Source organism: Acidovorax sp. NN32 (assembly GCF_057597245.1).
On sequence record NZ_CP199679.1, the window covers coordinates 4,326,680 to 4,554,490 of the forward strand.

205 protein-coding genes, 1 tRNA gene and 1 riboswitch (1 of these 207 running past the window's edge) are annotated in these 227,811 nt (G+C 64.1%); of the genes, 99 read left to right on the plus strand and 107 right to left on the minus strand.

Annotated elements, in window-relative coordinates:
• Positions 1–111 precede the first annotated feature (111 nt).
• Entirely contained in the window at positions 112–1,191 is a 1,080-nt protein-coding gene (locus ACT89O_RS19915) for an ABC transporter ATP-binding protein (protein WP_055402047.1), read from the plus strand.
• A gap of 85 nt (positions 1,192–1,276) precedes the next feature.
• On the opposite strand, the gene ACT89O_RS19920 is transcribed toward ACT89O_RS19915, so the two are convergent.
• The 7 genes from ACT89O_RS19920 to ACT89O_RS19950 form a co-directional block, all read right to left on the minus strand.
• Entirely contained in the window at positions 1,277–2,509 is a 1,233-nt protein-coding gene (locus ACT89O_RS19920; RefSeq protein ID WP_487260966.1) for a Yip1 family protein, read from the minus strand.
• Between the two features lie 182 nt (positions 2,510–2,691).
• The gene (locus ACT89O_RS19925) at positions 2,692–3,429 is read right to left on the minus strand and encodes a lysophospholipid acyltransferase family protein (protein WP_487260967.1); all 738 of its coding nucleotides are present in this window, start codon (positions 3,427–3,429) and stop codon (positions 2,692–2,694) included.
• Positions 3,430–3,456: 27 nt separating this feature from the next.
• On the minus strand, positions 3,457–4,752 hold the full coding sequence (locus ACT89O_RS19930) for a dihydroorotase (protein ID WP_487260968.1): 1,296 nt from the start codon (positions 4,750–4,752) through the stop codon (positions 3,457–3,459).
• A 79-nt stretch (positions 4,753–4,831) separates the two neighbouring features.
• A complete protein-coding gene (locus tag ACT89O_RS19935) occupies positions 4,832–5,794 on the minus strand; it encodes an aspartate carbamoyltransferase catalytic subunit (RefSeq protein ID WP_008903259.1) in 963 nt (320 codons plus the stop codon).
• A 2-nt stretch (positions 5,795–5,796) separates the two neighbouring features.
• The gene (gene pyrR / locus ACT89O_RS19940; RefSeq protein WP_055393349.1) at positions 5,797–6,318 is read right to left on the minus strand and encodes a bifunctional pyr operon transcriptional regulator/uracil phosphoribosyltransferase PyrR; all 522 of its coding nucleotides are present in this window, start codon (positions 6,316–6,318) and stop codon (positions 5,797–5,799) included.
• Positions 6,315–6,734 carry a Holliday junction resolvase RuvX gene (gene ruvX / locus ACT89O_RS19945; protein ID WP_055393351.1) on the minus strand — a complete coding sequence of 140 codons (420 nt, stop codon included), beginning with the start codon at positions 6,732–6,734 and terminating at the stop codon, positions 6,315–6,317. The genes pyrR and ruvX overlap by 4 nt, the downstream gene beginning before the upstream one ends.
• Positions 6,731–7,330 carry a YqgE/AlgH family protein gene (locus ACT89O_RS19950; protein WP_055393353.1) on the minus strand — a complete coding sequence of 200 codons (600 nt, stop codon included), beginning with the start codon at positions 7,328–7,330 and terminating at the stop codon, positions 6,731–6,733. Before ACT89O_RS19950 ends, ruvX begins: the two co-directional genes overlap by 4 nt.
• Before the next feature lie 21 nt (positions 7,331–7,351).
• Between ACT89O_RS19950 and ACT89O_RS19955 the strand changes: the two genes are divergently transcribed.
• The gene (locus tag ACT89O_RS19955; RefSeq protein ID WP_487260969.1) at positions 7,352–8,836 is read left to right on the plus strand and encodes a cryptochrome/photolyase family protein; all 1,485 of its coding nucleotides are present in this window, start codon (positions 7,352–7,354) and stop codon (positions 8,834–8,836) included.
• Positions 8,837–8,845: 9 nt separating this feature from the next.
• Here ACT89O_RS19955 and ACT89O_RS19960 read toward each other — a convergent pair whose 3' ends face one another.
• The 7 genes from ACT89O_RS19960 to ACT89O_RS19990 form a co-directional block, all read right to left on the minus strand.
• Complete coding sequence (locus tag ACT89O_RS19960) at positions 8,846–10,024, minus strand: PilT/PilU family type 4a pilus ATPase (protein WP_487260970.1); 1,179 nt, start codon at positions 10,022–10,024, stop codon at positions 8,846–8,848.
• Positions 10,025–10,136: 112 nt separating this feature from the next.
• Complete coding sequence (locus tag ACT89O_RS19965) at positions 10,137–16,313, minus strand: hybrid sensor histidine kinase/response regulator (RefSeq protein ID WP_487260971.1); 6,177 nt, start codon at positions 16,311–16,313, stop codon at positions 10,137–10,139.
• A 47-nt stretch (positions 16,314–16,360) separates the two neighbouring features.
• Positions 16,361–18,649, minus strand: coding sequence for a methyl-accepting chemotaxis protein (locus tag ACT89O_RS19970; protein ID WP_055393361.1), 2,289 nt, complete (start codon positions 18,647–18,649; stop codon positions 16,361–16,363).
• Positions 18,650–18,670: 21 nt separating this feature from the next.
• The gene (locus ACT89O_RS19975) at positions 18,671–19,198 is read right to left on the minus strand and encodes a chemotaxis protein CheW (protein ID WP_055393363.1); all 528 of its coding nucleotides are present in this window, start codon (positions 19,196–19,198) and stop codon (positions 18,671–18,673) included.
• Between the two features lie 15 nt (positions 19,199–19,213).
• Entirely contained in the window at positions 19,214–19,579 is a 366-nt protein-coding gene (locus ACT89O_RS19980; protein WP_010459520.1) for a response regulator, read from the minus strand.
• A complete protein-coding gene (locus ACT89O_RS19985; protein WP_034692846.1) occupies positions 19,579–19,977 on the minus strand; it encodes a response regulator in 399 nt (132 codons plus the stop codon). Before ACT89O_RS19985 ends, ACT89O_RS19980 begins: the two co-directional genes overlap by 1 nt.
• A gap of 58 nt (positions 19,978–20,035) precedes the next feature.
• Positions 20,036–20,209, minus strand: coding sequence for a rubredoxin (locus ACT89O_RS19990; protein ID WP_008903269.1), 174 nt, complete (start codon positions 20,207–20,209; stop codon positions 20,036–20,038).
• Between the two features lie 94 nt (positions 20,210–20,303).
• On the opposite strand from ACT89O_RS19990, the gene thiD reads away from it, so the two are divergent.
• From thiD to ACT89O_RS20005, 3 genes are all read left to right on the plus strand, one after another.
• Complete coding sequence (gene thiD, locus ACT89O_RS19995; protein WP_055393365.1) at positions 20,304–21,263, plus strand: bifunctional hydroxymethylpyrimidine kinase/phosphomethylpyrimidine kinase; 960 nt, start codon at positions 20,304–20,306, stop codon at positions 21,261–21,263.
• Entirely contained in the window at positions 21,247–22,557 is a 1,311-nt protein-coding gene (gene hemL, locus ACT89O_RS20000; protein WP_487260972.1) for a glutamate-1-semialdehyde 2,1-aminomutase, read from the plus strand. Before thiD ends, hemL begins: the two co-directional genes overlap by 17 nt.
• Before the next feature lie 142 nt (positions 22,558–22,699).
• Positions 22,700–24,451, plus strand: coding sequence for an alkaline phosphatase D family protein (locus tag ACT89O_RS20005; RefSeq protein ID WP_487260973.1), 1,752 nt, complete (start codon positions 22,700–22,702; stop codon positions 24,449–24,451).
• 8 nt (positions 24,452–24,459) lie between these two features.
• Here ACT89O_RS20005 and ACT89O_RS20010 read toward each other — a convergent pair whose 3' ends face one another.
• Positions 24,460–25,239 (minus strand): IclR family transcriptional regulator domain-containing protein, encoded by a 780-nt coding sequence (locus ACT89O_RS20010; protein WP_218301739.1) that lies wholly within the window; start codon positions 25,237–25,239, stop codon positions 24,460–24,462.
• A gap of 201 nt (positions 25,240–25,440) precedes the next feature.
• On the opposite strand from ACT89O_RS20010, the gene pobA reads away from it, so the two are divergent.
• Positions 25,441–26,625 carry a 4-hydroxybenzoate 3-monooxygenase gene (pobA, locus tag ACT89O_RS20015; RefSeq protein WP_487260974.1) on the plus strand — a complete coding sequence of 395 codons (1,185 nt, stop codon included), beginning with the start codon at positions 25,441–25,443 and terminating at the stop codon, positions 26,623–26,625.
• An 81-nt stretch (positions 26,626–26,706) separates the two neighbouring features.
• Here pobA and purH read toward each other — a convergent pair whose 3' ends face one another.
• The 4 genes from purH to ACT89O_RS20035 all read right to left on the minus strand — a co-directional run bounded on the left by purH (position 26,707) and on the right by ACT89O_RS20035 (position 30,405).
• Positions 26,707–28,308, minus strand: a complete 1,602-nt coding sequence (purH, locus tag ACT89O_RS20020) for a bifunctional phosphoribosylaminoimidazolecarboxamide formyltransferase/IMP cyclohydrolase (RefSeq protein ID WP_487260975.1) — start codon at positions 28,306–28,308, stop codon at positions 26,707–26,709.
• A gap of 95 nt (positions 28,309–28,403) precedes the next feature.
• A complete protein-coding gene (locus ACT89O_RS20025) occupies positions 28,404–28,637 on the minus strand; it encodes a Fis family transcriptional regulator (protein ID WP_015015597.1) in 234 nt (77 codons plus the stop codon).
• The gene (gene dusB, locus ACT89O_RS20030; RefSeq protein WP_487260976.1) at positions 28,634–29,680 is read right to left on the minus strand and encodes a tRNA dihydrouridine synthase DusB; all 1,047 of its coding nucleotides are present in this window, start codon (positions 29,678–29,680) and stop codon (positions 28,634–28,636) included. The genes ACT89O_RS20025 and dusB overlap by 4 nt, the downstream gene beginning before the upstream one ends.
• A 161-nt stretch (positions 29,681–29,841) precedes the next feature.
• On the minus strand, positions 29,842–30,405 hold the full coding sequence (locus ACT89O_RS20035) for a D-Ala-D-Ala dipeptidase (RefSeq protein WP_487260977.1): 564 nt from the start codon (positions 30,403–30,405) through the stop codon (positions 29,842–29,844).
• 153 nt (positions 30,406–30,558) lie between these two features.
• Between ACT89O_RS20035 and ACT89O_RS20040 the strand changes: the two genes are divergently transcribed.
• The gene (locus ACT89O_RS20040; RefSeq protein WP_055393381.1) at positions 30,559–31,041 is read left to right on the plus strand and encodes a YqaA family protein; all 483 of its coding nucleotides are present in this window, start codon (positions 30,559–30,561) and stop codon (positions 31,039–31,041) included.
• Between the two features lie 22 nt (positions 31,042–31,063).
• On the opposite strand, the gene ACT89O_RS20045 is transcribed toward ACT89O_RS20040, so the two are convergent.
• The 5 genes from ACT89O_RS20045 to ACT89O_RS20065 all read right to left on the minus strand — a co-directional run bounded on the left by ACT89O_RS20045 (position 31,064) and on the right by ACT89O_RS20065 (position 37,382).
• The gene (locus tag ACT89O_RS20045) at positions 31,064–32,701 is read right to left on the minus strand and encodes a bifunctional aminoglycoside phosphotransferase/ATP-binding protein (protein WP_487260978.1); all 1,638 of its coding nucleotides are present in this window, start codon (positions 32,699–32,701) and stop codon (positions 31,064–31,066) included.
• A 140-nt stretch (positions 32,702–32,841) separates the two neighbouring features.
• Positions 32,842–34,020 (minus strand): GGDEF domain-containing protein, encoded by a 1,179-nt coding sequence (locus tag ACT89O_RS20050; RefSeq protein WP_487260979.1) that lies wholly within the window; start codon positions 34,018–34,020, stop codon positions 32,842–32,844.
• A 310-nt stretch (positions 34,021–34,330) separates the two neighbouring features.
• Complete coding sequence (gene rarD / locus ACT89O_RS20055; RefSeq protein WP_487260980.1) at positions 34,331–35,209, minus strand: EamA family transporter RarD; 879 nt, start codon at positions 35,207–35,209, stop codon at positions 34,331–34,333.
• Between the two features lie 125 nt (positions 35,210–35,334).
• Entirely contained in the window at positions 35,335–36,429 is a 1,095-nt protein-coding gene (gene ychF, locus ACT89O_RS20060; protein WP_487260981.1) for a redox-regulated ATPase YchF, read from the minus strand.
• Positions 36,430–36,512: 83 nt separating this feature from the next.
• The gene (locus tag ACT89O_RS20065; protein WP_487260982.1) at positions 36,513–37,382 is read right to left on the minus strand and encodes an MOSC domain-containing protein; all 870 of its coding nucleotides are present in this window, start codon (positions 37,380–37,382) and stop codon (positions 36,513–36,515) included.
• Positions 37,383–37,471: 89 nt separating this feature from the next.
• Between ACT89O_RS20065 and ACT89O_RS20070 the strand changes: the two genes are divergently transcribed.
• The 13 genes from ACT89O_RS20070 (at position 37,472) to ACT89O_RS20130 (ending at position 52,823) form a co-directional block, all read left to right on the plus strand.
• Positions 37,472–38,605: an FAD-dependent monooxygenase gene (locus ACT89O_RS20070; protein ID WP_487260983.1), complete on the plus strand. Its 1,134-nt coding sequence runs from the start codon at positions 37,472–37,474 to the stop codon at positions 38,603–38,605.
• A gap of 53 nt (positions 38,606–38,658) precedes the next feature.
• Entirely contained in the window at positions 38,659–39,387 is a 729-nt protein-coding gene (locus tag ACT89O_RS20075) for a DsbC family protein (protein WP_487260984.1), read from the plus strand.
• 78 nt (positions 39,388–39,465) lie between these two features.
• Positions 39,466–41,268 (plus strand): M61 family metallopeptidase, encoded by a 1,803-nt coding sequence (locus ACT89O_RS20080; protein ID WP_487260985.1) that lies wholly within the window; start codon positions 39,466–39,468, stop codon positions 41,266–41,268.
• A gap of 115 nt (positions 41,269–41,383) precedes the next feature.
• Complete coding sequence (locus ACT89O_RS20085) at positions 41,384–42,163, plus strand: enoyl-CoA hydratase (protein ID WP_436131314.1); 780 nt, start codon at positions 41,384–41,386, stop codon at positions 42,161–42,163.
• 25 nt (positions 42,164–42,188) lie between these two features.
• Positions 42,189–42,265: transfer RNA gene (locus ACT89O_RS20090), tRNA-Met, on the plus strand.
• A gap of 354 nt (positions 42,266–42,619) precedes the next feature.
• Positions 42,620–42,925 (plus strand): hypothetical protein, encoded by a 306-nt coding sequence (locus tag ACT89O_RS20095; RefSeq protein WP_487260986.1) that lies wholly within the window; start codon positions 42,620–42,622, stop codon positions 42,923–42,925.
• Between the two features lie 106 nt (positions 42,926–43,031).
• Positions 43,032–44,375: a tRNA (N6-isopentenyl adenosine(37)-C2)-methylthiotransferase MiaB gene (gene miaB / locus ACT89O_RS20100; protein WP_121505499.1), complete on the plus strand. Its 1,344-nt coding sequence runs from the start codon at positions 43,032–43,034 to the stop codon at positions 44,373–44,375.
• 22 nt (positions 44,376–44,397) lie between these two features.
• Complete coding sequence (locus ACT89O_RS20105; protein WP_487260987.1) at positions 44,398–45,861, plus strand: sensor histidine kinase; 1,464 nt, start codon at positions 44,398–44,400, stop codon at positions 45,859–45,861.
• Positions 45,862–45,886: 25 nt separating this feature from the next.
• Positions 45,887–46,537 carry a hypothetical protein gene (locus tag ACT89O_RS20110; RefSeq protein WP_487260988.1) on the plus strand — a complete coding sequence of 217 codons (651 nt, stop codon included), beginning with the start codon at positions 45,887–45,889 and terminating at the stop codon, positions 46,535–46,537.
• A gap of 30 nt (positions 46,538–46,567) precedes the next feature.
• On the plus strand, positions 46,568–47,983 hold the full coding sequence (locus ACT89O_RS20115) for a sigma 54-interacting transcriptional regulator (protein ID WP_487260989.1): 1,416 nt from the start codon (positions 46,568–46,570) through the stop codon (positions 47,981–47,983).
• A gap of 181 nt (positions 47,984–48,164) precedes the next feature.
• Complete coding sequence (locus ACT89O_RS20120; protein ID WP_487260990.1) at positions 48,165–49,736, plus strand: glucan biosynthesis protein G; 1,572 nt, start codon at positions 48,165–48,167, stop codon at positions 49,734–49,736.
• On the plus strand, positions 49,709–51,718 hold the full coding sequence (gene mdoH / locus ACT89O_RS20125; RefSeq protein ID WP_487260991.1) for a glucans biosynthesis glucosyltransferase MdoH: 2,010 nt from the start codon (positions 49,709–49,711) through the stop codon (positions 51,716–51,718). Before ACT89O_RS20120 ends, mdoH begins: the two co-directional genes overlap by 28 nt.
• A 442-nt stretch (positions 51,719–52,160) precedes the next feature.
• Positions 52,161–52,823, plus strand: a complete 663-nt coding sequence (locus ACT89O_RS20130) for a C13 family peptidase (protein WP_487260992.1) — start codon at positions 52,161–52,163, stop codon at positions 52,821–52,823.
• A 90-nt stretch (positions 52,824–52,913) separates the two neighbouring features.
• Here ACT89O_RS20130 and ffh read toward each other — a convergent pair whose 3' ends face one another.
• Positions 52,914–54,293, minus strand: coding sequence for a signal recognition particle protein (ffh, locus tag ACT89O_RS20135; RefSeq protein ID WP_055395017.1), 1,380 nt, complete (start codon positions 54,291–54,293; stop codon positions 52,914–52,916).
• 69 nt (positions 54,294–54,362) lie between these two features.
• Here ffh and ACT89O_RS20140 point away from each other — a divergent pair, with 69 nt between their 5' ends.
• From ACT89O_RS20140 to ACT89O_RS20180, 9 genes are all read left to right on the plus strand, one after another.
• Positions 54,363–55,160 carry a cytochrome C assembly family protein gene (locus ACT89O_RS20140; RefSeq protein ID WP_055395019.1) on the plus strand — a complete coding sequence of 266 codons (798 nt, stop codon included), beginning with the start codon at positions 54,363–54,365 and terminating at the stop codon, positions 55,158–55,160.
• Positions 55,157–55,384, plus strand: coding sequence for a PP0621 family protein (locus tag ACT89O_RS20145; RefSeq protein WP_121421116.1), 228 nt, complete (start codon positions 55,157–55,159; stop codon positions 55,382–55,384). The genes ACT89O_RS20140 and ACT89O_RS20145 overlap by 4 nt, the downstream gene beginning before the upstream one ends.
• Before the next feature lie 8 nt (positions 55,385–55,392).
• Positions 55,393–57,096 (plus strand): two-component system sensor histidine kinase NtrB, encoded by a 1,704-nt coding sequence (locus ACT89O_RS20150; protein ID WP_487260993.1) that lies wholly within the window; start codon positions 55,393–55,395, stop codon positions 57,094–57,096.
• 11 nt (positions 57,097–57,107) lie between these two features.
• Positions 57,108–58,625 carry a sigma-54-dependent transcriptional regulator gene (locus tag ACT89O_RS20155; protein ID WP_487260994.1) on the plus strand — a complete coding sequence of 506 codons (1,518 nt, stop codon included), beginning with the start codon at positions 57,108–57,110 and terminating at the stop codon, positions 58,623–58,625.
• Positions 58,609–59,238, plus strand: coding sequence for a 1,6-anhydro-N-acetylmuramyl-L-alanine amidase AmpD (ampD, locus tag ACT89O_RS20160; protein ID WP_487260995.1), 630 nt, complete (start codon positions 58,609–58,611; stop codon positions 59,236–59,238). Before ACT89O_RS20155 ends, ampD begins: the two co-directional genes overlap by 17 nt.
• A 369-nt stretch (positions 59,239–59,607) precedes the next feature.
• Positions 59,608–62,547, plus strand: coding sequence for a ribonucleoside-diphosphate reductase subunit alpha (locus tag ACT89O_RS20165; RefSeq protein ID WP_487260996.1), 2,940 nt, complete (start codon positions 59,608–59,610; stop codon positions 62,545–62,547).
• A 135-nt stretch (positions 62,548–62,682) separates the two neighbouring features.
• Entirely contained in the window at positions 62,683–63,879 is a 1,197-nt protein-coding gene (locus tag ACT89O_RS20170; protein ID WP_487260997.1) for a ribonucleotide-diphosphate reductase subunit beta, read from the plus strand.
• Positions 63,880–63,901: 22 nt separating this feature from the next.
• Positions 63,902–64,066 (plus strand): hypothetical protein, encoded by a 165-nt coding sequence (locus ACT89O_RS20175; protein ID WP_158603296.1) that lies wholly within the window; start codon positions 63,902–63,904, stop codon positions 64,064–64,066.
• Complete coding sequence (locus tag ACT89O_RS20180; RefSeq protein ID WP_055395059.1) at positions 64,066–64,653, plus strand: hypothetical protein; 588 nt, start codon at positions 64,066–64,068, stop codon at positions 64,651–64,653. Before ACT89O_RS20175 ends, ACT89O_RS20180 begins: the two co-directional genes overlap by 1 nt.
• Before the next feature lie 137 nt (positions 64,654–64,790).
• Here ACT89O_RS20180 and ACT89O_RS20185 read toward each other — a convergent pair whose 3' ends face one another.
• The 7 genes from ACT89O_RS20185 to ACT89O_RS20215 form a co-directional block, all read right to left on the minus strand.
• Complete coding sequence (locus ACT89O_RS20185; RefSeq protein ID WP_121508595.1) at positions 64,791–65,687, minus strand: carbohydrate kinase family protein; 897 nt, start codon at positions 65,685–65,687, stop codon at positions 64,791–64,793.
• 25 nt (positions 65,688–65,712) lie between these two features.
• The gene (locus ACT89O_RS20190; protein ID WP_487260998.1) at positions 65,713–67,248 is read right to left on the minus strand and encodes a zinc-ribbon and DUF3426 domain-containing protein; all 1,536 of its coding nucleotides are present in this window, start codon (positions 67,246–67,248) and stop codon (positions 65,713–65,715) included.
• Positions 67,249–67,304: 56 nt separating this feature from the next.
• Positions 67,305–68,207, minus strand: coding sequence for a 50S ribosomal protein L11 methyltransferase (gene prmA / locus ACT89O_RS20195; RefSeq protein WP_121421123.1), 903 nt, complete (start codon positions 68,205–68,207; stop codon positions 67,305–67,307).
• Between the two features lie 76 nt (positions 68,208–68,283).
• A complete protein-coding gene (gene accC, locus ACT89O_RS20200; RefSeq protein WP_055395037.1) occupies positions 68,284–69,633 on the minus strand; it encodes an acetyl-CoA carboxylase biotin carboxylase subunit in 1,350 nt (449 codons plus the stop codon).
• A 7-nt stretch (positions 69,634–69,640) separates the two neighbouring features.
• Entirely contained in the window at positions 69,641–70,096 is a 456-nt protein-coding gene (gene accB / locus ACT89O_RS20205) for an acetyl-CoA carboxylase biotin carboxyl carrier protein (RefSeq protein WP_121421124.1), read from the minus strand.
• A 235-nt stretch (positions 70,097–70,331) separates the two neighbouring features.
• Positions 70,332–70,913, minus strand: a complete 582-nt coding sequence (locus ACT89O_RS20210; protein ID WP_487260999.1) for a TlpA family protein disulfide reductase — start codon at positions 70,911–70,913, stop codon at positions 70,332–70,334.
• Positions 70,910–71,509 (minus strand): hypothetical protein, encoded by a 600-nt coding sequence (locus ACT89O_RS20215; RefSeq protein WP_121421126.1) that lies wholly within the window; start codon positions 71,507–71,509, stop codon positions 70,910–70,912. Before ACT89O_RS20215 ends, ACT89O_RS20210 begins: the two co-directional genes overlap by 4 nt.
• A gap of 174 nt (positions 71,510–71,683) precedes the next feature.
• On the opposite strand from ACT89O_RS20215, the gene mpl reads away from it, so the two are divergent.
• The gene (gene mpl / locus ACT89O_RS20220; RefSeq protein WP_487261000.1) at positions 71,684–73,108 is read left to right on the plus strand and encodes a UDP-N-acetylmuramate:L-alanyl-gamma-D-glutamyl-meso-diaminopimelate ligase; all 1,425 of its coding nucleotides are present in this window, start codon (positions 71,684–71,686) and stop codon (positions 73,106–73,108) included.
• 48 nt (positions 73,109–73,156) lie between these two features.
• Here mpl and ACT89O_RS20225 read toward each other — a convergent pair whose 3' ends face one another.
• The 3 genes from ACT89O_RS20225 to ACT89O_RS20235 all read right to left on the minus strand — a co-directional run bounded on the left by ACT89O_RS20225 (position 73,157) and on the right by ACT89O_RS20235 (position 75,534).
• A complete protein-coding gene (locus ACT89O_RS20225; RefSeq protein WP_055395047.1) occupies positions 73,157–73,468 on the minus strand; it encodes a hypothetical protein in 312 nt (103 codons plus the stop codon).
• A 105-nt stretch (positions 73,469–73,573) separates the two neighbouring features.
• Positions 73,574–74,695, minus strand: a complete 1,122-nt coding sequence (locus tag ACT89O_RS20230) for a 3-deoxy-7-phosphoheptulonate synthase (RefSeq protein ID WP_121508589.1) — start codon at positions 74,693–74,695, stop codon at positions 73,574–73,576.
• Positions 74,696–74,994: 299 nt separating this feature from the next.
• Positions 74,995–75,534, minus strand: coding sequence for a hypothetical protein (locus ACT89O_RS20235; protein WP_487261001.1), 540 nt, complete (start codon positions 75,532–75,534; stop codon positions 74,995–74,997).
• Positions 75,535–76,399: 865 nt separating this feature from the next.
• Here ACT89O_RS20235 and ACT89O_RS20240 point away from each other — a divergent pair.
• Positions 76,400–77,239: a hypothetical protein gene (locus ACT89O_RS20240; protein ID WP_487261002.1), complete on the plus strand. Its 840-nt coding sequence runs from the start codon at positions 76,400–76,402 to the stop codon at positions 77,237–77,239.
• A gap of 179 nt (positions 77,240–77,418) precedes the next feature.
• Here ACT89O_RS20240 and ACT89O_RS20245 read toward each other — a convergent pair whose 3' ends face one another.
• The 9 genes from ACT89O_RS20245 to ACT89O_RS20285 form a co-directional block, all read right to left on the minus strand.
• Complete coding sequence (locus tag ACT89O_RS20245; protein ID WP_487261003.1) at positions 77,419–78,558, minus strand: SGNH/GDSL hydrolase family protein; 1,140 nt, start codon at positions 78,556–78,558, stop codon at positions 77,419–77,421.
• Positions 78,559–78,562: 4 nt separating this feature from the next.
• Complete coding sequence (locus ACT89O_RS20250; protein WP_176886993.1) at positions 78,563–78,715, minus strand: DUF5989 family protein; 153 nt, start codon at positions 78,713–78,715, stop codon at positions 78,563–78,565.
• A complete protein-coding gene (locus tag ACT89O_RS20255) occupies positions 78,715–79,128 on the minus strand; it encodes an SxtJ family membrane protein (RefSeq protein ID WP_176886994.1) in 414 nt (137 codons plus the stop codon). Before ACT89O_RS20255 ends, ACT89O_RS20250 begins: the two co-directional genes overlap by 1 nt.
• A 5-nt stretch (positions 79,129–79,133) precedes the next feature.
• Entirely contained in the window at positions 79,134–80,963 is a 1,830-nt protein-coding gene (locus tag ACT89O_RS20260; RefSeq protein ID WP_218301710.1) for a carbamoyltransferase family protein, read from the minus strand.
• Positions 80,964–81,054: 91 nt separating this feature from the next.
• A complete protein-coding gene (locus ACT89O_RS20265) occupies positions 81,055–82,059 on the minus strand; it encodes a sialate O-acetylesterase (protein ID WP_487261004.1) in 1,005 nt (334 codons plus the stop codon).
• Between the two features lie 9 nt (positions 82,060–82,068).
• Entirely contained in the window at positions 82,069–83,553 is a 1,485-nt protein-coding gene (gene tldD / locus ACT89O_RS20270; protein WP_487261005.1) for a metalloprotease TldD, read from the minus strand.
• Between the two features lie 81 nt (positions 83,554–83,634).
• Entirely contained in the window at positions 83,635–83,973 is a 339-nt protein-coding gene (locus ACT89O_RS20275; protein ID WP_055394907.1) for a YegP family protein, read from the minus strand.
• Positions 83,974–84,102: 129 nt separating this feature from the next.
• Complete coding sequence (gene rodA / locus ACT89O_RS20280; RefSeq protein WP_055394909.1) at positions 84,103–85,275, minus strand: rod shape-determining protein RodA; 1,173 nt, start codon at positions 85,273–85,275, stop codon at positions 84,103–84,105.
• A 36-nt stretch (positions 85,276–85,311) separates the two neighbouring features.
• Positions 85,312–87,750 carry a protein kinase domain-containing protein gene (locus ACT89O_RS20285; protein WP_487261006.1) on the minus strand — a complete coding sequence of 813 codons (2,439 nt, stop codon included), beginning with the start codon at positions 87,748–87,750 and terminating at the stop codon, positions 85,312–85,314.
• Between the two features lie 110 nt (positions 87,751–87,860).
• On the opposite strand from ACT89O_RS20285, the gene ACT89O_RS20290 reads away from it, so the two are divergent.
• On the plus strand, positions 87,861–88,445 hold the full coding sequence (locus ACT89O_RS20290) for a YqiA/YcfP family alpha/beta fold hydrolase (RefSeq protein ID WP_436131291.1): 585 nt from the start codon (positions 87,861–87,863) through the stop codon (positions 88,443–88,445).
• Between the two features lie 41 nt (positions 88,446–88,486).
• Here ACT89O_RS20290 and ACT89O_RS20295 read toward each other — a convergent pair whose 3' ends face one another.
• Positions 88,487–90,064, minus strand: coding sequence for a Wzy polymerase domain-containing protein (locus ACT89O_RS20295; protein WP_487261007.1), 1,578 nt, complete (start codon positions 90,062–90,064; stop codon positions 88,487–88,489).
• A gap of 94 nt (positions 90,065–90,158) precedes the next feature.
• On the opposite strand from ACT89O_RS20295, the gene ACT89O_RS20300 reads away from it, so the two are divergent.
• The 5 genes from ACT89O_RS20300 (at position 90,159) to ACT89O_RS20320 (ending at position 95,830) form a co-directional block, all read left to right on the plus strand.
• Positions 90,159–92,234, plus strand: a complete 2,076-nt coding sequence (locus ACT89O_RS20300; protein WP_487261008.1) for a ribonuclease catalytic domain-containing protein — start codon at positions 90,159–90,161, stop codon at positions 92,232–92,234.
• Between the two features lie 32 nt (positions 92,235–92,266).
• Positions 92,267–93,127, plus strand: coding sequence for an energy transducer TonB (locus tag ACT89O_RS20305; protein ID WP_055394913.1), 861 nt, complete (start codon positions 92,267–92,269; stop codon positions 93,125–93,127).
• Between the two features lie 69 nt (positions 93,128–93,196).
• The gene (gene aroE / locus ACT89O_RS20310; RefSeq protein ID WP_487261009.1) at positions 93,197–94,045 is read left to right on the plus strand and encodes a shikimate dehydrogenase; all 849 of its coding nucleotides are present in this window, start codon (positions 93,197–93,199) and stop codon (positions 94,043–94,045) included.
• A gap of 29 nt (positions 94,046–94,074) precedes the next feature.
• Entirely contained in the window at positions 94,075–94,809 is a 735-nt protein-coding gene (gene mtgA, locus ACT89O_RS20315; protein ID WP_055394917.1) for a monofunctional biosynthetic peptidoglycan transglycosylase, read from the plus strand.
• A gap of 67 nt (positions 94,810–94,876) precedes the next feature.
• Positions 94,877–95,830: an MBOAT family O-acyltransferase gene (locus ACT89O_RS20320; RefSeq protein ID WP_121421135.1), complete on the plus strand. Its 954-nt coding sequence runs from the start codon at positions 94,877–94,879 to the stop codon at positions 95,828–95,830.
• A gap of 4 nt (positions 95,831–95,834) precedes the next feature.
• On the opposite strand, the gene ACT89O_RS20325 is transcribed toward ACT89O_RS20320, so the two are convergent.
• A complete protein-coding gene (locus ACT89O_RS20325) occupies positions 95,835–97,331 on the minus strand; it encodes a cytochrome P450 (RefSeq protein ID WP_487261010.1) in 1,497 nt (498 codons plus the stop codon).
• Between the two features lie 25 nt (positions 97,332–97,356).
• On the opposite strand from ACT89O_RS20325, the gene ACT89O_RS20330 reads away from it, so the two are divergent.
• The 4 genes from ACT89O_RS20330 to ruvC all read left to right on the plus strand — a co-directional run bounded on the left by ACT89O_RS20330 (position 97,357) and on the right by ruvC (position 100,752).
• A complete protein-coding gene (locus ACT89O_RS20330) occupies positions 97,357–98,268 on the plus strand; it encodes an AraC family transcriptional regulator (RefSeq protein WP_487261011.1) in 912 nt (303 codons plus the stop codon).
• Between the two features lie 84 nt (positions 98,269–98,352).
• Entirely contained in the window at positions 98,353–99,126 is a 774-nt protein-coding gene (locus tag ACT89O_RS20335; protein ID WP_121508584.1) for a lysophospholipid acyltransferase family protein, read from the plus strand.
• A gap of 2 nt (positions 99,127–99,128) precedes the next feature.
• On the plus strand, positions 99,129–100,121 hold the full coding sequence (locus ACT89O_RS20340; protein WP_055395967.1) for a phosphatidate cytidylyltransferase: 993 nt from the start codon (positions 99,129–99,131) through the stop codon (positions 100,119–100,121).
• Between the two features lie 82 nt (positions 100,122–100,203).
• Positions 100,204–100,752, plus strand: a complete 549-nt coding sequence (ruvC, locus tag ACT89O_RS20345) for a crossover junction endodeoxyribonuclease RuvC (RefSeq protein WP_055395965.1) — start codon at positions 100,204–100,206, stop codon at positions 100,750–100,752.
• Between the two features lie 131 nt (positions 100,753–100,883).
• Here the strand turns inward: ruvC and ACT89O_RS20350 are convergent, their stop codons facing one another.
• Entirely contained in the window at positions 100,884–101,636 is a 753-nt protein-coding gene (locus ACT89O_RS20350; RefSeq protein WP_487261012.1) for a M48 family metallopeptidase, read from the minus strand.
• A 349-nt stretch (positions 101,637–101,985) separates the two neighbouring features.
• Positions 101,986–102,471 (minus strand): CZB domain-containing protein, encoded by a 486-nt coding sequence (locus ACT89O_RS20355; RefSeq protein WP_055395973.1) that lies wholly within the window; start codon positions 102,469–102,471, stop codon positions 101,986–101,988.
• Between the two features lie 203 nt (positions 102,472–102,674).
• Between ACT89O_RS20355 and ACT89O_RS20360 the strand changes: the two genes are divergently transcribed.
• On the plus strand, positions 102,675–103,694 hold the full coding sequence (locus tag ACT89O_RS20360; protein WP_487261013.1) for an LLM class flavin-dependent oxidoreductase: 1,020 nt from the start codon (positions 102,675–102,677) through the stop codon (positions 103,692–103,694).
• 18 nt (positions 103,695–103,712) lie between these two features.
• Here the strand turns inward: ACT89O_RS20360 and ACT89O_RS20365 are convergent, their stop codons facing one another.
• A complete protein-coding gene (locus tag ACT89O_RS20365; protein WP_431150695.1) occupies positions 103,713–104,489 on the minus strand; it encodes a hypothetical protein in 777 nt (258 codons plus the stop codon).
• A 217-nt stretch (positions 104,490–104,706) separates the two neighbouring features.
• Positions 104,707–105,456 (minus strand): SDR family NAD(P)-dependent oxidoreductase, encoded by a 750-nt coding sequence (locus ACT89O_RS20370; RefSeq protein WP_487261014.1) that lies wholly within the window; start codon positions 105,454–105,456, stop codon positions 104,707–104,709.
• A gap of 234 nt (positions 105,457–105,690) precedes the next feature.
• Here ACT89O_RS20370 and gspF point away from each other — a divergent pair, with 234 nt between their 5' ends.
• The 3 genes from gspF to ACT89O_RS20385 all read left to right on the plus strand — a co-directional run bounded on the left by gspF (position 105,691) and on the right by ACT89O_RS20385 (position 108,400).
• On the plus strand, positions 105,691–106,923 hold the full coding sequence (gspF, locus tag ACT89O_RS20375) for a type II secretion system inner membrane protein GspF (protein WP_228896209.1): 1,233 nt from the start codon (positions 105,691–105,693) through the stop codon (positions 106,921–106,923).
• Between the two features lie 4 nt (positions 106,924–106,927).
• Positions 106,928–107,860, plus strand: a complete 933-nt coding sequence (locus ACT89O_RS20380) for a 5'-nucleotidase (RefSeq protein ID WP_487261015.1) — start codon at positions 106,928–106,930, stop codon at positions 107,858–107,860.
• A gap of 180 nt (positions 107,861–108,040) precedes the next feature.
• The gene (locus tag ACT89O_RS20385) at positions 108,041–108,400 is read left to right on the plus strand and encodes an EF-hand domain-containing protein (protein WP_121508976.1); all 360 of its coding nucleotides are present in this window, start codon (positions 108,041–108,043) and stop codon (positions 108,398–108,400) included.
• Positions 108,401–108,487: 87 nt separating this feature from the next.
• On the opposite strand, the gene ACT89O_RS20390 is transcribed toward ACT89O_RS20385, so the two are convergent.
• The 3 genes from ACT89O_RS20390 to ACT89O_RS20400 form a co-directional block, all read right to left on the minus strand.
• Entirely contained in the window at positions 108,488–108,919 is a 432-nt protein-coding gene (locus tag ACT89O_RS20390; protein ID WP_029414343.1) for a hypothetical protein, read from the minus strand.
• A 319-nt stretch (positions 108,920–109,238) separates the two neighbouring features.
• The gene (locus tag ACT89O_RS20395; RefSeq protein WP_487261016.1) at positions 109,239–109,745 is read right to left on the minus strand and encodes a cyanophycin metabolism-associated DUF1854 family protein; all 507 of its coding nucleotides are present in this window, start codon (positions 109,743–109,745) and stop codon (positions 109,239–109,241) included.
• 23 nt (positions 109,746–109,768) lie between these two features.
• Positions 109,769–112,075 (minus strand): cyanophycin metabolism-associated ABC transporter, encoded by a 2,307-nt coding sequence (locus ACT89O_RS20400; RefSeq protein WP_218301693.1) that lies wholly within the window; start codon positions 112,073–112,075, stop codon positions 109,769–109,771.
• Positions 112,076–112,328: 253 nt separating this feature from the next.
• Here ACT89O_RS20400 and ACT89O_RS20405 point away from each other — a divergent pair, with 253 nt between their 5' ends.
• From ACT89O_RS20405 to ACT89O_RS20415, 3 genes are all read left to right on the plus strand, one after another.
• Positions 112,329–114,533, plus strand: a complete 2,205-nt coding sequence (locus ACT89O_RS20405) for a cyanophycin synthetase (protein ID WP_121508576.1) — start codon at positions 112,329–112,331, stop codon at positions 114,531–114,533.
• A gap of 98 nt (positions 114,534–114,631) precedes the next feature.
• Positions 114,632–117,211, plus strand: a complete 2,580-nt coding sequence (gene cphA, locus ACT89O_RS20410; protein WP_487261017.1) for a cyanophycin synthetase — start codon at positions 114,632–114,634, stop codon at positions 117,209–117,211.
• Positions 117,212–117,270: 59 nt separating this feature from the next.
• Positions 117,271–117,720, plus strand: a complete 450-nt coding sequence (locus tag ACT89O_RS20415) for a CreA family protein (protein WP_121422863.1) — start codon at positions 117,271–117,273, stop codon at positions 117,718–117,720.
• Between the two features lie 123 nt (positions 117,721–117,843).
• Here the strand turns inward: ACT89O_RS20415 and ACT89O_RS20420 are convergent, their stop codons facing one another.
• On the minus strand, positions 117,844–118,494 hold the full coding sequence (locus ACT89O_RS20420; protein ID WP_121421146.1) for a DsbA family oxidoreductase: 651 nt from the start codon (positions 118,492–118,494) through the stop codon (positions 117,844–117,846).
• Between the two features lie 194 nt (positions 118,495–118,688).
• Here ACT89O_RS20420 and ACT89O_RS20425 point away from each other — a divergent pair, with 194 nt between their 5' ends.
• Positions 118,689–120,437: a hypothetical protein gene (locus ACT89O_RS20425; RefSeq protein ID WP_487261018.1), complete on the plus strand. Its 1,749-nt coding sequence runs from the start codon at positions 118,689–118,691 to the stop codon at positions 120,435–120,437.
• A gap of 78 nt (positions 120,438–120,515) precedes the next feature.
• On the opposite strand, the gene ACT89O_RS20430 is transcribed toward ACT89O_RS20425, so the two are convergent.
• Positions 120,516–122,039 (minus strand): AMP-binding protein, encoded by a 1,524-nt coding sequence (locus ACT89O_RS20430; RefSeq protein WP_487261019.1) that lies wholly within the window; start codon positions 122,037–122,039, stop codon positions 120,516–120,518.
• Between the two features lie 283 nt (positions 122,040–122,322).
• On the opposite strand from ACT89O_RS20430, the gene ACT89O_RS20435 reads away from it, so the two are divergent.
• From ACT89O_RS20435 to ACT89O_RS20445, 3 genes are all read left to right on the plus strand, one after another.
• On the plus strand, positions 122,323–123,321 hold the full coding sequence (locus ACT89O_RS20435; RefSeq protein WP_487261020.1) for a YcjF family protein: 999 nt from the start codon (positions 122,323–122,325) through the stop codon (positions 123,319–123,321).
• Positions 123,322–123,520: 199 nt separating this feature from the next.
• Positions 123,521–124,855 carry an SPOR domain-containing protein gene (locus ACT89O_RS20440; protein WP_487261021.1) on the plus strand — a complete coding sequence of 445 codons (1,335 nt, stop codon included), beginning with the start codon at positions 123,521–123,523 and terminating at the stop codon, positions 124,853–124,855.
• Positions 124,856–124,962: 107 nt separating this feature from the next.
• Positions 124,963–125,715 carry a GDSL-type esterase/lipase family protein gene (locus tag ACT89O_RS20445; protein ID WP_121508567.1) on the plus strand — a complete coding sequence of 251 codons (753 nt, stop codon included), beginning with the start codon at positions 124,963–124,965 and terminating at the stop codon, positions 125,713–125,715.
• Between the two features lie 25 nt (positions 125,716–125,740).
• Here ACT89O_RS20445 and ACT89O_RS20450 read toward each other — a convergent pair whose 3' ends face one another.
• A complete protein-coding gene (locus ACT89O_RS20450; RefSeq protein WP_487257351.1) occupies positions 125,741–126,517 on the minus strand; it encodes an alpha/beta fold hydrolase in 777 nt (258 codons plus the stop codon).
• A gap of 13 nt (positions 126,518–126,530) precedes the next feature.
• Positions 126,531–127,541: a M14 family zinc carboxypeptidase gene (locus ACT89O_RS20455; protein ID WP_487261022.1), complete on the minus strand. Its 1,011-nt coding sequence runs from the start codon at positions 127,539–127,541 to the stop codon at positions 126,531–126,533.
• 181 nt (positions 127,542–127,722) lie between these two features.
• On the opposite strand from ACT89O_RS20455, the gene ACT89O_RS20460 reads away from it, so the two are divergent.
• The 3 genes from ACT89O_RS20460 to ACT89O_RS20470 all read left to right on the plus strand — a co-directional run bounded on the left by ACT89O_RS20460 (position 127,723) and on the right by ACT89O_RS20470 (position 128,724).
• Positions 127,723–127,854: a hypothetical protein gene (locus ACT89O_RS20460; protein ID WP_255354175.1), complete on the plus strand. Its 132-nt coding sequence runs from the start codon at positions 127,723–127,725 to the stop codon at positions 127,852–127,854.
• Complete coding sequence (locus ACT89O_RS20465) at positions 127,826–127,987, plus strand: hypothetical protein (protein WP_176887027.1); 162 nt, start codon at positions 127,826–127,828, stop codon at positions 127,985–127,987. The genes ACT89O_RS20460 and ACT89O_RS20465 overlap by 29 nt, the downstream gene beginning before the upstream one ends.
• A 263-nt stretch (positions 127,988–128,250) precedes the next feature.
• Entirely contained in the window at positions 128,251–128,724 is a 474-nt protein-coding gene (locus ACT89O_RS20470) for an HU family DNA-binding protein (RefSeq protein ID WP_121421155.1), read from the plus strand.
• A 139-nt stretch (positions 128,725–128,863) separates the two neighbouring features.
• On the opposite strand, the gene ACT89O_RS20475 is transcribed toward ACT89O_RS20470, so the two are convergent.
• From ACT89O_RS20475 to ACT89O_RS20490, 4 genes are all read right to left on the minus strand, one after another.
• Entirely contained in the window at positions 128,864–130,663 is a 1,800-nt protein-coding gene (locus tag ACT89O_RS20475; protein WP_487261023.1) for a feruloyl-CoA synthase, read from the minus strand.
• 276 nt (positions 130,664–130,939) lie between these two features.
• Positions 130,940–131,881, minus strand: a complete 942-nt coding sequence (locus ACT89O_RS20480; RefSeq protein ID WP_487261024.1) for a 3-hydroxyacyl-CoA dehydrogenase NAD-binding domain-containing protein — start codon at positions 131,879–131,881, stop codon at positions 130,940–130,942.
• Between the two features lie 11 nt (positions 131,882–131,892).
• Complete coding sequence (locus tag ACT89O_RS20485) at positions 131,893–132,885, minus strand: Bug family tripartite tricarboxylate transporter substrate binding protein (RefSeq protein ID WP_487257348.1); 993 nt, start codon at positions 132,883–132,885, stop codon at positions 131,893–131,895.
• Positions 132,886–132,925: 40 nt separating this feature from the next.
• On the minus strand, positions 132,926–133,846 hold the full coding sequence (locus ACT89O_RS20490) for a beta-keto acid cleavage family enzyme (RefSeq protein ID WP_055393320.1): 921 nt from the start codon (positions 133,844–133,846) through the stop codon (positions 132,926–132,928).
• A 130-nt stretch (positions 133,847–133,976) separates the two neighbouring features.
• Between ACT89O_RS20490 and ACT89O_RS20495 the strand changes: the two genes are divergently transcribed.
• On the plus strand, positions 133,977–134,669 hold the full coding sequence (locus tag ACT89O_RS20495) for a Crp/Fnr family transcriptional regulator (protein ID WP_055393318.1): 693 nt from the start codon (positions 133,977–133,979) through the stop codon (positions 134,667–134,669).
• 47 nt (positions 134,670–134,716) lie between these two features.
• Here ACT89O_RS20495 and ACT89O_RS20500 read toward each other — a convergent pair whose 3' ends face one another.
• From ACT89O_RS20500 to ACT89O_RS20515, 4 genes are read right to left on the minus strand one after another with little or no spacing between them, the layout of a single operon-like run.
• Positions 134,717–135,544: an alpha/beta fold hydrolase gene (locus ACT89O_RS20500; protein ID WP_487261025.1), complete on the minus strand. Its 828-nt coding sequence runs from the start codon at positions 135,542–135,544 to the stop codon at positions 134,717–134,719.
• On the minus strand, positions 135,541–137,091 hold the full coding sequence (locus ACT89O_RS20505; protein WP_487261026.1) for a benzoate-CoA ligase family protein: 1,551 nt from the start codon (positions 137,089–137,091) through the stop codon (positions 135,541–135,543). The genes ACT89O_RS20500 and ACT89O_RS20505 overlap by 4 nt, the downstream gene beginning before the upstream one ends.
• A 48-nt stretch (positions 137,092–137,139) precedes the next feature.
• Positions 137,140–138,690 (minus strand): 3,4-dehydroadipyl-CoA semialdehyde dehydrogenase, encoded by a 1,551-nt coding sequence (locus ACT89O_RS20510; RefSeq protein WP_487261027.1) that lies wholly within the window; start codon positions 138,688–138,690, stop codon positions 137,140–137,142.
• Between the two features lie 59 nt (positions 138,691–138,749).
• On the minus strand, positions 138,750–139,217 hold the full coding sequence (locus ACT89O_RS20515; RefSeq protein ID WP_487261028.1) for a 4-hydroxylaminobenzoate lyase: 468 nt from the start codon (positions 139,215–139,217) through the stop codon (positions 138,750–138,752).
• A 260-nt stretch (positions 139,218–139,477) separates the two neighbouring features.
• On the opposite strand from ACT89O_RS20515, the gene ACT89O_RS20520 reads away from it, so the two are divergent.
• From ACT89O_RS20520 to ACT89O_RS20545, 6 genes are all read left to right on the plus strand, one after another.
• Entirely contained in the window at positions 139,478–140,419 is a 942-nt protein-coding gene (locus ACT89O_RS20520; RefSeq protein ID WP_121422865.1) for a helix-turn-helix transcriptional regulator, read from the plus strand.
• A gap of 179 nt (positions 140,420–140,598) precedes the next feature.
• A complete protein-coding gene (boxC, locus tag ACT89O_RS20525) occupies positions 140,599–142,263 on the plus strand; it encodes a 2,3-epoxybenzoyl-CoA dihydrolase (protein WP_487261029.1) in 1,665 nt (554 codons plus the stop codon).
• Between the two features lie 159 nt (positions 142,264–142,422).
• Complete coding sequence (boxB, locus tag ACT89O_RS20530; RefSeq protein ID WP_055393306.1) at positions 142,423–143,850, plus strand: benzoyl-CoA 2,3-epoxidase subunit BoxB; 1,428 nt, start codon at positions 142,423–142,425, stop codon at positions 143,848–143,850.
• A gap of 165 nt (positions 143,851–144,015) precedes the next feature.
• Positions 144,016–145,302 carry a benzoyl-CoA 2,3-epoxidase subunit BoxA gene (boxA, locus tag ACT89O_RS20535; RefSeq protein WP_121508972.1) on the plus strand — a complete coding sequence of 429 codons (1,287 nt, stop codon included), beginning with the start codon at positions 144,016–144,018 and terminating at the stop codon, positions 145,300–145,302.
• A gap of 465 nt (positions 145,303–145,767) precedes the next feature.
• Positions 145,768–145,980 (plus strand): hypothetical protein, encoded by a 213-nt coding sequence (locus tag ACT89O_RS20540; RefSeq protein ID WP_487261030.1) that lies wholly within the window; start codon positions 145,768–145,770, stop codon positions 145,978–145,980.
• Between the two features lie 220 nt (positions 145,981–146,200).
• Positions 146,201–147,226 (plus strand): SDR family oxidoreductase, encoded by a 1,026-nt coding sequence (locus ACT89O_RS20545; protein ID WP_487261031.1) that lies wholly within the window; start codon positions 146,201–146,203, stop codon positions 147,224–147,226.
• Positions 147,227–147,244: 18 nt separating this feature from the next.
• Here ACT89O_RS20545 and ACT89O_RS20550 read toward each other — a convergent pair whose 3' ends face one another.
• Entirely contained in the window at positions 147,245–147,622 is a 378-nt protein-coding gene (locus tag ACT89O_RS20550) for a DUF779 domain-containing protein (RefSeq protein ID WP_055395315.1), read from the minus strand.
• A 170-nt stretch (positions 147,623–147,792) separates the two neighbouring features.
• A complete protein-coding gene (exaC, locus tag ACT89O_RS20555; RefSeq protein WP_487261032.1) occupies positions 147,793–149,316 on the minus strand; it encodes an acetaldehyde dehydrogenase ExaC in 1,524 nt (507 codons plus the stop codon).
• A 310-nt stretch (positions 149,317–149,626) separates the two neighbouring features.
• Here exaC and ACT89O_RS20560 point away from each other — a divergent pair, with 310 nt between their 5' ends.
• Positions 149,627–151,597, plus strand: coding sequence for a sigma-54-dependent Fis family transcriptional regulator (locus ACT89O_RS20560; RefSeq protein ID WP_487261033.1), 1,971 nt, complete (start codon positions 149,627–149,629; stop codon positions 151,595–151,597).
• Positions 151,598–151,600: 3 nt separating this feature from the next.
• On the opposite strand, the gene ACT89O_RS20565 is transcribed toward ACT89O_RS20560, so the two are convergent.
• Complete coding sequence (locus ACT89O_RS20565) at positions 151,601–153,187, minus strand: methyl-accepting chemotaxis protein (protein WP_487261034.1); 1,587 nt, start codon at positions 153,185–153,187, stop codon at positions 151,601–151,603.
• A gap of 205 nt (positions 153,188–153,392) precedes the next feature.
• Here ACT89O_RS20565 and ACT89O_RS20570 point away from each other — a divergent pair, with 205 nt between their 5' ends.
• Positions 153,393–153,899: a flavodoxin family protein gene (locus tag ACT89O_RS20570; RefSeq protein WP_487261035.1), complete on the plus strand. Its 507-nt coding sequence runs from the start codon at positions 153,393–153,395 to the stop codon at positions 153,897–153,899.
• Between the two features lie 49 nt (positions 153,900–153,948).
• Here ACT89O_RS20570 and ACT89O_RS20575 read toward each other — a convergent pair whose 3' ends face one another.
• Positions 153,949–154,287, minus strand: a complete 339-nt coding sequence (locus ACT89O_RS20575) for an ArsR/SmtB family transcription factor (RefSeq protein WP_055395322.1) — start codon at positions 154,285–154,287, stop codon at positions 153,949–153,951.
• A gap of 96 nt (positions 154,288–154,383) precedes the next feature.
• On the opposite strand from ACT89O_RS20575, the gene ACT89O_RS20580 reads away from it, so the two are divergent.
• From ACT89O_RS20580 to ACT89O_RS20630, 11 genes are all read left to right on the plus strand, one after another.
• Positions 154,384–155,454, plus strand: coding sequence for an efflux RND transporter periplasmic adaptor subunit (locus ACT89O_RS20580; RefSeq protein ID WP_487261036.1), 1,071 nt, complete (start codon positions 154,384–154,386; stop codon positions 155,452–155,454).
• Between the two features lies 1 nt (position 155,455).
• Complete coding sequence (locus ACT89O_RS20585) at positions 155,456–158,803, plus strand: efflux RND transporter permease subunit (protein WP_487261037.1); 3,348 nt, start codon at positions 155,456–155,458, stop codon at positions 158,801–158,803.
• Between the two features lie 63 nt (positions 158,804–158,866).
• Positions 158,867–160,153: an NAD(P)/FAD-dependent oxidoreductase gene (locus ACT89O_RS20590; RefSeq protein ID WP_487261038.1), complete on the plus strand. Its 1,287-nt coding sequence runs from the start codon at positions 158,867–158,869 to the stop codon at positions 160,151–160,153.
• A gap of 55 nt (positions 160,154–160,208) precedes the next feature.
• Positions 160,209–160,418, plus strand: a complete 210-nt coding sequence (locus tag ACT89O_RS20595; RefSeq protein ID WP_487257336.1) for a YgaP family membrane protein — start codon at positions 160,209–160,211, stop codon at positions 160,416–160,418.
• Positions 160,419–160,431: 13 nt separating this feature from the next.
• Entirely contained in the window at positions 160,432–161,841 is a 1,410-nt protein-coding gene (locus ACT89O_RS20600) for a TolC family protein (RefSeq protein ID WP_487261039.1), read from the plus strand.
• Complete coding sequence (locus tag ACT89O_RS20605; RefSeq protein ID WP_487261040.1) at positions 161,838–162,182, plus strand: rhodanese-like domain-containing protein; 345 nt, start codon at positions 161,838–161,840, stop codon at positions 162,180–162,182. Before ACT89O_RS20600 ends, ACT89O_RS20605 begins: the two co-directional genes overlap by 4 nt.
• A gap of 69 nt (positions 162,183–162,251) precedes the next feature.
• Positions 162,252–163,112, plus strand: a complete 861-nt coding sequence (locus tag ACT89O_RS20610) for an MBL fold metallo-hydrolase (protein ID WP_487261041.1) — start codon at positions 162,252–162,254, stop codon at positions 163,110–163,112.
• Positions 163,113–163,154: 42 nt separating this feature from the next.
• The gene (locus ACT89O_RS20615) at positions 163,155–163,601 is read left to right on the plus strand and encodes an OsmC family protein (RefSeq protein ID WP_487261042.1); all 447 of its coding nucleotides are present in this window, start codon (positions 163,155–163,157) and stop codon (positions 163,599–163,601) included.
• Between the two features lie 45 nt (positions 163,602–163,646).
• Positions 163,647–164,027, plus strand: coding sequence for a rhodanese-like domain-containing protein (locus ACT89O_RS20620; RefSeq protein WP_228896146.1), 381 nt, complete (start codon positions 163,647–163,649; stop codon positions 164,025–164,027).
• An 84-nt stretch (positions 164,028–164,111) separates the two neighbouring features.
• Positions 164,112–164,303: a YgaP family membrane protein gene (locus ACT89O_RS20625; protein ID WP_121421177.1), complete on the plus strand. Its 192-nt coding sequence runs from the start codon at positions 164,112–164,114 to the stop codon at positions 164,301–164,303.
• Positions 164,304–164,885: 582 nt separating this feature from the next.
• On the plus strand, positions 164,886–165,179 hold the full coding sequence (locus ACT89O_RS20630; protein WP_055396511.1) for a hypothetical protein: 294 nt from the start codon (positions 164,886–164,888) through the stop codon (positions 165,177–165,179).
• 434 nt (positions 165,180–165,613) lie between these two features.
• Here the strand turns inward: ACT89O_RS20630 and ACT89O_RS20635 are convergent, their stop codons facing one another.
• From ACT89O_RS20635 to ACT89O_RS20650, 4 genes are all read right to left on the minus strand, one after another.
• The gene (locus ACT89O_RS20635) at positions 165,614–166,501 is read right to left on the minus strand and encodes a Bug family tripartite tricarboxylate transporter substrate binding protein (RefSeq protein WP_487261043.1); all 888 of its coding nucleotides are present in this window, start codon (positions 166,499–166,501) and stop codon (positions 165,614–165,616) included.
• 348 nt (positions 166,502–166,849) lie between these two features.
• Entirely contained in the window at positions 166,850–167,524 is a 675-nt protein-coding gene (locus ACT89O_RS20640) for an RraA family protein (protein WP_487261044.1), read from the minus strand.
• Between the two features lie 53 nt (positions 167,525–167,577).
• A complete protein-coding gene (locus ACT89O_RS20645; RefSeq protein WP_487261045.1) occupies positions 167,578–168,564 on the minus strand; it encodes a Bug family tripartite tricarboxylate transporter substrate binding protein in 987 nt (328 codons plus the stop codon).
• 45 nt (positions 168,565–168,609) lie between these two features.
• Complete coding sequence (locus tag ACT89O_RS20650) at positions 168,610–169,488, minus strand: NAD(P)-dependent oxidoreductase (RefSeq protein WP_487261046.1); 879 nt, start codon at positions 169,486–169,488, stop codon at positions 168,610–168,612.
• A gap of 191 nt (positions 169,489–169,679) precedes the next feature.
• Between ACT89O_RS20650 and ACT89O_RS20655 the strand changes: the two genes are divergently transcribed.
• Positions 169,680–170,336 (plus strand): GntR family transcriptional regulator, encoded by a 657-nt coding sequence (locus ACT89O_RS20655; RefSeq protein ID WP_487261047.1) that lies wholly within the window; start codon positions 169,680–169,682, stop codon positions 170,334–170,336.
• 50 nt (positions 170,337–170,386) lie between these two features.
• Here the strand turns inward: ACT89O_RS20655 and ACT89O_RS20660 are convergent, their stop codons facing one another.
• From ACT89O_RS20660 to ACT89O_RS20700, 9 genes are all read right to left on the minus strand, one after another.
• Complete coding sequence (locus ACT89O_RS20660; protein ID WP_487261048.1) at positions 170,387–171,523, minus strand: ABC transporter substrate-binding protein; 1,137 nt, start codon at positions 171,521–171,523, stop codon at positions 170,387–170,389.
• A gap of 21 nt (positions 171,524–171,544) precedes the next feature.
• The gene (locus tag ACT89O_RS20665; protein ID WP_487261049.1) at positions 171,545–173,029 is read right to left on the minus strand and encodes a carotenoid oxygenase family protein; all 1,485 of its coding nucleotides are present in this window, start codon (positions 173,027–173,029) and stop codon (positions 171,545–171,547) included.
• Between the two features lie 119 nt (positions 173,030–173,148).
• Positions 173,149–174,150: a tripartite tricarboxylate transporter substrate-binding protein gene (locus tag ACT89O_RS20670; protein ID WP_487261050.1), complete on the minus strand. Its 1,002-nt coding sequence runs from the start codon at positions 174,148–174,150 to the stop codon at positions 173,149–173,151.
• A 72-nt stretch (positions 174,151–174,222) separates the two neighbouring features.
• On the minus strand, positions 174,223–175,263 hold the full coding sequence (locus ACT89O_RS20675; RefSeq protein ID WP_487261051.1) for a porin: 1,041 nt from the start codon (positions 175,261–175,263) through the stop codon (positions 174,223–174,225).
• A 47-nt stretch (positions 175,264–175,310) separates the two neighbouring features.
• Positions 175,311–175,970: a glutathione S-transferase family protein gene (locus ACT89O_RS20680; RefSeq protein ID WP_056058115.1), complete on the minus strand. Its 660-nt coding sequence runs from the start codon at positions 175,968–175,970 to the stop codon at positions 175,311–175,313.
• A complete protein-coding gene (locus tag ACT89O_RS20685; protein WP_487261052.1) occupies positions 175,967–177,031 on the minus strand; it encodes an aromatic ring-hydroxylating dioxygenase subunit alpha in 1,065 nt (354 codons plus the stop codon). Before ACT89O_RS20685 ends, ACT89O_RS20680 begins: the two co-directional genes overlap by 4 nt.
• A gap of 10 nt (positions 177,032–177,041) precedes the next feature.
• Complete coding sequence (locus ACT89O_RS20690) at positions 177,042–178,220, minus strand: MFS transporter (protein ID WP_487261053.1); 1,179 nt, start codon at positions 178,218–178,220, stop codon at positions 177,042–177,044.
• A 61-nt stretch (positions 178,221–178,281) separates the two neighbouring features.
• Complete coding sequence (locus tag ACT89O_RS20695) at positions 178,282–179,250, minus strand: PDR/VanB family oxidoreductase (protein WP_487262888.1); 969 nt, start codon at positions 179,248–179,250, stop codon at positions 178,282–178,284.
• 226 nt (positions 179,251–179,476) lie between these two features.
• Positions 179,477–180,388 (minus strand): LysR family transcriptional regulator, encoded by a 912-nt coding sequence (locus ACT89O_RS20700; RefSeq protein ID WP_487261054.1) that lies wholly within the window; start codon positions 180,386–180,388, stop codon positions 179,477–179,479.
• Between the two features lie 70 nt (positions 180,389–180,458).
• On the opposite strand from ACT89O_RS20700, the gene ACT89O_RS20705 reads away from it, so the two are divergent.
• The 7 genes from ACT89O_RS20705 to ACT89O_RS20735 are packed head-to-tail and all read left to right on the plus strand — an operon-like array spanning position 180,459 to position 186,990.
• The gene (locus ACT89O_RS20705; RefSeq protein WP_487261055.1) at positions 180,459–181,490 is read left to right on the plus strand and encodes an amidohydrolase family protein; all 1,032 of its coding nucleotides are present in this window, start codon (positions 180,459–180,461) and stop codon (positions 181,488–181,490) included.
• Positions 181,487–182,392: a VOC family protein gene (locus tag ACT89O_RS20710; RefSeq protein WP_409859674.1), complete on the plus strand. Its 906-nt coding sequence runs from the start codon at positions 181,487–181,489 to the stop codon at positions 182,390–182,392. The genes ACT89O_RS20705 and ACT89O_RS20710 overlap by 4 nt, the downstream gene beginning before the upstream one ends.
• The gene (locus tag ACT89O_RS20715) at positions 182,389–183,249 is read left to right on the plus strand and encodes a fumarylacetoacetate hydrolase family protein (protein ID WP_487261056.1); all 861 of its coding nucleotides are present in this window, start codon (positions 182,389–182,391) and stop codon (positions 183,247–183,249) included. The genes ACT89O_RS20710 and ACT89O_RS20715 overlap by 4 nt, the downstream gene beginning before the upstream one ends.
• Positions 183,250–183,262: 13 nt before the next feature.
• The gene (gene mhpA / locus ACT89O_RS20720) at positions 183,263–184,792 is read left to right on the plus strand and encodes a bifunctional 3-(3-hydroxy-phenyl)propionate/3-hydroxycinnamic acid hydroxylase MhpA (RefSeq protein ID WP_487261057.1); all 1,530 of its coding nucleotides are present in this window, start codon (positions 183,263–183,265) and stop codon (positions 184,790–184,792) included.
• A gap of 59 nt (positions 184,793–184,851) precedes the next feature.
• Positions 184,852–185,820, plus strand: a complete 969-nt coding sequence (locus ACT89O_RS20725) for a Bug family tripartite tricarboxylate transporter substrate binding protein (RefSeq protein WP_487261058.1) — start codon at positions 184,852–184,854, stop codon at positions 185,818–185,820.
• 45 nt (positions 185,821–185,865) lie between these two features.
• The gene (locus tag ACT89O_RS20730; protein WP_487261059.1) at positions 185,866–186,522 is read left to right on the plus strand and encodes a glutathione S-transferase family protein; all 657 of its coding nucleotides are present in this window, start codon (positions 185,866–185,868) and stop codon (positions 186,520–186,522) included.
• A 51-nt stretch (positions 186,523–186,573) separates the two neighbouring features.
• Positions 186,574–186,990, plus strand: a complete 417-nt coding sequence (locus ACT89O_RS20735) for a GlcG/HbpS family heme-binding protein (protein WP_487262889.1) — start codon at positions 186,574–186,576, stop codon at positions 186,988–186,990.
• Between the two features lie 15 nt (positions 186,991–187,005).
• On the opposite strand, the gene ACT89O_RS20740 is transcribed toward ACT89O_RS20735, so the two are convergent.
• Positions 187,006–187,953, minus strand: a complete 948-nt coding sequence (locus ACT89O_RS20740) for a LysR family transcriptional regulator (RefSeq protein ID WP_487261060.1) — start codon at positions 187,951–187,953, stop codon at positions 187,006–187,008.
• 489 nt (positions 187,954–188,442) lie between these two features.
• Here ACT89O_RS20740 and ACT89O_RS20745 point away from each other — a divergent pair, with 489 nt between their 5' ends.
• Both ACT89O_RS20745 and ACT89O_RS20750 read left to right on the plus strand, forming a co-directional pair.
• Positions 188,443–188,724 (plus strand): hypothetical protein, encoded by a 282-nt coding sequence (locus tag ACT89O_RS20745; protein WP_487261061.1) that lies wholly within the window; start codon positions 188,443–188,445, stop codon positions 188,722–188,724.
• A gap of 35 nt (positions 188,725–188,759) precedes the next feature.
• Positions 188,760–188,963 (plus strand): hypothetical protein, encoded by a 204-nt coding sequence (locus ACT89O_RS20750; RefSeq protein WP_487261062.1) that lies wholly within the window; start codon positions 188,760–188,762, stop codon positions 188,961–188,963.
• Positions 188,964–189,271: 308 nt separating this feature from the next.
• Here the strand turns inward: ACT89O_RS20750 and glmS are convergent, their stop codons facing one another.
• Complete coding sequence (glmS, locus tag ACT89O_RS20755; RefSeq protein WP_487262890.1) at positions 189,272–191,185, minus strand: glutamine--fructose-6-phosphate transaminase (isomerizing); 1,914 nt, start codon at positions 191,183–191,185, stop codon at positions 189,272–189,274.
• A 140-nt stretch (positions 191,186–191,325) separates the two neighbouring features.
• Between glmS and ACT89O_RS20760 the strand changes: the two genes are divergently transcribed.
• The 5 genes from ACT89O_RS20760 to ACT89O_RS20780 all read left to right on the plus strand — a co-directional run bounded on the left by ACT89O_RS20760 (position 191,326) and on the right by ACT89O_RS20780 (position 195,637).
• The gene (locus ACT89O_RS20760; protein ID WP_487261063.1) at positions 191,326–191,835 is read left to right on the plus strand and encodes an Lrp/AsnC family transcriptional regulator; all 510 of its coding nucleotides are present in this window, start codon (positions 191,326–191,328) and stop codon (positions 191,833–191,835) included.
• Between the two features lie 104 nt (positions 191,836–191,939).
• A complete protein-coding gene (locus tag ACT89O_RS20765; protein WP_487261064.1) occupies positions 191,940–192,926 on the plus strand; it encodes a DnaJ C-terminal domain-containing protein in 987 nt (328 codons plus the stop codon).
• Positions 192,923–193,249 (plus strand): MerR family transcriptional regulator, encoded by a 327-nt coding sequence (locus ACT89O_RS20770; RefSeq protein ID WP_487261065.1) that lies wholly within the window; start codon positions 192,923–192,925, stop codon positions 193,247–193,249. The genes ACT89O_RS20765 and ACT89O_RS20770 overlap by 4 nt, the downstream gene beginning before the upstream one ends.
• A 156-nt stretch (positions 193,250–193,405) precedes the next feature.
• On the plus strand, positions 193,406–194,458 hold the full coding sequence (locus ACT89O_RS20775; protein WP_431150776.1) for a diguanylate cyclase: 1,053 nt from the start codon (positions 193,406–193,408) through the stop codon (positions 194,456–194,458).
• Positions 194,459–194,506: 48 nt separating this feature from the next.
• Positions 194,507–195,637 (plus strand): diguanylate cyclase, encoded by a 1,131-nt coding sequence (locus tag ACT89O_RS20780; protein ID WP_431150778.1) that lies wholly within the window; start codon positions 194,507–194,509, stop codon positions 195,635–195,637.
• Between the two features lie 144 nt (positions 195,638–195,781).
• Here the strand turns inward: ACT89O_RS20780 and ACT89O_RS20785 are convergent, their stop codons facing one another.
• The 3 genes from ACT89O_RS20785 to ACT89O_RS20795 all read right to left on the minus strand — a co-directional run bounded on the left by ACT89O_RS20785 (position 195,782) and on the right by ACT89O_RS20795 (position 198,926).
• Complete coding sequence (locus ACT89O_RS20785; protein ID WP_431150779.1) at positions 195,782–196,576, minus strand: sensor histidine kinase; 795 nt, start codon at positions 196,574–196,576, stop codon at positions 195,782–195,784.
• Positions 196,573–198,003: a bifunctional UDP-N-acetylglucosamine diphosphorylase/glucosamine-1-phosphate N-acetyltransferase GlmU gene (glmU, locus tag ACT89O_RS20790; protein ID WP_487261066.1), complete on the minus strand. Its 1,431-nt coding sequence runs from the start codon at positions 198,001–198,003 to the stop codon at positions 196,573–196,575. Before glmU ends, ACT89O_RS20785 begins: the two co-directional genes overlap by 4 nt.
• A 167-nt stretch (positions 198,004–198,170) precedes the next feature.
• Positions 198,171–198,926 (minus strand): Crp/Fnr family transcriptional regulator, encoded by a 756-nt coding sequence (locus ACT89O_RS20795; protein ID WP_121421217.1) that lies wholly within the window; start codon positions 198,924–198,926, stop codon positions 198,171–198,173.
• A gap of 126 nt (positions 198,927–199,052) precedes the next feature.
• Here ACT89O_RS20795 and ACT89O_RS20800 point away from each other — a divergent pair, with 126 nt between their 5' ends.
• Positions 199,053–199,451, plus strand: coding sequence for a BLUF domain-containing protein (locus ACT89O_RS20800; protein ID WP_055394662.1), 399 nt, complete (start codon positions 199,053–199,055; stop codon positions 199,449–199,451).
• A 36-nt stretch (positions 199,452–199,487) separates the two neighbouring features.
• Here the strand turns inward: ACT89O_RS20800 and fabF are convergent, their stop codons facing one another.
• Entirely contained in the window at positions 199,488–200,762 is a 1,275-nt protein-coding gene (gene fabF / locus ACT89O_RS20805; RefSeq protein WP_487262891.1) for a beta-ketoacyl-ACP synthase II, read from the minus strand.
• A 230-nt stretch (positions 200,763–200,992) separates the two neighbouring features.
• Here fabF and ACT89O_RS20810 point away from each other — a divergent pair, with 230 nt between their 5' ends.
• Positions 200,993–201,601, plus strand: a complete 609-nt coding sequence (locus ACT89O_RS20810; RefSeq protein WP_121508510.1) for a TetR/AcrR family transcriptional regulator — start codon at positions 200,993–200,995, stop codon at positions 201,599–201,601.
• 124 nt (positions 201,602–201,725) lie between these two features.
• Here ACT89O_RS20810 and ACT89O_RS20815 read toward each other — a convergent pair whose 3' ends face one another.
• Together ACT89O_RS20815 and ACT89O_RS20820 are read right to left on the minus strand one after the other, a co-directional pair.
• Entirely contained in the window at positions 201,726–202,103 is a 378-nt protein-coding gene (locus ACT89O_RS20815) for a DUF2917 domain-containing protein (protein ID WP_487261067.1), read from the minus strand.
• 105 nt (positions 202,104–202,208) lie between these two features.
• Positions 202,209–202,748, minus strand: coding sequence for a DUF2917 domain-containing protein (locus ACT89O_RS20820; RefSeq protein ID WP_228896100.1), 540 nt, complete (start codon positions 202,746–202,748; stop codon positions 202,209–202,211).
• A gap of 132 nt (positions 202,749–202,880) precedes the next feature.
• Here ACT89O_RS20820 and ACT89O_RS20825 point away from each other — a divergent pair, with 132 nt between their 5' ends.
• Positions 202,881–203,882, plus strand: coding sequence for a LysR substrate-binding domain-containing protein (locus tag ACT89O_RS20825; protein WP_487261068.1), 1,002 nt, complete (start codon positions 202,881–202,883; stop codon positions 203,880–203,882).
• Between the two features lie 95 nt (positions 203,883–203,977).
• On the opposite strand, the gene tyrS is transcribed toward ACT89O_RS20825, so the two are convergent.
• Positions 203,978–205,210: a tyrosine--tRNA ligase gene (gene tyrS, locus ACT89O_RS20830; protein WP_487261069.1), complete on the minus strand. Its 1,233-nt coding sequence runs from the start codon at positions 205,208–205,210 to the stop codon at positions 203,978–203,980.
• Between the two features lie 205 nt (positions 205,211–205,415).
• Between tyrS and ACT89O_RS20835 the strand changes: the two genes are divergently transcribed.
• Both ACT89O_RS20835 and ACT89O_RS20840 read left to right on the plus strand, forming a co-directional pair.
• Entirely contained in the window at positions 205,416–206,777 is a 1,362-nt protein-coding gene (locus ACT89O_RS20835) for a peptidoglycan DD-metalloendopeptidase family protein (RefSeq protein WP_487261070.1), read from the plus strand.
• 198 nt (positions 206,778–206,975) lie between these two features.
• Positions 206,976–208,091, plus strand: a complete 1,116-nt coding sequence (locus ACT89O_RS20840) for an anhydro-N-acetylmuramic acid kinase (protein ID WP_487261071.1) — start codon at positions 206,976–206,978, stop codon at positions 208,089–208,091.
• 87 nt (positions 208,092–208,178) lie between these two features.
• Here ACT89O_RS20840 and erpA read toward each other — a convergent pair whose 3' ends face one another.
• From erpA to ACT89O_RS20870, 6 genes are all read right to left on the minus strand, one after another.
• Complete coding sequence (gene erpA / locus ACT89O_RS20845; protein ID WP_008907234.1) at positions 208,179–208,544, minus strand: iron-sulfur cluster insertion protein ErpA; 366 nt, start codon at positions 208,542–208,544, stop codon at positions 208,179–208,181.
• Positions 208,545–208,604: 60 nt separating this feature from the next.
• Positions 208,605–209,003 carry a bactofilin family protein gene (locus ACT89O_RS20850; protein ID WP_055394679.1) on the minus strand — a complete coding sequence of 133 codons (399 nt, stop codon included), beginning with the start codon at positions 209,001–209,003 and terminating at the stop codon, positions 208,605–208,607.
• Between the two features lie 207 nt (positions 209,004–209,210).
• Positions 209,211–209,921, minus strand: a complete 711-nt coding sequence (locus tag ACT89O_RS20855) for a DUF6776 family protein (RefSeq protein WP_055394671.1) — start codon at positions 209,919–209,921, stop codon at positions 209,211–209,213.
• Positions 209,922–210,085: 164 nt separating this feature from the next.
• Complete coding sequence (gene rpsI / locus ACT89O_RS20860) at positions 210,086–210,478, minus strand: 30S ribosomal protein S9 (protein ID WP_005798582.1); 393 nt, start codon at positions 210,476–210,478, stop codon at positions 210,086–210,088.
• Positions 210,479–210,489: 11 nt separating this feature from the next.
• Entirely contained in the window at positions 210,490–210,921 is a 432-nt protein-coding gene (rplM, locus tag ACT89O_RS20865) for a 50S ribosomal protein L13 (protein WP_008907237.1), read from the minus strand.
• Positions 210,922–211,115: 194 nt separating this feature from the next.
• On the minus strand, positions 211,116–213,065 hold the full coding sequence (locus ACT89O_RS20870) for a serine/threonine protein kinase (RefSeq protein WP_487261072.1): 1,950 nt from the start codon (positions 213,063–213,065) through the stop codon (positions 211,116–211,118).
• 311 nt (positions 213,066–213,376) lie between these two features.
• On the opposite strand from ACT89O_RS20870, the gene ACT89O_RS20875 reads away from it, so the two are divergent.
• Positions 213,377–214,264 (plus strand): 23S rRNA (adenine(2030)-N(6))-methyltransferase RlmJ, encoded by an 888-nt coding sequence (locus tag ACT89O_RS20875; protein ID WP_121508503.1) that lies wholly within the window; start codon positions 213,377–213,379, stop codon positions 214,262–214,264.
• A gap of 48 nt (positions 214,265–214,312) precedes the next feature.
• Here the strand turns inward: ACT89O_RS20875 and ACT89O_RS20880 are convergent, their stop codons facing one another.
• The 5 genes from ACT89O_RS20880 to ahcY all read right to left on the minus strand — a co-directional run bounded on the left by ACT89O_RS20880 (position 214,313) and on the right by ahcY (position 218,956).
• Positions 214,313–214,888 carry a septal ring lytic transglycosylase RlpA family protein gene (locus ACT89O_RS20880; RefSeq protein ID WP_228896090.1) on the minus strand — a complete coding sequence of 192 codons (576 nt, stop codon included), beginning with the start codon at positions 214,886–214,888 and terminating at the stop codon, positions 214,313–214,315.
• Positions 214,854–215,417 (minus strand): hypothetical protein, encoded by a 564-nt coding sequence (locus ACT89O_RS20885; RefSeq protein ID WP_487261073.1) that lies wholly within the window; start codon positions 215,415–215,417, stop codon positions 214,854–214,856. The genes ACT89O_RS20880 and ACT89O_RS20885 overlap by 35 nt, the downstream gene beginning before the upstream one ends.
• Before the next feature lie 110 nt (positions 215,418–215,527).
• Positions 215,528–216,379 carry a methylenetetrahydrofolate reductase [NAD(P)H] gene (gene metF / locus ACT89O_RS20890; protein ID WP_487261074.1) on the minus strand — a complete coding sequence of 284 codons (852 nt, stop codon included), beginning with the start codon at positions 216,377–216,379 and terminating at the stop codon, positions 215,528–215,530.
• Entirely contained in the window at positions 216,376–217,374 is a 999-nt protein-coding gene (locus ACT89O_RS20895; protein WP_306555416.1) for a TlyA family RNA methyltransferase, read from the minus strand. The genes metF and ACT89O_RS20895 overlap by 4 nt, the downstream gene beginning before the upstream one ends.
• 148 nt (positions 217,375–217,522) lie before the next feature.
• Complete coding sequence (gene ahcY, locus ACT89O_RS20900) at positions 217,523–218,956, minus strand: adenosylhomocysteinase (protein WP_487261075.1); 1,434 nt, start codon at positions 218,954–218,956, stop codon at positions 217,523–217,525.
• Between the two features lie 70 nt (positions 218,957–219,026).
• Positions 219,027–219,106: riboswitch (S-adenosyl-L-homocysteine riboswitch) on the minus strand.
• A 176-nt stretch (positions 219,107–219,282) separates the two neighbouring features.
• Between ahcY and ACT89O_RS20905 the strand changes: the two genes are divergently transcribed.
• The 3 genes from ACT89O_RS20905 (at position 219,283) to ACT89O_RS20915 (ending at position 223,652) form a co-directional block, all read left to right on the plus strand.
• Complete coding sequence (locus ACT89O_RS20905; RefSeq protein ID WP_055393087.1) at positions 219,283–220,908, plus strand: peptide chain release factor 3; 1,626 nt, start codon at positions 219,283–219,285, stop codon at positions 220,906–220,908.
• 369 nt (positions 220,909–221,277) lie between these two features.
• Entirely contained in the window at positions 221,278–222,741 is a 1,464-nt protein-coding gene (locus tag ACT89O_RS20910) for a hypothetical protein (protein ID WP_487261076.1), read from the plus strand.
• A 107-nt stretch (positions 222,742–222,848) separates the two neighbouring features.
• Positions 222,849–223,652 (plus strand): HAD-IIB family hydrolase, encoded by an 804-nt coding sequence (locus ACT89O_RS20915; protein WP_487262892.1) that lies wholly within the window; start codon positions 222,849–222,851, stop codon positions 223,650–223,652.
• 111 nt (positions 223,653–223,763) lie between these two features.
• Here the strand turns inward: ACT89O_RS20915 and ACT89O_RS20920 are convergent, their stop codons facing one another.
• The 5 genes from ACT89O_RS20920 to ACT89O_RS20940 all read right to left on the minus strand — a co-directional run.
• Positions 223,764–225,005, minus strand: coding sequence for an ROK family transcriptional regulator (locus tag ACT89O_RS20920; protein ID WP_121421229.1), 1,242 nt, complete (start codon positions 225,003–225,005; stop codon positions 223,764–223,766).
• A gap of 13 nt (positions 225,006–225,018) precedes the next feature.
• Positions 225,019–225,471, minus strand: coding sequence for an RbsD/FucU family protein (locus ACT89O_RS20925; protein ID WP_487261077.1), 453 nt, complete (start codon positions 225,469–225,471; stop codon positions 225,019–225,021).
• Between the two features lie 8 nt (positions 225,472–225,479).
• Complete coding sequence (locus ACT89O_RS20930; RefSeq protein ID WP_487261078.1) at positions 225,480–226,286, minus strand: ATP-binding cassette domain-containing protein; 807 nt, start codon at positions 226,284–226,286, stop codon at positions 225,480–225,482.
• Positions 226,287–226,288: 2 nt separating this feature from the next.
• Positions 226,289–227,248: an ABC transporter permease gene (locus tag ACT89O_RS20935; RefSeq protein WP_057270395.1), complete on the minus strand. Its 960-nt coding sequence runs from the start codon at positions 227,246–227,248 to the stop codon at positions 226,289–226,291.
• A gap of 81 nt (positions 227,249–227,329) precedes the next feature.
• A protein-coding gene (locus ACT89O_RS20940) for a sugar ABC transporter substrate-binding protein (RefSeq protein ID WP_057270396.1) crosses the window boundary here: on the minus strand, positions 227,330–227,811 show its 3' end. It continues 532 nt past the right edge of the window; the window shows 482 of its 1,014 coding nt (coding positions 533–1,014); its start codon lies off the right edge, out of view — the gene reads right to left on this strand; its stop codon occupies positions 227,330–227,332.

The window sequence follows — 227,811 nt, forward strand, 5'->3', positions numbered from 1 at the left end:
GGCTCGGCAAAGTAAGAAAGCGCACACCCGCTGGCAGGCTCAGGCCGGGCAACGATCAGGAATGCAAATGCGAATTTTAAGCATTCGTCCCTGCCCGCCTAGAATCAAGTGATGTTTCTAGAGGTCTCCCAACTCGAAGTGCGCTACGCAGGCCGCCCCAACGCGGCGGTGGAAGGCGTCACGCTGGGCCTGCATGCAGGCGATATCGGTGTGCTGATCGGCCCCTCGGGCTGCGGCAAAACGACGCTGCTGCGCGCTGTGGCAGGGCTGGAGCCCGTGACGGGCGGCGAGATCCGCCTGACCAAAAGTGTAGTCAGCAGCGCCACGCTCAGCGTGCCGCCTGAGCTGCGGCGCATTGGCATGGTGTTCCAGGACTACGCGCTGTTCCCACACCTGTCGGTAGGCCGCAACGTGGCGTTTGGCATCCACCAGTTGCCCCGTGCCGAGCAGGCCGCGCGCGTGGCCGAGGTGCTGCAATTGGTGGGGCTGGAGGGCAGCGAGAACCGTTTTCCGCACGAGCTTTCTGGCGGGCAGCAGCAGCGTGTGGCCCTGGCTCGGGCCTTGGCACCGCGCCCGCAGCTCATGCTGCTGGACGAGCCTTTTTCGAACCTGGACGTGGACCTGCGCGAGCGCCTGGCCCACGAGGTGCGCGGCATCCTGAAAGCCGCAGGCGCCACAGCCTTGTTTGTGACGCACGACCAGTTCGAGGCCTTTGCCATTGGCGACGTGATCGGCGTGATGCACGAAGGCCATCTGCACCAGTGGGACGATGCGTACACGCTGTACCACCGCCCCGCCACACGGTTTGTGGCCGACTTCATTGGCCACGGCGTGTTTGCCCCGGCCACGCTGCTGCAGCGCGGCAACAACGTGGTGGCGCAGACGCCGCTGGGCGAGCTGACCGACCTGGAAGAATGCCCCCTGCCCAGCAGCTACCCCGGTGGCGAATGTGATGTGCTGCTGCGTGCGGATGACATCGTGCACGACGACCATGCCCCCGTACAGGCGCAGATCGTGCGCAAGTCGTTCCGGGGTTCGGAGTTTCTGTACACGCTGCGCCTGGCCAGCGGCCACACAGTGCTGGCGCATGTGCCCAGCCACCACGACCACGCCTTGGGCGAGTGGATAGGCATCCGCGCCCAGGTGGACCATGTGGTGACGTTCCCCCGCGAACAGGGAACCACCATCTAAGCCAAAATAGGCTCTAGCGCTTATCTATAAAGCGCCGGCTGCTATTATTTTTGATGCCACATTGCGCCACGGCGCACTGCAGCCTTCAGGATTTGCCCTTGCGCTGCAGGCTTTCCAGGGCATTGAGATCCACCTGCGACATGAAGCCCCGCAGATCCTTCACGCCCATGTTGTCGCCCTCAATGCTGACCACCAGGCCGTTTTTCAGGATGGTCTTGAACTCGGCATGGCTGCCGTCCTTTTCATAGCGCTGGTGCAGGGTGCGGCCACCCTCCTGCCAAGTCTTCTCGGCGCTCGTTGGGTCTTCTTTTTCGCCCTGGGCCATGCCCATGGCCATGACCGCCATCTGCCCCAGACCGCCGATATCCACGATCTCCAGGCGCACCTGCTTGTCATCGCTGCCGTACTGCGCACTGGCCTGGCTGGTGGGCAGGCCCAGGGCGGCACCGTCCTGCACATCAAAGCCCGTGCGCGGCAGGCCGGCGAGCTTCTCGGGCAGTGCCGCCTTGAGCGACTGCGCCGCAATGGCCTGGCCCCCCCCCAGCGCACCTGCGGCGGCCTTGGCGGCATCACCAGCAGCAGCGGCAATGGCGGCGGGGTCCTGGCTCTTTTGCGCTTCTTCCATCTTGCGGGCGGCCTCTTCCATCTTCTTGCCTGCGGCCTCCAGGCCGGCGGTGTCGATGGACACCTTGCCGCCCGGCGTGTTCATCGTGATGGCGGGCGCATCGGCCCCGCCAAACATCGCTCCGCCACGGGGCAGGAAGAGCGCACTGACGGCGCCGATGACCACCCCCATCACAATGGCCGCGATGATGACCACCACGGTGTAGACCACCGACTTGTCGGGGGCGTTTTTCATGAGCACCGGCAGGCCGGTGTAGAGCAGGTAGATGGAGTACAAAGCCGCCAGCAGGCCCAGCATGGATAGTGCAGGCAGCAGGCTGAACACCCCGCCCAGCATGGCCGCCGTGCTGGCATACACCGCCACCTTCAAGGCCTGGATGGAGTTTTTCTGGCCGCCAAAGGTGGAGGCCAGCGCATCGATGATGAGCCCGAGCACGAAGATGCCCGCGAGGCTGAGCACATACGACACCACCATGTTCACCAGCCCCGAGACAAAGGGCACGCGGATGGTGACGCCAAAGCCCCCAAAACCGATCAGCGACATGCCAATGAAACCGCAGACTGCCGGAATGGCGGCCAAAATCATGGCGTAGCGGGTGTACAGGGTGGCGGCGTCGGTGCTCTCGGCCTCAATGGTGACCCAGGTGTCCTTGGGTTGCAGAAGAATGCTCTTGGCGCGCTCAATCAGGTTCATGGTGCCCTCCCGGCAGTGTGGATGAGCCTGCCCACGCATTTGCAAGCGCTTGCAGGCGAAAGACGCGGACGATACGGGAAATTGCGTGCAATAGAGATCGGATGTGCAGACCGCGCTGCTGCAAACGTGGAATATGCACGCTTTTGCCCACGGAAACCACCCCCTGCCCCCAGAGCGCCAGCTCAGGCTTTGCGCAACTGATCGACCGTATCGTGCAGGTGCTGCGTCCAGGTACGTCGGTCGCGCTCGCCCGCCAGCTCGGGGGGGCCGTAATGCACCACAGCCTCGATGGGCGGGGCGCACAGCGTGCGCCAGATGGAGCCCACCAGGGTTTCGTCGCCGATGTAGCTGGGCGCAAAACTGGTGGCACCCGTGGCCTTGTCGGCAAAACGCAGGCCCACGGGCTGCACCGGCGCCTGCGCCACCACAGCGGCTTGCAGCAAATTGGCGTGAAAAGGCAGCATCTCGCGCCCATCGCCCGTGGTGCCCTCAGGGAACACGGCCAGCACCTCTCCCCGCTCCAGCGCCTCCTGCATCGACCGCACCATGCGCAGCGCATCACGGCGCGAGCTGCGCTCGATGTAGAGCGTGCCTGCGGCCGTGGCCAGGGTGCCGATCAGCGGCCAGCCCTGTACGTCGGACTTGGAGACAAAACGGCAATGCCGCGCCGCGTGCATCACCGGGATATCAAGCCACGAGATGTGGTTGGCCACCAGCATCACCGGGCCGGTGAGCGGGGGCTGCCCCAAGATGCGCAGGCTGATGCCAAGGTGCGCCAGCAGCTGCAGCGACCACACCTGCACCCGGGCATGCTGCTGGTCCGGCAAGAGCGCTGGAAAACGCAACGCCACGATGGCGAGCCCTTTGACAATGTGGCCCAGCAGGCGCAGCAGGCGCCAGCTGGCACGCAAAGACTTCACCGCAGGGCCTCGCAGCGTCGCACTACCTCAACCCCGGTCAAAAGCCACCTGGCCACCGACGAGGGTCATGCGCACACAGCCAGGCAGTTCGTAGCCCGAGAACGGGGTGTGTTTGCCCTGGCTGCGCAGTGCGTCGTCCTGCACCGTCCACGCCGCCTGCGGGTCAAAGATGCACAGGTCGCCCACGCCACCTTCCACGATCTGGCCGACGCTGGCCTGCAGTGTGCCCAGGGCGCTGCCGAGCACGCGCGCGGGTTCAGACGTGACGGTGGCGAGCGCACGCTGCAGGGGCACACCGCTGTCCTGCGACCACTTGAGCGCGAGCGACAGCAGCAGCTCCAGCCCCGTAGCGCCGGGCTCGGCTTCGGCGAATGGCAAGGTCTTGGCGTCTTCATCCACCGGCGTGTGGTCAGACACCAGGGCGTCGATGGTGCTGTCGGCCAGCGCAGCGTTCAGCGCATCGCGGTCGCGCTGCTGGCGCAGCGGCGGCGACAGGCGGGCGCGGCTGTCGAAGAAGCCGATGTCCACGTCGGTGAGGTGCAGCGAGTTGATGCTGACATCGGCCGTCACCTTCAGGCCCTCGGCCTTGGCGCGGCGCAGCAACTCGACACCGGCAGCACTGCTGATGCGGCACAGGTGCACACGGGCGCCGGTGGTCTTGAGCAGTTCAAAAATGGTGTGCAGCGCAATCGTCTCGGCCGCCACGGGCACGCCCGACAGGCCAAGGCGCGTGGCCAGCGGGCCGCTGGCAGCCACGCCCTTGCCCAGGTGCATCTCCTGCGGGCGCAGCCACACGGTGTAGCCAAAGGTGGCGGCGTATTGCAGCGCGCGCTGCAGCACCTGGGTGCTGGCCAGCGGCACCTCGGCCTGGCCAAAGCCCACGCAGCCGGATTCGGTCAGCTCGGCCATCTCGGTCAGCACCTCGCCTGCAAGATTGCGCGTGAGGGCCCCCAGAGGGAACAGGCGCGCCTGGTGCAGCTTCTCGGCGCGGAACTTGAGCATCTCGACCAGGCCGGGCTCGTCAAGCACGGGGTCGGTGTCGGGCGGGCAGACCAGGCTGGTCACGCCACCGGCCACGGCGGCGGCCATTTCGGATTCGAGCATGCCTTCGTGTTCGTGGCCGGGCTCGCGCAGGCGCGCCGCCAGGTCCACCAGGCCGGGCAACACGATGCAGCCAGCAGCATTGATGGTGCGGTTGGGCGCAAAGTCGGGGGGCACGCGGTTGACGCTCACGATGCGGCCTGCCGCCAGCGCGATGTCGCAGGTCTGGTCAAGCCCCGAAGCGGGATCGATCACACGGCCGTTCTGGATCAGTATCTTCATGATTTCAAGCCAAATTGGCTGCTAGCGCTTATTGGATATGCGCTAGCAGCTATGAAAACAGGAGTATTCATTCCAAGCGTCATGCTTCGTTACCAGCAACGATGGACATGACAGCCATACGGACCGCAATACCGAAAGTCACCTGCGGCAGGATCACGCTCTGCTTGCCATCGACCACGGCGGAGTCGATTTCCACGCCGCGGTTGATGGGGCCGGGGTGCATGACGATGGCGTCGGGCTTGGCCAGTTGCAGCTTTTCCTGCGTGAGGCCGAAGCTCTTGAAATACTCCTGGCTGGAAGGCAGCAGCGCACCGCTCATGCGCTCGTTCTGCAGGCGCAGCATGATGACCACGTCGGCGTCCTTGATGCCCTCTTCAAGCGTGTGGCACACCCGCACGCCCATCTGCGCCATATCCGACGGCACCAGGGTGCGCGGCCCCACCACACGCACTTCGGCGCAGCCCAAGGTGGTCAGGCCGTGGATGTCCGAGCGCGCCACGCGCGAGTGCAGCACGTCGCCCACGATGGCCACGGTGAGGTTACTGAAGTCCTTTTTGTAGTGACGGATGGTGTACATGTCCAGCAGCCCCTGCGTGGGGTGGGCATGCCGTCCGTCGCCGGCGTTGATCACGTGCACATGCGGCGCCACGTGTTGCGCGATGAGGTACGGTGCGCCCGACTCGCTGTGCCGCACCACGAACAGGTCGGCGGCCATCGCGCTCAGGTTGGCGATGGTGTCGAGCAGCGATTCGCCTTTGCTGGCCGAGCTGCGCGCGATGTCGAGGTTGAGCACGTCGGCCGACAGGCGCTTGGCCGCGATCTCGAAGGTGGTGCGGGTGCGCGTGCTGTTCTCGAAGAACAGGTTGAACACGCTCTTGCCGCGCAGGAGGGGCACCTTCTTCACTTCGCGGTCGTTCACGCTCACGAAGTTGGCCGCCGTGTCGAGGATGTGCGTGACGATGTCGCGCGGTAGGCCTTCGATGGACAGCAGGTGGATGAGTTCGCCGTTGCCGTTGAGTTGGGGGTTGCGCTTGTGCAGCACGGTCAGGCCTCTTTGACTTGGAATTGGAAGATGCCGCTGTCGTCACGCGCCAGGGCCAGCGACTGGGCGGCAGGCAGGGCCACACGCGCGGCGGCAAAGTCGGCCTGCACGGGCAGCTCGCGCCCGCCCCGGTCCACCAGCACGGCCAGGCGCACGCTGGCGGGGCGGCCGTAGTCGAACAGCTCGTTGAGCACGGCGCGGATGGTGCGGCCGGTGTAGAGCACGTCGTCGAGCACCAGCACATCGGCACCGTTCACATCAAACGGCAGCGCCGTCTGCGCGCTGGCCGACAGGCCGCGCTGGGCGAAGTCGTCGCGGTGCATCACCGACGAGAGCACACCGGCGGGGCCTTCGAGGCCCAGGTCTTTTTGCAGGCGCTCGGCCAACCAGGCACCGCCCGAGGCAATGCCAGCCAGGCGCGTGGTGGGGGTCAGCATGCTGCGCACTCCGCGCAGCAGTTCGCGGTACAGCGCCTCGGCATCAAGCACCAGGCTGCCGGACACTCCGGGGGAGGGGGTGGTCATGGGAGATTCCTCAAAAACTGTTCCAGGATGATGCAGGCCGAAGCGGCGTCGGCATCCTTGGCGCCACCTGCGATGGCTTCGGTGGTGCTGTAACGCTCGTCCACCTCGAACACCTGCAAACCAAAGCGGCCGCGCAGCTGGCGGCCGAACTTGAGCGCGCGCTCGGTGTTCTCATGGCTCGCGCCATCAGGGTGGTAGGGCACGCCGATCACGATGGCGTCGGGCTGCCACTCCTTGATGCGCTGCGCCACCTGCACAAAACGGGCGTCGCCCTCGGCCTTGATGGTGGCCTGCGGCGTGGCGCTGCGCAACATGCGGTTGCCCGTGGCGACCCCCGTGCGCTTGAGGCCAAAATCGAAAGCAAGAAAGGTCTGGAAATGCGCAGGAACGGCGGGCTGAACGGGCAGGCCGGTCATGCGTGCCCCGCCTCGGGCGACAACATCCAGGCCTTGAGGCCCAGCAGCGAAAGGGCCCGGTCGTAGCGCTCGGGCACAGGGGTGTCGAAGATCACGGACAGATCGGCCGCCACGGTGAGCCAGGCGTTCTCGGCCAGCTCCGATTCAAGCTGGCCCTCACCCCAGGACGAATACCCCAGCGTGATGAGCACGCGGCGCGGGCCTGCGCCCGTGGACAGCGCTTCGAGCACGTCCTTGGAGGTGGTCATCTCCAGCCCGCCGGGGATGGTCATGGTGGAGGCATATGCCGATTCATCGGTTTCTGCCTTGTCCATGAGCATGGGCTCATGCAACACAAAACCGCGCTCGGTCTGCACCGGGCCGCCTTGGAAAACAGGTTCCTGGGTGAGATCTTCGCGCCGCAGCGACAGGTCCACCTTGTCAAAAAGGCCTTTGAGGGTGATGTCAGAAGGCTTGTTGATGATGAGGCCGAGTGCACCGCGTTCGCTGTGCTCACACAGGTAAACGACGCTGCGCGAGAAAGACTCATCTTCCAGACCGGGCATCGCAATCAGGAAGTGATGCGTCAGGTTGATGGGCGCAGAATCGAAAGACATTCGGCAATTTTAACGGTGAACATGGCACCCTCCTCCGAGCCCTCGTACCCCAGCGGTCTGGTCTGGTTCCGCCGCGACCTGCGCGCGAACGATCAGGCCGCTCTTTACCGCGCGCTGACTCAATGCCAGGAGGTGCACTGCGCCTTTGTTTTTGACCGCGAGATCATCGACGCCCTGCCCCGGGCTGACCGGCGGGTGGAGTTCATCCGCGAGTCGCTGGTGGAGCTGGATGAAACGCTGCGAACGCTTTCCGTGCATGAACAGGGTGGCCTCATCGTGCTGCATGCAGTGGCCAGTGATGCCATTCCAGAACTGGCCAACGCCCTGGGCGTGCAGGCCGTGTTTGCCAACCACGATGACGAGCCCCAAGCCCTGGAACGCGACCGACTGGTGCGCACACGGTTGGCCGCTGCCGGAAGGGCATTTCACACCTTCAAGGACCACACCATTCTGGAACGCAGCGAGGTGCTGACGCAGACCGGCAATCCATACAGCGTGTTCACACCGTACAAGAACGCCTGGCTCAAGAAGGTGGATGCGTTTCAACTCACCGGCTACCCCGTGGAGCGCCATGCACACCGGTTGGCACCGCGCCCGCAGGCGCACTGCCAGGCGGTGCCCACCCTGGCACGCCTGGGTTTTGAGGCCACGGCCCTATCGCAGCTCAATCTGCCCACGGGCGCCAGCGGCGCGCAGCGGCTGTTCAACGACTTCCTGGGCCGCATCGAGCGGTACGAGGACACGCGCAACTTTCCAGCTGTCAAAGGGCCCAGTTACCTCAGCGTGCACCTGCGTTTTGGCACCATCTCGCCGCGCCTGCTGGCACGCACCGCGCACGGGCTGATGCTGCAAGGCAACCCAGGCGCCGCCACCTGGCTCAGCGAGCTGATCTGGCGGGACTTCTACTTTCAGATCCTGCACCACCATCCCCATGTGGTGGGCCACAGTTTCAAGCCCGCGTATGACGCGATCCAGTGGGAATCAGGCCCCGAGGCCAACACCCTGTTTGCCGCCTGGTGTGAGGGGCGCACGGGCTACCCGCTGGTGGATGCGGCCATGGCGCAGATCAACGAGACGGGCTACATGCACAACCGCTTGCGCATGGTGGTGGCGAGCTTCCTGGTCAAGGATCTGGGCATCGACTGGCGCTGGGGCGAAGCCTACTTCGCCACGCACCTCAATGACTTCGATCTGGCCGCCAACAACGGTGGCTGGCAGTGGGCCAGCTCCAGCGGGTGCGATGCCCAGCCCTATTTCCGCATCTTCAACCCCGTGAGCCAGAGTGAAAAGTTCGACCCCGAGGGCAAGTTCATCCGCCGCTATCTGCCGCAGCTGGCGAGTTTGCCTACCAAGGCGTTGCACGCGCCCTGGCTGGCGCGCCCGCTGGAGTTGCAGGATGCGGGAGTGCGGCTGGGGGATACCTACCCGCTGCCGGTGGTAGAGCACGACGCAGCGCGGCACCGCACCCTGGAGCGGTATGCGGTCGTAAAGTCTGCTGCGGCCTGATCCCCGCACTCACCGGCGGGTGACAGGCGGTGGAACGCTGTCGGGCCCAGCGGGCTCATCCGGGCTCATCTGCATGCCCTCACCACCCAGCGGCGCCCCCGCCGCCAGCCGAAGGCGCAGCCGCACATCGGTGCGGTTATCGGCATTGGCAATCGCTTCTTCGGGCGATATGGCACCGGACTCGACCATGGCCAGCAAGGATTGGTCGAAGCTCCACATGCCTTGCTCTGCGCTGCGGGTAATGGCGGTCTTGAGTTCGTCGATCTGCCCCTTCTGGATCAGCTCGGCCACATAGGGCGTGAGCAGCATGATCTCGGTGGCAGGCACCAGGCCACCCGCCAGCCCCGCCACCAGGCGCTGCGCTACGACAGCGCGCAGGTTGAGGGACAGGTCCATGAGCAATTGGCGGTGGGCGTCTTCGGGGAAGAAATTCACAATGCGCTGCACCGCCTGGTTCGCATTGTTGGCATGCAGTGTGGAAACACACAGGTGGCCGGACTCGGCATAGTGCAGCGCGTGCTGCATGGTGGCCCGGTCGCGGATTTCACCAATCATGATCACGTTCGGCGCTTCCCGCATCGCGCGACGCAGGGCCTCGTCATAGGACAGCGTATCGAGCCCCACCTCGCGCTGTGTCACGAGTGACTTCTTGTGGGTATGAAGGTATTCGATGGGGTCTTCCACCGTCAGGATATGCCCGCCCGTGTGGGCATTGCGGTGGTCCAGCAGCGCGGCCAACGTGGTGGTCTTGCCAGAACCCGCCGACCCTACCGTGAGCACCAGCCCCCCTTTGAGAAACGCCAGTTGCTGGAGCACTGGCGGAAGGCCGAGCGCTGCCAGGCTGGGGATCTGGGCAATAACATGGCGGATCACCATGCCTACCTGCCCACGCTGCCGGTGCACATTCACACGAAACCGCTCGCCCTCCGGGGTCTGCAAGGACAGGTCGCACTCCATGGTGGCATCGAACTCCTGCCGCTGCGTTTCGCGGAGGATGGAATACGCCATCTGCTTGACATCGTCGGCGGACAGCTGCTGCTGCCCCATGGCCACAAACACGCCCTGCCGCTTGAGCGTGGGTGGTGCACCCGCCATGATGAATAGATCAGAGGCCCTTTCCCGCACCACCACAGCCAGACAAGCCAGGAGGCGAGGGTCCGGAGAAGGAACAGTTGCCGTCGGCTCCATCAGGACCGCCTCCAAAGGGAAGCTGCCGTGGCCGTGGCCCGCACCAACAGGCATATTGGCAGGCCACAGGCCCGCCGGTTCAAGGCAGACCTGTGGTGCACATGCATGCTGGCTAGGCCTCTGCGGTTGCCGCGATGCGGGCGTAGTGCTGAATGAGGCTCAGCAGTTCTTCGTCGGAGTAAGGCTTGCCCAGGTAATGGTTAACGCCCAGCTCCATCGCATGCTCGCGGTGCTTTTCAGCGATGCGCGACGTGATCATGATGATGGGCAGATCGCGCAGGGCACCGTCTGCACGGATGTTCCGCGCCAAGTCGAACCCGTCCATGCGTGGCATTTCGATGTCGGACAGCACAACGGTGGGGCGCTCTTCCTGCAGACGCTCCAGCGCTTGCAAGCCATCGGCCGCGAGCGCCACACGATAGCCTTCGCGCTGCAGCAAACGCTGCGTAACCCGACGCACCGTGATCGAATCGTCCACCACCAGAACCAGGGGCACCTGGCTGGGGCCCGCCAATTGGGGCGAGACGACCGACTTGCCCGCACCCGAAGAGCCATCGGCCTCCAGCACTGAAGGCAGACCGGCGCTGGCGGCTCGCACCTGATCGCCATACACCGTCGCCAGCGCGACGGGGTTGTAGATCAGCACCACAGCACCCGACGCCAGCACCGACATGCCGGCCAAGCCGGGCAAACGGGACAGCTGCGGACCCAGGTTCTTCACCACGACTTCCTGGTTGCCCAGAACTTCGTCCACGTGCATGGCGATGCGCTGCGATGCGCTGCGGAAGATCACCACAGGGCGCGTCTTTCCAGCAGGCTCGTTGCTGCGGGAAGAAGCCTGCAGGAGCGCTCCAGCCCAGAAGAAAGGCAGTTGCTCCATGCCGTCATCAAAATGGCCCGTGCGGTATGCAACCTCCAGGTCTGCCGCAGACGTGCGCCGAACGATCTCGACCACGTTGGCCGGCACGCCGATCGCGAGGTCACCCGCGCGCAGCATCACCACCTGCGTCACCGCCGTGGTCAAGGGAAGGACCATGCGGAAGGCCGCGCCCTTGCCAGCTTCTGTCGAGGTCTCGATCCGACCGCCCAGTGCATTGATCTCGGCACGCACCACGTCCATGCCAATACCACGCCCTGCCAAGCCGGTCACCTCGGAAGCCGTGGAGAACCCGGGCATGAAAATCAGGTTGGCAGCTTCGGCATCGCTCAACTCGGTATCGGGCGCCACAATGCCCTGCGCCAACGCCTTTTCACGGATACGGGGCAGGTTCAGTCCGGCACCGTCATCCCGGAACTCCACCGACACGTCGTTGCCTTCGTGGTGCAACTCCACAGTGATCGTGCCCGATGCAGGCTTGCCTGCGGCCGTGCGCACCTGCGGATCTTCAATGCCATGGGCCACGCAGTTGCGCAACAGATGCTCGAACGCGGGGGTCATGCGGTCCAGCACACCACGGTCCATCTCAATGGAGCCGCCGGTGATGTCGAGCTTGATCTGCTTGTTGGTTTCCTTGGAGGCCTGGCGCACCACGGCATACAGACGTTCAGCAATGCCTTCGAACTCCACCATGCGGGTGCGCAGCAAGTCGCGCTGCAGCTCCCGCGCCTGGCGGCCTTGGGCAATCAGGTCGTCTTCCGCACCTTCCATCGCGCGCTGCAGGTTGCGCTGCACGGTGGCCACGTCGTTCACCGACTCGGCCATCATGCGTGTGAGCTCCTGCACACGGGTAAAGCGGTCAAACTCCAGCGGATCAAAGCCCGCCGCCGAGTCCTTCGACAGGGCCAGGCGAGACTGCATCTGCGACTCAGCTTGCAGCTCGATGTCCCGCAATTGCTGGCGCAGACGGTCCAAATTGCCCGACAGGTCAGTCAGCGAGCTGCGGAACTGACCCAGACGCACATCCAGGCGCGAGCGGCTGATCATCACCTCACCCGCCTGATTGACCAACCGGTCCAGCAACTGGGCACGCACCCGCACCGACTGGTTAGCAGCAACACGCAAAGGCGCGAGCTGCGAAGGACCAGGCAGGCGCACCGCCGGAGCAGAGGACACGGCAGACGCGGGTGCTGCTGCTGGCACTGGAGCTGATGGGGCCTCGGAGGCTTCAGGCTGGCTGCGCGGTGTTTCAACGGGCAGAGAAACCACCGTATCGGCGGGCCCCTGGCCAATCGCACGCAGCGCATCAAAGTTCGCCTGGATGCCGTCAAAACTACCCTGCAAAGGCTCGATTTGATCGGATGTCACCGTCTCAGCGTCAAGCTGCTCGATGGCGGATTCCAGCCGGTGGGCCATCTCACCCAGGCGCATGGCACCTGCCAGGCGCGAACTTCCCTTGAGGGTGTGCAACGCACGCAGCACTTCACTGCGGGCACCAAGGTTGTCGGGACGCGAGGCCCATTGGCGCAGCGCACCACCAAGCTGTGGCAACAGCTCGGCAGCCTCTTCCTCAAAGATCGGGAACAGATCCGGGTCGATAACGTCAATCGCATCGATATCGTCGTCCACATCCGAGCCAAGCGCCACAGCATGGGCGATCGCATCATCAATACGCTGATCGTGGTCGTGGATGACGGCCGACAAAGCAGGGGCCACATGCCCTTTGGGGCCCACAACAGCCGCAGGCTCCGGCATGGCTTGCAGGTCCGGCTCGGGTTCGGCAGGTGGCAGTGGTTGCGCCACTTCTGCTTCCACCGGAGCAGTCTGGTCCTGCACCGACAACAACTCGTCTGCAGCCTCCTCTTCAGGCGGTGACAAGGTGTTGTCCACCTCGGTTTGCAGGATCTGGCGCAGCTGCTCCAGCACCTCCTGACTTGGTTCCTTGAGGAAACCTGCCGCAAACTGGTGCAGCAAACGACGGATGTCTTCCGCCGCTGCCATGAAGGCCTGGGCCTGCTCCTGTGTGCCGCCAGACTGCAGCGTCACGTGTTGAAGCGCGTGTTCGAGCACCCTGGCCATCTCTGACAGGGCATTGAACCCCACCGTGGCCGAGCTGCCCGCCAACGAGTGCGCCAATGCCACGGCCATATCGGGCAGAGGTTCGTGCAGCTCCAGCGACCATTCCTGCAGGCAGGTCACCAATCGGCGCGACCACTCGTCGGCCTCGTTCAGATAAACGTTATAGAGCGGGATGCCAATGCGCAGGGTGTCAATGACCTTCACCGCTTCATCGCTGGCGCTGTCTTCCGGCTCCTGCGGCACGGCTTCGATGGCCTGCGGCACTTCAGAGGCAGCCTCAAAGGCCACAGCCTCTGCGGCTTCTATGACTTCGGCGGATACATCCTGACCCACAGATTCCGACCCATCGGCACCCGACAGCTGATGCTCGGGCTCTGTCTCGCTCGGCACTTCATGGGATTGGATGTCATCGAGCGACTCGACAGGCAGAACAAAGGCCTCATCCACTGCAGGTTCGTCGGGCACTACGGGTGCCTGCGACAGAGCCTCCACCTCGGGAGCGGTCGCGACAGGTTCCAGGTCTGGGAGTTCGAGATCCAGAACAAAGTCGACACTGGAGGGGGCGATAGCTTCAGGAGCAGCAGGCGCTTCATTGAGCGCAGCGGCGAACACGGAGAAATCGATCTCCTCGGCCACCTCGGGGGCTGGAGCGATTGCCTCTGCCGGCAGTTCGGGCACATGGTCGAAAATTTCGGTGGCTTCGAAGTCCGGCATCGCGAGCTCTTCTTCCACGACCTTCGGAACTTCTGCAACCGTTGGCGCGGGCACCTCAGGAGGCAGGTCATCCAGCACAGCCACCTCAGGCTCAAGTGCCGCTTCAGCCAGGACCGGGGCTTCTCCGTCGGCAGACGGCACCACCAGCGGCAACAGGGTTCCGTCCAGGCGCATGGCATCCGCAGATTGCCGGAACGCGTCCGGTTGCCAGCCAGAGGCTTGGCCCACCGCAATGTCGTCCGCCCAGCGGCTGAAGGCCCGCAACGCGTCGGAAGAAAGCTGTAGCAAACCAGGGTGCATGGGCTTTTGCTCAGCCAGCCAGGCATTGAGCAACTGCTCCATCGACCAGGCGGCCTCACCAAAATCGTTCAGCCCCACCATCCGCGAACTGCCCTTGAGCGTGTGAAAGGCACGCCGCAGCGTGGTCTGCTCACTCAGGTTGCCCGGATCATCCTTCAGCACCTCGATCGCAGCCAGACCATTGACTACCACCTCGCGCGCCTCTTCCAGGAAGACCTCCAGCAATTCGTCCTCGACCTCAGGCACCTGCGCAGGGGCTGGTGCGGGCGCTGCCGCAGCCAGGGGCAAGGGCGCCGGCTCGCTGCCCGCCACAGCGGGCAGATCGAACGAAATATCAGGGGCCAGCGAATCCGCCTCTACGGGAGCCAATGGCTCAGCGGCGGTCGCTGCGGGCATGTCCGGCAACGAAGGCAGCGAACCGAAATCGGTCGGCTCGCTGAGCGGCTCCTGCACAGGAAAACGCGGCACCACGTCAGGCAGGGGAACGGCCGACCGCTCCTCCAGCTTGGCAGGAGTCTCTTCCAAAGCATCCGAGGCACGCGGCCGACTCTTGCCCGTGAGAATGCGTAACTCGCCCAGTTCCTCGTCATACACAAACAGCTTGCGCGCCATGGTGCGCTGGTAGCTGAGCATGTCGATCAGGAAGCCCAGGGCGCCCAAGCTGTTGCCCAGTTTCTCGAACAAGCCCTGGCGGTCCGACTCGGGGACTTCATTGATGAGCAAACGCTCCACCATGTCGCGCATGCGAACCACGGCGAGCGATGCTTGGTCCAGCCCCAGCACCGACAGCACGCCGCGCATTTGGGCAAGATGCCCCGGTACGGTTGCCAGGACTGCAGTGTCCTGCGGGCTGCGGAAGAACTGGTCCAGCGCCTTTTCCGCCTCGCCGAGCGTGGAGCGCAATTCGTCCACCACACTGCCCATGGTCTGGTTGTCGCTGACCCTGCGGTACAGCTCTTCCATCCACTGCTCGAGAGGTTCTGGCTCAGCGCCTGCGCCCACCGCATCCAGGCGCTCTGCCAGTCGGCCCGCGCGGATTTCCATCTGATTGCCGTCCGCATCCAGCTCTTCAAAGGCTGCTTGCAGATACAAGACCGAGGTAGCTACTTCCATGGCCAGCGCGGCCGAAGGAGGTTCACCCGAGCGGGTGGTGGATTCCAGCGCGCGGGTCAGCGCCTGAGCGAGGCTTTCGCTACCGGGGTGCAGCTTGCGCAGCGAGTCGCATACCAGACTGAATTGGTCCGCCGCGGGCTTGAGCTTGTTGCGGTCGCCGCCCGCCAGGGCAGACCAGGTTTCCGTGGCCGCAGCTATTCGCTTGCGTGCCTGCGCCAACATGGCAGGATCAAACCTGCCAAAACGGGCTGCTTCATAATCCACCGGCTTGAACCGATCAAGGGCAAAAGCCTGCCGGACCGCCTGCAAAGACGGAGCAGCACTGTCATTGGATTCGGCTGGCTTGGCCTGCGAACAGAAGAACAGCAGATCCTGAACCAAGCGGTCTGCAATCGTCGTGTCACCCTTGGCAAGGGTGGAGTACTGCATCAGCACGCGGGATGCCACACGCTTGACGTAGACGTCTGCAGGCAAAAGGCCGGAGCCGAAAGCCTCAAAAAAGCCTGCGCATATCTTCCAGAAAGCGCGGGACTGGCGGTCTTGCTGGGATGCCACAAATCCCAGGCAGGTATCCCGCAAACTCAACGAAGCCCTGAGATCGCCGGATTTGACGATTCTTAGAACTGCCGCATCCAGGCGAGCACGCGCCTCAGGCCCGTAGGGCAGCGGCGTGGCTGCAACAGCCCCCTCGGGCTCGCGAAACCGGCGTTCCACGGGCCACAGATCGGCCGGATGGACACGGTCTGCACCTGCCAGGGCCTGGGCATCGCGGTACTGGGGAAACAACGCGACAGGCGACGCTGCTTTGCCAGCCAGAACGGTTTCCAAGTATTCGATCAGCGCAAAGCTCGCACGCTCAATCACTGCGGCAGCATCGTCGCTGCAGGTCTCAGGCCGTTGAACGAACTTCTGGACTGCCGACTCCATGGCGCGCAGGACCAAAGCTGGAGGGCCCATGCCCACCATTTCCAGCGCACCACACGCTTGGTGCAACTGCTGGCGAGCGATGCGCAGTGGGCCTGCATCCAGCGCTGCAAGATCCGACTCGCGTGCGGCTTCTGCATCTCGCACAAAACGGCGCATGGCCTTGACAGCGCCATCCAGAGATTTGCGCAGTTCGTCAAGCACCCACGCCAAAGGACCCAGGTCCTGATCCCCCTGGGTCCCATCCGCGGCCGGTGCATTGTTGACATCAATAGATGACATGGATTCGTCCCCGGCTGCTATGAGCCAGCTGGTTGATGACTACAGCGTCAGGCAATCTTGAACCGTGCCACCGATTGGCGCAGTTCCTCAGCCATGTGCGACAGCTCGCGCACCTGCTGCGCTGTGGTACGGGTACCTTCACCCGTCTGCTCGGTCACCGCAAAAATGTGCTGGATGTTGTCGGCCACTTCGTTGGCCAAAACGGCTTCCCGCGAAGTTGAAGACGAAATCTGCTCAATCAGTTCGGCGAGGCGACGCGACACGCGGTCAATCTCGGTCAGCGCGGTACCGGCGCTGTCAGACAGGCGGGCCCCTTCCACCACACCCTGCGTGGAACGCTCCATAGCGGCCACGGCATCCTGGGTGTCGGTCTGAATCGCCTTCACCAGCGCAGAAATCTGGCGCGTCGCATCAGCGGAACGTTCGGCCAGTCGCTGCACTTCTTCCGCCACCACCGAGAAGCCACGACCGGCTTCACCAGCGGATGCGGCCTGAATGGCTGCGTTTAGAGCCAGCACGTTCGTCTGTTCGGTAATGTCAGAGATCAGCTCCGTGATTTCACCGATCTCCTGCGACGATTCGCCCAGTCGCTTGATGCGCTTGGAGGTGTCCTGGATCTGGTCACGGATGGAGTTCATACCGCCGATGGCGTTTTGCACGGCCTGCAGACCGGAGTCAGCCGCTTGCAGCGACTGGCGGGCCACCGTGGCGGATTCTTGCGCCTGTGTAGACACCTCGTTAATGCGGGTTGCCATGTCAAGCACCGAGCGGCCGGTTTCGCGAATTTCGCGCAGTTGCTCGGTCGATGCTGCCAGCAGTTCGGTGGAGGTGTTGTCCACCTGAGCCGTCGTTTGTGCCACGCGGGTCGCCGTGTTCTGCACGCTGCCTACCAGTTGGCGCAACTCTTCCACCGTGTAGTTCACCGAGTCGGCAATGGCGCCCGTGATGTCTTCCGTCACCGTGGCTTCTTGCGTCAAGTCACCCTCAGCGACCGATTGCAGTTCGTTCATCAAACGCAAAATGGCAGCCTGGTTGGCGTCGTTGACGCGCTTGGCTTCTTGCTCCTGGCGCTTGGCGTCCTTCTGCTGCATTTCAGCAGCCGCCTGGCGGCCACGGCTGTCGAGCAGCTGAACACGAGAAATGCCCACACCGCAAAAGATCACAAACAAACCAGCAAGCGCAAGAGCTGCCAGTTGGCCGCCACCCACACCCGTCTGGGCCGACAGTTTGGTTTGCAGTCCTTCGAGCTGACGGCGCAGAGGCTCACTGTCAGCAATGATGGCGGACTGCGCTTCACGGGCCGACACCAGACCTTGCAGGTTACCCAGAATGGCGCTGGCCTGGGTGCGGGTCTGCTCATAGAGCTTCACCAGAGCTTCCAGCTGTTCGCGGGTCTGGGCATCCTTGGTGGCAGCCAGACGCAGTTCCGGGCTGCCGTCCAGCAGGCCTTGGGCGATTTCCTTGAACGAATTCAAGTCCTTGCCCAGCAAGAACACAGCCTCAGGACTCACGCCTTCCATGGTCTGGAATTCGTTGGCGGACTTGCCGATACGCTGGGTCAACATCACCAGCTGGCCAGCAGCAGAAATTTCAGCGGCCGGGGCGTTCTGCTGCAGCTTCAGGGAAGACACAGTTTCGGCGATTTCCAGCAGGTCAGACGACTGGCGGTTGATGGTGCGCAGAGCGTCGCCCACCTGGGTCAGGATCTTCTGCTGTCCCATCACCACGCTGGCATTGCGCTCGGCACGCTCCATGAGCGGGTTCACGGCGTCCAGATCGGGCTTGTAGGGCTCGCCCAGGGATTCCACGCCAAGTTCGCCATCACCCGCGTTGAGGGCACGCACATTGCGCGCCAGCACGCCGGAGCTTTCCACCACGTCCGGGAAGGCCTGGGGACTACCCACCAGGGCCTGAGATACGGACTTGGCGAGACGCTGTGATTGCATCAGTGATTGGCCGGTAGCCGCAAGCTGCTGAGCTGATCGGTCTGCCTGCTGCAGCACCCAGAAGGCAATCAACGCGAGAACCGCCACACCGATACCAAGGAGCGCGAGCAATCGCCGCTGGTGAGCGGCGGCCGTGGCACGCCCCAGCACCGGCAGCGCGATCAGGTCTTCCTCTGCGTCCGATGCGGCCAGTTCTGGCGAATAACCATCTGGATCGCCCTGCACGCTGTTCATCGCTTCAGCCTGGTAGGTGTCGCGCAGCTGCGCACCATCCAGCGAACCCGTGGCAAGAAGATCCTGCCCGTCGTCGGCGGCGCCGGCAGTCGCGCCGGTTTCCGGCGTGGCAGGTTTCCGGTTGAACAGTTTTCCAAATTGATTGACGACGGACATGGTGCAGCCTTACAGAAAAACTCAAGCACTGATGCTCAGGAAAGCGGGATGTTGGGACAGGATCTGCAAGTTCAGCTCCTGCCAGCGTGTGCCGCTGGAATCGATATAGGTGGTGCCAAAGAACGCGGGCGAATCCTCGGCGGGCGGCTCAGAAGACACAAATGCATCGGTCCCACGCAGGCCGGCAAGGCGATCCACCAGCAACGCTGCATTGACCTCCAGGGCTGCATTGAAGGCCAGCAGGCTGGCTTCGGACAAGGCCTGCTCCGTTCGCGGAGCGGCTGAACCCAGAAGGCCTGCCAGATCCACCACGCCGACCAGCCCGCCGCGCAGGTTGGCCACACCCAGAAACCACCGCTGGGTGTAGGGCACCGCCTGGATCGAGACCCAGGGAAAGATCTCCCCCGACTGACCCAGTGGCAGCAAGTAAAAACTCCCGGCCGACTCGACAGCCAGCCAGGATGAAACAGAGGACCCTTCGGTTCTTGCAGCCTGAAGACGGCTGGCAAGTCGGGTCTGGAGCTCTCGCAGGGCTTCGCGGTTGGCCATGAACGCGCCGCAGCCTTAGTTCAGAGCGTCAATTTTGGCCTGCAGTTCAGCGGGATCCACGGGCTTGGTGATATAGCCGCGCGCACCCTGCCGCATCCCCCAGACGCGATCCGTTTCCTGGTTCTTGCTGGTGCACATGATGATGGGCACATCGGCGTACAGCGGGTCGCGGGTGATGGCACGTGTGAGCTGGAAGCCGTTTTGGCCGGGCATGACAACGTCCATGAGGATCAGGTCGGGCTTTTCCTCCGCCAGACGGCGGAAAGCCTCATCGGCATTTTCTGCGGTGCGTACCTGCATGCCTTTTTTCTGAAGCAGGTCGGTCAAAAACATCAACTCAGTCTTCGAGTCGTCGACGACCAATACTTTCTGGATGGGCATTACATCGCTCCTTGTTGGGCATTGCCAAATTGCTGCACGGCTTGCAGCAACTGGTCTTTGGTAAACGGTTTGGTGAGATATTCCTGGCAGCCAACCATGCGCCCGCGCGCTTTGTCGAATACACCATCCTTGGAGGACAGCATCACCACCGGAGTATCTGCAAAACGGGCATTGCGCTTGATGATGGCGCAGGTCTGGTACCCGTCGAGCTTGGGCATGAGGATGTCGCAGAAAATCAGCTGAGGCTGGTAATCATTGACTTTGGCCAAAGCATCAAAGCCGTCGTCGGCCAACAAGACTTCGTGCCCCCCCTGCTTGAGAAAAATCTCGGCGCTTCGACGGATGGTGTTGCTGTCATCCACCACGAGCACTTTGAAAGATGCGCCTGTTGTAGTCAATTGTTACTGCTCCTGATGGAGAAAAAAACAACGCAGCAGCACATGATGCTGGTGCGCCTCAAATCTGAACCATCTCGAAGTCTTCCTTGCGGGCCCCACACTCGGGGCAGGTCCAGTTCATCGGAACCTGATCCCATGGTGTATTGGGTGCAATGCCGTGCTCAGGTGAACCCTCTGCTTCGTCATAAATCCAACCGCAAATCAAACACATCCAAGTTTTAGAGTCGATCACAGCTTAAAGGGCCTTCACATAGAATGCAACGATTGTATCTAGTCATCTCCGTGGGCTGCGGCTTCGGTGCCACCCCTCAAGCAGGATCTGGTCCATGACCATCAAAGCATCCCCTCCCCCCCCCGAAAGCATAGATATTGAAGATGACGGTTTGGAGGACGCAAGCCCTGCATGCGTGCTCGTCTTCAATGCCAGCGACCCCAGCGGCGCTGGCGGACTGACAGCCGACATCACCACCATTGCCTCCGTGGGCGGGCATCCGATTGCCGTGGTCACAGGCGCATATGCCCGCGACACGGCGCAGATTTTCGACCACTTCAGCTTTGACGACGAGGCGGTGGCCGAGCAGGCCCGGGCCGTGCTGGAAGACCTGCCGGTCCAGGCCATCAAGGTCGGTTTCGTGGGCAGTCCGGAGAACATCAGCACCATCGCCGAGATAACCACTGACTATGATGAAGTCCCAGTGATAGCGTACATGCCCAACCTGTCCTGGTGGCGCGATGAGCTGATCGACGAGTACCTCGATGCCTTCCGCGAATTGTTGTTACCGCAGACCTCGGTGTTGGTTGGAAACCACAGCACCCTGTGGCGCTGGCTGTTGCCCGACTGGACCAGCGACCGCAGCCCCACAGCCCGCGACATTGCCCGGGCCGCCTCCGAAATGGGCGTGCCCTATACCCTGGTCACCGGCATTCCCCTGCCCGAGCAGTTTGTCGAGAACGTGCTGGCCTCCCCCCAGACCGTGCTGGGCAGTGGCAAGTTCGAACTGTTCGACGCCACCTTCTCCGGCGCCGGCGATACCTTGTCGGCGGCCCTCACGGCCCTGGTGGCCAGCGGCAACGACCTGGGCGAAGCCACCAGCGAAGCTCTGGGCTACCTCGACCGCTGCCTGGATGCCGGCTTTCGCCCCGGCATGGGGCATATCGTGCCCGACCGCATGTTCTGGGCCCAGCCCGACGATGACGAGGCCGATGGTGACGAAGAAGAGCCCCCAATTGACGAAGCACAGGCCCTCGAAGGCTTTGTGATGCCCCCCCATGACACCAAGCACTGATCTCAATATCCCCCTGTTCGAACGCGCCAAGGCGCTGATCCCCGGCGGCGTGAATTCGCCCGTGCGGGCCTTCAAGGCCGTGGGCGGCACGCCGCGTTTTGTGAAGCGCGCCAAAGGCGCCTACTTCTGGGATGCCAACGACCAGCGTTTCATCGACTACATCGGCTCCTGGGGCCCGATGATCCTGGGCCACGGCCACCCCGCTGTGCTCGAAGCCGTGCAGAGCGCAGCGCTCGAAGGCTTCAGCTTTGGCGCACCGACCGAACGCGAGGTGGAGCTGGCCGAGGAAATCCTGAGCCTCGTACCGTCGATGGAAATGATCCGCCTCGTAAGCTCGGGTACCGAAGCGGGCATGAGCGCGATCCGCCTGGCCCGTGGCGCCACAGGCCGCAGCAAGTTCATCAAGTTCGAAGGCTGCTACCACGGCCATGCCGATTCGCTGCTGGTCAAGGCCGGATCGGGCCTGGCCACCTTCGGCAATGCCACCAGCGCGGGCGTGCCGCCCGAGGTGGTGCAGCACACCCTGGTGCTCGAATACAACAACGTCGCTCAGCTCGAAGAGGCCTTTGCCCAGCACGGCAAGGAACTGGCCTGCGTGATGATCGAGCCCATCGCGGGCAACATGAACCTGGTGCGCGCCAGCGTGCCGTTCATGAAGCGCTGCCGCGAGCTGTGCACCGAATATGGCGCGCTGCTGGTGCTGGATGAGGTGATGACGGGCTTTCGCGTCGCCCTGGGCAGCGCGCAAAGCGTCTATGCCAAGAGCATCCCCGGCTTCAAACCCGACATCACGGTGCTGGGCAAGGTCATTGGCGGTGGTATGCCGCTGGCAGCCTTTGGTGGCCCGCGCGCCATCATGGAAAACCTCGCACCGTTGGGCGCCGTGTACCAGGCAGGCACGCTGTCGGGCAACCCTGTGGCCACGGCCTGCGGGCTGGCCACGCTGCGCGAGATCAAGAAGCCGGGCTTCTTCGACGCACTGTCGGCCACCACACGCTCCCTGGTTGATGGCCTCGCCGCTGCGGCGGCGGCTGAAGGCGTGCCCTTCAGCACCGACAGCGAAGGCGGCATGTTCGGCTTCTTCCTGATGCCCGAGCTGCCCCAAAACTACGCCCAGGTGCTCAAGACCGACAGCGCGCGCTTCAACCAGCTGTTCCACGGCCTGCTTGATCGCGGCATCTATATTGCACCTGCGCTGTACGAGGCCGGTTTTGTCAGCGCCGCCCACACACCCGAAGACATTGCCGCCACCGTGGCTGCCGCGCGCGAAGTGTTCAAAGAACTATCAAAATAATAGCTGCCAGCGCTTTACCACCAAGCGCTAGAGGATTTTTTTATTGATATTTTTTTGTAGCAGGGGGCGCAGCGCCCTCGCTTCACGCGGCCGTCATGCAATGCGGGCAGGCTCGGGTGTTTTCCCCCACACCACCCGCGCCATGGCACACAAACCCCTCGTCTCTACCTCCCACCCTTTCCGCGACGCTGCGCAGGCCGATGCCGGGCGGCGGCGCTTCGTGCGCCAGCTCGGCATCGCTGCAGCCGCGCTGGGCACCCTGCCGCTGGCGGCCTGCGGCGGCGGCGATGACGATGCGCCTGCCGTGCAGTTTGCACACGGCATCGCCAGCGGCGACCCGCTGGCCGACCGCGTGATGCTGTGGACACGGGTGACCCCACCCGCTGGCCTCACCAGCGATATCCCTGTCGAATGGGAACTTGCCACAGACAGCAACTTCACCTCCATCGCTGCCCATGGCAAGACCACGGCGCTGGCCAGCAAGGACTTCACCGTCAAGGTCGATGCCACCGGGCTCAAGGCGGCCACTGCGTACTACTACCGCTTTCGTGCGTACGCTGCCCACACCGCCACCGGCCGCACGCGCACCCTGCCCACCGGCAGCGTGGCGCAGGTCAAGCTGGCCGTGTTTTCGTGCGCCAACTACCCCGCCGGCTACTTCAATGTGTATGCCGACGCGGCCCGCCGCAATGACCTGGATGCCACCGTCCACCTGGGCGACTACGTCTATGAATATGCCCGGGGTGGATATGCGTCAGCCAACGCAGGCGCGTTGGGGCGCCTGTCGCAGCCTGCCCACGAGATCCTGAGCCTTGCCGACTACCGCCAGCGCCACGCCCAATACAAAACCGACTCCGACCTGCAGGACCTGCACGCAGCCGCCCCCATGATCGCCGTGTGGGACGACCACGAGATCACCAACGACACCTGGAGCAACGGCGCAGAAAACCACCAGAGCGCCACCGAAGGCAGTTTCAGCGCGCGCAAAGCCGCGGCCATGCAGGCGTACCACGAGTGGATGCCCACCCGCAACGCGCAGCCCGAGCTGATCTACCGCAGCTTTGCTTTTGGCAACCTGGTGGCGCTGCACATGCTCGACACCCGCGTGGTGGCACGTGATGAGCAGCTCGACTACGGCCAGTTTTTCACTGCCACCGGCTTTGACGCCGCCGCATTCACCGCCGCCGTGGGCAGCACCAGTCGCCAGCTGCTGGGCACCACGCAGACACAGTGGCTTCAGCAGCAGATGGCCACATCCAGCGCTACCTGGCAGGTGCTGGGGCAGCAGGTGCTGATGGGTCGCATGAACATTCCCGCGCCCATCCTGATGGAAACGCTGCAACCCGGCGCAGGCGTCACCGTCAGCCAGTACGCGGCCCTGGTGGGACGCGCGCAGACAGACCCCGCCAGCCTCACACCGGCCGAGCAGGCCATCCTGGCGCAGCCCTCCATTCCCTACAACCTGGACGCCTGGGACGGCTACCAGGTGGCACGCGAGACGGTGCTGGCCACCTCGCGCAGCCTGGGCAAGAACCTAGTGGTGCTGTCGGGCGACACCCACAACGCCTGGGCCAACGAGCTGCGGGACATGAGCGGCAATGCCGTGGGTGTGGAATTTGCCACCTCGTCCGTCACCTCGCCGGGGTTTGAGGAATACCTGCCGAACGAAAACCCCGCCACACTGGCCGGTGCGCTGCAGCAGCTCATCGCGCCGCTGAAGTACTGCGATACCTCGCGCCGTGGCTACATGGTGCTGACTGCCACCGCCACGGAGTGCCGCGCCGACTGGGTGTACGTGAGCACCATCACCAGTCGCAACTACACGGCCAGCACCGACAAATCTCTGAAGGTGCTGGCGGGCGCGGCGGGCACGGGGCGCATTGTCGCGGCATAAGCTCAGGCTTACAACAGCCCCCGCAACTCGCGCGCGGCCTCCTGCAGCAGCGGGAGCAGGTCGCGCTGCAGGCTGCTCTCATCCACCTGCTTGGGTGACGCCACCACATTGAGCGCCGCCACCGTGTCGCCCTGCAGATTGCGCAGGGGCACGGCCAGCGCGTGCACGCCCAGTTCGTGCTCTTCCACCGCCAGGCAATAGTCATCGCGCCGCACCTTGGCAACCACCTGCCGCAGCGGGCCGACCTGGGTGATGGTGTGGGGCGTGAGGCGGTGCAGTGAGCAGGCCTTGAGCCACGCAGTGAGTTGCGCAGGAGGCAATGCCGCCAGCAGCACGCGCCCCGTGGACGTGGGGTGCGCCGGCAGCCGCGCGCCCAGGTGCAGGCCATAGGCCAGCACGCGCGACGGCGCGCCGTACACCCCGCTGCGCGCCACGATCACCACCTCGCTGCCATCCAGCACCACGGCCGAAAACGACTGCTGCGTCTGGGCAGCCAGCCGGTTCAGCGTGGGCTGCAGCACACGCGGCAGGCGGGCTGAGGCCAGGTAGCTGCCTGAAAACCGCAGCACCTTGGGCGCCAGCCAGAAGTAGCTGCCATCTGTCTCCAGATACCCCAGGTGCGCCAGCGTCAGCAGGTGCCGCCGCGCCGCCGCGCGCGTGAGACCCGTGCGCTGCGCGGCCAGTGTGGCATTGAGCCGCTGGCGCTCGGTGTCAAAACTCTCCAGCACCGCCATGCCCTTGGCCATGCCTTCGATGAAATCCGCCTTGGCGATGGGTACGGTGGTCATGGTTTGCCTGGGGCGCCTGGGGTCGGTCGCCTGGTCGAAGACTGGAGGTGAGCCGAGGCTATGGAAGATTGCGCGATGATCGCACATCAGATCCATCAATCGCACGATAGCGGAGTGGGCCGGGCTTCAATTGACATGGATCAACCTACGCTTGGCCCTGTTCCTTTACCGCTTTCTAACGCCTTTGTGAGGTTGTCCATCATGCGTACCCAGGTTGCCATCATCGGCGCAGGCCCCGCCGGTCTGCTGCTCGGCCAGTTGCTCTACAAATCCGGCATTGACGCCGTCATCATCGAACAGCGCAGCCCCGACTACGTGCTGGGCCGCATCCGTGCCGGCGTGCTGGAGCAGGTCAGCATGGACCTGCTGGACAAGGCCGGTGTCGGGGCCCGTGCCCATGCCGAAGGGCTGCCCCACGATGGCATCGAGCTGCTGTTCAAGGGGCAGCGCCACCGCATCGACCTGCACGAGCTGACCGGCGGCAGCCGCGTCACGGTGTACGGCCAGACCGAAGTGACGCGCGACCTGATGGACGCGCGCGCGGCAGAAGGCTTGACCACCGTGTACGACGCGCAGAACGTACAAGTGCACGACTTCGAAGGCCAAAGCCCCCGCGTGACCTACCAGAAGGACGGCCAGACGCACGAGTTGGCCTGTGACTTCATCGCAGGCTGCGACGGCTACCACGGCGTGTGCCGCGCCAGCGCCCCGGCCGACCTGCTCAAGACCTACGAACGCATCTACCCCTTTGGCTGGCTGGGTGTGCTGGCCGATGTGCCGCCCGTCTCGCACGAACTGATTTACGCCAACACCGAGCGCGGCTTTGCGCTGTGCAGCATGCGCAGCGCCACCCGCAGCCGCTACTACGTGCAGGTGCCCAACACCGACAAGATCGAGAACTGGACCATCGACCAGTTCTGGGCCGAGCTGGGCAATCGCCTGGACCCTGAGGCACGTGCCAATCTGGTCACCGGCCCGGCGCTGGAGATGAGCATTGCCCCGCTGCGCAGCTTTGTGGCCGAGCCCATGCGGTTTGGCCGCATGTTCCTGGCGGGCGACGCGGCCCACATCGTGCCGCCCACGGGCGCCAAGGGCCTGAACCTGGCGGCAAGCGACGTGGGTTACCTGTGGACCGCGCTCACCGAGTTCTACACAGAGAAATCCGCCGTGGGCATCGACACCTACTCCGACCGCTGCCTGCGCCGCGTGTGGCGCGCCGAGCGCTTCTCGTGGTGGTTCACCTCGCTGATGCACCGCTTTCCCGAGACGGGCGAGTTCGGCCAGAAGATTCAGGAGGCCGAGCTGGACTACCTGGTGAACTCACGCGCTGCTTCGGTGTCGCTGGCCGAGAACTATGTGGGACTGCCGATGAATTTCGGCACCTGAACCTCATCTTCATCCTGACAGAGGGCATAAAAAAAGCGGCTTCCTTGGAAGCCGCTTTTTGCTGGATGACCGCCGGTCGAATCAATGGCGGAAGTGGCGCACGCCACTGAACACCATGGCTACGCCGCGCTCGTTGGCGGCGTCAATCACTTCGTTGTCGCGCATGGAACCACCGGGCTGAATGACGCAGGTGGCGCCTGCATCGACCACCACATCGAGGCCGTCGCGGAAGGGGAAGAAGGCGTCACTGGCTACGACCGTGCCTTGCAAGGTCAGGCCTGCGTGGCCTGCCTTGATGCTGGCGATGCGGGCCGAGTCCAGGCGGCTCATCTGGCCAGCGCCCACGCCCATGGTCATGCCTCCTTTGCAGAAGACGATGGCATTGCTCTTGACGTACTTGGCCACCTTCCAGGCGAACAGCAGGTCTTCCATTTCTTCCAGCGTGGGCTGCTTCTGGGTCACGACCTTGAGGTCGATGAGCGACAGTTCGTGGTTGTCGGCGGTCTGCAGCAGCAGGCCCGAGCCGATGCGCTTGGCGTCCATGGCGTTGCGGCCGCGTTCCCAGTCAGTCTTGCCACCATGCGCGGGCAGTGCAATCTTGAGCAGGCGCACATTGGCCTTGGCCTTGAAGATCTCCAGCGCCTCGGCCGTGAAGTCAGGGGCCATCAGCACTTCGACAAACTGCTTGCTCACCTGCTGGGCGGCCGGGCCGTCCACCACGCGGTTGAACGCGATGATGCCGCCGAAAGCGCTGGTGGGGTCGGTCTGGAAGGCCTTGCTGTAGGCGCTCAGCGCGTCCAGGCCCACGGCCACGCCACAGGGGTTGGCGTGCTTGACGATCACGCAGGCGGCGGCGTCAAAGCTCTTCACGCATTCCCACGCCGCATCAGCGTCAGCGATGTTGTTGTAACTCAGCTCCTTGCCCTGCAATTGCACGCCGGTGACCAGCGAGCCGGGCGCGGGGTACAGGTCGCGGTACAGCGCGGCTTGCTGGTGGCTGTTTTCACCGTAGCGCAGGTCTTGTACCTTGGTGAAGATGCCGTTGCTCTGGCCGGGGAACTGGGTGCGCGTGGGCACGTAGGTTTCCGACAGTTTTTCTTCTTCGAACGTGACGGACGAGAGGTAGTCGCTGATGGCACCGTCGTACTGGGCGATGCGATTGAACGCAGCCACCGACAGCGAAAAACGCAGCTTGTCGCTCAACTTGCCACCGGCCTTCAGCTCGGCCAGCACGGCGTCGTACTGGTCGGCCGAGGTGATCACGCCCACGTCCTTCCAGTTCTTGGCGGCGCTGCGCACCATGGCGGGGCCGCCGATGTCGATGTTCTCGATGGCGTCGGCCAGCGTGCAGCCGGCCTTGGCCACAGTGGCTTCAAAGGGGTAGAGGTTGACCACCAGCAGGTCGATGGTGTCGATGCCGTGTTCCTTCAACGCTGCCATGTGTTCGGGCAGCTCGCGGCGCGCCAGCAGGCCGCCGTGCACCTTGGGGTGCAGCGTCTTCACGCGGCCGTCCAGCATCTCGGGGAACTGGGTGACCTCAGCCACTTCGGTCACGGGCAGGCCTTTGTCGGCCAGCAGTTTGGCGGTGCCACCGGTGGACAGGAGCTTGATGCCCAGCGCGTGCAGCGCTTGGGCGAATTCGACGATGCCGGTCTTGTCGGAGACGGAGAGAAGTGCGTTCATGGTGTGGGAGGGGAGAGTTTGAATAAAAACAGGCTCTAGCGCTTATCCATCAAGCGCAAACAGCTACAAATTAAATAGCAAATAACACAATGACGTCAGAGCAGCTTGTGCTCGACGAGCTTTTTGCGCAACGTGTTGCGGTTCAAGCCCAGCCATTCGGCCGCGCGGGACTGGTTGTTGTCGGCCTGCTGCATCACGACTTCCAGCAGCGGCCTTTCGACCACACGCACCAGCATGTCGTACATGCCATCGGGCGTCTCGCCGCCCAGGTCGCGAAAGTAGCCCTGCAGGCTCTCGCGCACGCATTCTTCTATGTGTTTCTTGCTCATGCAGCCAATCCCTCTTGTTCTTCTGGTTCTGCGTCCAAGCCCGTGGCGGCAGGCAGCCGGTCCATCTGTTGCCCGAGGGCGTCCAGGTGGTGGGCCACGGCCTGCCACTGCGTGGTGCAGTCTTCGATCGTGTTGATGTGTTGCCTGAAGGCCTCGCCGCCCGGCAGCGCGCGCAGGTACCAGGCAATGTGCTTGCGCGCACTGCGCACGCCGGTCAGCTCGCCATACAGGCGGTAGTGGTCTTGCAGGTGGTCCAGCAGCAGGCGGCGCACCTCGGCCACCAGCGGCGGCGCCAGGTGTTCGCCCGTGGCCAGAAAGTGGCCGATCTCGCGGAAGATCCATGGTCGGCCCTGTGCGGCGCGGCCGATCATGATCGCGTCGGCGCCAGTGGCAGCGAGCACGTCGCGCGCCTTTTCGGGCGAGGTGATGTCGCCGTTGGCCACCACGGGCACCTTCACCGCCGCCTTGACGGCTGCGATGGTGTCGTACTCCGCGTGGCCCTTGTAGCCCTGCTCACGGGTGCGGCCGTGCACGGTGAGCATCTGGATGCCCACGCTTTCAAACTGCCGCGCCAATGCCACGGCGTTCTTGTGCTCCTGGCACCAGCCGGTGCGCATCTTCAGCGTGACAGGCACGTTGAAGGGCGTGCAGGCCTCGACCACCGCAGCGGCAATTTCCACTGCCAACGCTTCGTTTTGCATCAGGGCGGAGCCCGCCCATTTGTTGCAGACCTTCTTGGCCGGGCAGCCCATGTTGATGTCGATGATCTGCGCGCCGCGTTCCACGTTGTAGACCGCAGCCTCGGCCATCATCGGGGCATCGGTGCCAGCGATCTGCACGGCAATGGGCCCCGGCTCCCCTTCATGGTTGGCCCGGCGCGAGGTCTTGAGACTGTTCCACAAGTCCTTGCGCGAGGTCACCATCTCGCTCACCGCATAGCCCGCACCCAGCGCCTTGCACAGCTGGCGGAACGGCCGGTCGGTGACGCCCGCCATCGGGGCGACGAACAACCGGTTCGCCAAAGGAATGTGGCCGATGTGCATGGGCGGGGTGGGATAGGGAGGCAGCAGCAGATGCTGAAAAAGGAGGCAGGATTGTACCTGCTCAAAATTTCAGCAAATGAAATATCTCGACCGCTGAAAATCGGACGGCTTTGTCACCCTCACGCGCAGCCGGGGCGAGTACCACCCCGCAGGGAGCAAGGTCATCGCGCGGCGAGGTCAGCGTCCGCGGTGTGCACCGTTGCAGCGCCGCGCAGCGCAAAGTGCCACCAAGCATCGGGGGTGTTTTCAAACTGGTGGCGGGCCATCGTCGCATGCAGCCAGGCGCGGTTGTGCAGCACATCGGGCGAGAAGCCCTGGGCGGCCGACTCTGCACCTGCCAGCGCCGCACCCGCAGGCGTTCCCATGTCCACATCGTGCCCATCGGCCAGTGGCCCGCGCACCACCTTGCTGGCCTTCATGCCGTCCACCACACGCACCTGCACCACCCAGCCGCCACCAGTGGCCGGGCAGGTAGCCTGCAACACCATGCCCTGCGCCTGCAATTCCTGGCCCACCCGCTGCAAGGCGGCACGCGCAGAAGGGGTTTCGCTGCAAGGGCTGGCGACATGCACCTCAGCGGGTTGGAGTTCAGGCACCGCTGCCTGTGGGCTGTGCACACAGGCAGCCATCAGCAGCGCCAGGGCCAGAGGCAGCCAGCGAGAGCCAACAGGCGCGCCAGCCAGAGGGGTGGTGCTGGGGAAGACGTGGGGTTCAAAACGTTGCATGCTGCCTCCTCCTTGGGAATTTTTCGGGGGACGGTGTGGTTACCACGATAAGAAAGGAGCCCCTTGCAAGCCATGCGCAGATGGCGCAGCCCGGCGTAGGACAGCGCCCTCTGGCACCAAAGCACCGGCTGCGCCGCCCTACACTTGGCCCCTATGGAAATCTGGATGCACCAGCTGCTGGAATGGCTTGCGCTGCCGCAGTTCGGCCTGAGCACGGTCTTTGTGGTGGCGTTCATCTCCGCCACGCTGCTGCCTTTGGGCTCGGAGCCTGCGGTGTTCGGCTTGATCAAGATCAACCCTGAACTCTTCTGGCCCGCCATCCTGGTGGCCACGGTTGGCAACACGCTGGGCGGTGGTGTGAGCTGGTGGATGGGCCTGGGCGCTCACAAGGTGGTGGACAAGGCCCGTGGCAATGCCACTGAAGTTCGCGCGCTGAACTGGCTTCGGCGCTTTGGCGCCCCCGCCTGCCTGATGAGCTGGCTGCCCGTGGTGGGCGACCCGCTGTGTGCTGTGGCAGGCTGGCTCAAGCTGCCGTTCTGGCCTTGCCTGGCCTATATGGCTGTGGGCAAATTCTTCCGCTATCTGGTTATGACGAGCGTGTTGCTGTACTTCATGCCAGGGCATCTGGCGATGTAGTGGCCCGCCGAAGCCACCGGGATCAGGGCGGCAATAGACGGTCCCAGTTCACGGGCACCGTGGTGTCCACGTGCAGCGTGATCGCCTCTTCGTGGGACTGCAGCGGGTGGGCGCGGGCCCACTGGGCGTCCAGCACGGCCACGTCCGCCTCTGACGCACCGGCTCCGGCCAGCGCGCGCTGGCGCACACGCTCGCGCAGCACCGGCAAGGGGGCCTCGAACGACAGGATGTGGCAGGGCACTTGCACAGAATCGGCCAGGGCCAGGAAAAGCGCGCGGGCATCGCGGTCCAGCAAGGTGGCATCCACGATCACGGAGTAGCCTGCCACCAGCACCTCGCGTGCCACTTGCGCCAACCGCTGGTGCGTGCGGAATGTAGCCTCGGCGGTGTAGATGCCGCCAGGTACGCCGTCGCTGGAAGCATTAGGCGCCAGGCCGAACAGGCGCTTGCGCTCCACATCCGCCCGCACGCGCACCAATCCACGCTGGCACGCCAGGGTCAGCGCATGGGTGCTCTTGCCCGCCCCCGAAAAGCCATGGGCCAGCCACAACGCAGCAGGGCGCGCCACCGGCCAGCGCGCAGGCCGTTGCCCCGCAAAACCCGCCGCCAGTTCCAGATATTCCTCCAAGGCTTGCACAGCCTGCGCACTGCCATCACCGCAGGTTGGGTTCAGCCGCAGGGCAGCAACCCGCGCCCGCACCAAAGCGCGGTAGGCGCCGTAGTACCGCAAAACGGACAGGCCCGCGTAGTCTCCCGTGTGCTCCAGCCACCGGTTCAAAAACCGCCAGGCCAGATCGGCCCGGCCATGGGCCGCGAGGTCCATCACCACAAAGGCGATATCGGCCACACAGTCGATCCAGCGCAAGGCGGGGTTGAACTCGATGGCATCGAACAGCTGGGCCTTGCCATCGATGAGTGCAATGTTGGCCAGATGCAAATCGCCATGGCATTCGCGCACCCGACCGGCTGCCCGCCGTGCCTCGAACGCGGTGGCCAGGGCCCGCCCCTGGTGCCAGCACCAGCCGACCACCTGCGCCAGCAGGGGGCCCTGACCGGGCAGCGCGCTTGCCACGGGTGCGCGCAGAGCCGCCACACAGTCATCCACTGGCGCTTGCACCGCTGCCGCCGTGCCCCAGCTGTCGGTGCTTGCAGCGATGGCGGCTGCGTCGTGGAACTGCGCCACATGGCACGCCAGCTGGTCGATCTGCACAGGCGACACGCGATGCGCATCCAGTGCAGCGGCGAGCAGTGCGTCCTGGGCAAAACGTCGCATCCACACGACGGGCTCTGCGCCTGGCAGAGCGTCTTTCCACGGCACCACCTGAAGCGTGGTGGGGGCGCCATCCGCCCCAGCATTCACCTGACCCACCAAACCGACAAGGCCCAAGTACACGCCCGGCGCCGTGCGGCGATTGATGCGCAGCTCCTCCTCGCAGGCGGCGTGCCGCAGGGCATGGGTACTGAAGTCCAGAAAGTCCAGCTGCAAGGGTTTTTTGAGCTTGTAGGCAAAGTCACCCGCAAGCAGCACCCAGGAGATGTGGGTCTCGATACATTCCACGCGCTCTACAGGGTGGGGAAAAGCCTGCGGTTGTTGCTGCAGTAGACGCACACGCTGCTGGGCGGTGGCGAATTCGGCCGACAGGTCGGTGGATGAGGGCATGGAACGGACGCGGGGGAAAGGCACCCACGCACAAGCGCGAAAGGCAGCCATGCCACCCAACGTGGGGGATGGAAACAGGCGTTCAGTGTGAACACCGAAGGCCGCTTGTCAACCCGGCCAGCGCAAACAACGGCCAGCAGCTACAGGAAAGCGTTGCTGCTGGAGATCGACAAGTCCGACAGCTGCGAATCGCCTTTGGCAACGGGCTCCTCGACCACCACCTGGTTGCGCCCGCCTTCCTTGGCCATGTACATGGCGGTATCGGCCCGCGAGAAGAACTCCAGCACCGATTCCCCCAACACATACTGCGTCACCCCGACCGATACCGTCACCCGGCCCTTGAGCAATCCGGTCCAGGCATGGGTTTCCACCTGCGCGCGAATGCGCTCACAGGTATTGAGCGCAGGCAGCAACGAAGTGCCAGGGAAGATGAGCAGAAACTCTTCACCCCCATACCGGCCAAACACATCGCCCCCGCGCACGCCCTGCTGCGCGATGCGCGCAAAGGTGCGCAGCACCTCGTCGCCCCCCAGATGTCCCAGCTCATCGTTGATGCGCTTGAAGTGGTCAATGTCCAGCACGGCCAGGCACAACGGGATGCCACTTTCGTCGGCCAGCTGTTTTTGCTCTTCCAGCGCGGCCAACACGTAGCGGCGGTTGAAGCATCCCACCAGCGGATCGCGCTGGGCGTCTTCCTGGATGTTCTTGATCTTGCGGCTTGCATGGTAGAGGCTGCGGTACAGGCGCTGCACCCGGCCCATGAGGGCAATGAAGGCGGGCAAAGAGACCGCCAGAGCCACCCAATGCAATGCCTCCAGGCGCAGCAGGGCGTTGTTCTGCTGCTCCAGGTAGTGCAGCCCCACCACCCCGGCATAGAGGCACAACATGCAGGCCGCCAGTGCCAGCAGGGTGGGCCGTGGCACAGTGAAAATGCCATAGGCCACGGCCACAAAGGTGAATGGCGCCAACAGGATTTGCGTAACGGGCGCCAGGTAGACAATGCCGAGCATGCACGCGAGCGCTGTAGCCACCATGGCCAGCTTCAGGTGCCGATGCCGCACATTCTTGTGCAAGCCCGTGTTGAAAATGCCCCAGAAGGTCGCGCACACCACCGCCACCAGCACGCCCAACACGGCGAGCACCTGAAGTTCCACCATGCCCAGCGCACAAAACCCTAGCATCGCCAGCGCATAGAGCCCCATCAGACCTGCGGCCAGCAACCATTTTTCGCGCGCACTGCGCCCACTGCGGGGCCCCATTCCATCCAGCGCGCGGCGGGCCGGGCGCACCATGGCTGAAGACGAGTCATCGAACTCCATGACAGCGTCAGACAGGGGAAATGCGTCCGTCGCCGAAAACGGATTCTTGCGACCAAAAAACATGTGGCGGCAGGCCTGAGCCCGGGTTCGTTCGGGTGATGCTTCACCGAAATGCGCAGGCTGCAGGCACCAACACCCGGCAGACGAGCCCGCGCATCTTACGCAGAACTGACACCGTCGCGCTCCGTGTTTTCCAGTAGCGCCACCAGCGGCGCAGCAAATCTGTGCAATGAATGCGACGCGAGCCCCATCGGAAAGACTCCCAGCCCCTGGTCCCACGCATGCTGTGCGGGGAGAACTCGGCCCTTCTTCAGGCCACTACAACCCGCCGACGCGTCCACCAGCCTTCCATGCTGTAGACCAGCAGCGCCGCCCAGATCAAGACAAACCCCACCAGGCGCGCTGGCTCGAACGGTTCATGGAACAACCACACGCCCAGCGCAAACTGCAGGCTGGGCGAGATGTACTGCAGGATGCCCAAGGTGGACATCGGGATCAGGCGCGCACCCGCCGCAAACAGCAGCAGCGGAACTGCCGTCATGGGGCCCGCAAGCAGCAGCCAGCCGACGGTGGCGGGCGTGCCCTGCACCAGCGCACCCTGGCCTTGCCACGCCCACCAGCCCAGCACAACGGCGGCCACCGGCGCGAGCACCAGCGTCTCCAGCGCGAGACCCTCCAGTGCGCCCAGCACAGCAACCTTGCGCAACAACCCATAGAAGCCAAAACTCAAGGCCAGCACCAGTGCAATCCAAGGCAGGCGCCCAGCCTGCACCGCCAGCCACAGCACGCCAGCGGCCGCCACGGCCACCGCCATCCATTGGCCCGAGCGAGGCCGCTCACGCAGAAATACAAAGCCCAGCGCGACGTTGACCAGAGGAAGGATGAAATAGCCCAGGCTGGCGTCTACCACGTGCTGGTTTTGCACCGCCCACACATAGGTAAGCCAGTTGCCCGACAGCAGCATCGCAGACAGCACAAATGCCGCCAGCACCTTGGGATGGCGCAGCACGGTCCCCATCCACGACCATTGCCTGCGCACCATCAGTACGCCAAATACAAACACCAGCGACCACAGTGTGCGGTGCATCACCACCTCGAGCGAGGGCACGTCTGCCACCTGCTTGAAATACAAGGGGAACAGGCCCCAGGCGATGTAAGCCAGGGCGGCGTAGAGGATTCCAGTGTTCATAGAAATCGATGCTCAGGGGGATGCGTGCCCCCCTGCCAAACGGTCGTAAAAAATCCCTGCATGCCAGGGGCCCTGCAGGGATTGCGGGCCACCGGGCCATAACCCGATGGCGTTTTCAGTGATTTTTAGACGTTGAACAGGAAGTTCAGCACGTCGCCGTCCTTGACCACGTATTCCTTGCCTTCGGCGCGCATCTTGCCAGCATCCTTGGCGCCCTGCTCACCCTTGTAGGCGATGAAATCGTCAAAGGCAATCGTCTGCGCACGGATGAAGCCGCGCTCGAAGTCACCGTGGATCACGCCGGCCGCCTGGGGTGCCGTGTCACCAATGTGGATGGTCCACGCGCGCACCTCCTTCACACCCGCAGTGAAATAGGTCTGCAGGCCCAGCAGCTTGAAGGCGCCGCGGATCAGGCGTGCGAGGCCGGGCTCGGTCTGGCCCATTTCGGCCAGGAACATGTCACGGTCTTCGTCGCTCATTTCAGCCATCTCGGCTTCCATCTTGGCGCAGATGGCCACCACGGGGGCGTTCTGGCTGGCGGCATACTCCTTGAGGCGGTCGAGGAAGGGGTTGTTCTCAAAGCCGTCTTCGCTCACGTTGCCCACGAACATCGCGGGCTTGGCGGTGATCAGGCACAGGGACTTGAGCAGCGGCTGCTCCTCCTTGGTGATCTCGACCGAGCGGGCGGGCTTGCCTTCATTGAGCGCAGCCTGGATGCGCGTGAGCAGCGCCACCAGCTTGGCGGCATCCTTGTCGTTGCCCGACTTGGCAGCCTTGGTGTAGCGATTGAGCGCCTTTTCGACGGTGCCCATGTCGGCCAGGCACAGCTCGGTCTGGATCACCTCGATGTCCGAGATCGGGTCCACACGGCCAGCCACGTGGATCACGTTGTCGTCTTCAAAGCAGCGCACCACGTTCACGATGGCGTCGGTTTCTCGGATGTGGGCCAGGAACTGGTTGCCCAGGCCTTCACCCTGACTGGCACCGGCCACCAAACCAGCGATGTCCACAAACTCGACAATGGCGGGCACGATGCGCTCGGGCGAGATGATCTGGGCGAGCTGCTGCAGGCGGGGGTCAGGCACTTCCACCACGCCCACGTTGGGCTCAATGGTGCAGAACGGATAGTTTTCGGCGGCGATGCCGGCCTTGGTCAGCGCGTTGAAAAGGGTGGACTTGCCGACGTTGGGCAAGCCCACGATGCCGCATTGGAGGCTCATGGCAGGGCTTTCTGGATTTCGGAGACAAACCGCCGATTTTACGGGCCAGCCAGCTATCACCCTTTCACGCCATGTTCACACCGTCAGTCGAAGCGCAGATTGGCCGCCACCCGCTGACCCACGCGCAGCATCTGGCCCGCCCCCTGGCGCACGATGGCATTCATTCCGAACGTGATGGCGCCATCGAGCCGTTGGTCCTTCCGATAGGTCCGCAGGGTGTCCCCCACCGATGGGTTGCTTTCGGCTGTCGCGGGGTCGATGTCAGGAATGGGGCACCGCGAACAGGGTTTGACGGGCTGCAGGTGGATTTCACCCTCTTGCGCATCCACACGCACCAGATCCACTCGGTCCTCGTCGTGTGCGTCCACCCCGGCCAGGACCACATTGGGCCGAAACCGCTCGATCCCAGCGGCGGCATGGCCTGCAGCCTGAAGTCGCACGTTCAGCTCATCCATCGATGCCTGGCTGGCGAGCAACAACGGAAAACCATCGGCAAACTGGTTCGGCGCCTCGATACCGCCCGTCCACTCCATGCTGGACAAGCGGCGGTATTCCGGATCAAAACGGACAAGGCGGCAGGGCTGGCCGAGGAAGTCCGTAAACCACTGCGCCGCCACGGCGCCCATGTCCCAGGCGGGCACCGTGTCGCGCCACACGGTCACCGTGGCGGGCGCCTCGACCGCATCGATGGCCACATGCAAGGCCAGCATGCCAGGCGCACGCAGCACCATCTCATCGCCTTTGAGCTGCGGGCGAATCAGCGCCATGCGCGGCAGCGTGCGCTGGGTTACAAACATGCCCTCAGCGTCTACCACCATCCAGGCACGGTCCAGATCGAGCCCCGTATCGGTGAGCACGGCCTGCTGCACTTCAATGCCAGCACACGACTTGACGGGATAGACAAACAGGCGCGCGATGGTGCCCGACAGATCGGAATCAGGGTGGAAACTCACGCGAAGGTGCTCCTCAAAAATGACCGTTGGACAGCGAGCCCGATTTTGCACCGCGCCCAAGGGCCCAGGCCCGCTCCTACAATGCCGCCATGGCCCAAACCTTTGATATCTGTATTCGCGGCACCGGCATTGTGGGCAAGACGCTGGCACTGCTGCTGGCCCGCGAACGGCTGAAAGTGGCCCTGCTACCTGCACCCGGCCCGAAGGCCCCCGCAACCGCCGATGTGCGGGCCTATGCGCTGAACGCAGCATCGCGCAAACTGCTGGATTCGCTTCGCAGCTGGCCCGATGCAGAGCACGCCACAGCCGTGCGATCCATGCAGGTACAGGGAGACCGGGATGGCGCCGTGCATTTTGATGCGGCCACCCAAGGGGTGGAAGCCCTGGCCTGGATCGTTGACGTGCCCGCCCTGGAGGCCCGCCTCGCCGAAGCTCTGCGCTACCAGCCCCAGGTGGAAATGGTCGATGTCCCCGTGCCAGCGGCCCTGACCGTGGTGTGCGAGGGCCGCGCCAGCAGCACGCGCGAAGAGTTTGGTGTGGGTTTTCAGGTGACGCCGTATGGGCAACACGCCATCGCCACCCGATTGCAGTGTGAACGCGCCCACGAACAGGTAGCACGGCAATGGTTTTTGCCCGACGGCATTCTGGCTTTTTTGCCTTTGGGCGGGCCGCAGGGGAACTCCGTGGCGGTTGTCTGGTCCGTCTTGCAGGAACATGTCGCGCCGCTGATGGCCTTGTCCCCTGAAGAATTCGCGCAGAAGCTCCAGATGGCCAGCCGGGAATCCCTGGGGTCGCTGACGCTCAGTGCGGAACGAGCAGCCTGGCCCCTGCAGCTTGCAAAAGCAGACCGCTGGTGTGGCAGCTTGCCATCCACCGGAAAAAACCCGCGCAGCTGGGTGCTGGCTGGTGACGCGGCGCACAACGTGCATCCGCTCGCAGGCCAGGGGTTGAACCTGGGACTGGCAGACGCCCAAGCCCTGGCCAGCGCACTGCATGGGCGCGACTACTGGCGCAGTGTGGCTGATGTACGTTTGCTGCGGGGCTACGAGCGCGAGCGCAAGGCAGCCCTGCTGCCGATGGGATTGGCGACGGATGGCCTGCAACAACTCTTCTCCCGCCAGGAAGGGCCCCTGCAGGCGCTGCGCAACTGGGGAATGAAGGGCTTTGAACTGAGCGGCCCGCTGAAGCACTTCGTGGCCCGCCAGGCCATGGGAAATTACTGATCACACCGGTGGCCGCCCTCTGGGAGCCACCAGACCGTTTTAACGAGAACACCATGAAACTGATTCCCACCCTGCTCGCTGCCGCCGCACTGGCCTCCGGCATTGCCGCCACCGCACAAGAAGCGGACATCCGCAAGGCGCTCGCCGAACGCATTCCCCAAATGGACAAGATTGACGAGGTGCGCCCCACCCCCATGAAAGGCCTCTACGAGGTACGCATCGGGACGGACCTTTTCTACACGGACGCCAAGGGCAACTATGTGATCCAGGGTGAACTGATCGATACGAAAGTGCGCCGAAATCTGACCGAAGACCGCATTGCAAAGCTCACCGCCGTCGAGTTCTCGGCACTGCCCCTCAAAGACGCCTTCACCATTGTGCGCGGCGACGGGAAACGCAAGTTGGCCGTTTTTGAGGACCCCAACTGCGGCTACTGCAAGCGTTTTGAACGCGATCTGCAGAACGTGGACAACGTGACGGTGTACCTGTTCCTGTACCCCATCCTCAGCCCCGACTCTGCGGAAAAATCGCGCAACATCTGGTGCTCCAAAGACCAGGTGACGGCCTGGCAGGATCTCATGGTGCGGGACAAGCCTGTGCCTGCAGCGAGCTGCGATACCAGCGCCTTGCAGCGCAACCTGGCATTTGGCCGCAAGCACAAGATCACAGGAACGCCTACGCTGATTTTTGCCAACGGCGCCCGCGTGCCGGGAGCCATCGGCGCCAAGGAAGTGGAAAAGCGCCTGGCCGAGGCCAGCAGCGAAACCCCTGCCGCCAACTAATACGCGTTTTGCATGCGCGCAGGCCCCGCGCCCACGGGCCGCGCCATCTGACCACAAGGCCCGAACCTGCAGTTGCCCATGCCCTCAACCCGCAAGCCAGAATCCGCCGCCATTCACTACCTCGTTGAGCCAGCGGACCTGCACGGTCATCTGTTTCGCATTGCACTGACGATTCCCCACCCTTCGGCGCAGCAAGAGGTCTCGCTGCCGATCTGGATTCCGGGGAGCTATCTGGTGCGGGAGTTCTCCAAAAATCTGCAAGAGCTCAAAGCCCATCAGGGCACGCGGGAAGTGAAGCTCACGCAACTGGACAAGCATCGGTGGCAAGCTGAATGCAGCCCCAACAAGCCCCTTGTGCTGTCCTACGCCGTCTGCGCCTACGACACCTCGGTGCGCACGGCCTGGCTGGACGCATCGCGCGGGTTTTTCAACGGCACCAGCCTGTGCCTGCGCGTGCAGGGCCAGGAAACGCAGCGCCACACGCTCGATATTGCCAGCACGCCTGCTACGGCCACCTGGTCAGTGGCCACCGGCTTGTCCCCCGTCAAGACAGACAAGAAGGGTTTTGGTCTCTACGCTGCGGCGAACTACGACGAGCTGGTTGACTGCCCGGTGGAAATGGGCCTCTTCTGGACCGGCCGCTTCACGGCCTGCGGCGTTCCGCACCGCTTTGTGGTGGCTGGTGCAGCGCCCTCTTTTGACGGCAAGCGCCTGCTGGCAGATACCCAGAAGATTTGCGAGACCGCAATCCGTTTCTGGCATGGCGAAGGCAAGGCGCCTTTCAAGAGCTACCTGTTCATGCTCAACGCCGTGGGCGACGGCTACGGAGGGTTGGAGCACCGCAACTCCACCGCGCTCATCTGTGGCCGGCGCGACCTGCCACGGGTCGATGAGGCCCGCACTGGTGATGGATACACCACACTGCTGGGCCTGATCAGCCACGAGTACTTCCACGCGTGGAACGTCAAGCGGCTGCGCCCCGCCGATTTTGCCCAATACGACTACACCCGCGAAAACTACACGGAGCTGCTGTGGTTTTTCGAGGGCTTTACCAGTTACTACGACGATTTGCTGCTGCGCCGAGCAGGGTTGATTGACGATGCTGCGTACCTGAAGCTCATCACCAAAACCATCAACCAGGTGCTCCAGACACCAGGCAGGGCCGTGCAGACCGTAGCGCAAGCCAGCTTTGACGCCTGGGTCAAGTACTACCGCCAGGACGAAAACACCCCCAACGCGACGGTCAGCTACTACACCAAGGGCTCGCTGGTGGCCCTGTGCCTGGACCTGGCCCTGCGCCGCGAAGGCAAGACCAGCCTGGATGAGGTCATGCGCACGCTGTGGCTGCGGTGCCAGGGCGGCCAGATGTCGCAAGACGATTTGCTGGCAGTATTGAAAGAACTGTCCGATCGGCCCTTCGACACAGAAGTGGCGCGGTGGGTGCACAGCACCGCAGAACTGCCGCTGGCAGAGTTGCTGGAAGCCAACGGCGTTTTGCTCAAGGCGGAGACCCCCCAATGGGCGCAGCGGCTGGGGCTGCGGGTGGGAGAAAACCACAGCGTGCAAATCAAGACCGTGCTGCGAGGCGGCCCTGCGGAAAAGGCGGGCATGGCGGCTGGCGATGAGTGGCTGGGCATCGATGTGAAAGGCCAGGGGTGGCGCATCAGCAAGCTGGAGGACGTGGCGTTCTATGCTGGCACCGAGACATCCCTGACAGCGCTGGTGGCACGGGACGGCCGACTGCTGCGGTTGCCGCTCGAACTGTCGGCCCGCAGTGCGTCCACGCCCCCCAAAAAGACCTCCCGCACCACCGCCACGGTGCCAGACACGGTGAGCCTGTCGATTGCCAACGCTGCCGCCTTGGGGCGCTGGTTGAACTGAGCCAGGGACATGACACCGGAGCGGTACGGTGTTCTACCTACCAGTGCATAGGTTCGGGCATGCTTGGGTATATTCGTTCGTGCTTTCATAACTACCTATAAACCCAGGAGATTTCATGTCTTACGAAACTATCGAGGTTCGCATTGAGGCGGACAAGGTTGGTATCGTCACGCTCAACCGGCCCAAGCAGCTCAACGCGCTGAACGACCAGCTCATGGATGAGCTGGGCTCGGCACTGAAGGCCTTTGATGCGGACGAAAAAATCGGCTGCATCATCGTCACAGGCAGTGAAAAGGCGTTTGCCGCAGGCGCCGACATTGGCGCCATGGCGAAATACAGTTTCGCAGACACTTACAAGGGCGACTACATCACCCGCAACTGGGAAGCGATCCGCTCCATCCGCAAGCCCGTCATTGCCGCTGTCAGCGGTTTTGCGCTGGGCGGTGGCTGCGAGTTGGCCATGATGTGCGATTTCATCATCGCCGCTGAAAACGCCAAATTCGGCCAACCCGAAATCAAACTGGGCGTGATCCCCGGCGCAGGCGGTACGCAGCGTCTGCCGCGCGCAGTGGGCAAATCCAAGGCGATGGACATGGCCCTGACCGGTCGCATGATGGACGCGGTGGAAGCCGAACGTTCAGGCCTGGTCAGCCGCGTGGTGCCCTACGACAAGCTCATGGACGAAGCACTGGGTGCCGCCATCATCATTGCAGGCTTCTCCCAGATCGCCGTGATGGCGGCCAAGGAGTCGGTCAACCGCGCCTTCGAAGGCAGCCTGTCGGACGGTGTGATGTTCGAGCGCCGCCTCTTCCACGCCCTGTTCTCCACCCAGGACCAAAAGGAAGGTATGGACGCTTTCATGAACAAGCGCACCGCGAACTTCACACACCAATAATTTTTGTTCTATAATCTTGGACTGCGGTCGTATAGCTCAGTTGGTTAGAGCGCAGCATTCATAATGCTGATGTCGGTGGTTCAAGTCCACCTACGACCACCAAATCCAACCCACAGTGCCTGCGCACTGTGGGTTTTTTATTGGGCAGCCGCACCGCAAAAATCATAGCTGCCGACGCTTGGTACCATTGGTTTTCAATGGGAAATCGCTGGAAATCCTTTAAAACCAAGCGCGAGCAGCTATTATTTTTGAGAACTGCGGGATTGGCCCCGCTTTTAGAATCGCTGTTTCAGCCCCTGGATGTAAACCATGAACCGCTGCACCACGACTTCCTCTCCTGCTTTCTCCCTCACTTCGCCGACGGCACCCGCGCGAAAGCTCTTCGCGGCTGTGGCATGCGCCCTGCTCTGCGGCACCCTGCCGGTGTCCGCCCAGGTACAGCCCGGGCTTGGCGGGATGCGGACCTTTCCCGATGCGGCCCAGCGCGGCACCCTGACCCTCAACACGGCATCGGAGGCCACGCTCAATGGCCGCACCATCCGCCTGGCGCCTGGCATGCGCCTGCTAACCCCTCAGAACACGCTGGTCATGATGCACACGGTGCTGGGGCAGAGCTACAAGGTGAACTACGTGATCGAAAACAGCACCGGCATGCTGATCACCGCCTGGATCCTGACCCAGGGCGAAGCCGAGCAGCCCCGCAAGGGCAGCGACACGGTCGAGCGCAACTACCGCACCGAGTACGACGTCATCCGCAAGTGATGCGTTGACCCATCAGCCGCGCCCTGTGTCCCGGCGCGGCCCTTGAATATTTGCGGCGCGCTGCGGTGCTCCGCCCTTTTTCTTTCTGATTGCAAGAGAGCCTGCCATGGCCAAAAAAGTCTTCATCAAAACCTTCGGCTGCCAGATGAACGAGTACGACTCGGACAAGATGGCCGACGTGCTCCACGCTGCCCAGGGCTACGAGCCCACGCAGAACGTGGACGAAGCCGACCTCATCCTCTTCAACACCTGCTCGGTGCGCGAAAAGGCGCAAGAGAAAGTCTTCAGCGACCTGGGCCGCATCAAGCACCTGAAGGCACGCGGCGTGAAGATTGGCGTGGGTGGCTGCGTGGCCAGCCAGGAAGGCGCAGAGATCATCAAGCGCGCCCCCTATGTGGACGTGGTGTTTGGACCCCAAACCCTGCACCGCCTGCCCGAGATGCTGAACCAGCGCGAGCGCCTGGACAAGCCGCAAGTGGACATCAGCTTTCCTGAGATCGAGAAGTTCGACCACTTGCCGCCCGCGCGCGTGGAGGGCGCCTCGGCCTTTGTGTCGATCATGGAAGGCTGCAGCAAATACTGCAGCTACTGCGTGGTTCCCTACACCCGGGGCGAAGAGGTGAGCCGCCCGTTTGACGACGTGCTGGTGGAAGTGGCAGGGCTGGCCGACCAGGGCGTGAAGGAAATCACCCTTTTGGGCCAGAACGTGAACGCCTACCTGGGCAAGATGGGTGGCACGGCCGAGATTGCCGACTTTGCCCTGCTGCTCGAATACGTGTCCGACATCCCGGGCATCGAGCGCATCCGCTACACCACCAGCCACCCCAATGAGTTCACGCCCCGACTGATCGAGGCCTATGCCAAGCTGCCCAAGCTGGCCAGCCACTTGCACCTGCCTGTGCAGCACGGCAGCGACCGCATCCTGATGGCCATGAAGCGCGGCTACACCGCCATGGAATACAAGAGCACGGTGCGCAAGCTGCGCGCCATCCGACCTGACCTGGCCATGAGCAGCGACTTCATCGTGGGCTTCCCCGGCGAGACCGAAGACGACTTCAACAAGATGATGAAGTTGATTGACGACATCCACTTTGACAACAGCTTCAGCTTCATCTTCAGCCCCCGCCCCGGCACCCCAGCGGCTGGCCTGCACGACGACACGCCGCACGACGCAAAGCTGCGCCGCCTGCAGCACCTGCAAGGCGTCATCAACGCCAACATCAAGTCCATCAGCGAAAGCCGCGTGGGCACGGTACAGCGCATCCTGGTAGAAGGCGCTTCCAAGCGCGATACCACCGAGCTGATGGGCCGTACCGAATGCAACCGCGTGGTGAACTTTGTGGGTCAGTCACGCCTGGTAGGCCAGATGGTGGATGTCACCATCACCGAAGCCAAGGCCTACACGCTGCGCGGCGAAGTGCTCACCCGCGAGGCGGCAGTCGCAGCCTGACGCGCACCCGGCGCCCGTGGCAATGACGGCAGACACCCCGCCAAGCGCGGATCTTCGCAAGTCCGACGGCCCGCTGCACGGCCTCTCGTTCCAGCAGCTTTTGCTGTTGGCCTTCCTGCTCATAGCGGGACTGCTGGGGGTGAGCTCGTTGCGGGCGCTGTACACCCTGGAACAGCTCATGGTGCAAAGTCGGCTTGGTGCCGCCGAGGCCACCACGCTGAGCACAGCGGCCCAGGCATTGAACCAGCGCGGGCAGGCCCTGGAACGCGCGGCACGCCAGTCCCTGGTTCTGCGGGATGCGCCGCTGCGGCGCAGCTTCAACGAAATGTCCGTAGAGGCACAAGCCGTTCTCGACCAGTTGCACCAGGGCGGCCTTCCCGAAGACCAGGCCAGCCAGTGGCGTGAGCATCTTGACGCCGTGAAGGCACTGCTGGATGCACCGCCGGAACGGGCCCTGGAAAACGAGCAACGGGTAGCGGAAGAATTTGTCACGCTTGAAGCGCTGCATACCGCCATCGTGCAATCGGTCCAGGAGATCAATGCACAACGTAACCGCGCGCTGCTAGACCGGGTGGAAGCGAGCCGCCGCAACGTGACGCACCAGGTGGTAGGGGTGATCGTCCTGGCGCTCGTCCTGGCCCTGGCGCTGGGCATCTGGCTTGCCCGTCCTTTCAAGCGGCTGGAAGGCACGATTCGGCGGTTGGGCGAGAACCAGCTTGAAGCGCCCGTGGTGATCTCCGGCCCCGACGACGTACGCCGCGTGGGGCAGCAGCTGGAATGGCTGCGCCTGAGGCTGCTGGAACTGGATTCGGACAAGGCCCGCTTCCTGCGCCATGTCTCGCACGAACTCAAGACGCCGCTGGCCGCGATGCGCGAGGGCGTAGCGCTGCTGCAGGACGGTGTGACCGGTGAACTCAATGCCGGCCAGCGCGAAGTTACACAGATCCTTCACCACAACACATTGGTTTTGCAAGGGGAGATTGAAGCCTTGCTGCGCTTTAACGCTGCAGCCTTTGAGGCACGCCAGCTGCAGCGGCGCGACACCGATCTGCTCGCGCTGCTGGAAGCCCAGGTGGAGGCCCAGCGGCTGCAATGGCAGGCCCGGGGCCTGCGGGTGCTGGTGGAAGGATCCGCCATCTCTCTGCCCATTGACGCCGACAAAATCGCCTCGGCAATCAGCAACCTGCTGTCCAACGCCATTCGTTTTTCGCCCAAAGGGGGAACGGTGCGGCTATCCCTCTCGCGCCATGCAGGCTGCGTGCGCGTGGACGTTTCGGACCAGGGCCCCGGTGTGGCCCAGGCAGACCGTGACCGCGTGTTCGAACCTTTTTACCGTGGCATCCGCCAGCCGGACGACGCAGTGCGCGGCACCGGCATCGGGCTTTCCATCGTCCAAGAGTACATCGTCGCCCACGGCGGCCAAGTGCGGCTGGTGGAAGATGGCGTCCACACCTTTTTTCGCATGGAACTACCGCATGCTGCCTAGTTGTCTTCCCGTCCACCCCACCAACATGCGCGCCCTGGACTTTCCGGTATGGGTGATGTTGCTGGCTGCAGCCATCACCTTGGCCGGATGCAATGCGACGGCGCCCCAAGCGGTTGCGGCACCTGTTCCGCCCATGACCGCCCCCACGCCAACCCCGGTGGCTACGGAATCCCCCAGCCCCAACCCGGCCGCCGCCACCAGCGCTCCTTCGGATGCCACCCCGGTCCTGCAGGTGCTGGCTCAAACGGACCGTACCCTGCGCATGGCCCCTGCAGAGCTGGCCAAAGAGATTGCCCGCCTGGGCGAGGCGGAAGATGCCTCGGTGGAGACCCCCCTACTTCTGGCAACAGCATTGGCCCAGACGCGCCAGCCCGTCGATACGGCCCGTGCCCTGGGCTTGGTGCAGCGGATGATGAGCAACACCACGGCAGCGGCACAAGCCCTCCACCCCCTGGCGCGGCTGATGGAGTCGCGGCTTCTGCAGCAACGCAGGCTGGAAGACCAGCTGGAGCGGCAGGGCCAGCAACTGCGCGAGGTGCAGCGCCGCAACGACCAGCTCAACGAACGGCTGGAGGCCGTGCGCGCCATCGAACGCAGCCTGACCACGCGCCCGGCCCCGCTTCCTGCAGCCCCCGCCTCGCCCCCGGGCAGCAGCCCCCAGCGCCCCACGCCCTGATCGCTCAGGAAGGTGTCAAAGGAAACCGCCATGGCAGCCGCCCCCACCCCATCCCGCACAACGCCCCGCGCCCGCGTCCTTGTGGTGGACGACGATGCCGACATGCTGCGACTGCTGTCGCTGCGCTTGCAGGCCGCCGGATACGACGTGGTCGCCGTGGGCTCGGCCGAGGCGGCCTTGGCGCAGCTGGACATGGCACGCCCACAGCTCGTGCTGAGCGATGTGCGCCTACCTGGGCGTGATGGCCTCGCGCTGTTCGACGAAGTGCGTGCGCGACACCCTTCGCTGCCGGTGATCCTGCTCACTGCCCACGGCACCATTCCCGACGCGGTGGAAGCCACTTCGCGCGGGGTGTTCACCTACCTCACCAAGCCCTACGACGGCAAGGAACTGCTGGAAAAGATTGCCCAGGCACTGGCCCTGAGCGCCCCAGCTGTCACACATGCCCACGCCCATGAAGCATGGCGTGCCGACATCGTGAGCCGTTCCAACCGCATGACCGACCTGCTGGCCGAGGCCTACATGGTGGCCCAGTCGGACGCCAGTGTGCTGCTGCTGGGCGATAGCGGCTCGGGCAAGGAGTTGCTGGCCCAGGCCATCCACCGCGCCAGCCCGCGCGCGCGCCACCCCTTTGTGGCGGTCAACTGCGGCGCCATCCCCGAAGCCCTTCTCGAATCCGAACTGTTCGGCCACGTCAAAGGGGCCTTTACCGACGCAGTGAGCAACCACAAGGGGCTGTTCCAGGCGGCGGAAGGCGGCACCTTGTTGCTCGACGAGATTGGCGACATGCCGCCCGCCCTGCAGGTCAAGCTGCTGCGGGTGCTGCAAGAGCGCGCGGTGCGCCCCGTGGGTGCCAGCCAGTCGATTCCCATCGACGTGCGCATCATCTCGGCCACCCACCGCGACCTGGAATCCGCCATGGCCACGGCCCAGTTCCGCGAAGACCTTTACTACCGGCTCAATGTGGTCACGCTGGCGCTGCCCACCCTGGGAGACCGGCGCGAAGACATCGCACTGCTGGCCAACCACTTTCTCGACAAGCTGGCGCGCAAGTACGACAAGCGCCTGTCAGGCTTTGCACCCGAGGCGCTCAAGGCACTGACCCTGGCCGCCTGGCCTGGCAACGTGCGCCAGCTCTACAACGTCGTCGAACAGGTGTGTGCCCTGTCCACCACGCCCCTGGTGCCCCTGACGCTGGTGCAGCGCGCGCTGCGCACGCCATCTACCCAGGTGCTGAGCTTTGCCGAGGCCCGGCAAAGGTTTGAGCGCGAGTACCTGGTGGGCCTGCTCAAGATGACGGATGGCAATGTAGCCGACGCGGCGCGCCTGGCACAGCGCAACCGCACGGAGTTCTACCGGCTGCTGCAAAAGCACGCATTGACCCCCGGAAACTTCAAGAACGACGCTGTGGACAACGAAGACGTCGCTGATGAGCGACACGACTAGATCGTTGATTTGATTCAGTTTTTCTCTAGCGCCTTGCCACACTGTCGCCATTCGGCGACAAAAACACTGGATTCCCCCCTCAATCCACGGGTCGCACAACTGCTTACATGCAGTTAGTGGTTTAAGCCATTGATTTAAAACAGTTTTTTCAAGCTGGCACAGGGTTTGCCCTAGTCTCAGCATGCAAGCTGTTTTTTCTCACTGTTCACGCTTCACCGGCCGCCTCCCACAGGCCGCGATAGCGCTGGCCGCCACCCTGTTGGCAGGCGCCGCACAGGCCCAGAGCTTCGATTTCGACAGCGTCACCCGCATCGCCCGGGAACGGGCGGAGAAGCCCTATCGCGCATCCAGCGACAAGCTCCCCGCCGACCTCGCCAAACTCAACTACGACCAGGTGCGCGACATCCGCTGGCGCCCCGACCGTGCCCTGTGGCGCGCCGAAAAGCTGCCGTTCGAGGCCATGTTCTTCCACCTGGGCCTGTACCAGAAGGAGCCGGTGCTGATCAACGAGGTGACACCGCAGGGCGCGCGCCACATCGGCTACAGCCGCGCGGACTTCGACTACGGCAAGAACCAGGTGCGGCCTGAGGCCTGGGGCGACCTCGGCTTTGCGGGCTTTCGTCTGCACAACCACCTCAACTCCAGCGCCTACAAGGATGAGCTGGTGGTCTTCCAGGGCGCCAGCTACTTCCGCGCACTGGGCAAGGGTCAGCAATACGGCCTGTCAGCGCGCGGGCTGGCCATCGACACCGTGGGTGGCAGTGGCGAAGAGTTCCCACGCTTCACCGAGTTCTGGCTGGTGCAGCCGGATCCCTTGTCCACACAGGTCACCGTGTATGCGCTGCTGGATTCGCCCCGTGCCACCGGCGCCTACCGCTTCGACATCCAGCCGGGGACGCAGACCACCACCACCGTGCGCAGCCGCATTTTTGTGCGGCCCAGCACGGGCAGCAAGCCCATCGCCACGCTGGGCATTGCGCCCTTGACCAGCATGTTTTTCTTTGGCGAGAACCAGCCCCGCAAAGAAGACTTCCGGCCCGAGGTCCATGACTCCGACGGGCTGATGATTGCCACGGGCGAAGGCGAATGGCTCTGGCGTCCGCTGCAAAACCCCAAGCAGACGCTGGTCACATCGTTTGCCACCAAAAATCCCAAAGGCTTTGGCCTGATGCAGCGCGACCGCCAATGGTCGAACTATGAGGACGTGGAAGCCCGCTATGAGCGCCGCCCAAGTGCCTGGGTGCGCCCCCTGCACGACTGGGGCGCTGGCCGCGTCGAACTGGTGCAGCTCAACACCCCCGACGAAACGCACGACAACATCGTGGCGTATTGGGTGCCCGCCCAGATGCCCTCCCCCGGCCAGCCCCTGGAATTCGCCTACGAGCTGAGCTGGCAAGGCGATGAGCAACAGCGGCCGCCCGGGGCCTGGGCCACGCAATCGCGCCGGGGCGTGGGCTACACCAAAGAGACCGCTGCCGCCTTGCGCCAGCAGGTGCAGTACGTGGTCGATTTCGACGGCCCCGCCCTCAAGGCTTTGCCCGCTGACGCCACCGTGAAAGCCGTGGTGACCAGCGATGCCAACGGCAAGGTGCTGGAAAACATCGTCTACCGCAATCCCGCCACCGAGCAGTGGCGCATGACCGTTCGCGTACAGCGCCAAAAGGCCGATCGCCCGATCGAGCTGCGCGCTTTTCTTCAACACGACAACAACGCTGTGAGTGAAACATGGACGCACATCATTCTTCCCGAGTAAGCCCCCCGGTGCCCCATCACCCCCAACGCAGCACGCTGCGCGAGGAACGGCATCCCAATGCCGTCACCGCGCCGCCCGTCCACCGGGGTTCCATGGCACCCGTGCCCTGGCGCGGCTTCTGGAACAGCATGGGCACAGCCCTGCTTCTCAAGCTGACCGGTCGCACCGAAACCAGCCCTCCCGCATCGCCCGAAAACCGGCCAGCCCAGGAATGGGAGGGCGCTGCGCAGCGCCGCCGCTGGACCTTTGCGGTGCTGACGGTGCTGACCACGGCCCTGGCGAGTTTCCTGTTTGCCAGCGTGCAGCCTGAGTATGAGAACCCTTGGCTGGGCTATGGGCAGATCGCGCTGTTCGCCCTGCTGTCGGCCTGGGTGGTCACCGGCTTTCTCACCGGCTTGATGGGCTTTTGGGTCATGCTGCGCGGCGACAGGCATGCGCTGTCCGTGCGCAGTGTGGTGGAGCACGAACTGGCACCCGACGCGCGCACGGCCATCATCATGCCGATCTGCAACGAGGACGTGGCCACCGTGTTTGCGGGGTTGCGGGCAACGTGCGAGTCGGTGGCATCGACCGGCCACGGGGCCACCTTCGACGTGTTTGTGCTGTCCGACAGCTATGACCCCGCCATCGCCCAGGCTGAACGCGCCGCCTGGGAGGAACTGCGCAGCGCCCTGGCGCAGCACAGCCAGCAACCCCAGGTGCAGGTGTACTACCGCCTGCGCGCCCGCCGCACGCACCGCAAGGCCGGCAATGTGGCCGACTTCTGCCGCCGCTGGGGCAAGGACTACCGCTACATGGTGGTGCTGGACGCCGACAGCGTGATGAGCGGTGACTGCATCGTCTCGATGGCCAAGCTCATGGAAGCCAACCCCACGGCGGGCATCATCCAGACGGCAACCCAGGCCATCGGCCACGTCACGCTGCACGCCCGCGCGCAGCAGTTCGCCTCACGCGTCACCGGTCGCCTGTTCACGCTGGGCATGCAGTACTGGCAGCTGGGTGAATCCCACTACTGGGGCCACAACGCGATCATTCGCGTGGCACCCTTCATGGAACACTGCGCCCTCGCGCCCATCAAGGGCAATGGTGGCCTGGCGGGCGGCATCATGTCGCACGACTTTGTCGAAGCCGCGCTGATGCGCCGCGCTGGCTACCACGTGTGGCTGGTGTCGGACCTGATTGGCAGCTATGAACAGCAACCCCCCGACCTGCTGGCCGAACTGCAGCGCGACCGCCGCTGGTGCCAGGGCAACCTGCAAAACGCACGCTTGATGGCCGAGCCCGGCATCCACGCGGTGCACCGCTCGATGTTCATCACGGGCGCCATGGCCTACCTGTCGGCGCCGCTGTGGCTCGCCTTCCTGACACTGGGCACGGCGCTGTGGCTGTCGGGCGCCAAGCTCGTGGCCGACTGGCACATCCTGCCGGCCGAATTGCTGTCGCTGTGGGCCTGGACGCTGTGCATGCTGTTCCTGCCCCGCATCCTGGGTGTGGCCGCCGTGTTCATGCGCCGCGAGCAAAAGGAATACGGCGGTGCCGTCAGCCTGCTCAAGAGCGCCGCGCTGGAGAGTGTGCTGGCCATCCTGCAGGCCCCCATCCGCATGCTGGCGCATTCGCTGTTCGTGCTGATTGCGCTCACCGGCCTGAAGCTGGAATGGAAGTCGCCCCCGCGCGAAGCCCATGCCGTGCCCTGGCGCCACGCCGTGCGCCAGCTGGCACCCATGAGCCTGGTGATTGCCCTGCTGGCAGTGGGTGTCGCCGTGATCGATAGCAGCGCCCTGCTGTGGCTCATGCCTGTGGGCCTGCCCCTGGCGCTGGCCATACCGCTGGCCGTGTTCACCAGCCAGATCGCGTTGGGCAAGGCCATGCGCGCACAACGCCTGTTGCTGATCCCCGAGGAGTCCTGGTCACCGCCGGTACTGCGCCGAGCCTGGCTGCATGCAAGCCGGCTGGCACGGCCAGCGCCGCTGGCAGCGTTGTAGGCATGTGACAATTGCGCCACAAGCCACAAGCCGGTGCATGCACCGGCTTTTTTGCGACAGCTATTTTATTTATAGCAATAAAAAGTTTACCAATAAGCGCTAGCACCGAAAAACAGCAAATTAACCAGCAGCGGGGTGGCGCCCCCCGTTGTTGGGGCACCGTTACGATACGCATCCCTTCCAACCGGCCCCTGTGCGTGAAACCGATTCATCGCGGTTTCTGCGGTGAGCGGCCCTGTTATCGATGCAATCGTCTCTGTTTTTAACTGTCGCCCGCCGGCGGCTGTGCCATGCCAGCGCACTCGCCCTGGCCCTTGTCATCACCGGCTGCGCCGTGCCCACGGCACAGGCTCCTGTGGCAGCACCGGCCCCAGTCGCTGCCCCAGCGCCACCGGCTCCACCACCCGAGCCCCCTGGGCGCATCATTTTTGCGGGATTTGCGATGCATTCGCAATCCAAGGTTTTCCGCAACGACGTGCTTCTGGCCGAAAAGCTGGTCAAAGACATCGATCCGAATGCGCTGATGCTCAAGCTGGCCAACCCGGCACGCGATCAGAGCGCCGACTGGCCGCAGGCCACCCCCGAGAACTTCGCGCTGGTGATGTCCAAAATGGCCGAAGTGGCGCGCCCGCGAGATCGCGTTCTGCTGCTCATTTCGACCCACAGCAACCCCGGTCTGCTCAACATCAACGCGGGCGGCAAACACCTGCCGCCGCTCACCCCCCAAATCCTTAGCAATGCGCTGGCCCCGCTCAACGATGTGCCAACGCTGGTGGTGCTTTCCGCCTGCTACAGCGGCGCGCTCATCGAGCCCCTGAAAGCTCCGAACCGCGTGCTGCTCACAGCCACGGACGCCCGCCGCACCACTTTCAATTGCCAGTACAAAGGCGACCACACACCGTTTGCCGAAGCGCTGTTTGGCCAGGCGGGCGCAGAAAACCGTTCTGTGACCGACTGGATGGGCGAGGCGCAGAAATCCATCGCAGCGCAGGAAAGGCGCCGCAAGATCCCCGCATCCCAGCCGCGCATCTTTGTCGGTGACGAGGCCAAGGCCTGGGCGAATCAACCTCTCAAGAACTGGTTGCAAGCACCGAAAGCGCCATAAGCCGGCCGCCACAAGCCCGTCTCCCCCGAATGCAAAAAACCCTGAAGAAGCCGTGCCTCTTCACGGTTTTTGCATTTCAGCGCCGGGGGCTCAGAAAGGCATCTTGGGCATGCCGCCCCCGCCCATACCCTTCATCCCGCCCATCTTCTTCATCATCTTCATCAGGCCGCCGCCCTTCATCTTCTTCATCATGCCCTGCATCTGCTCAAACTCCTTGAGCAAGCGGTTGACCTCTTGCACATGCACACCCGCCCCATTGGCGATGCGCTTCTTGCGCGTAGCCTTGATGAGTTCGGGCTTGCGGCGCTCCAGCGGCGTCATGCTCTGGATGATGCCTTCCTTGCGCTTGATGTCCTTCTCGGCCTTGTCCATGTCCAAGGCTCCTGCCTTGGCGGTCAACTGAGACGGCAGCTTGTCCATCAGGCTGGAAAGCCCCCCCATCTGCTTCATCTGCTGGATCTGCGAGAGGAAGTCGTTCAGATCGAACCCATCGCCACTCTTGACCTTGGCCGCCAGCTTTTGTGCGGCCTCCATGTCCACCCCGGCCGTGACCTGCTCCACCAGGGCCACGATATCGCCCATGCCCAGAATGCGGCCCGCGTGGCGCTCGGCATCGAACACCTCCAGGCCGTCGAGCTTTTCAGACACGCCCGCAAACTTGATGGGCGCCCCCGTGATCTGGCGCACGGACAGCGCAGCACCGCCGCGCGAATCGCCGTCGAGCTTGGTGAGCACGATGCCGGTGAGCGGCAGCGCTTCCTTGAAGGCCTTGGCGGTGTTGATGGCATCCTGACCCTGCATGGCATCGACCACGAACAAGGTTTCGACCGGGTTCAGCGCGGCGTGCAGGTCCTTGATTTCCTTCATCAAAGCTTCGTCGATGGCCAGGCGACCCGCCGTATCGACCAGCAGCACGTCAAAGTAGTGCTTCTTGGCGTAGTCCAGTGCGGCGTGGGCGATGTCGAGCGGCTTCTGGTCGGGCGTGCTGGGAAACCATTCGGCACCGGCCTGCTTGGTCACCGTCTTGAGCTGCTCGATAGCGGCCGGGCGGTACACGTCGCCCGACACGGTCAGCACCTTCTTCTTGCGCTTTTCGATCAGGTGCTTGGCCAGCTTGGCCGTGGTGGTGGTCTTGCCCGCGCCTTGAAGACCAGCCATCAGGATCACGGCGGGCGGCTGGGCGGCCAGGTTGATGTCAGCCACGCCTTCGCCCATGGTGGCGGCCAGTTCACGATTGACGATGCTGACCAGCGTCTGACCGGGCTTGAGCGAGCCCAGCACTTCCTGGCCCAGGGCCTTCTCTTTGACACGGGCGATGAAATCGCGCACCACCGGCAGGGCCACATCGGCTTCGAGCAGGGCCATGCGCACCTCGCGCAGCATGTCCTGCACATTGGTTTCGGTGATGCGGGCCTGGCCACGCATCTCCTTGACGAGGCGCGTGAGTTTGTCGGTAAGGGCGGAGGCCATAGGGGAGATGTCCGGTGTTGCCTGCGCGCCAGGGTGCTGGCGGTGGGGCGAAAGGCTAAACTGCGATCCATGATTTTACCCAGTGCTTCCCCTGCCAGCTGGCTCCTGGCCCTGGCCGCTGCCGTGGCATACGCCGTTCCGGCTGCCGCATCCTCGCGGCTGGGCGCTACAGCGGCGCGCAATGCACTGCTGGTGGCCTGGTTGCTGCATGGCGCCGTGCTGGTATGGGGCCTGTGGGGCGATTCCCCCCGATTTGGTTTTGCACCCGCCTTGTCGATGACCGCCTGGCTGGTGCTGACGGTGTACGCGGTAGAGCGGCAGCTGTTTCCGCAGATGCAGTCACGCTGGATACTGGCAGCGCTGGGGGCGGTTGCCATTGTGCTGGCGATGCTCTTTCCGGGCCAGCCGCTGCATGTGACGGCTTCCGCCTGGCTGCCGCTGCACCTGGCGCTGGGCATTGCCTGCTACGGCTTGTTTGCCGCCGCCGTGGTGCACGCCTGGCTGATGACACGCGCAGAGCAACGCATCCGGCAGGCCGAAGATCCCCACAGCGGCATCCCCCTGCTCACGCTGGAGCGCCTGACCTTCCGGTTTGTGACGGCGGGCTTCATCCTGCTGACTGCCACGCTGCTGGCGGGCTGGCTGTTTGGTGACACGCTGTACGGCAGGGCCTGGCGGTGGGACCACAAGGCCGTGTTCTCGCTGCTGTCCTGGATCACGTTTGCCACGTTGCTGGTGGGCCGAGCACGCTTCGGGTGGCGGGGACGCAATGCCGTGCGCGTGCTCTACGCCGGATCAGCGCTGCTGTTGCTGGCCTATGTGGGCTCCCGCTTTGTCATGGAAGTCGTCCTGGGCCGCAGCGCATGAAATACCTGGTCTTGCTGGTGGTTCTGGCCATCGCCATCGGTATCTGGCGCAGCCGACGCGCGCCAGAGGCAAACGCTTCCAAAACGCCTGCACCTCCGCTGGCCCTCCCGCAGAACATGCTGGCCTGCGCCCACTGCGGCGTTCACATTCCGCAGGCAGACGCACTGATGGTGGGCGAACAAGCCTACTGCTGCACAGAACACCGGCGCCTGGGCCCGGTCTGAAACCGACCATGCCACCGCTGTCCGCAAGCACCTTTGCGTCCACCATGGATGCGCCGTTTGTGCGCCTGTGGCGCGGTTTTCTCACGGGCCGCGTCATGGTCGCGCTGGCCCTGCTGGTACTGCAAGGGGCCGGGCAGGCCATCAACCAGACCACCGAACCCGCCGTGCTGGCAGTGTGTGTGGCCTATCTGGTGGCCGCCGTCATGCTGCGCGTGCTCGCCAGGCACAGACCGCCATCACCCAAGACCGGCCCCCAATGGCTCCCCTCCATTGGTGTTGACCTTGCTGCGATTGCTGCCCTGCAACTGCTCAACGCAGGCGCCATGAACTACACCCCCCTGTTTGGCTTGCCCATCCTGATGGCAGCCGTGCTGGGAACGCTGACCTTGGCACTGGGCACCACAGCAGGCGTCACGCTGCTGCTGCTGGGCTGGGCCTGGTGGCTCGGCTCGGGCACTGCGGGTGACGATGCACCGCGCTACCTGCAAAGTGCGCTGACTGGCACAGGCTATTTCATCGTGAGCTATCTTGTGCACCAACTGGCAACACGCTTGGCGCGCGAGCAGGAAGTGGCGCAGCAAAGCCAGGTTGCTGCCCGCGTGCAGACGCAGGTCAGCGCACTGGTCATCCAGAACCTGACCGACGGGGTGTTGGTCGTGGACGAAAGCGATGTTGTGCGCATTGCAAACCCCGCAGGGCTGCAGTTGCTCGGGGGCACCTCGCTGCCCGAGCTGCCATTCATCCTGGCATCCGAGGCCCCCTGGAATCCGCTCGTGATCCTGGCTCGGCGCACCTTCCGCCAGGAACAGCCCCAGACCGCCGACGTAGACCTCCTGCACCCGGGACAAAGCCCCACCGGGCTGCATGTACGCACGTGGTTGACTTCGACGCGCGAGGCAGCGCGGCAGACGCAGACCGAGCGCCTGTGCGTGATGTTCCTGCACGACCTGCGCGAGATGGAGGCCCGCCTGCGCACGGAAAAGCTGGCGGCCATGGGCCGCATGTCCGCCGCCGTGGCCCATGAGATCCGCAACCCGCTGGCCGCCATCGTACAGGCCAATGCCTTGCTCGAAGAAGACCTGCACGACCCGGCACACAAGCGCCTGGCCCACATGGTGCAGCAGAACGCCGACCGCCTCGCGCGCATTGCCGAGGAGGTACTGGACATCGCCCGCGTGCAGCACCAGATCAGCCATGCGCCCGCGTCCACCTTGCCCCTGGACGAAACGGTGTCGCAAATATGGAATGACTGGCAGGCCCAGGACCCCGTGCAGCGCCGTGCGGTAGTGATGCTGGAAGCGGGCAATCCGCAGGTGGAATTCGACACCGAACACCTGCGCCGAGTGCTCGTGAACCTGCTGGACAATGCCCTGCGCTATGTGGGACAGGAGCCTGACTCCCTCACGGTGACCACCCGCACCTTGCCCTCCGGCCAGACCAGCCTGCAAGTCTGGAGCGACGGTGCCCCCATGGACAAGTCCGTGGAGCGTCACCTGTTCGAACCGTTTTTTTCCTCCGAAAGCCGCTCCAGCGGCCTGGGCCTCTATATTTGCCGCGAGTTGTGCCAGCGCCATGGAGCGTCCATCAGCTACCAGCGGCTGACCCGCACCACCTTGCGGGGCGAGGTGGGCGGCAACGCCTTTACCGTCGGCTTTCGCCGCACCACACGCCCTGCCGATGCTGCCACGCTGTTTGACACCATCGTGGTCTGAAACGCCCTGCCATGAACGCACCTACCGCTTCCATCCTCGTCGTGGACGACGAACCCGACCTGCGCACCTTGTACGAACTGACCTTGCTGCGCGAAGGCTACCGGGTGGAGACCGCATCCAGCGTCCAGGAGGCGCGCGAACAGCTCAAGGCCCACCGCTTTGACGCCGTCATCACCGACATGCGCCTGCCCGACGGTTTCGGCATGGAACTGCTGCAGGATCTGCGCGACCAGCAGCGCCGCGAGCGCTGCGTGGTCATGACAGCGTATGGCTCCGCCGAGAACGCCGTGGAAGCCCTGCGCTCTGGTGCCTTCGACTATCTAACCAAACCCGTGGATCTGAAGCAGTTCCGCTCGGTCGTCGCATCGGCCGTGCAAGGCACCGGGGGTGTCCCCGCGCCCCGGGCCGCACGCACCGGCGGCGTACAGGGTCGGCAGGGGGCGTTCAGCGCAGACCCCTTGGCGGCGGGCACCGCACTGGACCGGCTGGTGGGCACCTCAGAGGCCATTCGCAACGTCAAGCAGCGCGTGGCCAAGGTGGCACGAGGCATGGCGCCCGTGCTGATTCATGGGGAATCCGGCACGGGCAAGGAACTGGTTGCGCAAGCGCTGCATGCCAGCAGCCAGCGTGCCGATGGTCCCCTGGTTGCCGTGAACTGCGGCGCCATCCCAGAAAACCTGCTGGAGGCAGAATTTTTTGGTGCCCGGAAAGGCTCTTACACCGGCGCCACCCAGGATCGGGACGGCTACTTTCAGGCAGCCCGTGGCGGCACGCTGTTTCTGGACGAAATCGGTGACCTTCCCTTGGCCATGCAGTCCAAATTGCTGCGCGCCATCCAGGAGCGCAGCGTACGGCCTCTTGGCTCCACCCAGGAGGAGACGGTGGATGTGCGCATCGTGAGCGCCACACACCGCGACCTGGCCGCCGACGTGCAATCGGGCCGCTTCCGCCAGGATCTCTATTACCGGCTCAACGTGATCGAAATCGTGATCCCCCCGTTGCGCGAGCGGCGTGAAGATCTGCCTGTGCTGTGTGCCGCACTTCTGGCGCGCATCGCCCAGGAATCCGGCATGCCAGTGCCTTCTCTGACAGAGCATGCGCTCCAAGCCATTGCCGCACACCCCCTGACCGGCAACGTCCGCGAACTGGAAAACCTGTTGCACCGGGCCGTGGCACTCAGCGACGGAGACGAGCTGCATGTGGACTGGCCCTCTGGCACCCCCACCCCATTGGGGGCGCGGACGCTACCAGCCCCCACCCTCCCCAACCACACCGAGGCGCAGTCTGCCCACCAACCACCACAGCCTGCAACCAGCACGGGCTGCTCGGTCCCTCTGCCCAATGACCTTCAGGCCTGGCTGGACCAGCAGGAGCGGGACATTCTGATACGAGCCTTGCGCGAAGCGGGTTTCAACAGAACCGCCACCGCAGCCCGGCTGGGCATCAGCCTGCGTCAGATACGCTACCGCATCGCCCGGCTGAACATCGCCGTCCCCAATGACCAGGACCCGCATGACGAGATCGGCTGACGCGGCACCAGGCAGATCAACGCCTTGGGACGGTGGATGGCACCGTGCAGCGACCAGGCTGGAATCCCCCAACCATGGTGTGCGCCCTGCCCCGGCAAGCTCCTCCATCGACCTGATCGTGGTGCATTCCATCAGTTTGCCGCCAGGCACATATGGCGGGAATGCGGTGCAACAGCTATTCACCAACTCGCTGGACTGGGATGCACACCCCTACTACCAGAGCATCCGTGGTTTGGCCGTTTCGTCGCATTTCTTCATTGACCGCACCGGCGCCCTTTGGCAGTTTGTGGACTGTGATCTTCGGGCCTGGCATGCTGGCCAGTCGGCCTACCGTGGCCGCAGCCAGTGCAACGATGACTCGATTGGCATTGAACTGGAAGGCCTTGAAGGGCTTACGTTCGAACCGGCGCAGTACCAGACCCTGACAACGCTCTGCCAGGACATCGAACAGCGCTACCCCATTGAACACATCGCAGGGCATGAGCACATCGCGCCCGGGCGCAAGCAGGACCCAGGCTCCGGCTTCGATTGGGCGCAGGTACAAAAAGCACTGAACTGGCCCGTGCAACGTTTTCCGGCAGCCACCTGGCCTGACATTCAAGCCGCTCGCTGAGGGCGCTGTGGTTGCGCCACATTCAGCGACTTTTTTCTATGTGCATTTGCACATCGTCGCGTCCCCAGACACCACGCGGCCTCGCGCAGAAAATCCGCTCGAAACGCTTGTCTTTGCGAGGTTTTCGTCCTGCTTTTCCGCAGGGGCAACGGGTTCCGGCGGGGTCAGCAGAAGGCCCTGTGGCGCCGCTGACATGCTGTTTCGTTTTTCTGAGGGCAATACGACGGTACACTACCGGTAGTGTCTTGAATGCATGTGACACACCATATATAGTGTGCGCCAGACAGTAGTCCGCCGCACCACTCACACGCTGCGACGGCATCCAGGCCGCGCACCACACCCCAGACAGCCCACAGAAGAGGACCCCCCATGCAAGCTGCTTTGAACACGCCTTCCACGCCCCATGCCGCCTCCCCCGAGGCCCCAAACACCCAGTCCGCACCAGCAGTGGCGGGTAACTCGCTGGCGCACTATCAGATCATTCGCCGCAACGGAGCAGTCGTGCCCTTTGAGCCGCAAAAAATTGCGGTGGCGATGATGAAGGCATTTCTGGCAGTGCACGGCACGCAGGGCGCCGCCTCCGCCAGCGTGCGCGAGGTGGTGGACACGCTCACCCAGAATGTGGTCCGCGCCCTCATGCGCTCGCGTCCCGGTGGCGGCACCTTCCATATTGAAGACGTGCAGGATCAGGTTGAACTGGGCCTGATGCGCGGCGAACACCACGAAGTCGCCCGGGCCTATGTTCTGTACCGCGAGCGCCGCACGCAAGAGCGTGCCCACCACCAGGAACAGCTTGCGCCCGCAACCCCCATGTTGAACGTGATCGACAACGGCCAACGCGTGCAGCTGGACATCCTGCGCCTGCACGGGCTCATCGAATCGGCCTGCGCCAACCTCGGCGCCGACATCCAGGCCGCGCCCATCGTCGCCGAGACCATGCGCAACCTGTATGACGGCGTTCCCATGGACGAGGTCTACAAGGCGTCCATCCTCGCCGCCCGCACCCTGATCGAAAAAGACCCTGACTACACCTATGCCACGGCCCGCCTGCTGCTGCATACCATCGTGCGCGAGGTGCTGGGACGCGAGGTCGCCCAGAGCGACATGGGCCAGGCCTACAGGGACTATTTCCCCGCCTTCATCCAGAAGGGGGTGGACAACGAGCTGTTGGACGAGCGCCTGCTCAAGCAATACGACCTGACCCGCCTGGGCGCCGCGCTCAAGGCCGAGCGCGACCTTCAGTTCGACTACCTCGGCCTGCAGACCCTGTATGACCGCTACTTCCTGCACGTCAAGAAAACCCGCATCGAACTGCCCCAGGCGTTCTTCATGCGCGTGGCCATGGGCCTGGCACTCAATGAAACCGACCGCGAGGCCCGCGCCATCGAGTTCTACGAAGTGCTGTCGTCCTTCGACTTCATGTCGTCCACCCCCACGCTGTTCAACAGCGGCACCCTGCGCTCGCAGCTGTCCAGCTGCTACCTGACCACGGTGCCCGACGACCTGGATGGTATCTACGAATCGATCAAGGAAAACGCCCTGCTGTCCAAGTTTGCTGGCGGCCTGGGCAATGACTGGACCCGCGTGCGCGCCCTGGGCTCCCACATCAAGGGCACAAACGGCGAATCGCAAGGCGTGGTGCCCTTCCTCAAGGTGGTCAACGACACCGCTGTGGCGGTGAACCAGGGCGGCAAGCGCAAAGGCGCCGTCTGCACCTACCTGGAAACCTGGCACCTGGATATCGAAGAGTTCCTGGAACTGCGCAAGAACACTGGCGACGACCGCCGCCGCACGCACGACATGAACACGGCCAACTGGATCCCTGACCTGTTCATGCGCCGCGTGATGGAAAAGGGCACCTGGACATTGTTCTCGCCCTCCAACGTGCCCGACCTGCACGATCTGTTCGGCGCCGACTTCGAGAAGGCCTATGTGGCCTACGAAGAGAAGGCCGCGCGCGGCGAGATCAAACCCGCCAAGACGGTGCAGGCCACCGACATGTGGCGCAAGATGCTGACCATGCTGTTCGAGACCGGCCATCCTTGGATCACCTTCAAGGATGCCTGCAACGTGCGTTCGCCCCAGCAGCACGCTGGTGTGGTGCACTCGTCCAACCTGTGCACTGAGATCACACTCAACACCAGCGACACCGAAACCGCCGTCTGCAATCTCGGTTCGGTCAACCTGCTGCAGCACATCAAGGACGGCCAGATCGACCACGAGAAGCTCAAGAAGACCATCACGGTTGCCATGCGTATGCTCGACAACGTGATCGACATCAACTATTACGCCGTCAAGAAGGCCCGCGACTCCAATCTGCGCCACCGCCCCGTGGGCCTGGGCGTCATGGCGTTCCAAGACAGCCTGTACGAACTGCGCATTCCCTACGCCTCGCAGGAGGCCGTGGAATTCGCCGACAAGTCGATGGAGGCCATCTGCTACTACGCCTACTGGGCCTCCACCGAATTGGCCCGGGAACGCGGCCAGTACTCCAGCTACAAGGGCTCGCTGTGGGATCGCGGCATCCTGCCTTTCGACACGCTGGACATGCTCTCGCAGGCCCGTGGCGGATATGTGGAAGTGGATCGCTCGTCCACCCTGGACTGGGATGCCCTGCGCAAGAAAATTGCACAGGACGGCATGCGCAACTCCAACTGCGTCGCCATTGCCCCCACGGCCACCATCTCCAACATCATCGGCGTTGATGCCTCGATCGAGCCTTCGTTCGGCAACCTGTCGGTCAAGTCCAACCTGTCAGGTGAATTCACGGTTATCAACGGTGGGCTGGTGCGCGACCTCAAGCGCCTGGGCCTGTGGGATGACGTGATGATCATGGACCTCAAGCACTTCAAGGGTTCGCTGCACCCCATCGACCGGGTGCCACAGGACATCAAGGCGCTGTACTCCACAGCGTTTGAAGTCGAGCCGCAGTGGCTGGTGGAAGCCGCATCGCGTCGCCAGAAATGGATTGATCAGGCGCAGAGCCTGAACATCTACATGGCCGGCGCATCGGGCAAGAAGCTCGACGACACCTACAAGCTGGCCTGGATCCGTGGCCTCAAGACCACGTATTACCTGCGCACACAAAGCGCCACACACGTCGAGATGAGCACCGTGAATACACGCCAGCTCAATGCCGTTTCGTCGGGCAATGACAGTGGTGCATCGGCAGCGTCGGTGCCCGTTGCAGCGAAACCCAGCGCACTCGATGCGGCAGCCGCTGAAGCCACCCATCAAGCATCAGCAGTGCCTGCTACGGACGTCAAGTTCTGCGCTATCGATGATCCCGGCTGCGAAGCCTGCCAATAACAACTTCGCACGCAACACCTTGGGCTCTTCCGAGGTGTCGCGCATGTGCTGTGAAGCAACAAATCCTTGCTGCACAACGCTTCAGTGCTTTTCTTTTCGCAGCACTGCTTTCATAATCCGAACACTGGAAAATCTATGTTGACCTGGGACGAAGAAGTCAAGCCCTCATCGCAAAATCAACTGGACGGTGGACTGAACCAAAGCCACCCGGCGGGACAGCCGCCTTTGCCTTTCCAAACCCCCTCACTGCAGGAAGTGCACGCATCGATGACTGCCTCTGCAGCACCGCACTCAACACCTGCCGCAGCCACGCAACGCCGCGTGAACGCTGCCGACAAACGCATCATCAACGGGCAGACGGATGTCAATCAGCTGGTCCCGTTCAAATACAAGTGGGCCTGGGAAAAATACCTGGCCACCTGCGCCAACCATTGGATGCCTCAGGAAGTGAACATGACGCGCGACATCGCGTTGTGGAAGGACCCCAATGGCCTGACCGATGACGAACGCCGCATCATCAAGCGCAACCTGGGCTTCTTTGTCACGGCAGACTCGCTGGCTGCCAACAACATCGTACTGGGCACCTATCGCCACATCACGGCGCCAGAGTGCCGCCAGTTCCTGCTGCGCCAGGCCTTTGAAGAAGCTATCCACACGCACGCCTATCAGTACATCGTGGAATCGCTGGGGCTTGATGAGAGCGAGATTTTCAACGCGTACAACGAAGTCCAGTCCATCCGCGACAAGGACCAGTTCCTGATCCCCTTCATCGAGGCGATCATGGATCCGAACTTCCACACTGGCACGCCCGAAACCGACCAGACGCTCCTCAAGTCGCTGATCGTGTTTGCCTGCCTGATGGAAGGCCTGTTCTTCTACGTCGGCTTCACACAGATCCTTGCACTGGGCCGCCAGAACAAGATGACTGGCGCCGCCGAGCAGTACCAGTACATCTTGCGCGACGAATCGATGCACTGCAACTTTGGCATTGACCTGATCAACCAGCTCAAGCTGGAAAATCCCCATCTGTGGACCACTGAATTCAAGGCCGAGATCAAGGCGCTGTTCCTCAAGGCGGTTGAACTCGAGTACCGCTACGCGGAAGACACCATGCCGCGCGGCGTGCTGGGCATGAATGCATCGATGTTCAAGGGATACCTGCGTTACATCGCCAACCGCCGTGCCACACAAATCGGGCTGGAGACGCTGTTTCCCAATGAAGAAAACCCGTTCCCGTGGATGAGCGAGATGATTGACCTCAAGAAGGAACGCAACTTCTTCGAGACCCGGGTTATTGAATACCAGTCCGGTGGTGCGCTGTCCTGGGACTAGCGCCTTTTCGCAACACACCACCATGGATTTTTACACCACGCCCACCACCACAAGCAGCGCTGCAGTGCGTTGCGGTGCAGGGCGTTCCCGTGTTCATGGCGATGGGGATTTCTCCATCGCCATGGATCGCTTCGTGTCCACTGCAGACAGGAAGTGCTCTTTGCAAATTGACCCAAGGAGAACATGATGGCAACTGCGAAAAAACCAGCCGCTAAGAAGGCGACCCCAGCGAAAAAAGCTGCACCTGCAAAACCAGTAGCAGCGAAGAAGGCTGCACCTGCCAAGAAGGCAGCAGCACCGGCAAAGAAAGCCGCTCCCGCCAAGAAGGCAGTAGCAGCGAAGAAGGCTGCACCTGCCAAGAAGGCAGCAGCACCGGCAAAGAAAGCCGCTCCCGCCAAAAAGGCAGTAGCAGCGAAGAAGGCCGCTCCCGCCAAGAAGGCAGCAGCACCGGCAAAGAAAGCCGCTCCCGCCAAAAAGGCAGTAGCAGCGAAGAAGGCCGCACCTGCCAAGAAGGCAGCAGCACCGGCAAAGAAAGCCGCTCCCGCCAAGAAGGCAGTAGCAGCGAAGAAGCCTGCCGCCCCAGCCAAGAAGGCGGCTCCCGCCAAGAAGGCAACGGCTGCCAAGAAGGCCGCTCCCGCCAAGGCTCCTGCAAAAAAAGCTGCACCGGCCAAGAAGGCCCCCAAGGCGCCTGCCCCTGCGGCAGCAGCTCCAGCAGCACAGACCACCCTGAATCCTCAGGCAGCCTGGCCCTTCCCTACGGGCAACAAGCCTTAATCCTGGCGTATCACACGCTCAACCCGGTGCCTGCGCACCGGGTTTTTTTATGCCTGTTCGTGTTGCACACCACGCGCCGTGCAACACAAGAAGCCGGCAGCAATGGCGCCCCGTGACTTCATGGAAAGCTGGCCCAATTACGCGGGGATGAAATCCAGTGTGTAGTTTTGCGGGCCCCGCTGTGCAATCTTGAGGGCTCCCACCCGGTTGCCCAGCTCGGCGCAACGCACCAGCGGCCAGCCCTTTTCCAGGCCGAACAACAACGCGCCCCGCCAAGCGTCACCACACCCCGTAGGATCCACCACTTGGGCAGGCACCACGGCGGGTACATGGGTTTTCTGACCATCCACCCAGACCTCGCAGCCCTCCGCGCCCAGCGTCACCACAAGCCCCTTTACCTTGCGCGAAATCTCTGCAAGCGTCCAGCCCGTGCGGTCGCAAAGCATTTTCCCCTCGTAGTCATTGACCGTCACCCAGGAAGCCTGGTCCACGAACCGCGCCAGCTCTTCACCATTGAACATGGGCAAGCCCTGGCCCGGGTCAAATACAAAAGGAATACCGGCCGCCACAAACTGTGCCGCGTGTTCAAGCATGGCGTCACGACCATCCGGCGCGATGATCCCCACGCTCACCCCCACATCTGCCTCGATGCGGTTCACATGTGCCTGCATCATTGCCCCAGGGTGGAAGGCGGTGATCTGGTTGTTGTCACGGTCCGTCATGATCATGGCTTGTGCGGTGTAGGTGTCCTGGACCTGCCCCACATGACGCGCACTGATACCCAGCAATTCCAGGCGCTGCAGATAGTCAGCGCCATCACTGCCCAGCATGGCCATTGGCAATGGCTCACCGCCGAGCAACTTGAGGCTATACGCAATGTTGCCCGCACAACCACCAAAGTCGCGCCGCAACGAAGGCACCAGGAAAGAGACGTTCAGGATGTGCAGCTGGTCGGGCAGTATCTGCTCGGCAAAACGGCCCTCGAAGGTCATGATGGTGTCGAACGCCAGAGAACCACAAATGAGGGCAGCCATATCAAAGAAGTAGGTTGGTAAAAAATCAGGGATAAAACGCCAGCAACCGATAGCCGGCGACACGCGCTCCGCCGGTGGTCACAATCACTGACACGGACGCACTCCACTCGCCCCCTGCAGACAACTCCATGGGAGCCCCCATGTCGGTGGGCAAAAGCACACGCCGAAGCACTGGCTGGTCCTGCGCATCGGTCAACGTCAACTCGACGGCGGGCATGGCCAGAGGTATCGAGGCCTTGCTCTTCATGGTCAGCGCGAGTTGATAGCTATCACCTCGGGCCTTGTTGAACGAAGAACTGTCGATGACCACATCCGCAATCTGGCGCGGCGGCGCGATCTCGCAGTGCAAGGGAGCGCACAACGCCATCAACCATGGCCTGGCACGCGCATCCATCGCGGCAAGGCGATCACGCTCCTGAACGGCGACCTGCAGCGCAAGCCCCGCCACAGACATCAAAAGCAGCACTCCAAGCACTGTGCGCACCATCGGCCTGCGCCAGAACACCTTGCGCCGGGCAGCGACTACAAAGCTGACTTCCTGTCCGGCCTCAGGGTCATCGTCCTCGTCAACGGCATCCGACGCCTTTCGGACCGAGGATCGCTTGCGAGTCGATGCCTGCAACACGGCTGCGGGCGAATGGTCTTCCACCAGCGCAAGTGCCTCCGGCGCGGGTTCCGGCGTCACAGGCTGCGCAAAACCCACCGGCGGCACGGGCACTTCAGCCCGCTCTTCAAGCTCCGCATCTTCCACCGGCAACGCCGTCTTGGTAGGCAACTCCAGTGCAGGATATCCCATCGGGGTCAACGCCACGGCTGCAGCTGGATCGGCAGCCACCTCTTCGCCATCTCGAAGAGCAGCAGCAGGTAACTCATACCCTGCAGGGAGTGATGTTCCATCGCCTGCACCGGGCAACGCGGCTGACAACGAGGCAGTGGGGTGATCCCCCTTGGGCAAAGAAGATGACCCATCAGCAGCCACCTCGGGAAAGGCCAAAGGAGGTAAGGCGACGGCATCGCTCCGCATCCCTGCAACATCCCCGCCCGTTGTTGGCACATTGCGCACGGAGTCCGGGCGCCAGGCAAATGGAGTGAAGGGGCCGATTCCCGCATCGGCACCAGGTGCCACCGCCCCGGCTGCCGCAGACAGAAACGCGGGCACCGCAGGCTGTGGAACCTCTAGAACCGGAGCCACCACCTGGGCCTGTGCATCCGGCAACCCCGCCATTACGTCGGAAGCACCTGTGGGGAACAGCGAAAACGCTGGTTTTTCGGAGGCTGGCGATAGCGCCTCCGCAGATGGGGCAACCGGTGGCGAAGAAGGCGGCTCACCCCATGACCGCCCCGTCTCTGCCTTGCGCGCCACCGGCATGGATGGCGGACGTATGTCGGTCAACGAGACATCGGGCAACAACGCTGGTGGAGCCGCTGGAAGCAGGTGCGCCGAAGCGTCAAACACCTCTTTGCATTGACCACAACGCACCCACCCTTGCGAGATGCGCAATTGGTCCGCCACCACCTTGAACGAGGTAGAGCAGGACGGGCAGCGAGTGATCTGGCTCATCAGCGATGGATTGTAGAGGCGCGTGCGACCCCGGCGAAGCGGGCTTCGGCCCCGTCTTAGCGACGGGCGGTCATCAAGATCCAGCCATCTTCTGTATCCGCCACATCGAGCTGAAGCCAGGGAGCATATGCCTCTTTCAACTCCTCAGCCTGGCGTTCCAAAATGCCTGCCAGCACCAGATTCCCGCCAGGCGCGACGTGGCTGCACAAGAGGGGCGCCAGCACGCGCAAGGGGGTGGCAAGAATGTTTGCCAGCACCGTCTGGTATTCACCCCGTGCCTTGTCGGGCAGACCCGCGTGGAGCCGCACGTCATTGGCCTGTGCATTCAGCGCGGTGGACTCGACCGCCGCAGGATCAATATCGACCGCATCGATGTCCGTGGCACCAAACTTGGCCGCACCAATGGCGAGGATGCCAGAGCCACAGCCATAGTCCAGAACCCGGCCCAGCGGATTGCCCATGGACGACTCGGTGGCACCGTTACGGGCAATCCAGCGCAGACACATGCGCGTCGTGGGGTGGGTGCCGGTGCCAAACGCCAGGCCCGGATCCAGCCGGATGCTGCGCTTTGCCTCGGCGGGAAGTTCGTGCCAGGTAGGAACGATCCAAAAATCCGGCGTGATGTCCACAGGCGCAAATTGCGATTGCGTGAGCCGCACCCAGTCCTGCTCGGGCACGTGGGCAACCCCCAGCACCTGGCAGCCCGCAAAAAAGTCCTGCACCACCAGCAGTTGCTGGGCCTCCCGGGCTGCCACCTCCGAAGGAAAGAGCGCTACCACCCTGCTGCGCTGCCAGCCGTCCTTGGGCGGCGGCATGCCAGGCTCACCAAACAAGGCCTGCTCGGCGTCGGTCTGGGCATCAGCATCCTCCACCGAAACGCTCAGCGCATCCAGCGCATCCAGCGCATCGCTGACCGCCTCGATCCGATCCTCGGGACACATCAGACTCAGCTCAAACATAGAAGCCTCTCAGAAAAAGTGAAATGCTGGCACCCGTTGCCAGGAGCCAGCATGTGAATGACTGCGCAATACGATTTCAGCGCTTGTGCTGCGACAGCCACTCTTCCAGGTAATGGATGTTGGTGCCACCGGCCATGAACTTGGCGTCCACCATCAGCTCGCGGTGCAGCGGCACGTTGGTGTTGATGCCTTCGATTACCGTCTCGGACAGCGCCGTGCGCATGCGGGCCAGGGCCTGCTCGCGCGTGTCGCCGTGCACGATGATCTTGCCGATCATCGAGTCGTAGTTGGGCGGCACAAAGTAGTTGGTGTACGCATGCGAATCCACACGCACGCCGGGGCCGCCTGGTGGATGCCATGTGGTGATACGCCCGGGCGACGGAATGAACTTGTAAGGGTCTTCCGCATTGATCCGGCACTCGATGGCATGGCCCCGGATCTCGATCTGGCGCTGGGTGAACGGCAGCTTCTCGCCCGCCGCGACCATGATCTGCGTCTTCACGATGTCCACGCCGGTGATCCACTCGGTGACGGGGTGTTCCACCTGCACACGGGTGTTCATCTCGATGAAGTAGAACTCGCCGTTTTCGTACAGGAACTCGAACGTGCCCGCGCCACGGTAGCCGATCTTCTTGCACGCAGCCACGCAGCGCTCGCCGATCTTCTCGATCAGTTTGCGGGGGATGCCGGGGGCTGGAGCCTCTTCGATGACCTTCTGGTGGCGGCGTTGCATGGAGCAATCGCGCTCGCCCAAATACACCGCATTGCGGTGCTTGTCGGCCAGGATCTGGATTTCGATATGGCGCGGGTTCTGGAGGAACTTCTCCATGTACACCGCAGGATTGCCAAACGCAGCGCCCGCTTCGGCCTTGGTCATCTGCACCGCATTGACCAAGGCAGCTTCGGTGTGCACCACGCGCATGCCACGGCCACCGCCGCCGCCTGCGGCCTTGATGATCACCGGGTAGCCCACGGCCTTGGCGATGCGGCGGATCTGCACCGGATCGTCGGGCAACTCGCCCTCAGAGCCCGGCACGCAAGGCACGCCTGCGCGGATCATGGCCTGCTTGGCAGACACCTTGTCGCCCATGATGCGGATCGACTCGGGGGTGGGGCCGATGAACTGGAAGCCGCTCTTTTCCACGCGCTCGGCAAAATCTGCGTTCTCAGACAGGAAGCCATAGCCGGGGTGAATGGCCTCGGCGTCGGTCACCTCGGCGGCCGAGATGATGGCAGGCATGTTCAGGTAGGACAACGGCGAGGGCGCTGGGCCGATGCACACCGCTTCTTCGGCGAGCTTGACGTATTTTGCGTCGCGGTCGGCCTCGGAGTAGACCATCACGGCCTTGACACCCAACTCATGGCAGGCGCGCTGAATGCGAAGGGCGATCTCCCCTCTGTTTGCGACCAGGATTTTCTTGAACATGCGCGCCTTATTCGATGACGAACAAAGGTTGGCCGTATTCCACGGCCTGACCGTTTTCACCCAGGATGCGGGTGACGGTGCCAGACTTGTCAGCCTCGATTTCGTTGAGGATCTTCATCGCTTCGATGATGCAGATGGTTTCGCCTTCCTTGACCTGGCTGCCGACTTCGACAAAAGCCTTGGCGCCAGGGCTGGACGAACGGTAAAACGTGCCCACCATGGGTGACTTGACGATGTGGCCAGCAGGGACTGCAGGTGCCGAGGGCGCAGGCAGCTCGGCGACTTGGGCGGCGGCAGATGCAGGGGGCGCAGGTGCCTGCATCGGGGCGGGGACGTACTGCTGAACGACACCACCCACGCTCTTGACGATGCGGACTTTGCCCTCGGCTTCCGTGATTTCGAGTTCAGATACGTTCGACTCGGACACGAGATCGATGAGGGTTTTGAGTTTTCGCAGATCCATGGGAGCTCCAACGGCTATAAAACTGATAGGACTCACGCCAATCGGGACGCAACAGCCGCCTCGCGTTGGGCGAGCCGCTTGCCTGAGCCCTGCTTTGCGCAAGTCATGACTGAATAGGGCGCGAATTTACTCCAATTTCAGCCTATCTCCGTCTTCCACAGGTATTTTTGATGAACTACATCATCCAGATACCCAGCTTGGGCCCACAAAAATGCCGAACAGAAGGCTTGGTCGATCAGCGCAGAGGCGCCCACAGCTGGAGGTCTTGCGGGGTGATTTGTCCCATTTTACGGTGCAGGACACGCCCGTTGCCCCCGAGCACCACAGTAAACGGCAGGCCACCGGTAAGGTTGCCCAGTGATCGCCCCAGGTCGGTGCCGCCCAATCCGGCAAGGCCCACAGGGAACTCCAGCGGAATACGCTGCAGAAACTTGCGCACGGCAGAGGGCTGGTCGATGGCCAATCCCAGAACTTGCCATCCGTTCTGCGCCTGTTGGCGATAGAAAGCATTGAGCATGGGCAGCTCTTCCACACAGGGCGGGCACCAGGTGGCCCAGAAGTTCAGCAGCAGCGGCTTGCCAGCCAGAGACTTCAGCGCCACCACGCCCCCTTCAGGCTTTTCAAACTCCATCGCCCAGAGCGCTTCTTCCACCCCCTGCTCCATGGCATGGGGCTGGAACTTCCACCATGCCAGGCCGGCACCACCCAACGCTGCTGTGCCTGCCACCCCGGCGTACAGCAGTCGCCTACGTGCGGCCGACGGTTGCGCATCGCTGGTGGCGGGGATGGACTCAGGGCGATCGGAAGGGCTTGTCATGGGGCAGGGGTTTCCTGGAGCAGGCGCCGAACGGCGGTCATGTCACCGCGCGGCACACGCCCTTGGGCATCCGGGCGCAAAGCGCCGCGCAGGTCATCGAGGTCATAGATCATCAAGTGCACCCCGATCATCTCATTGAGTTCGGGCGACTTGCTGCCCAGGCTCAGCGCTTCGACCGACTCACCATGAAAACCGGTGACCGTGCGTGGCTCGTAGTCCACATGGTGATCGATGAGCGCTATTTCTGCAGATTTGGAGTCATCGCAGAACAACTGCAGGTAAATGTCGGACAGCCGCGTGGCTGTACCATGCCATACAGCCCCCGCCAGATGGGGACGGAAGGCCGCCATGCGCTCCATCCACACGAGGGCCAGCTGGCGCAGCGCCCGCAGCTCGTGCGGCTGCGTATCGGCACAAAAGAGCTGGATGTACTCCCGTACGGCGGCCTCGACCTGGTCGTTGCTCGGCAGGGGCGTGCGGGCAGGCAAGCCCATCTGGCGCAGCGCACGGCGCTTGGCCGGGCCCCATTCCAGGCCCTCTTCCACCACCAGCCGGGCCGTGGTGTGGGCGATTTCGTCGCTCAAAGGTGTGTGCATGGCGGTAGGGGATGGTGGTGGCAGGAAAAGAAACCGCATTGTGGCCCGAAGCACCTGCCTGGACTACGGGTTACCCCTAGATATGCCCAGGGTCACTATATTTTTCATAGCTTCTCGCGCTTATCCACCAAGCGCTGGGGGCTTGTTTTTTATTGAACCGTAGAATCTGCGCCCATGCATATACACATACTGGGCATCTGCGGCACGTTCATGGGCGGCCTGGCCGCGCTCGCGCGCGAGGCAGGCCACAAGGTGACGGGTTGCGACGCTGGCGTTTACCCGCCGATGAGCGACCAATTGCGGGCCCTGGGCATCGATCTGATCGAAGGTTTTGGCGCCGACCAACTGGCCCTGCAGCCCGACATGTTTGTCATCGGCAACGTGGTCAGCCGCGTCCGCCTGCCTGACGGCTCGCCCAAGTTTCCGTTGATGGAAGCCATCCTGGACGCAGGCCTGCCCTACACCAGCGGCCCGCAGTGGCTGGCCGAGCATGTACTACAAGGCCGCCATGTGCTGGCGGTTGCTGGCACCCATGGCAAGACGACCACCACCTCAATGCTGGCCTGGATTCTGGAAAGCGCCGGGCAGCAGCCAGGTTTTCTGATTGGCGGAGTACCGTTGAATTTCGGCGTGTCCGCCCGCCTGGGGGCGCCCCGGCGACCATCACCCGGCAGTGCGCCGCTGGGGGCCGCGCCGCTGTTCGCGATCGAGGCTGACGAATACGACACCGCCTTCTTCGACAAGCGCAGCAAGTTTGTGCACTACCGCCCTCGCACTGCGGTGCTGAACAACCTGGAGTTCGACCACGCAGACATCTTTGACAACTTGGCCGCCATCGAGCGGCAGTTTCACCACCTCGTGCGCACGGTGCCGCCATCGGGCCGTGTGGTGGTCAACGGTCTCGAAGAAAGCCTCACCCGCGTGTTGCACACGGGCTGCTGGAGCGAAGTGGCCAGCTTCGGCGAAGCCGTCAGCGACTTTTCGGCACAAGGCGACCCCCAGGCATTCGACGTGCTGCACCAGGGGCGCAAGGCCGCCCGGGTGGAGTGGGCGCTGACCGGCGTGCACAACCAGCTCAACGCACTGGCGGCCATTGCCGCCGCCCACCATGTGGGCGTGAGCCCCGAGCAGTCCGCTACGGCACTGGCCACCTTTCAGAACGTGAAGCGGCGCATGGAACTGCGCGGCACCGTGAATGGCGTTGCGGTGTATGACGACTTTGCCCACCACCCCACCGCCCTGAGAACCACGCTGGACGGCCTGCGCCGCAGCCTGGGCCAGGGTGCGCGCATCCTGGCGGTGTTCGAGCCCCGCAGCAACACCATGAAACTGGGCGCCATGAAGGCCCAACTGCCGTGGGCGCTGGAGCCTGCCGACCTCGCGTTCTGCCACACGGCCGGGCTGGACTGGGACGCAGCGCAGGCCCTCGCCCCCTTGGGCGTGGGCCCAGGCATGCGGGCGCAAACCGCTGCCGACATCAACACCCTGGTACAACAGGTCACAGCGGCAGCCCGCCCGGGGGACCACATCGTGTGCATGAGCAACGGGGGATTTGGCGGCATCCACGCCAAACTGCTGGAATCGCTACAAAATAAATAGCTGCCAACACTTACCAGGCAAGCGCCAGGGCCTGATTTTCTTCAAGTATCAGAACGATACCGCCATGCCCGGGACGTCCACGCGCACCACGGGCTTGGCGAGTGCCGCGCTGGCAGCGCGCGCAAAGTCACGGGACCATGCCGGGTCGGCCAGCAACGAAGCCCCCGCAGCGCGGGCCACGGTGAGCACCTTGTCCGCCAGCAGCACCTTGCCGCTGGCGCGCAGGGGTTCGCAATCGAGCGCGGTGAACTGATCATCCAGCCAGCGCCTGCCAGCCTCGTGGCCCATGGGCTCGGCGCCCTCCAGATCAAAACGGAATTCCTGGTTTCCGGCCAGACGGACCGACACTTCGCTGTGCATGATGGTTTGCCTTTCTATCTACTGAAACCGTGGCAGCGACTGCCGTGCTCCCTTGCACGGCCCGCCACGGGCTTCCAGTTTAGGGCCTTCGGCCAGCGGCGCAGATCACCGCGCGCGGCGCGCCTTCACGGCGTCAGACAGCTCAGCCAGCGCCGTCAGCGAATCGTCCCAGCCCAAGCAGGCGTCCGTGATGCTCTTGCCATACTCCAGCGCGCCGGGCTGGTCCTTGCCCGGTGAGAACTTCTGGGCACCGGCGGTGAGGTGGCTCTCGATCATGAGGCCGAACACACTGCGCGAGCCACCGGCGAGCTGAGCGGCGATGTCGCGCGCCACGTCGAGCTGCTTTTCATGTTGCTTGCTGCTGTTGGCATGGCTGCAGTCCACCATCAGGGTGGCGGGCAGCTTGGCGGCTTCGAGGTCCTTGCAGGCAGCGGCCACGCTGGCAGCGTCGTAGTTGGGCGTCTTGCCGCCGCGCAGGATCACGTGGCAATCCTTGTTGCCCTTGGTGTTGACGATGGCCACCTGGCCGTTTTTATGCACCGACAGGAAGTGGTGGCCCCGGCTGGCCGACTGGATCGCGTCGGTGGCAATGCGGATGTTGCCATCCGTGCCGTTCTTGAAGCCGATAGGCGCCGAGATGCCGGAGGCCAGCTCGCGGTGCACTTGGCTTTCTGTGGTGCGGGCGCCAATGGCGCCCCAGCTGATGAGGTCGCCGATGTACTGGGGCGAAATCACATCCAGGAACTCGCTGCCGGCGGGCATGCCAAGGCGGTTAATTTCGATCAGCAGCTGGCGCGCAATGCGCAGGCCTTCGTCGATGCGGTAGCTTTCGTCGAGGTACGGGTCGTTGATGAGGCCCTTCCAGCCCACCGTGGTGCGTGGCTTCTCAAAGTACACCCGCATCACGATTTCCAGGGTGTCGGCGTACTGCGTGCGCGCGGCCATGAGGCGGCGCGCGTACTCAACAGCGGCAGCCGGATCGTGGATGGAGCATGGGCCGATCACCACCAGCAGGCGGTCATCCTTGCCGGCCATGATGTTGTGGATGTTCTTGCGGGTCTGGGTGATCAGCGTCTCGACCGGCGTTCCACGGATCGGGAAAAAGCGGATCAGATGCTCGGGAGGAGGCAACACGGTAATGTCCTTGATACGTTCGTCGTCGGTCTGGCTGGTTTTCTCGACGCTGCGGTACCAGGCATCGCTGGTCGGGGTGGTGGTGGCCGTCATGGTTGCTTCCTCGGGGAGTAAAAGTAGTGGGAGGGATGAAAAAACGGGAGGGCAGAAAAACAAAAACCGCCGGGCTTTGCAGCGTCGGCGGTTGGTATGGGAAGGTTGTGTTTGCTTGCGCGTTTTCCTCTCATCCGCCGGGGACCGAGATAAAAAACCAAAAATAAAACGCGCTGCGAACTTGCATGGCAGCCAATGTAGCACAGGAGTGCGGCAGTGCAGCACCCCCGGATTGTTGCGATTGCGCGACAGCAATGGTAATCCGGATGCCTACCAGGCCCCACTTCCAACCCCCTGATTCAACGCCTCCAGCGACGAAACCAAGCGCTCGCACGCTGCAGGACTGACAGCTTGCGCGGCGGCGTCCGATCCTGCAGGTCACTGGGTGGATCACTCTGGTGCTCATACATGTCGATGAGCAGCAACGCCTCGCCCAGCGTGCGCCAGGCCAGAAGCTCGAACTGGTCGAAGCTTGCACTTTCCTTCGGGCTGCGCCGCTCCAGCATCTGCTGCCAGTCCGCGATCGCATTGCGCAACTCCCTCAGCGCACGCTCATAGGCCCCGAACTCGTACAACGCGTGCCACGCCGATCCCAGGCCCGTCAGGAACAGCTGGTGCTCGCGGGCGCAATGCGACAAAGTCAACACACGCCGGGTGATGGCTGTGGTATCGGTGCTGGTGCGGCGGATCCGCACCGCCTCGTCGATCTGCGTTGAGAGCGCGCTCAAGCTATCGCGCAGTTGGCGAGATTCCTCATCGGCCACGCCTTCACGCAGAAAGCGGCTGATGTCGCCAAATGACTGAAGGGTCAGTAGCTGACTGGGGCGCGTCGCGGGCATGAATCAATTGTCCGCCATGCCGCCCGCCAACCGCCCATTTGTTTTTACACAGGAGCGCTTCGGCAAACACCGGCGCTGCCAGAGGCGCAGAAAAAAACCTGGGCAGGTTTCACATTGCAAAGCCTGGGCTCAGTCAGGTTTCCACAATGCTGAGAGTGCCCGGCAATCTTGATCTGCATAGCGCTACACCAGAGGATCAGTCGTCAATCAACACAATGAGTTGTCCATGGTGTTGCATCTTCGAGAACAGCCGCTCTCCAACCGACCGTCAGATTCCTCACAGGTGGAGTTTTCAGGAGAGCACGTCTTGACAGACATCGCGCGGACAAGGTTCGCGCTAAGGCCTATCGATTGCCAGCGTGGCCAGCGGCAGAGGCCACATGCCATCAGAGTGAGCCACGGACCTATCGTCGGCTTCTGGGACAGTCTCGGTAGCGGCATCTAGCATCTGGCATTGCGTTGATTCAAGTCAGCATCTGGACCGGGTCCGATGTCCCGTACATTTGAGCGCCTGGGATCCTCTGCACAATTCACCGCGTCGTGTGCATCTGCGGTCTGCTTTATTGCAAATACTCGCAATAGCTACAGCTATTGCTGCGTTTTACGCCTAGCATCCAGCTCGATCCGTACCGCACACTTACCGCTTCATTCGTACAAAGCATCCCTAGACGAAGCTACAGCCGACAGCAGCTCGATGCGAATGCAGATGAAATTAACAACCGCCCAAGAAAGAGGGTGTGGGCAGGATCACCGTTAGTTGTGTATTGCGAGCTGCGGATCGACGGACTGCAGCACTCCACCTCACCCACCGGAATCAAGGGTGTTGGACTTCACATTTGAATGCACCACTTTTAGATAGTATCAAATGATCAAGCATATTCTTGCTGGCTTTGCAGTGATGAGTCTTATCGCTTGTGGTGGCGTTGGCGCTCAGATCCAATCTTATATTGCCGATGATATAAATCATCCGGCCTTGCAGATAAACGGTTTTTGTTATTTTGACTGGTACAAACCAGATAACATGCAAAAATCCAAAAATACGCTTGAACAAGGGGGCACCATACAGCTACAAGCTAGATTTCAGTGGCAGCCCCCAGGATACAATTCCAGCGCGCTGACTGAGCATAGCATTCTTGCATTCACGCAAGGGGAATTTTCTGGAGCAACTGCAGTTTGCCCTTTTCAGAGAAATTCAGTCCAAGAACTTCTAAATTCACCTGAGCATCCGAGTAGGCAATGGCTTTTTAGATATGGCGCCGGATTAATACTTACACCCAAAGGCCTGGGCTTTGAGTTGTGGAACGGAGATCAAACCGCATACACTTGGGACCAAACCAATAACCGCTGCATGCAAAGCACATTAACCGGAAATACCTCCATCAACTGCTTACCAAACGACCCTATATCGGCATCCTATATTACCGAATCCGATTTCACTCTTACCCATGGAATGTACTACTGGGTTCGTTTGACAATGCAAGGACATTTAATCTCAGGACAGCACTGGACCAAAATGCGTGGAGAACTAGTACAAGAAACACCCTCTGGCGCTACAGTCGTGCAACATGGAAGCATAAGTTTTTTAACTGATTCATACTTCCCACTCGACGACTCAATATTTGGAACAATGGCCAGATCTAGCCCCGGCGGCAACTTCTACAGCCCAACCAAAGTAAAAGTATGGATGTTTGATGGTGGATTTTAAACCAAGGGATGATTGAATTAAGTTAGCAAGTTCAGGATTAAGTTACAGCATTGCGGGCCTCAAACAACGAGATTCAGGCGCTGCTAACTATTAATCAAAAAATCAAAGTGCATAGCATTCATTCTGGAATTTCTCTCGACACCACACCTGTGCAGTGCTATTGCAAAAATCCAAGGAAGTTAATTCTTCCGCATACTAGATTCTATTTTCGGAGCTAATGAAGCGAGAATAGATTGAGCAATGACAGCATTGCCCTTATCCCCAAAATGAAACTGGTCCAGGAACATGTCGTCCTCTGCCCCGTAGCGGTCGAAGACGCCAGACAGATCGATAAATTTGAAATTCTTCAAGCTGACGCCCGACAGACTGGCTGCAATTGCCTGATAGCAATGCACATAATATTCTTTAGAATTGGAGAGGAAATCCTTTTCACGTGAACTCAAAGACTTTTTAGACACAGAAAGAGTAGGCTGCAGGAAAAATACCCAATCTACACCCTGAAGAGCATGTGCTCCTAATCGAACATTCTTTTCAAGTCGATAGGCAACGGTCTGCACAGGTACAGGCTGAGGCAGAGGACGGGCCTGCGGCAAGTCCTGCAGTTCCTTTCTGCCAGCCGTCTTCAAACCCGTATTTGCCAGAGTTTTAAAATAGTCATCCGAAAATGCACTGAACCACAGGACATTTCGACCCGCATCCGCCCAAAAAACATCATTATTTCCGGACAGTGAAATCACCAGATCCGGCTGAAGCTCAGAAAGATAGTTTTCAATGGCAATACGCTCTTGTGTGGACGCCCAAGCTGGATTGGCAAAAGTAAACACCTCATAACGCAGGCCAGGTTTTGACAGGTTCTTGTTGAGCAGATCATTCAGCAGGCTGCCAATCGTCTGCTCCTGACTCGGAGCACCAGATCCATATGCGGTGGAGCCACCGGTGAGAAAAATGCGATAGACCCCCTCCGGCTTCGGCATCTGGAGCTCCTCGCTGTTGCGCATCTGCCAAGAGTTGATATGTGCATTTTGGTGCTGCCCTGGTGATGGGGCAGTACCTACAAAAGGAGTTGGCTGATTAGGGACAGACCAACTAATGGAGCCGATATCCAACGCAGAACTGGTGTAAGCGCGTGCGTAATGATTGCGCTGCTCATCCTTCAAAGGAGTCACTGCCAGCACTCCAGCCAAAGTTTCCCCTTGCTCCACCCATCGGATGACTTTATCGAACCGGCCAGCCACCGTATACAGCCCAGCCCAGTACCCCAAAGCCACAAGTGCGCACAGTACTAGTGAAGGAAGAAGAATGTAAATGAGCTTCTTCATCGATCTAGAACAGCGTATAGATAAAGGGTGCAAATACCGAGCCATGCCCAAACACAATGAGGGCTCCCAGCAGCAGCAAGACCAGGAGCACAGGAATCAGTGCGTAGCGTTTATGCTCCTGGAAGAAAAGAATAAGCTCTTTGATCAGCTCCAACATCAGAATTGCCGCTCCATGTGATTATTTTTTCTAGATACCTTGTTGACTCTGTAGGTAGCCACCTGCTTATCCCATTTTTTTTGCAGCGTATCCTTTCCAAGCAGCCGCATGATCATTCCCAACGGCATAAAAACCAGAAAGAAGACAACACCCAGAACAATCCGGACATTGACCCATTCAAGCACTCGACCCAGTCGCATCCAGCATTTGTAAACAATACCTAAAGCCAAGGGCTTCAGAAGGGCCAACGCAAGAAAGACCACAGCGACGCCCCATGGCCAATAAGCCCATTTTAGAGACCACCACCAAGGCACAAAAAGGCCAAAAACCAGGGCAAAAAACCCTGCCATGACATAGCCGAATTTACGCAGTTCACGTGCATCGACTACGGCTTCAGTGTTATTTTTCATCATTTTCGTCAGTCCAGTGCCAAGGCACCTTTGCGATGGGCAATATTGACGTTCTTTTGTGCGTCCTTCGACAGCAGTACGTTACCCAATACCAAGCAATCCATATCCGTTCCCATGAAACAACGGAATGCGTCTTCCGGTGTACAGACAATAGGCTCGCCGCGCACATTGAACGATGTATTCACCAGTACCGAACAGCCGGTTTTTCGTTCGAAGGCACTCAATAGCTGATAAAACTCTGGGTTACTTTGTTCACTCACGGTTTGTACGCGCGCAGAATAATCCACATGTGTCACGGCAGGGATCGACGAACGCACCTGATGCAACTGCGCCAAACCGTGCAAGGACTCATCCGGCTGGGTCTGAATGTCCTCGTGGACCTGTGCCACCAAGAGCATATAGGGGCTGGGCCTATCCAAGTGGAAGTACCGAGCAGCGGCCTCTTCTTTGACGGCCGGGGCAAAAGGCCTGAACGACTCGCGGAATTTTATTTTCAAGTTCAGCTGGGACTGCATGGCACTCGAACGCGGATCCGCAATGATCGACCGCGCACCCAGCGCCCGGGGACCGAACTCCATCCGATTTTGAAACCAGCCTACAACCTTTTCATTGGCCAACAGATCTGCAACGGTATCAGACAGCCTACTAGGCTCAACCACTGTGTAGTGCGCCCCCAGTTGATCAAGCTTCGCAACGATATCAGCTTGTTCATAGCGCGGCCCCAGCAAGGAGCCTTGCATCTGGTCAACGCCCGGCACATACACCCTGGGTTGCTTGCGATAGGTATGGTAGGCAGCGTAAGCGGCCCCCAATGCACCACCTGCATCTCCAGCGGCGGGTTGAATCCAGATGTCTTTGAAAATTCCCTCTCGCAAAAGGCGCCCATTCGCTACACAATTCAGAGCCACCCCCCCGGCCAGACACAAATAATCGGCGCCGGTATCTTTTTTGAGCTGCCGAGCCAATTTTATAATTATTTCTTCCGTCACCACCTGGATGGACGCTGCCAGATCCATATCGCGCTGGGTCGGTACGCTCTCTGGATCTCGGGGCGCCCCCCCGAATAGATCGGAGAACTTCTGGTTGGTCATCCGCAATCCAGCGCAATAATCAAAATAATCCAGATTCAGGCGAAAACTCCCGTCCTCCTTGACGTCGATAAGATGATCCCAGATCAATTGGGTATGAACAGGCTTTCCATAGGGCGCAAGGCCCATGAGCTTGTACTCTCCCGAGTTCACCTTGAAACCTAGATAATAGGTAAACGCCGAATACAACAACCCCAGTGAGTGCGGAAAATCGATTTGCCATAAAGGGGTCAATTCTGAACCCTGCCCCAGCCATGCCGATGTGGTTGCCCACTCTCCTACGCCATCCAGACATAAAACGGCGGCAGTTTCATAGGGACTCGGATAGAAGGCAGACGCCGCATGCGACTCATGATGCTCGGCAAACAAAATTGGAGGAAGTTCCGACTCCTTGCAGGAAAGCAAGCTGGCAAGCTCTTGCCTGAGTGTCCTCTTCAGATACAGCTTCTCCTTGAGCCAAACGGGTACAGCCATTACAAAAGAATGAAAGCCGCGGGGCGCATAGCTCAAATAGGTATCGAGCAAGCGCTCGAACTTGAGGATGGGCTTGTCATAAAAAACAATCGAGTCCAGTTCATGGACACGAACATTTGCCTCCGCTAGGCAGTAATGGATTGCATTTCTTGGGAATCGTTCATCATGCTTTTTCCGCGTGAAACGCTCTTCCTGTGCCGCAGCGATGATCCTGCCTGATCGCAATAGCGCCGCCGCGCTGTCATGATAGTACGCAGATATTCCCAATATATTCATTGCAATCCACAAAAATAATCTTATTTAATCGTAAAAACGAAAATATCGCTCACATCCGAAAATTCTCGAAGTTTCCGTTTTGCTCAAAGTTTTACGAAGGAGGAAAAAAGGCTTGATAAACCCTCTTGCCCAACTGGGCCTGACCATACTCGTTGAAGTGCAAACCACTCTTGTCAAGCCATCCCGAAAGATCATCCGTATTCACAATACTGACATGCGGGACGTCGCGAGCCACCTTTTTCTGAGCAAGTCGCACGATTTTTGCATGCACCCACGCAGAATTATTTTGAATTCTTCCAAGGACGACTGGGACATTTTTTGCCTCTGCACAGTTCATACTTTGAACATCCTCTCGGAAGCGTTGCACGAATTCCTTGAGATTTTTTTCGTAATTTCTTGCCCATTCTTTATGCATTGCGTCGGTTTCGCCCTGCATAAAAAAAATGCCAGCCACCTTCAAATTCACTTCCGTTCGCTTAGTATTGTGAGCTTCAGCAATCATTTTCATAAGCTCTTTATACAATCGTCCACCAGGGGACCAGCTATCAGCATTGGTCGTGGTATTCAGCGAAGTATTTGAAACAGCCAGTTTTACAATGTAGTGGTCTTTCGGCGGCCGATCATTCAAGTAGCGGGCAAAGTACAGTTCAGGTCCAAACATGTCTTGTGCACCCGAGCCCTGTGGGAAATACTGCGGGTAATGGGTCACATTTTTGTAGCCGAAACCAGGCCGTGCCACCTGCCATGATGCAAAACGACTCCAGCTTACTGTGCTGGAATGTGTTGCATCATCCTTTCCGGCAATTTCAGGTCCAGCGTTAAAGACGCCATAGATCTTCACGTTCGGAAAAACGGTATCTTTCTCAGCATAATTATTGGGACCACTGGTAATGTCCCTGACGGACGCCAAGCCCACCGCGTTGGATTGTCCTGCGATGACAAAAAGCTTGCGAACTGGAGCCGATGGGTTGGCATCTACCGCCAGACAGTGCTGAGCGAAGCTGCTGCCGCTCGCACATGCCAGCCCCCACAAGCAGACTATGCTGCACAGCAGGCGGAGAGTGGGTTGCCGGAATGCCACACCAACTTTTCGCATCCGCCTTCTTCAGGCCGTCCCACCCACCGTCAACCCCTCGATACGCAGCGTAGGCTGGCCCACGCCCACGGGTACGCTCTGGCCTTCCTTGCCGCAGGTGCCTACGCCGCTGTCAAGGCGCATGTCGTTACCGATCATGGTGACCTTCTTGAGCGACTCGGGGCCGCTGCCGATGATGGTCGCGCCTTTCACGGGGTATTGGATCTTGCCGTTTTCCACCCAGTAGGCTTGGCTGGCCGAGAACACGAACTTGCCCGAGGTAATGTCCACCTGTCCGCCGCCGAAGTTGCTGGCGTACAGGCCCTTCTTGATGCTGGCGATGATTTCCTGCGGGTCCTTGTCGCCGCCCAGCATGTAGGTGTTGGTCATGCGCGGCATGGGAATGTGGGCATAGCTCTCGCGGCGGCCGTTGCCGGTAGGTGCCACACCCATCAGGCGCGCGTTGAGCGAATCCTGGATGTAGCCCTTCAAGATGCCGTCCTCGATCAGCACATTGCGCTGGCTGGCGTGGCCCTCGTCGTCCACGTTGAGCGATCCACGGCGGTCGGCGATGGTGCCGTCGTCCAGCACCGTCACGCCCTTGGCCGCCACGCGCTGGCCGATGCGGCCGCTGAATGCGCTCGAGCCCTTACGGTTGAAGTCGCCTTCCAGCCCGTGGCCAATGGCTTCGTGCAGCAGGATGCCGGGCCAGCCCGACCCCAGCACCACCGTCATCTCGCCCGCAGGGGCGGGGCGCGATTCGAGGTTGACCAGGGCCGCATTCACGGCCTCGTCCACGTACTTGCCCATCTGCTCGTCGTCAAAATAGGCCAGGCCGAAACGACCACCGCCGCCCGCCGAACCCATTTCGCGGCGGCCATTCTGCTCGGCGATCACCGTGACCGACAGGCGCACCAGCGGGCGCACATCGGCCGCCAGGGTGCCGTCGGCACGGGCCACCAGCACCACGTCGTATTCGCTCGCCAGCCCGGCCATGACCTGCGCCACGCGCGGGTCCTTGGCGCGGGCGCGCTGCTCCAGCTTTTCCAGCAAGGCCACCTTGGCGGTGCTGTCGAGCGAGGCAATGGGGTCCACGCCGGGGTACAGGCTGCGGCCTGCCGCTACTTTTTTAGGAGCTACTCGCGCTTTACCCGCCTGCGCTGCGGCCGAAATAGACCTTACAGTTCGGGCTGCGTCCAACAAGGACGCCTCGGAGATGTCGTCCGAATAGGCAAACGCCGTCTTCTCGCCGCTCACCGCGCGCACACCCACACCCTGGTCGATGCTGAAGGAACCAGTCTTGACGATGCCCTCTTCGAGGCTCCAGCCCTCGCTGCGGGTGTACTGGAAGTACAGGTCGGCATCGTCCACCTTGTGGGTGCGGATCTCGGCCAGTGCCCGTGCCAGATGGCTTTCGTCAAGCCCGAAAGGGGTCAGCAACAATTCGCGAGCGACATCGATGCGCTGGCTGGTGGCCGCACGCTGGGGCGCGGCAGTGGTGGAGCGGAAAGTCATCGGGGCATTTTAGGCGCGCAGCCCCACCCTGCCGGACAAGGGGGCACATGCCCCTATGCCTCAAAGCGCCCACGCAAAGCGTCAGGCCGTCGTCTGGTCGTCCAGCGCGGCCTGGGGTGCATGGGTCTGCACCGACTCGATACCGGCATCGCGCGCCTTGGCACCGGAATACATCTGGCTTTGGCCGATCACCTGGCCATTACCCGCCTTGAGCGTGAAATAGGGCGATCCATCCTTGGCGCTCAGGCGACCGAAGCGGCCATCATCGGGAGCGTTCTTGCGCACGGATTCGATGCCGTTCAGTGCACTGGCCCGTGATTCGTACATCTCGCTGGTGAGGATGATCTGGCCATTGGAGGCCAACAGGTTGAAGACAAATTTATCGTTCTTCGACTTCTTCAGCTCGAACTTCGCCGCCATAGGGAATCCCTCCGGTTGCATAGGCCAAGGCACAGTTGGCCTGCCGGTTTGTACCCTCTTGCCGCCCTGCACGCAACGCCTGGGTAAAGACCCTGGAAGGTGTTCCTGATCTCCCAGCGGAGCCTATGGCTATAGGGCAGGCCGAGCGTCCTTGGGGTCCTGCTTCTGGGCCCGGGCCACCGACATCAGGATGCCCAGTGCCAGGCCCAGGGTCACCATGGCGGTGCCGCCATAGCTGATGAAAGGCAGCGGCACGCCCACCACGGGCAGGATGCCGCTGACCATGCCCATGTTCACAAACGCATAGGTGAAAAAGATCATCGAGACCGCCCCGGCCATTAGGCGTCCGAACAGGCTGGTGGCCCCTGCGGCGATGGCCAGGCCGCGCCAGACCAGCATCAAAAAGCAGACCAGCAGAAACAGGTTGCCTGCCAGCCCGAACTCCTCGGAGAACGCGGCAAAGATGAAGTCAGTGGTGCGCTCGGGGATGAACTCCAGATGCGTCTGCGTACCCGCCATGAAACCCTTGCCCCACATGCCCCCCGAGCCGATGGCGATCATGCCCTGGATGATGTGGAACCCCTTGCCCAGCGGGTCGCGTGTGGGGTCGAGCAGGGTGCAGATGCGCTGCTGCTGGTAGTCGTGCAGCACCGACCAGCGCACGCCGTCCGCGCACAACTGGTCCCCCAGCAACACCAGCGCCAGGATGCCCACGCCCCCCAGCACCACCGGTGGCAGCACCAGCTTCCAGGAGAGCCCGGCAAAGAAGATCACGGACAGACCAGCTGCCAGAACCAGTAGCGACGTACCCAGATCGGGCTGCTTCATGATCAGCCCCACCGGAACGGCCAGCAGCAGCCCTGCCGCCGCAAAGTCGAGCGGGCGCAAGGTGCCCTCGCGTTTCTGGAACCACCAGGCCAGCATCAGGGGCATGGCAATTTTCAGGATCTCGCTGGGCTGGATGACGATGCCCACATTGATCCAGCGCGTCGCCCCTTTTTTGGTGATGCCAAACAGCGCCACCGCCAAGAGCAGCGCCACGCCAGCCGCATACAGCGGCACAGCGAACAGCATGATTTTCTGGGGCGGCACCTGGGCCACCATGAACAAAATGGCACCCGCAATGAGCATGTTGCGCCCATGGTCCGAAAACCGTGTGCCGTGGTCGTAGCCCGATGAATACATGGCCACCAGCCCGGCGCAGGCGAGCAACGCCACCACCAGCATGAGCGGCAGGTCAAACCCGCGAAACAGGGGAAGAAAACGCTGGGCGAGCGAGGGCTTTTCAAAAACAACGGCCATCGAGGGATTATCGCGGCCCTTGGGGCCGCGCCACCGTCACCCCGCCTGGCGGAAGGCCATCACCGCCTGGTTGCGCAGGGTGCGCAGCAGGCCCAGGGCCTTGTCGTCCACCACGATGCCCCCTGCCGTGGACTGGTCGGCATAGATAAGCGCAAACGTCTGCCCCTTGATCTGCAGCGGAAGCAGCAAGAACGAGGGGGCATTGAGCCCCGCGCGGTACCACTCGGGCAGGCGGGCCTGCATCTTGGGCTCCGTCGCGTCGTTGATGAGCGTATCGGCACCGCGCAGGCAGACGGCGGCAAACAGGTCGCCCGGCGCCTTGAGCGGGACTTTCATGGCGCGCACGGCGGCCTCGCTGCCCTCGCCCAGGCCAAAGCGGCCGGTCAGCAAATCGGTGCGTGCCTCACGCAGGCAAAACACCATGCGCCGAAACCCCAGCGCGCGGAACATGGTCTCCAGGATCATGCGCAACACGTCGTTGAGCTGAAAACTCTCGACCATGGCATTGGTGATGTCCTGGATGCCCGCTGCCAGCACTTCGTTGACCTGCGCGACCGACACGGCGCCGCTGGCCTGCGACTCCAGCACCGCTGGCAAGGGCTGGGTTTCGCTGGCCCGCAGCTCGTGCGAGCCCAGGGCGTCATCCTGCGCGGGCCCGGCACCGGCCGCCGGGGGCAGCTGCAGCAGCCGCGCCGCAGGCGTGCCGGGGGCTACGCGCAGGTCCAGCGCCTCGGCCAGCGCCACGAGCTTGTGGCGGGCGCGCAAAGTGCCCTCCGAAATCGCTGCGGGAGACAGCGCCAGCGTACGGGAATAGCGGGTGCCGATCTGGGCCAGGCGGGCTTCCAGCGACGCGGCATCGCTCGCCAGCAGGGTGCTGGCCACCTCATTGGCAGCCATCGCCACCCAGCGCAGGCGCTCCACCCCCTGCTCCGGCGCGCGTTGCATGGGCGAGCCCAGGGGCTTGCGCATGCAGCGCTGCAGGCTCTCGGGCAGCCCCCAGACGCGGGCCACGCCCACCCCCAGGTCCTCAAAGCCCAAGCCCAGCACCTGCAGCGCGGCCGACTCTTCGCCCCCCTCCACGCGGCCAGTCTCCATCAGGGCGCGCACCTGGCGCGCCTCTTCCGGAAAATAGAACTCGCACAACATGCGGCCCAGGTTCTGGAACATCGCGCCAATGAAGGCCTCTTCAGCCGCCTGGCCGGGCTCGCACAGCTCCGCCGCCACCGAGCCAGCCATCATGGCGCGCAAAAACTCCTCGCGCATCTGGCTTGCATGGGCCTTGTCCTGCATGTGGTCCAGCAGCACCAGGCTGAGTGCCATGTTGCGCACGGCGTTGAAGCCCACCAGGCTCACGGCCCGCGACACGGTGCTGATGGTGCCCCGGCCCGCATGCGCGAAATGCACGCTGTTGACCAGGCGCAGCAACTTGTTGGTGAGCGCCACATCCTTGAGGATCTCGTGTGTGAGATCGCTGATGCTGTCGTCCTCGGAGTTGGCCACGCGCTGGATGCGCGCCACCGAGTCCGACAGCGCCGGAAAGTCGCTTTTGTGGCGCATGCGCCGCAGCAGGAAGTCGAGCGTGGCATTGCTGGCGGCCGTGGGCGCGCTGGCCGGAGCGGCCCAGGCACGCAAGGCATCGCGAAACTCCGCCGCCGACGGATAGCGCTGGCCCGGCTCGCGCGCCATCGCACGTTGCAAAATGGCCCGCAGGGCGTCGTCCACGCCCGGCCCCAGGTCTTCCGGCAGCACCAGGGTTTCGTTGGCAACGCGGTACAGCGCCTGCCAGGCGTCTTTCTGGTGGATCAGTGGCCGGCCCGTGAGCAGCTCCACCAGCACCAGGGCGGCCGAATACACATCCATGGCCGGTGCAGGGGCCGCCCCGGCCGCCGCCTCGGGCGCGAGGTACGCCGGGGTACCACTGGCCAGTTGCGAATCCGGCACAGCCTGCACCGGCGCCGCCATGCCAAAGTCCATCACCCGCGCGTGGCGCTGGGTGTCGATCATGATGTTGGAAGGCTTGAGGTCGCGGTGCACGATGCCGGCCTGGTGCGCGGCCTGCAGGCCATCCAGCACATCCACCATCAGCGCCACTGCGTCGTGCGGCGTGCAGCGCCCCTGCTGCGCCAGATGCTCGGCCAGCGTCTTGCCTGGAACGTACTCGAACACGATGTAGGGCTGGCGGCCCTGCACATCGGCCTCAAACACCGGAACGATGAAGGGGTGCGCCAGGCGCCCCACATGCCGGGCTTCGCGCAGCCAGTGCTCCAGCACCGACGGGTCCTGGTCCTCCACGGGGCGCATGAGCTTGATGGCCACCTCGCGCTGCAGGCGCGGGTCCAGCGCCAGCCACACGGTGGCCTGGGCGCCCCGGCCCAGCAGCTTTTTCAGTTCAAAGCGGCCCAGCGACGTGGGAGGCTTGTCGGTGGATCCCAAAGCCCAGCGTTTGGCGGTGGAAAGCGGGGCAAAATCAGTCATGGTGGGGATCAAGGCAGCGGGCCCACCGCGTGGTGCCCATGCCATGCATCTTATGTCTCGGCCACCCCTTTCGCAGCAGTGATTCCCCTGCCCTGTCGTTTTCCCCCTCCATGACCACCACCCACCTTCTGTACCTGCACGGCTTTCGCTCTTCGCCCCAGTCTGCCAAGGCGCGGCAGATGGCTGCGCATGTGGCGCAGCACCACCCGGGTGTCACCTTCTGGTGCCCCCAGCTGCCGCCCTCCCCCAAAGCGGCGATGGAACTGGTCGCGCAGGGCATTGCCCCGTGGCGCGGAGCAGCAATGGCGGTGATCGGCTCCTCGCTCGGTGGCTTTTACGCCAGCTGGGTGGCGCAGCACAAGGGCTGCCCCAGCGTGATGCTCAATCCGGCCGTGCACCCGGCGCGTGACCTTGCGCGGTACATCGGCGAGCAGACCACCTGGCACGACCCAGCGGAGCGGTTTTACTTCCAGCCTGAATACATTGACGAGCTGCGCGCGCTGGACACCACAGGCCAGCCGCCCGCAGCGCCCGAGATGGCCATCATTGCCAAGGGCGACGAGGTGCTGGACTGGCGTGAAATGGTGGCGCGCTACCCGCAGGCACGGCTGGTGGTGCAGGAGGGGGGAGAACACGCCCTCGCCAATTTCAGCGACTACCTGCCGCAGGTGACGGAGTTCCTGGCTCTGGCCTGACATCACCCGGGCGCCGGGGGCACCAGCGCATCAGAACCTCTTCAACGTGCCTGAGATGCCCGGGTGCCACCCGCCCCCATCCAGCGGGCATAGTCGTCCGGGTAGGCTGCACGGTAGCGCTTCATGTGGAAAGCCGCTTCGTCGTCCTTGCCCAGCATCACGGCACTTTCAACCAGCACTTCAATGACGCGGGGCTCGGGGGAGTAATGCAGCAGTTCCTGGGCCAGGGCGTTCATGCGCGCTGCGTTGTCGCGGGTCAGCCCCGTGGTGGTCAGGCGCGCAAAGTCCAGCGGGCCCGAAAACAGCAGCGAATGGGACACCTTGGCCTGCGTGTCCTCACGGTACGCGGCAGCCCGCTGCGCCCCCGGCTTGTAAAGCTGGCTCACGCGGTGGTAGTCCCAGGCGGCAAGGCCGCAGGCACCCAGGACTGCGAAGGCTGCCACCAGCGCTGCAGCCCCCGCAGGCCACGCGCGCCCATCCGATGCTTCGTCGCGCCGGGGCAAGACCAGGATCGCCACCGAGAGCAAGGCCACCACCTGGAACGGCCCGTACCACAGCGGGTATTCCAGCATGCTGTGCAGTCCGATGATCGCCAGCACGCCCCAGGCCAGTTGGCGCACGGGCTCGGTTTCGCGCCAAGGCCGGGCCCACAGGCACCCTGCCACGACGACCCCGCACAACGCCACGGCAGCGGGCAGGCCCAGCTCTACGGCCAGGTGCAGGGGCAGGTTGTGCGCGTTGTCCAGCAGCACACAAAAGCGCTCGCCCGGGAACAGCGTGATGTAGTGTGCGTAGTCCAGTTCGCCCCAGCCCCAGCCCAGCCACGGTTTCTGCGCAATCAGGGTGAGCACGTTGGACCACAGCACCCGCCGACTGGTGCAGGTGTGCGATCCGTCCGTAAAACGGTGGAACAAGGCATCTGCGCGCACGCCCTGAAACTTCCAGAGCGCCTCCGGCAGCACCCAGGCGGCCACCAGAAAAACCGCAAACCCTGCGATACCCAGGCGCAGCGCCTCCCCACGGCCAGCGCCACGCCACATGGCCAGAAGCACCAGGACAAGCAGCCACTGCACCACCACGGTCCGCGACGCTGTGGCGGCCCCGCCCACGGCGATCCACATCAGCGCCACGGCGGTCAGCACGCCCCACACGCCGGAGGAAGGTGGGCAGCCTGGGCTGGCCGCCCCGGCCAAGTCCGCGTTGCCTTGTGGACGGGCATGCAGCGTCCACCACAGCCAGGCCCACGCGCCCAGGCTGAGCAGGGTGGCCTGCTGGTTGCGCTGGCGCAGGTTGCCCACCGCCTGGCCCGGCACCGAGGCATGAATCCAGGGCCTCAGGCCGACATCGCCAGCAACGTACTGCACCAGCCCGATGACGCTGGCCACCAGCGCGGCCAGCCCCAGCCCACCCGCCAGCAGCCAACCCCAGCCCGCAGGCCCCCTGCGCTGCGCGACCCCGGCGCGTGCCCACCCGGCTGCCAGCAGCAAAAGCACCGCCCCACACACCCAGGACGCGATCAGCGGCCAGAAGTTGGCGATTGGGGAGTCAGTGACGGCAAACAGAAACGGCAAAGCCACTGCGAGCATGGCCAGCGGAACGGCAATGGCATCAAAAAACATGTCGAAAGAACCGGGCCATCGTGCAAAGCCCTGGATCATAGGGGCAGGCCCGGGGCCGTCGGACCGGCGCGGCACCCATGGGACAATGCCGCCCATGCACGCATTGTTTGAAGAAGCCGGCAAGTTCATGGCCGGTCGTATCCTGTCCGAAGCCGATACATCCGCCCAGGTTGAGCTCGACTCGGGCAAGCGGGTCAAGGTCAAGGCCGCCAACATCCTCCTGAAATTCGAGAAACCCTCGCCTGCCGACTTGATCGACCAGGCCCAGGCCGTGGCCGAAACCATTGAGCTGGACCTGGCCTGGGAGTTCGCGCCCGAAGACGAGTTCGGCTTTGCCGACCTGGCGCGGGACTATTTCTCTGAAAACGCCACCCTGGCCCAGCAGGCCGGTGCGCTGTTCCGCCTGTACGACGCCCCGCACTACTTCCGCCGTGCGGGCAAGGGCCGGTTCAAGAAGGCATCGGCCGAGATCCTGCAGCAGGCGCTGGCCGCCATCGAGAAGAAAAAGGCCATCCTCGCGCAGATCGACGAATGGGCCGCCGCGCTGGGACGGGGCGAATGCCCGCAGCCCATCCGCGACCAGCTTTACAAGATCCTGTTCAAGCCCGACAAGAACGCGCCCGAGTACAAGGCCGTGGTGGACGCCAGCCGCGCCACACACACCGCGCCGCTCGACCTGCTGCAAAAGGCGGGCGCCATCGATTCGAGCTTCCAGTTCCACTGGAAGCGCTTCTTGTTCGAGAACTTCCCCAAGGGCACGGGCTTTCCCGCCGTCACCGCACCCGCCATTGCGGACGAGCTGCCGCTGTCCACCGCGCAGGCGTATTCCATCGATGACTCGCAGACCACCGAAATCGACGATGCGCTGTCGGTGCAGGGCCTGGGCACGGGCACCGTGGTGCTGGGCATCCACATCGCCGCGCCGGGTCTGGCCATCCAGCCGGGCAGCGCCATCGACCAATTGGGCCGCGCGCGCCTGTCCACGGTGTACATGCCGGGCTACAAGATCACCATGCTGCCGGATGACGTGGTGCAGACCTACACGCTGGACGAAGGCCGCGCCAACCCGGCCGTGTCGCTGTACGTCACCATCGACGAAGCCACGCTGGAATTCAAAAGCTCTGAAACCAAGCTCGAGCGCGTGCACGTGGTCGCCAACCTGCGCCACGACCAGCTCGACAGCGTGGTGACCGAAGAATGGCTCTCCAACCCGGCGTTCGAGCATCAAAACGACCCCCAGCGCTTGTCTGACCTGCGCCCCCAGCTATCATTTTTGCACCGCCTTGCCAAGGACCTCAAAGCCCGCCGCGAAGTGGTGCGTGGCAAGCCCGAGAACTTCAACCGGCCGGACTACAACTTCCGCCTGGTCGGCAACAACGGTGCCGAGCCCACGGGCGATGAACAAGTGCAGATCAGCGTACGCCAGCGCGGCGCGCCGCTCGATTTGATCGTGGCCGAGGCCATGATCGTGGCCAACAGCACCTGGGGCAGCTGGATGGCCGAGCTGGGAGTGCCCGGCATCTACCGCAGCCAGGCCAGCATGGCGCCCGGCGTGAAGGTGCGGATGGGCACCAAGGCGCTGCCGCATGCGGGCATCGGCGTCAAAGCGTATTCGTGGGCCACGTCGCCCCTGCGCCGCTACACCGATCTGGTCAACCAGTGGCAAATCATTGCCTGCGCCCGTCACGGCAAGACCGCTGCGCTGGCCGCGCCTTTCAAGCCCAAGGATGCCGACCTGTTCTCCATCATCAGCAGCTTCGACGGCGCCTACAGCGCCTACAACGGCTACCAGGCGGGCATGGAACGGTTCTGGACGCTCAAATATGTAGAGCAGAACGGCATCACTGAGCTCAATGCCACCGTCTTCAAGGAAGGCCCGGGCGGCAGCTTCCTCGTTCGTGCAGACGATATTCCGCTGGTCTTCCCCGTGCTGGGCGCGCAGAACCTGCCGCGCGGCGCGCGCCTGAAGGTCAAGCTGGGCGAGGTGGACGAGATCACCCTCGATATCCATGGCACCGTGATCGAGCGCCTGGATGACCCTGCCGACACCAGAGACGACGGCCCGGTGGACGATGCCGAGGACGACGATACCGTGGCCGGACCGATTGCCATTGCAGTGGACGTGAACGAGGCACCCGCCGAAGCCGCTGCGGCAGCACCGGCCGCCTGATTCCCCCTGACAGCCCCTGATAATTGCTGGCGATGAAACTCCCTGCCTTCCTCCGCACCTTCAGCACGCTGCAGCTCGCGTTGGGCATCTCGGTGGCCGTGCATGCCGCGCTCATCTCGGTGCGTTTCATCGACCCCGAGGGCTTCAACCGCGTGTTCCAGGACACGCCGCTCGAAGTCATCCTGGTCAACGCCAAGTCCAACGAGCGCCCCGACAAGGCCCAGGCGATTGCCCAGGCCAACCTGGCCGGCGGCGGCGATGCCGAGAAGGGCCGCGCCACCAGCCCCCTGCCCTACACCGCGCTGACCACGGTGGGCGACGACTACGAAGAAGCCCAGCGCAAGATGGACGCGATGCAGGAGCAGCAGGCGCAATTGCTGGCCCAGTTGCGCAAGCAGCTGGCCACCATGCCCGAGCCCGATCCGCGCCAGGCCAGCCAGAGCGCCGAGCAGGCCAACGAGCAGGAAAAGCGCCGCCAGCTCGTCAAGCTGCTCGCCGAGATCGAAAAGCGCATCAATGAAGAAAACTCGCGCCCCAAGAAGCGCTACATCAGCCCCGCCACGCGCGAAGAGGCCTACGCCATCTATTACGACGGCCTGCGCCGCAAGGTGGAAGACAAGGGCACCGAAAACTTCCCCGAACAGGGCGGAAAGAAGCTGTATGGCGAGCTGACCATGATCGTCACCGTCAACCACGACGGCCGCGTGCTCGACACCGAGGTGGTGCAAGGCTCGGGCAACCCCACGCTGGACCGGCGCGCCGAGGCGATTGCCCGGGCTGCCGGCCCGTTTGGCGCGTTTGGCGCCGACATGCGCAAGAAGGCCGACCAGATCGCCATGGTGGCGCGCTTCAAGTTCACGCGCGATCAGACGCTGGAGACCAGCGTCCGCTAGTCGCCACCAGGCCCTGCCCGCGGCGGCCCTGCCAACCCGCCTTTTTTCATACCGCACGATTTTTTACCCATGAGCCAAGCCGCCGACCTGTACTGCGTGATGGGCAATCCGGTGGCGCACAGCCGCTCCCCCGCCATCCACGCCCGCTTTGCCGAACTGACGGGTGAGCACATCGCCTACGAACGCCGCCTGGTGCCCATGGATGGTTTTGCCCAGGGCGTGCGCGACTTCGTGGCCCAGGGCGGGCGCGGTTGCAACGTGACGGTTCCGTTCAAAACCGACGCACCACTTCTCGCCACCGAATGCAGCGAGCGCGTGCAGCTGGCCGGTGCGGCCAACACCCTCACCTTCCGCACCGACGGCAGCATCTATGCCGACAACACCGACGGCCTGGGCCTGGTGGCCGACATCACGCGCAACGCGGGTGTGTCGCTGGCGGGACGCGATGTGCTGCTGGTAGGCGCCGGTGGCGCCGCTGCGGGCGTGCTGGGCCCGTTGTTGCTGGCAGGAGCCCGCCACATCACGGTGGCCAACCGCACGCTGGCCAAGGCGCAGGCCCTGGTGCAGTCTCACAGTGCGCTTGCGTTGCTACAAAAATCAGAGCTTATTGCGCTTACTCCACAAGCACTAGAGGCCAATTTCGATGTGATTATCAATGCCACAGCCAGCAGCCTGGCCGGTGCCGAAGTGCCGGTGTCCGCCCGCGTGCTGCGCCCCGGTTGCCTGGCCTACGACATGATGTATGGCCCCGCCGCGCAGGGTTTTCTGGATTGGGCCCGCCAGCACGGCGCCGTTCCGCGTGACGGCCTGGGCATGCTGGTCGAGCAAGCCGCCGAAGCCTTCTTGCTGTGGCGCGGCGTGCGCCCACCGTCGGCCCAGGTGCTGCAGGAAATGCAGCAGGCCAACTCATCCAAATAACAACACCCCACACGAGGAGACACACCGCGATGAAAGCCGTGCTGCGCTGGCTGGGACTGGTGGTGCTCGCCTTCGTGGCGCTGCAGCTGTTCTTTGTGGTCCGTATCGCGGCCATGGTGGTCATCGACCCCGAATCCACCAGCTTTCAGCGCTCCGAGGCCTGGACGCTGCTCACCACCAAAGGCAACGTCCCCTGGCGCCAGCAGTGGATGCCCTACGCCAGCATCTCCGACCAGCTCAAGCGCGCCGTGATCGCCTCGGAAGACGATGGCTTTGTGAGCCACGACGGCGTGGACTGGAATGCCATCGAAAAAGCCTGGGAGCGCAACGCCAAGGCCGAGGCCCTGGCCAACAAAGCCCAGGCCCGTGCCCCCGACCGCCCCGTGCGCGCCCCCAAGATCCGGGGTGGCTCCACCATCACGCAGCAACTGGCCAAGAACCTGCTGCTATCCGGCGAACGCACGCTGCTGCGCAAGGGGCAGGAATTTGTACTCACGCTGCTGCTGGAGCAGCTGCTGAGCAAGCAGCGCATCCTGGAGATTTATCTGAACAGCGTGGAATGGGGCGAAGGCGTGTTCGGCGCCGAGGCGGCCGCGCAGCACTACTTCCGCAAAAGCGCCTCGCGCCTGAGCGCCACGGAAGCCGCGCGGCTGGCGGTGATGCTGCCTGCACCCAAGCGGTTTGAGAAGACGCCCGGGTCGGCGTATCTGGCGGGACGGACGCGGACGATTCTCGGGCGGATGGGTAGTGCGGAGCTGCCGTGAGCGCGAGCGCCACGGCACATGTCACTGCGATTGAAGTGACAGCACACAACGAAGCAAGCAAGACACCATGCTGCCCCTATTCGCCGGATTTTTTGTCCCTTACCTCTTGGCGATAGCCTGCTTCCCGTTGCTGTCGCAGCGAGGTGGGGCCAACCACGCGCAGTCCGGCGCCCTGCTGGGCGGTTGCCTGCTGATCGCCCTATCGCCGTGGCTGATCCCTGCCAACCAACCGCTTCCACGGTTCCTCGCTGCCATGTCAGCAACCCTCATAGCCATCAAGGTGATCGACGCCTGGCTGGAGCTGCGAATGAGATCGCCACTGGTGTGGAAAGATTTTTTGGCTTTTCTCGCCCACCCTTTCGTTCTGGTTCGGCGGTGTCTACCGCGCGAGCGCCCAGTGCCCAGGAACGCAAACCTATCCCGTCTGGTGCTGGGAACGATGGGCGGCGCTATCGGCATCGCACTCCTGAATGTTCTGTTCAGTGTGGATTGGCAAGGCTGGCCCTTTCTTCTTGAACACACAAGTAAAGTGACCGCCCTGATGGTGGCGATCGTTTCCGGGCTTTCCGCCTCCGCCGCGCTGTGGAGATTGTCTGGTGGGGCGGCGCGCGAATACATGGACCATCCTTTTGCGGCGCGCACCCCAGCAGACTTCTGGCGGCGGTACAACCGCAACATGCAGCAATTCTTTTGGGAGGACATCTTCAAACCCCTTGGCGGCTCTCGCACGCCGGTGCGAACAACGCTCCTGGTCTTTGGCTTGTCTGCACTGATCCACGAATTCATCTTCTACGCTGCGATTGGGCGCGTGCAAGGCTATCAGTCGGTCTTCTTCGCCATGCACGGGATCGCTGCGGCGATGACCCTGCGCGTCAGGACCAAGAAGGGCTGGGCTGCCATCCCGTGGATAGCCGGAACCCTCGCGTTCAACCTGGCCTCGTCCGTGTTCTTCTTTGCAAGCATCCACGAAGTGACTCCTTTCTACGCCCGTGGTCTGCCAGACTGGCTGCAAGGCTGGTAGCCGCCTACCGCTTCTGTAACCACAGCATCACCCTCTCCTGCGGCCGCAAGGTCACCTGCAACTTCGGCACACACACCGCCACCCCCTCCGGCAACCGCAGCCGGTACCGCTGCAGCAACATAGCCGCCAGCAGCGTCATCTCCAGCATCGCAAAGTGCTGCCCAATACAGACGCGTGGCCCCACTCCAAACGGTATCCACGCGCCTCTGGGGATGGCCGGGGCGTCATCCAGAAAACGCTCCGGCACAAAGCGGTCGGCCTGGGCAAACCAGCGTTCATCCCGGTGCAGCACCCAGGGCGTGATGCGCAGCATGGCGCCCTGGGGCACCTCCACGCCGCCCAGCGTGATGGGTGCGGTGGTGCGCCGGGTCATCAGCGCGGCAATGGGCGGGTACAGGCGCAGCGCCTCCTTGAGGGTTGCGGCCAGAAAGGGCAACCGGGCAAGGTGCTCGGGGCCGGGCGTCTGGCCCGGGGGCAGCACGCTGTCCACCTCGGCCTGTGCGCGTTGCGCGGCCTCGGGGTGTTCGGCCATCAGGCGGCTCCACCACAGCAGCGTGGTGGCGCTGGTCTCGTGCCCGGCCTGGAAGCTGACCATGCACTGGTCGAACACTTCCTGCGGCGACAGCGGCTCGCCGGTGGATTCGTCGCGCAGCGCCAGCAGCATGTGCAGCAGGTCAGTGCGTGGCGGGGCGCCTGCTGAATCTGCCGCATCCCGGCTGCGCGCACCGATGTGGCGCTGCACCAGCCCCTTGAGTGCCTTGAGCGCGCGCCGCTTGGCGGCCTTGCCGGGCAGGGGCAGCCAGTCGGGCAGCGTGAAGGGCATGAACATTTCTCGGAAGGCTGTCTCCGACAGCGTCTGCGTGGCCCAGGCGGCATCGCACGCGTCGGCCTGGGCCGATTCGCTGAACAGCGTGCGCAGGATCACGTCCATGGCCACATCGGTCCAGAGCATGTCCATGGGCACCAACGCTTCGGCCTGGCCAGCGGGCACGGCGGCGTCGAGCGCGCTGCGGGCAGCATCGGTCATGAGCTGCGCGTAGCCCGCCACGCGTTTGGGGGTAAAAGCAGGCATCAGCATGCGGCGCTGGCGCTGCCAGGTGTCGCCCTCGGTCACCAGCACGCTCTGGCCGAACACCTGCTCGAACACGGCGATGCCGCGCTCCCAGCGGATCAGGTGGTCTGCGTGGGTAACCAGCGCCTCGCGCACGAGGTCGGGCGACAGGAGGTCCCAGGCATCTTCATTAACCAGGCGCATGCGGGTGAGGTCGCCATGGTCGCGCTGCAAGCGGGTGACGAAGCCCAGGTAATCGGCACGCATCTCCTGCAACAAGGGCAGGCCCCACCAGCGGCTGGGCGGGCCACCGAGCTCGGGGTGCCGGGCTGGCGCAAGCTGCGCAGAGGGCGAAGGTGTTGCGGGCTTCGATGGGGCAGTGGTGGTTGCGTGGTTCATGGTGCGGATGGTGCGGCGCAGCAGCGGGCAGGTATTGAACGAATTCGACATCGCCCCTGGCCTACACTCGCGCCCCATGGCAACCCTGATCCCACCTTCCGCACGGCATCCGCAGGGGCTGATCCCCTCGGGCCAGCTGTGGCTGCCGCGCGCCAGCCTGTCGGCCTGCCTGCGCGGCACCATGGTGCGCAGCACGGTGGGCCACACGCTGCGGGATGAGCAACGCATCAACCGCTTTCCGGCCACGCCCCTTTGCAGCCTGAGCTGGTGGTTTGAAGGCCGCAGCGAAGCCCTGGTGGCAGACCGCCCCGACACCCAGCCCGGCCTGCACAGCCCGCGCGAGGCGTATCCCGGCCGCTGGGTGCTGGCGGGCCCCCAGACCCGGCCCAGCGCCAGCTATTGCGCAGCGCCCACCCACGCCATGATGGTGATGTTCATGCCCGACGCGCTGCACCAGCTCACCGGCCTGGAGCCTGAGGCGCTGACTGACCGTTTCGTGGATGCGCAAACCGTGCTGCCACCCGACTGGATCGCGATGTGCGAAGCCGTGCAGCACCAGCCGGGCGATGCCGCCCGCATGGACTGCCTGGAGGCGTTTCTGGAACCCCGCTGGCAAGCCTGCCGTCCCGCGCAGGCGCTGCAGGTGCAGCGCTACGGTGACTGGGCCATGCACCTCGCGCAGCGCGCCGCTGTATCGGCTCCCGGCCGCAGCCTGCGCCAGCTGGAGCGCCGCATCAAGCGCTGGGCCGGGCTGCCGCTGCGCGAGCTGCGCGGCTTTGGCAAGGCCGAGCAGGCGTTTTTCGACACCATCGCTTCGGACGCCGCGAAGGGCACCGTGAAATGGGCCGACGTGGCGGCAGGCGCGGGCTTCTCGGACCAGTCGCACCTGTGCCGCGTCACGCGGCGCATCACCGGCTATGCCCCACAGGCGCTGTACGACGGCATCTACGGCGACGAAGCGTTCTGGGCATATCGCATCTGGGTGTAGTGGCCAGGGTAGCTGCAGCCGCCCGGCTGCGGCCCGCCACAGTACACGCCCGACCGGGCACACCCGCCACGTATCATCCCCGCCATGCTTGCCAAGTTGATGAGTTTCCTTCTGCTGGGGATCGTGCGGTTTCTGACCGGTTCCCAGGCCCGCTGGTACGGCTGCCCGCCCAAGGCCGAGCAGCGCATTTATTTCGCCAACCACCAGAGCCACGCCGACATGGTGCTGATCTGGGCGGCCCTGCCCGAGGAGCTGCGCAGCATCACGCGGCCCATTGCCGCCAAGGATTACTGGACCAAGACGCCGTTCCGCCAGTGGATCACCACCGCCGTGTTCAACGCCGTGTATGTGGACCGTCAGGCCACGCCTGCGCGGCCCCCGGCGCCCCTGGCGGCGGAGCCGGTGGGCGTGCTGGAGGCCCTGGCCACCGCCGCCAGCGACGCGGACACCGCCATGGCGGGCGGCCCCGATCCGTCGCCCGAAGCCCCGCCCCGCGCGCCCACCCCCGAGGAGCTGCGCGCAGCCCTGCCCGAGTCCGACCCGCTGGCCCCTCTGGTGCGTGCGCTGGAGAGCGGAGACTCCATCGTGATCTTTCCCGAAGGTACGCGCGGCCATGGCGACGAGCCGCAGCCATTCAAGTCGGGCCTGTTCAAGCTGGCGCAAATGTTCCCGCAGGTGGTGCTGGTGCCCGCCTGGATCAACAACGTGCAGCGCGTAATGCCCAAGGGCGAAGTGGTGCCGGTGCCCATCCTGTGCTCGGTGACTTTTGGAGAGCCTGTGCAGCTGGAGGCAGGTGAAGAGCGTCGCCCGTTCCTCGACCGGGCACGCCGTGCAGTCATTGCGCTCAGGGAAGTCTGAACATGAACAACTTCCTCCGCAATTTGACTGCCACCCAGCAGGTCGGTGCCCTGTTCCTGGTGATGTTTGGCATCCTGTCCGTCGTCACCATCTGGGCCTTCGTACGCAATCTGCGTGAACACGCCAGCGACGACCCTGAGTCCGAAGCCCGCATCCTCGAAGCCAAGCGTTTCTGGGGACTGCTCAAAACATCCTGGATGATGGCTTCCGTCTTCTGGATTGGCTGGGTCCTGGGCGACACGGTAGCCACCGTGCTGTTTGCCATCGTGGGGTTTTTTGCGCTGCGCGAGTTCATCACGCTGTCGCCCACACGGCGTGGCGACCACCGCAGCCTGGTGCTGGCGTTTTTTGTGGTGCTGCCGCTGCAGTTCTGGATCGTAGGCAGCAAGCACTTTGACCTGTTCACGGTGTTCATCCCCGTCTACGTGTTCCTGGCCTTGCCTGTGGTGAGTGCGCTGGCCAATGACCCGCAGCGTTTTCTGGAGCGCAACGCCAAGCTGCAGTGGGGCATCATGGTCTGCGTGTATGGCATGAGCCACGTGCCCGCGCTGCTGCTGCTGGACTTTCCGGGCTACCGCGACAAGGGCGCGTTTCTGGTGTTTTTCCTGGTGTTTGTGGTGCAGACCTGCATGCTGGTGCAGCACCTGCTGGGGCGGCGCTTTCCGCACAAGCCCGTGGCGCCGCAGGTGAGCCAGAGTTTTCAGTGGACGAGCTGGCTGGCCGGTGTGGCGGCCGGGGGGCTGGCCGGCGGGCTGCTCACGTTCATCACCCCGTTCAAGCCCGGCCAGGCGCTCGGTATGGCGCTGCTGGCCTGCGTGGCGGGCAGCCTGGGGCACCTGGTGATGAAGGCCCTGAAGCGCGACCGGGGGATCACCAGCTGGGGCATGCAGGGCATGTCGGTCACCGGTGCGGGTGGCCTGCTCGACCGGGTGGACGCGCTGTGTTTTGCGGCGCCGGTGTTTTTCCATTCGGTGCGCTGGTACTTCGGTCTGTAAATGAACCGACCCAGAAATTTTCAAGAAAATTGGCATCTAGCGCTTTACCAACAAGCGATAGCAGCTATCAAATAGTGAGCAAATGCGCATCTTAGGCATCGACCCCGGCCTGCAGACCACCGGATTTGGCGTGGTAGACATGGACGGCCACAAGCTCAGCTACGTAGCCAGCGGCACCATCCGCACCACCACGCTGGCGCTGGGCGATCTGCCCGGGCGCCTGAAGATCCTGTTCGACGGCATCACCGAAGTGGCGGCCCGCTATGAACCCGATGTGGCCTCGGTCGAGATCGTGTTCGTCAACGTCAATCCCCAGTCCACCCTGCTGCTGGGCCAGGCACGGGGCGCCTGCATCACGGCCCTGGTGGCGAGCAATTTGCCGGTGGCCGAATACACCGCGCTGCAGATGAAAAAAGCCGTGGTCGGCCACGGCCGCGCCGCCAAGAGCCAGGTGCAGGAGATGGTGCGGCGCCTGCTCAGCCTGCCCGGCGTGCCAGGCACCGACGCGGCCGATGGCCTGGGCATGGCCATCACACATGCGCATGCGGGTGCTGCCATGGGGCGGCTGGGCGAAGCCGCCACGCTGAACCGGCGCCAGCATGCGATGTACAAGGGTGGGCGGAGTTACTGACCCCAGGCGAGCCAAAGCACCGCCGCGCGGATGGGCGCCCACGGCCGCGGGGATGTCGAAATGTGCGGACAAAAAAATACCGCGCCCGAAGACGCGGTACTGCCCCACCAGGCTTTAGCAACAGCGAAAGGTCAGGCAACCTGCGTCTTCATCCGGTCCGCCCGCTCCTTGGGTGACGGATGGGTAGACAAAAAGCTGGTCGACTCCCCGCCCGACATGGCGGCGAGTTTTTCCAGCGCAGTGACGCAAGCGGCGGGCTGGTATCGCTTGGCCTTCATGAAGCCCATGGCGTAGTCGTCAGCCTCGCGCTCGTTGCTTTGCGAATGCTGGGCGCGCACCACTTTCTCGAACAGGTCACCCAGCTGCGAGTTGGCAATGGCACCGGCCTTGCCGTTGCTCGACGCCACGGCATTGCGCAGCGCGCTGGTGCGCAGGGCGGTCTGGATGCGGGCCTTGGTGTGGCCGGCCTTGACGTGGCCGATCTCGTGGCCGATCACATAGCGCACTTCATCGTCGGTGAACTTGTCCATCAAACCCGAATACACCCGGATGGTGCCGTTGGCCATGGCAAAGGCGTTGATCTCCGGCGTGAGGTAGACCTTGAAGTTCATCTTGAGGCCGTCGTGGGTGCCCAGGCCCGAGGTGAGCTTCGTGAGGCGCTTGGCATAGGGGTTTCCTGCCGGGGCCACCTGGTTCTGGCTGTCCATCTCGGCGGACATCTGGTCGAACGTGCTCTTGAGTTCCTCGTCCGACAGGCTCTCGGACTTGGCCAGGTCCTTGCCTGCATCCAGCATCTTGCCCAGGTCAAACTGCGCCCACACGGGCGATACGGCGCTCACGCCGGAAGCCAGGGTTACGAGCGTCAACAATTTACGGCGGTCCATGGGGGTTCCCTCTCTGACGTGGTCAGCTTCTTGATTGGTCTTGAATCGATTGTGTTTTTGCGCAACCAACTGCAAGCAATGGTTGGCGCGCGCCGAAGGATAGCCACGCCAACGGCGTTTCTCGCTGGCGGCCGTGTCTTCAGATGTAAGAACTGTGTGCCGATGCTGGCGTGCGGGCCGAAACGGTGGGGACTGGGCGAGGTTGCGGCGCCGGAAATGTTCGCAGAATTCAGATAAAAATGGCCTTAGCGCTTGTGTATAAAGCGTTTTAAGCTATAAAAAACAGAGCAATCATTCACACAGCGCGGACTGGCCTTGGCCGTGCCTGTGTACACCGCGCCCCAAGGTATCAGCGCCCCAGGCCCCGCTTGAGTTCCTTGAGCAACAACAGCACCTGATTGGACGCATGGCGGCAGCTGCTATTGAGCAGTTGCACGGCCTTTTGCTGCTCGCCCGCCTGGAACGCAGTCACCACATCGGCCGCCTGCTGGTGAAAGTATTTGTGCCGGGCCACCAGCATGTCGAACGCGGGGTAATGCCCCAGCCGCACGCGCCCCGTGCCATAGAGCCAGCGGCCCAGGTCGCAGCGATCGTCCTGGCAGATGCGTTCGGGCCGCATCACTTCCTGCGAGCGGCCATTGACCATGTCCTGCAGCTGCAGGCGCCAGCGCTCATGGCTGGCAATGGCCGCGTCGATATCGATTTCGGTCATGAGCATGGAGGCGTACTCGGCGTCCAGCACCAATTCGCTGCCGTTGTCTTCCATGGCCCAGGTGGTGTCAGGGCTGGTGGGATCTTGCTCCCGGATCTTGAACAGACGACTGAAAAAACCCATGCTTGGTCCCTGTGGAGGCACCCCGTCCGCCAGCACCAGGAATGGTCCTGCCGGAAATGCCTTGAAACATTCTGTGGGGCGCGCGCGGTTTTGGCTACCAAAAAATGACCTCTTGGTAAAAACCGTGCGCGTCAACCCTTCTGGCCCTGCCAGCTCTGCCCCGGTAGCCAGCAGCAATGTGGCCAGGGCCAGACAATGCACGGATGACTCCCACTGCTCAACGCCCCGCCCTGTCCATGCTCGACCTCGTCGCCGTCCGGGAGGGCGGGACCGTAGCCGATGCGCTGCAGATTGCCCTGCGCACCGCGCAACATGCTGAAAAGCTGGGTTTTGCCCGTTACTGGCTGGCAGAGCACCACAACATGGCGGGCATTGCCAGCTCAGCCACCGCCGTGCTGGTGGGCCATATTGCCGGCGGTACCTCGCGCATCCGTGTGGGTTCTGGCGGCGTGATGCTGCCCAACCACGCGCCTCTGGTGGTGGCCGAGGCCTTTGGCACCCTGGCCGAGCTGTACCCGGGCCGCATCGACCTGGGACTGGGGCGCGCGCCGGGCACGGACCCCACCACCATGCGCGCACTGCGCCGCAGCCGGGTGGAGACAGCCGATGATTTTCCGCAGGACGTCGCAGAGTTGCAGCGCCTGCTGGCCCCGGCCGAACCAGGCCAGCGCCTGATTGCCATGCCCGGTGCGGGCACCAACGTGCCGATCTGGCTGCTGGGCTCCAGCCTGTTTTCGGCGCAACTGGCGGCGGAGCGCGGGCTGCCATATGCCTTTGCCTCGCACTTTGCCCCGCGCCTGCTGCACCAGGCCATTGACCTGTACCGCAACCTGTACCGGCCGTCCGCCGCCTGGCCCCAGCCCTATGTGGTGATTGGGGTGCCGCTGATTGCGGCCCCCACGGATGAAGAAGCGGAGTTTCTGGCCAGCAGCACCTACCAGCGGGTGCTGGGCATTCTGACCGGCGACCGGCGCCGCCTGCTGCCGCCCGTTGAGAACTACGCCGCGCAGCTGCAGCCCCAGGAGCGCGCCGCGATTGGCGACTTTCTGGCCGCTGCCGTGATCGGCGGGCCCGACACGGTGCGCGCGGGCCTTGCACAGCTCACCGAAGCCACCGGGGCCAATGAACTGATGCTCGTGAGTGATCTCTACGACCCAGCTCTACGCCTGCGCTCGCTGGATGTTGCGGCACAGGCCCACGCCGAAGCGTGGGAAAGCCGCTGAGTGCCTTGATAAAAGCGCTTAGGTCTTCTGTCCGGTGTAGACGAAAGTTTCTGCCTTGCTCGCACTCTGCCCCATGATCACGATCGCTTGGGTGGTGTCGTTGTACAGAACAACGTGTTGAACAACCACGCCATCGCCCACGGGGCATGTGGCTCCGCTGAAGGTGAGCGGCAGATCAAACACGTTCCGGCCGCTGGCGCGGGGCACCACGGTGCCGCGAATGGAGCAACCCGGGTAGGAGGGAATCGACACCAATCCACCGGTGGAAATGGAAACCGACACCAAGGGCTCCCGCACCTGGTTGCCAATGCCGGTGCCGGAATACGTACCCAGCAACTCGCTCACGACAGCAGGCTGCTCGTAGAGCACGCCATAGGTACCGGTGAACTTCACGCCCTTGGAATCCGTGACCTGCACCGAGTCCCGCACCGCGTACTTGCCGCTATAGCTGACCGCCACCGTCGTCCGGCTGGCAAGGTTTGCCTCATCCACCACATTGAGATAGCGCCCGGTGCCAGAGACAACATCTGGGCCCGACGTCTGAACGGCGCCTTGCGATATGCCCACCACGGCGCCCACTGCATCGGTCAGGATGCTCCAGGATTCGCCGTTCTCCAGCACCACACCCTGCACATTCAGAGGGTCGGTGGTCGCCCCGGTCCACAGGCCTTCCACGCCGGTGACCACGGTCGCAGGAGGCTTCGGCGCAGGTGGCGCCACATCATCCCCGCCTCCGCCGCAAGCAGATAACACCAAAGCGGCAACCAGTCCTCCCAGGGCAGTCGTCTTATTCACTTTCTTCTCCTTTGTGAGTCAAATCTGGGGGGCTGCGCCATGGCGCGGCCCCAACTGCCGCATCTTAAGCGCAGGCACCGCAAGCGGCACAGGGCAAAATAGCATGCGGTGGCGGGCCGTCTCACCCACGCCACATCGGGTTCGAGGAGAACTTCATCAGAGGCAGCCACCCTTTCCAGCCATCCAGTTTCGATGACTCCAACGCCGCGCCGGTGTTTTATCGCGCCAGGTAGCCGCCATCCACCGGGTAATACGCCCCGGTCACAAACGACGCCTTGCTGGACGCCAGCCAGGTCACCAGCTCGGCCACCTCTTCAGGTTGCCCCAGGCGGCCGATGGGGTGGGCGCCCACCAGCATCGCGTTGATGCCAGCATCCTGCTCCAGCCCGCTGATCATGGGCGTGTGGATAAAGGCAGGCCCGACGGCATTGATGCGCACGCCATGGGCGCTGTATTCAATCGCAGCCGCCTTGGTCAGCCCCACCACACCATGTTTGGCCGCGGTGTAGGCCGGGGCGGTGGCAAAACCCACCGCCCCCAGGATGGATGCCATGTTGATGATGGAGCCGCCGCCATTCTTGAGCATGGCTGCGATCTGGTATTTCATGCCGTAAAACACGCCGGAGAGGTTGATGTTGATGACCTGGGCCCAGCCATCCAGGGGGTAATCGGCCGTGGCCGCCTGCGGGCCGCCGATGCCCGCGTTGTTGCAGGCGATGTCCAGCCCTCCGTAGTGGGCCACGGTGCGGTTCACCAGCGCTTCGCAGTCCTCGGGCCTGCCCACATCGGCAGCCACAAAAATGGCATCGCCCCCGGCTGCGCGTACCAGCGCCGCCGTTTCCTCACCCGCCTGCACATTCACATCCGACACCACCACCTTGGCGCCTTCGCGCGCCCACACCAGCGCAATGGCACGCCCAATGCCCGACGATGCCCCGGTGACCAACGCAACCTTGTTCTTCAGCATGAAAGACTCCTTGTTCATTCAGAACACCTGCAACCCGATGCCACAGATCGCTTTTTATTCTGCGCGCCCAATGCGTCAGCGCCTTGACCTGGGTCATCCCGCTGGCAAGGGTACTGGCCCACAGCCATGGGCCTTGGGTACCGGCTACCATCAGGGGCTGCAAGGTTTTCGCCCGCATCAGCCTGTTGTGTGACCGCCTGATTTCCACGCCACCGCCATACCGCCCGCACCCGCATGCCTGCTTTTTCCTTTGAAGCCCTGGACGCCCAGGGCCAGACCCGCAAGGGCCTCATGGAGGCCGACACCGCCAAGGCCGCGCGCAGCCTGCTGCGAGCCCAGGCCCTGGTGCCCCTGGCGGTAGAGCTGGTGCAGACCGGCCAGTCGCTGGATGGCAGCTCGGCCAGCCTGGGCCAGCGCCTGTTCACACGGCCCGTGTTCAGCGCCACGGGCCTGTCGATCTGGACGCGGCAGATTGCCGGGCTGGTGTCTTCCGGCCTGCCGCTGGAGCGCGCCCTCACGGCACTGTCTGAAGAAGCCGACGACGAACGCCAGCGCCACCTGGTGGCCGCACTGCGCGCTGAGGTCAATGCCGGAGCCACGTTTGCGCGCGCCCTGTCGCAGCACCCGCGCGAGTTTTCCGACATCTACTGCGCGGTGATCGGCGCGGGCGAGCACAGCGGCAACCTGGGCCTGGTGCTGGAACGCCTGGCCGACGACCTGGAAGAACGCCAGGCGCTCAAGGCCAAGCTGGTGGGCGCTGCGCTGTACCCCGCCATCGTGACCATCGTCGCCATCGTGATCGTGCTCTTCCTCGTGGGCTACGTGGTGCCCCAGGTGGCCAGCGTGTTTGCGGGCACCAAGCGGGCGCTGCCGTTTCTGACCGTGGCCATGCTGGGCATCAGCGCTTTTGTACGCAGCTATGGCTGGATGATGCTGATTGCTTCTGTTTTGATCGCTTTTGGCACACGCTGGGCGCTGACCATCGGGCATGTTCGCGAAAAATTCGATGCCGCCTGGCTCAACCTGCCGCTGGTGGGCAAACTGGCGCGCGGCTACAACGCGGCGCGTTTTGCGGGCACCTTGGCCATGCTGGCGGGTGCGGGCGTACCCATCCTCAAGGCGCTGCAGGCCGCCGCCGAAACGCTGAACAACCGCGCCCTGCGCGCCGATGCACTCGAAGCGCTGGTGCTGGTGCGCGAAGGTGCGCCCCTGGCCTCGGCGCTGGCGCAGAAAAAGCGCTTCCCCGGCCTACTGTCCATGTTTGCGCGCCTGGGCGAGCAGACGGGGCAACTGCCGGTGATGCTGCAGCGCGCCGCCAGGCAGCTTTCCACCGAGGTCCAGCGCCGCGCCATGGCGCTGGCAACCATCCTGGAGCCTTTGCTCATCGTCGGCATGGGCCTGATCGTGATGCTCATCGTGCTGGCGGTATTGCTGCCGATCATCCAACTGAATCAGTTCGTGAAGTGACCCTATGGCTGTGACACTGGACGACAAGCTGGTGGTGGCGATCTCATCGCGGGCGCTGTTCAACTTCGAAGAGGAAAACCGCGTCTTCGAGCACGAGAGGGATGACCGCGCCTATGTGGACCTGCAGCGCCAGCGCCTGGACGTGCCCGCCGCGCCCGGCGTGGCGTTCTCGCTGGTGCGCAAGCTGCTGACCTTCAACACCTCGGAGCACCAGCGGGTGGAGGTGGTGCTGCTCTCGCGCAATGACCCGGTCAGTGGCATGCGCGTGTTTCGCTCCTGCAACGCCCATGGCCTGCCCACCATCCAGCGCGGCGTGTTCACCCAGGGGCGTGACCCTTTTCGCTACCTGCGACCGCTGGGCGCACACCTGTTCCTGTCTGCCAACGAGGCCGATGTGCGCGAGGCGCTGCACCTGGGCTACCCGGCCGCGCGGGTGATCACCGAATCGGTACAGGCAGGCGACGCCAACCCGCAGGAAGTGCGCATTGCCTTTGACGGCGACGCCGTGCTGTTCTCCGATGAGGCCGAGCGTGTGTACCAGGCCGAAGGCCTGGCCGCCTTCCAGCAGCACGAAACCGACAAGGCCGCCCTGCCCCTGCCCGATGGCCCGTTCAAGCCCCTGCTGGCGGCGCTGCACCGACTGCAATCCGCCGGAGAGGCCGGCGGCACCACCGGCATGCGCATCCGCACCGCACTGGTCACGGCGCGCAGCGCCCCGGCGCACGAACGCGCGATCCGCACGCTGATGGACTGGAACATCGATGTGGACGAAGCCATGTTCCTGGGTGGCCTTCCCAAGGGCGAATTCCTGCGCGAATTCGAACCCGACTTTTTCTTCGACGACCAGACAGGCCATGTGACCTCAGCCGCCCGTCATGTGCCAGCCGGCCATGTGAACAGCGGTATCTCCAACCCCCTGCGCCCTGCCGGCGATTAACCCGGGGCCGGGCACGGACTCGCGTTCCTTCGAAAAGTTTTGCAATCTCCTGCAACTCCCGGTGAAAGCTGCAAGCCTTGGGTTGCATTCCGCCCACGCACACCCAGCTGTGCCAACATCGTTGCCAGTCCACAGAAGGAGCCTGTTTTGCGCATCAGATTTTCCCTGGCCGCCTGCGTGATGAGCACCCTGGCGGCAGCCTTGGGCACCACTGCACTGGCCATGCCCCCTGCAACTGCGCCAGCGCCACCAGCCCCCGCCGCCAGCGCCCCCACTGAATCCCAGGCAGCCCTGACCAAAGGCGAAATCAAGGCCATGCGCGAGTTCAAGATGCTGGACTTCAATGGGGACGGCAAGCTCAGCCGCACCGAGGTCAAGCTCTTTCCCCGCCTGGCCGCCGCGTTCGACGATGCAGACACGGACAAGGATGGCTACGTGTCGTACGAGGAAGTGCGGGCCTTTGCCGCCAAGTACCGCGCGGAGCGGGATCAGCAGCGGGCGGCCCAGGCAGCGGCTCCCGCTTCATCGCCCCGGCCTTGAGGCCAGAATGGGGCAAAAATTGAATGAAATACGGCTCCAGCGCTTATCAGTTATGCGCAAACAGCTATAACTTTAGGAGCCAAACCCTCACAAGCCGCCAGTGCGCTTGATCTTGGGGTCGGAGTAGGTCAGCGGCTCGTTCTTGACCTGCTGGGCCATGCGCTCCTGCAGGGTCATCTTGTTGATGTCCTGCGCCACCTCCACCGCACTGCCACTGGCCCGCCACATCGACTGGATCAGCTCCAGCAGTTGTTTGTAGATCGGCTCCTTGGGGGGCTCGGGCGGTTCTTCCACGGTGTCTTTTTTCTTGACCTCGGTCCAGTCCCGGTTTGCTACATCGGGCGCGGAGGGCTTGTCGGGCTCGCGCACGATGGCGCCCTCGCCCAGCCGGTCCATGGATTCGACGGGATTGGATGCATTGATGGGCCGCACCGGCGGCGCGCCAGAGGCGCCAGTGGAATACAAATCAGCGCCCTGAGGACGCCAACTCGGCGATCGGTCGACAGGTGGCATTTGCATGGCAGTGGCCCCAATGGTTGATGAATAGATATGCTCGAAGTGCAGAGGCTTTTTCGCCGTCTTCGTAATCTATTACGGCAAAAAGAAGGGGGAATTTAGGTCTTTTTCACCGATTGGCTCAAATTTAGGGTTTTCCCTAATCTTTGTCACCCTTTTGGGAGCATGCGGGGGCTGGATCGGCTCACAGCCGACCGATTGCACTCATTCCCCCACCGAGTCTGGAGCTACTGGCTTGTGGGGGGAGCGGGCACGGCAGGGCTTGGCACTGCCGTTGTGCCTTGCCGGTGGAGACACCGGGATGACCTCGTACAGGGTCAGATCAGAGAAAGCGTTCCAGCAACCGGCGCGAATGCCGGTCCAGCGCCGTGGTGTCTTTGACGCGGAACTGCACGCCGTCGCCCCCGGCAATCAGCAGGCGGGTGCGTCCGCCCAAGCGGCGGATGTCTTCCTCGGCCTTGAGGACGAGGCTGGCAGAGCCCCGGTCCGTCTCCACCTGCCAGGTGCTGGGGGTGGAGAAGCTCGATACTGCAATGATTTTTTCGATAGTGGGCACAAACTCTCGCACTTCCAACTCTTCTTCGATGAGCTGGCGGGCGGGGGCTGGCAGCTGGTCCAGCCGGTCGATCCACAGCAGTTCGTGGCCGTCAGATCCGATCAGCGAGAGCCCTTCGGCGGGTGCCGCGATGGGGAAGGCCCGCACAGGCGTGACGCCCTCGTGGGCCGTGCCGTCGGCCAGGGTCAGAACCAGCCGACCGTGTGGATTGCGCGCCAAGGTGAACGTGGCGGAGGCGGTGGACGGCGATTGCGGGAAGGAAGGGGTGTTCATGGCGTTTTCCTGCAGTGCAGTCATCACGGGTTACCCGCAGGGTGGGCGGGGTGCAGCAGGCTGCTGTCGATGATGACGCCGGCCGCCTGGGCGTCTTCTTCAGCACGGCGCGCCTGGGCTTCGTAGAGCCGCCAGTAGGCGCCCTGCTTCTCCATGAGTTCGTCGTGCGGCCCGACCTCCACCACTTCGCCCCGGTCCATCACTACCAAGCGGTCGGCTTTGCGCAGGGTGGACAGGCGGTGGGCGATGGCAATCGTGGTACGGCCCTGCACCAGGTTGTCGAGCGCCTTCTGGATTTCCTTCTCGGTCTCGGTGTCCACGGCCGAGGTGGCCTCGTCCAGGATCAGGATGCGCGGGTCGATCAGCAATGCGCGGGCAATGGAAATGCGCTGGCGCTCACCGCCCGAGAGACCCTGGCCGCGCTCACCCACGAGTGAGTCGTAGCCATGGGGCAAGCGCAGGATGAATTCATGGGCGTGCGCAGCGCGGGCCGCCGCCACGATCTCCTCGCGCGTGGCCTCGGGCTTGCCGTAGGCAATGTTCTCGGCAATGGTGCCGAAGAACAAGAAGGGCTCCTGCAGCACCAGGCCTATGTGGCGGCGGTAGTCGGCCACAGCGAAACGGCGGATGTCGATGCCGTCGACCTGGATGGAGCCATCGCTCACGTCATAAAAACGACTGATCAGGTTGACCAGCGTGCTCTTGCCTGAGCCGCTGTGGCCCACCAGGCCGATCATCTCGCCGGGGCGGATATCCAGATCCAGCCCCTTGATGACTGCGCGGCTGCCGTAGCGAAAGCCCACGCCCTGCATGGTGATCGCGCCCTGAACCTTGTCCACCTTCACGGGTTGGGCCGGATCGGGCACGTTGCTCACATGGTCCAGGATGTCGAAGATGCGCTTGGCGCCAGCGGCGGCCTTTTGCGTGACCGAGACAATGCGGCTCATTGAATCCAGCCGCCCGTAGAAACGGCCGATGTAGGCGATGAAGGCCGTGAGCACACCCACCGTGATCTGGTTGCGCGACACCAGCCAGATGCCGAAGCCCCACACCACCAGCAAGCCAATTTCAGTGAGCAGCGACACGGTGGGCGTGAACAGGCTCCAGGTCTTGTTGAGCTTGTCGTTGACTTCCAGGTTGTGTTGGTTGGCGTCTCGAAAACGCTGGGCTTCGCGCTTTTCTTGCGCAAAGGCTTTCACGACCCGGATGCCCGGGATGGTGTCGGCCAGCACGTTGGTCACTTCGGACCACACGCGGTCGATCTTTTCAAACCCGGTGCGCAGGCGGTCGCGCACGGTGTGGATCATCCAGCCAATGAAGGGCAGCGGCACCAGCGTGACCAGCGCCAGCCATGGGTTGATGGAGAACAGAATGGCCGCCGTCATCATGATCATGAGCACGTCGGTCACAAAATCCAGGGCGTGGAGGGACAGGAAGACGTTGATGCGGTCCGTCTCCGAGCCAATCCGCGCCATGAGGTCACCCGTGCGCTTGCCGCCAAAGTAGTCCAGCGACAGGCGCAGCAGGTGCTCGTAGGTGGTGGTGCGCAGGTCGGCGCCGATGCGCTCGGACACCAGCGCCAATATGTAAGTGCGCGCCCAGGAGAGGCCCCAGGCCGCCAGCGCCGACAGCAGCAGGCCGCTCAGGTACAGCAGCACCAGGCCGGGTTCGATCTGCTTGCCGTTCTGGAACGGGATCAGGATGTCATCCATCAGCGGGATGGTCAGATACGGCGGCACCAGTGTGGCGGCGGTGGACGCCAGCGTCAGCGCAAAACCGGCGGCCAGTTGCTTGCGGTAGGGCCGGGCAAAGCGCCACAGGCGCAGCAGCACCCAGGTGGAAGTTTGGGGCGGCTGGGCGCGGGCGCAGGCCGGGCATTCTTCGGTGTCGGGCGGCAGGGGCGTGTGGCAGGTGGGACAGGCGGGTTCGTCGGCCTCGTCCTCGGCGCCGTTGTCACCCCGGGCGCTTTGCTGCTCAAAACGCTGCAGCAGACGCAGGGCCTGGGCGTGGTGCGCGAGGGTAAAGCGCCACAGCGCCAAGCGCTCGCGAGGGCTGTGCAGCTCCAGCGAGCCCACACCGCCATGGTCCTGCAGCTTGAGCGCCAGGCCATCGCCCAGGGGCCAGCTGCGCCAAGCCGTGGTGCCCGCATCACAGGCCAGCAGCCGTTCAGACGTCACCACCACCCAGCCTGCCGCAAAGCGCAGCGCCGTGCTCAGGTCAACCTGAAGCGCTGCCAGTACGTTTTCCTTGGAAGCGAGCATGGCCCGCAAATCGGCCCCCAAAGGGCCAGAAAAGACACCCGAGGCGTCCACAGAATGGTGATGTTGCATTTTTGGTTGGGTTTTCCGCCCCCGGCTGCCTGCGGTGACCGATCTCGCGAAAGCGCGAATTCTCCCCGATACTGCATGCCACGGTGCGACGGCATCCTCATTTAACGCCTCTGACGCTCATTTGGCTGACACTGCGCACAGCCCCAGGACTGGAGCACAATCCTCGTCCACAAAAGTTTCCTTTCACAGTTTCTTCCTCTCCCGCATAGCCCATAGCCCTTACCCGGCCGGACCAACTCACCCGCTGCAATCCATGGCGAAACTCAACGACATCCAACTGCTTCGCATCAACTACCTGCGCGGCCCCAATATCTGGACCTACCGGCCTGTACTGGAAGTCTGGCTGGACCTGGGCGAGCTGGAGGACTACCCCTCCAACCTGCTGCCCGGTTTCAACGACCGACTTACCGCCTGGCTGCCCGCACTGATCGAACACCACTGCGGCGTGGGCGAACGCGGTGGGTTCCTGCAGCGCCTGCAGGAAGGCACCTGGTGCGGCCATGTGCTGGAGCACATCGTGATCGAGTTGCTCAACCTGTCGGGCATGCCCACCGGTTTTGGCCAGACCCGCAGCACCAGCCAGCGTGGCGTATACCGCATGGTGTTCCGGGCGCGCGACGAAAGCGTGGCGCGCGTGGCGCTGGCCCAGGGCCACGCGCTCATCATGGCCGCAATCAACGATGAGCCGTTTGACGTGGCTGCCGCCGTGGCCCGTGTGCGCACCGAGGTGGACGACCAGTACCTTGGCCCCAGCACCGCCTGCATCGTCACCGCCGCCACCGACCGGGGCATCCCGCACATCCGCCTGAACGACGGCAATCTGGTGCAACTGGGCTATGGCGCCAGCCAGCGCCGCATCTGGACGGCTGAGACCGAGTTCACCAGCGCCATCGCCGAAGGCATCGCCAGCGACAAGGACCTGACCAAGAGCCTGCTCAAGTCCTGCGGCGTGCCCATCCCCGAGGGCCAGGTGGTCAACAGCCCCGAGGAAGCCTGGGAAGCCGCCCAGGACATCGGCCTGCCTGTGGTGGTCAAGCCCTCTGACGGCAACCACGGCCGGGGGGTGACGCTGGATCTGCACAAGCAGGCAGACATCGAGGCCGCCTACCACGTGGCCTACCCCGAGGGCAGCGACGTCATGGTCGAGAGCTTCATCCCCGGCGACGAGCACCGCCTGCTGGTGGTGGGCGGCAAAGTGGTCGCAGCGGCACGTGGTGAAGTGGTCACCATCACCGGCAACGGCCGCTCCACCGTCAAGGAGCTGATCGACACCCAGCTCAACTCCGACCCGCGCCGTGGCTACGAAGAAGAGTACCCGCTCGAAATCATCGACCTGGCCACTGACACCAAGGTGCAACTCGAACTCAAGCGCCAGGACCTGGGCGCCGACTCGGTGCCCGCCGCTGGCCGCCAGGTGGTGGTGCAGCGCAACGGCAACGTGGCCGTGGACTGCACGGACGACGTGCACCCCGAGGTGGCCTACATCGCCCAGTTGGCGGCCAAGGTGGTGGGGCTGGACATCGCCGGCATCGACTTGGTGGCCAAGGACATCTCCAAACCCCTGCACGCCCAGGGCGGTGCCATTGTCGAAGTGAACGCAGGCCCTGGCCTGCTGATGCACCTGAAGCCCGCCGTGGGTGCACCGCGCCCTGTGGGCCAGGCCATTGCAGAGCATCTGTTCCCGTCGGAAGACGATGCGGGCCAGGCAGGCCGCATTCCGCTGGTGGGCGTGGCGGGCACGCGTGGCACGTCAACCATCGCGCGGGTCGTGGCCTGGCTGCTGCACCTGAGCGGCCACCACACGGGCCTGGCCTGTCGCGAAGGGCTGTTCCTGGACCGCCGCTGCGTCGAATCGACCGATTGCGCGCACTGGGAGGCCGCCCACCGCCTGCTGATGAACAAGACCGTGCAGGCCGCCGTGATCGAAAGCGACGCGCGCACCATCCTGCGCGACGGTTTGGCCTACGACCGCTGCCAGGTGGGTGTGGTCACCGACATGGACGGCGTGGAAACGCTGGCCGAATTCGACGTGCACGAACAGGACCAGATGACCAAGGTGATGCGCACCCAGGTGGACGTGGTGCTGTCGGAAGGCGCAGCGGTGCTCAACGCTGCCATCCCGCAAGTGGCCGACCTGGCGCCGCTGTCGGACGGTGCCGTGGTGCTGTATGCCCAGGACGCCACCCTGCCCGTCATCGTGGAACACCGCGCCAAGGACAACGGCCGCGCCGTGGTTGTGAAGAACGGCCGCGTGGTGCTGGCCACGGGCAGTGCAGAACATGTACTAGGCTCGCTGGCAGACCTGACCTTTGGGCGCAATGCCGTGGCGCCCGACACCGACGCCCTGCTGGCTGCCATCGGCACGGCCTGGGCGCTGAACATTGCCCCCGACCTCATCGGCGCTGGCATCAAGACCTTTGAGCCCGAACTGGTCCCCACCGCCGCACTGCGGTCGTGATGGCACCTCGCGCATTAGCTTTTGTTTGTTGTTTGACCTCGCATCCCACGACCTGAACAGGGCCTCAGCGCCCTGATGGACCACTGAAAGAGACTTCCATGGATGTATCCCGCACCCGGGCCCTGCGTGGCCCCAACCTCTGGAGCCGCCACATGGCCATCGAGGCCGTGGTGACCTGCGCCGAAAACGAGCGCGCCGTGGGCCAGATGGCCGGGTTCGAAGCCCGCCTGCGGGCCCTGTTTCCCGCCATCGGCGCGCTGCACCCCGAAACCGGGGGCGGCGATGTCTCGCTGGCCCATGTGCTGCAGACTGCCGCCCTGGCATTGCAGGCACAGGCAGGTTGCCCTGTCACCTTCGCGCGCACCACCGCCACCACCGATGCGGGTGTGTACCAGGTGGTCGTGGAATACAGCGAAGAGGCCGTGGGCCGCAAAGCCTTTGAGTATGCGCAGCAACTCATCAAGGCAGCGCAAGGCGAAGGCAATTTTGATGCCGACACCGTGATTGCCGAGTTGCGCGAACTCGACGAAGACGAGCGCCTGGGGCCCAGTACCGGGTCCATCGTGGACGCCGCCGTGGCGCGCGGCATCCCCTACCGCCGCCTCACGCGTGGCAGCCTGGTGCAGTTTGGCTGGGGCTCCAAGCAGCGCCGTATCCAGGCGGCCGAGGTCGATTCGACCAGCGCCGTGGCCGAATCCATCGGCCAGGACAAGGACCTGACCAAACGCCTGCTGCATGCCGCTGGCGTGCCCGTGCCGCTAGGCAAACCGGTCGAGAGCGTGGACGAAGCCTGGGAAGTGGCCCTCAAGGTCGGCCTGCCCGTGGTGGTCAAGCCACAGGATGGCAACCAGGGCAAGGGTGTGACGGTCAACATCACTGACCGCGCCCAGCTCGAAGAAGCCTACAAGAACGCCGCCGAATACGGCACCGTGATGGTGGAGCGCTTTTTGCCGGGCCATGACTTCCGCCTGCTGGTGGTCGGCGACCAACTGGTGGCCGCTGCACGCCGCGAGCCACCCCAGGTGCTGGGCGACGGCCAGCACACGGTGCGCGAGCTGGTCAACCAGGTCAACCTCGACCCGCGCCGGGGCGAGGGCCATGCCACCTCGCTCACCAAGATCCGGCTCGACGACATTGCCGTGGCCCGCCTGGCCATGCAAGACCTGACGCCCGACTCGGTGCCTGCCAAGGGCCAGCGCGTCGTCCTGCGCAACAACGCCAACCTCTCTACGGGTGGCACCGCCACCGACGTGACCGATGATGTGCACCCCGAGGTTGCCGCACGCGCTGTGGCCGCCGCCCAGATGGTGGGCCTGCACATCTGCGGCGTGGACATGGTGGCCGAGACCGTGCTGCGCCCGCTCGAAGAGCAAGGCGGCGGCTTTGTGGAAGTGAACGCCGCCCCCGGCCTGCGCATGCACCTGGCGCCCAGCTACGGCAAGCCCCGCAACGTGGGTCAGGCCATGGTGGACAAGCTCTACGCCCATGGCGACGACGGCCGCATTCCGGTCGTGGCCGTCACCGGCACCAACGGCAAGACCACCACGGCCCGCCTCATCGCCCACCTGTTCACCGCCCAGGGCCTGCGCGTGGGCATGACCAACACCGACGGCGTGTACGTGAACGGCCGCCAGATCGACAGTGGCGACTGCAGCGGCCCCAAGAGCGCCCGCAACGTGCTGTTGCACCCCGAGGTGGATGCAGCCGTGTTCGAGACCGCGCGTGGCGGCATCCTGCGCGAAGGCCTGGGCTTTGACCGCTGCCAGGTGGCCGTGGTCACCAACATCGGCGCGGGCGACCACCTGGGCCTGAACTACATCACCACGGTGGAAGACCTGGCCGTGCTCAAGCGCGTGATCGTGCAGAACGTGGCTACCACGGGCTACGGCGTGCTCAACGCGGCCGACCCCATCGTGGCCGCCATGGCGCCCGCCTGCCCCGGCAAGATCATCTTCTTTGCGAGCGACCGCCACCATCCCGTGATGGCCACGCACCGCGCTCAGGGCCACCGCACCGTGTATGTGGATGGCGACTCCATCGTGGCTTCGGAAGGCTCGTGGCGCGAGACCATCCACCTGCGCGACGTACCCATCACACGCAACGGCAAGATCGGTTTTCAGGTCGAGAACGTCATGGCGGCCGTGGCCGCCGCCTGGGGCGTGGGCATGCCCTGGCAGACCATCCGCCGGGGCCTGTCAGGCTTTGTGAACGACAGCGACAACGCGCCCGGCCGCTTCAACATCATGGACTACCGGGGCGCCACCGTGATTGCCGACTACGGCCACAACCCCGACGCCATGCGCGCCCTGGTGGGCGCCGTGGACGCCCTGCCCGCCAAGCGCCGCAGCGTGGTGATCAGCGGCGCGGGCGACCGCCGCGACGAAGATATCCGCGACCAGACCGTGATCCTGGGCGCCGCATTTGACGACGTGATCCTGTACCAGGACGCTGCCCAGCGCGGCCGCGCCGATGGCGAGGTGATGGCCCTGCTGCGTGAGGGCCTGGCGGGCGCATCGCGCACCACACACGTCGAAGAGATTCGTGGTGAGTTCATCGCCATCGACGCCGCCCTGGCGCGCCTGCAGCCCGGCGACCTGTGCCTGGTACTGGTGGACCAGGTCGAAGAAGCCCTCGCCCACCTGTCCCAGCGCTGCACCGAAGCCGGGGCCGCTGCGTGATGGCCCTCAAGCAAACGGCCACCTCGGCGCTGCTGGCCCTGGCCGCAGCCACCGCCTGGATGGGCGTGGCTGGCAGTGCGCAGGCAGCGCCCGGCGAAAAAATCGGCACGGTGGACACCGCCTTCCAGTGGATCGGCCGCGACCACGACATCCTCGTGGAAGCCTATGACGACCCCGGCGTTTTGGGCGTGACCTGCTACGTCTCGCGCGCACGCACGGGCGGCATCAAGGGCACACTGGGCCTGGCCGAAGACCGCGCCGAAGCCTCCATCGCCTGCCGCCAGGTGGGGCCTATCAGCTTCCCCGAGCCGCTCAAGAAGCAGGAAGAGGTGTTCAGCGAACGCATGTCCATCCTGTTCAAGCGCCTGCGCATCGTGCGCATGGTCGACCCGGCCCGCAACACGCTGGTCTACCTCACCTACTCCGAAAAACTCATCGACGGCTCGCCGCAGAACAGCGTGACCGCCGTGCCGGTGGACCGGGCCATGGCCATCCCGCTGCGCAAATAAGCGGGCAAGGCCGTACACAACAGAAAACAGAAAGGGGCGATGGCCCCTTTCTGCTTTTTATATAAAATCAGCCCCTAACGCTTATCCATCAAGCGCCAGCAGCTATCAAAACAATAGTATTTATCAAGCCTGGCTGGCAATCTGCCGCAGCGCCTGCTCAAACACCTCCACCGGCTGACCACCTTGAATCAGGTGGCGCTCGTTGATGATGATGGCGGGCACCGAGTGGATGCCATTTTGCAAATACAACTGCTCACGCTCGCGCACCTCTTCGGCAAAACGGTCAGACGCCAATAGTTCACGCGCCTCGTCCACATTCAGCCCGACCTCACCCGCCACGCGCACCAGCACTTCGTGGTTGCTCGGGTCTTGCCCATCGGTGAAATAGGCTTTGAATAGCGCATGCTTGAGCTGCGGCTGCAAGCCCTTCTCTTCGGCCCAGTGCAGCAGACGGTGCGCGTCAAAAGTGTTGTAGACGCGGCTGCGTTTGCCTTTACCAAAGGTGAACCCCAAGTCCGCGCCACGCGCGGCAATGGCCTCGCGGTTGCGTTCGAGCTGCTCGGGCGTGGAGCCATACTTTTCCTGCAGATGCTCGTTGATGTCCTGGCCCTCGGGGCCCATCTGCGGGTTCAGCTCGAAAGGCTGAAAGTGCATGTCAAGGGCCACTTCGCCCTTCAGGCGATCGGCCGCCTGCTCCAGCGCTTTGAGGCCGATGATGCACCAGGGGCAGGAGACATCGGAGACGAAATCGATCTTGAGGGTTTTGGTAGTCATGGCAAGCTCAAAAAATCAGAGCTGGATGGTAGACCAATGCATTGGCCTTCGCAGGAGGGCGCTTTTGTGCCCCTGAAGCGCCCGCTTCCTGCCCCAGTGTTCTCTAGTGTGGCGTTGCACGCTAGCGCAGAACGCCAGGCTTCAGTCCTCCTCGTTTCTGCCGATATCCGTCAGACAGCTATGAAATATCCTGAATGAGTGCGATCAGCCTCTCCCCTCTTTCCACAAGCTGGAGCCCGTCAGGAAATTCCACCCAAGCATCGGTGACGGCCTCTGCGCAGGCTTCTTCACGCGTACCGATAGCGAGCGCCGTATCGCCGGACGTGACCCGCAACAGCGTCACAAACTTCACTCCATCTGCCATCCCGGAAGCCGTGCCTTCGACGATGGGTGACACCCGGTTTCTGCACGTTACCCAGTGGCCCTCGGCGATGGAGTCGATCGACGTCACCTACGAAGCAATCGCCCCATCGCAGACCAGCAGCCGGCAAATGCAGGTATGGGAGCAGACACCGACGACCGCTGTGGATCAGATCATCGGCCGAAACGCGAGCGCCACGACGGAAAAGGCGCGGTTTGCCGGTTTGGGGTCCGCCCTGATAGAGCAGGCCGCCCGCACCGGCTCGAGCTACCGTCAGACTGTGGTGAACCTGGGTGCAGTGAGTTCGCCCGACAAAATTCAAGGCAAGGCTACTGGCGCTATGTGGGGCATTCAATCCAGCCCCAGCGCCAGTGCGACATTTGCCATCACCACTCAATCTGGCGCCACGGTGCGGATCTCCATAGCCGACCAGCGGGAGCAACGCGCCACAGGCTCTGGCATCGCTGTGCAGATCGAGGTGGATGGCAACCTTACGCAGCAGGAAAAGGACGCACTCCAATCTCTGGCAGAAGGTTTCGATCTTGCTATCGAGGGCTTGACGGCTGAATCCCCTGTGCTGCGGCTGGACGGTCTGCTGAAGTTCGATAGCAAGCTCTTCACCAAGCTGGAATTCAAGGTGGATATCTATGGGGTGGACCAGGATGGCGTCCGCATCCTGAAGCTCGGTGCCAACATCAGCGCAGACGCCAAAACCCGCGAGATTGAACTCAAGAGCCCTGAAGGCACCGTAAGAATGAAAACCGATTTGCGGCAGCCCGCGCTATGGGGCACCGCAGACCAGAAGGCCTACGCCGTGCGACAGTACCTCAGCCGCATCGACAAGGCAGCAGAGCGCGGGCATGCAGACAGCGGCTTGGTTGACCTGTTCAAGTCCAGCTTCGCCGCCCTGAACGGCGGCTATGAATCGGCAAACTCCCCTGGGAGGTCAGGCAGCGCCAGTATCAGCATTGGCGACCCGGTCGATCTGACGCGCGACGCCAACGCCTTCAGTGAAGGCGACAAGAGCCTGCTCACCGGCCTGGCGGACTTTGATGCATCGATTACCGCAACCCGCCGTGCGTCCAATCCGCGCCGCACCAAAGAGGTTGACACCTTCGAATACACACTCAAACAGTCCACTCAGGTCTCCGGATCATCACCCAGCAACCGCGGCTTCATACAGACCCAGTCCGCCAAGCTTTCTGCCGCCTATCACCAATCGCTGCACTCAAGAGCAGCACCAAAGTTGACATCAGACTCTGCAACCCAGAACTATTCCTACGAAAAGGTGGAAGACAGCAGCAGCACGCAGGTAGAGCTAGGCTACGAGAAGGATGAGCCTGTGCGCGCACTGATCACGCAGGCCGCCTCGCAATCGCTGCATGTCCTCAAGGTGGAAAACAACAAGATCACCGAGAACACGGCAGAGCCAGCTCATGTGCAGTCAAAGCAGACAGATTTGCTGCCCTTGCTGAAGCAATTGAAACGGCAGCAGGATGCGAACCAGTTGACGGATGACGAGAAACAAAAGCAGCTGCAGGAATGGGGCGGAATGGTGCTGGGAAGCTTGGCCACGGATTAGCACCGCTGAATAATTTCGTTGACGCAGCGCCCGTGCGTTCTCTGCTGCGCAAACTGACAAAGACGCCGAACACCCGCGCTAACCTGTTCGATCCGCCGAGAGCATCTCTCGAAGTGCTGTCTTTGGCACTTTGCCATAGCTGTTCTTGGGCAAAGCCTGCACAAAGCGGTACAGCCGAGGGCGCTTGAAACGGGCTATATGGGCCAGGCACAGCGCGTCCAGTGCATCCGGGCTCACGCCCTCCTCCGCCACCACAAAGGCCACAGGCACCTCGCCCCATTCCGCATCACGCTGCCCCACCACGGCCACCTCGTGCACCTGGGGGTGCAGCAGAAGCACCTCCTCCACCTCGCGCGGGTAGATGTTGGAGCCGCCAGAGATGATCACGTCCTTGGAGCGATCCTTGAGGGTGAGGAAACCATTGGCATCCAGCGCGCCCATGTCGCCGGTGTAGAGCCAGCCATCGCGCAGCGTCTGCGCCGTGGCTTCGGGGTTGTTCCAGTAGCCGGGCATGACGGTGTCGCCGCGCACCACCACCTCCCCGGTCTCGCCTGCGGGCATCGGCTGGCCTGCGGCATCCACAACACGCACCTCCACCAGCGACTGCGCCACGCCGACCGATACCATGCGCTCGGCCCAGCGCGGGTGGTTGCGGTCGGCCAGCTGGGCGCGCGACAGGGCCGTGATCGTCATGGGGCTTTCGCCCTGGCCGTAGATCTGCACGAAGCGGTTGCCGATCACGGCCAGCGCGTTGCGCAGGTCGTCGGCATACATGGGACCGCCACCATAGACGATGGTCTTGAAGCCGCTCACGTCGGCACCCGTGGCGCGCACATGGTCCACCAGGCGATGCACCATGGTGGGCGCCGCAAACAACGTGAGCTGGCCCACGCTGGCCGCAAGCTGCACCAGCTCCGCAGGCTCGAAGCCACCCGACAGCGGAACCACATGCCGCCCGCCGCGCAACACCTGGGCGTAGTTGTAGAGGCCAGCGCCGTGCGACATGGGCGCGGCGTAGACCATGGCGTCGCCGGGCAGCACATCGTCCACGTCGGTGAAGTAGCAGGCCGTCATGGCCAGCAGATTGCGGTGGGTCTGCATCACCCCCTTCGGGCGGCCAGTGGTGCCGGAGGTGTAGAACAGTGAGGCGACATCCTCGGGTGCGCGATCACAAACGTCCATGGGCGCGTGCGTGACGGCGGCGCGGTACGCTTCGGAGCCGAACACCAGCAGACCGGCATCCGCCGCCCCGGCCTCGCGCGCGGCCGGTGCCAACGCCTGCGATGCCAGCACCACACGCGCGCCGGAGTCGGCCAGCACGTAGGCCAGTTCTTTGGCATGCAGCTTGTAGTTGACCGGCACCGACACGGCCCCAGCCCACACGATGGCGTGCAGGGCCTCCAGGTACTCGGGCGCATTGGCGGCGTAGATGGCCACTCGGTCACCGGGGGCCACGCCGCATTGCGTGTGCAGATAGGCGGCCAAGGCGGCAGCGCGTGCGCCCAGGTCGCCGTAGGACCACAGCACGTCACTCCCCTGGAGTACAGCGGGCTGGTGGGCATGCAGCAAAGCACTGCGGCGCAGCAGGTGGGCGATGTTCATAGTGTGCACTCCACAACAACGGGATTTTTCAGGGTCGGCCGCCTCCACAGCCGTGGAGACCTGTTGGCACTGTAGGCACGCCGGGCGCTGGCGCACAGTCGCCAAAATACCCAAGGGATAACCCGGCCCGCCCCCGAAACACCCGGTTACCACGCGCGCCCAAATCCCCACAGGCTGTGGCGTTGAAACCCCGTTGCCTAGACTGCATCTGATCCCATGCGCGCGACCGCCCCCCAGGCGAGCGCACCACCGTTTTTACCCAACGCCTTGCAGGCAACACCCCATGAACCTGGACCAGCAAAAATCCATTCTCACCATCGCCCTCCTGGCCGCGTTTGCGGACGGCAACAAGGACGACGCCGAGCGCGAAGAGATCCGCCGCATTGCCCAGTCGCTCGCGGGCGACGCAGGCATGGCGGACCTTCCACGCATCTACCAGGACGTGCTGCTGCGGCGCACCAGCGTGCAGGCGGCGGTGCAGGCCCTAAGCGACCCCATGCACCGCCAGCTGGCCTACGAGATGGCCGTGTGTGTGTGCGACGTGGATGGCCGCCAGACGGCGGCAGAACGCGAGTTTCTGAGCAGCCTGAAGGCGGCGCTGCAGCTGGGCGCACCGCAGACCGACGCGTTTGACCGGGAAGCCGATGCGATCGTGGATGTGGCCGAAAAGGCCGTGCCTTTATCCATGCCTGCGTCCGCGCCTACCGCGTTCCCAGGGGCAGCAGCCGCCGCAACGGCAACAGCCGCCGCAGCCCCCAGCAGTGCTTTGGATGCCGAGCTGGACAAATCCATCCTCAACTACGCGCTGCTCAACGGTGCGCTGGAGCTGCTGCCGCAGTCCTGGGCGTCAATGGCCATCATCCCCATGCAGGTGAAGATGGTGTACGGCATTGGCAAGGCCCATGGCGTAGAGCTGGACCAGGGCCACATCAAGGAATTCATCGCCGCTGCGGGCGTGGGCATGACGTCCCAGTACCTGGAGCAGTTTGGCCGCAAGCTGCTCGGCGGCTTGCTGGGCAAGGCGGCGGGCCGGACCATCGGCGGGCTGGGCAGCGCCGCCACCGGCATGGCGTTTTCGTTTGCCACCACCTACGCGCTGGGGCAGGTGGCCAAGCGCTACTACGCCGGGGGCCGGGTCATGAGCACGGCCATGCTGCGCGATACCTTCCAGAACCTGCTGGGCCCCGCCAAGCAGATGCAGTCGCAGTACCTGCCGCAGATCCAGCAAAAGGCCGCCACGCTGGACGCGGGGAAGATCATGGCGATGGTGCGCGGTGCCTGACACGCCACAGCCACTGCGGCAAACGCTATATTATTAATAGCTACCAGCGCTTAACAGATAAGCGCCAGAGGCCATTTTTAATCAAAATCCAGTGGCGAGGCCCGCGTGGGCCAAACGCAATCAGGCCAGAGCGTTGCGCCCGCGCTGACCCGCGCGCAAACCAGGTGGCGCAAACATCGGCCCATGACAGAATCGGCCCATGCTCGACCACACGGACCCTGTCGCCTCCATCATCCCGGCCATGTCGCTCGACTCACCGTCCGACAACGCCATGACGGCGCTGTCCCGGCTGGCACTGGGGCCCGTGAACACGGCCTACTACATGGCCGTTTTCGAGCGCTTTGACAACACGGGCCGCACCACCACCACCTGGAACTGGGCGGCCTGCCTTGCCACGCTCAACTGGATGCTGTTCCGGCAGTTGTGGACCCCCGCGCTGGTCTACCTGGCGGCGGCCGAAGGGCTGGCGCTCATCGTGTATGGCATCGGCCGGACCTTCCTGCAATGGCCGCCGGGCGTGGAACTGGGCGTGCTGGGCGCCTTTGCAATGCTGGCCTTTGCGGTGCCGGGCCTGTACGGCAACGCCATCCTGTATGCCGATATCCGCAAACGGGTGGCCCGCGCGCTGGCGGCCTCACGCACGCTGCCTGAGGCCTGTGTGCTGCTGGAGAAGCAGGCCAGCTCACGCAAGCGGCTGCAGGCACTGGTGCTGGCCAACCTGGTGCTGGTGGCCGCAGCCGCGCTGGCTTATCTGGTATGGGCCCCTTCAGACACCAAGCCGCTGGCCCTGGAGCCCGCCGTAACGGTGGCGCAAGCCACGGCGGCGGCTTCCCGGCCAAGCGCAGCGGCTTCTGCACCAGCCGCTGCCATTACGGCGGCGCCTTCACCAGCACCAGCACCAGCACCCGTACCTGTTCCGGTTCCTGCGCAAGAGCCCCCCACCCCAGCCCTTCCCGCCACCACCGCCTCGGCTCCTGACCCAGCGAAACCGGCAGCGGCCCCGCCCACCGCCAAGTCTGCGGCCCCGGCAACCCCCGCGCCAAAGGCCGCAGCAACAGCCAGCACGCCAGCGCGATCCTCCGAGGCCAACCGCCCCGCTCCGGCTACGCTCTCTGCAGCCTCCACGGTGTCCAAAACGCCCTCTTCAGCGCCCGCCACGGCAGCCCCCAAGCCCTCTGCAAAGACGACGCCCCCCGCCGAGCCCGCCAGCCGCGCGGCCTCTGCAGCCAAGGCCAAAACGCCCAAAGCCTCCGCTTCGGCCGCTGCGCCAGCATCCTCAGCCCCTCTCCCCACCGTGGGCACGGCGGCGGGCTACTACATCAACGTGGGCCTGTTTGCCGACGAGGCCAACGCCCGCAAGGCCCAGGCCCGCTTGCTCAACGAAGGGCTACCCGCATTTCGCCAGGAGCTGAACAACGCCAAGGGCCGCCGCATCCGCGTGCGCGTGGGGCCCTATGAAAGCCGGGCGAAGGCAGAGGCCGCGGCCGCGTCGATCCGGGCGATGGCGCTGGAAGCTGTGGTTTTCAAGCAGTAGCCGACCGTAGCGGCGCGCCCGTCCTACTCGCTCCGTTGCCCGCCACCGACGCATCCGGCCCCTGCCTGTCGGTAGGCTGCAGCAAGGTCCTACTCTTGCTCCAGCCCATGAAACACGCCGTCCGTACCCGCCCCGCATCCTCGCGCCGCATGGTGACCCTGGTGGCCATTGCCACAGGCGCACTCTTGCTCACCGCCTGCGCGCCCTGGCGCATGTGGACCGCCGCAGACCTGGCCCGCGAGGCCCAGCCCTACACTGCGCAACCGGATCAACCCGTGCGGCGGGTTCTGGTGGTGGGCGACAGCACGGCCGTGGGCACGGGGGCCAATGCCCCGCTCGACAGTCTGCCCGGGCGCATTGGCCAGGACCACCCGAAGTGGCACATCGATAACCTGGCCGCCAACGGTGCACGCTACGCCGACGTGGCCGCCCAGCTGGATCGGGCGTCTGCGGGCTACGACCTGGTGCTGGTGCTCGCGGGTGGCAACGACGTGATCCGGTTGACAGCGCTGGATACCCTGCGCCCCCAGATCGAGCAGGTGGTAACCCTTGCACAACAAAAGGGCCAGCACGTGGTGCTGATGCCATGTGGCAACGTGGGGCATGCGCCGTTTTTCATTCCCCCGGTTTCGTGGGTGATGTCGCACCGCTCTGAGGACCTGCACGCCATCGTCAAAGACGTCGCAGCCACGCGCCAGGCGCGCTATGTGCGCCTGCTCAAGCCACGCCATGAAGACCCGTTCGTGGCCCGTAGCAAGGCACTGAATGCCGCCGACGGGCTGCACCCCAGCAGCGCTGGCTACGAGGAGTGGTACCGCGAACTGGTGGCCCAGGGCGGGCTTGCCGGTCTGGGGGAGTGAACGCCAGCGCGGGGTTTGCGCCACCTCACGGCGAGCCCTCCATCCAGGACCGCACCTGCCCAATAACCCACTGCGCGTCATCCAGCGGCAGGTCATGTCCGGCCGACGGATGCATGCGCAGCGGCACCCCCCACGCCCGTGCAATGGCCTGCGAACACTGGCAAGACACCAGCCCGTCGTTCTGGCTGGCCAACAGCAGGATGCGGGGGCTGTCTGAGACCGGCACCAGGGGCGTTGCAACAGGCGCCGTGTAGCGCGCTGCAGCCACCAACTGGCGCAGGGCGTTGGATGCCGACACCGGCCGCTGCCTGCGCAGGGCCACCCAATCGTCTACCACCGCCCCCCTGGCGTGGGCAAGGTTGCTGGTCATTCGCAGCACGGTCTGTTCAATGGTGAGCGGGCTGCTCCAAGGCGTGGCGCAGCGCAGCACCTGCAGATAACTGGCTGGCCGCAGCCGTTGGTAGAAGGGGCTGAAGGGCCGCAGGCTGGTGTTGATCAACACACAGCCCACCAGCTCCTCCGGCGCCACCCGCGCCCACTCGGTCGCCACCATGGCGCCCAGCGACATGGCCAGCACCCGAAAAGGTGGCCGCACACCTTGCGCGGCCAGCTCGGCGCGGCAGCTATCCACCATGCCCCGCACCGTGGCGGGCGACACGGCCCGGTGCAGCAGGCCATTGCCAGGCAAGTCTTGCACCACAACGCGGGCACCCGGCAGGGCGTGCTCGAACGCTTCGACAAACGAGCCCCAGTGCGCGGCCTCGCGCGTGAGACCTCTGAGCAGAATCCATGGATGGTGCATGGTGGACACCTCTTCAGTACCACGCGGCCAAGGCATCCGCCCTGCGCTGCGCCCGCGCTTCGGGAGCTGGCACCCAGCGCTCGTGGCTACAGGCCGCGCGGGCCAGAAAATCGAGCAGTGACAGATGGCGCCGCAGCACCCGCTGCTGGCGGTGGTTGATGAGCGGGTTGAAGATGCCGTTGCGCGAAAACAGCTGGCGCGGGTTCTTCTTGATCCACAGCCACGACCCCATCTCCAGCGTGAGCGGCAGGAAGGTGTGTGTGGGCGCCTCGCGGCAGGCCTGCAGGTACAGGTGGTCCCACAGGTCGCCGTGCGCCAGGTACTGGGCGCTTTGCGGCTCGATGACGTACTGGTGGTGGCTGTGGGCCTGCAAAAAGATCTCCTGCAGCGCATGCAACTCGGCCAGGTGCGCAATGGGCTTGCGCGTGTGGGCAAACGGAAACCACAGGCGGTCACGCACGCCAAACCCCGAATGGCAGTCGATGGCCATGCTGAACGGCCGCGCCAGCAAGTCCTGGGCCACCACCTCGCACAGCGCCTGGCTTTCGGCCTCCATGGCATCGCCCGCGCGCCCCCGGTACCAAGGCAGCCCCGCGCTGATGCGTTGCCCGCCGATCCAGGGCGGCACGCGGTCCGTGGCATCGACCGGTGCATTGCGCATAAGGTCCACCCCGCGCGGATTGGCGCGTGTGGCGGCCCACATGCCACCCGGGTTGACCACGGGCATGAAAACCAGGCGCATCTGCTCCAGCTGGCGGTGCAGCGTGGTGTCCCACTGCAGCCGCATGACCACGTTCTGCAAGTAGGCGATGACCACCTCGGCGCCGATGCGCTCCAGCCCATGCACGCCTCCGAAAAAGCCGATGGCAGGCACGTCCAGCGACGGGTTGCCCACGCCGATGGCATGGATCGGAAAGCTGTGGCCCGACGCCAGCTGCACCTGCCGAACCACCTGCACTTGCAGATGGGGTGCCCCCAGCTCGATGATTTTTTCGAGCGCCAGCAACTCGGGCAGCGTGTTCATGGTGGATGGCGATGGCGGCGTGAGGCCGTGCAGCAAGGCGATAGGCAGCAAGCATAGCCCCGGCCCGCACGCGCCAACAGCGCCATGACGCATCTGTGTGAATTCGGCGAAACGACTCGGAACTGTCACACAAGCGCGTTAACTTGCCCGCAGACACAACCCTTCGAAGAGGCACATGATCATGCTCTGGAGATTGCTCGGACTGCAGCGGCTGCTGGATGAACTCTTCGATGCCCCGGGCTGGCCCAGCTTCGATTTGCCCAGCCCCGACGGATGGACCCACTATGAAGACGCAGCCGCAGCGCAGGACTGAGGTGCACCGCATCGCCCTGCTGTGCGGCACCCTCGGTTGTGCGCTGGCCTGGGGTCTGGTGGAGTTGCTGGCGCTGCAGCGCCAGCGCTACCACCAGTGGCGCCAACGCCACGAGACCCCTGCGCACCGCTGACGCAGCAGCAAGACGGACACATGCGTGCATGCATGTATGCATGTATGCGAGCGCGTGATCGCACGCAACACACACGGCCTTCAGCAGACGCCAACTTCGCACGGCCCCTCACTCGCAGCGTCTTTCTACAGCCCTTCTCAGAAGCCTCTAATGCTGGCGGGTCTTCGTTTTTGCACGGTATGCCGCAGTCGCACCTAAAATTGCGCACCTTCCCTTCATTGGGGGAGGCATATTGCAACTCTGAACAAAGAAGAATCACCATCATGGCAACTGCAAAAAAGACTCCAGCGCCCGCGAAGAAGGCCGTCAAGGCGGCAGCACCTGCTGCTGCAAAGAAGGCGGCACCTGCCGCCAAGAAGGCTGCAGCCCCCGCAGCGAAGAAGGCCGCCGCACCCGTGGCCAAGCCTGTTGCTGCAGGCATCAAGCCGATCAAGACCGCCTTCAACAAGACCACGCTGATCGCTCACCTGGCCGAGCAGGCTGGTGTGGAACCCAAGGCCACCAAGGCCGTGCTGGCCGCACTCGAAGCCACCATCCTGGGTTCGGTGCACAAGAAGGGCTCTGGCGAATTCACGCTGCCCGGCCTCATGAAAATCGGCCTGCAGCAAATCCCCGCCAAGAAGAAGCGCTTCGGCAAAGACCCCTTCACCGGTGAAGAGCGCTGGTTCCCCGCCAAGCCTGCAGCCGTGAAGATCAAGACCCGCGCGCTGAAGAAGCTCAAGGACGCCACGGTCTGATCTCAGCCGTTGCGAAGGGCGTGACGGGGTGATGCCCCATCATTCCTTCTCCGCAAAAAAGGACCCGTTGCCCAAGGCAGCGGGTCCTTTTTTACGGGTGGATTCGAAAAGCCGCAGAAGGCGCTGCCACGGCACCCCGTCAGATTGAGATCACGTTGGGGGCAGCAGGGCTGGCATGCAGCAGCTCGACCTGTGCAGCACGGCGCGAGAGCACAGCGCCCTGGTTGATGTAGCCCTTGTCGGTGATTTCTCCAGCATCGGGGTCGGGCGGCGCCGCCATCACCAGTGCACGCGCGGGGCACTGCGATGAACCCGCGCCAGCAGTGCGGCGGGCCTGCATGACACCACGCAGAGCGTCGTCCAGCCGCGCGCGGTCCGCTGCACCGGCGGCAGAGGGAAACACCAGCATGCCCACTTCGTCCCGGTTGTGGCCCGTAAGCACGAGGTCCTGCACCAGGGGGGCCAACTCGGACACCAGTTCCACCCGCAGCGTGCCCACCGACACCCAGCTCCCGCTGGAGAGCTTGAAATCCTCGGCCACCCGGCCGTTGAAGACCACGCCACACTCCGGCCGCGCGGGGTCCACCAGGTAGCCCGCGTCACCGATGCGGTAGAAGCCATCGCTGTCAAATGCGGCGGCCGTCTCGGAGGGTGCATTGCGGTAGCCCGGAAACACCGATACACCCTTCACCCGCATTTCGAGCTTGCTGCCGTTGGGCACCAGCTTGAGTTCAAGCCCGGGCAACGGCGCACCGATACAGCCAGCGCCCTCCATGCGCCAGTGGGCGCTGGTCACTGCGGGCGATGTCTCCGTGGAGCCCCAGGACGTGGTCAGCCACAGCGGTGACGCGGGCCGCACGCGTGCTGCCACGGCCTCCAGCCGCTGCCAGGTGGAAGGGGCCAGCGCTGCCGCGGCATAGAACGCCAGGCGCATGCGCGAGAGGATTTCAGCGGCCAGCGCGGCGTCTGCCTCCAGAAACGGCAACAGCATGTCGAAACCACGCGGAACATTGAAGAGCATCGTCGGCTTCACATCGCGCAGGTTGCGCACCGTCTTCTCGATAAGCCCTGGCACGGGCCGCCCTTCATCGATGTAGAGCGCGCCCCCATGGCACAGCACCATGTTGAGGTTGTGGTTGCCGCCAAAGGTGTGGCTCCACGGCAACCAGTCCACCAGCACAGGCTTTTCGTGGGCCAGGAACCGCCAGGTCTGGGCCATCATCTGCTGGTTGGCGCACAGCATGCGGTGGGTGTTGATGACCACCTTGGGATGGCCCGTGGAGCCCGACGTCAGCAGGTACTTGGCAGGGTCGTCGGGCTGGATGGCCTCAAACGCCTGCGACACGGCCGGGCTTTCCACGCCCGCGAGCAGTTGAGCAAAAGGCAAGGCGCCAGGCACGGCCTCGGCATGGCGACTGAAGACCTTGACGGCATCGGACGCGTACCCCGCCAGGGCGGGCGCGTAGACCGAGGCGTCCGATGCATAAACCAGCGAAGGCTCCAGCACCGCAAGCATGCTGTGCAGGCGGCACGGGTCTCGGGATCGTGCATAGGCGCTCGACAAGGAACAGGGCGTGATGCCCACATGCATCGCCGCCAGCATGAGCACCGCGTGGTCTACCGCGTTGTCGGAAAGAATGGCGATGGGGCGGCCCGCCGGCAGCTTCAGGTCCAGCAATGACTGCGCAACGGCGCCCACAGCCTGGCGCAATTCGCCATAGGTCAGGGTGCGCCAGTGCTCGGCCGTCTCGTCACGCTCCGCCAAGGCCAGCGCGTGGGGTGTCTCGCGCGCCCACTGCTCCACCCATTCACCGACGCAGCGCGCATACGCGCCCAGCGCCACGGGGGAACGCAATACGAACGAGCCGTCGTCCTGATGGACCAACACCGTGGCGGGCGGTGCGATTTGGTTTTCATCGCCAAGAAATTCGGGGTGCATGGTGTGGGTGGTCTCTCGTGTTCTTGGGGCAGCAACAAAAATGGGCAACACAGCGCTAACCAGCGGCGCGGCGCGGCGGTGCGCACCACCACTGCTGGAAGCGCTTGGTTGAACCCGTCGAATAAACCCATGCGGCAGGACCGCACGGTGCAATAGCGGATTCAGACCGGCGAACAAAACTCAGCGAAGCGGTTCTGGCCGGGCGCTGCGTCGCAGGCAGTACGGGTAGTACGGCAAGACGCGGCAACAACGCCAGCAGGGTTCTGTTGGCCGCTCTCAGTCCAGGACGCGGGCATCTTGCTTGGCACGCAGAAGGTCTACCAGCAAGGCGTCGCGTGCAGCCACCAGCTCCGCACTGGTTCTCCCTCCAAGCGCCTGCGTAACGCCGTCAGCGACACGGCTTTGCAGCGCTGGCGTCATCTGCGGAGCCCCCAGGTCCTGCCACCAGTCTTCGATGGGGCCGCCGAGGTGCGCGAGCAAATGGGCGATTCCACCTTCGCCGCCGGAGAGGTGCAAGTTCATGAAAGGCCCCATCAGCGCCCAGCGCAGCCCCGGGCCATGGGCAATGGCGGTGTCGATGTCGCTCACACTGGCAACCCCCTCGTGGACCAGATGAAACGCCTCCCGCCACAGCGCCGCCTGCAGGCGGTTGGCAATGTGCCCCTTGATTTCGCGCCGAACATGGATGGGGCGCTTACCGATGGCGGTGTAGAAATCCATCGCGGTAGTGATCGCCTGGGCCGATGTCTTTTCGCCTCCTCCCACCTCCACCAGCGGGATCATGTGCGGGGGGTTGAACGGATGGCCCAGCACCACGCGCTCCGGGTGTTTGCACTGGGCCTGCATGGCCGTAACAGAGAGCCCTGAAGAGCTGGAAGCCAGGATGGCATGCGACGGGGCGGCTTCGTCTATGCGGCGCAGCAGATCCACCTTGAAGTCCAGCCGCTCCGGCCCGTTTTCCTGCACGAAGTCCGCCTGCCCCACGGCGTCCTCCAGCCGAGCATGAAAGCACAGCCTTGCCGTGCTGGCGCCCGGCGCAAGCCCTTGCCGTTGGAGCACCGGCCAGTGCTGCGCCACGGCATCGTGCAGGCGCTGCCCGGCCCCCAGAGAAGGATCGGTGGCATCCACGTCCAGCCCCCGGGCGAGAAAATACGCAGCCCAGCTTGCACCAATGACGCCAGTGGCGACCACCGCCACCCGGTTCACGGAAGCATCCATGTCCGTGCCCTTCAGGACTCGGCCGTGAAGCCGATCTTCTTGACCAGAGGCCCCCAGCGATCTGCCTCCGCCTGTTGCGATGCGGCCATCTCTGCGGCGGTGGAGCCCTTGGCAATCAGGCCCACCACAGCCAGGCTGTCGATCACCGACTTTTCCTTGATCGCCGTGTTGATGGCAGCGTTGGCGGCTGCAACCACGCTGGCCGGTGTCTTGGCGGGTGCGTAGAAGCCAAACCACTCCTCGGTCGTCAGCTCAGGGAAGCCCTGCTCTGCAAAGGTGGGCACCTCGGGCGAGAACGGCGAACGCGCCTGGCCAGAGGTGGCGATCAACCGCAGCTTGCCCGCCTTGTGGTTGGGAATGAAGTCGCCGCTGGGCGTCACCATGGAGGCAATCTGCCCACCCACCACATCGGTCACACCGGGAATGGAGCCCCGGTAGGGCACATGCTTGAGGTCCACACCGTTGTTCAGCCCCAGCAGCGCACCGATGAAATGGGGGGTGGAGCCCGCCGCTGGCGAGCCGTAGTTGGCCTGCCCCGGGTTCGCCTTGGCCCAGGCCAGGAAGTCCTTCACGTTCTTCACCGAGGCTGGCACCAGCGGCCCCACGGCCAGCCCATGGTGCATAACGGCGGCGATGGACACCGGCACGAAGTCTTTCGTGGGGTCGTAACTGAGTTTGCTGTAGATGTGCGGATAGATGGACGTGCAGGAAAACGGCGACAGCGTGAGCACGCTGCCATCGGTGGGGGCGCCCTTGAGCGCCTCCAGCGCAATGCGCCCGCCGGCACCAGGCTTGTTCTCCACCACGGCGGCATTGCGGGTATAGGACGAACCCGCCAGCTTCTCACCCACCCGGCGCGCCACGCTGTCACCCGCGCTGCCCGCCGGGAAGCCGTAGAAAATCTTCACCTGCTCCAGCGTCTGGGCCATCGCGCTCCAGGGAGTCAGTGCCCCCAGCGCGGTTGCATAGCCCAGGTGGTTCATGAATTGGCGGCGTGTCTGCATCATCTGTCTCCTCTTTCTTGGTGGGTGAAATCGCAACAACTCAATCAATCGCAAAGGCGGGGCGAACGCCGCCTGCGCGGGGCAGACCCATGAGGGCGCGGGCCTCTGCCGGCGAGGCGGGCTCCATGTCCAGCTCCCGAATGATGCGCACGATGCGCTCCGTCAGCTGCACATTGGTGGCCAGTTCGCCCTGGCGGAAATACAGGTTGTCCTCCAGCCCCACGCGGGCATGCCCACCCAGCAGCAGCGCTGCCACATTGGCTTCGAGCTGCGAGGGGCCGATGCCACTCACGCAAAAGATGCTGTTGCGCGGCAGGGTGTCCACCATCATCTGCAGGTAGCGCGGCGAATACGGCATGGCGTTCTGGAAGCTGCGGTGCACGTTCATCACGAGGTTGATGAAATGCGGGCCCTCGTCGTGCCCCTCATCGATCAAGGTGGTGGCATCCTGCAGGATGTGTGTAGGGCTGAACACCTCCCACTCGGGCTTGATGCCGCGTGCCTTCATGCCCAGTGCCAGTTCGCGCCCTTTGCTGAGCGGGGTGTCCATGAGGATCTCGCGGCCGTCAAAGCTCAGATTAAGCGTGGTGGCATCCAGGGTGCACATCTCGGCCCCCGCATCCATGCCCTTGATGCGCTCTTCCCAGGCGATCTCCCAGCGGTCACCGGACAGCGGCCGCACCATGTCGCCATGCACACCACCGCCGGTAGAGTTGTTGATGACGATGTCGCAGCCTTTGGCCCGGATGCGGGTGTTGATGTCGCGGTAGATATCTGCGTTGCAGGTGGCGCCATCATCCGGGCGCCGTGCATGGATGGCCACCACGCTGGCCCCTGCGTTCCAGCACCGCTGCACATCGTCGGCAATTTCACCGGGCTGGGTGGGCAGGTGCGGGTTCTGCGACTTGTGGGCCATGCCACCGGTGGGAGCGATGGTGACGATGACTTTGCGCTTTGTCATGACATGGACTGGTGGAAAATGGTAATGCACCCATTATTTTTTTTAGCGTCTGCATACTCAGTCATCGCGATGACATTTGGACTCAGGGTATACGAGGACGCCTTTCTCCTTCACTCTGGAGCCTCACACCATGCTGGTCAAGCTGGCGCCGCCGACGGTCGCCGATCTCCTGAAAAACTCAGCCTGGTTTCCCTTGCTGGACGAGAGCGCACAGCGACGCGTCCTGGACGACCTGCGTGAAGTCGAAGTGGCCCAGGGCAGCGCCCTGTGCCGGCGCGGCGACGTACCCCTGCACTGGTACGGTGCCGTTGAAGGACTGCTCAAGTGGACGGTGACCTCGGACAACGGGCGCTCGGTGACCCTCGGCGGTCTTTCTGCAGGCAGCTGGTTTGGTGAAGGAACCCTGCTGCGTGGCGTGCCGCGCACGGCGGACATCATTGCGCTGCGCCCCAGCCGGGTTGCGCTTTTACCCGTGGACACCTTTGAATGGCTGCACGCCACCCAGCGCAGTTTTGACCACTTTCTGCTGCGCCAGATCAACGAGCGCATGCACTGGTTTCTGGGCAATTTCACGGCCCACCACCTGCTGGACACGGACAGCCAGGTGGCGCGGGCGCTGGCAGGTCTTTTCCATCCCTGGCTGCACCCTGGCAGCGACCCTCACCTGCAGGTATCGCAGGAGGAAATCGCCAATCTGTCCGGTGTCTCGCGCCAGCGCTGCAACGCTGCACTCAAGCGCCTGGAGGCCGAGGGTGTGCTGCAGATCGAGTACGGCGGTATCACCGTGGTGAACCTGGAAGAACTGCGCCGCAGAGTGGAATAAGGGCCGGCGCGGCGTTCAATGGGCGCAGGTCCAGGCCTATCGGGTGTTCACGGATTTCGACCTGCTGCCATCACGAACGCCAAGGTCGCAGCGATCACATCGTCGGAACGATCGCGGTGGGGTGAATGCGCGCAATCGGACAGTTCCAGCAGCTGCGTTCCGGGCACACGGGCGGCAATGCCGTGGATCTGGGCCAGCGTGCCGTACTCGTCATTGAGCCCCTGCACGGCCAGTACGGGCACACACACGGTGCCCAGCTCTTTTTCGATGTTCCACGCGCGAAATGTCGGGTCGAGCCAGATGCGGTTCCAGCCCCAGAAAGCGGAGTCCGGGTCGTCGTGGTAACGGCCCAGCTTCCGGGGCAGGTCGGTGGTCTCGTAGGCATCCCGCGCCTGCTCGATGTTCTGGATGGTCACATCCTCCACAAAGAGGTGGGGCGCCAACACCACCAGACCGCTGACCCGCTGCGGGAACATCGATGCATACAGCAAGGCAATGGATGCGCCATCACTGTGGCCAAAAAACCAAGGCGGCTCGTTAACGCCCACAGCCTCCAAAAAAGCAGGCAATACCTCCCGCGCCTGCCGGTGCATGAAGTCCACACCCCAGGCTTCATCGGGCACCCGTGGGGTGGAACGCCCATACCCCGGCCGCGAGAACACCAGACCCCGAAAGCCTCCCGCCTCGCACAGCTGCTGCGGGAAGTCCTTCCACATCGCCAGCGACCCCAGCCCTTCGTGCAGGAACACCACCAAAGGTGCAGACCGGCGCTCTGGCGCAATCCACTGGTATTCCACCTGCACCGGCCGACCTCGCCAGTCGATGGCGGCCCATTCGCTACCCCCGCTGGTACCGCCGCGTATGCCCCCGTTCACGCCCGGGCCTCCAGCTCGCGCAGCCTGAAACGCTGGATCTTGCCCGTGGCGGTCTTGGGCAGCTCCGGTACGAACTCGATGAAACGCGGGTACTTGTAGGGCGCGAGTTTCTCCTTCACGAAGGCTTTGAGCTCGTCTTGCGTCGCGGCCTTGCCATCCTTGAGCACCACAAACGCCTTCGTCTTGGTAAGGCCGTCTGCGTCCTGCTTGCCGATCACGGCGGCCTCCAGCACGGCGGTGTGCTGCATCAGCGTGGCCTCCACCTCGAACGGCGAGACGTAGATGCCGCTGACCTTGAGCATGTCGTCGCTGCGGCCTGCGTAGGTGTAATAGCCGTCCGCGTCGCGCACATACTTGTCGCCGCTTTTGGTCCACCCACCCTGGAAGGTGTCGCGCGTCTTCTCGCGGTTGTTCCAGTACATCAAAGCAGCGCTGGGGCCTCGGATGTAGAGGTCGCCCACCTCGCCGTCGGGCACGCTCTGGCCGTCCTCGCCACGCAGTTGCACGTCGTAGCCCGGCACGGGCTTGCCGGTGGTGCCATATCGGATGTCGCCAGGTCGGTTGGACAAATAGATGTGCAGCATCTCGGTGGAGCCAATGCCATCGATGATGTCGCAGCCAAAGTGCGCCTTGAAGCGCTGCGCGATCTCTGCGGGCAGCGCCTCGCCCGCCGAGGAGCACATGCGCAACGCCACCGCAGCACGCGCTGGCAACCGGGGTGATGCGAGCATGCCCGCGAAGCCTGTGGGGGCGCCAAAAAACACCGTGGGCTGGTGGTCCACCCAGCGTTTGAAGGTGGCATCGGGCGTGGGCCGCTCGGCCATCAGCACCACGGTGGCGCCCACGGACAGCGGGAAGGTGAGCGCATTGCCCAGGCCGTATGCGAAGTACAGCTTTGCGGCTGAGAAACAGACGTCCTGCTGGGTGAGGCCGAGCACCGGCTTGCCATACAGCTCGGCCGTCCACCACAGGTTGCCGTGGGTGTGCACCGTGCCCTTGGGCTTGCCCGTAGAGCCCGACGAATAAAGCCAGAAGCCCGGGTCGTCCGCGCCGGTGGGCGCTGGTGCGGCCAACGGAGACGCACTGTTCAAGGCCGCCTCCAGATCGCGGGCGCCCGCATGCAGCTTGCCCACCGGCAGCGATACCAGCAGCGTGCCCACTTCGTGCGCGCTGCGCGCCATGGCCTCGGACAAAACAGGCAGCAAGGCCCCTGAAACCAGAGCAGCCTGCGCCCGGCTGTGCGCCAGCATGTAGGCATAGTCGTCTGCGGTCAGCAGGGTGTTGACCGCCACCGGCACCACCCCTGCATACAGGCAGCCCAGAAAGCACACGGGCCAGTCGCTGGTGTCGTGCATCAGCAGCAGCACCCGCTCTTCGCGCCGCACCCCCGCCTCAGCCAGCACGCTGGCCAGCCGCCGGGCGCGGTCTTCCAGATCGCCATAGCTCAGGCGCCCCCGGTCGTCGATGTAGGCCGTGCGCTCGGTATGCGCCCGGTTCAGGTCGAACAGATGTTCGGCGAAATTGAATCGCTCTGGCAGGCTGGTCATGGGGATGTCTCCGTATTGTTCTGGGCAATTCACAGGCCTTGGCAGGCCTCATAGACCGAGCGATGCCAACACACCTGGGCTGGCTTGCACCGCACTGCGCTGGTGGTAAAAGTCGAGCGCACGCAAGCCGCCCAGCTCTGCACCACCACCAGCGCGCCCCGGCCCCCCGTGCTGCGACATGGGCATCACATTGCCGTGCCCCGTGTGAGCCTGCGCCACATCGGGTGTGACGACATGCACACGCCCGTGGCTCGCGGCCAGCTGCACGGCCGCAGCTGCCAAGGCTGCCTCGTCAGCACCAAACAGCGAGGTCACCAGCGATCCTTGGCCCCTGTGCGCCAGCGCCAGGGCATGGTCCAGGTCACGGTAGGGCAGTAGCGTGGCGACAGGGCCGAATACTTCCATGTCATGCACCGCAGATGCCGCATCGGCATCGCGCGCACCCAGCAGCACCGGCCCCATGCAGGCCGCTACGGCAGGGTCGGCATCCACCAGCGGGCGTGCGCGGCTATCGTGCAGCAGGTCGGTGTGGGCGCTCAAAGCGGCCAGGCCTTCGCGCACCGCGTGCAATTGCGCGGCGCTGACCAGGGAACCCATGCGCACGCTCTCGTTGCGCGGGTTGCCCACGCTGATGCCTGCGAGCTTGGCACCGATGGCCTCGGCCGCAGCGTCGTATACCGCAGCGGGCACCAAAATGCGGCGGATCGCCGTGCACTTCTGCCCGGACTTGACCGTCATCTCGCGCACCACTTCACGCACCAGCAGGTTGAAGGCATCGCTGCCCACGGTGGCGTCGGGCAGCAGGAGGGCAGAGTTCAGGCTGTCGGCCTCGATATTGGCCCGCACGGAGCGGTGCGCCACGGCCGGGTGCGACCGGATGACAGCCGCAGTTTCCGCCGAGCCCGTGAAGGAGACCACATCGAAAGGCTGCAGCTGGTCCATCAAGCCCGCAGAGCTGCCCGCGATGACCGACAGCGCCCCCGCAGGCAGTACGCCCGCATCGATCACATCCTTCACCATGCGCTGCGTGAGCCAGGCCGTGGCGGTGGCGGGCTTGACGATCACCGGGACGCCAGACAGCAACGCAGGCGCCGCCTTCTCCCAAAGCCCCCAGGCCGGAAAGTTGAAGGCATTGATGAACAGCGCCACACCCCGCGTGGGCACCTGCAGGTGCTGCGATAAAAAGACCGGCTCCTTGCCCAGCTTGACCGCGTCGCCATCGCGCAGCACCCGCACATCACCCAGCGCATCGCCCCACCGCGCATACTGGCCCAGGGTGAAGATGCCGCCGTCGATGTCCACCGCCGAATCGTTCTTCACCGTGCCAGAGTTGGCGGTTGCAATGTCGTAGTAACTCTCACGGTGTGCCTGCAGTACCTTCACCACCGACGCCAGTAGCGCGGCCCGCTCACGGTAGGTCATGGCGCGCAAGGCGGCGCCGCCGCGATCCCGTGCAAAGGCAAAGGCTTCCGGCAAATCCAACCCCGTGCAATCGACGCGCACCAGCGCGTCGCCCAACACCGGGTCGCTGAGCACGGTGCCCGGGCCGTTTCCGGTTTGCCAGCGTCCAGCGGCAAAGTTGGCCAGGAGTTCAGTCATGCAGGTCTTTCAAAAAAAGGGATCGGTATGGCGAGAAGCGCCAGAAAGGAGGGACCGCTTTAACGTGTGAACTGGATCTGCCCTTCCGGCAGCAGATAGAGCACCAGCGCACGCCCCTGGGCCACCGTGGGGCGGTGGGCGCTGGCCGGTGGATAGACGCACCACCCAGCGGGGTGCCCGTCGAAGGTGGCACCGGCCGTGAGCGGCAGGATCAAATCGATTTCCCCCAGAGGGTGGCTGTGGTGAGGGCCCGCAATGTTCTGCATGTCCACCACATCGACGGAAAAGCGGTGCAGCGCATCGTCAGCCTTGAAAACGCGGCCGTAGCGGATGCCGCCACCTTCGCGGTCGCACAGCCACCCCTCTTCCACGCCCACCAGGCAGGCCGCTTTGAGCCCTGCATAGGCAGCGCTGTCAGGCCCATGGGTCTGGTTGAGCCAGTCCTGCAGTTCGGAATCCAGAGGTCGCCCGGCGATCTGCGCGGTCAGATCCACCAGGGCTTGATGAAATGCGGCTTTGTGGGGCATGGCTTCTCGGGGGCTAGGAAAATGGGGCCCGCACACCTTTTTGATCTGTATCCTTGTGGATTTTTCAGATGTGCAGTATTTTGCTTGCACATGAACGATAGGTAATGCATGGCTGAATGTCAAGCACTATAGTGCATAAATTGTTTTCACCGAAGGGGTGGAGAAGCGCCGTGGTAAGGCGCCCCTGAGCGCGCTCGACCTGCCAATACCCACCAATACCCGCCAATGGGCTGTAAGAACCTGTTCCAAGAAAGATGGGCATGACCGAACAAGAAGACGCAGAAACCGCGCTCTCCACGCCTGCCGACAACATGCCGGGGGCTGCGGAAGAGGCCAAGAACCCCCTGCTGGTCGCGCTGGGCGAGCGCGTGCGCAACCTGCGCGCACAGCGCGGCCTCACGCGCAAGGCCGTGGCGGTGGCGGCCGACGTGTCCGAGCGGCACCTGGCCAACCTCGAATACGGCACCGGCAACGCGTCCATCCTGGTGCTTCAGCAAGTGGCAGGCGCCCTGCACTGCTCGCTGGCCGAGCTGGTGGGCGACTTCACCACACGCTCGCCGGAATGGCTTCTGATCCGGGAGCTGCTGGAGCACCGCAGCGAGCCCGAGCTGCGCCGTGCGCGGCTGGCGCTGCACGAACTGTTGAGCGGCGGTGGCAGCGACACGGCACGCCATAGGCGCATCGCACTCATTGGCTTGCGGGGCGCGGGCAAATCCACCCTGGGCCCCCTGCTGGCGCGCGACCTGGACGTGCCCTTTATTGAGCTGAGCCGCGAGATCGAAACCCTGGCGGGCTGCAGCGTGCGGGAGATCCACGACCTGTACGGCACCACGGCCTACCGCCGCTACGAACGCCGCGCACTCGAAGAAACCGTGCAGATCCACAGCGAAGTGGTTATCGCCACGCCCGGTGGCATCGTCTCGGACCCCGCCACCTTCAACGAGCTGCTCGCGCACTGCACCACCGTGTGGCTGCGCGCCGCACCCGAGGAACACATGGGCCGCGTGCTGGCCCAGGGCGATATGCGCCCCATGGCCGCCAGCAAGGAGGCCATGGACGACCTGCGCCGCATCCTGGAAGGGCGCGCGGCCTTCTATTCCAAAGCCGACCTCACCATCGACACCTCCGGGAGCAGCCTGGAAGAAAGCCTGCAGCAACTGCGCACCGGAGTGCGCAAGCTGATGACCGCCCGGCCAGGCTAACCTCCTCTCCACCACCAGCCAACAGCCCCGAAGCTCTCCGGGGCTGCCGCGACGTGGTTTGAGAAAAATCCTCAGAAAACAGCGACATGCATTGACTTGCCTATTGATATGCACGATGATGCACATCAACGATGCATTTAATGCACTATTATTCCTGTTAGCAGATGGATGGAGACCCCATGACCACACCCGCCCCCACCCGCGTGGACTACCGCACCGATCCCACCCAATACCGCCACTGGGCGCTGGCCGTAGACGGCCCGGTGGCGCGCCTGTCGCTCGACATCGCCGAAGACGGTGGCATCCGCCCCGGCTACAAGCTCAAGCTCAACAGCTATGACCTGGGTGTGGACATCGAGCTACACGACGCACTCAACCGCATCCGCTTCGAACACCCCACGGTGCGCACCGTCATCGTCACCAGCGCCAAAGACCGCATCTTTTGCTCGGGCGCCAACATCTTCATGCTGGGTGTCTCCAGCCACGCCTGGAAGGTGAACTTCTGCAAGTTCACGAATGAGACGCGCAACGGCATCGAGGATTCGTCCAAACACTCGGGCCTGAAGTTCGTCGCCGCCGTGAATGGCGCATGCGCGGGCGGTGGCTACGAGCTGGCCCTGGCCTGCGACGAGATCGTGCTGGTGGACGACCGCTCGTCGGCCGTGTCGCTGCCTGAAGTGCCGCTCCTGGGCGTGCTGCCCGGCACCGGCGGCCTGACCCGCGTGACCGACAAGCGCCATGTGCGCCACGACCTCGCCGACATCTTCTGCACCAGCGTGGAAGGTGTGCGCGGCCAGCGCGCGGTGGATTGGCGCCTGGTGGACCGCATCGCCAAGCCCGCGCAATTTGCCGCCGCCGTCGATGAAACCGCCGCACGCCTCGCCGAAGGCAGCCCCCGCCCTGCCAACGCACGGGGCGTGTCCCTGACCCGCGTGGAGCGCGAAGAAAGTGCCGACAGCCTGCGCTACGCACACGTCAGCGTGGACATCGACCGCACCCGCCGCACCGCCACGCTCACGCTGAAGGCCCCCACTGGCGCGCAACCCACGGACATCGCTGGCATCGAAGCCGCAGGCGCCGCCTGGTGGCCGCTGGCCCTGGCGCGCCAGCTGGACGACGCCATCCTGAACCTGCGCACCAACGAACTCGATATCGGCACCTGGCTGCTCAAGACCGAAGGTGATGCCCAGGCCGTGCTGGCCAGCGATGCCGCGCTGATCGCGCACCAGGACCACTGGCTCGTGCGCGAAACCATTGGCGCACTGCGCCGCACCTTTGCGCGGCTGGATGTGTCGTCGCGCAGCCTGTTTGCGCTGGTCGAATCCGGCTCGGCCTTCGCAGGCTCCTTGGCAGAACTGGCGTTTGCGTCCGACCGCACCTACATGCTCGCCCTGCCCGACGATGCCGAGCGCGCACCCAAGCTCACGCTCAACGAATTCAACTTCGGCCTGCTGCCGATGGTGAACGACCAAAGCCGCCTGCAACGCCGCTTTTACGAAGAAGCCACGCCCTTGGAGGCAGCCCGCTCGGCCGCCGGCAAGCCACTGGACGCCGATGCCGCTCTGGCACTCGGCCTGGTCACCGCCGCCCCGGATGACATCGACTGGGACGACGAGATCCGCATCGCCATCGAAGAACGCGCGGCCATGTCGCCCGACTCGCTCACCGGGCTGGAGGCCAATCTGCGCTTTGCCAGCAAGGAGAACATGAACACCCGCATCTTCGGCCGCCTGACCGCGTGGCAGAACTGGATCTTCAACCGCCCGAACGCCGTGGGCGACAAAGGCGCGCTCAAGGTCTATGGCACGGGCCAGAAAGCCGGTTTCGACTTGAACAGGGTGTAGCCCCCTGAGTCGCCTGCGGCGCCTTCCCCCTCAGGGGGACGACGCCCTCGCTGCGGGGCGGCCCTTGCTCGGCGTCCCTCCCCAGGCCGTGCCAGTTGCAGGCGCCGAGGGTGCAAGCAGCACTAAGGATCACTGAATTTCTACTCCAAGGAGACATCCATGAGCACCATCAACTACAGCGAGAAGATCCCCAACAACGTCAACCTCGGCGAAGACCGCACGCTGCAGCGCGCGCTCGAAGGCTGGCAGCCCAACTTCATCAACTGGTGGGACGACGTGGGCCCCGAGGGCTCCACCAACCACGAGGTGTACCTGCGCACCGCCGTGAGCGTGGACCCCAACGGCTGGGCGCAGTTCGGCCACGTGAAGATGCGCGACTACCGCTGGGGCATCTTTTTGAACCCCGGTGACACCAACCGCGAAATCCACTTTGGCGACCACAAGGGTGAAAAGGCCTGGCAAGACGTGCCCGGCGAGCACCGCGCCAACCTGCGCCGCATCATCGTGACGCAGGGCGACACCGAGCCCGCCTCGGTCGAGCAGCAGCGCCACCTGGGCCTGACGGCGCCCAGCATGTACGACCTGCGCAACCTGTTCCAGATCAATGTGGAAGAAGGCCGCCACCTGTGGGCCATGGTCTACCTGCTGCACAAGCACTTTGGCCGCGATGGCCGCGAAGAGGCCGAGGCACTGCTGCAGCGCACCTCGGGCGACGTGGACAACCCACGCATCCTGGGCGCGTTCAACGAGAAGACGCCCGACTGGCTGGCGTTCTTCATGTTCACCTACTTCACCGACCGTGACGGCAAGTTCCAGCTGGCAGCGCTGGCCGAGAGTGCCTTCGACCCGCTGGCGCGCACCACCAAGTTCATGCTGACCGAAGAGGCGCACCACATGTTTGTGGGCGAAAGCGGCATCTCGCGCGTGCTCAGCCGCACCGCGCAGGTGATGAACGACCTCAAGACCGACGACCCCGCCCGGGTGCGTGCGGCCGGCGCCATCGACCTGCCCACCATCCAGCGTTACCTGAACTTCCACTACAGCGTGACCATCGACCTGTTCGGTGCCGACCAGTCCAGCAACGCCGCCACCTTCTATAGCTCGGGCCTCAAGGGCCGCTACGAAGAGGGCAAGCGGGGTGACGACCACATCCTCAAGGGCCAGACCTACAAGGTGCTGGAAGTTGTCAACGGCCAGTTGCAGGAGAAGGAAGTGCCCATGCTCAACGCCTTGAACGAGGTGCTGCGCGACGACTTCATCAAGGACTCGATGGCGGGCGTAGGCCGCTGGAACAAGGTGCTGGAAAAGGCCGGCATCCCCACGCGCCTGGCCGTGCCACACAAGGCCTTCAACCGCCAGATCGGGGCGCTGGCGGGCATCAAGATGTCACCCGACGGCCGCGTGGTGAGCGAAGCCGAATGGACAGCCCGCAAGGCCGAGTGGCTGCCCACGCCCGAGGACTTTGCCTTCGTTGCCTCTCTGATGGGGCGCGTGGTGGAGCCCGGCAAGTTTGCGGGCTGGATCGCACCGCCGGTCATGGGCATCAACCGCCAGCCCGTCGACTTCGAATACGTGCGGTTTGGTTGATCCCCCTGAGCCGCTGCGCGTTTTCCCCCTGAAGGGGACACCTCCAGCGGCCCGGCAAAGCCGGCTCCGCGATGGCACTGGCATCAGGTCGCGCCACTGCTTACCGCTGCGCGCGATGGCGCAGGGACATGGCACCGGAACAACTGTTGGAAGAAGAATATGGGCATGACCACCACCACGCTGATCGACAACGGCATCCTGAAGCAGCACCTGATCGACCCCGAGATCTGCATCCGCTGCAACACCTGCGAGGCCACCTGCCCGGTGGGTGCCATCACACACGACGACAACAACTACGTGGTGCGCGCCGATGTGTGCAACGGCTGCATGGCCTGCATCTCGCCCTGCCCCACCGGCTCCATCGACAACTGGCGCACCATGCCGCTGGCGCGCGCCTACAGCATCGAAGAACAGCTCACCTGGGAAGAACTGCCGCCCGAACTCACGCCCGATGAACTGGCTGCCGAGGGCGTGGCGACTTCAGCCGGGGATACAAAGCTGCCGTCCGCAGCGGCTGCACCGACCACGCCCATGGAGCCGGGCACGCAGACGTTCCGCTCGGCGCAGTACGGCGCCACGGTGCCACCCTGGTCGGCCGCACACCCCTACACCAACCTGTTCCCCCCGAGGAGCCCCACCACCGCCACCGTGGTTGGCAACTTCAACTGCACCGAGGCGGGCTTTGAGAGCGAGACGCACCACGTGGTGCTCGACTTCGGCAGCATGCCGTTCCCGGTGCTGGAGGGGCAGTCCATCGGCATCATCCCGCCCGGCACCGACGCGCTGGGCAAGGCGCACCACGCGCGCCAGTATTCCATCGCCAGCCCGCGCAATGGCGAGCGGCCCGGCTATAACAACCTGGCGCTCACGGTAAAGCGCGTGACCACCGACCACGACGGCAACGCCGTGCGCGGCATCGCTTCCAACTTCGTGTGCGACCTGAAAGTGGGCGACAAGGTCCAGGTGGTGGGGCCGTTTGGAAGCTCCTTCCTTATGCCCAACCACCCGCGCTCGCACATCGTGATGATCTGCACCGGCACCGGCAGCGCCCCCATGCGCGCGATGACCGAATGGCGTCGGCGCCTGCGCAGCAGCGGCAAGTTTGAAGGCGGCAAGCTCATGCTGTTCTTCGGCGCACGCACGCAGCAGGAGCTGCCGTACTTTGGCCCGCTGCAAAACCTCCCCAAGGATTTCATCGACATCAACCTGGCGTTCTCCCGCACCGCCGGGCAGCCCAAGCGCTATGTGCAAGACCTGATGCGCGAGCGCGCCGCTGACCTGGCTGCGCTGCTGCGCGACGGCAACAGCCACTTCTATGTCTGTGGCCTGAAGAGCATGGAAGAAGGCGTGGTGATGGCCCTGCGCGACATCGCCAGCGAAGCCGGCCTGGAGTGGGACGCTGTGGGCGCCGCACTCCAGCGCGAAGGACGGTTGCACCTGGAGACCTACTGAGCTGCATCGCCGCCGGTCCGTAGGCCGGCGGCACAGGAAGAGCGCTGGTCGTGGTGCGCCTCCAGGTTGGTAGGATTGCGCATCAAATTTTGAGCGCAATAGGGCCCTAGCGCTTGATGGATAATCGCAAACAGCTATTATTTTTATAGCATTTAAGCCATCCACCACGCTCGCAGCAGTTGCGCATAGTCAGGCGAGAAATGAACGGCGCACTTTAGCGCACGCGCCCCGCACTTCCCGCCAGCACAGCCAAAGCGCCACGCTGCACTATCCAGAAGAATCCCACGCACCTTTGCGCGCCTCGCAAGATGCAGAAACCTGGTGTGCGTTTGCTTACGGCAGATGGAAAAAGGACGACCCGCCTATAGGACAGGGACTACAGAAATTGCCCTGGTGCATTTTGAGAATGAACTCACACACGGCCCCCCGTGTGCAATTTTTCTTTTCTTTCACCAGGAGATATCAATGTCCAGCAACAACCCTCAAGGCCAGAACCAGCACACCGGCAACAACGACTCCCAGCGCAAGAACCAGGGCAGCCGGCAGGCCGAGCAAAGCAACGACCCATCCGGCAACCGCCAGCAGGGGCAGAACGACCCTTCGGGATCCAGCGGCAATCAGGGAAGCCGTGAGCAACATGGCGATTCTTCCCGCCGCACACCCCAGAACCAGCGCTGATCCGTCGAGCGGCGCCTTGCCGTGAGACTGATGCAGGCCAAACGGGCGCACGCCAAGCCGCAAGCCGGCGGTGGGGCGTCCGCCTTGTGACCTCGGGCCGCGCTGCCTCCACCCCGGAAGCAGCGCGGCCTTACTTTTTGCCCCTGTTGCGGCCTTCATTCAGCGCCCCACACCACTGCGCTTCGTTTTTCTTTCATTCATTGAGCCAGCACCCTCTGCCATGAACACATCCAAAACGCCCCCTTCCGACACAGCGGTCCATGCAACGGTCCAGAAGCAGAGGCGGATCCAGACCGAGCAGGACCGCCACGACACACACCAGCCTCCAAAGAGCAAGGCACGACCCACGCAGGGCAAAGGCAGTCCAGCGGCACCGGGGCCGGGTCATGCGGAACCGGCACCTCCGCTGCCCGACCAGCACCTCACCAAACCGGGCCTGGAGGCGGACATGGAACTCAAGCCCCAGTTCGAGGCAGCCCATTACCGGGGCAGCGACAAACTCAAAGGGTTCTCTACCCTGGTCACTGGCGGTGACTCGGGCATTGGCCGCGCGGTGGCCGTGCTGTTTGCCCGCGAGGGCGCGGACGTTGCCATTGCGTACCTGGCGGAACATGAAGATGCCGAGCAGACTCGCCAGCTGGTGGAAGCCGAAGGCGGCCGGTGCATTCTGATCCCCGGCGACGTCAAAGACGCTGCGTACTGCGCCGATGCCGTGCGGCAGGTGGTCACCGCTTTTGGCAAGCTCAATGTGCTGGTCAACAACGCGGCATTCCAGGAGCATGCGGCATCCCTGGAAGAACTGACGGCCGAGCGTTTTGACGAAACGTTCCAGACCAATATCTACGGCTACTTCCACATGGCCAAGGCAGCCCTGCCCCACCTGCACCGGGGTGACTCGATCATCAACACCGGCTCCGTCACCGGGCTGCGCGGCAGCAAGGAACTGATCGACTACTCGGCCACCAAGGGGGCCATTCATGCGTTCACCAAGGCCCTGGCCCACAACCTTGCCGACCAAGGCATCCGAGTGAACGCTGTCGCCCCCGGGCCGGTATGGACCCCGCTCAACCCAGCGGACAAGGCGCCAGACGACATCGAAAAATTTGGTGCAAAGGCCCACCTGGGCCGCCCGGCGCAGCCCGAGGAGATTTCACCCGCCTACGTGTTTCTTGCAGCGCCGTGCTGCTCCAGCTACATCACCGGCACGGTGCTGCCGATCACGGGCAACGCCGGCGACGGCGCGTGAAGAGAGCACCGCCTCACATCACGCCAGATCGCGGGCGACCAGCGGTTCAATCCCAGCCCACTCCTCGTCCGTGAACAGGCGCGAGCGGGTGTGGAAAGCCTTGCCGGTGCTGCCCTCCAGCGAAAACGTGCCGCCGTGCCCGTCAATCACATCCAGAATGAGCTGCGTGTGCTTCCAGTATTCGTACTGCGATTTACCGATGTAGAACGGCGCGCCGCCCACATGCCCCAGCAAGACATCCCCCGCCCCAATGGTCAGGTCGGTGGGCAAGTAACAGTTGGCGGCACTGTTGTCGCAACACCCGCCCGACTGGTGGAACATGACGCTGCCATGCTGCGCCTGCAACTGCGCAATCAGCGCAAGGGCTGCGTCGGTGGCAATGACTCTCTCGACCATGGTGATCTCCTGGTGCGCCAATGCAAAAAGCTGCCGCAGAACGACTCTGCCGCAGCGTCACCAGCGGTTCACAGGCCGTTCCTGGCTAGGCGTCTCTCCCGCAGACAGTAGCAACGCTACGGCAAGGGAGAGCAACGACGCCAGGGACGGTCTGTGGACCGCCACCACCATCAGAAGAAGCCGAGCTTGTTTTCCGAGTACGAAACCAAAAGATTCTTGGTTTGCTGGTAATGGTCCAGCATCATCTTGTGCGTCTCGCGCCCAATGCCCGATTCCTTGTAGCCGCCAAACGCCGCGTGCGCCGGGTAGGCGTGGTAGCAGTTGGTCCACACCCGCCCGGCCTTGATGGCGCGGCCCATGCGGTAGGCCACATTGCCGTTGCGGCTCCACACGCCCGCCCCCAGGCCGTACAGCGTGTCGTTGGCAATGGCCAGCGCTTCGGCTTCGTCCTTGAAGGTGGTCACAGCCAGCACGGGGCCGAAGATTTCCTCCTGGAAGATGCGCATCTTGTTGTGGCCCTTGAACAGCGTGGGCTGCACGTAGTAGCCGCCTTCCAGGTCGCCACCCAGGTGGGCTTGGCCACCGCCAGCCAGGACTTCGGCGCCTTCGGCCTTGCCCAGTTCCAGGTACGAGAGGATCTTGGTGAGCTGCTCCTTGGAAGCCTGCGCGCCCATCATGCTGTCGGAGTCCAGCGGGTTGGCATGTTTGATGGCCGTCACGCGCTTCAAGACACGCTCCATGAATTTGTCGTAGATGCTTTCCTGGATCAGCGCTCGGCTGGGGCAGGTGCAGACCTCGCCCTGGTTGAACGCGAACAGCACCAGGCCTTCCACGCACTTGTCGAGGAAGGCATCGTCCTTGTCCATGATGTCGGCGAAGAACACGTTGGGGCTCTTGCCGCCCAGCTCCAGCGTGGCGGGAATCAGGTTGTTGGCGGCGGCCTGCGCAATCACGCGGCCGGTGCTGGTGGAACCGGTGAAGGCGATCTTGGCAATGCGCTTGCTGGTGGCCAGCGGCATGCCCGCCTCACGGCCATAGCCGTTGACGATGTTGAGCACGCCGGGCGGCAGCAGGTCGGCAATCAGCTCGGCCAGGATGAGTATGGAAATGGGGGTGGACTCTGCAGGCTTGAGCACCACGCAGTTGCCCGCGCCCAGCGCAGGTGCCATTTTCCACGCCGCCATCAGGATGGGGAAGTTCCACGGAATGATCTGGCCCACCACGCCCAGTGGTTCCTGGATGTGGTACGCCACGGTGTTCTCGTCGATGTTGGAGAGGGCGCCTTCCTGCGCACGCACGCATCCCGCAAAGTAGCGGAAGTGGTCCACGGTGAGTGGGATGTCGGCGTTCAGCGTTTCGCGGATGGCCTTGCCGTTGTCCACGGTTTCCGCATAGGCCAGCAGCTCCAGGTTCTGCTCGATGCGGTCGGCAATCTTCAGCAGGATATTGCTGCGCGTGGCGGCGTCGGTCTTGCCCCAGGCGTCGGCAGCGGCGTGGGCGGCGTCCAGCGCCAGCTCGATGTCTTCGGCGGTGGAGCGGGCGGCCTGGGTGTAGATCTTGCCGTTGACGGGCGAGATCACATCGAAGTATTGGCCCTTGACCGGGGGCACAAATTGGCCGCCGATAAAGTTGTTGTACTGGGGCTTGTAGGCGATCTTGGCGCCAGCGGCGCCGGGGGCTGCGTAAACGGTCATGTTGTCTGTCTCCGGTGGATTTGTGGACATCTGGTCGGCACACCGCGCCGCCAGATAGAGGACATGACTCAAAACCCGTGCCAACCTGCCCCACCTGCTAAGTGTTTGATTTTTATGGCTTTGTTTGCGCGTCCGCAAGAATGCACAACCCATCGGCCGCTGAGGTGTCCGCTCCAGAACGCGACACCTGTCACGAAATGGAACAGTTGAAGCGGCCCCTCAGCGCTTGCTATTGCCCTGGCCTCTGGCCACCGCCATACTGGCTTTCAAACAGGGCGCGTTCATGACGCCCGGGCAGGAGACAAACACCATGCGATCCACTTCCACATCTGTGGCACTGCGGCAAGCCCGCCAGCACCTGCTGGAATCAGGCCAATGCCCCATCGGCCTCGTGGACGAGCGCCTGGCACGGTCGTGGCAGCGCAGCCTGGACAGCGGCCTGCTGCCCACCGGGCGGCTGGGCAACCCCGACAACCTGGAACATCAGGCCTTGCGGCAGTTGCGCGGCCACCACCAGGAGTTGCTGGCGCATTCGCGCCCCGTGATGGAGTACCTGTTTGAGCAGGTACGCGACAGCCAGAGCGTGGTGGTGCTGGCCAGCCCCTGCGGCACGCTGGTGGACACCTGTGGTGACGCCTACTTTCTGGGCAAGGCCGAACGGGTGGCCCTGACCAGCGGCGCCTCGTGGCACGAAAAGCAGCGCGGCACCAACGCCATCGGCACCGCGCTGGCCGAAATGGCGCCCGTGGAAGTGCACGGCGCAGAACATTTTCTGGAGCGCAACGGCTTTCTGACCTGTGCCGCCGCCCCCATCCTGTCTGCCACCGGACAGATACTGGGCATTCTGGACATCTCCAGCGAACACAGCCGGGGCAACCCCCACACGCTGGGGCTGGTCAGCACCGCCGCCCACATGATCGAAAACCGGCTGCTGGTGTCGGGCAGCCAGCGCCATGTCCGCCTGCACCTGCACACGCACCCTGAGGGCATTGGCACCGTGGCCGAAGGCATCGCACTGGTGTCGGAAGACGGCTGGGTGGTGGGCGGCAACCGCAGTGCGCTGGCGCTGCTGCGCATTTCGGTGGCGCAGCTGGGCAGCATCTCACTGGACCAGATCCTGAACGTGGGCCTGCAAGAGCTTCTGGCGCGCCACCACCGCCGGCCCGACGCGCCGCTGTCCTTGCGGCGGCACGATGGCGCCCCGCTTTTTGGGCTGCCAGTGCCGGACAAGCGCACGGTGCGGACCCTGGCGCCATCCCCGCCCGCCCGCCCGCCAGAGGATGCGCTGGCCCAGCTGGACACCGGCGATGCCCGCTGGCGCACGGCTGCCGCCAAAACGCGGCGCATTCTGGGCAAGCCCATCGCCCTGCTCATCCAGGGCGAATCCGGGGTTGGCAAGGAGTGGTTTGCGCGCAGTGCACACCAAAGTGGCCCGCGCCGCGACGGCCCCTTTATAGCCATCAACTGCGCCGCAATGCCCGAGTCGCTGATCGAGTCCGAGCTGTTTGGCTACAGCCCCGGGGCGTTTACCGGCGGCCGTCGGGAGGGGCGCCTGGGCCTGCTGCGCGAAGCCCATGGCGGCACGCTGTTTCTGGATGAGATTGGCGACATGCCGCTGACCCTCCAGACGCGGCTGCTGCGCGTGCTGCAGGAGCGGCAGGTGGTGCCGCTGGGCAGCGCGCAGCCGGTGGCCGTGGACTTTGCCCTCATTTGTGCCTCCAACCGCAAGCTCCGCGAAGAGGCGGAGCAGGGCCGGTTTCGCACCGACCTGTACTACCGGATCAACGGTCTGGCGGTTGAGCTCCCCCCCCTGCGCGAGCGCACCGACTTCGAAGCGCTGAGCCAGCGCATGCTCCAGGACATTGAACCTGCCCGACACCTGCGCCTGGACCCTTCGTTGATGGCAGCGCTGGAAAAATACCGTTGGCCGGGCAATCTGCGCCAGTGCGCCAGCGTGCTGCGCACCGCCTGCGCCATGCTGGACGCGCACGAGGAGGTGGTGGAATGGCACCACCTGTCGGATGACTTTCTGGAAGAACTGCAAAACGTGGATCGTTTTGCCACGCCAACCACCCCGGAGCGCCCTCCGCAAAACCTGGATGAACTCTCCCAATCGGCCATCCAGCAGGCGCTGGAGAGCTGCCGGGGCAACATGAGCCACGCAGCGCGCACCCTGGGCATCAGCCGCCAGACGCTGTACCGCAAGCTGGCCCTGCGCAAGGAGCGGCTCGCCGCCCCTGATGTGCAGCACTCCGCCCGGGGCTTGTTGTCAGGGCGCTGACGTTCAGGCCAGCATCAGGCGCTGGCCCGCATGCTGCCCCGAATCCAGTGGCTGGGCAACGCCGGAGAGCTTGAACGTTGCGACCGTTTCCACCAACTTCCTCGACTGGGTGCTCAGGCTGGAGGCTGCTGCGGCCATCTCCTCCACCAGCGCTGCGTTTTGCTGGGTGGCCTGGTCCATCTGGTTCACCGCCACATTGACCTGGTTCACCCCTTCGCTTTGCTCGGTTCCGGCCGCGCTGATTTGCGCCACCGTCTCCGTCACCCGCTCAATGGACGAGACCACCTCTTTCATGGTCTGCCCGGCGGTGCCGACCAGCACGGTGCCAGCCTCAACCCGCTCGACACTCGTGGCAATGAGCGTTTTGATCTCCTTGGCGGCCTCCGCAGAGCGTGCCGCGAGGCTGCGCACCTCCGAGGCCACCACGGCAAAACCCCGTCCCTGCTCACCCGCCCTGGCAGCCTCCACGGCCGCATTCAGGGCCAGTATGTTGGTCTGGAACGCGATCCCGTCAATGACACCGATGATTTCGGAAATCTTCTTGGAGCTTTCGTTGATGCCGCTCATGGTGTCCACCACTTTCGACACCACATCGCCCCCCTGCTTGGCCACCGTGGATGCACTCTGGGCGAGGGCATTGGCCTGGCGTGCATTCTGCGCATTGTTTTGCACCGTGGAATTGAGTTCCTCCATGGCGGCAGCGGTCTGCTCCAGCGCACTGGCCTGGTTCTCCGTCCGGGTGGAAAGGTCGCTGTTGCCGATGGATATCTGCGCGCTGGCCGCCGCCACGGTTTCCGAACCACTGCGCACCTGGCTGACGATGCGGGTCAGCGAGTCCTGCATCACGGCCAGCGCTGCCAGCAGGGGGCTGAATTCATCCTGCGACGCATCCACCACCGCCGTGGTGAGGTCGCCATTGCGCACGCGATCGGCCACGGCTTGTGACTCGGCAACCCGGCGCAGGAGGGTAGCGCCGATGTGCCACGAAAACAGCAGCAGCCCGATAGCCACCACCACAACGGAGCTTACCAACGCACGCAAGGTCAGCTTAACGTCCCGCCCAATCTCGGCAAGGCTGGCATCGAGCAGCTTGGACTGGTGTTCCTTCTCCTTGGCAAGAACTGCCAGCACCACATTGCGCGTAGGTATCGTGGACGCGACCAGGAAGTCAAACGCTGGCTCCTTCTTTCCTTCCTTGATCAACTGCAGGTTCTGTTCGGCAACCCGCCAGAAAGCTTCCAGTCCTTGGGTCAATTCGGCACTCAGTGCCTTTTCCGATGCCGAATTTACTGCTTGCTGGAAGCCCGCAAGGTCTTTGTCAATCAGGCGCCTTTTCTCGCCGATATCTGCGAGCGTGGCGGCCAGGTCTTCGGGTGTGCGGACCAGGATGGCATGGCGAACCTGCAAGGAAACCCGCGTGACGTTCAACTCCATGGCACTGGCCTGAAGCTGGCGCGGCACCTCTTCCCGAGCCACCAGTTCGGTCTGGTGATTGACCTCACCCAGATAGATCCAGGCCAGTACGGCGATCCCGGCCAGTCCTGCAATCAGCAGGAAGGAAATGGCATGAAGACGTCTGGCAATGCTCATGGTGTCACCTCTGCAAGGAAGAAATCTGCGTTGCGGCGGCGCTCTAGCACTGCCCCCTGGGCTTCGTACCAATTGCGACAATTTGCAACCAACCGGGCATCTCGGCGGATTGAACGCGCTTCTCGAATGCGGGTCAATGGGGCCGCCCCTGCATGGCGGCAAGCGGGTCTTCAGGAGTCACAGGGCGAGGGGCTATGCTTTACCCATGAGCCCCCGCAAGACCTTGTTGATCGTTTACCACTCGATGACGGACGGCACGCGCCAGATGGCAGATGCCGCACGGGCAGGCGCTTGCTCCGACAAGGATGGGGCCGTTCAAGTGCGACTGCTGCATGCCGCACAGGCTGGCGCCGCAGACGTGCTGGGCGCGGACGGGTTCATTTTTGCCACCCCGGAAAACCTTGCAGCCATCAGCGGACAACTCAAGGATTTTTTTGACCGCAGCTACTACGCCGTGCTCGACCACGTCAATGGCCGCCCCTATGCATGCCTGGTCTGCGCGGGCAGCGATGGGCACAACGCGGCCCGGCAGATGGAACGCATTGCGACCGGCTGGCGCCTGCGGGCCATCGCAGAGCCCCTCATTGTCTGCACCCACGCGCAGACGCCAGAAGCGATTCTGGCCAGGAAGAGCATCTGCAGCGATGAACTGGAACGCTGCCGATACTTGGGCGAAGCGATGGCGCAGGGTTTGGCGCTGGGCGTTTTTTAGGGCGGGCCACTGCGCCCAGAAATCTGGTGAGTTAGTCCACTGAAACGGCTCAGCGCACCACCTGAAACGCAGCACGCGCCGCCGAGTCCCGCTCCAGCTGGCGTGCAATATTGCCGCAGACCAGATCACACAAGGCATCGACCGACTCATCGGTCAGCCGGTAGTACACGCTGGTCCCGCGCCCCTCGCGGGCCACAAGGCCGTGTTTGGTCATCAACGACAGATGCCTGGAGACATTGGCCGCCGTGTAGCCACATTGTTGCGCCAGGTCTCCCACGTTTTTCTCTCCGTCCCGCAGCAAATTGAGGATGCGCAGCCGCGTGGGTTCGGCAAGAACCTGGAAGTAGGCAGCGACCTGCTCAAGGGCTTCGGGGGGCATTTCTTTCATCGCGGGATCTCCGTGCATTGGGAACACATGATACATTATTGACTAATTAGCTGATTAGTTAAATAATCAATCTCACAAAAATTCCCTGGAGCCGCCATGAAGTCCCTGACCCTGTTGACCGCAGCGCTTTCCCTGGCCGTGTCCGGCGCCTGGGCGGCCGGCGACACCGCTGCGCAGCCGGTCGCCACCTTTACCGTCAAGCCCGCTGCCGCCCAGCTGGCGAGCAGTGTGGACGCCCAGGTCGAGGCCGTGCGGGACGCCACCCTCTCCGCCCAGGTACAGGGTGCGGTGATCAGCCTCTCTGCCAAGGCGGGCGACCGCGTTACGGCGGGCCAGGAGCTGGCACGCATTGATGCGCGCGCAGCGCAACAGAACGCCGCTGCCAGCGCGGCCCAGGTGGACGCCGCGCGCGCCGCCCAAAACGTCGCGACCAAGGAATACGAGCGCCAAAAGCAGCTGTTCCAGAAGCAGTACATCAGCCAGGCCGCGCTGGACCGGGCAGAGGCCCAGTGGCGCGCCAGCCAGTCGCAGGTGCAGGCCCTGCTGGCGCAGGCAGGTGCGGCCACCACGCAATCGGGCTTCTACGTCATCAAGGCGCCTTTTGCGGGCGTGGTGGGCCATGTGCCCGCCACCCTGGGCGACATGGCCATGCCGGGCAAACCCCTGCTGACCGTGTACGACCCTTCGCTGATGCGCGTTACCGCCCATGTCGGGCAGCAACAGGCCGCCACGCTGCGCGATGGAGGCACTGGCGAGCTGCAGGTGGACATTCCGGGGGTCTCCGCTTCGCGCATCGCGGTCCCGGCATCCAAAGTGCAGGTGCTGCCCACCGTGGATGCACAAAGCCACACGGTGCAGGTGCGCGTAGAGCTGCCAACCAGCGTGGTGGGCGTGGCACCCGGCATGTTCGCCCGCTTGTGGCTGGACGCTGGCAAGGGCACTACCTCACCGACAGCCGCTGCCGTGGGCCCGCTGCTGGTACCCGCCAGTGTGGTGGTGCGGCGCGCGGAAATGACGGGCGTCTACGTGCTGGACGGCCAGGGCCGACCGCTGCTGCGGCAGGTGCGCCTGGGGCGGCCCGCTGGCGACATGGTGGAGGTGTTGAGCGGCGTGCGCGCAGGCGACCGCATTGCACTCCAGCCCCAAGCTGCTGCCAAGGTGCGCTGACATGAGCACCCCCCAAAACCCTTCTCCGCTCGGAATCTCCGGGCGCATCGCCGCCTTGTTTCAGGGTGCGCAAATCACGCCCTTGCTGGCCGTTGTGGCCTTTTTGCTCGGCGTGTTTGCCGTGCTGGTCACCCCCCGCGAGGAAGAGCCCCAAATCGACGTCACCATGGCCAATGTCATCGTGCCGTTCCCCGGTGCCTCCGTGGCAGATGTGGAGCAAATGATTGCGACGCCCGCCGAACAGGTGCTGTCGCAGATGCAGGGCACGGAGCACGTGACCTCGGTGTCGCGGCCCGGCATGGCGGTGATGACGGTGCAGTTCAAGGTGGGCGTGCCACGCACCGAGGCGCTGGTGCGCCTGCACGACACCTTGCGCAGCAATGCCGACTGGCTGCCCAAGGGGCTGGGGGCCATGGACCCGATCATCAAGCCCAAGGGCATCGACGACGTGCCCGTGGTGACGCTCACCCTGCACAGCCGCGACGAAACCTCCGGAGCCTTTGCGCTGGAGCGAGTGGCCCACAGCCTGGAGGCCGAGATCAAGCGCGTGCCCGGCACGCGCGAGGTGCAGACCCTGGGCGGCCCAGGCCGCGCCGTGCTGGTGCGCATGGACCCCAACCGCATGGCCGCCACTGGCACCACGGTGGACGACCTGCGCCGCGCCTTGCAGTCGGCCAACATGGGGCTACCCGTGGGCGAGCTGCTGGGCGGCGACCGAACCATTCAGCTGGACAGCGGCCCCGTTCTGGCGCGCGCCGATGAGGTGGCCGACCTAATGGTGGGCGTGCGCTCGGGCAAGCCGGTGTTCCTGAAAGATGTGGCCGATGTTCAGGACGGTGCCTTGCCCGCCAGCCGCTACGTCTGGCATGGGGTTCCACGGCGCACCGCCAGCACCGCCAGTACCAGCGGCGAAGCCCCGCAGAGCGCCGTGGACGAATACCCGGCCGTGACCCTCACGGTGACCAAGAAGGCGGGAGAGAACGCCATCGACGTCGCCAATGCGGTGATGCAGCGGGTCGAACAACTGCACAACACCGTGATTCCCGACGGCGTGGAGGTGACGGAAACCCGCAACTACGGCGCCACCGCCAACGACAAGGCCCAAAAGCTCATCCAGAAGCTGCTGTTCGCCACAGCGTCGGTGGTGGCACTCGTCTTCCTGGCCCTGGGCCGCCGCGAGGCCGCCATCGTGGGCGTGGCCGTGGTGCTGACGCTCACGGTGACGTTGTTTGCGTCCTGGGCTTGGGGCTTCACCCTCAACCGGGTATCGCTGTTTGCGCTGATTTTCTCGATCGGCATCCTGGTGGACGACGCCATTGTGGTGGTGGAGAACATCCACCGCCACCAGCTGCTGCACCCCGGCCGCAGCCTCAAGGACATCATCCCGCACGCGGTGGACGAGGTGGGTGGCCCCACCATTCTGGCCACATTCACCGTGATTGCCGCCCTGCTGCCCATGGCGTTTGTGAGCGGCCTCATGGGCCCCTACATGAGCCCCATCCCCATCAACGCCAGCATGGGCATGCTGCTGTCGCTGGCCGTGGCGTTCGTCATCACCCCCTGGCTGGCCCGGCTGTGGATGAAGGAGCACACTGGCCATCCATCAGGGCATTCCAGCCCGGTGCACAGTGGGCTCAGCGCTCGCATCGCGCCCACCTTCGAGCGGGTTTTCAGCCCCTTGCTGGATGACACCCAAGGCCGGCGCAATCGCCGCTGGCTGGGGCTGGGCGTGGCAGCACTCATTGCCTTGTCGGTCGCTTTGCCGGTGCTCGGATGGGTGCAGCTCAAAATGCTGCCGTTCGACAACAAGTCCGAGTTCCAGGTGGTGGTGGACATGCCTGCGGGTACGCCAGTTGAGCACACCGCCGCCGTGCTGCACGAGCTGGGCGCACACCTGGCCACCGTGCCCGAGGTGACCGACTACCAGGCCTACGCAGGCCTGTCTGGCCCCATCAACTTCAACGGCCTAGTGCGCCAGTACTACCTGCGCACGGGGGGCGAGGTCGGTGACATCCAGGTCAATCTGGTGGACAAGCAACACCGCAAGGACCAAAGCCACGCCATTGCCATGCGGGTGCGCCCCGCCTTGCAAGAGATCGGCAAGCGCCATGGCGCCAATGTGAAGGTGGTGGAAGTGCCTCCCGGCCCGCCTGTGCTATCGCCCATCGTGGCCGAGGTGTATGGCCCCGAGGCCGATGGCAGGCGCGAAGTGGCGCGTGCTGTGCGCGCCGCGCTGGCCGCTACCGAAGGCATTGTGGACGCCGACGACAGCAGCATTGCCGACGCCCCTCGCAAGCTGCTCATCGTGGACCGGCGCAAGGCGGCCCTGCTGGGCATTCCCCAGCAGGCCATCGTGAGCACGCTGCATGCGGGGCTGAGCGGCGAAGCCACCACCTGGCTGCGCGACGCCAGCAAATACCCGGCGCCCGTGCTTTTGCAATTGCCCGCAGAAAGCCACGGCGACCTGGAGGCACTGTTGCGCCTGACGGTCCGGGGTTCTCAAGGCCAGTTGGTCCCCATCCGCGAGCTGGTCACGGTGAGCGACACCCTGCGCGAACAGCCTGTGTATCACAAGGACCTGTTGCCGGTGAATTTCGTGGTGGCGGACATGGCGGGCCGTGTGGACAGCCCGCTGTACGGCATGTTCCAGGCGCGCAGCGCGATTGCCCGCATCGTGGCGCCTGACGGCGGATCGGTGCAGGAATACTTCGTGCGGCAGCCTGCGGATGCCCTGCGGGGCTACGCCATCAAATGGGATGGCGAGTGGCAGATCACGTTTGAGACCTTCCGCGACATGGGCGCTGCCTACGCGGTGGGCCTCATCCTGATCTACCTGCTGGTAGTGGCGCAGTTTGGCTCCTACCTCACGCCGCTCATCATCATGGCGCCGATTCCGCTCACCATCATCGGGGTGATGCCCGGCCACGCCCTGCTGGGCGCGCAGTACACGGCCACCAGCATGATCGGGATGATTGCGCTGGCGGGCATCATCGTGCGCAACTCCATCCTGCTGGTGGACTTCATCAACCTGCAGGTGCGCGAGGGCGTACCCCTGAAGACGGCCATCGTCCACTCGGCCATCACCCGTGCGCAGCCCATCGTGCTGACGGGGCTGGCGGCCATGATCGGCGCGTTCTTCATCCTGGACGACCCGATTTTCAATGGCCTGGCCATTTCACTGATCTTCGGCATCTTTGTTTCCACCGTGCTCACGCTCGTGGTGATTCCCACCCTGTACTACGCAGCGTACCGGGACCGCAGCGCGGGCAGCGGCACCAACGGTGCCGGTCCCGCCAACCCACCTGACAACAGCCCCTCAGAGGCTGCCGTTCACCACGGAGCGCAGTGAACAGCGCACCGAACGCACTGAACGAACGATCGGGCAACCATCCTTCAACCACAGGAGACAACCATGGCACATGTAGTGATTATTGGAGCGGGTATCGGGGGCATGCCGGCTGCGTACGAAATGCGCAGCAAGCTGCCACGCGAGGATCGGATCACGGTGATCAGCGCGGTGGACTACTTCCAGTTCGTGCCCTCCAACCCCTGGATCGCCGTGGGCTGGCGAAAGCGCGATGACATCGTCCTGCAGATCCGCCCTTTGCTGGAACGCAAGGGCATTGATTTCATCGCCCAACCGGTGAAATCCATCGATGCTCCGGGCAAAACCGTCATGCTAGAAGATGGAAGCACGGTGGCCTATGACTACCTCGTGATCACCACCGGCCCCCGGCTGGCCTTTGAAGAGGTGCCTGGTTCTGGCCCTCTGAACGGGCACACACATTCGGTGTGCTCCGTGGACCACGCGGAACACTTCTGGCGCGACTACCAGAAGTTTCTGGAAGCCCCCGGCCCCGTCGTCATTGGCGCCATGCCGGGCGCGAGCTGTTTTGGCCCGGCCTACGAGTTCGCATTCATCGTTGCAGCGGACCTGCGCAAGCGCAAGCTGCGCCACAAGGTGCCGATCACCTTTGTCACCAGCGAGCCCTACATCGGCCACCTGGGCCTGGGCGGCGTGGGCGACAGTAAGAGCATGCTGGAGAGCGAGCTGCGCAGCCAGGACATCAAGTGGATCCACAACGCGCGCACCACGCGGGTTGAAGCGGGCAAGATGTTTGTCGAGCAGCTGGACGACAAGGGCCAGGTGCACCAGCAGCACGAGCTGGACTTCAAGCTGTCGATGATGCTGCCTGCCTTCAAAGGGGTCGATGCCGTGGCGTCCGTACCCGGGCTGTGCAACCCGCGCGGGTTCGTGTTGATCGACGAGCACCAGCGCAGCAAGGCCTACCCCCACATCTTCTCGGCCGGGGTCTGCGTTGCGATTCCGCCCGTCGAGGTGACACCCGTGCCCACCGGCGCACCCAAGACGGGCTACATGATCGAGACCATGGTCTCGGCCATCGTGCACAACATTGCCGCCGACATTGCGGGCCAGCCCGCCACTGCCACCGCCACATGGAACGCCATCTGCCTGGCCGACATGGGGGACACCGGCGCGGCGTTTGTCGCACTGCCACAGATGCCGCCGCGCAACGTCAACTGGTTCAAGAAGGGCAAATGGGTGCACCTGGGCAAGATTGCTTTCGAGAAGTACTTCCTGAACAAGATGAAGTCGGGCAATTCCGAGCCCATCTACGAGAAGTACGTGCTCAAGCTCCTGGGCATCACCCGCTTGCACGAGCAAAAGCCCCATTGACCGGCGCGTGACCAAGCCCCCCCAGTTTCTATCGTTTCTTAACAAGGAGTTCATCATGACAACCTGGCAAATCGTTCGTTTGGTCGCAGGCACCTTCATTCTGCTTTCTCTGGCGTTGGGCATTCCCGGCAGCCCTGTTTTTGCCAGCCAGTGGTGGCTGGCCTTCACGGCGTTTGTGGGCGCGAACCTGCTGCAGAGCGGGCTCACCAAGTGGTGCCTGATGGAGACCATCTTGCGCAAGCTGGGCGTGCGCCCAGGCTGCTGAGGAGGACCACGCCATGCGCAAACTCCTCCTGACCGCTGCCTTGCTGGCCTGCGGCATGGGTGCAGCCCAGGCGGCAGATTTGCACGAGGCTTGGCTGGCCGCACGGCAGCAACACCCGGACATGGCAGCAGCGACGGCCACACGCGCCGCAGGCGAGGCCCGCCGCGTGCAGGCTAGCCGCTTGTGGAACCCCTCTGTGACGGCCCAGGCTGCGGCAGGCGCGATGGGCTCACAGACCTCCGCCCAGGGGGCCGCGTTTTCCATGCCAGGGACACCACAGACCTCTGGGGTGGGTTTTGACACCTCGGTCCGCAGCGGCCCGGGTACACGCTGGGGTGTGGAGGCGCGCATGCCGCTGTACAACCCCGAGCGCAGCGCACAGGGGCGCCAGCTGCTGCTGTCCGCCGATCTGGCAGAACTGCAGGCCGCCTCGGTGCAGCAACAGCTGATGCTGCGAACGGCCCAGCAATACTTCTCGGCCGTGCTGGCGCAGCAGCAGCGCGCGTTGCTACTGCGCCAGCAGGAGGCAACCGATCAGGCTCTCAAAGAGGCGCAGGACCGCTTTGCATTGGGGGACTCGCCGATCACGGATGTGCGCGAAGCCGAGGCGCGCGCGCAGGCCAACGCTGCACTGGTGCAAGCAGCCGATGTTGAGATGCAGATTGCGCGCCAGGCTCTGGCCCAGACCACAGGCTGGAGTCCTGCGCAACTGCCCCCCCTGCACCTGCCAGCCTCGTCGGGCAAAGAAACCACCGCCTTGCGCGATGGCAAACCCCTCGCACCCCTGCCTCACTGGCTGAATCTCGCCGCGCAGGACAACCTCCAGGTGCGCACCCAGGCGCAGGCCCTCGCACTGGCCGGGCAAGAGGCAACCAAGGCGGCGCGTTTTGCCAGCACCAAGGTGGACCTGGTGGCCCAGGCCGGTGGCGACCACCTGTCAGGATCAGGCCGGTGGGGCTCTGCCAGTAACTCCGCACGCCAGTACATGGTGGGTGTGCAGATCCAGGTGCCGCTGTACACCGGTGGCCAACTTGATGCGCGCCATCAGGAACTGCTGCGCCTTCAAGACAAGGCCCAGGCCGACCTCGACAGCGCCCGGCTTGCCGTCGCCCAGCAGGTACGCACCAGTTGGCTGCACCTGCAGGCCGGGACCGCCCGGACCCAAGCCCTGGAGTCGGCGCTCAGGGCGGCCCAGGTTCGGCTGCAGGCGACCCAACTGGGTCGCCAGGTGGGCGACCGCACCACACTGGATTTGCTGCAGGCACACAATGACGCCATGCAGTCGCAATCCAACCTGCTGGGGCACCAGACCCGCATGGCGCAAGAACGCCTGCAGCTGATGGCGTTGGCGGGCCAACTGGATGAGGCCGCGTTGCAAGCGGCCACCGACACAGCGCACATGCTGGCCCCGCCCACACCTTGAACACCTCCAACCATGCCCTCATCCCACACCCTCACCCCGCCAGCGCCATGAACCCCCACCCCGCCCCCTCGCTTCCCCTGGTCGTCGATGTCCGTTCGCCCGGCGAATTCGCAGCAGGCCATGTGGCTGGCTCCATCAACCTGCCGCTGGACAGCCTGGCCCAGCAAGCCGATGCAGCGCTGCCGCACCGCGACCAACCGATGGTGCTTTGCTGCCTTTCGGGCGCTCGCTCGGGCATGGCAGTCCAGTGGTTGCGCACGCAAGGCTATAGCCAGGTGTCCAATGGCGGCGGTGTGAGCAGCGTGGCCCTGCAGCTGGGCCGCCCCATCGAACGCGACTGATGGGATCACGCGCTTGCCACCGCCACACTCGGAGCATTGTGTCCATCGAACCTGCAACAGGAGACCCCCGTGAAGCCCCAGATAGAAGCCTTCTTTGACGACGCGACCTGGACCGTGAGCTACGTGGTGTTTGACGAACCCGGGGGCCACTGCGCACTGGTGGATTCGGTGCTGGACTACGACGCAAAATCAGGCCGCACCCGCACGCATTCTGCGGATCGCCTGGTAGCTTTCGTCCAGAGCAAGGGGTTGACCGTGCAATGGATTCTGGAAACCCATGCCCATGCCGACCACCTGTCCGCCGCGCACTACCTTCGCAGCAAGCTGGGAGGAAAAATCGCCATCGGAGCCGCCATCACCCAGGTGCAAGAGGTGTTCAAAGCCATCTTCCACCTGGAGCCAGAGTTCCACCCGGATGGCAGTCAGTTCGACCACCTGCTGCACGACGAAGAAGTGTTTTCTATTGGCCAGCTCGAAGCCAAGGCGCTGGCCGTGCCGGGCCACACCCCTGCGTGCATGGCGTACCAGATTGCAGACGCCGTGTTGGTGGGCGACACCCTGTTCATGCCCGACGTTGGCACCGCGCGCTGCGACTTCCCGGGTGGCAATGCGCACACGCTGTACCAGTCGGTGCGCAAGCTGCTCAGCCTGCCCGCACAGACCCGCCTTTTCATGTGCCACGACTACCCCCCCGCGGAGCGCACCCCGGCCTGGCAGACCACGGTCGCCGATCAGCGCGCCCACAACATCCATGTGCACGACGGCATGACCGAAGCGGCATTCGTCGAACTGCGCACCCGGCGCGATGCAACGCTGGACATGCCCGTTCTCATCCTGCCGTCGGTGCAGGTCAACATCAGGGCCGGGGCGATGCCCCCGGCAGAAGACAACGGCATGACCTATCTCAAGATTCCCGTGAACGCGCTGTGACACGCTATCCACGAGCCCCCTCAGAAGATCCCGGAGATTTCCATGAGCAACGAACAAGTCACCGTTGAGCTGGTCCAGCAAAAGGACTACCGCTTTGACATCCATTTTGGCGGCACCGTCCCCCGCCTGATCGGCGATGAACCCGCCCCGTTGGGCTCGGGCAAGGGCCCATCGCCGGTGCAGCTGCTTTGCGCAGCGGTGGGCAACTGCCTGAGTGACTCCCTGCTGTTTGCGCTGCGCAAATTCAAACAGTCACCGGAGCCCTTGCGCGCCACCGTGGTGGCCCAGGTGGGCCGCAACCCAGAGGGACGCCTGCGTGTGCTGCGCATGGACGCCACCTTGCAACTGGGCGTACCTGCCACACAACTGGAACACCTGGACCGCGTGCTGGGCCAGTTCGAAAGCTATTGCACGGTAACCCAGAGCGTGGGGCAGGGCATTCCCATCGTGCTGAAAGTGCTGGACGCCAACAACGCCGTCCTCAAATGACACCACGGCATATCCACCGTCACACCGTACTAAAGGAAACACCCGATGAAAACAGCCCACGATCTCGTGGCTGCGGCGAAAGCCCAGGTCCATGAAGTCCCCATCGACCAAGCCGATGAAGCCATCCGACTGGCCGATGTGCTCATCGACGTGCGTGAGGCCGATGAGTACCAGGCCGGACACATACCCGGTGCCATCCACGCCTCGCGCGGCGTGCTGGAGTTCAAGCTCAGCAGCACGCCTGCACTCACCTCGCGCGATCTGAAGGTGGTGCTGTACTGCAAGACCAGCGGGAGGGCCGCCTTGGCAGCCTGCGCCATGCGCGACATGGGCTACCTGCAGGTGCAGTCCATCGCAGGCGGCTTTGACGCCTGGGCTGCGGCGGGCAAACCCGTGGCGTCTCCCGAGCCACCGTCTTTCGACTGATCCGGTAGTGCATCAGCCATGCGCCACCTCCTGTGCAAGAAAGGTCCCGCCCCCGGGGCCCATGCGTAACCCAAAGGAATTGTCATGAACGTCAACGTTGGAACCATTGATCGCGTGCTGCGCATCGTGGCAGGCTTGGTGCTGATTGCCTTGGCCGCCACCAACACTGTGGGATGGTGGGGCTGGTTGGGCGTTGTCCCCTTGGCCACCGGCCTGTTCCGCTTCTGCCCCGCCTACACACTGCTGGGCATCAACACCTGCCCCTTGAAAAAGTAGCCCGACGCGGCAAACGCTGCGCGTGCGGTTCAGGCATTTCCCGTACGTGCAGCACTGAGCACTTGTCTACGTTCTAGCCGGAGATCGTGAACAGACGCTTCGACAATTTGGCCCCACACATCTCAAGCCGGACCACCACCTGCGCACAACAGGCTGCCGAAGGGCTGACGCCCCGTGCAAGGTCACCTGCACCGCCACCGGCGGATGGTCTGCATCGCCCAGGCTCTGACTGACGCGGAGCAGTTCGACAGCTCCACGCTTTCCCGGCGTCGCAGGCCCGGGCACCAGAGTTTCTCCCCGTGAAACCCAGTGGGTGGAATACGCCCATGGGCCTCCAATCCCTGCATACCCCCTCCCTGCGAAGCGCTTCTTGGCGCAGCAGATCAATTGTTTCCAATACTGGAACAGTTAGTTTGCGACTGGATAGTTTTTCTCTGAACAGCACCGGCGTACAGTTCAATCCATCGATGAGCCGAACCCGCAAGGCGACTCACCGAACCCGGTTTGAAGTAGTTTTTAGCATCCGCTTTTGGCGCTTTGTTCCGGCTTTTTTTGAGACGCTTTTATCCAAGGATTTGCACCATGAACACGACTGCCCGTTTCCTCTCTATCGCCGCTGTTGCTGCTTTCGCCTCTTTCGGCGTCCACGCTGACGAAGCCGATGGCTCGCAATTTGCGCTCCAGTTCGACACCAACCGCACCCGTGCTGAAGTGCAAGCGGAAGCCGCCACGGTGGCCCAGACCCGCAGCCAGGAACCCGCGGGCTCGCGCGTGGTGACATACACCTCCACGGCTGACCGCGCTGCAGTGCGTGCCCAGGCAGCTGAAGCCCTGCGCACCGGCAAGATTCCCCACGGCGAATTCAGCGCCATGTAATTGACGCAGTTGCGGGCCTTCCCATGGTGGCGGCACTTCGCGGGTGCTGCTGCCATGGGGAGTGTTTTCCTCACTGTCAGGCAAGCAAACTGGGCTCCCACTGGGAGCCCTTTTTGTTGCTACGCCTATGCCTCGGCAAGGAGCTGTCTCTCCCTGCGCGTTTTGCGTATTCGGCGCGGAGATCGAGGATGAAGGCGGTTCCCACGGGGCTTCCTTCTTTGCTCTAGCCCGCATCTCCGAATCGCAACGCTATTATTCTGGGTAATTAAAGTCGTAAACCCCTGCCCAGCATCCATGCGGCCTAGCGCCCTGCTCAGCCAAGTGGCTGTCAACCTAAAGTCGTAAACTCCTCCAAGAGCGCTGCAGCAATCACTCAAATGCGGTCCAAGAGCATCCGCTTGGAGGCAAATCCAAGTGAGGTGATGCCGAGAGAACTAGAGTAAGGTGCTGCGGCTATCCTCCAGCTTCTTCCTCAGGTCGCCATCCTTAAGCGCTGTATTGACCGCTGCATTCACCCTGTCAACGATAGCCTTCGGCGTACCGGCGGGAGCGGCTACGCCATACCAAGCGTTCATGTGCATACCCTTGATACCCGCTTCATCAAATGTGGGCAAGTTCGGGAAGAGCGAGAGGCGTGAACTGTCTGCGATGGCGATGGCCCGGACCTTTCCACCCTTGATGTAGGGCACGGCACCCGTGTCGAACATGTAGGTGAGCTGCCCACTCATGACGTCCACCATGGCTGGACCGCTGCCCTTGTAAGGCACATGGGTCACGTCGATCTTGGGGACGGATTTGAAGAGCTCGCCCGCCAAGTGCGCGGATGCTCCAACACCACCTGAGCCGTAGGACAAACTCCCCGGCTTGGCCTTGGCTGCGGCAATGATGTCTTGCGGCGTCTTGAAGGGCGACGCCTCCGGTACTACGAGAATGCTAGGAATGGCCGCGACGTACACCACCGGCGTGAAATCCTTTACAGGATCAAAACCCAGCTTGGCGTACAGATAAGGATTAGCCACATTCGTGGAGCTGGTTGCCAGATACAGCGTATGCCCGTCAGGCTGTGCACGCACGAACTGCTGTGTTCCGATGTTCCCTCCAGCTCCAGCCACGTTATCCACGTAGACTGATTTTCCTAGCTGGGTCGTAAGCGCTTGCGCGATGGACCGGCCTACCGCGTCGGCCGCACCGCCAGCAGGCCACGGCACGATCAGACGGACCGTCTTTTCAGGGTACGAGGACTGGGCTTGTGCGGTCCCTAGGATCGCCACGGTGGACAGGACGCCAGCGATGCAGTTGCAGAGTTTCTTGAGAAAGGTCATGTATGTCTCCAATTCTTTGACTTGGACCACGCAAAAGCGCAGCCTGGTGCTTGATCACTGTGCTTCTTCGAAAAGACGTAACAGTGCTCAGTATCTGAAGGAACTAGCCGTCATTCAACAGAGATACACCACTGTTAAAACAAAGGAATTTTTTGCTCTTGAATGATTAACGAGCGTTATTCCACCCAAAATTCGCGCCCGCCGATCAAAGGTCAAGAGCAACTACATACGCCTGACGGAAAGCAGACGGTCTTTCCAGAGTCAGCTCCCGACTCAATGCCGCATGAAGCGGTGCTCAAAAGTTCGCTTGACTTTGATCGCACTCACGTCTCGGCGTATGCAACGCTGTCACTCCACAAAGGAGCAATTCGCGCGCTTCAACGCCGCGTCGATCCACGTGTTGTCCTGCGTGCCGTCGCGGATTTCCGCCACCATCACGGCCTCAATCTCCTGCTTCTCGTGCGCGGCCGCCAGCAACTGTTCGGCCTGTTCGTAGGGCACGCACAGCAGGCCGTCGTCGTCCCCGATGACCAGGTCGCCGGGCTCGATGACCATGCCATCGATGGCGATGGGCACGTTGATCTCGCCAGGGCCGTCCTTGTAGGGGCCGCGGTGGGTGACGCCTGCGGCGAAGACAGGGAAGCTGTCCTTGCGCAGCACAGCGCTGTCGCGGATGGCGCCGTTAATGACGATGCCGGCAAAGCCCTTGAGCTTGGCCTCGCCGACCATGATCTCGCCAATGAGGGCGTTGGTGAGGTCGCCGCCAGCGTCCACCACAATCACGTCACCGGGCTGGGCGAGCTTCAAGGCCTTATGGATCAACAGGTTGTCGCCCGGCCTGGTCTTGATGGTGAGGGCGGGCCCGGCCATGGCCGTGCCGTCATGCATGGGGCGCAGGCGCGGGCCGCCGGCCGTCATCCGCGACATGCAGTCGCTGACGTTGGCCACGGGCACTTGCAGGAATTGCTGGGCCAACTCAAGGCTCACGGCGCGTTTGCGTTTCAGGATTTGGCATCCGATCATGGTGCGGTTCTCACTTAGTTGATTGAATGGTGATAGGTTGATGGCGCAAATGGTCAGTCGAGCGTGGTGCCCGAACTCTTGACGATGGGGGCCAGGCGCGCGCGGTCGCTGGCGTACAGCTTGGCCATGTCTTCCGGCGTGCCGGTGATGAGCTCGGCGCCGGAGTCCACGATCTTCTTGGTGGTGTCGGGTGCGTTCACCACCTTGTTGATGGCTTCGTTGAGCTGCTTGACGATGGCATCGGGTGTGCCGGCCGGGGCCATCACGCCCCACACGCTGGCCAGCTCTACGCCCTTGATGCCGGACTCGGTATAGGTTCGCACTTCGGGCAGCAGCTTGGAGCGGCGCGCTGAAGTCACAGCCACAGCGCGCACCTTGCCCGACTGAATATGCGACAGAAGCGTGGGGATCGAGCCCATGTACATGTCAAGGCGCCCCCCGAGTAAATCGGGCATCGCGCCAGCAACGCCGCGATATGGAATGTGCACAAACTTCACATTCGAACTCTTTTGCCAAGCCTCGCCGACGAGGTGAGCGATGGTGCCCGTGCCAGGCGTGGCAAAACTCAGGCGCCCGGGATCCTTCTTGGCGGCCTGCATGATGTCGTCCAGCGTCTTGTAGGGCGAGTCGGCATTCACCACCAGCACAGCCGCCCCGGCGGCAACCAGAGCCACGGGGCGCAGGTCCTTGTCGGGGTTGTAGGTGAGCTTGGAGTACAGCAGTGGGTTGAGCACCACGTTGTCGGTCTGCGCCATCACCAGGGTCAGACCGTCGGCGGGCGCCTTGGCCGTCTGGTCAAGCGCCAGGTTGCCGCCAGAACCAGGCTTGTTCTCCACCACGATGGTCCAGCCGTAGGCATCGGTGAGCTTCGTACCAACCAGGCGGGCAAGGCTGTCAGTGCCGCCGCCTGCGGGGAAAGGGACGAGGATCTTGATAGGCCTCTGCGGGTAGTTGCCCTGAGCGTGGGCCGGGCCAATTGCCGTGGCAGCGGCCAGGGCCAGCAGGCCACCAAGGGCGAGGGTGCGTCGATTCAAGGTCATTGCAGGTGTCTCCTTCAGGGTTATAGGCAAGGGGCGCGAGGTTGGTTAGGGGTGGTTGGTGAGCACGCGGTCGCCAAGCCAGGAGATGGCTTCGTCGGTGGTCGCGCCAGTGAACGGCTCTGCCACATGCGCCTGCGCGGTGGTGGCGAACAGCGATTCGACGGCGGGCAAGACGATCGGCGTCAGGCCGTGCCGGGCCATCTGCTGCTGGGCCTCGGCCACCTCGTTGCGGCGGCGCGCGGAGTGTGGGATGTGCGTGCGCACCATGGATTCCATCAGCGTGCGCAGCGGTGTCTTGTCGATGTCCTGCAGCACGGCATACAGCTGCTCGCGCAGGCCCATGGCCTGTGCGGTCACCAGACACTCCACGGCCAATGCCTCGGTGCCTTTGGTGTAGATGCTGCGCAGCAGCTTGAGCGAGGCGGCGTCGCCCGGCCGTTCGCCCACCACGCGGACGGAGCCGCCGAACGGCAAGAACAATTCCTGTACAAAACCGGCCTTGCCGCCGGCCACGAGCAGCGGCGTCTTCTTCCCACCCAGGTTGACGGCCCCGGTGATGGCCACGTCGACGAAGTGCACCGCCCTGCCCTGCACGCTGCGCTCGGCCAGCTCGGCGCATTCGCGCATCTCCTGCGGGTCGGCCGTGGTCATGTCCACGTACAGCGCGCCATCCTGTAGATGAGGCAGGCAGGCCTCGAACAGGCTGCGCGCCACAGTACCGAACACGGCACTCACCACCACGTCGGCGCCAGCCAGCCAGGCGCCAGGTGCGGTGTGAACTTGCGCACCGGCAGCCTGCACGGCATCCGCCACCGCAGCGTTGGGCTGCAGGTCGCACAGACCTACCAGGCTGTGCCCATGCTCCAGAAATGCTTGCATGTAGCAGGCACCGACCATTCCACCACCTAGTATTGCGAACTTCATAAAAGTACAAACTCAAAACATTTGTGGCAGTTTAGAAACCACAGTGACGATTGACTCATAGGGATTTCCCGTAAAACAACGCAAATTTGCACTTATTTTGTATTTTTTAGAGATCACCGCCGGATCCGGCACTGCCTGCACGGCTCACATAGAATCAGCACACCCCACCCCATCCACCTGGTGCAAAAACAGTGCAAAACGTGAAAGACAAGGCGTACGAGGTTCTGCGGCAGCGGCTCATTGGCGGGCACTACCGCCCGGGCGAGCAGCTCAAGGAAGAACCCATCGCCCGCGACCTGGGGCTGAGCCGCACGCCGGTGCGCAATGCGCTGCACCGCCTGGTGGAAGATGGCCTGGCCACCGATGGCTTGGGTCAGGGCATCCGCGTGTCGGAGTGGAGCGACTGGGATGTGGAGGAGACCTTCCAGCTGCGCATGCTGCTGGAGCCGTACGCTTCGTTCCTCGCGGCCACGCGCGGCGGTGAGGGGCTGGCCGATGAGTTGGAAGCCAGCAACCAGCGCATGGAGGCCGGCATTGCTGCCGGCCTCGAGGGCATTGCCGAGGTGCAGTCAGCCAACCGGGATTTTCACCACGCGCTGATCGAGGCGTCGGGCTCGCCGCGCCTCAAGACCATGCTGGCGACCATGATCGACATGCCGATCATCAAGCGCTCGTTCTACATCTACACACCGGAAGAGCTGGTGCAAAGCCTTCACCACCACCGCGACTTGGTGATCGCAGTGCGCGCCAGGGATGGGGAGCTGGCGCGCCATGTGATGCAACTGCACCTGCGGATGTCATATCACCGATTCATGAAACACCGGGGCGAATACCGCAAGGACTCATGACCACCGGATGTCGACCTGCAGTTAGTCGTACTGTCTGCTCCCCCACCCGTTCAATAAATGAGGCGCCCCCGGGCGTCGATCACACCGATCTCGACAAAGGCGCTGCCTGCGTTTGACTGGCTGAAGTTGACCCTAAAGCCGCCCATGTCCACCGGGCCCATGCGGCGCAGGGCCTCGGCCAGGGTCTGCGACCGAACCGCCCCTTGCACGCGACGCAGCCCTTCCACAGCCATGCGCGCGCTCAGATACCCCTCCAGATGGAATGCGGAGTACGTGGTCAGCTTCGGGTGTGCCTGGCGCATGGCGGTCTGGAACTCACGGTGCAACGGCATGGTGTTGCCCATCGGATTCGGGTAGGTCTGCGCGATGGCCACGCCCCGGGCCGCATCTTGACCCGCCACTGTGGAGAGCAGGCCGTGTGGCAGATAGGACAGCGCATAGATGTGGCCCCTAACGCCGGCCTTCCGAAGTGCGGCCACCGACTCTGCCATTCGGGGGGGTGAGCCGATGACCAATACCGCCTGCGAATCGCTGGCGGCGATGGTCCTGGCGAGTGAAGCAAGCGAATCCGGGTTGTCGGGCGCTTCATGAAGTTGGAGCACCAATGCACCGAGCTCGGCATGCGCTGCCTGCGCGCCCTTGACATCGGCCTCACCGGCTCTCAAGTCATGCACCAGCACCGCCATCCGCCGAACACCAACGACCGACGCCTGGACCAGGATCTTCTCGATCTGCTGGCGATCACTGGCACGGATATGGAACAGGCGCGGGTGGCCCGGCGAGCGAAAGGGTGTGGCACCCGGCAGGGCGTTCACCACCACCATGTCGCTGCGTTCAAGGAGTTGGTCTTCAAGCAGAGAACGAAGGGCGTTCAGCCCCAGAGGCGACAGCAGTGCCACCGCCCCCCGCGACTGCGCTTGCGAAAACTGCTTCGAAAATTCGGCTCTGTCGTAACGGTCGTCCAGCGTCAACAGGTCCATCTGGCGACCACCAACACCACCTTTCGCATTCGCCTCTGCAAGGTAGGCCAGCATGCCGGCGTTGAGGTCGCGCGCATCGTTGGCCGCCGGCCCGGTGAAGGGGCCGATGTGCGCCAGGGTGACGGACTGTGCGGCAGCGGCCAACGGAAGCCACATGGCAACCACCAGCAGCAAGATGGAATGCACCCGATGGATGTGCCTGAACATGCCCGTCCTCCTGTAGCAGGCTTACCAGCCCAGCGCCTTGGCACCCACCCAGATGCCGTGGAACCCCTCGTGAACCCGGTAGGGGAACTTCACCACCGCCACCGGTCCACGGTCCAGGTGCAGGGCATCCAGGATCACGAGGTCGGTACGGTTCTCCGCGCGGCGCCCCACCATGGCCAGGATCCAGCCATCCCCTTCGGGCGCATTGGGGCTCCGGGGAACAAAATGCGGTTCCTCGGGCGCGGAGTCGGGCCCCGCGTACCAGAAGTTCAGCTTGTTGGCCGCCTCGTCGAAATGCCCGACGCAGGTGAACGGCGGGCCTTTCGGGCCCCAGGGCAGCATCGGACCAATGGCTGGGTTGTTGGTACCGAACCAGAAGTGGCCGGTGCGCTTCATCGCGTAACGCGGGTCGATGGCGGGCATCTCGCCGATCTGGTTGATCAGCCGCTGGATCCGGAACTCGGCTGAGGGGCTGTCCAGGTCAAACGACCAGCGCTCGCCAAACGGCGGCTTCTCGTGGGCGTCGGGATCGCGAATGTCCGGAAACTGGCTGAGCCAGCCCGACTCGGTGATGAACTGGTCCAGATGCAGGGTTGTCCCCGACGCCGTCTGCTCCTCCCAGGCGTTGAAGGTGTGCGTTTGCATGGCCACCTTGGGGCAGGTGTACCAGCGGATGCCCTTGACGCCCTCCTTGCGCGGGATGATGGCGATGTGCGTTTGCAGGCTGCTGTCCCAGTGCCAGTAGGACTCGCCCTTCTTCACGCGCTCCCAGTCGCAGGTCATCGGGCAGATCACGAAGGCGATGTGGTTGCGCGAGACCAGACAGTCGTGAACCATGGAGCTGTAGGGCGCCTGGAACATTTCGTGGGACGTGATCTCGCCGTTCGGTGACAGCACATACAGCTCGATGTCGCGGATGGGCTGTCCTGGCGCGTTGTACGCGAAGGCAATGCACTCGCCCGTTTCCGGATCGAGCTTGGGGTGCGCGGTGAAGGTCCGCTGCAGCTTGCCACCGAAGTTGCGCTCGCCCAACGTCTCCAGCGTGTTCGGGTCCAGCTCGTACGGCAGGCCCGACTCCTTGAGCGCGTACAGCTTGCCGTGGTGCCACAGCACCGAGGTGTTGGCGGTGTTGTTGTCCTCACCAGCCACATCGGGCAAGTCGGTGAAGGGGTTGCGGTAGGCGCCGAACAGGGCGCGGCGCGCTTTGCGCTCCAGCTCGAGCTTGCGCGTGCGCACATAACGGGTCTTCAAGTCGGCGTGCCCGTTCTCGAAGCGCACCATGTGGACCATGCCGTCGCCGTTGAGGAAGATGTCCTTGCCCAGCAGCGGCGGGTAGGCGTGGTCGGCACTGTTGCGATAGAAGGCGCCATTGAGTTCGTTCGGGATCTGTCCCTCGACCTCCAGATCGTGCACCTCGCCCTCCACGCGCGAGGGCGCCGCGTAGCCGCGAAACACGATGTCGTCCGGGAACCGCAGACCTGTGGCCTTTGCAAAGGGAAGTGTCATGTCGTTCATGTTGTTCAACCTGTATGAAATGGATGTGGATGAAGAATGTGTTGGGTCAGAAGAGGCCGGGCTTGCGGCAGCGCAAGGGCTGGGAAGACACGGCAGGGATCTCTGATGGGTCAGGAGTCGGCCGTGAAGCCGGAGGCCTTGATGATGGGTCCCCAGTGCGCGAGATCGTCCTGTCCACGCTGGGCCAGCTCCTGCGGGGTGCTCCAGGCTGGCTCCAGGAAGTTGCTGCGCAGGGCCTTCTGATAGACCGCCCCGCCCTGCACCTCCTTGGTGATGGCAGAGAGCCGCCGCACGACTTCGGGCGCAGGCTGACCGGCCACATACAGACCAAACCAGTCGTCGCGATCAAGTCCCTTGATACCCTGCTCCGCGAACGTGGGCACCGAAGGCGCAAACACGGAGCGCTTGCTTCCTGAAACGGCGAGGATGCGCAGCCGCTGTGCCTCGGCCGGTTTGACCAAGTCAGCGAGCGTCAGCGACAGCGAGGCAATGGAGCCGCCGTACAGATCGTTAAGCGCCGGTGCCCCGCCCCGGTAGGCCACATGGGTCAGACCGAGATTGAGGCTGCGACCGAGCCAGTCCCCGATGAAGTGGGGGGGCGCACCCGCAGCGGGTGATCCGAAGGCGACGGCCCCTGGTTGCCCCTTGGCCCAGGCGGCGAACCCGGCGATGTCCCGCACCTGTGACGGCACGGCCGGACCGACTGCGAAGCCCAGAGTCACCGAGTGGGACATCGTGATGGGCGTCTGGTCCTTGACCGGGTCGTAGTTGAGGCGGCGGTAGGTGTGGGGGTTGGTTGTCACCATGCCTGCGGGGGACAGCAGCAGCGTCAGGCCGTCGGGTGGCAACTGGCGGGCAGCGTCCAGCGCAATGCGGCCGCCGGCACCGGGCCGGTTATCGACGACGACTGCAACCGCGAGTTTGCCGGTGAGGCCTTCGGCGAGTCGTCTGGCCACATAGTCGGGCGCCCCCCCAGCCGGAAAGCCGACGATGATGCGCGCCAGCGGCGGCAGGTCCTGCGCGCGCAGCGCTGGCAAGGCTAGACCCAGGGAGCCAGCGGCAACGATTGCGATCGCGCGGCGCCGGGTAATGTGTTGTGAGGAATGGGTCATGTCTGTCTCCTGAAAGATGGGTACCGGGCTGGCCGCCTGGTACCTTTGACGGCAAAAGCCTGGCGAAGGCGGTCAGAACGTGTGGCGGATACCCGTGACATAGCTCTTGGCCGTTCCCGTCGAGACCTTGTCGGTGCCGACCATCAGGTACAGCTGCGTGCGTTGCGAGAGCGGATGCACATACCCCGCGCTGATGGTGGTGCGCGTGCCACTCGCCGCCCCGGAGGTCTTGCCTTCGGCCCATGCCAGCTGCACCTGCCCCGCACCCATCGGCGCTGTCAACCCGATGTGGGGGGTCCTGATCTTGGCGTTGCCCAGCTTGTCCTTGAAGTCTGTGTACTGCGCAAACAGCCTCACCACCTTCAGGTCGTAGCTCGCGCCCAGCATCACAAACTGCTCGTCCAGCGCACCGGCTGGATCTGGCGATGGCACATGCTGCACGCTGGCGCCGGCCACCGCCAGCAGCAGCGGGCCGGACCGATGGACGACACTGGCATTGAAGTTGCTGCCCGAGCCAGTGCCTTCAGCAGCTTGCACGTTGATGGTCGCCACCGTGCCCGCCAGGTTCGGCGACGAATAGCTCAACGAGTTGGGCAGGCCTGTGTCCTGCGCCATGGAGCCGCGGGTGCTGCCGTTGTACTGCTGGCGGAACGAGGGAGAGAACAGCGAGTTGTTACCCATGGCGCTGGTGAACACGTTGGCCAGCCAGGCCGGATTGGTGTTGTTGCCCAAACGCAGCTCGCCAAAGCCCCCCTCCAGGCCGACCCAGGCCGAGCGTGACCAGAAGGGGTCCTGGGGTGGACCCGGTGGATTGAAGCGGCCGGACGCACCGGTGTCGGCACGGAGGAACGACTCCAGCTGAAACTTCGCCTTGAGACCATCGCCCAGGTCTTCCATGCCGCGCACACCGAAGTAGCTGGTCTGCATGCCGCCGTTGTGCACACCATTCACGCTGGTGACGGGGGCATTCGGCGGACCGGGTGGTTGTGATGACAGTTTGCCGAGGGCGAGATCCAGGGTGCCGTAGAAGGACAGTGGGTTGGACTGGGCCTGGGCGGTCGCGTTAACGAGACCGAGGGCGAGCAGGGTCGTTTGTGCGAGTCGTTGATTCATGCTTGTTGTCTCCTGGATACCGGTCAACGCCGGCTTGGTTGAAAAATTCAAACGAATGACTCGAGCATCGCCAGGGGCGTGGGCGGACGCGGAATGCGGAACCTGATCGGCTTCCAGTCGGCGGCGGCGGGACGCTCCAGGCATTGGTTCAGCCATGCGTTCAACGCGGGCCACTCGCCCAGCTCCATACCCGACAGCGGCACCAGCGTCATCACGGAGGAGACGTTGAGGTCTGCCACCGTGAAACGGTCGCCGAGCAGGAACGGGCGTGCCTGCAAATGAGCGTTGAGCACCTTGAACGGACGACCGAGCTTGCGCTTCATGGCCTCTGCCTCCTGCGCATCGCGCTCGTTCTCAGCGAAGAGGAACAGGTTGGCTGCGGTCAGTAGCAAGGGCTTTTCGATCTCGGTCAGCACCCAGAGGGTCCATTGCGTCGCCAGCGCCTCCTCCCGCAGATCAGAGGGCGCCAGCGGCCCGCCGTACTTGCGCGCGAGGTACAGGTTGATGGCCAGCGATTCAAACAGCACCAGATCACCATCCTTCAAGGCCGGCACACGCCCATTGGGGTTGATGCGCAGGTACTCGGACGTGCGGGTACTGCCGTCCAGAAAGTGAGTAGGCACGTGCTCGAAGGGCATCTGCAGCTCCTTGAGCATCCATGCAACGCGATGGGCGCGCGACCGGAGGTCGCCGTAGAGAGTGATCATGTGGGTCTCCTGTTAGCGTCATCTGTCTGACGCTCTTGTTGAATAAGTTGGTCCAGTACACGACGCGACCGCACGGCGGCCGCATCTCCGGGCAGCAGAATGGGCTTGAGGTCCCAGAAGTTCGCACTGCCCATCACGCGTTGCTGCGCCTCCAGCATGGGAAGGTCTTCCGTCTCGAAGGGCAGGCGCAGAAACCGCACCATCTCGGCGACGATCTGCGCACCGCCCGGCCCTGCGGCACGCGGCACGCTGGTGCCAAACCAGTAGTGGGTGGTCTGCCGCGTCTCGGGCGTGAAAATGTGCTGAAACAGCCGCACCTTGCCCTGGGTCCGTGGCTCCGGCGTACCGGCAGGCGCGAAGCCCACCTGCAGCTCCATCACGCCTGGTGGATCCCAACGCACATCCAGCCAGCGGTCGACGCGGGTGCCGGGCTCCAGGCGGTTGCGCGCCTCCAGCTCCGGCGAGAGCCGTTCGTCGCGGGCCAGCCGGTACGACCACACGCGACGTCCTTCTTGCACCACACTCGTTTCAGCGTTCTTGTCCGTCCCTCCCCCCAAGGTACCCGGGTGGAGATAGTCGATGTGGCTGAGGTCCATGATGTTGTCGACTTCGAGCTGGTAGTGCGCCCGGGCGAGCAGGTAATCCTTTCCAACATGGTGCGTGTCCGGGTTCAGCGACTCGAAGCGGGGAATGTCCTTCGGATCGGCCCGTTCGCTGTCGCCCATCCAGATCCACACCAGGCTGTCGCGCTCCACCACCGGGTAGGCCCGCACCTTGGCGGCGGAAGGGATCGCTCCGTTTCCATGGGGGTTGTGCGAGCACTTGCCGTCGGCACCAAATTCCAGCCCGTGGTAGGCACAGCGGATCGCCTCGCCACAAACCGTCCCCATGTGTAACGGGGCGAACCGGTGTGGGCAGCGGTCCTCCAGCGCATGAACCTCGCCACTTGCACCCCGGTACAGCACGATGCGTTGATCCAGCAGCACGCGGCCCAGCGGTCGTTCTGCACCGACTTCGTGGTCCCACGCGGCGACATACCAGCAGTTCTTCAGGTAGTCCATCATCCCTCCCTCAGGCGAAAGCGCGCTGAAGGGTGTCGGCGTGCCCACGGAGTTGCATGCGCAGGCGCGCCATGAGCACCACCGCCACCAGGGACACCAGGCAGGCCGCCCACCCCAGGCCTTGATAGCCCAGACCGGACACGATGAAGCCACCCAGGGCTGGCCCCATGCAGGAACCCATCATCATGGCCGGTGTCGCACTGGTGGCTCGGCCACTGGGGTCCAGCCTGGAGAGCAGGCCGAACAGGAAGGTGTGTGTAAAGATCACCATGGACACGTACAGCACACCGGCCAATGCATAGGGCGCAAACACCGCTGAGCTCGCCAGGGTGAACGCCAGCAACGCCTGGCCGACGGGCCCGACAATGCCCACGTTCAATGGGGAAATGCGGTGCTGCATCCAGGCGGCCAGCGGCCCAGGCAGCAGGTTGAAGAACCCGAGGGTCACCAGCATCGCTTGAATGTCACCAGCGCCGAAGCCGCGCGCCGCACCGATGCGCTCGACAAAAGCAAACACCATCGACTGATTCAGCGTGAGGCAGACCACCACGGCGATCGGCATCCAGATCAGCCTGCTGGACGGGCTCGCTGTGCGGGCGCCCTCGGCCGACACCCGCGCCGAATCACCAAGGTCAGGAAAACCGACCAGGGACACCGCTGCGGCCAGCCCCATGGCAACGGCAAAGACCACAAACAGCACCGATGCACCGTACTGAGCCGTCAGACCAGGCACCACAGCGAACACCCCGATACCGAGAACTGCCGCAGCAAGGCTGACCATGCCGAAGAGCCGATGGGGGTTGTCGGTGCGACCAATGGAGCCATGCACCAGCGACAGCCCGCAACCGGCCCCCAGTCCGGCGAGCGCGTGCAGCGGTGCGAGCAGTTCGAAGCTCGCACCATCGATGGGCTGGCGCGCAATCATCAAAAAGCAAGCCGATGCCGCTGCAAAGCCCAACACGGTGACCAAGCGCCGTGGAATTCGGTTGAACAGGGGGGCGAGTACGGCGCTGGCGATCACCATGCCCAGCAGGAACAGCGTCACCGTGATGCCCGCATGCTGCGGACTGAACCGGTAGTGCTGCATCAGGCCGCCGATCCACAGCGGCAGCGCCACCATGTCGATCATTCCGGCCATGTGGCCAATCGTCAGGACGGCCTTGCCGCCGAGGCCAATGGGTTTTGACACTTCAGTCTCCTTTTTATAGAAATGGGATTCGTCACGACCGCTCTTCGCACGAGAGCTTTGGCTACAGGTCCAGCACCAAGCGGGGCGAGAGGCTGCGCGAGCAGCACGGCATGAACCGGTCGTTCGCGGCCCGCTCATGGGGGGTGAGGTACAGGTCCCGGTGCTCGGGCTTGCCATCGAGCACGCGCGTCTCGCAGGTGCCGCACACACCCTGCTCGCATGAAAACGGCACGTCGACTCCGGCCTCTGCCAGCGCCTGCAAAACGGTTCTTCCCGGCGGCACCACGACCACCTTGCCGGTGCGCGCCGCGACCACCTCGAATCCCTCTTCGGCCCCACTCGGCTCCACGTGGGCGCCGAAGTATTCGCGGTGCACATGCGACTCCTTCCAACCAAGCGCTTGCGCGGTGGTGAGCACGGACTCGATGAAGCCACCAGGACCACACACATACAGGTGCACGCCGGACTGCGGCTCTGGTAGATGGGTTGCAACGTCAAACCGCTGCACGGCCTCGCCGTCATCAAAGTGGAAATGCACTTTCTCGGCATACGGCGCCGTCGCGATGCGCCGTTGGAACGCGGTGCGTTGCATTGAGCGGGTGCAGTAGTGCATCTGAAAGTCGGACCCGGAGGCATGCAGCCACTCGGCCATGCTCAGGATCGGCGTCACACCGATGCCCGCAGCCAGCAGCAGGCTGCTGCTGGCATCCTGTGCGAGCGGGATGTGGTTTTTCGGTGCGCTGATGGCCAGCAGGTCGCCCGCACGCACCCGCTCGTGCATCGATGCCGAACCGCCGCGGCTGTCGGCTTCACGCTGCACCGCGATGAGATAGCGGTGGCGCTCGGAGGGGTTGTTGCACAGCGAGTACGAGCGGGTCGGTCCCCCGGGCGGTATCACGTCGATGTGAGCGCCGGCCGAAAAGGCAGGCAACGCACTGCCCGCAACATCGACCAGCTCAAAGCTGCGGATACCCTGCGCCTCGTCCGTGACCGCGCTGACCCGGACGCTGAGCAAAACACTCGTGGAGATCGCCGCTGCGGCGCTCCCACAGGCCACAGGCAGGGGTTCACTGACCGTTACCGGCGGGTTGCATGAGGCGTGCAAAGTGCTGTCTCCTTGTGGTGCGAATGAGCGCACTGTAGGGAAACGCCGCTACAACAAAAAACAGTTCCTGGTCATGATCTGCATCAACGTTGGCAATACATAGGGAAACCCCTTGGATGCCAGGCGCGGCAGCGCTGATGCGCTGCGCGCACTACGGGTTGCCGTCGGGGAACAGCCTTCGCATGGCACCGCGCAGCCACTGGTGCGCAATGTCCTTGTGCACCCGCGGGTGCCAGAACTGGTGGATCTCGATGGCCGGCACCTTGAAGGGCGTGGGCAGCATGCGGATGTTTCCGTAGCGAACACAGACCTCGGCCAGGTCGCGCGGCACGGTGGCTATCAGGTCGCTGGTGGAAATGATGGGCAGCAGGCTCATGAAGTGGGCCACCTCCAGCCGCACGCGGGGCTGGATGCCCCGGGCGTGGAGGTAGTTCTCGAACACGTGCTCGCGGCCTTCGGGCCGAACCGTCGCATGGTCGGCCGCCATGAACTGCTTGAGCGACAGCTTCTCGCCAATCACCGGGTGATCCCTGCGGACCATGCAGAAATGCTCATTGCGAAACAGACGCTGGACAAACAACCCTTCCCGGTGCAGATCAGGAAAGTACCCCACGGCCAGGTCCACCACCCCCGCTTCCAGGGCTTCGAAGGCGGCATGGCGGGGCATGGACAGCACCTTGATGTTGACCCCGGGGGCTTCGGCAGACAGCAATGAGAGCAGCCGCGGAATGTGGTTGCTCTCGCCAATGTCTGGGGTGAGGATGGAGAACGTCCGCGTCGAGGTGGCCGGGTCGAACGCCTGGGTCAACAGCACTTCGCCCTTGACGATCTCCAGCGCCTGACGCACCGGCGCCACCAGTTGCGCCGCGCGCGGCGTTGGCCGCATCTCGGGCCCGGTCTTCACAAACAGTGGGTCGCCCAGCAGCAGCCGCAAACGCGCGAGCGCGGCGCTCATGGCCGGCTGGCTCAGCCCGATGGACTCCCCGGCGCGGGTCACGCTGCGGTGCTGCGCCAAGGCATTGAAAACGATCAAGAGGTTGAGGTCGAAACCACGCAAATCCATGCGATGGATTCTAGGTATTTATGAAATCGACTTGATGGATGTCAACCATCGCTTGAAACTTCGCGGCCTCATGAGCCACTTTCAACATTGCTCTGCCTGCGGCATCGACGTGCATGCCCACATCGTGCCGGAGCACCTGCCGCACTACCTGAAGAACAAGGTGGCGCCCGCCAGTTGGCCCTCGATGGCGCCCGCGCACGAATGCCACCGGCACGTAATGATCAACGGCAACGTCTACCGCACCGTGTCGGACAAGTGTTGGGACGTGCCCAAGAGGCTGGACGACATGCACGCCATGGGCCTGGCGGCCCAAGCGATCTCTCCGATGCCGGAGCTGCTGTCCTACTGGATGGACGCGCCCGACGCGCAGGTGCTGCTGCGCTACCTCAATGAACAGATCGCCGAGATGGTGGCGCGCTCGAACCAGCGACTGGTGGGCCTGGGCGCCGTGCCGCTGCAGGACATGAACCAGGCCATCCGCGAGCTCCACCATGTGATGCAGACGCCAGGGTTCGTCGGTGTAGAAATCGGCAGCAACATCAACGGGGTTGTGATCGGCGACCCCCGATTCGATCCATTCTTCACCGCCTGCGAGTCGCTGGGCGCCGCCGTCTTCGTGCACGCCATCAGGCCGACCGGCATGGACCGCCTCGTAGGCCCCGCTCCGCTGCAGCAGGTGCTGGCCTACCCAAGCGACGTGGGTCTGGCGGCCGCATCCTGCATCACAGGCAACCTGCTGGTTCGACATCCCCGCCTGCGGCTGGCGTTCAGCCACGGCGGCGGCACCTTGCCGTCACTGCTCCCACGCCTGCAACAGGGCTGGCAGGTGTTTCCCAAGCTGAAAGAGTCTGTCAACGCGTCCCCCATCGAGCAAGCGCGCCAGTTGCACTACGACACCCTGGTGTTCGACACGCCCACGCTGACCCACCTGGTGCAGATGTTTGGCTCCACGCAACTGATGGTGGGCACCGACTACCCCTTCAACTTCCACGAACGCCACCCAGTGCAGCGGATCGAGGCCGCAGGCTTCGACGCCGACACGGCCCAGGCGCTGATCCACCACAACGCCGAGCGCTTTCTCGGCCTGAAAGACAAGGCATGAACTCTTCCCCGATTGAAACCCTGCGCAGCGTGGCGCTCTACACGCCGGACCTGGCCAAGGCCACCCGTTTCTATACCGATGTCTGGCATCTGAACGTGGTAGAGGCTCAGGAAGACGCTGTCTATCTGCGCGCCACGGGTGACGCGCACCATGTGCTGTCCCTGCACTGCGGCACGCAACCGGGCTTGCGGGATGTGACCTTGCGAGCGCGCAGCGAAGACGCCTTGCGCCACATCGCCCAAGCCACCGTGGAGGCGGGCGGCACCGTGTTGCGCGCCCTCGCGCCGGTGGACGAACCGGGTGGCGGCGTGGCCGTGACGGTGCGCGACCCGGACGGCCGCATCCTGCGCGTGGTGCACGGTGACGTTCGCCATGGCGATGCGCACGAGGCCAAGGACCGCCCGATCCGCCTGGCCCACGTGGTACTCAACAGCCACGACGTACCCTCCAGCCAGAGCTTCTTCGAGAAGGCGCTCGGATGCCGCCTGGCCGACCGCACCAGGATCATGGCCTTCATGAACATCAACCGCGATCACCACAGCATCGCGCTGGGCGACGCCGACAACAACGCGCTCAACCACATCGCTTTCCTCATGCCCGACATCGACTCGGTGATGCGCGGCGGCGGCCGCATGCGGGACGCGGGCCACGCCATCGAGTGGGGTCCCGGTCGGCACGGGCCGGGCAACAACGCCTTCAACTACTTCATCGGCCCCGATGGCGTGGTCATTGAGTACACCGCCGAGGTCGAACAGATCGACGACACCTACCGGGTCGGCGGCCCGTCCGACTGGGTCTGGCCACCCGGCCGGATCGATCGCTGGGGCATCTCGGCCCCACCCAGCGCCGACCTGAAGCAGGCCCAGCGCAGCATTCACTTCATCCAGGAGACCAACACATGAAATTCACCACCTACCTACGGAACGGACAACCCCGCTTGGGCCTGCTCGACAGCGAATCCGTCATCGATGTGCAAGACGCACAGCCGCAAGTGCCGAGCGATCTGCGGCAGGCCCTGCTGGCAGGCCACGACCTCACCGCTGTGGCGAAGGCGGCCCTCGCCTCCGAGGCGCCCCGGGTGCCCCTGGCCTCGCTGACGCTGGCGCCGCTGGTGCCCGAACCGGGCAAGATCGTCTGCCTGGGTCTGAACTACTTTGACCACGCCAAGGAAAGCGGGCGCCAGAAGCCGGAGTACCCCTGGTTCTTCTACCGGGGCGCGAGTTCGCTGCTTGCACACGGCGCACCGGCCCTGAAGCCGCGTGTGTCCGACAAGCTGGACTATGAAGCCGAGCTGGCCGTGGTGATTGGGCGCCGCGGCAAACATGTGCCGCAGGAGAAAGCGCTGGAGCTGGTGTTCGGCTACGCCTGCTTCAACGACATTTCCGTGCGCGATTACCAAAAGCGCACGCCGCAGTGGACCATCGGCAAGAACTTCGACGCCACGGGCGGCTTCGGTCCGGTGCTGGTGACGGCCGATGAGCTGCCACCTGGCGCCGAGGGCCTGCGCATCCAGGGGCGCCTGAACGGAGAGGCGATGCAGGACGCCAACACCCGCGACATGATCTGGGGCGTGGCCGAAGCCATCGCACTGCTGACCGAGTGCCTGACGCTCGAACCCGGCGACGTGATCGTGATGGGCACCCCGGCCGGGGTGGGTCAGAGCCGCACACCACCCGTGTGGATGAAGGCCGGTGACGTGTTCGAGGTGGAGATCGACGGCATGGGCACCCTGAAGAACACCATCGTCGGCGAGGTCTGACATGGGCAACGGGATGCAAGCACGCGACGAATACGACGTCGCGCTGGTCGGCTTCGGCCCGACGGGCGCGGTGGCTGCGGCCCTGCTGGGCGGCATGGGGCTGAAGGTGTGGGTAGGTGACCGCTTGCACGGCATCTACGACAAGCCGCGCGCCATTGCGCTGGACCATGAAATCCTGCGGGTGTTCCAGCAGATCGGCGTGGCGGATGCCGTTGTGCCGCACATGGAACCCTTCACGCCCTCGGAATACTTCGGGGTGGACGGCCAGCTCATCAAGCGCATGACCATGGTCGCACCGCCCTACCCGCTGGGCTACACACCATCGAACGTGTTCACCCAACCCCCGGTGGAAGCCGCGCTGCGCGAGCGCGTGGCGCAGCTGTCGAATGTGGCCGTTGAGCTGGGCGTGGAGGTCAACGGCCTGACGCAGGACAACGATGGCGCCACGCTGCAGTTGCAGCGCGAGGACGGTTCGCAGGCCAGCATCCGCGCCCGCTACATCATCGGCTGCGACGGCGCCTCCAGCACGGTGCGCCGGTTGGCAGACATTGCCCTCGAAGACCTTGTGTTCGACGAGCCCTGGCTGGTGGTGGATGTACGGGTCAACGAAGCCGGCCTCAGGAAGCTGCCGACCACCAGCGTTCAGTATTGCAACCCCGAGCGCCCCACCACCTTCGTCATCGGCCCGCACAACCACCGGCGCTGGGAAATCTCCCTCAAGCCGGGCGAGGACCCCAGGGAAGTCGCCACGCCCGAAGGCACCTGGCGGCTGCTGTCGCCGTGGATCGGACCCGACGACGGAGAACTCTGGCGCCAGGCGAGCTACCGCTTCCACGCCCTGGTTGCCGAACGCTGGCGTGTGGGCCGCGTGTTCGTGGCCGGAGATGCGGCGCACCAGCAGCCTCCCTTTCTGGGACAGGGCATGTGCCAGGGCGTGCGCGACGTAGCCAACCTCTGCTGGAAACTGGCGGCGGTGCTCCAGGGCGATGTGACAGGCCAGGCCGCTGAAGCGCTGTTGGACAGCTACGGCGAGGAACGCAAGGCCCACGTGAAGGAACTGACCTCACGCATCAAAGGCATCGGCGCCGTGATTTGCGAGCGCGACCCTGCACTCGCACGACAGCGCGACGCGAAGTTGCTCGCCGATGCCGGCGGCATCGTCAAGGACACCCCGCGCCAGGACGTGATACCTCCACTCGCTGGCGGCCTTCTGTCGGCCACGCCTCACCCGGTAGTCGGCACGCTGTTTCCGCAACCCCGGGTGCTGTGCGACGGCCAGGCGGTGCTGCTCGATCACATCACGGGCGCCGGCTGGCGTCTTGCGCTGCAGGTCGATATGCCTTCGTCGGCCAAGAGCCACGGTCTCACGATCATCCGCGTGGACGACGGCCTGAAGGAAGCCGAGGGCGTTCTCCGGGACTGGATGCACCGTCATGAGTGCGCCGCCGTACTGGTGCGGCCCGACCATTGCGTCTTCGGCGCTGCAAATGACGCAGCGCAACTCGACAGCTTGCTGAAGGAATGGAGGGCACGACTGACGTAGCGCCTGCAACCCTTCCCGTTTGCCTGGAATGACTGAACAACGACTCGGAGACAAATACCATGCTGAAACGAACGTTCCTCGCCTCATTGATGGTCATGCTCGCCGCACCAGCGGCGTGGGCGCAAAGCCAGTGGCCCCACAAACCCGTGAAGCTCATCCTGTCCCAGCCGGCGGGATCGGGCCCCGACAACGTGGCGAGACTGCTGGGCGAACGCCTGGGCAAACAATGGGGACAGTCCGTCGTCATCGACAACAAGCCCGGCGGCCAGAACACCATCGGCGCACAGGCCGCCGCCAAGGCGCCCGCCGACGGACACAGCTTCTACTTCGCGACCGCCGCTGCGCTGGTGACCAACAGCTACCTGTTCAAGCAGTTGCCCTACGACCCATTGAAAGATTTCGCTCCGGTGACCTTCATCGCGCGCAGTCCTTTCGGCATTTTGGTGAGAGCGGACTCCCCCGTGCATTCGGTCGATGACCTGATCGCCCGCTCCAGGGAGATGGGAGGGCAGTACACCCTGGGCAACGAAGGCGGACGCACCTTCGGCGGCATGATTACCCGCCTGTTCAACGCCCGCTCGAAGGCCAACGCCAATCTGATCGCGTACTCGTCCAACGGTGCATCCGTCCAGGACCTTCTGGGTGGCCACGTACAGGCCATCGTGGCCGATGTGGCGTCCACGGCTGCGCTGGTGAAACAGGGGCGGCTGCGATTGCTGGCGGTCACTTCCAGCCGCCCGGTCCCTGGCTTCGAGTCGATCCCCCGTCTGGCGGACCTCCTGCCGGGCTTGGATCTGGTCGGATGGTTCGCGCTGGTGGCCCCATCCGGCACGCCGCAGACGGTGATCGACCGCGTGAGCAAGGATGTGAGCGCAGTCTTGAGCGACCCCGAGATCGTGCAGCGCATGGCGACGCTGGGCCCGATTGCCGAACCCGGCTGGACACCGGAACGGCTGGCGACCTTCCTGCGGGAAGAGCACGCCCGGTGGGGATCCCTTGCCAAGGAAATCGATGTGCTGCCCGAATGACGAGGCCCCCTTGCAGTCGACGCCACTGCCTCTGAACTAAAAGACATGAACGCAAAACCCAGCCAATCAACCCTGACGCTGTTCTTCTCGCCGGGCGCCTGTTCGCGTGTGGCGCTGGAGGCGCTTGAGGTCACCGGCGTCGGCTACGTCGCTCGCGCCATTGCACTGTCTTCCGGCGAACAACGGCAAGCCAGCTACCGGGCGCTCAACCCGAAAGGGAAAGTCCCCCTGCTGCTGACCAGCGAGGGGACCTTGAGCGAAATCGCGGCCATCGTCAGCTGGCTGGACATGCACCACCCGCAGGCCGCCCTGCTTCCGGGAGCCGAGAACAGCTGGATGCGTGCGCAAGCACTCTCCTGGCTGTCGTGGAGCGTCAGCACGCTGCACGGATTGGTCTTTCGCCTTCGAATGGCGTCCCGCATCCACCCCGACCCCCAGGTGCAATCGCGCATCCAGAGTGTGGCGATGTCCGAACTGGCAGAACAGCTGGCCGTGGCAGAGCGCGCCTTGGCCGATGGCCGGCCATGGTTGTGCGGAGAAGCATGGAACATCGCGGATAGCCATGTGTGCTGGGCCGTTGGCCGGGCCATGGACAGCGGCTGGGACTCAGCGTCAGTCCCGCATCTGGCCGGACTACTGGCGCGGCAACACGCCCGCCCGGCCTTTCAACGCGCCCTGGCGCGCGAATCGCAGCCGGCTTGACCGGCCCCAGGCTGCATTTTTTCAACCTTCGAGCGAGATCTTCCCGTGTCCCTGACCCTGAACCAAGCCAATCAGATCATCCAAGCCGCACTGGCGTTGTCCGACCAGAAGTCCTACCGACCCATGGCCGTGGTCGTTCTGGACGACAGCGGCCACCTCAAAGCAGCACAGCGCCAGGACGGCGCCAGCATGTTCCGTGTGGACATCGCCACCGGCAAGGCCTGGGCCGCCGTGGCCATGGGCGCCTCCTCCCGCGTGCTCACCAAGCGCGCAACCGACATGCCTGCATTCTTCGGCGCGCTGGCCGCCACAGGTCAGGGCAAGTTCATCCCGCAAACCGGCGCGGTGCTGATCAAGGACCGCAGCGGTGCGGTGATCGGGGCCGTCGGGGCCAGCGGCGGCACCGGCGACGAAGACGAAGAGATCTGCATGGCGGGCGTCACATCGGCAGGACTGCAGCCGGGCTGACCCGGCCGACCCGACTCAGACTGTGGAGGCACCGCCCGGGGCTGGTCGGTTGTCCAGCCGCGCAGCCACCAGCTGAACCTGTTCGCGCAACCATGCATGCGCGGGGTCGTTCTGTAGGTGCCGTGGCCAGGCCATGGTCTCGACCAGCGGGGGGACCTCCACCGGCACCTCCAGCATGCGCAGCGGCAGGTGCCGCACCGCATATTCCGCGAGTCGCCGGTGCAGGGTGGCCACACGCTGGGTTCCCACCACCAGCAGCGGCAGTGTGCTGAAGTTGTCAACGGAGCATTCGATGCGGCGCTGCCTGCCATAGCGTGGCTGGAACCACTCCTCAAACATCACGGCTCTGGCGTCCTCTCCCAGACGCACGACCACATGCCCCAGTTCCATGTACTGGTCGAACGTAAGCGACTCACCCACCGATGCATGACCGGTCCACACCAGGCAGACATGGGTGTCCCGGAACAACGGTGTCCTGGGATGGGTGAAATGGGTCAGATAGGGCTCGGGCATCACGATCAGGTCCAGCTCCCCGCGGTCGAACACTTCAGCGAAACCCTTGGGAGGTCTGCGTACATCGACGGACACCTGGGGTGCCTGCACGGCAATGTGCTGGATCACTTCGGCCATGAGCACCGTGGTCACGTAGTCTGACGCACACACAACGAACTTGCGGTGTTCGGTCTTCGGTTCGAATGCAGGCCTGCGCCCAAGCGCCGCGCGTACCTGCAGGAGGGCCTCGCGCACGGGCTCGACCAGGGTCTGCGCCAGCGGGGTCAGCGTCATCTGCCGCCCCACCGGCACCAACAACTCGTCACCAAAGTGCTCCCTCAACCGCTTGAGCGCCGCACTGGCGCCGGATTGCCCAATGTGAAGCCGATCGCTGGCCTTGGTGACGTTTCGCTCCTCCAACAGGGTATCCAGAATGACCAACAGGTTTAGATCAAATCGTTCAAAGCGCATGGTGGGCGGCTGCTTTTCAACACAGGGGTGGACCTGTTTGTGGCGTTTTTTGGACGGTCATCATGGCACGCGAACACTGTCGGCTGTAGCGAGCTTTCCCCATGAAATTTGTGAATCGCCCCGGGGCGATGCAGGGCGAAGAGAGTCAATAACCCTGAGCACCCGCCACTTCGACAACGCGGGCCAGATGACCTTGCTCTATGGCCTGACGCGGCGTTAAACCGCCCAGAGCTGTCCGCGCCGAAGTAGAACTGAGCCACCGCGCCGCTTGAATCGTGAGCCAGGGGTGGAAGCCGACGCCGTGATGGTCGGCTGTGGATAAGTGTATGCCTTGCCTTGTTCTGTGGCCTCTTTTCGCTTCTTGTGATCGAACTCATAAGGCGCGAAGGGCGAAGCCCGTAGCGCCTTGCCACGAGCGGTAGTCGTCAATCGGTGGCGTCTGGTGAATCGGCCTTGGTGCCTGTCTTGCGGGTCTGCTCTCTGGCCTTGATGCGCTTCTTCGCCGTAGCGCGGCTGGCGGGCGCGGCGGACAGCTTCCACAAGCACAGCGAGATGTCGCGCGACGCTATCCGGCAGCGCGCGCGCAGCGAAGTGCAGCAGCGGCTGGACAGCGGTGCGGTCGGCGCCCTGGAGGCTTGGTCACGCGATCCCTGCGCGCTGGACGAAAGCGCGATCACCGAGGTCGTGCTTTCCTTGCTTGAAGGCACGCAGCCGCCACAGGTCTTCGAGGCGGAGGCGGCGCCGGGAAAGGCGCTGCTGGTGGGCGTCTGAGTTGGCTTTGGCCGCTATTACCTGAGGGGAAATCCATGATCCGCAAGTTTCTCGAAGACTCGGGGGCCTGTGCATCCACGATGTGCCAGCAGGCGGATGTGCAGGGTCGCGCGCCCGGGGATGCCCGCATCTTCAATTCGTGCAATACGGCCGAGTCCTGCTTGTGGGGTCACATCGGCGGACGCAACGAACGGCTGCTTTTGGCCGATAGTATTCATTCGTTTGCGGTCAGCGTATGACTGCAACCAGCCTCTTGCAGTCATCGGAGCGTTTAGGGGCTGCTCGGACCGCAAGAACTTCTGGGAAAGCCAAAGAAAAAGAGCGCTCACCTTGAGCGCTCTTTCTTGTATAGCAACAAGTCCAATCCAGACCTAGGCGACATTCGCATGTATTGGCCTTCTTTACCCGTTGAATTCGAGTTTACGACTTTACAGTTACAAATGACCGCCCCGCAAACCCGCATGAATGCTAGAGGTCTGTTTACGACTTTATTTTCGAGTTTACGACTTTAATTGCCCGGATTAATTCCGGGGGGTCAGTTCACTCGTCACTCCACCGTGACACTCTTGGCCAGGTTCCTGGGCTTGTCCACATCCGTCCCCCGCGCACATGCGGTGTGGTAGGCCAGCAGCTGCAGCGGCACCACGTGCAGCAGCGGGCTCAAGGGGCCGTAGTGCTCGGGCATGCGGATGACGTGGATGCCGTCGCTGCTTTCGATGCGGGTGTCGGCGTCGGCCAGCACGTAGAGCACACCGGCGCGCGCACGCACTTCCTGCATGTTGCTCTTGAGCTTTTCGAGCAAGGTGTCATTGGGCGCCACGGTGACTACGGGCATGGCACTGGTCACCAGGGCCAGGGGACCGTGCTTGAGTTCACCGGCCGGGTAGGCCTCGGCGTGGATGTAGCTGATTTCCTTGAGCTTCAAGGCGCCTTCCAGCGCAATGGGGTAGTGCAGGCCTCGGCCCAAAAAGAGAGCGTTTTCCATCCGGGCAAAGTCTTCGGCCCAACTGATGATTTGTGGCTCCAGCGCCAGCACAGCCTGCAAGGCCACGGGCAGGTGGCGCATGGTTTTGAGGTGGGCGGCTTCTTGCTCTTCGCTCAAACGGCCTTTGGATTGGGCCAGCGCCAGCGTCAGTAAAAACAAGCCCGCCAGCTGGGTGGTGAAGGCCTTGGTGCTGGCCACACCGATCTCGACACCGGCGCGCGTGATGTACGCCAGCTTGCATTCGCGCACCATGGCGCTGGTGGCCACGTTGCAGATGGTCAGCGTGTGCTGCATGCCCAGGCTCTGCGCGTGGCGCAACGCGGCCAGGGTGTCAGCGGTCTCGCCAGACTGGCTGATGGTGACAACCAGGGTGCGTGGGTTGGGCACGCTGGTGCGGTAGCGGTATTCGCTGGCCACTTCGACTTGCGTGGGGATGCCCGCGATGTCTTCGAGCCAGTATTTGGCGGTGCAGCCGCTGTAGTAGCTGGTGCCGCAGGCCAGGATCAAAACGCTGTCGATTTCCTTGAACACGCGCCAGGCGGCGGCGCCAGGTTCGCCATGCTGGCCCGCGCCGTCGAACAGCTCGGGCACGATGCCAGCCAGACCTTCGAGCGTGTCGGCGATGGCACGCGGTTGCTCGAAGATTTCCTTTTGCATGTAGTGTCGGTAGGGGCCTAGCTCGGCCGCGCCGCTGTGGGCCAGCACGGTGCGCACGGGGCGCTGTTCGGGCGCGAGTGCGGCACCGTCCTTGCGCACGATCCAGTAGCGGCCCAGCTGCAGGTCCACCAGGTCGCCCTCTTCCAGATAAACGATCTGGTCAGTGACGCCCGCCAGGGCCATGGCATCGCTGGCCAGAAAGTGCTCTGCGCCCCCGTTTCCAACCCCCAGGATCAGCGGCGAACCAGCGCGTGCACCCACCACGCGGTGCGGTTCGTCCTTGTGCATCACGGCGATGGCGTAGGCGCCGTGCAGTTCGGCCACGGTGGCCTGCACGGCGTCGAACAGGTCGCCGCTGTAGTGGCTGTCAACCAGGTGGGCGATGACTTCGGTGTCGGTCTGGCTCACAAACACATAGCCGCGTGCCTGCAGCGCCTTGCGCAGTTCTTCGTGGTTTTCAATGATGCCGTTGTGCACCAGGGCTACGCGGCCTGCGCTTTGGGCCTGCGCGTCTGCGCCAGTGCCGTGGCTGAAGTGCGGGTGGGCGTTGTGCACGGCGGGCGCGCCATGGGTGGCCCAGCGGGTGTGGGCAATGCCGGTGGCACCGTCGATGTGTTCGGTGGTCACCTGCTCCAGCAACTCAGCCACGCGGGCGGTGCTGCGGGCGCGCTGCAGGCCGGCCGGGCGCGCTGCATCGAGGCTGGAGGCATGTACCGCCACGCCGCAGGAGTCATAGCCCCGGTATTCAAGCCGCTGCAGGCCCTGGACGAGGATGGGAACGATGTTGCGCGTAGAGACCGCGCCGACGATGCCGCACATGGTGTTTGCCCTTGGGTTGGAGTCGATGGGGCGGATCGTAAGCAGCATTGAGAAAAATTATCGATTGATATTTCAATGAAATTGAACTTAAATTTCATCAAACGCAATGTATGAAATTTTTATTCAATTTATAGAAGATCATGGAATCCATATTACTCGACAGCACAGACTTGCAGCTGCTCAACCTGCTGCAAACCGACGCGGCGCAGAGCAACCAATCCCTGGCCGAACAGGTGCATGTCTCCCCGCCCACCTGTCTGCGCCGCGTCAAGCGCCTGCACGATGCCGGTCTGATCGAGCGCCAGGTGGCCATCCTGCAGCCCGACCGGCTTGCGGCCATTCAGGGCCACGGGCTGGCCTGCATCGTCGAGGTGTCGCTGGACCGCCAAGGCGCCGAACAGCTTGACGCGTTCGAAGCCCGCGCCGTGGCCGACGACGCCGTGCAGCAATGCTGGCGCGTATCGCCCGGGCCGGACTTTGTGCTGGTGGTGCACACACGGGACATGCCGGGGTACCTGGCGCTGTCGCAGCGCCTGTTCACGGGCGATGCCAATGTGCGCAACGTGAAGGCCTTCTTTGCAACCCGCAGGGCAAAATTTGGTACAAAAGTGCCTCTAGCGCTTGATCATAAAGCGCAAGCAGCTATTTAATTCATAGCAAATGGTTGACAGCCCCTTTGCATGCCGTTGTCCCAGTCCTCTTGCCTTCCCGCCGCATCGGCATAGAGTGGTTGGACACACAGGAGCCACGCCGCATGGAGTTCAAGGACTACTACCAGACGCTGGGGGTCAGCCCCACCGCCACGGCCGACGAGATCAAGAAGGCCTATCGCAAGCTGGCGCGCAAATACCACCCCGACGTGAGCAAGGAGCCCGACGCCGTGGCGCGCATGACGGCTGTGAACGAGGCCAACGCCGTGCTCTCCGACCCGGAAAAACGTGCCGCCTACGACCGCCTTGCGCAAGAACCGCGCATGCAGCCGGGGCAGGACTTCCGCCCGCCCCCGCACTGGGATGCGGGGTTCGAGTTTTCGGACGGCGCGGGTGGTCCGGGTGGCGCTCCAGGCGACTACAGCGACTTTTTTGAACAGCTGTTTGGCCGCGCCGCCAGGGCGCGTGGCGCCGGGCGCAGCGAACACACCAGCGGAAGACAGCCCCCCACCCAGCGCGGCGCAGACCACCACGCCCGCATCGAGCTGGACCTGGCCGACGCCTACCAGGGCGCCGAACGCACCCTCACGCTGCAAAGCGCGCACCAGGCCGATGACGGATCGCTGGTGCGCGACGAGCGCCACCTGGCCGTCAAGATCCCGCAGGGCGTGCGCGAAGGCCAGCTCATCCGCCTGGCTGGCCAGGGCAGCCCGGGCTGGGGTGGCGCACCGGCGGGCGATTTGTTTCTGGAGGTGCTGTTCAAGCCCGACCCGCGCTGGCGCGCGGAGGGCCGCGATGTCTACCAGCCGCTGGTGGTGGCCCCCTGGGAGGCAGCCCTGGGCGCCTCGGTCGAGGTGGGCACGCCGGGCGGCTCGGTCATCGAGGTGGCGGTGCCCGCAGGCTGGAAGGCGGGGCGCAAGCTGCGCCTCAAAGGCCGGGGCATCCCGGGCACACCACCGGGCGACCTTTATCTGGAACTGCACATGGCCCTGCCACCGGCCAACACCGATGCCGAACGCGCTGCGTACGCCGCGCTGGCCCAGGCCTTTCCCCACTACAACCCGCGCGCTGCGCAAGGAGCCCAGCCATGAGCGCCCACTCCCCCACGCCCCCCGCAGAACTGCTCGACGATGGCAGCGCCGCCCTCACGCTGGACGCCCTGGCCCGCGCCTGCCGCATGGATGCCGACTGGGTGGCCGCGCGGCTGCAAGAGGGGCTGCTGCAGGCTGGCACCGAAGGCGAAGGCGACCGCTCGGCCTGGCGCTTCAGCGGGGCCACCGTGGTGCGCGCCCGGCGCATTGCCCACCTGGAACTCACCTTCGACGCCGATCCGCACCTGGCCGCGCTCACGGCCGACCTGATCGAAGAAGTCACCGCCCTGCGTCAGCAGCTGCGGCACCTGAAAGGCCATTGAACGCGGCTGAGCACGACGGAACACTGGGGGGCCACGCCGCAGCACCTGGTCATTTCATGCTGGCATCGCCCCACAGGGGCATGTAAGCTCCCCCCAGCCCTTTCGCGAGCCCGCCCCCACCAGAGCGCAGCACGAGCGGCATCACCCTATCCATCCATGCCCACACACCGCCGCCAGATGCCCCGCCGCATCTACCCCCTGCGCATTCTGGGCATGGGGCTCGGTGGCATGGTGGTGGGCGTGGTGCTGTGGGAGCGCCACGCCAGCGTCACCGCCTGGCTGGCCATGGTGCTGCCTGCTTTTGTGTGGCCCCATGTGGCCTACCTGATCACACGGCACAGCGCCGACCCCTACCGCGCTGAAACCCGCAACCTGCTCATTGACTCCGCACTGGCCGCCAGCTTTGTGCCGTTGATGCACTTCAACCTGCTGCCCAGCGTGTTGCTGCTGACACTGACCATGGTGGACAAGATCACCACCGGCATCCGCGGGCTGTGGGCGCGTGCGCTGCCCGCCATGCTGGTCGGAGGGCTGGCGGGCGTGGCGCTGGCCGGCCTGCACTGGGCGCCGGAAACCTCCATGCGGGTCATGGTTGCCTGCCTGCCGGTGATGGCGCTGCACACGCTGTCGGTCAGCATGGTCAGCTACCAGCTCATCCGCCAGTCGGCACGGCACAACCAGATGCTGGACGAACTGCGGCGCGTGGATGCGCTCACGGGCCTGTTCGGGCGCGGCCACTGGCAAGAGCAGGCCGAGGCGGCGCTGCGCCGCCACCACGCCAGCAACGAACCCGCCTGCATGCTGATGCTGGACATTGACCATTTCAAGGAAATCAACGACGCCCATGGCCACACCGTGGGTGACGAGGTGATCCGCGCGCTGGCCCATGTGGTGCGCGGCAACGTGCGCGCGGGCGACTGCGCGGGGCGCTACGGCGGCGATGAATTTGCCATCGTGCTGCCGGGCATGCTCGCCAAGGACGCGCTGGCCATTGCCCACCGCATCCGCGAGCAAACCGAAGGCGTGCGCCTGCGCAGCCTGCCCGGCGTGCGCATCACCAGCAGCATCGGCGTAGCCCCCGCCGACCACCGCCACAGCAACCTGCGCGCCTGGATCGACGCCGCCGACGCCGCGCTGTATGCCGCCAAAAACGGTGGGCGCAACCGCGTGGCGGGGTGCATGGAGCCAGCGCTGGCGCCTGCGGTGTAGCAGCCCAGAACCGGTTCCAGAACACCACATTCGCCGCCCCGTGCCAGCATGACCCCCGCGAACGATCCGCAGCCTGCTTCTTACCGCCGCCACGGTGGCATCGGCCCCGCGTCGGAGCGGCTGACCTACCGCCGCATCTACCCGTTGCGCATGCTGGGCATGGGCCTGGGTGCCGTGTTGCTGGGCAGTGTTCTGCACGACAACCAGTCTCCGGCGTGGATGTGGTGGTTGCTGGGGGTCACCGCGCTGGTCTGGCCCCAGCTGGCCTACCTGCTGGCCCGGCACAGCGCCGATCCCTACCGGGCCGAAGTGCGCAATCTGCTGATCGACTCGGCCATCGCTGGCATGTGGGTGCCGCTGCTGCACTTCAACCTGCTGCCCTGCGTGGTGATGGTCCTCATCACCACCTACGACAAGTTCAGCACCGGCATCAAACGCCTGTGGCTGCACTCCCTGCCCGGCATGGCGGGCATGTGCCTGCTGATGACCTTGCTGCTGCGGCCCGAGCCACGACTGGAAAGCTCACTGCTGGTGGTGGTGTGCACCCTGCCCCTGCTCATCGTGCATGGGTTGGCGGTCAGCACGTCCAGCTACCGGCTGATCCGCACGGTGGCGCGGCAAAACCGCGAGCTGGAGAGCCTGCGCCGCACCGACGCCCAGACCGGCCTGGTGGCCCGCAGCCACTGGCAGGACCAGGCCAAGCTCAGCCTGGAGCGGTTTCACGCCAGCGGCAGCCCCGCCTGCCTGCTGATGATCGACATCGACCACTTCAAGTCCATCAACGACCTGCACGGCCACACCGTGGGGGACGAAGTGATCCACGCCGTGGGCCAGGTGATCCTGGACTGCGTGCGCGCACACGACCACGCAGGCCGCTATGGCGGGGACGAATTTGCAGTGGTGCTCAGCGGCACCCGCGCAGCCGATGCGCTGGCCATCGCCGAGCGCATTCGCAGCCGCATCGCGGCCCTGCACCTGCGCGACCAGCCTGGTTTGCACCTCACCAGCAGCATCGGCCTGGCACAAGCCGCGCCCCACCAGGCGGGCCTGCGCGAGTGGATCAACGACGCCGACGCCGCCCTGTACCGCGCCAAAAACGCCGGGCGCAACCAGGTGGCAGACCATGAAGCGCAGACATCCCACGCGGCACCACCTACCCAGGTGGTGCAGACCCATTGAACCCGGAGGGGGTTTGCTGCACCTGCTGAGCCCGGGGCGCTGACAACGCCGCGGGCCCCAGGAATCAGCATAATAATTGCCGCCAGCGCTTACCCACCAAGCGCAAACAGCTATATTTTTAATAGCAAATCATCAAATCCTTGCTCACCCCGGCCAGCACACACGCACCGTGCAGCCACCGCCCGGCACCGCCGCGGCACTGATCTGCGCGCCATGGCGCTGCGCCACCGCGCGACACAGCGCCAGCCCCGCTCCCACGCCGTCAAACTCCGTCTCGCGGTGCAGGCGCTGGAACACGCCGAACAAGCTGCCCGCGCGCGCGGGGTCAAAGCCCACGCCGTTGTCTTGCACCGTAAAAGCCACCTGGCCTGCGGGTGCAGCATCCGCCGACACCGTGATGCACGCGTGCGCCACAGGGCGGGTGAACTTCAGGGCATTGCCCAACACTTGCACCAGCAGCTCCTGCAGCAGCGTGGGGTCGGCCTGCAGAGTGGGCAAATCCGACGCAATGCGCCACTCCACCGCCCGCCCGGCCTCCGCAGCGGCCAGCGCGGCGCGCGCCTGGGGGATGGCACCACCCAGCGGCACCGGCTGCAGGCGCAGCGGCGCGCGGCTGGCGCGCACCAGGGCTTGCAGGCCGTCGATCATCAGCCCCATGCGCCGGGCAGACTGGTCCATCGTGGCCAGAAAACCCAGCGCCTCCTGCACCTCGGCACCCTGCACCACCTCGGGCGGCAGGTCGCTCAGCACCTCGCGTACCAGCGTGCCGTACGACGTCACATGCCGCAGCGGCGCGCGCAGGTCGTGCGACACGGCACGCAAGAACTCCTCTTGCGCAGCGGCCATGTCGGCCACCTGCTGCTGGCTGCGGGCCAGCGCGGCGCGCAATCCCTGCAATTGCTGCAGCTCGTCCCCGGCGCTGGCGTCTGGCGCGCTCATGGCTTGGGTTGTTTGGCGGGCCTCGCCCAGTTGGCAATGCTCACCTGCTTGCCCCGCGCCACACTCAGCGCCCCCGGCGCCGTGCTCTTGGTAATCGTGCTGCCACCACCCACCGTGCCGCCCGCACCAATGGTCACGGGCGCCACCAGCACGCAGTTGCTGCCCACATGCACATCGGCCTCGATCACCGTGCGATGCTTGTTGGCACCGTCGTAGTTGGCGGTGATGCTGCCTGCGCCGTAGTTCACGCGTTCGCCCACCGTGGCGTCCCCTAGGTAGGCCAGGTGGTTGGCCTTGGCACCATCGGCCAGGGTGGAATTCTTCACTTCCACAAAGTTGCCGATGTGCACCTCGCGGCCCAGTTGGGCGCCGGGGCGCAGGCGGGCAAACGGGCCGATCAGCGCGCCCTCGCCCACGGTGGCGCCCAGCTTTTCGCCGTCGATGTGGGTGTAGGGGTGGATCACCGCGCCTGCTGCGATGCGTGCGTTGGCAATGCAGCAGTTCGCGCCAATGCTCACGCCCTCGCCCAGCTCCACACGGCCGGTGAAGACGCAGTTCACATCAATCTCCACATCCTGCCCGCAGACCAGCTCGCCACGCACGCCGGTGCGGGTGTCGTCGCGCACATCGAACCGGGCCGGGTCGGCCAGGCGCACGCCCTGCTCCATCAGCGCCCGCGCCTGGCGCAGTTGGTGCGCACGCTCCAGCTCGGCCAGTTGCAGCGGACTGTTGACGCCTGCCACCTGCAGCGCATCGCTGATGCGGTGGGCCACCACCGGCACGCCGTCAGCCACGGCCATGGCGACGATGTCGGTCAGGTAGTACTCGCCCTGGGCATTGTCATTGGTGAGCCGCGCCAGCCAGGGCGTGAGCAACCGCGCGGGCACGGCCATGATGCCGCTGTAGATCTCGGTGATGGCGCGCTGGGCGTCGCTCGCGTCCTTGTGTTCGACGATGCCTTGCACGGCATCCGATGTATTGCGCACGATGCGGCCATAGCCCGTGGGATCGGGCAGGGTCACCGTGAGCAGCGCCAGCCGCTCGCCACCGCTGGCAGCCACCAGGGCGCGCAGGGTGTCGGCCTGGGTCAGGGGCACATCGCCCGAGAGCACCACCACCGTGCCGTCTTCGCGCAGGTGCGGCACGGCCTGCAACACGGCATGACCCGTGCCCAGTTGGGGTTCCTGGCGCACGAATTTGAGGTCAAAAGAGGCGCCATCGCCTGCTGCACCTGCGGTAGCCGCTTCTACTTCTGTAGCGCCATGGCCGGTGATGACGATGGCGCTGCGGGCCTGCAGGTGCGCGGCCTGGTCCAGCACATGGTGCAGCAGGGGGCGGCCGGCCAGGCGCTGCAGGACCTTGGGCAGGCGGCTTTTCATGCGCGTGCCTTTGCCGGCCGCCATGATGAGGATGTCGAGTGGGGTCATGAAAGAGGAGATGGGTGGGCGCTGCAAAAGCCCGGCGCGCGGGCATGGCGTGGATTATCGGCTGCAGCCAGCTGGGCGCAAAAAGCTATTAAAGCAATAGCTATTCGCGCTTATCTATCAAGCGCTAGAGGCCATTTCTCTCAGATTTCTGCCGCAGCGGACAGCGTTTACAGCAGCGGCATCAGCCGGGGCGGCGTGTCGTAGTACTCGGCGATGCGCGCAAGAGCCCGGGTGTTGAGCAGGCGCAGGCGGCCGTTCTTCAGCTCGTGCAGGCCCAGCAGCGACAGGCGCCGCAGCGTCTTGTTGGTGTGCACCAGCGACAGCCCCAGGGCGTCGGCAATGTGCTGCTGGTTGAGCGGGAACGCCACTGTGCCGTCCTCCACCAGCCCGATGCGGTCAAGCCGTCGGTACAGGTGCATGAGCAGCATGGCCACGCGCTCGGTGGCGTTGCGGCGGCCGGCGGTAAGCAGGTTGTCGTCCACATGGCCTTCTTCGTGCGCCGACAGCCAGGTGATGTCGTAGCCCAGGCGCGGGTGCTCGCGAAACAGCGCCCACAGGCTGTCGTTCTGGAACACACACAGCGAACAATCGGTCAGCGCCTCGATGCCATGGGTGGAGACATCGCCAAACTCCTGCTGCAGGCCCACCAAGTCGCCAGGCAGCAAAAAATTGAGGATCTGGCGGCGCCCGTCGCTCATGGTCTTGTAGCGAAAGGCCCAGCCCGAATACAGCGTGAACAGCTTGGCGTTGGTCTGGTTTTCGCGCACCAGCGCGCCGCCTGCTTCCACGGCCAGGCTGTCGGTGCGAAAGCCTTCAATGAAGTCCAGCACCTCGGGCTTCACGGCGGTGAAGGCGCCGGTCTTGCGCAATCTGCAATCGTGGCACGTTGGGGGGCAGACATGGGCGGGCAGGGTGGCGTTCATGGTGGCGCAATTCTCATCGATTCACATTTGGCGACAGCACCACAACGCGCCGGGTGGCGCAGCAGTTACATCTATGTCTTTTGACATTGTGCAACCGCCGTGTGCCCCCTACATTGGGCCTCACTTATGAACGTATCCCCCGCCCTTTACGAGGTCCTCTACGTGAGCACCCTCGCCCCCGAGCAACCGCTGAGCGTGGTGGCCGAGATTGCCGGGCGAGCGCGCCAGGTCAACGCGGAGCTGGACGTGACGGGATTGCTGATTTTTGACGGCCAGCGTTTTTGCCAGCAGCTCGAAGGTCCGCAGAAGGCGGTGCTCAAACTCATCGAACGCATCCGCAACGACCCCCGCCATGTCAACGTCGAGGTGCTGCACCACGGCCCGCTGGCGGGCCGGCGTTTTCAACACTTCAGTCTGGCATTCAGCACCGTGGAAGACGAGGATGCACTCGCCCGCATGGAGAAATTGGATGGGGATGCAGCCCTGGCCGCCTTCGAAGCCGTGCGGGGCGAACTCGTCCACTGAGACCGCCCCCCCACAGCACGGGGCAGACACCAGACATCAAGCGGCTACCGGCCAGCGCCGCAGGACCAGCGTGGCGTTCACGCCGCCAAAACCAAACCCGTTGAGCATGGCGTGGGAGAGCGCCATGGGCCGGGGCCGCAGCGCCACCAGGTCCAGCCCCTCGGCCAACGCATCGGGCGTGCGCAGGTTCAGCGTGCCCGGCACCACCTGGTCGCGCAGCGCCAACGTGGTGAAGATGGCGGCCACCGCGCCCGCCGCCCCCAGCAGATGGCCCGTGGCCGACTTGGTGGAGCTGATGGCCACTTGTGCCCCCGCGCCAAACACACGGCGAATGGCGGCCAGCTCGCCCCGGTCGCCCACCCCGGTGGACGTGGCGTGGGCGTTCAGATGCTGCACGTCCTGCGACGTGAGGCCTGCCTGCGCCAGCGCTGCCAGCATGCTGCGCGCTGCGCCGTCACCGTCTTCGGGGCCGGAGGTGATGTGGTACGCGTCGGCCGACGTGCCGTAGCCCACCAGCTCGGCCAGCGGCGTGGCTCCGCGCGCGAGGGCATGGTCCAGCGCCTCGATCACCAGCATGCCCGCGCCCTCGCCCATCACAAAGCCGTCGCGCTGCGCATCGAACGGGCGCGATGCCTGCTCGGGGGTGTCATTGAACGCCGTGCCGAGCGCTTTGGCCGCTGCAAAGCCGCCCAGACTCACGCGGTCAATGGCCGCCTCGCTACCGCCGCACAGGGCCACATCGGCCTCGCCGCTGCGGATCAGGCGCGCGGCGTCGCCAATCGCCTGCACGCTGGCGGCGCACGCGGTGACCGGCGCCCCCAGCGGCCCCTTGAGGCCATGGCGAATCGACACCTGCCCTGCCGCCAGATTGACGAGGAAGGAGGGCACCGTGAACGGCGACAGGCGCTGCGGGCCGCGCGTGTCGGTGGTGCGCACCGCCTCGGCAATCGCGCCAAAGCCGCCAATGCCCGAAGCGATCACCGTGGCCGTGCGCTCGCGCGCATGCTCATCGGCAGGCGGCCAGCCGGCCTGCGCCAGCGCCTGCTGCGCCGCGCCCAGCGCAAAGGGGATGAAGCGGTCCATCTTGCGCTGGTCCTTGGACGAGACGATGGCGTCCACATCCCAGCCGCCTTCGGGGTCTTGCGCCACATCCGGCACCTGCCCCGCCACCTTGGCGGCAATGCCGTCCGTGACCGCGTCCGGCAGGCGTGAGAGGCCCGAGCGCCCGGCCAGCAGGCGCTGCCAGACCAGTTCCACGCCGCAGCCCAGCGGCGACACCAGGCCCATGCCCGTGACCACAACGCGCCGCATCAGGCCACCGCCTTGTCGCAGCACAAACCACTCCACACCTCGGCACCACGGCCGCCAGGGATCATTTTTTTCATGCATTCACCTCGTCAGACAAATTGGGCGCAGCACCAAGAACCGGTTCTGGGACGCTGCAGCGACGCGCGGAAAGGGCCCGCGCCTTTATGATTGCAGCCATCATCATAAAGGCACAACCGCTTTTTGCGTACGCTCGCAATCAATAAGAGGCTCCCATGAAGGTTTCCAAAGCACAGGCCGCAGAGAACCGGCAGGGCATCCTGGACGCAGCCTCCCGCCTGTACCGCGAGCGGGGGCTGACCGGCGTGGGCGTGGCCGACATCACGCGCAACGCCGGGCTCACCCATGGCGGGCTGTACCGGCATTTCGCCTCCAAGGACGCGCTGGTGCAGGAGGCGTGTGCGCGGGCGTTTGACTGGTCGATGACCCCGCTGGAAGGCGCCACACCCCACACCACCGTGGGCGAGCGCATCCAGCGCTACCTCTCGCCCCAGCACCGCGACGCGCCGGGCACCGGCTGCCCCGTCGCCGCGCTGGCGGTGGACGCCGCACGGGCGGGCGGTGGGCTGTCGGAAGTGTTTGCCGAGGGCATCGAGCGCAACATCCAGCGGTTTGCCCAGTTGTTGGTCGACAGCAGGGCCGAGGCAGGCAGCGCAACCGTGCGGTCACAAGACCGGGATTGCGCGATACAAGTGCTGGCCACCATGGTCGGCGGGCTGGTGCTGGCCCGAGCCACCGCTGCGGCGCAGCCCGCGTTGTCGGATGAACTGCTGACGACGCTGCAGACCCAGCTGATTGGGCTGTTGGGCGAAGAGCCGCGCTGACGGTCTGGTGATTCCCCGTTCGCTATTAAAAAAAGAGCTGCTACCGCTTGATGGACAAGCGGTAGCAGCTCTTTTGACTCTAACTCCACGCCCAAACCGAGGCGACCGAGCGCCTCAGATCAGGTCAGGCGCAGCAGGCATCGCCCCAGGCGGGAGCCCCGTTGCCAACGGACGCACGGCGCCACCAGGATGCGGGGCGGGCACTGGCGGCATCGCCATCCACCCAGCGGTACTGCAGACGGCGGCCGTTCAGCGACTCGACCACCACAGACTGGCCCGCAGCCACGGGCAGCGACTGCCCTGCGCACAGGAACACGTCGCTGCTGTCGCCCAGGCCCTTGCCCAGCGTGACCCAGGCCTGGCCTTCGGCAATGCGCAAAGTCATTGCAACCTTGGGTGCCAGCGTGACAGCAGCGCCCGCTGCCACGTTGCCGGTGCTACCAGCGACCGCGCCCAGCGCGCGGGAAGATGCAAACAGATGAAGAGCGTGAGAGGTTGTCATGGTGTTCTCCGGGTAAACCCTAATAAGACCGTATGGTGCGCGGCTTGCAGAACAACGTCCAATGAAAAGCACGGCACCTATTGATGCTTTTCCTGCATATACGCTTCAAGCGGGCTTGCGCTGTAGCGGTGCTGCTATCCGATGCAGAGCAAACCGGGCCAGACCGGCGGCGAACCGGCCGCCTGCACCCGTCACATCGGCCAGCGCCGCACCCAGGGCGCGCCCGCTTTGGCCCAGTGCCTGCACCAGGTCGCGCAGCGGCTGCACCACGCCACATTCCCAGTCGCGGGCGGCCAGGCTGGCGGGCTGCGCCGTGGCGGGTGCCACCACGCTGTCCCAACGGAAAGCCACGGCCTCAGCGTTGCCCCGGGGGTTCCAGGCTTCCATCACCACATGCTGGCCCGGCGCAATGGTCAATTGCTCCCCAGCCCGCAGCACATGATCGGCCGCCGCCCCCGGCAAATCCGCCAAAGACCCGCTCAGGGTGAGCCAGACCTGCCCCTGCGCAATCTGCAATACACCATGGGTGTGCGGCCGCAGCGACAAGGCCCGGCCTGTGGCCAGTTTCCAGCAACCGGCCGCACGACGGCCAGCCAGGGCGGCGTGGACGGATTGTTGCGATTCCAGAACGTTGCGGGGGGACATGACAGGCTCCTTGGCTTCAGTAAAACGTGTTGAGGAGCCTGAATGGTGCGCCTTCCACCGTACACAGTCCAATGAAAACGCGGTACGCTATTCATTCCGTCAACGCATGAATCGCCCTCCAGGACACCTGCCATGGCCTCTGCCGAATATTCCCCCGCCGTCCTTCGCACCCGCCCCGTGGCCACCGGGCACTGGCGCGCCTTTCTCGCGGTGGCCAAACACCTGAACTTCCGCGCCGCCGCCGACGAACTGGCGCTCACCCAGTCGGCCGTAAGCCGCCAGATCCAGGCGCTGGAGGAAGAAGTGGGCGTGCCCCTGTTTCTGCGCCACACCCGCGCGGTGGAGCTGACCAGCGCGGGCGCGCAGCTGCAGCGTGCCGTGGGCCCGGCGCTGGAGCGCATGGACGCCGCCGTGCGCCTGGTGCGTCAGACGGCCGGGCGACGCAGTGTGGCCATCACCACCTGGGCCAGCTTTGCGTCGATGTGGCTGATCCCGCGCATGGAGGAGTTTCAGCGCGACAACCCCGGCATCGACATCCGCATTGATGCGAGCGACGTGCAGGTGGACCTGGAAACCTCGGACGTGGACCTGGCCCTGCGCTACGCCATGCCCGCCGGCGCCACGCAAGGCGGCATCCGCCTGTTTGGCGAGCAACTGGCCGTGGTGGCCAGCCCCTGGCTGCTCAAGAGCGGCAAACCGCTGCGCACCCCCGCCGATGTAGCGCAGTTCACCCTGATCGAGGCAGGCGACGCCCACCGCACGCACTACCTGGAATACCTGAGCTGGCGCCGCTGGTTCGACACGTGCGACCTGACCAAGCTGCAACCCCAGCGTTGGCTGTACTTCAACTACGCCCACCAGATCGTGCAGGCCGCGCTGGCCGGCCAGGGCCTGGCGCTGGCACGCATGCCGCTGATTGCCGATGCGCTGGCCGCTGGCGACCTCGTGGAGGTGCTGCCCGGCCACCGCATCGACTCGCCGCTGGCCTATTGGCTCATGGTGGGGCCACGCAGCGCGCAGCGGCCGGAGATCAAGGCCTTCTGCGCCTGGCTGCAGGTGCAGGCCGAGGCCACCCGCCAGGCAATTGGCGATGTGCCCGATCCGGATTTGAACGACAACCTGGACGGGGCCTGATGAAGAAAGCGCTGGGCCTTGCGGCTTCAGCGCTTTTATTTTGATAGCTTCCAGCGCTTATTCGACAAGCGCTGACAGCCAATCTGACTTAAAAATCAGGACAAAGTCACTCTTGCGAACTTGCGCTTGCCCACCTGCACCACGTAGGTGCCAGCGGCCAGCTTCAGGCCCTTGTCGCTGACCACGCTGCCATCCACACGCACGCCGCCGCCGTCGATCAGGCGGTTGGCCTCGCTGCCCGAGGGCGCCAGGTTGGCCTGCTTGAGCAAGGCGCCGATGCCCAGCGGCGCACCGGAGAGCGCCACCTCGGGAATGTCTTCGGGCACGCCGCCCTTGCTGCGGTTGATGAAGTCCTGTTCGGCCGCATCGGCCGCAGCCGCGCTGTGGAAGCGCGTGGTGATCTCCTTGGCCAGCATCACCTTGGCGTCCTTGGGGTTGCGCCCGCCCTCCACCTCGGCCTTGAGTGCGGCGATCTCAGCCAGGCTCTTGAACGACAAGAGCGTGTACCAGTCCCACATCAGGGTGTCGCTGATCGACAGCACCTTGGCGAACATGGTGTTGGCGTCTTCGGTGATGCCGATGTAGTTGTTCTTGGACTTGGACATCTTGTCCACGCCATCGAGCCCCACCAGCAGCGGCATGGTGAGCACACACTGCGGCTCCTGACCATATTCCTGCTGCAGATGGCGGCCCATGAGCAGGTTGAACTTCTGGTCCGTGCCGCCCAGCTCCAGGTCGCTCTTGAGCGCCACCGAGTCGTAGCCCTGCATCAGCGGGTACAGGAACTCGTGCACCGCAATGGAGTGGCCGGTGGTGAAGCGCTTGTGGAAGTCGTCGCGCTCCATCATGCGCGCCACGGTGTAGCGCGAGGCGAGCTGGATCATGCCGCTGGCGCCCAGGGGTTCGCTCCACTCGCTGTTGTAGCGAATCTCGGTCTTGGCCGGGTCCAGCACCATGCTGGCCTGCTTGTAATAGGTCTCGGCGTTCACCTTGATCTGCTCAGGCGTGAGCGGCGGGCGCGTGCTGTTGCGGCCCGAGGGGTCGCCGATCAGGCTGGTGAAGTCCCCGATCAGGAAAATCACCTGGTGGCCCAGATCTTGCAATTGCCGCATCTTGTTCAGCACCACCGTGTGGCCGATGTGGATGTCGGGAGCCGTGGGATCGAGCCCGAGTTTGATGCGCAGCGGCTGGCCTGTGGCCTCCGAGCGCGCCAGCTTCTTGACCCATTCGTCCTGCGGCAGCAGCTCTTGCACGCCACGCACGGAGATTTCGAGGGCCTGTCTTACACCATCAGAGACCGGGGTTGTTGTAACAGCAGATTGATTCATAAGGGTTTTTTGGGATGTCTAGACAGCATGCACCGCTATACTTCAGCCCACATTGCTTGAGGCGGATTCTAGTGGGACCGCTGTTTCGACCTGTTTTTGACCATTCTGTCGAACGGCTGCAGCCTGACAGTCTGTGCTCCATGCCTTGCCCCGCGCCAGCGCCGGGGAAGTGTCACGGATTCACTCTCACCCTGGGGATAGACCATTGATTCACGGCTTGACCACCGCCAGCTCGGCTTTGCTTGACCGGCTGTCCCGCACGATCCAACAACATCCCAAACGCATCACCGCCGCCGTCGCAGCCATCCTGCTGACGGGTGGTGGCGGCGCATTCGCTGTGGCGTCCTTTGCGCCGGACCCGGCCGAGCTACCGGTGCGCATGGTGAGCTACCCCGTTGAATCTCTGGCAGAAAACCTCGTGCTGGGCGAGCTGGAAGCTCCGGGCTTTTCGCTGTTCCGCTCGGAACAGGTGCGCAGCAGCGACACCCCCGAGTCGCTGCTGCAGCGCATGGGCGTGGCCGACCCGGCCGCCGCTGCATTCATGCGTGGTGACACTCCTGTGCGACAAAATGTGCTGGGCCGCACCGGCCGCATCGTGTCGGCAGAAACCACGGACGACCACCGCCTGATTCGCCTGACGGTGCGCTGGGTGCCGGACGACAGTGGCAACTTCCGCCGCCTGATCGTCGAGCGCACGGGCGACAACAAGTTTGCGACGCGCATCGAAACCGCCAAGATGACGACCAACAGTCGGCTGGCGGGCGGCATCATCCACAGTTCGCTATTTGCCGCCACCGATGCGTCCAACATCCCCGACGCCGTGGCAGTGCAAATGGCCGAGCTGTTCTCGGGCAACATCGACTTTCGCCGTTCGCTGCGCAAGGGCGACCGCTTCTCGGTGGTGTACGAAACGCTGGAAGCCGATGGCGAGCCCCTGTCCAGTGGCCGCGTTCTGAGCGCCGAGTTCGTGAATAACGGCAAGACCCATGAGGCCGTCTGGTTCCAGGAACCCGGTGCCGCCAAGGGCGCCTACTACACGCTGGACGGCGAAAGCATGCGCCGCGCGTACCTCACCTCCCCGGTGGAGTTCTCGCGCGTGACCAGCGGCTTCAAGATGCGCCTACACCCCATCCTGAAGACTTGGCGCGCCCACCTGGGCACCGACTTCGCCGCGCCCACCGGCACCGCAGTGCGCACCGTGGGCGATGGCGTGGTGGAGTTTGCAGGCGTGCAGAACGGTTTTGGCAATGTGGTCTTCGTCAAGCACCGCAACCAGCACGTCACCGTGTATGCCCACCTGAGCCGCATCGACGTGCGCCAGGGACAGTCGGTCGAACAAGGCCAGACCCTGGGCGCCGTGGGTGCCACAGGCTGGGCCACCGGCCCGCACCTGCACTTTGAGTTCCGCGTCAACGGCGTGCACCAAGACCCCATGACTATCGTGGCCCAGAGCGAGGCGGCCGCGCCAGTCTCAAAGGCCTCGCGCCCTGCGTTTGACCGCCTGGCGGCCAACATGCGCATCCAGCTGTCGGCCGCTGCACAGATCGAACAAGCCAGCGCAGAGTGAAGTGAAGCCTCGCCTGAGTCGCTTCGCGCCTTCCCCCCACGGGGGGACGCCGCCAGCGCACGCAAGCGAAGCGCCGCATACGCGGCGCGGCGGCCCTTGCGCGGCAACCACTGGCCTCGGCCGCGCCGCTTGCCTGGGCTTTGGGGCCCCTGGACCTGAGGCTCTTCCGTCCACACTTTCACAGTCCACACGGCTCCTGTGAGCGCATCCGAGCTGTACATCGGCCTGATGTCGGGCACCTCGCTCGATGGCATCGACGGGGTGCTGGCCGATTTTTCCGGCTCGCACTGCGTGGTCACCCACCATGCCAGCGCGCCCTTCGCGCCCGAACTGCGGGCCGAACTGATGGCCCTCAACACTTCGGGCACTGACGAATTGCACCGCGCTGCGCTGGCAGGCAACGCCCTGTCGCGGGCCTACGCGCAGATTGTGCAAACGCTGCTCAAGCGCAGCGGGCAGCCAGCATCCTCCATCCGCGCCATCGGCGCCCACGGGCAGACGGTGCGCCACCGCCCCCAGGAATTTGATGGCACGGGGTATACCCTGCAGCTGGGCAACCCAGCCCTGCTGGCGGAGCGCACCGGCATCACCGTGGTGGCCGATTTCCGCAGCCGTGACGTGGCGGCAGGTGGACAGGGTGCACCCCTGGTGCCAGCGTTTCACCAGGGGGTTTTTGGCCGCGCGGGTGAAACCGTGCTGGTGCTCAACATCGGCGGCATCTCCAACCTCAGCGTGCTGGGCGCCGACGGCAGTGTGCTGGGCTTTGACTGCGGCCCCGGCAACGCGCTGATGGACTACTGGTGCCAACGGCACACCGGCCAGGCTTTCGACGCAGGAGGCGCGTGGGCCGCCAGCGGAAAGGTGCTGCCGGAGTTGCTGGCATCGTTGCTGGACGAACCCTTTTTGCACAAGCCACCCCCCAAGAGCACGGGACGCGATCTGTTCAACCCCGCATGGCTCGCACACCACTTGGCGCCGTTCGCACAGGTAAACCCTGCCGACGTACAGGCGACCCTGACCGAATACACCGCCCGCGCATGTGCAATAAGCGCAAACAGCTACAAAAAAAGTAGCCAAACGATGGCAGTGTGCGGCGGCGGCGCACTCAATGCCCATTTGATGGCACGGCTGCAGGCAGCCTGCCCTGGCGTGCAGGTCACCGCCACCGATACCCTGGGCCTGCCCGCATTGCAGGTGGAGGCGGCGGCCTTTGCCTGGCTGGCACGGCAGGCGCTGCACGGACGGCCCGGCAACCTGGCCAGTGTGACCGGCGCTGCGGGAGCCCGTGTGCTGGGCGCTGTTTACCCAGCCTGAAAAAACAAAAGCCGCCCATGCGGGCGGCTACGTGGTCAGAGGTCAGGTACAGAGCGGTGTGTACACCTGACCCCTACCCTCTCCGTGTCAGGCAGAGAAGCTGGAGCCACAGCCGCAGGTCGTCGTGGCATTGGGGTTCTTGATAACGAACTGAGCCCCTTGCAGGTCTTCCTTGTAGTCAATCTCGGCGCCGACGAGGTATTGGTAGCTCATGGCATCGATCAACAGCGACACACCGTTCTTCGTCATGGTGGTGTCGTCTTCATTGGTGATTTCATCAAAGGTGAAGCCGTACTGAAAACCCGAGCAACCGCCGCCTTGCACAAAAACGCGCAGTTTCAGGTCAGGGTTGCCCTCTTCGGCAATCAGGTCCGCCACCTTGGCCGCCGCGCTGTCCGTAAACAGGATGGGGGCAGGCATTTCGGTCTGGATGTTTTCGGCAACAGCGCTCATGGGGTACTCCGGGTTCAAAGTTTGCGGTGAATAGTACTGCAGTCTTCTCGGGAATTCAGTTCACTGCCCGTTTGACGCTAACTTCAGTGGGGGCTTTTCCTCTACCAGCACAGCCACCGGGCACATCTGCCCGGCAATCACGGCGCCCTGGTGCATCTCCAGCGCCTTGTAGTGCACATTGCCGGTAATCTTGGCCTTGGGCTGCAGCTCCAGCAGTTCGGCAGCGTGCACAGGCCCCACCACCTGGCCATTGACGATCACATGGTCGGCATGCACCGCCCCCTCCACGCGCGCCGTCTCGGAAATCACCAGGATGCTGGGCTGCTCCGAACCCGCACGGATGTCCCCCACCACCTCGCCATCAATGCGCATGCCTTCGGCAAAGTGCACATCTCCCTCGATCCGGGTGCCCTGGGCGATCAGGCTTTTGATCGGTGGCTGCTTCTTGCGGGAAAACATGGGTGAAAACTCCTCAATGCGCATGCTCCAACCCGGAGCATACAAACAGAAAACGACGGGGCAGAAAGCCCACGGAAAACGGCTACGGCGCGAAGCCCCGCACACATCACCCCTGCCTGCCACAACGACCGGCGCAGGGCTGCATGGGGCCTTGCAGCAGGCTGGATGAGGCTCCCCGGAGGGGCCCTTCCCAACCCTGCCGCCGGACTAGTCGATGGTCATCGCCTGCACGGCGCGAACCGCAGAGCCCTCCAGCACGCGCGCGGTCACGGTTTTTACCACGGCGCTGGGGGGCAGATCGAGCACACCCTCAATGCGCCGGTACTGCTTGACCTGCAGCGGCTGTCCCTGGGCTGGCTGGGTCTGGGTCCAGGGCTTGCCATCCTGGGTGCCCGTCAGCACCAGTTCCAGCCGACCATTGAATTCGGGGGCATTGCGCGTCGCCTGGATCACCAGGACCTGCCAGCGCAGCTGCATTCCCCCCAGCACCTCGGCCTGCAGACTACGGATCGCCAGCCCTTCGGCCTTTGCGGCGGGAATCAGCTTTTCAAAGAACCCCAGGTCTTCGCGCAGCGTGCGGTTGTCGGTCTCCAGCTGCCGAACCTGCGCCATCAGGCTTTCCTTGGCAGCCCGCTCGGCCACCAGAAGACTCTCCGCCGTATGGGCTACCGTCTGTTGCTCTTGCCCCTCAGCCCGCAAGCGATCCACTTCCGCCCGCAATTGCAGGAGTTCGTCACGGGAGACGGTATCCAGCCCTGCGATGGACTTTCCAAACTCAAAGGCCCAGAGGGCTACTGCCGCACAGAAACCAAAAACCACGGCCAGGGCCAGCCAGCGAAGGGGCCAGGGCAAGGCACTGCGGATGGCCACCCTCGGGGCGCTGATCGTCAGTCGGCGGCGCAGAAGGCGAAGGCGCATGGTGAGAAGGGGTGAAACATCAGGATGGCTCGGAGAAAAGAGCGCACCTTAAACGAAAAAACCGCCCGAAGGCGGTTTTTTGTTCTGTAAAGCAGTCCGAGGAAAGCTTCGCAGGGAGAAGGATGCCAGCCCGAAAGCGGCCATCCCTCCAGAGCCCAACCAGCTTAACGCTTGGAGAACTGCTTGGCGCGGCGTGCGGAATGCAGACCGACCTTCTTACGCTCGACTTCACGGGCATCACGCGTCACGAAGCCAGCTTGGCTCAGGACGGGCTTGAGGGATGCGTCGTAGTCGATCAAAGCACGGGTGATACCGTGGCGGGCAGCGCCAGCCTGGCCGGATTCACCACCACCGTGCACGTTGATCTGGATGTCGAAGGTTTCGACATGGTTGGTCAACGCCAGGGGTTGCTTGGCAATCATGATCGAGGTTTCGCGGCCGAAGTAGGACTGGATGTCCTTGCCGTTCACCGTGATCTTGCCGGAGCCTTTTTTAAGAAACACGCGGGCGACGCTGGACTTGCGACGGCCGGTGCCATTGTTCCATTCACCAATCATCTCAAGGCTCCTTAGATTTCCAGCACTTTGGGCTGCTGGGCGGTGTGGGGATGCTCAGCACCACCGTACACCTTGAGTTTCTTGATCATCGCGTAGCCAAGGGGGCCCTTGGGCAGCATGCCCTTGACAGCCTTTTCCAGCGCGCGGCCGGGGTGCTTGGCTTGCATGTCGCGGAAGTTCGTGGCCGTGATACCGCCGGGGTAACCCGAGTGGCGGTAGTACACCTTGTCCAGGGACTTGGTGCCGGTGACCTTGAGCTGGGCGGCGTTGATGATGACGATGAAGTCACCGGTATCGACGTGAGGCGTGTAAATGGCCTTGTGTTTGCCGCGCAAACGGAGAGCAACTTCGCTGGCTACTCGTCCGAGGACCTTGTCGGTCGCGTCAATCACAAACCACTCGTGCACAACCTCAGCGGGCTTTGCGCTGAAAGTAGTAGTCATGAGTTTTCTCTTCAAAAGAGGGTTTGGTGGGTCCTTTTCCACGGTCGGTGCTTCTCTGAAGGAAGCCTCTTAGGTGGCGTAAAGTCTTCGCCGCGGGACCACAAAAGCGCTGCGAAGCCCGCGATTATACGAATTTGCAGGCCTGTGGCGCAAGCCCGTAGCCGGAAAGCAGCCCACGGCCCCCTCGCCCACGGCTAATTGGGGGTCTGCCGGCGGCGCTGCTCGTCGGCTTCGTAGCGGCGGCGGTTCTCCACGCAGATGGGCTGGTTGGCCTGGGATGGCTTCTGGCATTCCTGGTGGATGCACATGGGGCGTGCGAGGAAATTGGCATCTGCACAGGCCTCTTGCGGGCTGGGCACACGCGGTGGTGGCGGGCGAGGCTTGGGCTCGGCCACCACAGGGGGCGGTGGCGGGGGCGGCTCCTCATGCACCAAGATCGGGGTCGGAGCCGGCTCAGGGGCGGCCCGTCGCGCACGAGTGGGGGCGCGCGGAGCAGAAGCAGGAACCAGTGCTGGCGCAGGCATGGATGCAGCAGCCACCGTATCGCTCGCAGCGCCGTCCACAGCAGCAGAGGCCGCTGCGGCCGGGTCCTGCAGCGCCGTCTCCATCACTGCAGGCGGCGGCGCTGCGGGCGGCTCTGCCATCTCGGTGATGATGTCGTCCTGCGGCGCCTTGCTGCTCTGGGCCCAGCGCAGGCCGGCGGCAGAAACCACCACGGCCACCACAGCCACCCCGAGCCACACCAGAACCGGCGAGCGCCGCGTGGTTTTCACCGCCTTGCCGTGGGGGCGGGCGATCTCCCGCTCCAATAGCTGTGGCCGATGGTCGGACGCATGGCGGGTGGTGCTCCCCGGCTGGTGGCCGCCCGCAGGATCGTCGTAGCGGGAGTCATCGACCACCACCGTGTCTCCTGCGTCGATGAAGACCGTATCACCCGCATCGGCAGCCACAGTGTCCGGGCCGCCCAGCATCACGGTGTCTCCGCCAACATTCGCTTCGCCTGCGGGCGTGGCACGCCCTCCGGCATCGTGGGCCACTCCGTTCCCGGTGGCGCGTTGCGCCTGGGCGTGCATCTCTGCCACGATGCTGGGTGCTGAGGTCACATCCACCGTAGGCGTTACCAAGCCCGGGCCCGGCTGATCGGCAGGCTCCACCCAGATATCCCCCAGGTCGTTCCGGAAGTCGAAGTGCTCGCTCCCCTCCGGCGCGGACGTCATCTCCATGAGCTGCAGGAACGCGTCGATGCTCTGCGGCCGGTCCTCCGGCTTGAGCGCCAGCGACTGCGCGATCGCCGCCACGAAAGGCGCGGAATACTCCACGCCAAACTGGCGCTTGACGGTTCTGGCCACGCGGGAGAACGACACCATGCGATCGCGGATGGAGCGCAACGTGGCAGGCAGCGGCGTGTCGTTGCACAAGCAGCCATGCACCACCGCAGCCAGGGAATACAGGTCGCTCCACGGGCCCTGGCGCAAATCCTCGTCGCCATCGGAATATTGCTCTATGGGCGCGTAGTTGACCTTGAGGACGGCGGTGTGTTTGCGGTCCTGGTCGTTGATCGCGTGCCGGGCAGCGCCCAGGTCGAGCAGCACCGGGGGGCCGATGTCCTGCAGAAAAATGTTGTCGGGCGAAATATCCCGATGCAGGGTCTTACCGTCATGGAGCACCCGCAGGGCACCCAGCACTGACCACAGCACCTTGCGCAGCCAGATCTCGGGCGGCGGGGTGCGCATCTGGGCACGGGCCTGCTTGAAGGTCATACCGCTGTAGAGGGGCATGACCATGTAGGCGGTGTTGTTCGCCTCCCAGAAGCGGAACACCTTGACCAGCGAAGGGTGGTCAAACTGCGCCAGCAGGCGCGCCTCACCCACAAAAGAGGCCAGCCCGGCCTGGAACGTTTGCTGGTCCGACGAGGATCTCACCCAGAGCGACTGGCCCTGCGCACGCCCCGCCAGCGCCGAAGGCATGTATTCCTTGATCGCCACGGCCCGGTGCAGGGAGTGGTCAAAGGCTTTGTAGACCATGCCAAACCCGCCAACCCCCAGGAGCGCAAGGATCTCGAACTCAGCGAGGCGGGTGCCTGGCGGCAGCGCATCCACATGGCTGACACCGCTGGCTGGGGCTTGGCTGGAACTTGCGATCATGGTGGAAAGGGTGTGGCGTGCGGGCTTGTTTCGACAGAGATTGTGGGTGAACGGGTGCCAACACCGCTCCAAACGCAATCATGAAGCATGCCAGCACGCGCTACAGAAACAAAAGGCTTCCCGTCTGCCAAAAAAGTTACACACCCTGGTCAGAGATACGCCGATTGTGCCGCGCCATGGTTCCTGGCCGCCCACAGCCCATGACAAATTCGCATGGAACCATGACCCGGCCTCTGGTGCCCGCCACCCAGTGCAGCCACCCCTCGACCCGGCCCAGGAAGGCGACAGGGCGCACTCGTTACCATAGAGCCATGTTCAGTTATCGCCACGCCTTCCACGCAGGCAACCATGCCGATGTGCTCAAGCACACGGTCTTGATCGCCGCCTTGCAACACCTTACCGAGAAAGACGCGGCCCTCACCGTGCTGGACACGCATGCGGGCGCGGGCCTCTACCGGCTCGATGGCGACTACGCCAGCACCAGCGGCGAAGCTGCAGACGGCATCGTCCGCCTGTTTGCCCCCACGGCCCCAACCCTCACGCCGGCCCTGCAGGCCTATGTGGACATGGTCCGTGCCTTCAACCAGGGCAACACGCTGCGGGTTTACCCAGGCTCCCCGTTCATCACCCAGCGCCTGTTGCGCGACCACGACAAGCTCAAGCTCTTTGAGCTGCATCCCACCGACCTGCGCGCCCTGGCGGGCAACGTGGCCCAGCTCGAAGCAGGCCGCCAAGTGGCCGTGCTGCACGAAGACGGGTTCGAAGGGATCAAGAAATTCCTGCCTCCACCGGCCCGCCGCGCTTTGGTGCTGTGCGATCCCAGCTATGAAATCAAGAGCGACTATGCCAAGGTGCTCGATATGGCGGCGGATTCGCTCAAGCGCTTTGCCACCGGCACGTACGCCTTTTGGTACCCCATCATCCCGCGCCCCGAGGCGCACGACCTGCCTCGCCGCCTCAAGACCCTGGCCACCAAGGCAGGCAAGAGCTGGCTGCATGCCACGCTGACCGTCAAGAACAGCAAGCTCACCGAAAACGCTGCTGGCGACGTCAAGCGTCCAGGCTTGCCAGCCAGTGGCATGTTTCTGATCAACCCGCCCTTCACCCTGAAGGCCGCGCTCAAAACCGCACTGCCACAAATGGTGGAATTGCTGGCCCAGGACAAACACGCCACGCACACCCTGGAATCAGGCGGCTGATGCGTCCAAGTGGCGGGTCGTTCTTACGGCCCATCCGCCCCCACGTCCTCACTCTTCAGGGCAGGTCGATTCTCCATTGGCCACAGGAAACACCTCCACCGGCTTGAGCCCCAGACCGTGCAGCCCCAGGGCAATGGCTGCAGCGCGGCTCAAGTCCACGATCCGGCCCCGCGCATGGGGCCCCCGGTCATTCACGCGCACCACAACCCCTCGGCCCGTGATCTGGCTGCGCACACAGATGAATGTGCCAAAGGCCAGGGTGGGGTGCGCAGCGGTCATTGCGTGCATGTCAAACCGCTCACCACTGGCTGTCTTGCGCCGGTGAAACCCAGGCCCGTACCAGGACGCGAGTCCGGTCTCTGGCGCCACCTCGTACCGGCCAGACTCCCCCGAAGGCGCAGCCCATGGAGCGTCAATGGGCTCACCAAGAGGTTGCACCTCCTCATCCAGCAGCCCCGCCTCGGCCAACGCGGCATCCACGGCATTCGGGGTGGAGGGCTCTGCCGTGTTACCGGCCCCCTCTGCCTGCGCAGCAGGCAACCACGCACAGTAGGCCGCAACCAGCAGGGGCAGCAGCCGCAGGTGGGCGCTAGCGCTTGCAGCGCTCCAGAAATGCTTCCTCAAACCGTCGCAGATCGTTTTTCTCTCCATCCGTCAAATCCGTTCTGGCGCGTTTGTTGGTAAGAATGCGGCGAGACTCGGCGCATTGCTGGGCGTGCCGCTCCTGCTGCTCCCTGGAAGCCTGTGCTGCGACCTGGGCAGACTTTTCGTCTTCCCGGCGTTGCTTGTCGCGGTGGCGGCGCTCCGCCGAAAGCCGTGAGTACGCATCCTGCTCCTCCTCCCGGCAATCGCGCCGGTATTCGCGCCGCATTCCTTCCACCACGTCGGCCTTGATGCCCCGGCCATACGCTCCCCGGATGTTTTCATCCAGGGCCCGGCAGCGCGCGCTCAGGTACTGGTGGTGGTCCGGGGTTTCGGGCGATGACCGCACCGGCGAATAGCTGTCATAACGTGGCGATGAATATTGCGCCGGGGCAGGCCCAGCCACAGCGGCTGTGGTGCGGGAGCCCTCAGGGCACGGCCGCGACAGGACAAAAGTGTTCCCATTTCCGTCCCTGCAGTGGTAGCGGGTCTGCGCCTGAACGCCCGACATGCCCGACACCCACACACACAGCGCACACCATACCGCCACCCCAGCTCGTTCCATGACCACCATCCCCCTGCAAATGTTGCAAAGTGCTAATGGTAGCCAAGCCGTGGTCGTCAGATCCCCAGGCGGCGGCAGATTTCCAGAGTGGCCGCACTCTGGTTCATGGTGTAGAAATGCAGTGCGGGCACGCCCGCGCTGCGCAGCTGGTCACACAGGTCGGTCACCACATCCAGCCCAAAGGCCTTGATGCTGGCTGTGTCGTCGCCAAACGCCTGCAGGCGCAGCCGGATCCAGCGGGGAATCTCGGCACCGCAGGCGTCCGAGAAACGCATCAGCTGCGTGGAGCTTCCGATGGGCATGATGCCGGGCACCACGGGCACGGTGGCGCCCAGGCGCTGCGTGTCTTCCACAAAGCGGAAATACGCATCGCTGTTGTAGAAATACTGGGTGATGGCCGAGTCCGCACCCGCCTGCACCTTGGCGATGTAGGCCTTCAGGTCCGCCTCGGGCGACTTGGCCTGGGGGTGCACCTCGGGGTAGGCGGCCACTTCGATGTGGAAATCCCGGCCCGTCTCCGCGCGGATGAAGGCCACCAGGTCACTGGCGTACTGAAACTCCCCGCCCGCGCCGTAGCCGCTGGGCAAATCGCCGCGCAGCGCCACCAAGCGCTTGACGCCCATGGCCTTGAGCGTGGCGAGCTGCTCGCGCACGGACTGGCGTGTGGCACCAATGCACGAGAAGTGCGAAGCGGCGCTCACACCTTCGGCCAGGATTTCACGCACCGTGCCAAAAGTGCCCTCCTGCGTGGAACCACCGGCGCCGTAGGTCACCGAGCAGAAATCAGGGTGCAGCGCATACAGCTGCTGGCGCGCGGCCCGCAGCTTGTCCGCCCCATCGGACGTCTTGGGCGGGAAAAACTCGAAACTCACCGGAAAACCGGTGCCCTGGGCATTGGCAGCAATCATGCAGCCCTCCTCGCATAAACAAAAAATTCATGGTTGCCGTCGCCGCCCTGGATGGGGCTGTCGAGCCAGGCCTGTACGGCCAGGCCCAGTTCGGCGCAGCAGTCACGGATACGCTTTTCCACCACCGCATACAGCGCGGCATCCCGCACCACACCGCCCTTGCCCACCTGGCCCGGCTGCAGTTCAAACTGCGGCTTGACCAGCATGAGCAAATGGCCGTCGGGCGCCAGCAGAGGCACCAGCGCGGGCAGCACCAGCGTGAGCGAAATGAACGAGAGGTCGCCTGTCATCACGTCGAACACCGGCGTGATGTCCACGCCCGCGCAGTCGGGGCGGCGACGGCGCTGGACGGGCAGCGTGCCCAGCGCCCGCGCCTCTGCGCGCTGCGCGCGCTCGGACTTGAACGCTTCGATGTCCTGCTCTTTCGCGTCGCCGCTGTCATCGTAGGCATCGTCCACCAGGCCGCCATTGCGCATCCAGCTGTAGGGCGCCTCGGGCTGGGTTTCGTTGTCTTCGTCGGCTTCGACAACTTCAGAGAGCGCCAGCTCGCAGGCTTCCTGCAGCGCCTGTGCGGTCAGCGAGCGCGCGTTCACGCCCTCCACGCAGACCACACGTAGATCGCTGCGCAGCCGCTCGTGGAGCTGGCCATGGCCCACGTCCACACCGATGACCTGCGCTGCGCCCTGCTGCAGCAGGCAATCGGTAAAGCCGCCGGTGCTCTGCCCCACATCCAGGCAGCGCAGCCCGGCCACGGACAGCCCCGTGGCCAACAAGGCGCCTTCCAGCTTGAGGCCGCCGCGCGAGATGTACTTGGCCTCGGCATCGTCCAGCAGCTTCACCTCGGCCACGGACGGGATGTCATCGCCGTTCTTGGCCACCTTCTGCCAGGGCGCCAGGGGTGACAGACGCCACTCCACGCCCGCAGCAATCAGCCGCTGCGCTTGCGAGCGCGTGGCCGCATGGCCCGCTTCCACCAAAAATACATCTGCACGCATGGCGCTCATCCTTTAAGAGTCAAATCAGCCTCCAGCGCTTATCCATCAAGCGCAAGCAGCTATCACAATAGTAGCAACCACGATGCAGTGATCCACCAGCGCACCGGCGGCATGCCGCCAAGGCGCGCAATGCGCCTGGGGCGCGGGATCAATAGCGGTAGGTATCCGGCTTGTACGGGCCTTGCTTGGGCACGCCAATGTAGGCAGCCTGCTCGTCGGTCAGCTCCGTCAGCATGGCGCCCACCTTCTTGAGGTGCAGACGGGCCACCTTTTCGTCCAGGTGCTTGGGCAACACGTAGACCTTGCCGTTTTCGTAGTAGTCGCTGTGGGTGAACAGCTCGATCTGGGCAATGGTCTGGTTGGCAAAGCTCGACGACATCACAAAGCTCGGGTGGCCCGTGCCGCAGCCCAGGTTCACCAGGCGGCCCTTGGCCAGCAGGATGATGCGCTTGCCGTCCGGGAAGATCACGTGGTCCACCTGGGGCTTGATCTCTTCCCACTCGTACTGCTCCAGCGACGCCACCTGGATCTCGTTGTCGAAGTGGCCGATGTTGCAGACGATGGCCTGGTCCTTCATGGCCAGCATGTGCTCGTGGCGGATCACGTCCTTGTTGCCGGTGGTGGTCACGAAGATATCGGCCTTGTCGGCAGCGTATTCCATCGTCACGACCTTGTAGCCTTCCATCGCAGCCTGCAGGGCGTTGATGGGGTCGATCTCGGTCACCCACACCTGGGCGCTCAGTGCACGCAGGGCCTGGGCGCTGCCCTTGCCCACGTCGCCGTAGCCGGCCACCACGGCCACCTTGCCAGCGATCATCACGTCGGTGGCGCGCTTGATGCCGTCCACCAGCGATTCACGGCAACCGTACAGGTTGTCGAACTTGCTCTTGGTTACCGAGTCGTTCACGTTGATGGCGCGGAACATCAGCGAGCCCTTGGCCGACATTTCCTTCAAGCGGTGCACGCCGGTGGTGGTTTCTTCGGTCACGCCGATGATCTGGGCGCTCTTGCGGCTGTACCAGGTCGGGTCCTCAGCCAGCTTGGCCTTGATGGATGCAAACAGGCAGGTCTCTTCTTCGCTGGTGGGGTTGGCGATCAGCGAGGCGTCCTTTTCGGCGCGCTTGCCCAGGTGCATCAGCAGCGTGGCATCGCCGCCGTCGTCCAGGATCAGGTTGGGGCCTTCGCCTTCGGTGCCGGCGGGGCCAAAGTCAAAAATGCGGTGGGTGTAGTCCCAGTACTCGGCCAGGGTCTCGCCCTTGATGGCAAACACCGGAGTGCCCGCCGCAGCAATGGCGGCGGCGGCGTGGTCTTGGGTGGAGAAGATGTTGCACGATGCCCAGCGCACTTGCGCACCCAATGCCTGCAGCGTCTCGATCAGCACGGCGGTCTGGATCGTCATGTGCAGCGAGCCCGTGATGCGGGCGCCCTTGAGCGACTGCTTGGGCGCGAACTCCTCGCGGATGGCCATCAGGCCGGGCATCTCGGTTTCGGCGATGCGGATTTCTTTGCGGCCCCATGCGGCCAGGCCGATGTCGGCAATGATGCAGTCGGTGTTGACCGGGGCGTTGACGCGTGCGTTCATGATGGTTTCTTGCTCCAAAGCATGTTGAAAAACCACTGGTCGCGGGAGTGAAAAAGCTCACCACACGAGAAGTGGATGAGCGTCGTTGCTAGATGACTCCGAGCCTCACGCCCCGCCTGTGCTGGGGACGCTGCAACGCTCCTCGGATCGGCGGATTATAAAAGCAAGTGCATTCCCCGCACCATGCCCCGGGATGAATCCGTCCTCGGCCTTGCACGGAACAGTAAAATCCCGCCACTGCCGCCCCTGCGTCCCACGCCGGTCCCGGCCCGAAGATTCTTGCGCAGGGCGCTCTGCCCCGCACCCATCCCATTCAGGAACCCCCTGTGTCCTACGCCCCAGAAACCCGGCGCCGCCGTACCTTTGCCATCATTTCCCACCCCGACGCGGGTAAGACGACGCTGACGGAAAAGCTGCTGCTGTTCTCGGGCGCGATCCAGATCGCAGGCGCCGTGAAGGGCCGCAAGGCCAGCCGCCACGCCACCTCCGACTGGATGGAAATCGAAAAGCAGCGCGGCATCTCGGTGGCCAGCTCGGTCATGCAGATGCTGTACCGCGAGCACGTGATCAACCTGCTCGACACGCCCGGCCACAAGGACTTCTCGGAAGACACCTACCGCGTGCTCACCGCCGTGGACTCGGCCCTGATGGTGATCGACGCGGCCAACGGTGTGGAAGCACAGACCCGCCGCCTGATCGAGGTCTGCCGCCAGCGCGATACGCCCATCATCACCTTCGTGAACAAGATGGACCGCGAAGTGCGCGACCCACTGGACATCATGGACGAGGTGGAGCGCGAGCTGGGCATGCCCTGCTGCCCCATGACCTGGCCCGTGGGCCAGGGCAAGAGCTTTGGCGGCATCATCAACCTGCGCACTAAGACCATGACGGTGTTCGAGTCCGGCAGCGAGCGCCGCCCACAGGACTTCGAGGCCATCCCCTTGTCGGACGAGGCGACTCTGCGCGCACGCTTTGGCGCCGAGTTCGACGCCGCGCTGGAGAGCATGGAACTGGCCGTGGGCGCATCGCCCGCGTGGGACCATGAAGCCTTCCTGGCTGGCAAGCTCACCCCCGTGTTCTTCGGCTCCGGCGTGAACAACTTCGGGGTGATGGAAGTGCTCGATGCCCTGGTGGACATGGCCCCTCCCCCCGGCCCGCGCGTGAGCACGCTTGAAGTGAACAAGCAACCCGTGGTGAAGACCATCCAGCCCGAAGACGAAGGCTTTGCCGGGGTGGTGTTCAAGGTGCAGGCCAACATGGATGCCAACCACCGCGACCGCATCGCCTTTGTGCGCGTGGCCTCGGGCAAATACACGCCGGGCATGAAGCTCAAGGTGCAGCGCACCTCCAAGGAGCTGCGCCCCACCAGCGTGGTGACCTTCATGTCGCAACGCCGCGAGGCCGTCGAAGAAGCCTACGCAGGCGACATCATTGGCTTTACCACCCACGGCGGCGTGCAGCTGGGCGACACCATCACCGATGGTGCCAACCTGCAGTTCACCGGCCTGCCGTTCTTCGCACCCGAGATGTTCATGACCGTGGTGCTCAAGAACCCCTTGCGCACCAAGCAGCTGCAGCAGGGCCTGGCCCAGCTGGGCGAGGAAGGCGCGATCCAGGTCTTCAAGCCCGACGCAGGCGGCAACATGCTGCTGGGCGCCGTAGGCCAGCTCCAGTTTGAAGTGGTGCAGCACCGCCTCAAGGCCGAGTACGACGCCGATGTGCGCCTGGAAGGCTGCCAGTACACCGGCGCGCGCTGGATCACCGCCGACAACGCAGCCGACCTGCGCGCGTTCACCGACGCCTACCCGCTGCGGCTGGCGCACGACGCGGCAGACACGCTGGCCTACCTGTGCACCAGCCCATATGACGTGCGCTTGGCGCAAGAGCGGTTTCCGAAGATCCATTTCCACCCGCTGCGCGAGCATGCGGGGTTGGCGCTGCAGGGCGCATAGCCCGCACAAGAGGGGGAAATTCTTGCGCAGTCAGCCGATCAATTTCTCCGCGGCGCCGCTTTGCACCAGGACTTGCATAGGCTCCACCATTTCCGCACTGGCCCTGGTCGGTGCGGACTTGCTGCTGCTGAAGACTTGGACCCGAGGGCGTGATGTGCCTAGGAGTGTGGGCAGCAGAAGGCATCGAAGCGAAACGTGCAAAAACCGAGGATCGCGTGGTGCTACCGACAAGCCCAGGGTGGGCCCCTGGGCGCAGGAGGTGGTACCACGCGGGACCCGTTTATCGCGCGTTGCAGCCGATGCTCCTTCTGCCGCCCGCACTCCTAGCCACAACACGCCTGCAGCGCTCAACTTCCTGCGTCATTGGCAATGGACGCTCCAGCATTGAAAGCCGCGCGCCACGCGCTGCGCGAACACATCGACCGCCATCCCTGGATCGAGTGTCTCAGCGCCACACTGCTTCTGTCTCTGCTCACCCTGCTGGTGCATGGCGCATCACTCCAGGGATCTTGGCGCTGGGATGACGGCGCTCACCTGAGCTACGCCGCCCAATACACACCCTGGCAATATTTCTTGGAGCCCCACGTTGCCCAGGGGCACTCCAGCGCCAATGTCGCTCCATGGAACCTGCTGTTCTACGACATCAACCTGAGCTTGTTCGGCATGGCCGCCACTGGCCACTACGCGCACTTGCTGCTGCTCGTGGGGCTGGGAGCCGCGTTGTTCTATGCCGTGTTGCGAGAGTGGGTGGAGCCCCTGCCCGCGCTGATCGGCGCCGTTGCGCTGTTGCTTGGCAAGCCCACTGCCCACATCGCGGCGGGCCTGATGCATGGGCACTATGCGACCGGCTTCGTGTTCGCCATGCTGTCGATACTGGGGTGGACCCGGTATCTCAAAGGCGGGCGCGGATACTGGCTGGGGCTGTCGGCCCTGGCCTACCTGCTGGCGACTACCTGCAAGGAAGTCTATGTACCCCTGGTCGTCCTCTTGCCCTTCCTGCCCGTGGGCACGTGGCCGCAACGGGTGCGCGCACTGATACCGTTTGTGCTGATTGCACTGGTCTACATAGGGTGGCGCTACCTGCTACTGGGGCGCCTCGTGGGCGGCTACAGCCAGGGAGTTTTCGATGCCAGCGAGGCCCTGCGCCAGTTGCTCCGGGTTCCCAAATTGCTCCTCGGCTCCAAACCGCCCGGCAACATCCTTGCCGTTGTATTTCTCGGCCTTCTGTGCCTTGCGGCTGTGAAGCGCCGCCTCCATGCGCCTGTGTTCTTCGTGTCCTTGGGCATCGTCCTGCTGCCGCTGATACCGCTGACGGCCTTTCCGGGAATTCACAGTCCGGACCGTTACCTGTTCGTGCCGTGGGTGGCGTTTTCAGCCTGCCTGGCGGTCGTCTGGCCGCGAGAGACGCGCCCGGTTTTTGCCCTTGTTGGAGGCGCAGCGCTTGTTGCGGCCCTGGCAGGTGTGCACGCGCAGGAGAAACAGGCGCTCAGGCCCAACCTGGCGTATTGGGACACGCTGTACCGCTTTGCCCTGTCGCTCGACAAAGAGCGGCAGGCCATATTCGTAGTCCCAGAGTTCGGAGGCACCGATGATGGATACAAACGCTCTGTACTGATCCGCGCCAGAAACACCGCCGACCTGTTTGCGCCAAAGCCGCAGCCAGGCGATTTGCTCGTCGTGGACGAAAAGGGCCGTGGCCTGGAACAGGTCCCATTGGCCACCCTGCAGCTATTCGAGTTCCGTGGCGGGGACATGGTGCCCATGCCCCCCGAAAGGGTCGCAGAGAAACTCCCGAGCCTGGCGCGTGGGCAACCTGCCCAAAGTGTCCGTTAGAAGCAGCCATCTCTTCGTCCACAGAAAAAGGTGCAAGCCCGAGCGGCAGCCCTCCGCGACTTTCACCAACGCCCCCTCTCGCCATCCCTATGCCTTCTCGTTCCCCCATGCTTCCGTTGAGTACCTGGAATCCTCCCGCCCGCCTCGTCGGCCTGCTCACTGACATCGACGACACGCTGACCACGGAGGGGGTTGTGCCTGCGCACGTGGTGCAGGCGATGGAGTCGCTCAAGGCCCGGGGACTGGCCGTGATTCCCATCACAGGTCGCCCCGTAGGCTGGAGCGAGCCCTTTGCGGCCGCCTGGCCTGTGGATGCCATCGTGGCCGAGAATGGTGCTGCGGCCCTGCAGCGCTCTCTGGACAAGCGCGATGCGCTGTTAAAACGATATCAACAGGATGCAGCCACGCGCGCAGCCCATTTCGCCCGCATGCAGCAAGTGCTGGCTGACATCGAAGCCAGGGTGCCCGGCGCCCGCCGCGCGACCGACTCGCCCGGACGCGAAACGGACATCGCCATCGACCACAGTGAGTTCACACACCTGCCCCAAGAGCGGATCGACCAATGCGTGGCGATCCTGCGCGCCGCAGGCATGAACGCCACCGTGAGCAGCATCCACATCAACGGCTGGTTCGGGGCGCACAACAAGCTGGAGGGCGCGCGCTGGATCGTGCGCGAGTTGCTGGGACGCGACCTCGACGCGGAGATCGACCGCTGGGTGTATGTGGGCGACTCGACCAACGACCAGCTCATGTTCGAGCACTTCCCCCACAGCGTGGGCGTGGCCAACATCGCGCGCTTTGTGCCACAACTGCAGCACCTGCCGCGTTATGTGACCCAGGGCGAACGGGGCGCGGGGTTTGCCGAAGTGGCACGGGCAATCCTGGCGGGTCTGGATCGCGGCGGGAGCTGAGCCTGAAGCAGCCTTGGCCGAGAAATTTGAATAAAAATACGGCCTAGCGCTTGATGGACGTGCGCAAATAGCTATATTTTTAATAGCAAAACTTCACAGTCCACGCCCTTCTCAGGCCTTGAGGAAGATGTCCGTATCTGGCGCAAAGCAGGCGTGCAAGGGCAGCAGCGCTCCGCCCAGCGCGCGGGCGTCCGAGCCCATGGTGCCCAGCTCCAGCCGGGGGGGCTGGTGCAGGCCTTCCCAGTTGTAGTCGGCCAGCGCGTGGCGGGCACTTTCGCACAGCGCCTGCAGCAGCTCGGGGGCCGCAGCGCCATCGACCACCACGGCATCCAGGTCCAAAAACGCGGTGGCCGAGACGATGCAGTGCGCCAGGCCCGCCGCAGCGCGCGCGATCCAGCCCCGGCTGTGTTCCAGCCACGGGGCCTGCAGCACACGCTTGTCGTAGGCGGCCATAGGGTCGAGGCCATGTTCGCGGAAGCGCTGCTCCAGCTCCCACAGCGATGCCTGGCTGATGAGCTGCGCGGGCGCCTGGCCCGGCTGGGCGGGTGACAGCGGCAGCGAGGCCACCGCACCCGCGTTGCCATGCAGACCGCGATGCAGGTGCGAATTGATGACCAGCCCGCCGCCCACAAAGGTGTCCATGAACAGGTACAGAAAACTCGGGATGTCGCGCCCGCGCCCCTGCAGCAGCTCGGCCACGCAGGCGGCGGAGGTGTCCTTGGCAAAGGACACGGGCAACTCGGTCATCTGCTGCACCTGCTCGGCCAGGTCGATGTTGTTCCAGGCTTCGGATTGGGCCTCGGTGAGCCCCAGCATGCGGTGCCAGCCGCCGAGCTGGAACGGCGCTGCCACGCCCACACCCACCACGCGCGAGCGCAGCGGGCCCAGGCCGTCGAGCAGCTGGTTGAGGTGCGTGCGGATGGCGGGCAGCAGCACGTCGATGTCGGGGAAGGCGTAGTCGAGCACGATGCGCTCGCGCACATGGCCGGTGAAATCGACCAGCAGCCAGTCGGCACTGCGGCGGCCGATCTTGATGCCGATGGCAAAGGCGCCGTCGGGGTTCAGGCCAATGGGCACCGAAGGCTGGCCCACACGGCCGCGCACCGGGGCTTCGCGGCGCAGCAACTGGTCTTCGTCCAGCCGCGCGGTGATGAGGCCGATGGTCTGTGCCGTGAGGCCCGTGACCCGTGCCATCTCGGCCTTGGCCAGGCTGCCGTGGGTGCGCAGCGCCTGCAGCACAACGCGCTCGTTGAACTGGCGCAGCCCCACATGGTTGGAGCCACGCTGGCGCAGCAGCGCGGGGCTGGCGGCAGCGTTGTCAACGGCGGGTAGGGATGCGTCGGTGTCCAGCATGGTGATGAATCGATCAGGCGTTCAGAGTGTCGCCGATGACGCCCTTGCGCAGCAGGAAGTTGCCCCAGGGCTGCAGCTCTCCCGTCACAACGATGGCATAGGCCTTTTTGACGCGCTCGTAGAACGCAAAACGCTCCACGCCTTCGGCCTGCTCACTGGCCACGCCCTCGCGCGCCAGCACGTCCATGGTTTCGCGCTGCAGGGCTGAGCGGTAGGGCACCTCGGTACCGCCCACCTGCATGTAGGCCACGGGGTGCGGCACGTCCTGCGCCAGGGGCAGCACGCTGGCCACCGCTTGAACGGCACGTGCCATCCCAATGCCCGGCAGGCGCAGCACGGGCTTGCCCGCGCCCAGGCTCATGGCGGTGAAGTTGGCGTCGGCCAGCACGATGGCGTCGTCGTGGCCCATCTCGGCCAGCACCTTGAGCAGCTCGGGGGTCAGCAGGGGATCAATGTTCTTCAGCATGGGGCGTTTCAGGCAAGGCACTCGGCGGGCAGGTCGGACGCAGCCATGGCACCCGTCATCACGGCCACGGTGTCGCTCATGCTGATCTTCTTGGGGTTGACCACGGCGGCGCGCTTGCCCAGGCGGGCGATGTGGATGCGGTCGGCAATCTCGAACACATGGGGCATGTTGTGGCTGATGAGGATGACGGGCAGGCCCTTGTCGCGCACGCGGCGGATCAGCTCCAGCACCATGTTGCCTTCCTTCACGCCCAGGGCGGCGGTGGGCTCGTCCATGATGACCACATGGCGCGCAAACGCTGCCGCGCGCGCCACGGCCACGCACTGGCGCTGGCCGCCAGAGAGTGTCTCCACCGCCTGCGTCATCGAGCGGATGCCGACCTTCAGCTCGGCCATGCGGGCCACGCTTTCTTCGAGCATCTTCTTCTTGTCGAGCATGCGCAGCGCGCTGCCCAGCAGTCCGGGGCGGCGCAGTTCGCGGCCGAGGAACAGGTTTTCAGCAATCGTCATGGCCGGAGCCACGGCCAGGTCCTGGTACACGGTTTCGATGCCCGCCTTGCGCGCGTCGATGGGGCTCTTGAACTGGATGCGCTGGCCGTCGAGCAGGATCTCGCCTTCGTCGGGCACGGTGGCGCCCGACAGCGCCTTGATGAGACTCGACTTGCCCGCGCCGTTGTCGCCGATCACGGCCAGGATTTCACCGGCGCGCAGTTCAAAGTCAGCACCGTCGAGCGCGGTGACCTGCCCGTAGCGCTTGACCAGGCCCTTGGCCTGCATGACCAGCGGGACGTTCGTGGTGTGTTGGGAGGTGCTCATGATCAACGCACTCCTTTTCGCGAGAGTTGGTCAGTGGCCACGGCCAGGATCACGAGGATGCCGGTGACCAGAATTTGGTACACCGACGACACGCCCATCAGCGTGAGCCCGTTGCGGAACACGCCCACGATGAGCGCCCCCACCAGCGTGCCCAAAATCATGCCGCGCCCGCCAAACAGGCTGGTGCCGCCCAGCACCACGGCGCTGATGGCGTCGAGGTTCTCGGTCTGGCCCGCGTTCGGGTCACCCGCGCCAGTGCGGGCCACCGACAGCACCGACGCGATGCCGTAGAACAGGCCCGCCAGCACATACACGCCCAGCAGCACCTTGTCGGTGGCAATGCCGGTGAGGCGTGTGGCTTCGGGGCTGTTGCCCACGGCGTACACGTGGCGGCCGGGCGCAGTCTCGCGCAGCGCAAACCAGGTGACGAGGTACAGGGCCAGCATGAGCACGGCCCCCCACACGATGGCGGTCTGCCCCAGCTGGAAGGTGTTGCCCAGCGCGGTCATGCCGGCCGGGATGTCGGTGATCGTCTGCGCGCCCGAGTACAGCTGCGTGGCGGCAAACGCGATGTTGAGCGTGCCCAGCGTGACGATGAAGGGTGGCAGCTTGATCTTGGTGACCAGCAGGCCGTTGATCAACCCGAATAGCATGGTCACCGCCATACCGCAGGCAATCGCCACGGGGGCCGAGAGGCCGTAGTCCGCCGCCATCTTGGTCATCACAATGCCGCCCAGCGCCATGACCATGCCACACGACAAATCGATGCCTGCGGTGAGGATGACCAGCGTCTGGCCAATGGCGATGACCGCCACCACCATGACCTGCTGCAGGATGAGCGCGAAGTTCTGCGCCGACAGGAAACGCTCGCTCTGCGTGGCAAAAAAGGCGCACGCCAGGATCAGCGCGATGAACGGCCCCAGCGTGGCCAGCGGCGGTAGTTTGGAAGCGGTCGAGGACATGGCGGCTCCGTGCGGGTGGACAAAGGGGGCGCGCAGGCAGGCCCGTTGCGGCTTGCCTGGCGCCAATTCAGCAGAGGCGGCTTACTTGGCGCCCCAGCACAGGTCGGTTCCGGTCTTCACATCCTTGCTGTCCACGCCCGCCATGGGCTTGGCAGCGATCAGCGTCACGCCGGTGTCGGTGTAGCCGCTGACCTTCTTGCCGGTCTTGGCGTATTCCACGCCTGCCGCCACGCCCATGGCGGCCATGCGCAGTGGGTACTGCTGGCTGGTGGCGGCGATCACACCCTTGCCCACGTCGGCAATGCCCGCACAGCCACCGTCCACCGAGACGACGAGCACGTTCTTCTCCTTGCCTGCGGCCTTGAGCGCGTTGTAGGCACCGGCGGCAGCGGGCTCGTTGATGGTGTAGACGATGTTGATGTCAGGGTTCTTCTGCAAGCAGTTTTCCATGCCGGTCTGGCCCTTGGCGCGGTCGCCAAAGCTGTCGGCCATGCAGACCACTTCGGCGGGGCGCGACAACTCATTGCTCTTGGCATCGTTGGCCTGCAGACCAAAGCCCTTCA

Excerpts from the sequence above, each read along its gene's own strand:
- ACT89O_RS19915 (WP_055402047.1), top strand. The coding sequence starts at position 112 with ATGTTTCTAGAGGTCTCCCAACTCGAAGTGCGCTACGCAGGCCGCCCC.
- ACT89O_RS19920 (WP_487260966.1), bottom strand. The coding sequence starts at position 2,509 with ATGAACCTGATTGAGCGCGCCAAGAGCATTCTTCTGCAACCCAAGGAC.
- ACT89O_RS19930 (WP_487260968.1), bottom strand. The coding sequence starts at position 4,752 with ATGAAGATACTGATCCAGAACGGCCGTGTGATCGATCCCGCTTCGGGG.
- pyrR (WP_055393349.1), bottom strand. The coding sequence starts at position 6,318 with ATGACCACCCCCTCCCCCGGAGTGTCCGGCAGCCTGGTGCTTGATGCC.
- ruvX (WP_055393351.1), bottom strand. The coding sequence starts at position 6,734 with ATGACCGGCCTGCCCGTTCAGCCCGCCGTTCCTGCGCATTTCCAGACC.
- ACT89O_RS19950 (WP_055393353.1), bottom strand. The coding sequence starts at position 7,330 with ATGTCTTTCGATTCTGCGCCCATCAACCTGACGCATCACTTCCTGATT.
- ACT89O_RS19955 (WP_487260969.1), top strand. The coding sequence starts at position 7,352 with ATGGCACCCTCCTCCGAGCCCTCGTACCCCAGCGGTCTGGTCTGGTTC.
- ACT89O_RS19960 (WP_487260970.1), bottom strand. The coding sequence starts at position 10,024 with ATGGAGCCGACGGCAACTGTTCCTTCTCCGGACCCTCGCCTCCTGGCT.
- ACT89O_RS19965 (WP_487260971.1), bottom strand. The coding sequence starts at position 16,313 with ATGTCATCTATTGATGTCAACAATGCACCGGCCGCGGATGGGACCCAG.
- ACT89O_RS19970 (WP_055393361.1), bottom strand. The coding sequence starts at position 18,649 with ATGTCCGTCGTCAATCAATTTGGAAAACTGTTCAACCGGAAACCTGCC.
- ACT89O_RS19975 (WP_055393363.1), bottom strand. The coding sequence starts at position 19,198 with ATGGCCAACCGCGAAGCCCTGCGAGAGCTCCAGACCCGACTTGCCAGC.
- ACT89O_RS19980 (WP_010459520.1), bottom strand. The coding sequence starts at position 19,579 with ATGCCCATCCAGAAAGTATTGGTCGTCGACGACTCGAAGACTGAGTTG.
- thiD (WP_055393365.1), top strand. The coding sequence starts at position 20,304 with ATGACCATCAAAGCATCCCCTCCCCCCCCCGAAAGCATAGATATTGAA.
- hemL (WP_487260972.1), top strand. The coding sequence starts at position 21,247 with ATGACACCAAGCACTGATCTCAATATCCCCCTGTTCGAACGCGCCAAG.
- ACT89O_RS20005 (WP_487260973.1), top strand. The coding sequence starts at position 22,700 with ATGGCACACAAACCCCTCGTCTCTACCTCCCACCCTTTCCGCGACGCT.
- ACT89O_RS20010 (WP_218301739.1), bottom strand. The coding sequence starts at position 25,239 with ATGACCACCGTACCCATCGCCAAGGCGGATTTCATCGAAGGCATGGCC.
- pobA (WP_487260974.1), top strand. The coding sequence starts at position 25,441 with ATGCGTACCCAGGTTGCCATCATCGGCGCAGGCCCCGCCGGTCTGCTG.
- purH (WP_487260975.1), bottom strand. The coding sequence starts at position 28,308 with ATGAACGCACTTCTCTCCGTCTCCGACAAGACCGGCATCGTCGAATTC.
- ACT89O_RS20025 (WP_015015597.1), bottom strand. The coding sequence starts at position 28,637 with ATGAGCAAGAAACACATAGAAGAATGCGTGCGCGAGAGCCTGCAGGGC.
- dusB (WP_487260976.1), bottom strand. The coding sequence starts at position 29,680 with ATGCACATCGGCCACATTCCTTTGGCGAACCGGTTGTTCGTCGCCCCG.
- ACT89O_RS20035 (WP_487260977.1), bottom strand. The coding sequence starts at position 30,405 with ATGCAACGTTTTGAACCCCACGTCTTCCCCAGCACCACCCCTCTGGCT.
- ACT89O_RS20040 (WP_055393381.1), top strand. The coding sequence starts at position 30,559 with ATGGAAATCTGGATGCACCAGCTGCTGGAATGGCTTGCGCTGCCGCAG.
- ACT89O_RS20045 (WP_487260978.1), bottom strand. The coding sequence starts at position 32,701 with ATGCCCTCATCCACCGACCTGTCGGCCGAATTCGCCACCGCCCAGCAG.
- ACT89O_RS20050 (WP_487260979.1), bottom strand. The coding sequence starts at position 34,020 with ATGGAGTTCGATGACTCGTCTTCAGCCATGGTGCGCCCGGCCCGCCGC.
- rarD (WP_487260980.1), bottom strand. The coding sequence starts at position 35,209 with ATGAACACTGGAATCCTCTACGCCGCCCTGGCTTACATCGCCTGGGGC.
- ychF (WP_487260981.1), bottom strand. The coding sequence starts at position 36,429 with ATGAGCCTCCAATGCGGCATCGTGGGCTTGCCCAACGTCGGCAAGTCC.
- ACT89O_RS20070 (WP_487260983.1), top strand. The coding sequence starts at position 37,472 with ATGGCCCAAACCTTTGATATCTGTATTCGCGGCACCGGCATTGTGGGC.
- ACT89O_RS20075 (WP_487260984.1), top strand. The coding sequence starts at position 38,659 with ATGAAACTGATTCCCACCCTGCTCGCTGCCGCCGCACTGGCCTCCGGC.
- ACT89O_RS20080 (WP_487260985.1), top strand. The coding sequence starts at position 39,466 with ATGCCCTCAACCCGCAAGCCAGAATCCGCCGCCATTCACTACCTCGTT.
- ACT89O_RS20085 (WP_436131314.1), top strand. The coding sequence starts at position 41,384 with ATGTCTTACGAAACTATCGAGGTTCGCATTGAGGCGGACAAGGTTGGT.
- ACT89O_RS20095 (WP_487260986.1), top strand. The coding sequence starts at position 42,620 with ATGCGGACCTTTCCCGATGCGGCCCAGCGCGGCACCCTGACCCTCAAC.
- miaB (WP_121505499.1), top strand. The coding sequence starts at position 43,032 with ATGGCCAAAAAAGTCTTCATCAAAACCTTCGGCTGCCAGATGAACGAG.
- ACT89O_RS20105 (WP_487260987.1), top strand. The coding sequence starts at position 44,398 with ATGACGGCAGACACCCCGCCAAGCGCGGATCTTCGCAAGTCCGACGGC.
- ACT89O_RS20110 (WP_487260988.1), top strand. The coding sequence starts at position 45,887 with ATGCGCGCCCTGGACTTTCCGGTATGGGTGATGTTGCTGGCTGCAGCC.
- ACT89O_RS20115 (WP_487260989.1), top strand. The coding sequence starts at position 46,568 with ATGGCAGCCGCCCCCACCCCATCCCGCACAACGCCCCGCGCCCGCGTC.
- ACT89O_RS20120 (WP_487260990.1), top strand. The coding sequence starts at position 48,165 with ATGCAAGCTGTTTTTTCTCACTGTTCACGCTTCACCGGCCGCCTCCCA.
- mdoH (WP_487260991.1), top strand. The coding sequence starts at position 49,709 with ATGGACGCACATCATTCTTCCCGAGTAAGCCCCCCGGTGCCCCATCAC.
- ACT89O_RS20130 (WP_487260992.1), top strand. The coding sequence starts at position 52,161 with ATGCATTCGCAATCCAAGGTTTTCCGCAACGACGTGCTTCTGGCCGAA.
- ffh (WP_055395017.1), bottom strand. The coding sequence starts at position 54,293 with ATGGCCTCCGCCCTTACCGACAAACTCACGCGCCTCGTCAAGGAGATG.
- ACT89O_RS20140 (WP_055395019.1), top strand. The coding sequence starts at position 54,363 with ATGATTTTACCCAGTGCTTCCCCTGCCAGCTGGCTCCTGGCCCTGGCC.
- ACT89O_RS20145 (WP_121421116.1), top strand. The coding sequence starts at position 55,157 with ATGAAATACCTGGTCTTGCTGGTGGTTCTGGCCATCGCCATCGGTATC.
- ACT89O_RS20150 (WP_487260993.1), top strand. The coding sequence starts at position 55,393 with ATGCCACCGCTGTCCGCAAGCACCTTTGCGTCCACCATGGATGCGCCG.
- ACT89O_RS20155 (WP_487260994.1), top strand. The coding sequence starts at position 57,108 with ATGAACGCACCTACCGCTTCCATCCTCGTCGTGGACGACGAACCCGAC.
- ampD (WP_487260995.1), top strand. The coding sequence starts at position 58,609 with ATGACGAGATCGGCTGACGCGGCACCAGGCAGATCAACGCCTTGGGAC.
- ACT89O_RS20165 (WP_487260996.1), top strand. The coding sequence starts at position 59,608 with ATGCAAGCTGCTTTGAACACGCCTTCCACGCCCCATGCCGCCTCCCCC.
- ACT89O_RS20170 (WP_487260997.1), top strand. The coding sequence starts at position 62,683 with ATGTTGACCTGGGACGAAGAAGTCAAGCCCTCATCGCAAAATCAACTG.
- ACT89O_RS20175 (WP_158603296.1), top strand. The coding sequence starts at position 63,902 with ATGGATTTTTACACCACGCCCACCACCACAAGCAGCGCTGCAGTGCGT.
- ACT89O_RS20180 (WP_055395059.1), top strand. The coding sequence starts at position 64,066 with ATGGCAACTGCGAAAAAACCAGCCGCTAAGAAGGCGACCCCAGCGAAA.
- ACT89O_RS20185 (WP_121508595.1), bottom strand. The coding sequence starts at position 65,687 with ATGGCTGCCCTCATTTGTGGTTCTCTGGCGTTCGACACCATCATGACC.
- ACT89O_RS20190 (WP_487260998.1), bottom strand. The coding sequence starts at position 67,248 with ATGAGCCAGATCACTCGCTGCCCGTCCTGCTCTACCTCGTTCAAGGTG.
- prmA (WP_121421123.1), bottom strand. The coding sequence starts at position 68,207 with ATGTTTGAGCTGAGTCTGATGTGTCCCGAGGATCGGATCGAGGCGGTC.
- accC (WP_055395037.1), bottom strand. The coding sequence starts at position 69,633 with ATGTTCAAGAAAATCCTGGTCGCAAACAGAGGGGAGATCGCCCTTCGC.
- accB (WP_121421124.1), bottom strand. The coding sequence starts at position 70,096 with ATGGATCTGCGAAAACTCAAAACCCTCATCGATCTCGTGTCCGAGTCG.
- ACT89O_RS20210 (WP_487260999.1), bottom strand. The coding sequence starts at position 70,913 with ATGACAAGCCCTTCCGATCGCCCTGAGTCCATCCCCGCCACCAGCGAT.
- ACT89O_RS20215 (WP_121421126.1), bottom strand. The coding sequence starts at position 71,509 with ATGCACACACCTTTGAGCGACGAAATCGCCCACACCACGGCCCGGCTG.
- mpl (WP_487261000.1), top strand. The coding sequence starts at position 71,684 with ATGCATATACACATACTGGGCATCTGCGGCACGTTCATGGGCGGCCTG.
- ACT89O_RS20225 (WP_055395047.1), bottom strand. The coding sequence starts at position 73,468 with ATGCACAGCGAAGTGTCGGTCCGTCTGGCCGGAAACCAGGAATTCCGT.
- ACT89O_RS20230 (WP_121508589.1), bottom strand. The coding sequence starts at position 74,695 with ATGACGGCCACCACCACCCCGACCAGCGATGCCTGGTACCGCAGCGTC.
- ACT89O_RS20235 (WP_487261001.1), bottom strand. The coding sequence starts at position 75,534 with ATGCCCGCGACGCGCCCCAGTCAGCTACTGACCCTTCAGTCATTTGGC.
- ACT89O_RS20240 (WP_487261002.1), top strand. The coding sequence starts at position 76,400 with ATGATCAAGCATATTCTTGCTGGCTTTGCAGTGATGAGTCTTATCGCT.
- ACT89O_RS20245 (WP_487261003.1), bottom strand. The coding sequence starts at position 78,558 with ATGAAGAAGCTCATTTACATTCTTCTTCCTTCACTAGTACTGTGCGCA.
- ACT89O_RS20250 (WP_176886993.1), bottom strand. The coding sequence starts at position 78,715 with ATGTTGGAGCTGATCAAAGAGCTTATTCTTTTCTTCCAGGAGCATAAA.
- ACT89O_RS20255 (WP_176886994.1), bottom strand. The coding sequence starts at position 79,128 with ATGATGAAAAATAACACTGAAGCCGTAGTCGATGCACGTGAACTGCGT.
- ACT89O_RS20260 (WP_218301710.1), bottom strand. The coding sequence starts at position 80,963 with ATGAATATATTGGGAATATCTGCGTACTATCATGACAGCGCGGCGGCG.
- ACT89O_RS20265 (WP_487261004.1), bottom strand. The coding sequence starts at position 82,059 with ATGCGAAAAGTTGGTGTGGCATTCCGGCAACCCACTCTCCGCCTGCTG.
- tldD (WP_487261005.1), bottom strand. The coding sequence starts at position 83,553 with ATGACTTTCCGCTCCACCACTGCCGCGCCCCAGCGTGCGGCCACCAGC.
- ACT89O_RS20275 (WP_055394907.1), bottom strand. The coding sequence starts at position 83,973 with ATGGCGGCGAAGTTCGAGCTGAAGAAGTCGAAGAACGATAAATTTGTC.
- rodA (WP_055394909.1), bottom strand. The coding sequence starts at position 85,275 with ATGGCCGTTGTTTTTGAAAAGCCCTCGCTCGCCCAGCGTTTTCTTCCC.
- ACT89O_RS20285 (WP_487261006.1), bottom strand. The coding sequence starts at position 87,750 with ATGACTGATTTTGCCCCGCTTTCCACCGCCAAACGCTGGGCTTTGGGA.
- ACT89O_RS20290 (WP_436131291.1), top strand. The coding sequence starts at position 87,861 with ATGACCACCACCCACCTTCTGTACCTGCACGGCTTTCGCTCTTCGCCC.
- ACT89O_RS20295 (WP_487261007.1), bottom strand. The coding sequence starts at position 90,064 with ATGTTTTTTGATGCCATTGCCGTTCCGCTGGCCATGCTCGCAGTGGCT.
- ACT89O_RS20300 (WP_487261008.1), top strand. The coding sequence starts at position 90,159 with ATGCACGCATTGTTTGAAGAAGCCGGCAAGTTCATGGCCGGTCGTATC.
- ACT89O_RS20305 (WP_055394913.1), top strand. The coding sequence starts at position 92,267 with ATGAAACTCCCTGCCTTCCTCCGCACCTTCAGCACGCTGCAGCTCGCG.
- aroE (WP_487261009.1), top strand. The coding sequence starts at position 93,197 with ATGAGCCAAGCCGCCGACCTGTACTGCGTGATGGGCAATCCGGTGGCG.
- mtgA (WP_055394917.1), top strand. The coding sequence starts at position 94,075 with ATGAAAGCCGTGCTGCGCTGGCTGGGACTGGTGGTGCTCGCCTTCGTG.
- ACT89O_RS20320 (WP_121421135.1), top strand. The coding sequence starts at position 94,877 with ATGCTGCCCCTATTCGCCGGATTTTTTGTCCCTTACCTCTTGGCGATA.
- ACT89O_RS20325 (WP_487261010.1), bottom strand. The coding sequence starts at position 97,331 with ATGTCGAATTCGTTCAATACCTGCCCGCTGCTGCGCCGCACCATCCGC.
- ACT89O_RS20330 (WP_487261011.1), top strand. The coding sequence starts at position 97,357 with ATGGCAACCCTGATCCCACCTTCCGCACGGCATCCGCAGGGGCTGATC.
- ACT89O_RS20335 (WP_121508584.1), top strand. The coding sequence starts at position 98,353 with ATGCTTGCCAAGTTGATGAGTTTCCTTCTGCTGGGGATCGTGCGGTTT.
- ACT89O_RS20340 (WP_055395967.1), top strand. The coding sequence starts at position 99,129 with ATGAACAACTTCCTCCGCAATTTGACTGCCACCCAGCAGGTCGGTGCC.
- ruvC (WP_055395965.1), top strand. The coding sequence starts at position 100,204 with ATGCGCATCTTAGGCATCGACCCCGGCCTGCAGACCACCGGATTTGGC.
- ACT89O_RS20350 (WP_487261012.1), bottom strand. The coding sequence starts at position 101,636 with ATGGACCGCCGTAAATTGTTGACGCTCGTAACCCTGGCTTCCGGCGTG.
- ACT89O_RS20355 (WP_055395973.1), bottom strand. The coding sequence starts at position 102,471 with ATGGGTTTTTTCAGTCGTCTGTTCAAGATCCGGGAGCAAGATCCCACC.
- ACT89O_RS20360 (WP_487261013.1), top strand. The coding sequence starts at position 102,675 with ATGACTCCCACTGCTCAACGCCCCGCCCTGTCCATGCTCGACCTCGTC.
- ACT89O_RS20370 (WP_487261014.1), bottom strand. The coding sequence starts at position 105,456 with ATGCTGAAGAACAAGGTTGCGTTGGTCACCGGGGCATCGTCGGGCATT.
- gspF (WP_228896209.1), top strand. The coding sequence starts at position 105,691 with ATGCCTGCTTTTTCCTTTGAAGCCCTGGACGCCCAGGGCCAGACCCGC.
- ACT89O_RS20380 (WP_487261015.1), top strand. The coding sequence starts at position 106,928 with ATGGCTGTGACACTGGACGACAAGCTGGTGGTGGCGATCTCATCGCGG.
- ACT89O_RS20385 (WP_121508976.1), top strand. The coding sequence starts at position 108,041 with ATGAGCACCCTGGCGGCAGCCTTGGGCACCACTGCACTGGCCATGCCC.
- ACT89O_RS20390 (WP_029414343.1), bottom strand. The coding sequence starts at position 108,919 with ATGCAAATGCCACCTGTCGACCGATCGCCGAGTTGGCGTCCTCAGGGC.
- ACT89O_RS20395 (WP_487261016.1), bottom strand. The coding sequence starts at position 109,745 with ATGAACACCCCTTCCTTCCCGCAATCGCCGTCCACCGCCTCCGCCACG.
- ACT89O_RS20400 (WP_218301693.1), bottom strand. The coding sequence starts at position 112,075 with ATGCAACATCACCATTCTGTGGACGCCTCGGGTGTCTTTTCTGGCCCT.
- ACT89O_RS20405 (WP_121508576.1), top strand. The coding sequence starts at position 112,329 with ATGGCGAAACTCAACGACATCCAACTGCTTCGCATCAACTACCTGCGC.
- cphA (WP_487261017.1), top strand. The coding sequence starts at position 114,632 with ATGGATGTATCCCGCACCCGGGCCCTGCGTGGCCCCAACCTCTGGAGC.
- ACT89O_RS20415 (WP_121422863.1), top strand. The coding sequence starts at position 117,271 with ATGGGCGTGGCTGGCAGTGCGCAGGCAGCGCCCGGCGAAAAAATCGGC.
- ACT89O_RS20420 (WP_121421146.1), bottom strand. The coding sequence starts at position 118,494 with ATGACTACCAAAACCCTCAAGATCGATTTCGTCTCCGATGTCTCCTGC.
- ACT89O_RS20425 (WP_487261018.1), top strand. The coding sequence starts at position 118,689 with ATGAGTGCGATCAGCCTCTCCCCTCTTTCCACAAGCTGGAGCCCGTCA.
- ACT89O_RS20430 (WP_487261019.1), bottom strand. The coding sequence starts at position 122,039 with ATGAACATCGCCCACCTGCTGCGCCGCAGTGCTTTGCTGCATGCCCAC.
- ACT89O_RS20435 (WP_487261020.1), top strand. The coding sequence starts at position 122,323 with ATGAACCTGGACCAGCAAAAATCCATTCTCACCATCGCCCTCCTGGCC.
- ACT89O_RS20440 (WP_487261021.1), top strand. The coding sequence starts at position 123,521 with ATGCTCGACCACACGGACCCTGTCGCCTCCATCATCCCGGCCATGTCG.
- ACT89O_RS20445 (WP_121508567.1), top strand. The coding sequence starts at position 124,963 with ATGAAACACGCCGTCCGTACCCGCCCCGCATCCTCGCGCCGCATGGTG.
- ACT89O_RS20450 (WP_487257351.1), bottom strand. The coding sequence starts at position 126,517 with ATGCACCATCCATGGATTCTGCTCAGAGGTCTCACGCGCGAGGCCGCG.
- ACT89O_RS20455 (WP_487261022.1), bottom strand. The coding sequence starts at position 127,541 with ATGAACACGCTGCCCGAGTTGCTGGCGCTCGAAAAAATCATCGAGCTG.
- ACT89O_RS20460 (WP_255354175.1), top strand. The coding sequence starts at position 127,723 with ATGCTCTGGAGATTGCTCGGACTGCAGCGGCTGCTGGATGAACTCTTC.
- ACT89O_RS20465 (WP_176887027.1), top strand. The coding sequence starts at position 127,826 with ATGAAGACGCAGCCGCAGCGCAGGACTGAGGTGCACCGCATCGCCCTG.
- ACT89O_RS20470 (WP_121421155.1), top strand. The coding sequence starts at position 128,251 with ATGGCAACTGCAAAAAAGACTCCAGCGCCCGCGAAGAAGGCCGTCAAG.
- ACT89O_RS20475 (WP_487261023.1), bottom strand. The coding sequence starts at position 130,663 with ATGCACCCCGAATTTCTTGGCGATGAAAACCAAATCGCACCGCCCGCC.
- ACT89O_RS20480 (WP_487261024.1), bottom strand. The coding sequence starts at position 131,881 with ATGGATGCTTCCGTGAACCGGGTGGCGGTGGTCGCCACTGGCGTCATT.
- ACT89O_RS20485 (WP_487257348.1), bottom strand. The coding sequence starts at position 132,885 with ATGCAGACACGCCGCCAATTCATGAACCACCTGGGCTATGCAACCGCG.
- ACT89O_RS20490 (WP_055393320.1), bottom strand. The coding sequence starts at position 133,846 with ATGACAAAGCGCAAAGTCATCGTCACCATCGCTCCCACCGGTGGCATG.
- ACT89O_RS20495 (WP_055393318.1), top strand. The coding sequence starts at position 133,977 with ATGCTGGTCAAGCTGGCGCCGCCGACGGTCGCCGATCTCCTGAAAAAC.
- ACT89O_RS20505 (WP_487261026.1), bottom strand. The coding sequence starts at position 137,091 with ATGACCAGCCTGCCAGAGCGATTCAATTTCGCCGAACATCTGTTCGAC.
- ACT89O_RS20510 (WP_487261027.1), bottom strand. The coding sequence starts at position 138,690 with ATGACTGAACTCCTGGCCAACTTTGCCGCTGGACGCTGGCAAACCGGA.
- ACT89O_RS20515 (WP_487261028.1), bottom strand. The coding sequence starts at position 139,217 with ATGCCCCACAAAGCCGCATTTCATCAAGCCCTGGTGGATCTGACCGCG.
- ACT89O_RS20520 (WP_121422865.1), top strand. The coding sequence starts at position 139,478 with ATGACCGAACAAGAAGACGCAGAAACCGCGCTCTCCACGCCTGCCGAC.
- boxC (WP_487261029.1), top strand. The coding sequence starts at position 140,599 with ATGACCACACCCGCCCCCACCCGCGTGGACTACCGCACCGATCCCACC.
- boxB (WP_055393306.1), top strand. The coding sequence starts at position 142,423 with ATGAGCACCATCAACTACAGCGAGAAGATCCCCAACAACGTCAACCTC.
- boxA (WP_121508972.1), top strand. The coding sequence starts at position 144,016 with ATGACCACCACCACGCTGATCGACAACGGCATCCTGAAGCAGCACCTG.
- ACT89O_RS20540 (WP_487261030.1), top strand. The coding sequence starts at position 145,768 with ATGTCCAGCAACAACCCTCAAGGCCAGAACCAGCACACCGGCAACAAC.
- ACT89O_RS20545 (WP_487261031.1), top strand. The coding sequence starts at position 146,201 with ATGAACACATCCAAAACGCCCCCTTCCGACACAGCGGTCCATGCAACG.
- ACT89O_RS20550 (WP_055395315.1), bottom strand. The coding sequence starts at position 147,622 with ATGGTCGAGAGAGTCATTGCCACCGACGCAGCCCTTGCGCTGATTGCG.
- exaC (WP_487261032.1), bottom strand. The coding sequence starts at position 149,316 with ATGACCGTTTACGCAGCCCCCGGCGCCGCTGGCGCCAAGATCGCCTAC.
- ACT89O_RS20560 (WP_487261033.1), top strand. The coding sequence starts at position 149,627 with ATGCGATCCACTTCCACATCTGTGGCACTGCGGCAAGCCCGCCAGCAC.
- ACT89O_RS20565 (WP_487261034.1), bottom strand. The coding sequence starts at position 153,187 with ATGAGCATTGCCAGACGTCTTCATGCCATTTCCTTCCTGCTGATTGCA.
- ACT89O_RS20570 (WP_487261035.1), top strand. The coding sequence starts at position 153,393 with ATGAGCCCCCGCAAGACCTTGTTGATCGTTTACCACTCGATGACGGAC.
- ACT89O_RS20575 (WP_055395322.1), bottom strand. The coding sequence starts at position 154,287 with ATGAAAGAAATGCCCCCCGAAGCCCTTGAGCAGGTCGCTGCCTACTTC.
- ACT89O_RS20580 (WP_487261036.1), top strand. The coding sequence starts at position 154,384 with ATGAAGTCCCTGACCCTGTTGACCGCAGCGCTTTCCCTGGCCGTGTCC.
- ACT89O_RS20585 (WP_487261037.1), top strand. The coding sequence starts at position 155,456 with ATGAGCACCCCCCAAAACCCTTCTCCGCTCGGAATCTCCGGGCGCATC.
- ACT89O_RS20590 (WP_487261038.1), top strand. The coding sequence starts at position 158,867 with ATGGCACATGTAGTGATTATTGGAGCGGGTATCGGGGGCATGCCGGCT.
- ACT89O_RS20595 (WP_487257336.1), top strand. The coding sequence starts at position 160,209 with ATGACAACCTGGCAAATCGTTCGTTTGGTCGCAGGCACCTTCATTCTG.
- ACT89O_RS20600 (WP_487261039.1), top strand. The coding sequence starts at position 160,432 with ATGCGCAAACTCCTCCTGACCGCTGCCTTGCTGGCCTGCGGCATGGGT.
- ACT89O_RS20615 (WP_487261042.1), top strand. The coding sequence starts at position 163,155 with ATGAGCAACGAACAAGTCACCGTTGAGCTGGTCCAGCAAAAGGACTAC.
- ACT89O_RS20620 (WP_228896146.1), top strand. The coding sequence starts at position 163,647 with ATGAAAACAGCCCACGATCTCGTGGCTGCGGCGAAAGCCCAGGTCCAT.
- ACT89O_RS20625 (WP_121421177.1), top strand. The coding sequence starts at position 164,112 with ATGAACGTCAACGTTGGAACCATTGATCGCGTGCTGCGCATCGTGGCA.
- ACT89O_RS20630 (WP_055396511.1), top strand. The coding sequence starts at position 164,886 with ATGAACACGACTGCCCGTTTCCTCTCTATCGCCGCTGTTGCTGCTTTC.
- ACT89O_RS20635 (WP_487261043.1), bottom strand. The coding sequence starts at position 166,501 with ATGACCTTTCTCAAGAAACTCTGCAACTGCATCGCTGGCGTCCTGTCC.
- ACT89O_RS20640 (WP_487261044.1), bottom strand. The coding sequence starts at position 167,524 with ATGATCGGATGCCAAATCCTGAAACGCAAACGCGCCGTGAGCCTTGAG.
- ACT89O_RS20645 (WP_487261045.1), bottom strand. The coding sequence starts at position 168,564 with ATGACCTTGAATCGACGCACCCTCGCCCTTGGTGGCCTGCTGGCCCTG.
- ACT89O_RS20650 (WP_487261046.1), bottom strand. The coding sequence starts at position 169,488 with ATGAAGTTCGCAATACTAGGTGGTGGAATGGTCGGTGCCTGCTACATG.
- ACT89O_RS20660 (WP_487261048.1), bottom strand. The coding sequence starts at position 171,523 with ATGTTCAGGCACATCCATCGGGTGCATTCCATCTTGCTGCTGGTGGTT.
- ACT89O_RS20665 (WP_487261049.1), bottom strand. The coding sequence starts at position 173,029 with ATGACACTTCCCTTTGCAAAGGCCACAGGTCTGCGGTTCCCGGACGAC.
- ACT89O_RS20670 (WP_487261050.1), bottom strand. The coding sequence starts at position 174,150 with ATGACCCATTCCTCACAACACATTACCCGGCGCCGCGCGATCGCAATC.
- ACT89O_RS20675 (WP_487261051.1), bottom strand. The coding sequence starts at position 175,263 with ATGAATCAACGACTCGCACAAACGACCCTGCTCGCCCTCGGTCTCGTT.
- ACT89O_RS20680 (WP_056058115.1), bottom strand. The coding sequence starts at position 175,970 with ATGATCACTCTCTACGGCGACCTCCGGTCGCGCGCCCATCGCGTTGCA.
- ACT89O_RS20685 (WP_487261052.1), bottom strand. The coding sequence starts at position 177,031 with ATGGACTACCTGAAGAACTGCTGGTATGTCGCCGCGTGGGACCACGAA.
- ACT89O_RS20700 (WP_487261054.1), bottom strand. The coding sequence starts at position 180,388 with ATGGATTTGCGTGGTTTCGACCTCAACCTCTTGATCGTTTTCAATGCC.
- ACT89O_RS20705 (WP_487261055.1), top strand. The coding sequence starts at position 180,459 with ATGAGCCACTTTCAACATTGCTCTGCCTGCGGCATCGACGTGCATGCC.
- ACT89O_RS20710 (WP_409859674.1), top strand. The coding sequence starts at position 181,487 with ATGAACTCTTCCCCGATTGAAACCCTGCGCAGCGTGGCGCTCTACACG.
- ACT89O_RS20715 (WP_487261056.1), top strand. The coding sequence starts at position 182,389 with ATGAAATTCACCACCTACCTACGGAACGGACAACCCCGCTTGGGCCTG.
- mhpA (WP_487261057.1), top strand. The coding sequence starts at position 183,263 with ATGCAAGCACGCGACGAATACGACGTCGCGCTGGTCGGCTTCGGCCCG.
- ACT89O_RS20725 (WP_487261058.1), top strand. The coding sequence starts at position 184,852 with ATGCTGAAACGAACGTTCCTCGCCTCATTGATGGTCATGCTCGCCGCA.
- ACT89O_RS20730 (WP_487261059.1), top strand. The coding sequence starts at position 185,866 with ATGAACGCAAAACCCAGCCAATCAACCCTGACGCTGTTCTTCTCGCCG.
- ACT89O_RS20740 (WP_487261060.1), bottom strand. The coding sequence starts at position 187,953 with ATGCGCTTTGAACGATTTGATCTAAACCTGTTGGTCATTCTGGATACC.
- ACT89O_RS20745 (WP_487261061.1), top strand. The coding sequence starts at position 188,443 with ATGCGCTTCTTCGCCGTAGCGCGGCTGGCGGGCGCGGCGGACAGCTTC.
- ACT89O_RS20750 (WP_487261062.1), top strand. The coding sequence starts at position 188,760 with ATGATCCGCAAGTTTCTCGAAGACTCGGGGGCCTGTGCATCCACGATG.
- glmS (WP_487262890.1), bottom strand. The coding sequence starts at position 191,185 with ATGTGCGGCATCGTCGGCGCGGTCTCTACGCGCAACATCGTTCCCATC.
- ACT89O_RS20760 (WP_487261063.1), top strand. The coding sequence starts at position 191,326 with ATGGAATCCATATTACTCGACAGCACAGACTTGCAGCTGCTCAACCTG.
- ACT89O_RS20765 (WP_487261064.1), top strand. The coding sequence starts at position 191,940 with ATGGAGTTCAAGGACTACTACCAGACGCTGGGGGTCAGCCCCACCGCC.
- ACT89O_RS20770 (WP_487261065.1), top strand. The coding sequence starts at position 192,923 with ATGAGCGCCCACTCCCCCACGCCCCCCGCAGAACTGCTCGACGATGGC.
- ACT89O_RS20775 (WP_431150776.1), top strand. The coding sequence starts at position 193,406 with ATGCCCACACACCGCCGCCAGATGCCCCGCCGCATCTACCCCCTGCGC.
- ACT89O_RS20780 (WP_431150778.1), top strand. The coding sequence starts at position 194,507 with ATGACCCCCGCGAACGATCCGCAGCCTGCTTCTTACCGCCGCCACGGT.
- ACT89O_RS20785 (WP_431150779.1), bottom strand. The coding sequence starts at position 196,576 with ATGAGCGCGCCAGACGCCAGCGCCGGGGACGAGCTGCAGCAATTGCAG.
- glmU (WP_487261066.1), bottom strand. The coding sequence starts at position 198,003 with ATGACCCCACTCGACATCCTCATCATGGCGGCCGGCAAAGGCACGCGC.
- ACT89O_RS20795 (WP_121421217.1), bottom strand. The coding sequence starts at position 198,926 with ATGAACGCCACCCTGCCCGCCCATGTCTGCCCCCCAACGTGCCACGAT.
- ACT89O_RS20800 (WP_055394662.1), top strand. The coding sequence starts at position 199,053 with ATGAACGTATCCCCCGCCCTTTACGAGGTCCTCTACGTGAGCACCCTC.
- fabF (WP_487262891.1), bottom strand. The coding sequence starts at position 200,762 with ATGCGGCGCGTTGTGGTCACGGGCATGGGCCTGGTGTCGCCGCTGGGC.
- ACT89O_RS20810 (WP_121508510.1), top strand. The coding sequence starts at position 200,993 with ATGAAGGTTTCCAAAGCACAGGCCGCAGAGAACCGGCAGGGCATCCTG.
- ACT89O_RS20815 (WP_487261067.1), bottom strand. The coding sequence starts at position 202,103 with ATGACAACCTCTCACGCTCTTCATCTGTTTGCATCTTCCCGCGCGCTG.
- ACT89O_RS20820 (WP_228896100.1), bottom strand. The coding sequence starts at position 202,748 with ATGTCCCCCCGCAACGTTCTGGAATCGCAACAATCCGTCCACGCCGCC.
- ACT89O_RS20825 (WP_487261068.1), top strand. The coding sequence starts at position 202,881 with ATGGCCTCTGCCGAATATTCCCCCGCCGTCCTTCGCACCCGCCCCGTG.
- tyrS (WP_487261069.1), bottom strand. The coding sequence starts at position 205,210 with ATGAATCAATCTGCTGTTACAACAACCCCGGTCTCTGATGGTGTAAGA.
- erpA (WP_008907234.1), bottom strand. The coding sequence starts at position 208,544 with ATGAGCGCTGTTGCCGAAAACATCCAGACCGAAATGCCTGCCCCCATC.
- ACT89O_RS20850 (WP_055394679.1), bottom strand. The coding sequence starts at position 209,003 with ATGTTTTCCCGCAAGAAGCAGCCACCGATCAAAAGCCTGATCGCCCAG.
- ACT89O_RS20855 (WP_055394671.1), bottom strand. The coding sequence starts at position 209,921 with ATGCGCCTTCGCCTTCTGCGCCGCCGACTGACGATCAGCGCCCCGAGG.
- rpsI (WP_005798582.1), bottom strand. The coding sequence starts at position 210,478 with ATGATTGGTGAATGGAACAATGGCACCGGCCGTCGCAAGTCCAGCGTC.
- rplM (WP_008907237.1), bottom strand. The coding sequence starts at position 210,921 with ATGACTACTACTTTCAGCGCAAAGCCCGCTGAGGTTGTGCACGAGTGG.
- ACT89O_RS20870 (WP_487261072.1), bottom strand. The coding sequence starts at position 213,065 with ATGATCGCAAGTTCCAGCCAAGCCCCAGCCAGCGGTGTCAGCCATGTG.
- ACT89O_RS20875 (WP_121508503.1), top strand. The coding sequence starts at position 213,377 with ATGTTCAGTTATCGCCACGCCTTCCACGCAGGCAACCATGCCGATGTG.
- ACT89O_RS20885 (WP_487261073.1), bottom strand. The coding sequence starts at position 215,417 with ATGTCGGGCGTTCAGGCGCAGACCCGCTACCACTGCAGGGACGGAAAT.
- metF (WP_487261074.1), bottom strand. The coding sequence starts at position 216,379 with ATGATTGCTGCCAATGCCCAGGGCACCGGTTTTCCGGTGAGTTTCGAG.
- ACT89O_RS20895 (WP_306555416.1), bottom strand. The coding sequence starts at position 217,374 with ATGCGTGCAGATGTATTTTTGGTGGAAGCGGGCCATGCGGCCACGCGC.
- ahcY (WP_487261075.1), bottom strand. The coding sequence starts at position 218,956 with ATGAACGCACGCGTCAACGCCCCGGTCAACACCGACTGCATCATTGCC.
- ACT89O_RS20910 (WP_487261076.1), top strand. The coding sequence starts at position 221,278 with ATGGACGCTCCAGCATTGAAAGCCGCGCGCCACGCGCTGCGCGAACAC.
- ACT89O_RS20915 (WP_487262892.1), top strand. The coding sequence starts at position 222,849 with ATGCTTCCGTTGAGTACCTGGAATCCTCCCGCCCGCCTCGTCGGCCTG.
- ACT89O_RS20920 (WP_121421229.1), bottom strand. The coding sequence starts at position 225,005 with ATGCTGGACACCGACGCATCCCTACCCGCCGTTGACAACGCTGCCGCC.
- ACT89O_RS20925 (WP_487261077.1), bottom strand. The coding sequence starts at position 225,471 with ATGCTGAAGAACATTGATCCCCTGCTGACCCCCGAGCTGCTCAAGGTG.
- ACT89O_RS20930 (WP_487261078.1), bottom strand. The coding sequence starts at position 226,286 with ATGAGCACCTCCCAACACACCACGAACGTCCCGCTGGTCATGCAGGCC.
- ACT89O_RS20935 (WP_057270395.1), bottom strand. The coding sequence starts at position 227,248 with ATGTCCTCGACCGCTTCCAAACTACCGCCGCTGGCCACGCTGGGGCCG.